Annotated in this window: 205 protein-coding genes, 3 tRNA genes and 6 pseudogenes (2 of these 214 only partly in view); 100 read left to right on the plus strand and 114 right to left on the minus strand. The window is 58.9% G+C overall.

Annotated features, from left to right (window positions below; all coding sequences use genetic code 11):
* The 3 genes in view from N018_RS14540 to N018_RS14550 are tightly spaced (at most 58 nt apart) and all read right to left on the minus strand, a layout consistent with a single transcriptional unit that may run on beyond the window.
* A protein-coding gene (locus N018_RS14540; protein WP_025390055.1) for a translocation/assembly module TamB domain-containing protein crosses the window boundary here: on the minus strand, positions 1-3471 show its 5' portion. It extends 210 nt beyond the left edge of the window; 3471 of the gene's 3681 nt are visible here — the first part of the coding sequence; it begins with the start codon at positions 3469-3471; its stop codon lies beyond the left edge, outside the window.
* 5 nt (positions 3472-3476) lie between these two features.
* Positions 3477-5201 carry an autotransporter assembly complex protein TamA gene (locus N018_RS14545; RefSeq protein ID WP_025390056.1) on the minus strand — a complete coding sequence of 575 codons (1725 nt, stop codon included), beginning with the start codon at positions 5199-5201 and terminating at the stop codon, positions 3477-3479.
* A 58-nt stretch (positions 5202-5259) separates the two neighbouring features.
* The gene (locus tag N018_RS14550) at positions 5260-5931 is read right to left on the minus strand and encodes a GNAT family N-acetyltransferase (protein ID WP_025390057.1); all 672 of its coding nucleotides are present in this window, start codon (positions 5929-5931) and stop codon (positions 5260-5262) included.
* A 187-nt stretch (positions 5932-6118) separates the two neighbouring features.
* Here N018_RS14550 and xthA point away from each other — a divergent pair, with 187 nt between their 5' ends.
* Complete coding sequence (xthA, locus tag N018_RS14555) at positions 6119-6931, plus strand: exodeoxyribonuclease III (RefSeq protein WP_025390058.1); 813 nt, start codon at positions 6119-6121, stop codon at positions 6929-6931.
* Between the two features lie 139 nt (positions 6932-7070).
* Positions 7071-8414, plus strand: a complete 1344-nt coding sequence (locus N018_RS14560; protein ID WP_025390059.1) for a substrate-binding domain-containing protein — start codon at positions 7071-7073, stop codon at positions 8412-8414.
* 12 nt (positions 8415-8426) lie between these two features.
* Here N018_RS14560 and N018_RS14565 read toward each other — a convergent pair whose 3' ends face one another.
* Positions 8427-9656, minus strand: a complete 1230-nt coding sequence (locus N018_RS14565) for an acyl-CoA dehydrogenase (RefSeq protein WP_025390060.1) — start codon at positions 9654-9656, stop codon at positions 8427-8429.
* Positions 9657-9841: 185 nt separating this feature from the next.
* Here N018_RS14565 and N018_RS14570 point away from each other — a divergent pair, with 185 nt between their 5' ends.
* From N018_RS14570 to N018_RS14580, 3 genes are all read left to right on the plus strand, one after another.
* Entirely contained in the window at positions 9842-10762 is a 921-nt protein-coding gene (locus tag N018_RS14570; RefSeq protein ID WP_025390061.1) for a LysR family transcriptional regulator, read from the plus strand.
* 169 nt (positions 10763-10931) lie between these two features.
* Positions 10932-11324 carry a MerR family transcriptional regulator gene (locus tag N018_RS14575; protein ID WP_024646961.1) on the plus strand — a complete coding sequence of 131 codons (393 nt, stop codon included), beginning with the start codon at positions 10932-10934 and terminating at the stop codon, positions 11322-11324.
* A gap of 16 nt (positions 11325-11340) precedes the next feature.
* Complete coding sequence (locus N018_RS14580; protein ID WP_025390062.1) at positions 11341-12240, plus strand: hydroxymethylglutaryl-CoA lyase; 900 nt, start codon at positions 11341-11343, stop codon at positions 12238-12240.
* A 282-nt stretch (positions 12241-12522) separates the two neighbouring features.
* On the opposite strand, the pseudogene N018_RS27800 reads toward N018_RS14580, so the two are convergent.
* Positions 12523-12781 (minus strand): annotated as a pseudogene (locus N018_RS27800) (hypothetical protein).
* Positions 12782-13071: 290 nt separating this feature from the next.
* Between N018_RS27800 and N018_RS14590 the strand changes: the two are divergent.
* The 4 genes from N018_RS14590 to N018_RS14605 are packed head-to-tail and all read left to right on the plus strand — an operon-like array spanning position 13072 to position 18672.
* Positions 13072-14235 (plus strand): isovaleryl-CoA dehydrogenase, encoded by a 1164-nt coding sequence (locus tag N018_RS14590; protein ID WP_025390063.1) that lies wholly within the window; start codon positions 13072-13074, stop codon positions 14233-14235.
* A 13-nt stretch (positions 14236-14248) separates the two neighbouring features.
* Complete coding sequence (locus N018_RS14595) at positions 14249-15856, plus strand: carboxyl transferase domain-containing protein (protein WP_025390064.1); 1608 nt, start codon at positions 14249-14251, stop codon at positions 15854-15856.
* A gap of 9 nt (positions 15857-15865) precedes the next feature.
* Entirely contained in the window at positions 15866-16726 is an 861-nt protein-coding gene (locus N018_RS14600) for a gamma-carboxygeranoyl-CoA hydratase (protein ID WP_025390065.1), read from the plus strand.
* Positions 16723-18672 (plus strand): acetyl/propionyl/methylcrotonyl-CoA carboxylase subunit alpha, encoded by a 1950-nt coding sequence (locus N018_RS14605; RefSeq protein ID WP_025390066.1) that lies wholly within the window; start codon positions 16723-16725, stop codon positions 18670-18672. Before N018_RS14600 ends, N018_RS14605 begins: the two co-directional genes overlap by 4 nt.
* Positions 18673-18755: 83 nt before the next feature.
* On the opposite strand, the gene nfuA is transcribed toward N018_RS14605, so the two are convergent.
* Positions 18756-19349, minus strand: a complete 594-nt coding sequence (gene nfuA, locus N018_RS14610) for a Fe-S biogenesis protein NfuA (protein WP_024646955.1) — start codon at positions 19347-19349, stop codon at positions 18756-18758.
* Between the two features lie 70 nt (positions 19350-19419).
* The gene (locus N018_RS14615; protein ID WP_024646954.1) at positions 19420-20442 is read right to left on the minus strand and encodes an acyltransferase family protein; all 1023 of its coding nucleotides are present in this window, start codon (positions 20440-20442) and stop codon (positions 19420-19422) included.
* Between the two features lie 341 nt (positions 20443-20783).
* Between N018_RS14615 and metH the strand changes: the two genes are divergently transcribed.
* Positions 20784-24503 carry a methionine synthase gene (gene metH, locus N018_RS14620; protein WP_024646953.1) on the plus strand — a complete coding sequence of 1240 codons (3720 nt, stop codon included), beginning with the start codon at positions 20784-20786 and terminating at the stop codon, positions 24501-24503.
* A 52-nt stretch (positions 24504-24555) separates the two neighbouring features.
* Here metH and N018_RS14625 read toward each other — a convergent pair whose 3' ends face one another.
* Positions 24556-25653, minus strand: a complete 1098-nt coding sequence (locus N018_RS14625; RefSeq protein ID WP_024646952.1) for an ABC transporter substrate-binding protein — start codon at positions 25651-25653, stop codon at positions 24556-24558.
* A gap of 561 nt (positions 25654-26214) precedes the next feature.
* Here N018_RS14625 and N018_RS14635 point away from each other — a divergent pair.
* The gene (locus N018_RS14635) at positions 26215-27873 is read left to right on the plus strand and encodes a nitrite/sulfite reductase (RefSeq protein WP_024646950.1); all 1659 of its coding nucleotides are present in this window, start codon (positions 26215-26217) and stop codon (positions 27871-27873) included.
* Entirely contained in the window at positions 27857-28351 is a 495-nt protein-coding gene (locus N018_RS14640) for a DUF934 domain-containing protein (protein ID WP_024646949.1), read from the plus strand. Before N018_RS14635 ends, N018_RS14640 begins: the two co-directional genes overlap by 17 nt.
* Before the next feature lie 111 nt (positions 28352-28462).
* Here N018_RS14640 and sohB read toward each other — a convergent pair whose 3' ends face one another.
* Positions 28463-29485 (minus strand): protease SohB, encoded by a 1023-nt coding sequence (gene sohB / locus N018_RS14645; protein WP_024646948.1) that lies wholly within the window; start codon positions 29483-29485, stop codon positions 28463-28465.
* A gap of 203 nt (positions 29486-29688) precedes the next feature.
* Between sohB and N018_RS14650 the strand changes: the two genes are divergently transcribed.
* The 6 genes from N018_RS14650 (at position 29689) to N018_RS14675 (ending at position 34940) form a co-directional block, all read left to right on the plus strand.
* Positions 29689-30399: a histidine phosphatase family protein gene (locus tag N018_RS14650; RefSeq protein ID WP_025390067.1), complete on the plus strand. Its 711-nt coding sequence runs from the start codon at positions 29689-29691 to the stop codon at positions 30397-30399.
* Positions 30400-30453: 54 nt separating this feature from the next.
* Positions 30454-30771 carry an SCP2 sterol-binding domain-containing protein gene (locus N018_RS14655; protein WP_025390068.1) on the plus strand — a complete coding sequence of 106 codons (318 nt, stop codon included), beginning with the start codon at positions 30454-30456 and terminating at the stop codon, positions 30769-30771.
* Between the two features lie 192 nt (positions 30772-30963).
* On the plus strand, positions 30964-32031 hold the full coding sequence (locus N018_RS14660) for a phosphotransferase family protein (protein ID WP_025390069.1): 1068 nt from the start codon (positions 30964-30966) through the stop codon (positions 32029-32031).
* Positions 32032-32054: 23 nt separating this feature from the next.
* Positions 32055-32822, plus strand: a complete 768-nt coding sequence (locus N018_RS14665) for an SDR family oxidoreductase (protein WP_025390070.1) — start codon at positions 32055-32057, stop codon at positions 32820-32822.
* A 93-nt stretch (positions 32823-32915) separates the two neighbouring features.
* Positions 32916-34067: a Gfo/Idh/MocA family protein gene (locus N018_RS14670; protein ID WP_025390071.1), complete on the plus strand. Its 1152-nt coding sequence runs from the start codon at positions 32916-32918 to the stop codon at positions 34065-34067.
* A 93-nt stretch (positions 34068-34160) separates the two neighbouring features.
* Entirely contained in the window at positions 34161-34940 is a 780-nt protein-coding gene (locus N018_RS14675) for a TSUP family transporter (protein ID WP_024646942.1), read from the plus strand.
* Here the strand turns inward: N018_RS14675 and nudC are convergent.
* Together nudC and N018_RS14685 are read right to left on the minus strand one after the other, a co-directional pair.
* Positions 34908-35744, minus strand: coding sequence for an NAD(+) diphosphatase (nudC, locus tag N018_RS14680; protein ID WP_025390072.1), 837 nt, complete (start codon positions 35742-35744; stop codon positions 34908-34910). The genes N018_RS14675 and nudC overlap by 33 nt on opposite strands.
* A 39-nt stretch (positions 35745-35783) precedes the next feature.
* Positions 35784-36596, minus strand: a complete 813-nt coding sequence (locus N018_RS14685; RefSeq protein WP_025390073.1) for a crotonase/enoyl-CoA hydratase family protein — start codon at positions 36594-36596, stop codon at positions 35784-35786.
* Between the two features lie 218 nt (positions 36597-36814).
* On the opposite strand from N018_RS14685, the gene N018_RS14690 reads away from it, so the two are divergent.
* Both N018_RS14690 and N018_RS14695 read left to right on the plus strand, forming a co-directional pair.
* Complete coding sequence (locus N018_RS14690) at positions 36815-38299, plus strand: ATPase domain-containing protein (RefSeq protein WP_025390074.1); 1485 nt, start codon at positions 36815-36817, stop codon at positions 38297-38299.
* Positions 38296-40326 (plus strand): response regulator, encoded by a 2031-nt coding sequence (locus tag N018_RS14695; RefSeq protein WP_025390075.1) that lies wholly within the window; start codon positions 38296-38298, stop codon positions 40324-40326. Before N018_RS14690 ends, N018_RS14695 begins: the two co-directional genes overlap by 4 nt.
* A 68-nt stretch (positions 40327-40394) precedes the next feature.
* Here the strand turns inward: N018_RS14695 and N018_RS14700 are convergent, their stop codons facing one another.
* The 5 genes from N018_RS14700 to N018_RS14720 all read right to left on the minus strand — a co-directional run bounded on the left by N018_RS14700 (position 40395) and on the right by N018_RS14720 (position 47049).
* The gene (locus N018_RS14700) at positions 40395-40772 is read right to left on the minus strand and encodes a response regulator (protein WP_024646937.1); all 378 of its coding nucleotides are present in this window, start codon (positions 40770-40772) and stop codon (positions 40395-40397) included.
* A gap of 113 nt (positions 40773-40885) precedes the next feature.
* Complete coding sequence (locus N018_RS14705; protein ID WP_024646936.1) at positions 40886-42067, minus strand: hybrid sensor histidine kinase/response regulator; 1182 nt, start codon at positions 42065-42067, stop codon at positions 40886-40888.
* Positions 42061-42675, minus strand: a complete 615-nt coding sequence (locus N018_RS14710; RefSeq protein ID WP_025390076.1) for a chemotaxis protein CheB — start codon at positions 42673-42675, stop codon at positions 42061-42063. The genes N018_RS14705 and N018_RS14710 overlap by 7 nt, the downstream gene beginning before the upstream one ends.
* Positions 42672-43493, minus strand: a complete 822-nt coding sequence (locus N018_RS14715) for a CheR family methyltransferase (RefSeq protein ID WP_024646934.1) — start codon at positions 43491-43493, stop codon at positions 42672-42674. Before N018_RS14715 ends, N018_RS14710 begins: the two co-directional genes overlap by 4 nt.
* Positions 43494-43542: 49 nt before the next feature.
* Entirely contained in the window at positions 43543-47049 is a 3507-nt protein-coding gene (locus tag N018_RS14720; protein ID WP_025390077.1) for a response regulator, read from the minus strand.
* Positions 47050-47381: 332 nt separating this feature from the next.
* Between N018_RS14720 and N018_RS14725 the strand changes: the two genes are divergently transcribed.
* On the plus strand, positions 47382-47741 hold the full coding sequence (locus N018_RS14725) for a response regulator (protein WP_024646932.1): 360 nt from the start codon (positions 47382-47384) through the stop codon (positions 47739-47741).
* Positions 47734-49050: a glycosyltransferase gene (locus tag N018_RS14730; protein WP_025390078.1), complete on the plus strand. Its 1317-nt coding sequence runs from the start codon at positions 47734-47736 to the stop codon at positions 49048-49050. The genes N018_RS14725 and N018_RS14730 overlap by 8 nt, the downstream gene beginning before the upstream one ends.
* Here the strand turns inward: N018_RS14730 and cobF are convergent.
* The gene (cobF, locus tag N018_RS14735) at positions 49047-49805 is read right to left on the minus strand and encodes a precorrin-6A synthase (deacetylating) (RefSeq protein WP_025390079.1); all 759 of its coding nucleotides are present in this window, start codon (positions 49803-49805) and stop codon (positions 49047-49049) included. The two genes, N018_RS14730 and cobF, sit on opposite strands and share 4 nt — an antisense overlap.
* 131 nt (positions 49806-49936) lie before the next feature.
* Between cobF and N018_RS14740 the strand changes: the two genes are divergently transcribed.
* The 8 genes from N018_RS14740 (at position 49937) to N018_RS14775 (ending at position 59393) form a co-directional block, all read left to right on the plus strand.
* Positions 49937-50842, plus strand: a complete 906-nt coding sequence (locus tag N018_RS14740; RefSeq protein WP_024646929.1) for an AraC family transcriptional regulator — start codon at positions 49937-49939, stop codon at positions 50840-50842.
* Between the two features lie 241 nt (positions 50843-51083).
* Positions 51084-52406 (plus strand): ABC transporter substrate-binding protein, encoded by a 1323-nt coding sequence (locus tag N018_RS14745; RefSeq protein WP_024646928.1) that lies wholly within the window; start codon positions 51084-51086, stop codon positions 52404-52406.
* Positions 52407-52493: 87 nt separating this feature from the next.
* Entirely contained in the window at positions 52494-53426 is a 933-nt protein-coding gene (locus tag N018_RS14750) for a carbohydrate ABC transporter permease (RefSeq protein WP_024646927.1), read from the plus strand.
* A gap of 10 nt (positions 53427-53436) precedes the next feature.
* Positions 53437-54270 carry a carbohydrate ABC transporter permease gene (locus N018_RS14755; RefSeq protein WP_024646926.1) on the plus strand — a complete coding sequence of 278 codons (834 nt, stop codon included), beginning with the start codon at positions 53437-53439 and terminating at the stop codon, positions 54268-54270.
* 31 nt (positions 54271-54301) lie between these two features.
* On the plus strand, positions 54302-55408 hold the full coding sequence (locus N018_RS14760; protein WP_024646925.1) for an ABC transporter ATP-binding protein: 1107 nt from the start codon (positions 54302-54304) through the stop codon (positions 55406-55408).
* A 33-nt stretch (positions 55409-55441) separates the two neighbouring features.
* Positions 55442-56923 carry a mannitol dehydrogenase family protein gene (locus N018_RS14765; RefSeq protein ID WP_024646924.1) on the plus strand — a complete coding sequence of 494 codons (1482 nt, stop codon included), beginning with the start codon at positions 55442-55444 and terminating at the stop codon, positions 56921-56923.
* Between the two features lie 10 nt (positions 56924-56933).
* A complete protein-coding gene (xylB, locus tag N018_RS14770; RefSeq protein ID WP_025390080.1) occupies positions 56934-58430 on the plus strand; it encodes a xylulokinase in 1497 nt (498 codons plus the stop codon).
* Between the two features lie 24 nt (positions 58431-58454).
* Positions 58455-59393 carry a carbohydrate kinase family protein gene (locus N018_RS14775; RefSeq protein WP_025390081.1) on the plus strand — a complete coding sequence of 313 codons (939 nt, stop codon included), beginning with the start codon at positions 58455-58457 and terminating at the stop codon, positions 59391-59393.
* 186 nt (positions 59394-59579) lie between these two features.
* Here the strand turns inward: N018_RS14775 and N018_RS14780 are convergent, their stop codons facing one another.
* Both N018_RS14780 and N018_RS14785 read right to left on the minus strand, forming a co-directional pair.
* On the minus strand, positions 59580-60134 hold the full coding sequence (locus N018_RS14780) for a hypothetical protein (protein ID WP_025390082.1): 555 nt from the start codon (positions 60132-60134) through the stop codon (positions 59580-59582).
* A 185-nt stretch (positions 60135-60319) separates the two neighbouring features.
* On the minus strand, positions 60320-63229 hold the full coding sequence (locus tag N018_RS14785) for an EAL domain-containing protein (protein ID WP_025390083.1): 2910 nt from the start codon (positions 63227-63229) through the stop codon (positions 60320-60322).
* 267 nt (positions 63230-63496) lie between these two features.
* Between N018_RS14785 and N018_RS14790 the strand changes: the two genes are divergently transcribed.
* The 4 genes from N018_RS14790 (at position 63497) to N018_RS28300 (ending at position 66600) form a co-directional block, all read left to right on the plus strand.
* Entirely contained in the window at positions 63497-64561 is a 1065-nt protein-coding gene (locus N018_RS14790; RefSeq protein WP_025390084.1) for an NAD(P)-dependent alcohol dehydrogenase, read from the plus strand.
* Positions 64562-64873: 312 nt separating this feature from the next.
* A complete protein-coding gene (locus tag N018_RS14795) occupies positions 64874-65236 on the plus strand; it encodes an NUDIX hydrolase (RefSeq protein WP_025390085.1) in 363 nt (120 codons plus the stop codon).
* 123 nt (positions 65237-65359) lie between these two features.
* Complete coding sequence (locus N018_RS14800) at positions 65360-66421, plus strand: SDR family oxidoreductase (protein WP_025390086.1); 1062 nt, start codon at positions 65360-65362, stop codon at positions 66419-66421.
* Between the two features lie 56 nt (positions 66422-66477).
* Complete coding sequence (locus N018_RS28300; RefSeq protein WP_267872183.1) at positions 66478-66600, plus strand: hypothetical protein; 123 nt, start codon at positions 66478-66480, stop codon at positions 66598-66600.
* Between the two features lie 115 nt (positions 66601-66715).
* Here the strand turns inward: N018_RS28300 and N018_RS14805 are convergent.
* Positions 66716-66792: transfer RNA gene (locus N018_RS14805), tRNA-Val, on the minus strand.
* Between the two features lie 166 nt (positions 66793-66958).
* Positions 66959-67035: transfer RNA gene (locus N018_RS14810), tRNA-Val, on the minus strand.
* 183 nt (positions 67036-67218) lie between these two features.
* On the opposite strand from N018_RS14810, the gene N018_RS14815 reads away from it, so the two are divergent.
* Entirely contained in the window at positions 67219-68502 is a 1284-nt protein-coding gene (locus N018_RS14815) for an NAD(P)/FAD-dependent oxidoreductase (protein WP_025390087.1), read from the plus strand.
* A 55-nt stretch (positions 68503-68557) separates the two neighbouring features.
* On the opposite strand, the gene N018_RS14820 is transcribed toward N018_RS14815, so the two are convergent.
* A complete protein-coding gene (locus N018_RS14820) occupies positions 68558-69253 on the minus strand; it encodes a peptidase C39 family protein (protein WP_025390088.1) in 696 nt (231 codons plus the stop codon).
* A gap of 219 nt (positions 69254-69472) precedes the next feature.
* Here N018_RS14820 and N018_RS28135 point away from each other — a divergent pair, with 219 nt between their 5' ends.
* Positions 69473-69652 carry a hypothetical protein gene (locus N018_RS28135; protein ID WP_024643921.1) on the plus strand — a complete coding sequence of 60 codons (180 nt, stop codon included), beginning with the start codon at positions 69473-69475 and terminating at the stop codon, positions 69650-69652.
* Positions 69653-69758: 106 nt separating this feature from the next.
* On the opposite strand, the gene N018_RS14830 is transcribed toward N018_RS28135, so the two are convergent.
* A complete protein-coding gene (locus N018_RS14830) occupies positions 69759-70520 on the minus strand; it encodes a TerC family protein (RefSeq protein WP_025390089.1) in 762 nt (253 codons plus the stop codon).
* A gap of 34 nt (positions 70521-70554) precedes the next feature.
* Positions 70555-70797, minus strand: coding sequence for a hypothetical protein (locus N018_RS14835; protein WP_024644492.1), 243 nt, complete (start codon positions 70795-70797; stop codon positions 70555-70557).
* Between the two features lie 134 nt (positions 70798-70931).
* On the opposite strand from N018_RS14835, the gene nhaR reads away from it, so the two are divergent.
* On the plus strand, positions 70932-71834 hold the full coding sequence (gene nhaR / locus N018_RS14840) for a transcriptional activator NhaR (RefSeq protein WP_024644493.1): 903 nt from the start codon (positions 70932-70934) through the stop codon (positions 71832-71834).
* Here nhaR and N018_RS14845 read toward each other — a convergent pair.
* Complete coding sequence (locus N018_RS14845; protein ID WP_025390090.1) at positions 71831-72985, minus strand: MFS transporter; 1155 nt, start codon at positions 72983-72985, stop codon at positions 71831-71833. The two genes, nhaR and N018_RS14845, sit on opposite strands and share 4 nt — an antisense overlap.
* A gap of 236 nt (positions 72986-73221) precedes the next feature.
* Positions 73222-73731 carry a DUF1993 domain-containing protein gene (locus tag N018_RS14850; protein ID WP_024644495.1) on the minus strand — a complete coding sequence of 170 codons (510 nt, stop codon included), beginning with the start codon at positions 73729-73731 and terminating at the stop codon, positions 73222-73224.
* 154 nt (positions 73732-73885) lie between these two features.
* On the opposite strand from N018_RS14850, the gene N018_RS14855 reads away from it, so the two are divergent.
* Entirely contained in the window at positions 73886-74548 is a 663-nt protein-coding gene (locus N018_RS14855) for a YceH family protein (RefSeq protein WP_025390091.1), read from the plus strand.
* 40 nt (positions 74549-74588) lie between these two features.
* On the opposite strand, the gene N018_RS14860 is transcribed toward N018_RS14855, so the two are convergent.
* A complete protein-coding gene (locus tag N018_RS14860; protein ID WP_025390092.1) occupies positions 74589-75404 on the minus strand; it encodes a shikimate 5-dehydrogenase in 816 nt (271 codons plus the stop codon).
* 201 nt (positions 75405-75605) lie between these two features.
* Between N018_RS14860 and N018_RS14865 the strand changes: the two genes are divergently transcribed.
* Positions 75606-75965: a hypothetical protein gene (locus tag N018_RS14865; protein ID WP_024644498.1), complete on the plus strand. Its 360-nt coding sequence runs from the start codon at positions 75606-75608 to the stop codon at positions 75963-75965.
* A gap of 173 nt (positions 75966-76138) precedes the next feature.
* Positions 76139-76324: a hypothetical protein gene (locus tag N018_RS14870; RefSeq protein WP_024644499.1), complete on the plus strand. Its 186-nt coding sequence runs from the start codon at positions 76139-76141 to the stop codon at positions 76322-76324.
* A gap of 22 nt (positions 76325-76346) precedes the next feature.
* Here the strand turns inward: N018_RS14870 and N018_RS14875 are convergent, their stop codons facing one another.
* Positions 76347-76907, minus strand: coding sequence for a hypothetical protein (locus N018_RS14875; RefSeq protein WP_024644500.1), 561 nt, complete (start codon positions 76905-76907; stop codon positions 76347-76349).
* A 262-nt stretch (positions 76908-77169) separates the two neighbouring features.
* On the opposite strand from N018_RS14875, the gene pbpG reads away from it, so the two are divergent.
* Complete coding sequence (gene pbpG, locus N018_RS14880) at positions 77170-78111, plus strand: D-alanyl-D-alanine endopeptidase (RefSeq protein WP_024644501.1); 942 nt, start codon at positions 77170-77172, stop codon at positions 78109-78111.
* Between the two features lie 73 nt (positions 78112-78184).
* Here pbpG and N018_RS14885 read toward each other — a convergent pair whose 3' ends face one another.
* From N018_RS14885 to N018_RS14905, 5 genes are all read right to left on the minus strand, one after another.
* Positions 78185-79615 carry an NAD-dependent succinate-semialdehyde dehydrogenase gene (locus N018_RS14885; RefSeq protein WP_025390093.1) on the minus strand — a complete coding sequence of 477 codons (1431 nt, stop codon included), beginning with the start codon at positions 79613-79615 and terminating at the stop codon, positions 78185-78187.
* A gap of 46 nt (positions 79616-79661) precedes the next feature.
* Positions 79662-80057, minus strand: a complete 396-nt coding sequence (locus tag N018_RS14890; protein WP_025390094.1) for a low affinity iron permease family protein — start codon at positions 80055-80057, stop codon at positions 79662-79664.
* A 169-nt stretch (positions 80058-80226) separates the two neighbouring features.
* Positions 80227-81066: a lytic transglycosylase domain-containing protein gene (locus N018_RS14895; protein WP_025390095.1), complete on the minus strand. Its 840-nt coding sequence runs from the start codon at positions 81064-81066 to the stop codon at positions 80227-80229.
* 327 nt (positions 81067-81393) lie between these two features.
* The gene (locus N018_RS14900; protein WP_024644505.1) at positions 81394-82254 is read right to left on the minus strand and encodes a glucose 1-dehydrogenase; all 861 of its coding nucleotides are present in this window, start codon (positions 82252-82254) and stop codon (positions 81394-81396) included.
* Positions 82255-82338: 84 nt separating this feature from the next.
* Positions 82339-83478, minus strand: a complete 1140-nt coding sequence (locus N018_RS14905; protein WP_025390096.1) for a glutathione-independent formaldehyde dehydrogenase — start codon at positions 83476-83478, stop codon at positions 82339-82341.
* A gap of 267 nt (positions 83479-83745) precedes the next feature.
* Between N018_RS14905 and N018_RS14910 the strand changes: the two genes are divergently transcribed.
* From N018_RS14910 to N018_RS14935, 6 genes are all read left to right on the plus strand, one after another.
* Entirely contained in the window at positions 83746-84336 is a 591-nt protein-coding gene (locus N018_RS14910) for an amino acid synthesis family protein (RefSeq protein WP_025390097.1), read from the plus strand.
* 33 nt (positions 84337-84369) lie between these two features.
* The gene (locus N018_RS14915) at positions 84370-85218 is read left to right on the plus strand and encodes an alpha/beta fold hydrolase (RefSeq protein ID WP_025390098.1); all 849 of its coding nucleotides are present in this window, start codon (positions 84370-84372) and stop codon (positions 85216-85218) included.
* Complete coding sequence (locus N018_RS14920) at positions 85215-86696, plus strand: aldehyde dehydrogenase (protein WP_024644509.1); 1482 nt, start codon at positions 85215-85217, stop codon at positions 86694-86696. Before N018_RS14915 ends, N018_RS14920 begins: the two co-directional genes overlap by 4 nt.
* Positions 86697-86709: 13 nt before the next feature.
* On the plus strand, positions 86710-87195 hold the full coding sequence (locus N018_RS14925; protein WP_024644510.1) for a flavin reductase family protein: 486 nt from the start codon (positions 86710-86712) through the stop codon (positions 87193-87195).
* A gap of 205 nt (positions 87196-87400) precedes the next feature.
* Entirely contained in the window at positions 87401-88153 is a 753-nt protein-coding gene (locus N018_RS14930) for a GntR family transcriptional regulator (RefSeq protein ID WP_024644511.1), read from the plus strand.
* A 1-nt stretch (position 88154) separates the two neighbouring features.
* Positions 88155-88718, plus strand: a complete 564-nt coding sequence (locus N018_RS14935; RefSeq protein ID WP_024644512.1) for an NUDIX hydrolase — start codon at positions 88155-88157, stop codon at positions 88716-88718.
* Between the two features lie 71 nt (positions 88719-88789).
* On the opposite strand, the gene N018_RS14940 is transcribed toward N018_RS14935, so the two are convergent.
* The gene (locus tag N018_RS14940; protein ID WP_024644513.1) at positions 88790-89080 is read right to left on the minus strand and encodes a DUF1330 domain-containing protein; all 291 of its coding nucleotides are present in this window, start codon (positions 89078-89080) and stop codon (positions 88790-88792) included.
* Between the two features lie 94 nt (positions 89081-89174).
* Here N018_RS14940 and ribBA point away from each other — a divergent pair, with 94 nt between their 5' ends.
* The 5 genes from ribBA to N018_RS14965 all read left to right on the plus strand — a co-directional run bounded on the left by ribBA (position 89175) and on the right by N018_RS14965 (position 94493).
* Complete coding sequence (ribBA, locus tag N018_RS14945) at positions 89175-90284, plus strand: bifunctional 3,4-dihydroxy-2-butanone-4-phosphate synthase/GTP cyclohydrolase II (protein WP_024644514.1); 1110 nt, start codon at positions 89175-89177, stop codon at positions 90282-90284.
* Positions 90285-90553: 269 nt separating this feature from the next.
* Positions 90554-91579 (plus strand): ABC transporter substrate-binding protein, encoded by a 1026-nt coding sequence (locus N018_RS14950; RefSeq protein WP_025390099.1) that lies wholly within the window; start codon positions 90554-90556, stop codon positions 91577-91579.
* Positions 91564-92520 (plus strand): ABC transporter permease, encoded by a 957-nt coding sequence (locus N018_RS14955; protein ID WP_024644516.1) that lies wholly within the window; start codon positions 91564-91566, stop codon positions 92518-92520. Before N018_RS14950 ends, N018_RS14955 begins: the two co-directional genes overlap by 16 nt.
* A 6-nt stretch (positions 92521-92526) precedes the next feature.
* Positions 92527-93342: an ABC transporter permease gene (locus N018_RS14960; RefSeq protein ID WP_024644517.1), complete on the plus strand. Its 816-nt coding sequence runs from the start codon at positions 92527-92529 to the stop codon at positions 93340-93342.
* Positions 93339-94493 carry an ABC transporter ATP-binding protein gene (locus tag N018_RS14965; RefSeq protein WP_025390100.1) on the plus strand — a complete coding sequence of 385 codons (1155 nt, stop codon included), beginning with the start codon at positions 93339-93341 and terminating at the stop codon, positions 94491-94493. Before N018_RS14960 ends, N018_RS14965 begins: the two co-directional genes overlap by 4 nt.
* Positions 94494-94499: 6 nt before the next feature.
* Here the strand turns inward: N018_RS14965 and N018_RS14970 are convergent, their stop codons facing one another.
* On the minus strand, positions 94500-95405 hold the full coding sequence (locus tag N018_RS14970; protein ID WP_025390101.1) for a LysR substrate-binding domain-containing protein: 906 nt from the start codon (positions 95403-95405) through the stop codon (positions 94500-94502).
* Between the two features lie 110 nt (positions 95406-95515).
* On the opposite strand from N018_RS14970, the gene N018_RS14975 reads away from it, so the two are divergent.
* The gene (locus N018_RS14975; protein WP_025390102.1) at positions 95516-96610 is read left to right on the plus strand and encodes a tartrate dehydrogenase; all 1095 of its coding nucleotides are present in this window, start codon (positions 95516-95518) and stop codon (positions 96608-96610) included.
* On the opposite strand, the gene ptrR is transcribed toward N018_RS14975, so the two are convergent.
* Positions 96607-97494: a putrescine utilization regulator PtrR gene (ptrR, locus tag N018_RS14980; RefSeq protein WP_025390103.1), complete on the minus strand. Its 888-nt coding sequence runs from the start codon at positions 97492-97494 to the stop codon at positions 96607-96609. The two genes, N018_RS14975 and ptrR, sit on opposite strands and share 4 nt — an antisense overlap.
* Positions 97495-97595: 101 nt before the next feature.
* Between ptrR and N018_RS14985 the strand changes: the two genes are divergently transcribed.
* Positions 97596-98987: an aldehyde dehydrogenase family protein gene (locus N018_RS14985; protein ID WP_025390104.1), complete on the plus strand. Its 1392-nt coding sequence runs from the start codon at positions 97596-97598 to the stop codon at positions 98985-98987.
* 137 nt (positions 98988-99124) lie between these two features.
* Here N018_RS14985 and N018_RS14990 read toward each other — a convergent pair whose 3' ends face one another.
* Positions 99125-99709 carry a flavin reductase family protein gene (locus N018_RS14990; RefSeq protein ID WP_025390105.1) on the minus strand — a complete coding sequence of 195 codons (585 nt, stop codon included), beginning with the start codon at positions 99707-99709 and terminating at the stop codon, positions 99125-99127.
* A 127-nt stretch (positions 99710-99836) separates the two neighbouring features.
* On the opposite strand from N018_RS14990, the gene N018_RS14995 reads away from it, so the two are divergent.
* Entirely contained in the window at positions 99837-100460 is a 624-nt protein-coding gene (locus N018_RS14995; protein WP_025390106.1) for a nucleotidyltransferase family protein, read from the plus strand.
* Here the strand turns inward: N018_RS14995 and N018_RS15000 are convergent.
* The 4 genes from N018_RS15000 to N018_RS15015 are packed head-to-tail and all read right to left on the minus strand — an operon-like array spanning position 100420 to position 105301.
* Positions 100420-101409: an XdhC family protein gene (locus N018_RS15000; RefSeq protein ID WP_024644525.1), complete on the minus strand. Its 990-nt coding sequence runs from the start codon at positions 101407-101409 to the stop codon at positions 100420-100422. The two genes, N018_RS14995 and N018_RS15000, sit on opposite strands and share 41 nt — an antisense overlap.
* A 2-nt stretch (positions 101410-101411) precedes the next feature.
* Entirely contained in the window at positions 101412-103628 is a 2217-nt protein-coding gene (locus N018_RS15005; protein ID WP_025390107.1) for a xanthine dehydrogenase family protein molybdopterin-binding subunit, read from the minus strand.
* Between the two features lie 9 nt (positions 103629-103637).
* The gene (locus N018_RS15010; RefSeq protein WP_025390108.1) at positions 103638-104621 is read right to left on the minus strand and encodes an FAD binding domain-containing protein; all 984 of its coding nucleotides are present in this window, start codon (positions 104619-104621) and stop codon (positions 103638-103640) included.
* Positions 104621-105301 (minus strand): (2Fe-2S)-binding protein, encoded by a 681-nt coding sequence (locus tag N018_RS15015; protein WP_025390109.1) that lies wholly within the window; start codon positions 105299-105301, stop codon positions 104621-104623. Before N018_RS15015 ends, N018_RS15010 begins: the two co-directional genes overlap by 1 nt.
* 897 nt (positions 105302-106198) lie before the next feature.
* On the opposite strand from N018_RS15015, the gene mqo reads away from it, so the two are divergent.
* The 3 genes from mqo (at position 106199) to N018_RS15030 (ending at position 111553) form a co-directional block, all read left to right on the plus strand.
* Entirely contained in the window at positions 106199-107836 is a 1638-nt protein-coding gene (gene mqo, locus N018_RS15020) for a malate dehydrogenase (quinone) (protein ID WP_025390110.1), read from the plus strand.
* Between the two features lie 349 nt (positions 107837-108185).
* On the plus strand, positions 108186-111182 hold the full coding sequence (locus N018_RS15025; RefSeq protein WP_025390111.1) for an ATP-binding protein: 2997 nt from the start codon (positions 108186-108188) through the stop codon (positions 111180-111182).
* Positions 111179-111553 (plus strand): response regulator, encoded by a 375-nt coding sequence (locus N018_RS15030; protein ID WP_024644531.1) that lies wholly within the window; start codon positions 111179-111181, stop codon positions 111551-111553. The genes N018_RS15025 and N018_RS15030 overlap by 4 nt, the downstream gene beginning before the upstream one ends.
* Before the next feature lie 86 nt (positions 111554-111639).
* Here N018_RS15030 and N018_RS15035 read toward each other — a convergent pair whose 3' ends face one another.
* Positions 111640-112398, minus strand: a complete 759-nt coding sequence (locus tag N018_RS15035) for a COG4705 family protein (protein ID WP_024644532.1) — start codon at positions 112396-112398, stop codon at positions 111640-111642.
* Between the two features lie 182 nt (positions 112399-112580).
* The gene (locus N018_RS15040; protein WP_025390112.1) at positions 112581-115901 is read right to left on the minus strand and encodes a type III effector HrpK domain-containing protein; all 3321 of its coding nucleotides are present in this window, start codon (positions 115899-115901) and stop codon (positions 112581-112583) included.
* 815 nt (positions 115902-116716) lie between these two features.
* Between N018_RS15040 and N018_RS15045 the strand changes: the two genes are divergently transcribed.
* Positions 116717-119530: an ATP-binding protein gene (locus N018_RS15045; RefSeq protein ID WP_025390113.1), complete on the plus strand. Its 2814-nt coding sequence runs from the start codon at positions 116717-116719 to the stop codon at positions 119528-119530.
* A gap of 128 nt (positions 119531-119658) precedes the next feature.
* On the opposite strand, the gene N018_RS15050 is transcribed toward N018_RS15045, so the two are convergent.
* From N018_RS15050 to N018_RS15110, 13 genes are all read right to left on the minus strand, one after another.
* Positions 119659-120705 (minus strand): EscU/YscU/HrcU family type III secretion system export apparatus switch protein, encoded by a 1047-nt coding sequence (locus N018_RS15050; protein ID WP_024644535.1) that lies wholly within the window; start codon positions 120703-120705, stop codon positions 119659-119661.
* Positions 120706-121521: a type III secretion system export apparatus subunit SctT gene (gene sctT, locus N018_RS15055; RefSeq protein ID WP_024644536.1), complete on the minus strand. Its 816-nt coding sequence runs from the start codon at positions 121519-121521 to the stop codon at positions 120706-120708.
* A gap of 6 nt (positions 121522-121527) precedes the next feature.
* Positions 121528-121797: a type III secretion system export apparatus subunit SctS gene (gene sctS / locus N018_RS15060; RefSeq protein WP_005893057.1), complete on the minus strand. Its 270-nt coding sequence runs from the start codon at positions 121795-121797 to the stop codon at positions 121528-121530.
* Between the two features lie 4 nt (positions 121798-121801).
* Positions 121802-122458 (minus strand): type III secretion system export apparatus subunit SctR, encoded by a 657-nt coding sequence (sctR, locus tag N018_RS15065; RefSeq protein WP_005893058.1) that lies wholly within the window; start codon positions 122456-122458, stop codon positions 121802-121804.
* The gene (gene sctQ, locus N018_RS15070) at positions 122455-123513 is read right to left on the minus strand and encodes a type III secretion system cytoplasmic ring protein SctQ (protein ID WP_025390114.1); all 1059 of its coding nucleotides are present in this window, start codon (positions 123511-123513) and stop codon (positions 122455-122457) included. The genes sctR and sctQ overlap by 4 nt, the downstream gene beginning before the upstream one ends.
* The gene (locus N018_RS15075) at positions 123510-124004 is read right to left on the minus strand and encodes a hypothetical protein (protein ID WP_025390115.1); all 495 of its coding nucleotides are present in this window, start codon (positions 124002-124004) and stop codon (positions 123510-123512) included. Before N018_RS15075 ends, sctQ begins: the two co-directional genes overlap by 4 nt.
* 78 nt (positions 124005-124082) lie before the next feature.
* A complete protein-coding gene (locus N018_RS15080; protein ID WP_024644539.1) occupies positions 124083-125411 on the minus strand; it encodes a FliI/YscN family ATPase in 1329 nt (442 codons plus the stop codon).
* Positions 125408-126004: a FliH/SctL family protein gene (locus N018_RS15085; protein ID WP_025390116.1), complete on the minus strand. Its 597-nt coding sequence runs from the start codon at positions 126002-126004 to the stop codon at positions 125408-125410. Before N018_RS15085 ends, N018_RS15080 begins: the two co-directional genes overlap by 4 nt.
* Complete coding sequence (locus N018_RS15090; RefSeq protein WP_025390117.1) at positions 125997-126617, minus strand: hypothetical protein; 621 nt, start codon at positions 126615-126617, stop codon at positions 125997-125999. Before N018_RS15090 ends, N018_RS15085 begins: the two co-directional genes overlap by 8 nt.
* Positions 126614-127393 carry a type III secretion system inner membrane ring lipoprotein SctJ gene (sctJ, locus tag N018_RS15095; protein WP_024644542.1) on the minus strand — a complete coding sequence of 260 codons (780 nt, stop codon included), beginning with the start codon at positions 127391-127393 and terminating at the stop codon, positions 126614-126616. The genes N018_RS15090 and sctJ overlap by 4 nt, the downstream gene beginning before the upstream one ends.
* Positions 127394-127396: 3 nt before the next feature.
* Complete coding sequence (locus N018_RS15100) at positions 127397-127828, minus strand: hypothetical protein (protein WP_024673122.1); 432 nt, start codon at positions 127826-127828, stop codon at positions 127397-127399.
* Positions 127829-127837: 9 nt separating this feature from the next.
* Complete coding sequence (locus N018_RS15105) at positions 127838-128056, minus strand: hypothetical protein (protein WP_003369190.1); 219 nt, start codon at positions 128054-128056, stop codon at positions 127838-127840.
* Positions 128057-128077: 21 nt separating this feature from the next.
* On the minus strand, positions 128078-128689 hold the full coding sequence (locus N018_RS15110; protein WP_025390118.1) for a hypothetical protein: 612 nt from the start codon (positions 128687-128689) through the stop codon (positions 128078-128080).
* Positions 128690-128864: 175 nt separating this feature from the next.
* Between N018_RS15110 and N018_RS15115 the strand changes: the two genes are divergently transcribed.
* A complete protein-coding gene (locus N018_RS15115) occupies positions 128865-129647 on the plus strand; it encodes a tetratricopeptide repeat protein (protein WP_024644545.1) in 783 nt (260 codons plus the stop codon).
* Positions 129648-129649: 2 nt separating this feature from the next.
* Here N018_RS15115 and N018_RS15120 read toward each other — a convergent pair whose 3' ends face one another.
* From N018_RS15120 to N018_RS27805, 7 genes are all read right to left on the minus strand, one after another.
* The gene (locus tag N018_RS15120) at positions 129650-130066 is read right to left on the minus strand and encodes a hypothetical protein (RefSeq protein WP_025390119.1); all 417 of its coding nucleotides are present in this window, start codon (positions 130064-130066) and stop codon (positions 129650-129652) included.
* Positions 130067-130078: 12 nt separating this feature from the next.
* Complete coding sequence (locus N018_RS15125) at positions 130079-131395, minus strand: type II and III secretion system protein family protein (RefSeq protein WP_024644547.1); 1317 nt, start codon at positions 131393-131395, stop codon at positions 130079-130081.
* On the minus strand, positions 131392-133542 hold the full coding sequence (gene sctV / locus N018_RS15130) for a type III secretion system export apparatus subunit SctV (protein ID WP_024644548.1): 2151 nt from the start codon (positions 133540-133542) through the stop codon (positions 131392-131394). Before sctV ends, N018_RS15125 begins: the two co-directional genes overlap by 4 nt.
* Positions 133539-133877: a tetratricopeptide repeat protein gene (locus N018_RS15135; protein WP_024644549.1), complete on the minus strand. Its 339-nt coding sequence runs from the start codon at positions 133875-133877 to the stop codon at positions 133539-133541. The genes sctV and N018_RS15135 overlap by 4 nt, the downstream gene beginning before the upstream one ends.
* Positions 133874-134233 carry a hypothetical protein gene (locus N018_RS15140; protein WP_025390120.1) on the minus strand — a complete coding sequence of 120 codons (360 nt, stop codon included), beginning with the start codon at positions 134231-134233 and terminating at the stop codon, positions 133874-133876. The genes N018_RS15135 and N018_RS15140 overlap by 4 nt, the downstream gene beginning before the upstream one ends.
* Complete coding sequence (locus N018_RS15145) at positions 134230-135174, minus strand: SctD/MshK family protein (RefSeq protein ID WP_025390121.1); 945 nt, start codon at positions 135172-135174, stop codon at positions 134230-134232. Before N018_RS15145 ends, N018_RS15140 begins: the two co-directional genes overlap by 4 nt.
* 122 nt (positions 135175-135296) lie before the next feature.
* Positions 135297-135458, minus strand: a complete 162-nt coding sequence (locus tag N018_RS27805; RefSeq protein ID WP_195757148.1) for a hypothetical protein — start codon at positions 135456-135458, stop codon at positions 135297-135299.
* Between the two features lie 650 nt (positions 135459-136108).
* On the opposite strand from N018_RS27805, the gene N018_RS15150 reads away from it, so the two are divergent.
* On the plus strand, positions 136109-139603 hold the full coding sequence (locus N018_RS15150; RefSeq protein ID WP_025390122.1) for a hypothetical protein: 3495 nt from the start codon (positions 136109-136111) through the stop codon (positions 139601-139603).
* Between the two features lie 56 nt (positions 139604-139659).
* Here N018_RS15150 and N018_RS15155 read toward each other — a convergent pair whose 3' ends face one another.
* On the minus strand, positions 139660-140526 hold the full coding sequence (locus tag N018_RS15155; RefSeq protein WP_025390123.1) for a CAP domain-containing protein: 867 nt from the start codon (positions 140524-140526) through the stop codon (positions 139660-139662).
* Between the two features lie 201 nt (positions 140527-140727).
* On the opposite strand from N018_RS15155, the gene N018_RS15160 reads away from it, so the two are divergent.
* Positions 140728-142056 carry an APC family permease gene (locus N018_RS15160; protein ID WP_025390124.1) on the plus strand — a complete coding sequence of 443 codons (1329 nt, stop codon included), beginning with the start codon at positions 140728-140730 and terminating at the stop codon, positions 142054-142056.
* A 261-nt stretch (positions 142057-142317) separates the two neighbouring features.
* Here N018_RS15160 and araH read toward each other — a convergent pair whose 3' ends face one another.
* The 4 genes from araH to N018_RS15180 form a co-directional block, all read right to left on the minus strand.
* A complete protein-coding gene (araH, locus tag N018_RS15165) occupies positions 142318-143283 on the minus strand; it encodes an L-arabinose ABC transporter permease AraH (RefSeq protein WP_024646516.1) in 966 nt (321 codons plus the stop codon).
* 40 nt (positions 143284-143323) lie between these two features.
* Positions 143324-144847 carry an L-arabinose ABC transporter ATP-binding protein AraG gene (gene araG / locus N018_RS15170; RefSeq protein WP_025390125.1) on the minus strand — a complete coding sequence of 508 codons (1524 nt, stop codon included), beginning with the start codon at positions 144845-144847 and terminating at the stop codon, positions 143324-143326.
* 54 nt (positions 144848-144901) lie between these two features.
* Complete coding sequence (locus N018_RS15175) at positions 144902-145915, minus strand: substrate-binding domain-containing protein (RefSeq protein WP_024646518.1); 1014 nt, start codon at positions 145913-145915, stop codon at positions 144902-144904.
* Between the two features lie 187 nt (positions 145916-146102).
* Positions 146103-146975: an SMP-30/gluconolactonase/LRE family protein gene (locus tag N018_RS15180; RefSeq protein ID WP_025390126.1), complete on the minus strand. Its 873-nt coding sequence runs from the start codon at positions 146973-146975 to the stop codon at positions 146103-146105.
* 299 nt (positions 146976-147274) lie between these two features.
* Between N018_RS15180 and N018_RS15185 the strand changes: the two genes are divergently transcribed.
* Complete coding sequence (locus N018_RS15185; protein WP_025390127.1) at positions 147275-148423, plus strand: aldose epimerase family protein; 1149 nt, start codon at positions 147275-147277, stop codon at positions 148421-148423.
* Positions 148424-148473: 50 nt separating this feature from the next.
* Here the strand turns inward: N018_RS15185 and N018_RS15190 are convergent, their stop codons facing one another.
* From N018_RS15190 to N018_RS28305, 4 genes are read right to left on the minus strand one after another with little or no spacing between them, the layout of a single operon-like run.
* Complete coding sequence (locus N018_RS15190) at positions 148474-149370, minus strand: metal ABC transporter substrate-binding protein (RefSeq protein ID WP_024646521.1); 897 nt, start codon at positions 149368-149370, stop codon at positions 148474-148476.
* Positions 149371-149381: 11 nt separating this feature from the next.
* Positions 149382-150251 (minus strand): metal ABC transporter permease, encoded by an 870-nt coding sequence (locus N018_RS15195; RefSeq protein WP_024646522.1) that lies wholly within the window; start codon positions 150249-150251, stop codon positions 149382-149384.
* Positions 150248-151030, minus strand: a complete 783-nt coding sequence (aztA, locus tag N018_RS15200) for a zinc ABC transporter ATP-binding protein AztA (protein WP_032632965.1) — start codon at positions 151028-151030, stop codon at positions 150248-150250. The genes N018_RS15195 and aztA overlap by 4 nt, the downstream gene beginning before the upstream one ends.
* A complete protein-coding gene (locus tag N018_RS28305; protein ID WP_267872184.1) occupies positions 150994-151125 on the minus strand; it encodes a hypothetical protein in 132 nt (43 codons plus the stop codon). The genes aztA and N018_RS28305 overlap by 37 nt, the downstream gene beginning before the upstream one ends.
* 189 nt (positions 151126-151314) lie before the next feature.
* Between N018_RS28305 and N018_RS15205 the strand changes: the two genes are divergently transcribed.
* The gene (locus N018_RS15205; protein WP_025390128.1) at positions 151315-152535 is read left to right on the plus strand and encodes a putative DNA modification/repair radical SAM protein; all 1221 of its coding nucleotides are present in this window, start codon (positions 151315-151317) and stop codon (positions 152533-152535) included.
* Positions 152532-153371 (plus strand): TIGR03915 family putative DNA repair protein, encoded by an 840-nt coding sequence (locus N018_RS15210; RefSeq protein ID WP_038401332.1) that lies wholly within the window; start codon positions 152532-152534, stop codon positions 153369-153371. The genes N018_RS15205 and N018_RS15210 overlap by 4 nt, the downstream gene beginning before the upstream one ends.
* A 123-nt stretch (positions 153372-153494) precedes the next feature.
* Here N018_RS15210 and N018_RS15215 read toward each other — a convergent pair whose 3' ends face one another.
* A complete protein-coding gene (locus N018_RS15215; protein WP_025390130.1) occupies positions 153495-154337 on the minus strand; it encodes a PhzF family phenazine biosynthesis protein in 843 nt (280 codons plus the stop codon).
* 171 nt (positions 154338-154508) lie between these two features.
* Between N018_RS15215 and N018_RS15220 the strand changes: the two genes are divergently transcribed.
* Positions 154509-155354, plus strand: coding sequence for an NAD-dependent protein deacetylase (locus tag N018_RS15220; protein WP_025390131.1), 846 nt, complete (start codon positions 154509-154511; stop codon positions 155352-155354).
* Here N018_RS15220 and N018_RS15225 read toward each other — a convergent pair.
* Positions 155351-157714, minus strand: coding sequence for a DNA polymerase II (locus tag N018_RS15225; RefSeq protein WP_025390132.1), 2364 nt, complete (start codon positions 157712-157714; stop codon positions 155351-155353). The two genes, N018_RS15220 and N018_RS15225, sit on opposite strands and share 4 nt — an antisense overlap.
* Positions 157715-157939: 225 nt before the next feature.
* Between N018_RS15225 and N018_RS15230 the strand changes: the two genes are divergently transcribed.
* On the plus strand, positions 157940-158380 hold the full coding sequence (locus tag N018_RS15230) for a CBS domain-containing protein (RefSeq protein WP_025390133.1): 441 nt from the start codon (positions 157940-157942) through the stop codon (positions 158378-158380).
* Between the two features lie 48 nt (positions 158381-158428).
* On the opposite strand, the gene N018_RS15235 is transcribed toward N018_RS15230, so the two are convergent.
* Positions 158429-158962 carry a DUF4174 domain-containing protein gene (locus N018_RS15235; RefSeq protein ID WP_025390134.1) on the minus strand — a complete coding sequence of 178 codons (534 nt, stop codon included), beginning with the start codon at positions 158960-158962 and terminating at the stop codon, positions 158429-158431.
* A gap of 126 nt (positions 158963-159088) precedes the next feature.
* A complete protein-coding gene (locus N018_RS15240; protein ID WP_025390135.1) occupies positions 159089-160291 on the minus strand; it encodes an aspartate aminotransferase family protein in 1203 nt (400 codons plus the stop codon).
* 103 nt (positions 160292-160394) lie between these two features.
* Between N018_RS15240 and N018_RS15245 the strand changes: the two genes are divergently transcribed.
* Positions 160395-161300, plus strand: coding sequence for a LysR family transcriptional regulator (locus tag N018_RS15245; protein ID WP_024646532.1), 906 nt, complete (start codon positions 160395-160397; stop codon positions 161298-161300).
* 76 nt (positions 161301-161376) lie between these two features.
* On the opposite strand, the gene N018_RS28630 is transcribed toward N018_RS15245, so the two are convergent.
* Together N018_RS28630 and N018_RS28635 are read right to left on the minus strand one after the other, a co-directional pair.
* Positions 161377-162249 (minus strand): methyl-accepting chemotaxis protein, encoded by an 873-nt coding sequence (locus N018_RS28630; protein ID WP_418903482.1) that lies wholly within the window; start codon positions 162247-162249, stop codon positions 161377-161379.
* Positions 162232-163611 (minus strand): annotated as a pseudogene (locus tag N018_RS28635) (methyl-accepting chemotaxis protein); the annotation flags it as partial. The pseudogene N018_RS28635 and the gene N018_RS28630, both read right to left, overlap by 18 nt.
* On the opposite strand from N018_RS28635, the gene N018_RS15255 reads away from it, so the two are divergent.
* The gene (locus N018_RS15255; RefSeq protein ID WP_024646534.1) at positions 163496-164011 is read left to right on the plus strand and encodes a GAF domain-containing protein; all 516 of its coding nucleotides are present in this window, start codon (positions 163496-163498) and stop codon (positions 164009-164011) included. The pseudogene N018_RS28635 and the gene N018_RS15255 overlap by 116 nt on opposite strands.
* A 29-nt stretch (positions 164012-164040) precedes the next feature.
* On the opposite strand, the gene N018_RS15260 is transcribed toward N018_RS15255, so the two are convergent.
* Positions 164041-164292, minus strand: coding sequence for a hypothetical protein (locus tag N018_RS15260; protein ID WP_024646535.1), 252 nt, complete (start codon positions 164290-164292; stop codon positions 164041-164043).
* A gap of 93 nt (positions 164293-164385) precedes the next feature.
* Entirely contained in the window at positions 164386-165225 is an 840-nt protein-coding gene (locus N018_RS15265) for a TauD/TfdA dioxygenase family protein (protein WP_025390136.1), read from the minus strand.
* A gap of 137 nt (positions 165226-165362) precedes the next feature.
* Here N018_RS15265 and N018_RS15270 point away from each other — a divergent pair, with 137 nt between their 5' ends.
* Together N018_RS15270 and N018_RS15275 are read left to right on the plus strand one after the other, a co-directional pair.
* Positions 165363-165866 (plus strand): GNAT family N-acetyltransferase, encoded by a 504-nt coding sequence (locus N018_RS15270; RefSeq protein ID WP_025390137.1) that lies wholly within the window; start codon positions 165363-165365, stop codon positions 165864-165866.
* Between the two features lie 313 nt (positions 165867-166179).
* On the plus strand, positions 166180-166758 hold the full coding sequence (locus tag N018_RS15275) for an ATP phosphoribosyltransferase regulatory subunit (protein ID WP_025390138.1): 579 nt from the start codon (positions 166180-166182) through the stop codon (positions 166756-166758).
* A 60-nt stretch (positions 166759-166818) separates the two neighbouring features.
* Here the strand turns inward: N018_RS15275 and N018_RS15280 are convergent, their stop codons facing one another.
* On the minus strand, positions 166819-167718 hold the full coding sequence (locus N018_RS15280; protein WP_025390139.1) for a LysR family transcriptional regulator: 900 nt from the start codon (positions 167716-167718) through the stop codon (positions 166819-166821).
* 195 nt (positions 167719-167913) lie between these two features.
* Between N018_RS15280 and N018_RS15285 the strand changes: the two genes are divergently transcribed.
* Together N018_RS15285 and N018_RS15290 are read left to right on the plus strand one after the other, a co-directional pair.
* Entirely contained in the window at positions 167914-168930 is a 1017-nt protein-coding gene (locus tag N018_RS15285) for a zinc-dependent alcohol dehydrogenase family protein (protein WP_025390140.1), read from the plus strand.
* 102 nt (positions 168931-169032) lie between these two features.
* Complete coding sequence (locus N018_RS15290) at positions 169033-169491, plus strand: metallophosphoesterase family protein (RefSeq protein ID WP_025390141.1); 459 nt, start codon at positions 169033-169035, stop codon at positions 169489-169491.
* Positions 169492-169555: 64 nt separating this feature from the next.
* Here N018_RS15290 and N018_RS15295 read toward each other — a convergent pair whose 3' ends face one another.
* Entirely contained in the window at positions 169556-170458 is a 903-nt protein-coding gene (locus tag N018_RS15295; RefSeq protein WP_024646542.1) for a LysR family transcriptional regulator, read from the minus strand.
* Positions 170459-170564: 106 nt separating this feature from the next.
* On the opposite strand from N018_RS15295, the gene N018_RS15300 reads away from it, so the two are divergent.
* Positions 170565-171647: an AbrB family transcriptional regulator gene (locus N018_RS15300; RefSeq protein WP_025390142.1), complete on the plus strand. Its 1083-nt coding sequence runs from the start codon at positions 170565-170567 to the stop codon at positions 171645-171647.
* A gap of 21 nt (positions 171648-171668) precedes the next feature.
* Here N018_RS15300 and N018_RS15305 read toward each other — a convergent pair whose 3' ends face one another.
* The 5 genes and pseudogenes from N018_RS15305 to N018_RS15320 form a co-directional block, all read right to left on the minus strand.
* Positions 171669-172913, minus strand: coding sequence for a D-mannose isomerase (locus N018_RS15305; RefSeq protein ID WP_025390143.1), 1245 nt, complete (start codon positions 172911-172913; stop codon positions 171669-171671).
* Between the two features lie 125 nt (positions 172914-173038).
* Positions 173039-173902, minus strand: coding sequence for a methyl-accepting chemotaxis protein (locus tag N018_RS28640; protein WP_418903483.1), 864 nt, complete (start codon positions 173900-173902; stop codon positions 173039-173041).
* Positions 173894-174664 (minus strand): annotated as a pseudogene (locus N018_RS28645) (HAMP domain-containing protein); the annotation flags it as partial. The pseudogene N018_RS28645 and the gene N018_RS28640, both read right to left, overlap by 9 nt.
* Before the next feature lie 120 nt (positions 174665-174784).
* Positions 174785-175924 (minus strand): glycerate kinase, encoded by a 1140-nt coding sequence (locus N018_RS15315; protein WP_025390144.1) that lies wholly within the window; start codon positions 175922-175924, stop codon positions 174785-174787.
* A gap of 75 nt (positions 175925-175999) precedes the next feature.
* Positions 176000-176713 carry a FadR/GntR family transcriptional regulator gene (locus N018_RS15320; RefSeq protein WP_025390145.1) on the minus strand — a complete coding sequence of 238 codons (714 nt, stop codon included), beginning with the start codon at positions 176711-176713 and terminating at the stop codon, positions 176000-176002.
* Between the two features lie 469 nt (positions 176714-177182).
* On the opposite strand from N018_RS15320, the gene N018_RS15325 reads away from it, so the two are divergent.
* From N018_RS15325 to N018_RS15345, 5 genes are all read left to right on the plus strand, one after another.
* On the plus strand, positions 177183-178508 hold the full coding sequence (locus N018_RS15325; RefSeq protein ID WP_024646548.1) for an MFS transporter: 1326 nt from the start codon (positions 177183-177185) through the stop codon (positions 178506-178508).
* Between the two features lie 50 nt (positions 178509-178558).
* Entirely contained in the window at positions 178559-179911 is a 1353-nt protein-coding gene (gene gudD, locus N018_RS15330) for a glucarate dehydratase (RefSeq protein WP_025390146.1), read from the plus strand.
* 155 nt (positions 179912-180066) lie between these two features.
* A complete protein-coding gene (locus tag N018_RS15335; RefSeq protein ID WP_024646550.1) occupies positions 180067-180720 on the plus strand; it encodes a DUF1345 domain-containing protein in 654 nt (217 codons plus the stop codon).
* Between the two features lie 38 nt (positions 180721-180758).
* Positions 180759-181718 carry a D-2-hydroxyacid dehydrogenase family protein gene (locus N018_RS15340; RefSeq protein WP_024646551.1) on the plus strand — a complete coding sequence of 320 codons (960 nt, stop codon included), beginning with the start codon at positions 180759-180761 and terminating at the stop codon, positions 181716-181718.
* Between the two features lie 265 nt (positions 181719-181983).
* Entirely contained in the window at positions 181984-183231 is a 1248-nt protein-coding gene (locus N018_RS15345; RefSeq protein ID WP_025390147.1) for a cellulase family glycosylhydrolase, read from the plus strand.
* A gap of 100 nt (positions 183232-183331) precedes the next feature.
* On the opposite strand, the gene N018_RS15350 is transcribed toward N018_RS15345, so the two are convergent.
* Positions 183332-185458: a TonB-dependent siderophore receptor gene (locus N018_RS15350; RefSeq protein WP_024646553.1), complete on the minus strand. Its 2127-nt coding sequence runs from the start codon at positions 185456-185458 to the stop codon at positions 183332-183334.
* Positions 185459-185654: 196 nt separating this feature from the next.
* Between N018_RS15350 and pncA the strand changes: the two genes are divergently transcribed.
* The 6 genes and pseudogenes from pncA to N018_RS15380 all read left to right on the plus strand — a co-directional run.
* Positions 185655-186299 carry a bifunctional nicotinamidase/pyrazinamidase gene (gene pncA / locus N018_RS15355; protein WP_024646554.1) on the plus strand — a complete coding sequence of 215 codons (645 nt, stop codon included), beginning with the start codon at positions 185655-185657 and terminating at the stop codon, positions 186297-186299.
* A 139-nt stretch (positions 186300-186438) separates the two neighbouring features.
* On the plus strand, positions 186439-187374 hold the full coding sequence (locus N018_RS15360) for a formate/nitrite transporter family protein (RefSeq protein ID WP_024646555.1): 936 nt from the start codon (positions 186439-186441) through the stop codon (positions 187372-187374).
* 86 nt (positions 187375-187460) lie between these two features.
* Positions 187461-188144 carry a response regulator transcription factor gene (locus N018_RS15365; protein WP_003371891.1) on the plus strand — a complete coding sequence of 228 codons (684 nt, stop codon included), beginning with the start codon at positions 187461-187463 and terminating at the stop codon, positions 188142-188144.
* Positions 188122-189519: a sensor histidine kinase gene (locus N018_RS15370; RefSeq protein ID WP_024646556.1), complete on the plus strand. Its 1398-nt coding sequence runs from the start codon at positions 188122-188124 to the stop codon at positions 189517-189519. The genes N018_RS15365 and N018_RS15370 overlap by 23 nt, the downstream gene beginning before the upstream one ends.
* 573 nt (positions 189520-190092) lie before the next feature.
* Positions 190093-190956: an alpha/beta fold hydrolase gene (locus N018_RS15375; RefSeq protein WP_024646557.1), complete on the plus strand. Its 864-nt coding sequence runs from the start codon at positions 190093-190095 to the stop codon at positions 190954-190956.
* A gap of 169 nt (positions 190957-191125) precedes the next feature.
* Positions 191126-191446 (plus strand): annotated as a pseudogene (locus N018_RS15380) (AcrB/AcrD/AcrF family protein); the annotation flags it as partial.
* Positions 191447-191498: 52 nt separating this feature from the next.
* Here the strand turns inward: N018_RS15380 and N018_RS15385 are convergent.
* Complete coding sequence (locus N018_RS15385; RefSeq protein ID WP_025390149.1) at positions 191499-192149, minus strand: hypothetical protein; 651 nt, start codon at positions 192147-192149, stop codon at positions 191499-191501.
* The gene (locus tag N018_RS15390; RefSeq protein WP_025390150.1) at positions 192136-193491 is read right to left on the minus strand and encodes an AAA family ATPase; all 1356 of its coding nucleotides are present in this window, start codon (positions 193489-193491) and stop codon (positions 192136-192138) included. Before N018_RS15390 ends, N018_RS15385 begins: the two co-directional genes overlap by 14 nt.
* A 247-nt stretch (positions 193492-193738) precedes the next feature.
* On the opposite strand from N018_RS15390, the gene N018_RS15395 reads away from it, so the two are divergent.
* Both N018_RS15395 and N018_RS15400 read left to right on the plus strand, forming a co-directional pair.
* Positions 193739-194935, plus strand: coding sequence for an MFS transporter (locus N018_RS15395; RefSeq protein WP_025390151.1), 1197 nt, complete (start codon positions 193739-193741; stop codon positions 194933-194935).
* A 230-nt stretch (positions 194936-195165) separates the two neighbouring features.
* Complete coding sequence (locus N018_RS15400; protein ID WP_024646562.1) at positions 195166-195912, plus strand: hypothetical protein; 747 nt, start codon at positions 195166-195168, stop codon at positions 195910-195912.
* A 51-nt stretch (positions 195913-195963) separates the two neighbouring features.
* Here the strand turns inward: N018_RS15400 and N018_RS15405 are convergent, their stop codons facing one another.
* The 13 genes from N018_RS15405 to N018_RS15465 all read right to left on the minus strand — a co-directional run bounded on the left by N018_RS15405 (position 195964) and on the right by N018_RS15465 (position 207142).
* Positions 195964-196683: an alpha/beta hydrolase gene (locus N018_RS15405; RefSeq protein ID WP_025390152.1), complete on the minus strand. Its 720-nt coding sequence runs from the start codon at positions 196681-196683 to the stop codon at positions 195964-195966.
* Between the two features lie 75 nt (positions 196684-196758).
* Positions 196759-199098, minus strand: coding sequence for a type II secretion system secretin GspD (gene gspD, locus N018_RS15410; protein ID WP_024646564.1), 2340 nt, complete (start codon positions 199096-199098; stop codon positions 196759-196761).
* Positions 199098-199628 (minus strand): general secretion pathway protein GspN, encoded by a 531-nt coding sequence (locus tag N018_RS15415; RefSeq protein WP_024646565.1) that lies wholly within the window; start codon positions 199626-199628, stop codon positions 199098-199100. Before N018_RS15415 ends, gspD begins: the two co-directional genes overlap by 1 nt.
* Positions 199625-200236 (minus strand): type II secretion system protein GspM, encoded by a 612-nt coding sequence (gene gspM / locus N018_RS15420; RefSeq protein ID WP_024646566.1) that lies wholly within the window; start codon positions 200234-200236, stop codon positions 199625-199627. Before gspM ends, N018_RS15415 begins: the two co-directional genes overlap by 4 nt.
* Positions 200211-201281: a type II secretion system protein GspL gene (locus N018_RS15425; protein ID WP_025390153.1), complete on the minus strand. Its 1071-nt coding sequence runs from the start codon at positions 201279-201281 to the stop codon at positions 200211-200213. The genes gspM and N018_RS15425 overlap by 26 nt, the downstream gene beginning before the upstream one ends.
* Positions 201278-202012 carry a general secretion pathway protein GspK gene (locus tag N018_RS15430; protein ID WP_024646568.1) on the minus strand — a complete coding sequence of 245 codons (735 nt, stop codon included), beginning with the start codon at positions 202010-202012 and terminating at the stop codon, positions 201278-201280. The genes N018_RS15425 and N018_RS15430 overlap by 4 nt, the downstream gene beginning before the upstream one ends.
* Positions 202009-202641 (minus strand): prepilin-type N-terminal cleavage/methylation domain-containing protein, encoded by a 633-nt coding sequence (locus N018_RS15435; protein ID WP_024646569.1) that lies wholly within the window; start codon positions 202639-202641, stop codon positions 202009-202011. The genes N018_RS15430 and N018_RS15435 overlap by 4 nt, the downstream gene beginning before the upstream one ends.
* On the minus strand, positions 202638-203009 hold the full coding sequence (locus N018_RS15440; RefSeq protein WP_024646570.1) for a type II secretion system protein: 372 nt from the start codon (positions 203007-203009) through the stop codon (positions 202638-202640). The genes N018_RS15435 and N018_RS15440 overlap by 4 nt, the downstream gene beginning before the upstream one ends.
* Positions 203009-203443 carry a prepilin-type N-terminal cleavage/methylation domain-containing protein gene (locus tag N018_RS15445; protein WP_080265785.1) on the minus strand — a complete coding sequence of 145 codons (435 nt, stop codon included), beginning with the start codon at positions 203441-203443 and terminating at the stop codon, positions 203009-203011. The genes N018_RS15440 and N018_RS15445 overlap by 1 nt, the downstream gene beginning before the upstream one ends.
* Before the next feature lie 8 nt (positions 203444-203451).
* Positions 203452-203883 (minus strand): type II secretion system major pseudopilin GspG, encoded by a 432-nt coding sequence (gene gspG / locus N018_RS15450; RefSeq protein WP_024646572.1) that lies wholly within the window; start codon positions 203881-203883, stop codon positions 203452-203454.
* A gap of 24 nt (positions 203884-203907) precedes the next feature.
* Positions 203908-205110, minus strand: coding sequence for a type II secretion system inner membrane protein GspF (gspF, locus tag N018_RS15455; RefSeq protein WP_024646573.1), 1203 nt, complete (start codon positions 205108-205110; stop codon positions 203908-203910).
* Positions 205107-206831 (minus strand): type II secretion system ATPase GspE, encoded by a 1725-nt coding sequence (gene gspE, locus N018_RS15460; protein WP_024646574.1) that lies wholly within the window; start codon positions 206829-206831, stop codon positions 205107-205109. Before gspE ends, gspF begins: the two co-directional genes overlap by 4 nt.
* Before the next feature lie 83 nt (positions 206832-206914).
* The gene (locus N018_RS15465; RefSeq protein WP_024646575.1) at positions 206915-207142 is read right to left on the minus strand and encodes a hypothetical protein; all 228 of its coding nucleotides are present in this window, start codon (positions 207140-207142) and stop codon (positions 206915-206917) included.
* Between the two features lie 494 nt (positions 207143-207636).
* On the opposite strand from N018_RS15465, the gene N018_RS15470 reads away from it, so the two are divergent.
* A complete protein-coding gene (locus N018_RS15470; RefSeq protein WP_025390154.1) occupies positions 207637-210378 on the plus strand; it encodes a beta-glucosidase in 2742 nt (913 codons plus the stop codon).
* A 39-nt stretch (positions 210379-210417) separates the two neighbouring features.
* Here N018_RS15470 and N018_RS15475 read toward each other — a convergent pair whose 3' ends face one another.
* A complete protein-coding gene (locus tag N018_RS15475; RefSeq protein WP_025390155.1) occupies positions 210418-211062 on the minus strand; it encodes a TetR/AcrR family transcriptional regulator in 645 nt (214 codons plus the stop codon).
* 59 nt (positions 211063-211121) lie between these two features.
* Entirely contained in the window at positions 211122-211664 is a 543-nt protein-coding gene (locus tag N018_RS15480) for a GNAT family N-acetyltransferase (RefSeq protein WP_024646578.1), read from the minus strand.
* A 104-nt stretch (positions 211665-211768) separates the two neighbouring features.
* Between N018_RS15480 and N018_RS15485 the strand changes: the two genes are divergently transcribed.
* From N018_RS15485 to solA, 3 genes are all read left to right on the plus strand, one after another.
* The gene (locus N018_RS15485) at positions 211769-212659 is read left to right on the plus strand and encodes a LysR family transcriptional regulator (RefSeq protein ID WP_024646579.1); all 891 of its coding nucleotides are present in this window, start codon (positions 211769-211771) and stop codon (positions 212657-212659) included.
* Between the two features lie 260 nt (positions 212660-212919).
* Positions 212920-214503 (plus strand): aldehyde dehydrogenase (NADP(+)), encoded by a 1584-nt coding sequence (locus N018_RS15490; protein WP_025390156.1) that lies wholly within the window; start codon positions 212920-212922, stop codon positions 214501-214503.
* 448 nt (positions 214504-214951) lie between these two features.
* Positions 214952-216127, plus strand: coding sequence for an N-methyl-L-tryptophan oxidase (gene solA / locus N018_RS15495; protein ID WP_025390157.1), 1176 nt, complete (start codon positions 214952-214954; stop codon positions 216125-216127).
* Positions 216128-216137: 10 nt separating this feature from the next.
* On the opposite strand, the gene N018_RS15500 is transcribed toward solA, so the two are convergent.
* The 6 genes from N018_RS15500 to N018_RS15525 form a co-directional block, all read right to left on the minus strand.
* On the minus strand, positions 216138-217499 hold the full coding sequence (locus N018_RS15500) for a TolC family outer membrane protein (protein WP_025390158.1): 1362 nt from the start codon (positions 217497-217499) through the stop codon (positions 216138-216140).
* A gap of 1 nt (position 217500) precedes the next feature.
* Positions 217501-218838 carry an HlyD family type I secretion periplasmic adaptor subunit gene (locus tag N018_RS15505; RefSeq protein ID WP_025390159.1) on the minus strand — a complete coding sequence of 446 codons (1338 nt, stop codon included), beginning with the start codon at positions 218836-218838 and terminating at the stop codon, positions 217501-217503.
* The gene (locus tag N018_RS15510; RefSeq protein ID WP_038401343.1) at positions 218835-220628 is read right to left on the minus strand and encodes a type I secretion system permease/ATPase; all 1794 of its coding nucleotides are present in this window, start codon (positions 220626-220628) and stop codon (positions 218835-218837) included. Before N018_RS15510 ends, N018_RS15505 begins: the two co-directional genes overlap by 4 nt.
* A gap of 82 nt (positions 220629-220710) precedes the next feature.
* A complete protein-coding gene (locus tag N018_RS15515; protein ID WP_080274854.1) occupies positions 220711-221094 on the minus strand; it encodes a protease inhibitor Inh/omp19 family protein in 384 nt (127 codons plus the stop codon).
* Positions 221095-221152: 58 nt separating this feature from the next.
* Positions 221153-222580, minus strand: a complete 1428-nt coding sequence (locus N018_RS15520) for a serralysin family metalloprotease (RefSeq protein ID WP_025390162.1) — start codon at positions 222578-222580, stop codon at positions 221153-221155.
* Positions 222581-223059: 479 nt separating this feature from the next.
* Complete coding sequence (locus N018_RS15525; RefSeq protein WP_005893886.1) at positions 223060-223731, minus strand: Bax inhibitor-1/YccA family protein; 672 nt, start codon at positions 223729-223731, stop codon at positions 223060-223062.
* Positions 223732-223852: 121 nt separating this feature from the next.
* Here N018_RS15525 and N018_RS15530 point away from each other — a divergent pair.
* A tRNA-Ser gene (locus N018_RS15530) sits at positions 223853-223940 on the plus strand.
* Between the two features lie 144 nt (positions 223941-224084).
* On the opposite strand, the pseudogene N018_RS28140 reads toward N018_RS15530, so the two are convergent.
* Positions 224085-224186: pseudogene (locus tag N018_RS28140) on the minus strand (hypothetical protein); the annotation flags it as partial.
* A 144-nt stretch (positions 224187-224330) separates the two neighbouring features.
* Between N018_RS28140 and N018_RS27485 the strand changes: the two are divergent.
* The 3 genes and pseudogenes from N018_RS27485 to N018_RS15540 all read left to right on the plus strand — a co-directional run.
* Positions 224331-224474: pseudogene (locus N018_RS27485) on the plus strand (aminotransferase); the annotation flags it as partial.
* Positions 224475-224639: 165 nt separating this feature from the next.
* The gene (locus N018_RS15535) at positions 224640-225056 is read left to right on the plus strand and encodes a hypothetical protein (RefSeq protein WP_025390163.1); all 417 of its coding nucleotides are present in this window, start codon (positions 224640-224642) and stop codon (positions 225054-225056) included.
* Between the two features lie 89 nt (positions 225057-225145).
* Positions 225146-226054, plus strand: coding sequence for a LysR family transcriptional regulator (locus N018_RS15540; RefSeq protein ID WP_025390164.1), 909 nt, complete (start codon positions 225146-225148; stop codon positions 226052-226054).
* Here the strand turns inward: N018_RS15540 and N018_RS15545 are convergent.
* On the minus strand, positions 226040-226819 hold the full coding sequence (locus N018_RS15545; RefSeq protein ID WP_025390165.1) for a substrate-binding domain-containing protein: 780 nt from the start codon (positions 226817-226819) through the stop codon (positions 226040-226042). The genes N018_RS15540 and N018_RS15545 overlap by 15 nt on opposite strands.
* Positions 226820-226834: 15 nt before the next feature.
* Entirely contained in the window at positions 226835-228136 is a 1302-nt protein-coding gene (locus N018_RS15550) for an MFS transporter (RefSeq protein WP_025390166.1), read from the minus strand.
* A 311-nt stretch (positions 228137-228447) separates the two neighbouring features.
* Here N018_RS15550 and tusD point away from each other — a divergent pair, with 311 nt between their 5' ends.
* The 5 genes in view from tusD to N018_RS15575 are tightly spaced (at most 1 nt apart) and all read left to right on the plus strand, a layout consistent with a single transcriptional unit that may run on beyond the window.
* Complete coding sequence (gene tusD / locus N018_RS15555) at positions 228448-228840, plus strand: sulfurtransferase complex subunit TusD (protein ID WP_024646593.1); 393 nt, start codon at positions 228448-228450, stop codon at positions 228838-228840.
* Position 228841: 1 nt separating this feature from the next.
* Positions 228842-229204, plus strand: coding sequence for a sulfurtransferase complex subunit TusC (gene tusC / locus N018_RS15560; protein ID WP_025390167.1), 363 nt, complete (start codon positions 228842-228844; stop codon positions 229202-229204).
* Positions 229204-229503, plus strand: coding sequence for a sulfurtransferase complex subunit TusB (tusB, locus tag N018_RS15565; RefSeq protein ID WP_025390168.1), 300 nt, complete (start codon positions 229204-229206; stop codon positions 229501-229503). Before tusC ends, tusB begins: the two co-directional genes overlap by 1 nt.
* Positions 229500-229835 carry a TusE/DsrC/DsvC family sulfur relay protein gene (locus N018_RS15570; RefSeq protein ID WP_025390169.1) on the plus strand — a complete coding sequence of 112 codons (336 nt, stop codon included), beginning with the start codon at positions 229500-229502 and terminating at the stop codon, positions 229833-229835. Before tusB ends, N018_RS15570 begins: the two co-directional genes overlap by 4 nt.
* A protein-coding gene (locus N018_RS15575; RefSeq protein WP_025390170.1) for a glycosyl transferase family protein crosses the window boundary here: on the plus strand, positions 229832-230686 show its 5' portion. It continues 147 nt past the right edge of the window; only the first 855 of its 1002 coding nucleotides appear in the window; its start codon is at positions 229832-229834; its stop codon lies off the right edge, out of view. The genes N018_RS15570 and N018_RS15575 overlap by 4 nt, the downstream gene beginning before the upstream one ends.

Consider the following 230686-nt stretch of genomic DNA (forward strand, 5'->3'; position numbering starts at 1 on the left):
ATCCTTGATGCCCAGGTTGTCAGCAAGTTTGCCGGTGGTCGAAGAACTGCCCGCAACACCCAGCGCCAGTGCCGCCTGAGCGACCATGTTGTTGTCTTCGCCGGAGGTGCTCAAGGGCCTGCCCATGACCAGATACGACAAAGCCTGCTCCTGACTCATCGCCGGTTCGGAGAACACTTCGGTGGTGGGCTGATCGGCGCTGCCGGTCAGACGAATGCCCGCAATAACGTCATCCGTCTGCCGGATGGCTTCGATATCCAGGTAAGGCTGGTCGACAGGACCGGCGAAAAGTAGCCTGGCCTTACGAATGGTCAAACGCTGCCCATAGGCGCGATAGCGTCCGTCGTTAAGATTCAGCTCGCCACGGGTGTCCAGGTTGTCACCGATGTGTACACGTCCGACCAGGTTGGCAGTGAGCCCAAAGCCGCTGAAGCTGAGTTTGTCCTGCCCGACAATCACGTCGATATCCATGCCCACCGCCAGCGGCGGCGCGCCCTGCTCGGTCTGCTGGCCGACAATCACCGTGTCACCCGACAGTTTGACGGTGGACGGTGGCAACTCGCGCACGGTTATCGTGCCCTTGGGGACCAGCACCTTGCCGGAGATGGCCAGCCGGTCGCCCTGCATGGAGATTTTCAGATCAGGGGCGGCTTCTACGGCGGCGTAAGGTTCAACGTTGATGGGCAACTGGGAACCCTTGAGGCTGACGTCAACCATCAGGCTCTGCCCCCACGCCACCTGCCCCCCTATTGTGCCCTGACCGGCGCTGCCACTTTTCCAGCCACCGTTGATCTGCACGCTTTCACCTGCGATCAGCGCCTGGACCCTGAGGTCGTGCAGCTCCATCGGCAACTCTGGCCCTGCGACTTCACCGCCATCAAGGTTTACGCTGCCATTCACCAGCGGCGCCAGCAAACTGCCCGACAATCGACCGGTGCCGTTCAAGCGCCCATTGAGCTTTTGCACGGTGGGTGCGAAAGGCCGTGCCACCGAGATATCCAGCCCGGAGAGACTGAAATCACCCGACAAGGTCTTGTCTTTGGCCAGCGGATCGATCTGCGCATTCAAAAGCAGCCTTCCCAGCTTGCCGCCCTCGAAATCCACACGCGAGTCGATGCGTTTGGGGGTCATGGTGCTGCTGAGTTTCAGCGTCTGATACGGGAAATCCAGCCATTGATCGTTGTTACGAACCCGTAGCGTACCGCCCCCCGCATCGACCGTGATCTGACCGCTGGGGCCTGCCGCCGGGATATCCAGTTGCACATCGGCATTCAGGGCGCCCCTCCAGGCAAAATCCTTGGGCATCCATTGCGCGAGGCTGTCGAGCGGAAAATTCTTCAACTGATAACGTATATGTGGCTCCGGCATCAGACGCTGGTCACCGCCACACAGGCTGGCAGAACCAGAGAGCCAGCAGTGCGCGCCGAAGTTGAGCCTGCCATCAGCGAAGCGTTCGATCTTCGCCGGTTGCTGCAGACGCCAGTTCTGGCCGCCGCTCTGTACAGTGCCGCTGGCCAGACGACCGCGCCAGTTGCCTTGATCGAGGCCGCCGTCCAGCCCCATCGCCAGTTTGAGCAGCGGGCCTTGCAGGTCGAGCTTCAATTGCTGGGCCTTGAGCGTGCCTTGCCCGTCAACCTGCAAAGTGCCCAGTGCTGTATCGCCTGCCTGAATGCCTGTGCCCTTCAGGTTGATGGTTGCGCGCTGCGCGGGGTCAAGTCTGCCGTCAAGCGTCAGGCTTTGCAGGCGATTGTCCTGCAACGCGAGCTGACTGCCCTGCAACGCCAGTTTACCCTCGGGGGCTTGTGGTGTTCCCGCCAGATCAAGTCGGCCTTTGATCTGCCCTTGCAAACGCGGCCATAGCTGGCCCAGACGCGGCAGATCAAGATCAAGTTGGCCTTTCAAACGCTGCTGCAAACTGCCAGTGCCCTGAATGTGGTTGTCGCCCAGCCTGATATTCAGACTGCTGACGTTCCATTGCTGATCACGGCCATCAGCCTTGGCTTGCAGTAACGCTGGCTGACCGCGCAACCGACCTTTCAAATCCAGGTCGGCGGTCAGTTCAAGCTGCTCATTCTTTAACTGTCCCTGGCTGCGCAACGCACCGGCCAGCTTGCCGGGCAGCTCGGCGACCCAGAACGAAGGGTCAAGTGCAGTGAGGTCGAGCGCCGTGTCCCAGCCAATGCCGTCGGCGAATTTCAGGTTCATGTGGCCGCTGGCCTTGCCCTGCCCTGCGACCAGTTCCAGTTGCGGCAGGTGAATCTCCTGAAGATTGCCGCTGAACGGGCTGACCAGTGTGAACGCTCCGGCCGGACCTTTGAGACTGGCGTTGAAGTTGCCGAGGTAATTGCCATCGGTGTAGGAAATTTCACCCTTGAAGGCGTGCAGCGATACTTGCGGCTCGGACGGCAACGGATAAAGCCGCTGCCAGGGAAAGTCCAGCCAGTCGATGCTGGCATCAGCGGAAAACCCATTTTGCCAATTCAGCTTGCCGTTGATGGCCAGACGCTGCTGATCACTGGCGCTGAGGTCCAGCCCGGCAATGGTTGCGCCTTTGGCGTCCGCACGCCCTTGCAACGCCAGCGCGACCGGGCCTTTCTCGGCGGGCAGGCTGGCTGTTCCGTTAATCAGATAGCCCGTATCGAGATTGCCCTCGGCGGTCAGCAGCAACTGGTCGAGTTGCAGCGTATCGGGCAGCGCAGAACTGGGCTTGAAATGCTCTGAAGTCAGTTTCAGCCGTGCGGGGAGATGTTCCGCCAGCGGTTGCAACTCTCCGTTCAGGACGCCCGGCAGATAACCGCTGCTGTCAGCCTTGAGTTGCAGGGTCTTCAGCACGTCACCCTGAATATCCAGCGCCAGCGTCCAGGCCTGACCGTCCTGCGGCGGCAGTTGCAGTTGACCCTGGGCGCTCAACGGCCAATCACCTTCGGGCTTGAGCAGGCCGTTGAGGTCCAGCACCAACGCGTCGCGCTGCAAGTGCGCACTGTCGATCTGCAAGCCTTCAGCGGTCCAGTGCGCAGCCAATTTCAAATCACGTAACTGTTCGACGCCGTCGAGCTGCAGGCTGCCAAGCTGTACATCACCCAGTTTTAACGCCAATGGCAGGTTGAGCGTGGGCAGACTGACAGGGCCGCTAGTGCCCGGCTCGTTGCTCGGCGGGAAGTGCAACAGGACTTGTCCGGCATGCAAACGGTCGATGCACAGCGTCATTTTCAACAGACAGGCAGGCGTCCACGCAAAGTCGGCAGATTGAACCTCGACGCGGTCCTCGCCTTGCTGCCATATGAGTCGATCTGCACTCCACTGCCCGCCCAGTCGCCCCTGAAAGTTGTCCAGTTGCAGTCCCGGTATGCGGGTGAGCGCCCAGCGGCTGCCAGACTGAGTACCCAGCAGTAACCCGGCGCCGACAATCACCAGCAGCAGCAAGCCTAATAGGCTCAGCCCCACAATCTTTGCGCCGCGCTTCATATGCACCCTGTTCAAAGCTCCGGCCCCATTGAGAAATGCAGGCGGATTCCACCGTCATCGTCCAGCCCGTGCGCCAGATCGAGACGCAATGGCCCTACCGGTGAAACCCAGCGCACCCCAAAGCCGACTCCGGTCTTCAGGTCTGGCCGGTCCAGATTGTTGAACGAGTTACCTTGGTCGACAAAAGTCGCCAGCCGCCACTTTTCGGCGATCGAATACTGGTATTCGACACTGCCTGCAAACATATAGCGGCCACCGATGCGATCGCCGTCGGAGTTGGTCGGTGAGAGTTTCTGATAGTCATAGCCGCGCACGCTCTGATCGCCACCGGCAAAAAAGCGCAGCGAAGGCGGTATCGAGGTGTAACCGTCAGTGAGGTTGCCGCCGAGTTGCACGCGGCCCAGGAAGCGATGGTTCTGGGCAACCGTGGTCAGGCCTTTGAGCAACACGTTGGCATGCACCAGGTTGGCGTCCGACAACATGCCCTCCTTGGCCACCTGGGTGTCGAATTGCAGACGATAGCCGTGACTCGGGTCGATCCGATTGTCACTGCGCAGGTACGAGTAACTGATGCCCGGCATCAGCAGCGTACTCAGGCCCGCGTCGTCACCCAGCCGGTATTCTTCACGTTGCCATTTCAGGGAAATGACCCGCTCCCAGCCGCTAGGCAGTTTGCTGTGCCATTCCGGCCCGGCAGTCAGCAGCTTGCTGAGGCTGTCAGTGCCGGCAATCTCTTCATATTGATAGCCACCGGCGTAACGCATCTTGTCGGTCAACGGCGGATCGAGCGGTACGTCGTACCACAAGCCAACGTTTTGCCGGGGCGCGGAAATTTCCGACTCCAGGCCGTAGCTGTGGCCCTGCGGGTTGGCCCAGTGACGGGTCCAGTTGGCTTTGCCGCGTGGTCCCACGTCGGTGGAATAGCCCAGACCCAGACCCATGGTGCGCGGCTTGCGGGTTTCAAGCTGGACGGTAACCGGAATCACATCATTCACCGCCGCCGTCGGTGCTGCATCGACACGCACACCTTCAAAATAACCGCTGGCCTGCATGTCCTGAGTCAGCTCGGCGATCAGTTGCGAGTCGTAGGGCGTGTTTGCCTTGAATGGCACCATACGCTTGAGCAGGTCTTCATCGAAGGGCGTGTTGCCGCTGAACTTCACTTGCCCCAGCGTGTAGCGTGGACCGCTGTCGTAGACCAGTTCGATATCGGCGACGCCGGCTCGCGGGTCGATGGCCAGGCGCTGGCGAGTGAAACGGCCGCTGAAAAAACCATAACGCGATGCCTGATTCTGAATCAGGCGCTTGGCATCTTCGTAATTACCGTGGTTAAGCACTGCGCCGGTTTTGAGCGCATCGCTCTTCGGCACTTTGAATGCGTCGAGCGACGCAGCAGGACCATCGACCCGGATGACGACATTGCGCAGGTGAATCGGCTCGCCCGGCTTGATGTTGATGACCAGCCGTGGCTCGGGGCCGTCCTGAATTTCGCTGTCGATCTGCGCCTGATAATAGCCCAGCGCCTGCGCTGCCTTTTCCGCCTGCTGCTCGGCACCCAGGCTGAAGTTGCGCAGGGCCTTGGCGTCACGCTCGCCCAAATCGCCCACATAGCCCTCAACGTTGGCCTTGAGTTGCGGGTTGGCGGGCTCGACCCGGACATCCAGACGGGCTTCGGCCAACGCCGTTGCGCTCATGGAAATCAGGACCAGGCTGCTGAATAGCTTGAAAATTTTCATGGGCGTGGATGCTATCACGATCGACAGGCTGCACTGGAAGCCCACGAATTGGCGAATATCAAACCGTTGCGTCAGGGACCGGCAGTGAGACCTGAGGGTTCGGATGAAAGAACACGTGTTCGCGAACGGGTCCTACAGCAATCTCTCCAATTTCCTCGTAGCCTTGTCGCTTGTAGAACTCGAAATAACGTGGATTTCCGGTATCGACGACAATGCCTTGCGAGTTTTCGTCTACCGCACACCAGTCGTGCAATGCTGCAAGCAGTCGCTCACTCAAGTCCTGGCCGAGTTTCTGGCCCTGGTATTCCGGATCAAGCCCGATCAGCGGCAGGACATGCGCGGTTTCCGACGGCACGCAGGCCAGTACAGCGTTGTAATACGCCAGGTAGCGCTGGGTACAACCCAGACCGGTGTCCATGACCATGCGCAGACGCCAAGCCCAGCTTTCGGTGACACCCAGGCGACGCTGTGGCGGCGCAACCAGTGCAACACCGACCAGACGATCTTCCAGGAACAGACCGAGCGCAGGCTGGTTCTGCAGGAAATGCTGTTTGACCAAATGGCGAATGGTCGCCAGCACGCGCTGCTCGTACCCTTCACGCTCAGCGTTGAACAGGTAAGCGAACGTCGGGTCGTGCCGATAAGCCCTGAACAGCAAGGCACGGGTTTCACGGGAATAACCGCTGTCGAGTTGGCGGATTTCGCCCGTGATGGCAACAGGTAGGGACATAAAGGGCCTCGTGGCAAAGGAACTGCGTCTGGCGCAGCAGTTGTAGCAGCAGGCTTTCGAGTGATGGTGATTGAGAACAGTTCCAATGAATTGTCCGAGCCTGCGTCACTCTCGTGTCCGACGGCGCTGGTTCTCGATCGGCAGGTCAGCTAGCATCGCGGTTTGTTTTGCTCAGGACCGCTGTTTTATGAAAATCGTCTCGTTCAACATCAATGGGCTGCGCGCTCGACCGCATCAATTGGCGGCGCTGATCGAAAAGCACCAGCCTGACGTGATCGGTCTTCAGGAAACCAAGGTCTCGGACGAGCAATTCCCCTACGCGGACATCGAAGCGCTGGGCTATCACGTGCATTTTCATGGCCAGAAAGGCCATTACGGGGTCGCCCTGCTGTCGCGCAATGCGCCGCTGGAACTGCACAAGGGCTTTGAAGGTGATAACGAGGAATCCCAGAAGCGCTTCATCTGGGGTACCTACGCCGACAGCAATGGCCAGCCGGTCACCATCATGAATGGCTATTTCCCGCAGGGCGAAAGTCGCGATCATCCGACCAAGTTTCCAGCCAAACAGCGTTTTTATGAAGACCTTCAGGCGTTGCTGGAAAGCCGCTTCAGCAACGAGCAACCGCTGATCGTCATGGGCGATGTGAACATCTCGCCGCAGGACTGTGACATTGGTATCGGTGCCGACAATGCCAAGCGCTGGCTGAAAACCGGCAAGTGCAGTTTTTTGCCGGAAGAACGCGAATGGATGGAGCGTCTGAAAAATTGGGGACTGGTGGACAGTTTTCGTTACCTGCACCCGGAGGTCAGCGACCGGTTCAGCTGGTTCGACTACCGCAGTCGCGGCTTTGAAGACGAGCCGAAACGCGGCCTGCGCATCGACCTGATCATGACCTCGACCGGTTTGCAGCCACGCATCAAAGCCGCAGGGGTGGACTACGATTTGCGCAGCATGGAAAAACCATCGGATCACGCACCTATCTGGCTCGAACTGAGCTGATCCGGCGCTCTTTGCACCGGCCTGCCCGTTAAATAAAGCAGGTCGGTATCTAAACGCCCAATAACCGCTCAACTGTCATATTCCAGCAACTTATCTGTCTTAATCTCCCGGCACTCTCCCGTGATTCATGGTGACGCTGATGCTGCGCGCTCTGCTAACGGCGCTGATCCTGTCCAGCGCCACCCTGCCCCTGGTTGCGCGGGCGACGTTGCCTGTCCCCGCCAACGATATGCCGGCCTTGCGTATTCAAGGGTCCAACACCATCAATGCCGAACTCGGACCTGCGCTGGTCGAAGGAATGCTGCGTCAGCAAGGCATGCAAGCGGTGCAGAGCGTGCCAGGAACTGCGCTCAACGAGCAGCGAGTGGTCGGCACTTCCGCATCGGGTCAAACGGTCAGCGTCGAGGTTGCCGCACATGGTTCAGGCACCGGGTTCACTGCGTTAAAAGCTGGTAATGCTGACATTGCCGCTTCTTCACGACCAATCAAGGACCAGGAAGCCCGAGAGCTGGCCAGCCTTGGTGATCTCAAAAGCGCCGCAGGTGAGCAAATAATTGCGATTGATGGCGTTGCGGTGATTGTCCATCCCGGCAACCCGCTGCGGCAGCTGGATACGCTGCAACTGGCACGTATTTTCAGCGGCGAAGTCAGGGACTGGAGCGAAGTGGGTGGCAATCCGGGCGCCATTCATCTGTATGTTCGTGACGAAAAGTCCGGCACCTACGAAACCTTCAAGGAACTGGTACTGGCCAAATATGGCAAGAACCTGTCCAGCGCTGCGGTACGCTTCGAGTCCAGCGAGCAATTGTCCGATGAGGTCAGCAAGGACCCCAATGGCGTGGGCTTTACCGGCCTCCCTTCAATCAGGCACGCCAGAGCGGTGGCCATTGCCGACGGTGAATCCCGGCCGATGTCGCCGACCGTCAGCCTGATCGCTACCGAGGACTATCCGTTGTCGCGGCGGCTTTATCTGTATGTGCCGCCTGCCGCACATCAACGCTGGGCGCAGGCACTGGTGCGTTTTGCGCAGAGCGCCGAGGGTCAGGCCATCGTGGCTCAGGAAGGTTTTGTCGCGCAGACCGTGCAGGCGCTCAAGGTTCAGCCCACGGCCCAGATGCCTGCCGACTATCAAGCGCTGACCCGCAAGGCCGAGCGGCTTTCGGTCAATTTTCGCTTCGCGCAGGGCAGCGCCAGGCTGGATAACAAGGCCCAGCAAGACCTCAAGCGTGTCGTTGATTACCTGAAGGCCAATGACCGCCTCGCCCAGCACGTGACACTGGTCGGCTTCGGCGACGCCAAGAGCGATCCGGCACGTGCAGCACTGCTATCGCGGCTGCGGGCCATGGCCGTACGCCGCGAGCTGCTGAAGAGCGGCGTGACCTTCCGCGAGATTCTTGGCCTGGGCGACGAGATGCCAGTGGCGACCAATGACATGGACGACGGCCGGATCAAGAACCGTCGCGTCGAAGTCTGGGTGCAGTAGCTCGCTGGCTGTTCAGGGCCGACTGCGCGACAGCTCCGCAGGCAGGTACTTGCCCAGTTCGAACTTGCCGACCGCTGCGCGATGCACCTCATCCGGGCCATCGGCCAGCCGCAGGGTGCGCTGCATGGCGTACATGTAGGCCAACGGGAAATCATTGGAAACCCCGGCACCGCCATGCATCTGGATCGCCCGGTCGATGACGCTCAGGGCAACGTTCGGCGCGACCACCTTGATCTGCGCAATTTCGCTTTTGGCGACTTTGTTACCCACAGTGTCCATCATATAGGCAGCTTTCAGGGTCAGCAGCCTGGCCATATCGATCTCCATCCGTGAGTCAGCGATTTTATCGATGTTGCCGCCCAGCCTTGCCAGCGGCTTACCGAATGCGACGCGGTCGATGGCGCGCTTGCACATCAGTTCAAGCGCCCTTTCAGCCATGCCAATGGAACGCATGCAGTGATGAATTCGCCCTGGGCCCAGACGTCCCTGAGCGATCTCGAAACCTCGGCCCTCGCCCAGCAACACGTTTTCATAAGGCACCCGCACATTGTCGAAGAGCACTTCGGCATGCCCGTGGGGCGCGTCGTCATAACCAAATACCGGCAACGGCCGGACGATCTTCACCCCGGGCGTATCGACCGGCACCAGAATCATGGAGTGTTGCTGATGGCGCGGCCCGTCGGGGTTGCTCAGGCCCATGAAGATCAGAATTTTGCAGCGCGGGTCACAGGCACCGGAAGTCCACCATTTACGTCCGTTGATGACCCATTCATCGCCATCACGCGCGGCGCGTGCGGCCATGTTGGTCGCATCCGAAGACGCCACATCGGGCTCGGTCATCGCAAAAGCCGAACGAATCTCGCCGCGCAACAGCGGTTCAAGCCACTGTTTTTTCTGCTCATCGCGGGCATAGCGCACCAGCACCTCCATGTTGCCGGTGTCAGGCGCAGAGCAGTTGAACGGCTCCGGCCCCAGCAGCGAGCGACCCATGATTTCCGCCAGCGGCGCGTACTCCAGATTGCTCAGCCCGGCGCCCAGTTCCGACTCGGGCAAAAACAGATTCCACAGACCTTCGGCTTTTGCCCTGGCCTTGAGTTCTTCCATGATTGCGGTGGGCTGCCAGCGGTCACCGTCGGCCACTTGCTGTTCGAAGACTGGCTCGGCGGGATACACGTAAGCATCCATGAACGCCGTGACGCGCTCACGCAGTGCCTGCACTTTCGGGGAGTACGCGAAATCCATGGGCCGCTACCTTCTCGATCAGAGTGTCGATGTCGTGAAGGTGATGCTAAAGAACCCCCAGTCATTTATCTAATCTATTCTCGGCGTGTATAAACATTCATAACCGATATATGATCGATCAACGCTGTGTCACGTCCCGCCCTGATAAACAGCGAACCACAATAACAGTACGAGGCCCCCCAGCCATGAACCTGAGCAAGGTCGATCTCAACCTATTCATTGTCTTCGACGCCATCTACACCGAGGCCAATCTGACCCGCGCCGGGCAAATCGTCGGCATCACCCAGCCAGCCGTTTCCAATGCACTGGCGCGCTTGCGCGAAACCTTCAACGACCCGTTGTTCGTGCGCACTGCACAAGGCATGGTGCCGACGCCCATGGCGCAGAACATCATCGGCCCGGTACGCAATGCGCTTTCACTGCTCAGGGTCTCGGTGCAGGAGAGCCGCATATTCAATCCATTGCAGGCCAACAAGAACTACCGCATCAGCATGACCGACCTGACCGAAGCGGTGATCCTGCCTGCGCTGTTCCAGCGGCTGCGACGCCTGGCCCCCACGGTTACCATTGAGAGCTTTCTGTCCAAGCGTCGTGAAACCACCAAGGAACTGGCCGCCGGACGCCTGGATTTCGCCGTGGATGCGCCGCTCAACACTGACCCGCAGGTACGTCACGTCAAGCTGATGGAAGACCGCTATGTGTGCAGCATGCGCAAAGCCCATCCACTGGCAGGCAAGGCTTGCCTGACGCTGGATGATTACCTGGCGCAGGCGCATATTCATATCTCCAGCCGCCGCAGCGGGCTGGGCCATGTGGACCTTGCGCTGGGCAAGATGGGCATTCAGCGCAAGATCGCGCTGCGCTCGCAGCATTACCTCATGGCGACCCAGGTATTACAGCAGACCGACATGGTCATGACGGTGCCGGAGCGCTTCGCCCGCCGCAACGATCTTCATTATGTGCACCTGCCGATCAATGACGTTCCCTCGGTCGAAACCCATCTCTACTGGCACGAAAGCACTGATCAGGATCCCGCCAATCGCTGGATGCGCGAGCAGATCATCGAGCTGGCGCAGCGGGTAGTCGCTCAGGAAAAAACCTCATAATCGACATTAAAATAATTAGATAAATTATTGAATATAAATAATTTATTTAAATTAATTAATGTAATTTCGAGGTTTTATCCACCCCGTATGGAAAGACACGCCGGGCAAGTTGCTTGACGTATACGTAAAGCAACCGTAGGTTAGAAACCAAGCCCCGCCGAGTACCGTCATGAGCAGTCACACTTACAGCATTTCCGAGCTCGCACGCGAGCTGGACATCACCACCCGTGCCATCCGCTTTTATGAAGAACAAGGCATGCTCAGCCCTGAACGAAAGGGCCTGGAGCGCATTTATTCGGCGCGTGACAAGGTCACCCTGAAATTGATCCTGCGCGGCAAGCGGATCGGCTTTTCACTGGCCGAATGCAAGGAGCTGATTTCGCTGTACGACCCGAGCGGTGGCAATCAAAAACAATTGCAGACCATGCTCGGAAAGATCACCGAGCGTCGTGCGCAACTGGAACAGCAATTGCTGGACATCCAGCAGATGCAATTGGAACTGGACACCGCCGAAGAGCGTTGCCGCGCCGAGCTCGATAAAACCGCCGCCACGTCACACTGACCCTGCAGGCACCGCCATGTCACTCCCGCAAAAAGTGAAAATCGTCGAAGTCGGTCCGCGTGACGGCCTGCAAAACGAGACACTGCCGATCAGTGTCGAGGCCAAGGTACGCCTGGTCGACGACCTGAGCGCTGCCGGATTTGGCCACATCGAAGCGGGCAGTTTCGTGTCCGCCAGATGGGTGCCGCAAATGGCGGGCTCGGCCCAGGTACTTGCGCAGATTCAGCGCCGTGAGGGCGTTATTTATTCGGCCCTGACGCCAAATCTCAGGGGGTTCGAAGATGCGCTGGCAGCCGGCGCTGGAGAAGTCGCAGTCTTCGCCGCAGCAAGTGAAGCATTCTCTCAGCGCAACCTGAACTGCTCGATCAGCGAAAGCCTGGAGCGCTTTGCACCAATCATGGCGGCTGCCCGCCTGTATGGCTTGCGGGTCCGGGGTTATGTGTCCTGCGTATTGGGTTGCCCTTATGAGGGCGATGTGGCATCTGAACAGGTCGCCGCGGTTGCCAACGAGCTGCACGCCATGGGCTGTTATGAGATTTCGCTGGGAGACACCATCGGCATCGGCACGCCCGGAGCCGCCCGCGCCCTCTTCAGCGCTGTGGCGGCACACATTCCACGTGGCAAGCTGGCCGGACACTTTCACGACACCTACGGCCAGGCGCTGGCGAATATCTTCGCCAGTCTGGAAGAAGGCATCCAGGTATTCGACAGCTCAGTCGCAGGTCTGGGTGGCTGTCCTTACGCCAAGGGTGCGAGCGGCAATGTCGCCACCGAAGACGTGCTTTACATGTTGCAAGGGCTGGGTATCGAGACCGGCGTTGATCTTGATCAGGTTATCAAGGCCGGCCAGCGAATTTGCGAAGTGCTGGGACGCAGCAATGGCTCGCGCGTAGCCAAAGCCAGGCTGTCAGCCTGACAACCGTCACCGGTCGGTAACAGGGTGCGACACATTGTCACGGAGTGTTACCCTGACCGCGTCCTGTCGAGACAAACGGGTAACACGGAAACAACCGACAACAGAATCAGACAACCCGATGCACGAAAAAAAACTTCAAATGCCCGGTTTCAGGGGCTTTGAAAAAACTGGCACGGGTCCTGCTATATTCTTTGTACAACAAGAATAAAAGCATGTAGCAACTCAATAAAAACAATACGTATCGACTCTGATATAACAAGAACAACACGGACAGAGACGTAGCTAACAGATTTTTTTGGAGTGGACAGCTTTTCTGAACCGCTTGCCTTGGCAGGTCGTTCGCAGCCAGACAGAGAACAATAAAACTGCCCCGAGGCAGCCCCCGTACTGGTTGGATCAATGTGATGAAAGTGGCATCAGCGCTCAAAAAAATACGTTTGCTCTTGATCCTGTTTAGGGATCGCTCAAAAAAGATGTGAAGGGCCAGGTCGCCAAAAACAACAACAGGCCTCCCTACAAACAAAAAAGAGCATAGCAACATACCTTGAAGGGGAGCCCAGGCTCCCCTTCGTGCTTTCCGGGATTTGACAGACTTTCATTGTGCCGGCCCTCCACGCTCAGCGTTATACACGCGCCTTCCTGGGCGCGAGCCGGGTGACGCTTCGCCTGCTCGCGAAGAGGCTGGTACACACCGCCGCTGTCGCAACCTCCTGAAGCTCTTACAGCGCTTAAACAGAACGTTGACAGTCCACACCCGCAGGTTTACGTTAACGTAAAGGTAATAGCCGATCGTTCAGAACGACATCCAAGAATAAAACAGGAACGCTGCCCATGAGTTACCCCAGCCTTAACTTCGCCTTGGGCGAAACCATCGACATGCTGTGCGATCAGTTGCAATCGTTCGTCGCCGCAGAGCTCTCCCCTCGCGCCGCGCAGATTGACAAGGACAACCTGTTCCCGGCCGACATGTGGCGCAAATTCGGTGAGATGGGCGTGCTCGGCATCACTGTCAGCGAGGAATATGGCGGCGCGGGTCTCGGGTATCTGGCGCATGTGGTAGCCATGGAAGAGATCAGTCGTGGCTCGGCGTCGGTGGCGCTGTCCTACGGCGCGCACTCTAACCTCTGCGTCAATCAGATCAACCGCAACGGCAACCCCGAACAGAAAGCCCGTTACCTGCCCAGGCTGATCAGCGGCGAGCACGTTGGCGCACTGGCCATGAGCGAACCCAATGCCGGCTCGGATGTGGTGTCGATGAAGCTGCGGGCCGACAAGCGCGGCGACCGTTACATCCTCAATGGCAGCAAAACCTGGATCACCAACGGGCCGGACGCCAACACGTACGTGATCTACGCCAAGACCGACGTGGAGAAAGCAGCACATGGCATCAGCGCGTTCATCGTCGAACGCGACTGGAAAGGATTTTCTCGCGGCAGCAAGTTCGACAAGCTTGGCATGCGCGGCTCCAACACCTGCGAACTGTTCTTCGACGATGTAGAAGTGCCGGAAGAGAACCTGCTGGGCGTGCTCGACGGCGGCGTACGGGTATTGATGAGTGGCCTGGATTACGAGCGCGTGGTCCTCTCCGGCGGGCCAACCGGGATCATGCAGGCCTGCATGGACGTGGTCGTCCCCTACATTCATGACCGCAAGCAGTTCGGCCAGAGTATCGGCGAGTTTCAGCTGATTCAGGGCAAGGTTGCCGACATGTACACCCAACTCAATGCCAGCCGAGCTTATCTGTACGCCGTCGCCCAAGCCTGTGATCGTGGCGAAACCACGCGCAAGGATGCAGCAGGCGTGATCCTGTACAGCGCCGAGCGGGCGACCCAGATGGCGCTGGATGCCATTCAGATTCTCGGCGGCAATGGCTACATCAACGAGTTTCCGGCCGGTCGACTGTTACGCGATGCCAAGCTCTACGAGATCGGCGCAGGCACCAGCGAAATCCGCCGCATGCTCATTGGTCGCGAACTGTTCAACGAAACCCGTTGATTCCGGAGTCCTCATGGCCATCCTGCACACCCGAATCAATCCGCGCTCCACAGAGTTTTCGCTCAACCATGCCGCGCTGCTGCAACAGGTCGAAGCCTTGCGCAGCCTATTGAACAACGTCCGCCAGGGCGGCGGGCCAAAAGCCCAGGAACGCCACACTTCGCGAGGCAAGTTGCTGCCGCGTGAGCGTATCAAGCGCTTGCTGGACACGGGCTCGCCGTTTCTGGAAATCGGCCAGTTGGCCGCGCACGACGTGTATGGCGAAGACGTCCCGGCTGCTGGGGTAATTGTCGGCATCGGCCGCGTCGAAGGCGTTGAATGCATGATCATTGCCAATGACGCCACAGTCAAAGGCGGTTCCTATTACCCGCTGACCGTCAAAAAACACCTGCGTGCGCAGACCATCGCCCAGCAGAATCGCCTGCCGTGCATCTATCTGGTGGACTCCGGCGGCGCCAACCTGCCGCGTCAGGACGAGGTGTTTCCGGATCGCGAACACTTCGGGCGCATCTTCTTCAATCAGGCCAACATGAGCGCCCAGGGCATTGCCCAGATTGCCGTGGTCATGGGCTCCTGCACCGCAGGCGGGGCCTATGTACCGGCCATGGCCGACGAAGCGATCATGGTGCGCAAGCAAGCGACGATCTTTCTCGCCGGGCCGCCGCTGGTCAAAGCCGCCACCGGCGAGGTAGTGAGCGCCGAGGACCTGGGCGGTGCCGACGTGCATTGCCGCACGTCCGGGGTGGCCGATCATTACGCAGAAAGCGACGAGCACGCACTGGCGCTGGCACGACGCAGTGTCGCCAACCTCAACTGGCGCAAGCAGGGTCAGTTGAACGTCATCGCCCCCATCGCTCCGCTGTACGCCAGTGACGAGCTGTACGGCATTATTCCGACCGACAGCAAGCAGCCGTTTGACGTGCGGGAAATCATCGCCCGGCTGGTGGACGGTTCGGTATTCGATGAATTCAAGGCGCTGTTCGGCACCACGCTGGTCTGCGGTTTTGCTCATCTGCACGGTTACCCGATCGCCATTCTGGCCAACAATGGCATCCTGTTCGCCGAGGCCGCTCAAAAAGGCGCGCATTTCATCGAGCTGGCGTGCCAGCGCGGGATTCCACTGCTGTTCCTGCAGAACATCACTGGTTTCATGGTTGGTCAGAAGTACGAAGCGGGTGGCATCGCCAAGCATGGCGCCAAGCTGGTGACCGCAGTGGCCTGCGCCAGAGTACCGAAATTCACGGTAATCATCGGCGGCAGTTTCGGGGCCGGCAACTACGGCATGTGCGGCCGCGCTTACGACCCGCGTTTTCTGTGGATGTGGCCCAACGCGCGAATCGGCGTGATGGGCGGCGAGCAGGCGGCGGGCGTGCTGGTGCAGGTCAAGTGCGAACAGGCCGAACGCGCCGGCCAGGCCTTCAGCCCGCAGCAGCAGGCCGAGTTGAAACAGCCGATCCTCGATCAGTATGAACATCAGGGCCATCCGTATTACTCCAGCGCCCGGCTGTGGGACGACGGCGTCATCGACCCGGCACAGACCCGCGAGATCCTGGCACTCGCCCTCTCCGCTTCGCTCAATGCGCCTATCGAACCCACTACCTTCGGCCTGTTCCGCATGTAAGCGGGGAAAATAACCATGACCTCATTCGTCACCATAGAACTGCTCGAAGACCCGCGAGGTTTCGCCACACTCTGGCTGAACCGTGCGGACAAGAACAATGCATTCAATGCGCATATGATTCGTGAATTGATCATTGCGCTGGACCAGGTACAAGCCAATTCCAGCCTGCGTTTTTTGCTGCTCCGTGGCCGCGGCCGACACTTCAGTGCCGGGGCTGATCTGACCTGGATGCAGCAGGCCGCCGACCTGGATTACAACACCAACCTGGACGATGCACGCGAGCTGGCCGAGCTGATGTACAACCTCGCCAGATTGAAGCTGCCCACTCTGGCCGTGGTGCAGGGCGCGGCGTTTGGCGGTGCGCTGGGCCTGATCAGTTGCTGTGACATGGCCATCGCAGCCGAAAACGCACAGTTTTGCCTGTCCGAGGTGCGCATCGGCCTTGCCCCGGCGGTTATAAGCCCGTTCGTGGTTCAGGCCATTGGGGAACGCGCAGCACGACGTTATGCACTGACCGCAGAGCGCTTCGACGGCCAGCGCGCACAACAAATCGGCCTGATCGCCGAGTGCTACGCGGACACCGAGCTGGAGACCCGAACACTTGAATGGATCGAGAACCTGCTGCTCAACAGCCCGCAGGCCATGCGCGTCAGCAAGGAATTGCTGCGTGAAGTGGGCAGCGGCGAATTGACGCCTGCGTTGCGTCGTTACTGCGAAAACGCCATTGCGCGCATCCGCACCAGCGCCGAAGGCCAGGAAGGCCTGCGCGCCTTTCTGCAAAAGCGCGCGCCGGGCTGGCAACGTCTGTCGGATGAGCATCCTGGCGAACGCTCTGCCCTGACCGAAACACACAAGGATTCGCAACCATGAGTACGCCAGAGCTGAACACGCTGCTGATCGCCAATCGGGGTGAAATAGCCTGTCGCATCATGCGCAGCGCCAAAAAGATGGGGCTGACCACGGTTGCAGTGCACAGCGCCATTGACCGGGATGCACGTCACAGCCGTGAAGCGGATGTCTGCGTGGATCTGGGGGGAAGCAAGGCATCTGACAACTACCTGATGATCGACAAGCTGATAGACGCCGCATTGGCCAGCGGTGCCCAGGCGATCCATCCCGGTTATGGTTTTCTGTCCGAAAATGCTGACTTCGCGCAGGCCATTGAAGACGCCGGGCTGATTTTTCTCGGCCCGCCCGCCTCGGCCATCAATGCCATGGGCAGCAAATCCGCAGCAAAATCGCTGATGGAATACGCTGGCGTGCCGTTGGTGCCGGGCTATCACGGTGCCGCGCAGGATATCGAAACATTCGCTGCAGCGGCCGAAAGCATTGGCTATCCGGTATTGCTGAAGGCGACCGCTGGCGGCGGTGGCAAAGGTATGAAAGTGGTCGACCAGGCCAGCGAACTGACCGAAGCGCTGGCGTCCGCTCAGCGTGAGGCGCAGTCGTCGTTCGGCGATGCGCGAATGCTGGTGGAAAAATATGTATTGTCGCCGCGCCATGTCGAGATTCAGGTGTTTGCCGATCAGCACGGTCATTGCCTGTACCTCAACGAACGCGACTGCTCGATTCAGCGTCGCCACCAGAAAGTGGTCGAAGAAGCGCCCGCACCGGGCCTGACGCCTGAACTGCGCCGAGCAATGGGCGAAGCGGCAGTCAAGGCGGCACAGGCGATTGGCTACGTGGGCGCAGGTACTGTGGAGTTCCTGCTCGACGCACGCGGCGAGTTTTTCTTCATGGAAATGAACACCCGCCTGCAAGTCGAACACCCGGTGACCGAATACATCACGGGGCTGGATCTGGTCGAGTGGCAGATACGCGTGGCGCGCGGTGAACACCTGCCGATCACTCAGGAGCAGGTTCCGCTGATCGGGCATGCCATCGAAGTACGGCTTTACGCCGAAGACCCGGCCAACGACTTCCTGCCAGCGACCGGGACGCTGAATCTGTATCGCGAGCCCGCCCATGGCGTTGGCAGGCGTGTGGACAGCGGCGTGGCCGAGGGTGACAGCGTTTCACCCTTTTACGACCCGATGCTCGGCAAGCTGATCGCCTGGGGCGAGACGCGCGAAGAGGCGCGTCTCCGACTGCTGGGCATGCTCGATGAGTTCGCCGTGGGCGGCGTCAGGACCAACCTCGCGTTCCTGCGGCGCATCATCGCCCATCCGGCATTTGCCGCCGCTGAACTGGACACCGGTTTCATCCCGCGCCATCAGTCACACCTGCTGCCTGAAACCGCCGAGCCTACAGAGGCGTTCTGGCAGGCGGCTGCCGAAGCGTTCAGCCAAAGCGAACCGACGCGCATCAGTCCGTCCGACCCGCACTCACCCTGGTCGGCCACGAACGGCTTCCGTGCAGGAATGCCAGCAGAGACCGATCTGCAATTAAGTTGCAGCGGCCAGACCCGAGCCGTCCGCCTGCACAACAGCAACGCATCATTGTTCAGGCTGGATGGGGAGCAGTTGCGCATTGATTGCAATGGGGTGCGCCATCAGCATCTGGCGATCAGACGCGGCAGTACGCTTTATCTCAAATGGCAGGGCGATCTGCACACCATCGTTCAAGCCGACCCGATTGCCCAGGCCGAGCCAGGTCATGATCAGCAAGGCAGCCTGATTGCACCCATGAATGGCAGCATCGTGCGCGTGCTGGTCGAGGTGGGACAGACCGTCGACGCCGGCGCGCAACTGGTCGTGCTGGAGGCGATGAAGATGGAGCACAGTATCCGCGCAGCCAGCACAGGGGTGATCACCGCGTTGTACTGCCGCGAGGGCGAGATGGTCAATGAAGGCGCGGTGCTGGTGGAGATGAGCTGATTCAGCCGTGCGTGCAGAACACGAGCCTTGCTCAAACAAAAACGCCCTAGCCAGACCAGAGCGTTTTCTGCAGCAGAAACGCCTTAGTAGTAAGCGTTTTCTTTCTGTGTGTGGTCGGTTACATCGCGAACGCCCGACAGCTCGGGAATACGCTCAAGCAACGTGCGCTCGATACCTTCCCTAAGGGTGACATCGGCCTGACCACACCCCTGGCAACCGCCGCCGAATTGCAGAACGGCGATGTTCTTCGCTTCCTCTTCAACCACGTCGATCAGGGTGACCTGACCACCGTGGCTGGCAAGGCCCGGGTTGATTTCGGTTTGCAGGTAATAATTGATGCGCTCGTTGATCGGACTGTCGGCACTGACCATCGGAACCTTGGCGTTCGGAGCCTTGATGGTCAACTGGCCGCCCATGCGGTCGGTGGCGTAGTCGACGACGGCATCATCCAGAAAAGCCTCGCTGAAGCCGTCGATCCAGGCCGTGAAGCTTTTCAGGCCGATGGCCTTGTCATCAGCTTTCTCTTCGCCCGGCTTGCAGTAGGCAATACAGGTTTCGGCGTACTGAGTGCCGGGCTGGGTGATAAACACGCGGATGCCGATGCCTGGGGTATTCTGCTTTTCCAGCAGATCGGCCAGATAATCGTGGGCGGCATCGGTAATAGTGATAGCGGTCATGAAAATTCCTCGCAGACGTGCGTGCAGTTTACGCCAATCGACCGCCGCGCACAAAGTCCCAGTATTTTTGTCAGGATAACGCCTGCGCCTGACCGACCTGCCGCCGTCCGTCCAGCCAACCCTTTATTCGCTGATAAAGGCCCTTCTCGATCCACTCGTAACTGATCCATGCGCCGATGGCGATGATCGGTACACAGAACGCGAATACCACATAAGGACTGAGGCCGAAGCGCTGTGCCATCAGCAAGCCCCCGTACAGCACCAGCACGTGCAGCAGGTACACCGAATAGGAGCAGTCACCCAGCATTTTGAGCAGGCGGCTGCCGTTGAAATACGGTTCAAGGGAAATGCACGACAGCACGATCAGCGCACTGGGCAGGCCCCAGTTGAGCAACCGCTGCTCATTGGTCAGGTTATTGATCGCATACAGCCCGACAGCGATACCCGCCAGTGGCAACCATAGAGCGTTTCGTATCAGACCACGGCGATAGAGGATGCCAATGCCGATACCCAGCAGGAACTCGTAAACAATGTCATTGCCGTAGAAGCGACTGATAAGTCCAGCCTTGGCCAGCACCTCACTGACGGCGAACAGTGCCGCCGCAATGATCAGAGGTCGATGGCGCTGCTCAAACAGAAACACCATCGAAAACAACAGATAGAAGAACATTTCGTAATTGAGCGTCCAGCCGACATTGAGCGTCGGGTACAGCCCATAGCCACCAGGGTTTTCCGACGGAATAAAGATCAGCGACAGGAGGAAGTTCTGCCAACCGATGACCTGGTGCGGCAGCATCGGTGCTGCGATCAGTAGCAACAACCCCATGGCGGCGGTGTACAGCCAATAGGCCGGGACGATTCTGATCAGGCGGTGGAGGATGAAGCGCCGCGCGGGCATTTCCTTGTTTTGCGTAGAGAGAAATATCACCAGGCCGCTGATGACAAAGAAGATATCGACGCCGACTGCGCCCTTGGAGACAAAGAACTGGCCGATCGGACCGCTGGCCTTGAAGTCAAAAAAAATCTGCATGAAGTGGTGACACACTACAACCCACGCAGCAAATGCCCGTAAGGCCTGAACCGAAATCAACATCACTGAATCCTCTACTGCCTGACCATCAACCCTGTACCTGAAAAACCGAGTGGCACACGGCGCGCACCATTTCCGACCACGGTTTTAGAAAAAAGATCGCAAAAAACCCTTCTCGTTCAGGAAACGACGATGGCCGCAGGCCATGTTCTGTAAGGGTTGCAGCCCTGCACACCTTTAAACACGATAGTAAATACAGTGCGTGCCAGAAACAGTGCAGCGTCATGGAAGACACCGTATCGCAACATGAATGAATTTCATGCAAAAGGCTCATCAGCACCAAAAGCGTTCCGGTTTGTTATCATCGCGTTCTTTAAAGCATCGACCTTCTCAAGGTAGCCCCCATGTCTGACCGCAGCGCCCGCCAGCAAGCCTTCCTCAACGCTCTCAAACAGCGGATTCTGATCCTCGATGGCGGCATGGGCACGATGATCCAGAGCTACCGTCTTGAAGAGCAGGATTATCGGGGCAAGCGTTTCGCTGACTGGCCAAGCGACGTCAAAGGCAACAATGACCTGCTGATCCTGAGCCGTCCCGATGTGATTGGCGCAATTGAAAAGGCCTACCTTGATGCGGGCGCCGACATTCTCGAAACCAACACCTTCAACGCCACTCAGGTATCCCAGGCCGATTACGGCATGGAATCGATCGTCTACGAGCTGAACGTCGAGGGCGCCCGTCTGGCGCGTAAGGTGGCAGACGCCAAGACACTCGAAACCCCTGACAAACCGCGTTTTGTCGCCGGTGTTCTGGGCCCGACCAGCCGCACCTGCTCGCTGTCACCCGACGTCAACAACCCCGGCTATCGCAACGTCACCTTCGATGAGCTGGTAGAGAATTACACCGAAGCGACCAAGGGCCTGATCGAAGGCGGCTCCGACCTGATCCTGATCGAAACCATTTTCGACACACTCAACGCCAAGGCGGCGATCTTCGCCGTGCAGGGCGTGTTCGAAGAGCTGGGTTTCGAGCTGCCGATCATGATCTCCGGCACCATCACCGATGCCTCGGGGCGCACCCTGTCCGGGCAAACCACTGAAGCTTTCTGGAACTCGATCAGCCACGCCAAACCGATATCGGTCGGCCTGAACTGCGCACTGGGTGCCAGCGAACTGCGCCCGTATCTGCAAGAACTGGCCAACAAGGCCAATACGCATGTGTCTGCGCACCCCAACGCCGGTCTGCCCAACGCCTTCGGCGAATACGACGAGCAGCCGAGCCAGACCGCGAAGATCATCGAAGAATTCGCGCAAAGCGGCTTTTTGAATATTGTCGGCGGCTGCTGCGGCACCACGCCTGCGCACATCAAAGCGATTGCCGAAGCCGTCTCCGGCTATGCACCGCGTGAGATTCCGGACATTCCGAAAGCCTGCCGTCTGTCCGGCCTCGAACCGTTCACCATTGATCGCCAGTCGCTGTTCATCAACGTCGGCGAGCGCACCAACATCACCGGTTCCGCACGCTTTGCCCGCCTGATCCGTGAAGACAACTACACCGAGGCCCTGGAAGTCGCCCTGCAACAGGTCGAAGCCGGTGCCCAGGTGATCGACATCAACATGGACGAAGGGATGCTCGACTCGAAGAAGGCCATGGTGACCTTCCTCAACCTGATCGCCGGCGAGCCGGATATTTCCCGCGTGCCGATCATGATCGACTCCTCCAAATGGGAGGTGATCGAAGCCGGCCTGAAGTGCATTCAAGGCAAGGGTATCGTCAACTCCATCAGCATGAAGGAAGGCGTCGAGCAGTTCATCCATCATGCTCGCCTGTGCAAGCGTTATGGCGCTGCGGTGGTGGTCATGGCCTTCGATGAGCAGGGCCAGGCCGATACCGAGGCGCGCAAGAAGGAAATCTGCAAGCGTTCCTACGACATTCTGGTCAATGAAGTGGGCTTCCCGCCGGAAGACATCATCTTTGACCCGAACATCTTCGCCATCGCCACCGGCATCGAAGAACACAACAACTATGCCGTGGACTTCATCAACGCCTGTGCCTACATCCGTGATGAACTGCCCTACGCCCTGACCTCGGGCGGGGTGTCCAACGTCTCGTTCTCGTTCCGCGGCAACAACCCGGTGCGCGAGGCAATCCACTCGGTTTTTCTGCTGCACGCGATCCGCAATGGCCTGAGCATGGGCATCGTCAACGCCGGGCAGCTGGAAATTTACGACCAGATCCCGGCCGAACTGCGTGATTGCGTCGAAGACGTAGTACTCAACCGCACAGCGGACGGCACCGATGCACTGCTGGCTATTGCCGACAAGTACAAGGGCGACGGCAGCGTAAAGGAAGCCGAGACCGAGGAGTGGCGCAGCTGGCCGGTCAATCAAAGGCTGGAACACGCACTGGTCAAGGGCATTACCACGCACATCGTTCAGGACACCGAAGAGTCACGCCTGGGGTTCAACCGGCCTATCGAAGTGATCGAAGGCCCGCTGATGTCAGGCATGAACGTGGTCGGCGATCTGTTCGGCGCGGGCAAGATGTTCCTGCCGCAGGTGGTCAAGTCCGCACGTGTCATGAAACAAGCGGTGGCGCACCTGATCCCGTTCATCGAGCTGGAAAAAGGCGACAAGCCTGAAGCCAAGGGCAAGATTCTGATGGCGACGGTCAAGGGTGACGTGCACGACATCGGCAAGAACATTGTCGGCGTGGTGCTGGGCTGCAATGGCTACGACATTGTCGATCTGGGCGTGATGGTGCCTGCCGAGAAAATCCTGCAGGTCGCTCGCGACGAGAAGTGCGACATCATCGGCCTGTCCGGGCTGATCACTCCATCGCTGGACGAGATGGTGCATGTTGCCCGGGAAATGCAACGTCAGGATTTCCACTTGCCGTTGATGATCGGCGGTGCGACCACTTCCAAGGCACACACTGCGGTCAAGATCGAACCCAAATACAGCAACGACGCGGTGATCTACGTGACCGATGCGTCGCGTGCTGTGGGCGTCGCGACTCAGTTGCTGTCGAAAGAGCTGAAACCGGCGTTTATTGAAAAGACCCGCCTGGAATACATAGAAGTGCGTGAGCGCACCTCGGCCCGCAGTGCGCGCACCGAACGCCTGAGCTACGGCGCAGCGGTGGCGAAGAAGCCGCAGTTCGACTGGGAAAACTACACCCCTGCCCAACCGACTTTCACCGGAACCCGCGTCTTGCAGGACATTGATCTGAACGTGCTGGCCGAGTACATCGACTGGACACCGTTCTTCATTTCCTGGGACCTGGCCGGCAAGTACCCGCGCATCCTCACCGACGAAGTGGTCGGCGAGGCTGCCACCGCACTGTTCGAAGACGCCCAGCAGATGCTGCGCAAGCTGATCGATGAGAAACTGATCAGCGCCCGCGCCGTGTTCGGTTTCTGGCCAGCCAATCAGGTCAATGATGATGATCTGGAAGTCTACGGTGACAACGGCAAACCGCTGGCAAAACTCCATCATTTGCGTCAGCAGACCATAAAGCCTGACGGCAAGCCGAACTTCTCGCTGGCTGACTTCGTCGCGCCCAGGGACAGCGGCCTGACCGACTACATTGGCGGTTTCATCACCACTGCCGGTATTGGTGCCGAAGAAGTTGCCAAGGCCTATCAGGACAAAGGCGACGACTACAACTCGATCATGGTCAAAGCGCTCGCAGACCGTCTTGCCGAAGCCTGCGCCGAATGGCTGCACCAGCAGGTGCGCAAGGAATACTGGGGCTACGCCAAAGAGGAAGCGCTGGACAACGAAGCGCTGATCAAGGAGCAATACATGGGCATCCGCCCTGCTCCCGGCTATCCGGCATGTCCCGATCACACTGAAAAGGCCACCCTGTTCGCGCTGCTCGATCCATTGCCTGAAGGCACTCCGGAGCATACGCCGGGCAAAAGTGGCGTATTCCTCACCGAGAGCTACGCAATGTTCCCTGCGGCGGCAGTCAGCGGCTGGTACTTCGCCCATCCGCAGGCGCAGTATTTTGCGGTGGGAAAGGTCGACAAGGATCAGGTCGAAAGCTACACAGCCCGCAAGGGTCAGGACTTGAGCATCACCGAGCGCTGGCTGGCGCCCAACCTGGGTTACGACGAGTAAGGCGTTCAAGAGCTCAGCCGGCGCAGGTTCGGCTGCAGCCTGAAGCGATTGCTTACCGGCTCTGGGCTGCGGTGGCCGGGAGCATGCTTTTAAGCGAGAACGGCGACGGTTCACCTGGCACCTTCAGGTCGAACGCTCGAGTATCCAGTTGATAGCGCTCGTTACGAGTCGCCTCCAGAAAGCGCTGAGTATCCTGCGGTTCGACCAACTGCAAGACATCAACAGCTTGATCGCCCAACGGCTGACGCGCGGTCGGCTGGGCGACATCGTAACGATGCAGCAGAATGATCGCCCAGCCTCCCAGCGTGAAATGGCCGGCGGCGACCACACTGAGACTGCCATTCAATTGCGCCTGCAATGACAGGCCAGTGCCATTGATCGCACTGAACAGAACATCCCTGCCCGGCATGCCGCCACGCTCTCGCAAGGCGTCCATGGCGCCGAATGCCATCAGTTCATTGGCCGACCATACCAGACGAACCTCAGGGTGACGTTTGAATAGCACGCGAGCTTGCTCCAGCGCCCTGTCGCGCCGCCATCCGCCCAGTACGATTTGCCGCAGATGCACCTCGGGATGTTCTGCCACAGCACGTAACATGCCCTTTTCACGCGACAGCGAAACCGCGGTGGTATTGGTTCCCGAGAAGGCCAGCATTTCAACCGTCTGCCCCCTGGTAACCTGAGGCGCAAGGCTGATAAGACGCTTGGCGGTCATGTAACCGCCCTCCTCGTCATTGCCGATCAGGCTGCCAATGAAATCCGGATAGCGGGCGCGCAGGTCGCCGAGAATAAGCGCCTGGTCTGCGGTCAGCGTGTTATTGACCGCAAACAGCTTCACCCCGCTGCCTGAAGACAGGCGCAGAATCTCAGGAGCCACGTTCAGCTCATTGGAAAACAACAGGTAATCCGGTCGCTCGTTGCCCAGCAGCGTTTCCCGCGCCATACGGATCAAGGTTCGTGTGTCGCGATCGGTGTAGAGAATTTTAAGCGACATGCCCGTAGTGCTGGCAGCCGTCTGCATGACTCTCGAATAGCTCGCCCAATAGCCGTCGGTTTCAGCACCGGGGCTTATGAACACCACCGACGCGGCACCTGACGCAGCGGACCACAACCAGCCGAACACGATCAGCCATCGGACACACACCTTCATACACTTGAACCTTGAGACAACCGCGATTGATCGCTTTACAAGCGAGCTATCGGCAGCAACTACAGGGATCTGGAGGCTGCGGACAAATCTTTATTCAGCACGCTACCGGCTGCTGACCCAGAACAGTGCGGCAGCAATGGCCAGAATCACAATGAAAAGAATGGCCCAGGCATCAACGGACTTACCTGGCTTGGTCAGTTTAGGGTGCTTGCTCATCGCATCGCCTCTTGTCGGTCTTGTGGGTGATTGCACATGAAAGGATCGGTATGACCACCTGTACGCAAGGTGGGCATCCTCAGTAAAGTCGAGTCTTGACCACACGGCAAGCAGGGATATGAACAGACGCCGAATTGCTTATCGCTTTTAGTGATTTGCATATATATAAACATCACTTTTATCGATATCTGCAAACTGCTATCGTCGCCTCCGCTCCCCAGGGAGTGCGCGGCCGTGCGCGCAGAATTGACCAGATGAAGCAGGCAGACAGCGAACGACAGCCATTGCTGCCCGGACTTCACGCCACTGACCTGCTTCATGACGAAGCCTGAGAACAGGACCTATATGTACGTATACGACGATTACGATCAGAGGATCATCGAGGACCGCGTCAAGCAGTTCCGGGATCAGACCCGACGCTATCTGGCCGGGGAACTGAGCGAGGAAGAGTTTCGACCGTTGCGCCTGCAAAACGGGCTGTATATTCAGCGTTTCGCGCCAATGCTGCGCGTCGCCGTACCGTACGGCCAGCTGACCTCGCGTCAGGCGCGCATGATGGCGAAAATTGCCCGCGACTACGACAAGGGCTATGCGCACATCAGCACCCGTCAGAACGTACAGTTCAACTGGCCTGCGCTTGAAGACGTGCCGGATATTCTGGCCGAACTGGCGACCGTGCAGATGCACGCCATCCAGACCAGTGGCAACTGCCTGCGCAACGTAACCACCGACCAGTTTGCCGGCGTTGCAGCCGATGAACTGATCGACCCGCGGCCGTGGTGTGAAATCGTTCGTCAGTGGACTACATTCCATCCGGAGTTCGCCTACCTGCCGCGCAAGTTCAAGATTGCGATCAACGGCTCGACCCGCGACCGCGCAGCGATCGAAGTCCATGATATCGGTCTTGAGCCGGTGCATAACGAGGCGGGCGAGCTGGGTTTCCGCGTACTCGTCGGTGGCGGCCTGGGCCGTACGCCGGTAGTCGGTGCGTTCATCAATGAATTCCTGCCGTGGCAAGACCTGCTGAGCTACCTGGACGCCATTCTGCGCGTCTACAACCGCTACGGTCGTCGCGACAACAAGTACAAGGCGCGCATCAAGATTCTGGTCAAGGCGCTGACTCCCGAGGTGTTCGCAGCGAAAGTCGACGCGGAAATGGTCCACTTGCGTGGCGGCCAGACCACCCTGACCGAAGCCGAAGTGCAACGCGTCTCGCGGCATTTTGTCGACCCCGAATACAAAGCCCTCAGCGATCAGCACGCTGAACTGGCGGCGCTGGACGCTCAACACCCAGGCTTCGCACGCTGGCGTCAACGCAATGTGCTGGCCCACAAGAAGCCGGGCTACATTGCGGTAACCCTGTCGCTCAAGCCGACCGGCGTTGCCCCTGGCGATCTGACCGACAAACAGCTCGATGCCGTCGCCGATCTGGCCGACCGTTACAGCTTCGGTCAGCTGCGCACCTCCCACGAGCAGAACGTCATCCTCGCTGATGTCGAGCAGGCCCAGCTGTTCACGCTGTGGAACGAGCTGCGCGAAAACGGTTTCGCGACCCCGAACATCGGCCTGCTGACCGACATCATCTGCTGCCCGGGCGGTGATTTCTGCTCGCTGGCCAACGCCAAGTCGATACCGATTGCCGAATCCATCCAGCGCCGCTTCGACGATCTGGATTACCTGTTCGATATCGGTGAGCTGGACCTGAACATTTCCGGCTGCATGAACGCCTGCGGCCACCATCACGTCGGCCACATCGGCATTCTGGGCGTGGACAAGAAAGGCGAAGAGTTCTACCAGGTTTCTCTCGGCGGCAGTGCCAGCCGTGATGCCAGCCTCGGCAAGATCCTCGGCCCGTCTTTTGCCCAGGACGTGATGCCGGACGTGATCGAGAAGCTGATCGACGTGTATGTCGAAAAACGTAACGAAGACGAGCGCTTCATCGACACTTATCAGCGTATCGGCATTGACCCTTTCAAGGAGCGCGTCTATGCAGCGAATCATTAAAAACAACGAGGTCATCGACGAAACCTGGCACTTGCTGCCCAAGGAGACGACCTTTGAAAGCCTGTCCAACTGCGATGACCTGATTGTTCCGCTGGCGCTGTGGCGCGAGCATGCGCACGCCCTCAAGGCACGCGACGGCGGCTTGGGTGTGTGGCTGGACAGTGACGAAGAAGCCGAAGAAATCGGTGCCGATGTCGATCAGTTTCAGGTGATTGCCCTGAACTTCCCGGCCTTCACCGACGGTCGCAGCTTCTCCAACGCCCGCCTGCTACGTGATCGTTATGGTTACAAGGGCGAGTTGCGGGCGATTGGCGATGTGCTGCGCGATCAGCTGTTCTACATGCGCCGCTGCGGTTTTGATGCCTTTGCGGTGCGTGCGGATAAAGATCCGTATGAAGCGCTGGAAGGACTGAAGGATTTTTCCGTGACGTACCAGGCTGCTGCCGATGAGCCGCTGCCGTTGTTCCGCAGGCGCTGAAAGGCGCCTTCATTCTCGTCACTCAGTCACATGTACAAGCCCCGATGAGCCCTGAGAACAGGGCTCATCGCATTGGCCGATAGGCACGGATGCCTTTCCGCCAGGCGGCGCTTACCAGAACCGCTGCTGAGTCAAACGTCCCCACCACTTGTCAGCCATCTGGTCCACTGACGTGGCGGCAGCCATGCCCATGCGTTCCTGCAGGCTTTTGCGCTGAACATAGTGCAGGTGGAACACGTCAGCTTCCTTGGCACGCTCGGCCAGGTACTCGTCACTGGTCTTCAACTCGTCGACCAGCAGCTTGTCGATTGCCGCCATGCCCAGCCACACTTCGCCAGTCGCCACTTCATCGATGGACAGTTGCGGGCGATAGCTGGCAACGAAGTTCTTGAACAGGTCGTGGGTGATGTCCAGATCCTGCTGAAATTTCTCACGACCCTTTTCGGTGTTTTCGCCAAACACGGTCAGCGTGCGCTTGTACTCACCCGCCGTAAGGACTTCGAAATCGATATCGTGTTTTTTCAACAGGCGATTCACGTTCGGCAACTGCGCCACGACACCGATCGAGCCCAGAATCGCGAAGGGTGCGCTGATGATCTTGGTGCCGATGCAGGCCATCATGTAGCCGCCGCTAGCAGCCACCTTGTCGATGCACACGGTCAGCGGAATGCCCGCCTGACGAATACGCGCCAGCTGTGAAGAAGCCAGACCGTAGCTGTGAACCATGCCACCGCCGCTTTCCAGACGCAGAACCACCTCGTCCCTGTCAGTGGCGAGCGTCAGCAGCGCGGTGATCTCGTGGCGCATGCTTTCAGTGGCAGACGCCTTGATGTCACCGTCGAAATCCAGAACGTAGACACGAGACTTGGGCTCGGCCAGCTTTTTCTCTTTCTTTAGCGCCTTGCCCTGCTCCTTGCGCAGTGCCTTGAGGCGGTCTTTATCCAGCAGCGATTGCTCAAGGCGGTCACGCAGGCCTTTGTAGAAGTCATTGAGGCGCGTGACCTGCAATTGGCCGGCTGATTTGCGACGGCCCTTGCCACGCATGGACGCAATGGCAACCAGCACCACAACGATGGCGATCACCAGCGTCACGGTCCTGGCCAGAAAACTTGCGTAATCGACAACAAAATCCACGATTGTTCCTCACTTGCGTTATGCCCTTACCAATCAAGGGCAGCGATGATTGCAGCATACCGGCGCCCTGTAAGGTTCACCAGCGGGCGGTCCGTAACAAACCATTAAAACGATGATTTCAAACGAGCGTATGTTTTTTCATTGACAGCTTCCCGGCATCCCTCATAACCTCGCCAGACCTTCATCGTACCGAGACGACGGACGTGGGCAGCATCTACCTGATACGACATGGCCAGGCCTCATTTGGTGCAGACGATTACGACGTCCTGTCGCCTGTGGGCATTCGTCAGGCGCAGGTGCTGGGCACACACCTTGTCGATCTGGGCCTGACGTTCGACCGCTGCCTGTCGGGCAAGCTGCTTCGTCAGCAGGACACCGCCCGGCACGCACTGGCGCGGTACGCCGAGGCCGGGCACCACATACCCGTCGTCGAGACTGACAGCGCCTTCGACGAATTCGATGCCGAAGGCGTGATTCGTGCGCTGATCCCGGCCATGCTTGCTGAAGAACCCGAAGCCCTGAACATCCTGCGCAACGCCGCAGAAGATCGCGCCGGGTTTCAGCGGTTGTTTTCCCTGATTACCCGCCGCTGGCTAAGCGGCCAGCACGATACCGCCGGGCTGCAAAGCTGGGCGGCCTTCGTAGCGCGTGTGCAGGCAGGCCTGGACAGAATTCTGGAGACCGCAGGCCCGCATGAGCGCATTGCCGTGTTCACTTCCGGCGGCACTATCACCGCCCTGCTGCATCTGATTACCGACATGCCCGCCCAACAGGCGTTCGAGCTTCATTGGCATATCGTCAATACGTCGCTGCATCAACTCAAATTCAAAGGTAACCAGGTCAGCCTGGCTTCCTTCAACAGTTATACGCACCTGCAATTGCTGAAGACTCCGGAACTCATCACTTACCGTTAATCCCCGTACATCGCGCCCCTGCGGACGCGTAACTCACCCTGAAAGGATCAAGACATGACCTCAGTAGACGACGCCGTGAAGACCATGCAAGCCAAGTTCAACCCAGCGGCTGCTGCCGGTCTGGACCTTGTTTTCGGCTTCAACATCACCGACGAAGACAAACACTACGCGCTGATCGTCAAGGACAGCACGTGCGAACTGCAGGAAGGTGAAAACCCTGACGCCAACGTGACACTGGTCATGGACAGCACAACCCTGAAGGGCATCGTCAGCGGCGAAACCGACGGCATGCAGGCGTTCATGGGTGGCAAACTGCGCGCCGAAGGCGACATGATGCTGGCCATGAAGCTCAGCGAGCTGTTTCCGGTATAAAAGCCCGGTACGTTGCACCATAACCGAAGCTGACCGCTTCGGTTTTTTTTGGCCTGCCTGAACAGGGATCAGGGCTACTGATTGCCCGGCAACACGCTGACCTATAAGGCTGTTACGCAGTTGCTGGCAGGCGGGGGAATCATTAGATTAGTCAATGATTCTATCGGACCATAATAAGCGCAAGGGATAGACATGGCACTGACCGATCAATCCACCGAGATTCGTCCAGGCGAAGAACTGGACGTTTCCATCATTGATCCGTATTTGAAGGCGCATATCCCGGCGCTGGACGGCACCCCGATCATCAGCCAGTTTCCTGGCGGCGCGTCAAACCTGACTTACCTGATCCAGTATCCTGACAGAGAGCTGGTGCTGCGCCGTCCGCCCTTCGGGCACAAGGCCAGGTCAGCGCACGACATGGGCCGCGAGTATCGAATCCTCAACCAGCTCAAGGACGCCTTTCCCTATTGCCCGCAGGCTTACCTGCACTGCACCGATCCATCGGTGATCGGCTCGGATTTCTACGTCATGCAGCGCGTCAAGGGTGTCATTCTGCGCTCCGACCTGCCGCCGCAGCTGGGCCTGAGTGCGCAGCAGACAGAAGATTTGTGCAAGGGCTTCATCGACAAACTGGTAGACCTGCATAAAGTCGACTATCAGGCGTGCAGGCTGGGTGATCTGGGAAAACCGCAGGGGTATGTGCAGCGACAGATTAGCGGCTGGTCCGAACGCTACGAAAAAGCCATGACTCCGGACGCTCCGGCCTGGGAGCAAGTCAAGGCCTGGCTGGTAGCGAAAATGCCTGCCGACTCGCCTATCTCAAGCATCGTGCACAACGACTATCGCTTCGACAATGTGATCCTCGACCCGGAGAACCCGATGCGCATCATCGGCGTTCTGGACTGGGAACTGACCACCCTGGGTGATCCACTGATGGATCTGGGCAACACCCTCGCCTACTGGATTCAGGCAGACGATCCTGCCCCCGTGCAGTTGATGCGCCGTCAGCCGAGCAATGCGCCCGGCATGCTGACACGGCAGGCGTTCGTCGATTACTACGCCGAACGCGCGGGCATCCGCATCGACAATTTCGACTTTTACTACACCTACGGCCTGTTTCGTCTGGCCGGTATCGTGCAACAGATCTATTACCGTTTCTTTCATGGCCAGACTCAGGACAAACGCTTCGCCCAGTTCATTCACATGAACAGGCTGCTGGAGCAAATGAGCCTGGCGGTGATCGCCAAATCCAGCCTTTGACGGCGCCAAGATCAGGAACTGATATGTCCAGAACCCAGCTTTTCGACCTCGACGGTAAAATCGCCTTCGTTTCAGGCGCCAGCCGCGGTATCGGCGAGGCCATTGCCAGACTGCTTGCCCAGCAAGGCGCGCACGTTATTGTTTCAAGCCGCAAGCTCGACAGCTGCCAGGCGGTCGCTGATGCAATCACTGCCGAGGGCGGCCAGGCCACGGCAATGGCCTGCCACATCGGCGAAATGGAGCAGATAACCAGCGTATTTACGCAGGTTCGCCAGCAGTTCGGCCGGTTGGACATTCTGGTCAACAACGCCGCCACCAACCCGCAATTCTGCAACGTGCTGGACACTGACCTCAGTGCCTTCCAGAAGACCGTGGACGTGAACATCCGTGGCTATTTTTTCATGTCTGTCGAAGCAGGCAAGCTGATGCGGGAAAGCGGCGGTGGCAGCATCATCAACGTCGCGTCGATCAATGCGGTGTCGCCGGGAGCCTATCAGGGGGTCTACTCGATGACCAAAGCCGCGGTGGTCAACATGACCAAAGTGTTTGCCAAGGAGTGCGCAGAGTTCGGTATTCGCTGCAACGCCTTGTTGCCAGGACTGACCGACACCAAATTCGCCTCGGCGCTGGTCAAAAACGACGCCATTCTTAGCCTTGCCCTTTCGCAGATTCCCCTGAAACGCGTCGCGGCACCCAGTGAAATGGCTGGCGCGGTACTGTATCTCGCGAGCGAAGCGTCCAGCTATACCACGGGAGTAGCGTTGAATGTCGATGGCGGATTTCTGTCCTGATCAATACCCACTCAAGATAATGAATTAATTTTCCATTATTAATTTAATTGGAATATATTTTCCGCATAACAACAATCCTTTCTGGAGACTGTCATGCGGGAAAACCATCCTTCTGTTGCTTTACCGGAACTGGGCATCGGCCTGATCGGCACCGGCTTCATGGGCCGAGCCCATGCGCTGGCGTTCGGCAATGCCAACGCAGCCCTTGAGCTGCCAGCCCGCATTCGGCTGGTGGCAGTGGCCGACTCTGACAGCGTGCGAGCCGAGCACTGCGCGCAGGCATGGGGCTTCGATCGCAGCCATGCTGACTGGAAGCAACTGATCCAGGATCCTCACGTGCAGATCGTCGCGATCACCACGCCCAACCATTTGCATTACCCCATGGCCATGGCCGCCATCGCTGCGGGCAAGGCGGTTTACTGCGAAAAGCCGCTGGCGGTCAGTCTGGCTGAGGCCGATGAAATGCGCCTCAGTGCCAAAGCGGCCGGCGTAGTGACCAAAGTCGGTTACAACTATCAGCACAACCCGATGATCGGACTGGCCAAAGACCTGATCGACGCGGGCGAACTGGGCGATATCGTCAGCTTTCAGGGTGAGTTCAGCGAAGACTTCATGGGCAACCCGGCATCTCCCTGGTCATGGCGCTGCGATGCCGCGCACGCAGGCGGCGCACTGGCTGATCTGGGCAGTCATTTGCTGGGCATGGCGCGTTATCTGGTGGGCGATGTCGAAGCAGTCTGCGCCGATTGCAGCACCGTACACCGCCAGCGTCCCGCCAGTTCGGGCAGCCACGAAATGCGCACCATCGCAGTCGACGACCAGACGCATGCACTGCTGCGCTTTACCAACGGCGCGCGCGGGACCTTCAGCAGCAGTTGGCTCAAGCACGGTTACAAGAATCACTTGAGTTTTGAAATCAGCGGCACCCTTGGCACCCTGACATTTGATCAGGAGCGCTTGAACGAATTACGCGTTTATCGGGCAGGCGCATCGGGCCGCGATGGTTTTCAGCGTCTGCTGGCAGGCCCCGCCCAGCCCGGTTATGCCGCCTTCTGCCCCGCCCCCGGTCATCAACTGGGTTACAACGAGCTCAAGGCACTTGAAGTACAGGCGCTGATTCAGGCGGTATGCGGGCATAGCAGCCGTGGTCCCGACTTCGAAGAGGCCTGGCAGATCGAACGCCTGGCGACGGCCATCCGCTGTGCGGCGGCCGAGCAACGCTGGGTCGCTCTTGAAGATATCTGACTTCCTGAGAGGGCTGGCGAGGGTTAGAATGCGCCACGTTCCGGCAGCTCTTTCTGCCTCTTGCCGCTTTTCTCTCTATAAGCCCCTCTCGTCATGCCATTTGAACTCAGCGTCGACCTGACCACCCTCGCCATCCTTGCCGTCGTGGCCTTTTTAGCGGGCTTCATCGACGCCATTGCGGGCGGCGGCGGATTGCTCACGACACCGGCGCTCATGACGGCCGGGCTGCCACCGCATCTGGTGCTGGGAACCAACAAGCTCAGTTCGACCTTCGGCTCGGCCACGGCCAGCTTCACGTTCTACCGGCGCAAGCTGTTTCATCCACGCCAGTGGGTGCATGCCATAGTCGGGACCGCTGTCGGCGCGGCCATCGGCGCTGTCATAGCCCATTATCTGCCTGCCGAATGGCTGAACCAGATGCTGCCGGTGATTGTGTTCGGCTGCGGGCTGTACCTGCTGTTTGGTGGTACGCCCAAGGCGCCACTGGACAGCGACGCGCCGATCAAAAAGAAATGGCAGTTACCACAGGGCCTGGGGCTGGGTTTTTATGACGGCGTCGCCGGACCGGGCACCGGCGCTTTCTGGACAGTCAGTACGCTGCTGCTGTACCCGGTGGATCTGGTCAAGGCCAGCGGCGTGGCGCGCAGCATGAACTTCGTCAGCAATGCGGTGGCGCTGTCAGTGTTCATGTTTTCCGGTCAGGTGGATTACATCATCGGCCTCAGCATGGGCCTGGCAGTCATGCTCGGCGCCTACTTTGGCGCAGGAACCGCTATCAAGGGCGGCGCCAAATTCATCCGCCCGGTGTTCATTACCGTCGTGCTCGGGCTGACCGTGCGTCTAGCCTGGCAGCACTGGTTCGGCGGTGCCTGAGCGCTGTGACAGGTAGGCTTCGATCAGATAGCGGGCGATAGAGCGGTTGGCCGGCAGTGCTGGCAGATCATCGATATGAAACCAGCGCGCGTCCTCGATCTCTTCTTCCTGCGGCACGATGTCGCCGCTGTCGTATTCGGCATGAAAGCCCAGCATCATCGAGTGCGGAAACGGCCAGCACTGACTGCCCAGGTACTTCAGATTCTTGATCCTGACCTGCACCTCTTCCATCACTTCACGGTGTACGCACTCTTCCGCTGACTCACCGGGTTCTACAAAACCGGCCAGCGCGCTGTACATGCCGGTGACGAAGCGCGGCGAACGGGCCAGCAGAATTTCATCGCCACGGGTAACCAGCACGATCATGCTTGGAGAAATACGCGGATACAGACGCAGTTTGTCGTGCGCGCAGTACATCGCCCGTTCGCCGGGGATCTGCACCGTCGGCCGGCCACAGGCGCCACAGAATCGATGCTCTCTGGCCCATGTGCTGACCTGTGCAGCGTACCCAAGCATCTGAAATATGGCGAAGTCGCCTTCCATCATGAACTGGCGCAAGCCCTGCCAGGCGCAGCCCTCGACCGCGACGCACTCCTCCAGCACCAGCAAATACACAGGCTCGCCGTCCAGATAACCGATGCCATGCTCGCTCTGCACCGGCAGGTTCAGCCTGCTCAGCCAGGCTCTGGGAAACATCACGCCATTGGCGTCGAGCAGGAAGCCCTGATCGCTATGGACCACGGCCAGCCCCTCTTTGGCCTCGACATCCAGAACTGCTGTAGTCCAACGCACCGGGCGCGTCATGGAAAAACTCCTTTGTCTGCACACAAACATTGTGCTGCTTTAATTATCGAATACCGGCTTCTGCTTGCTCATGTGCGCAACCATCGCCAATTTGAGATCGGGCGATTGCAACATGGCGGCGTTCCAGATGGCAACGTGTTCGAGCCCATCTTCGACCCGGTGATCACGCATATAGCTGATCATCTGCTTGGTACCTTCGATGGCGATCGGTGACTTGCCTGCGATTTCCCGCGCCAGCGCAAATACACCCTCCAACAGACCTGCATGATCATCGAAGGTGCAATTGACCAGTCCGATTCGCTGCGCCTCTTCGGCACCGACAGTGCGTCCGGTATAGGCCAGCTCGCGCAACATGCCATCGCCAATAATCCGCGGCAGACGCTGCAAGGTACCGACATCGGCAGCCATGCCCATATCGATTTCACGAATCGCGAATTGCGCATCGGCAGCGGCGTAGCGCATGTCACAGGCCGAGATCAGATCGATGGCGCCGCCCAGGCAATAGCCCTGAATGGCAGCCAGCACCGGCTTGCGACAATGGTCGACGGCGGTAAACGAAGCCTGCATGTCGAGGATCTTGCGCCTGAGCAGTCGCGCATTGCGGCCTGCGTCGTCGCCCATCTGGTTAGCGACTGAAGCCAGCAATGCCAGATCGATACCTGAAGAGAAGTGCTTGCCAGCGCCGCTCAGCACCACGACGCGAACCTCATCGTTGCGCTCTATCCAGTCGAATATCTCGATAATTTCGGTCCAGAATGCCGCGTTCATGGCATTGACCTTGTCAGCCCTGTTGATCTGCACATGAGCAATGCAGTCGGCCAGTTCGACCTTGAAGGCCTGGTAATTGAGCATCGCGTCATCCTTAAACAGGTCAAAGCCCGGAAGAGAAACTATAACAACACCACTATAACTATCGTAAGCAGACTGAACTGACTTTTTCCGGACCCTGAACCACTCATTTGAATAGCTATAATCGCAACAACAACCACAAATAGTGTGAACCGCCAGTACATAGGGCGGTCCAGAGTTAAGCGGTAATAAAACCTACATGGGTTATCAGAGGGCGATACTTGAATACGTCAAAAGCGGCAACCGGGATTGAAGGTCTGGACAACATCCTTTCAGGGGGTTTTTCACGCAATCATGTTTTCCTTCTTGAAGGCGAACCCGGAACCGGCAAGACAACCGTAGCACTTCAGTTTTTACAAGCGGGAGCGGATGCGGGTGAAGTGTCGTTATACATCACCCTGTCCGAAACCGAACACGAGCTTCGCGAAGGCGCGGCGTCGCACGGCTGGGTACTGGCTGACGAGATCAATATTTTCGAACTGACACCGCCCGAGAACCTGCTCGACTCCGATCACCATCAGAGCCTGCTCTACTCGTCTGACCTGGAGCTGGGTGAGGCCACTCGCCACATCTTCGAGGTGGTCGAGCGTGTCAAACCTTCGCGGGTGGTGATCGACAGCCTTTCGGAAATCCGCCTGCTGGCGCAGAGTTCCTTGCGTTATCGTCGTCAGATACTTGCAATCAAGCATTACTTCAATCGCTACAACGCGACGGTACTGCTGCTGGATGACCTGACCACCGATGCGCTCGACAAGACTGTCCACAGTGTCGCCCACGGCGTGATCCGCCTGGAATCGCTGACGCCGATCTACGGTGCCGAGCGCAGACGCGTGAAAATCGTCAAATACAGGGGCCAGAAGTACCGGGGCGGCTATCACGACTTCACCATCGCCCACGGCGGCATACAGGTTTTCCCGCGTCTGGTGGCGGCCGAATACCGCTCGGACTTCCCGCGCATACAGATGAGCAGCGGGATCGAGGGACTCGACAAGCTGCTGGGCGGTGGGATCGAGAGTGGTTCCAGCACGCTGATACTCGGGCCGGCCGGTACGGGCAAATCCCTGATATCGCTAGTGTTTGCGGTGCAGGCTGTTGCGCGCGGCGAGCGAGTCGGTCTGTTTATATTCGATGAAGAGATGGGACTGCTGTTCGAGCGCATGCTCAAGCTCGGGATTGACCTTCGCGCACTGCAGGACACCGGCAACCTGCTGATTGAACAAATCGACGCGGCTGAACTGTCTCCCGGCGAATTCGCCCATCGGGTACGAAGCGCGGTGGACCGCAAGCAGATAAAAACCGTGATTATTGACAGTATCAATGGTTACCAGGCCGCCATGCCTGAAGAAAGCGCGCTGATTTTGCACATGCACGAGCTTTTGCTGTATCTCAATCGCCAAGGCGCCTCGACATTCATCACTGTTGCGCAGCATGGGCTCGTGGGTGACATGCGGTCTCCGGTCGATATCACCTATCTCGCCGACAGCGTAATCCTGCTGCGCTACTTCGAGGCCCTGGGTCAGGTGCGTCGGGCTGTTTCGGTTATCAAGAAGCGTACAGGCACGCACGAATCGACCATCCGCGAATACCGTATCAGCTCGAATGGCTTGACCATCGGCGAGCCACTGGACGCCTTCCAAGGCGTGTTGGGCGGTATTCCGAATTATATGGGTGACAAAAAGCCTCTCCTGGTGGACGAAGATCTGTGAGTATTTCGGGTCAATTATCCGAACGCGCAATCATTCTCGCGCCCCGTGGACGAGACAACCAGATTGCCCTGCGCATACTCGATGAAGCGGGCTTCCCGGCAGCAGTGGTTAACGACCTGACGGAGCTGGTCAAAGAGCTGGCTGCCGGGGCGGGCCTTGCGGTGATTGCCGATGAGGCGCTGCAAAATAACGATATCAACCCGCTGTTGAAAGTACTGGAAGAGCAACCGGCATGGTCTGACTTGCCCATCGTCCTGCTCACTCACCACGGCGGGCCGGAACACAATCCATCCGCCCGTCTGGGTAACCTCCTCGGCAATGTGACGTTTCTGGAACGACCGTTTCATCCTGTGACACTGGTCAGTCTGGTGACCACAGCAGTGCGCGGTCGGAGACGCCAATATGAAGCCAGGGCGCGCATTGAAGATCTGCACGAAAGCGAGCGCAGCCTGCAGAATGCCCTGAAAGCAGGACGTCTCGGCTCGTGGCAATTGCAAGCGGAGAATCTGAAACTGAGCTGCTCCGCCATTACCAAGGCGCATTTCGGCCTGGATGAGCAGGAAGCGTTCAGTTATGACGACTGGTTGTCAGTCGTCTACTCGGAAGATCAGCCACGCATGCAGTCGGCACTGCAACGCAGTCTGGATTCCGGTGTGGATTTCATCATCGAATATCGCAATATCTGGCCCGACGGCTCACTCAATTGGGTGGACGTGCGCGCACGCGCCATTCACAGCAAAAACGACAGGGTCAGCACACTGGTCGGGGTAACATCGGACATCACCGAACGCAAACAGGCTGAATCCCAGTTGCGCCGCCTCAACGAAACCCTTGAGCAGCAGGTCGAAGAACGCACTGCCCAGCTGCGCCACAAGGAAGAAGTGTTGCGCCAGTCGCAGAAGATGGAAGCGGTGGGCCAATTGACCGGCGGTATTGCCCACGACTTCAACAATATGCTGACCGGCATCATCGGCAGCCTTGAGCTGATCAGAAGGCGTGTGGCGCGCGGCCAGGTAGAAGAACTGGAAAGCCTGATCGATCTGGGTGTGACCTCAGCCAATCGCGCCGCAGCCCTTACCCATCGCCTGCTGGCGTTTTCGCGTCGCCAGTCGCTGGACTCTAAACCCGTGAACATGAACCATCTGGTCAAGGCGATGGACGAGCTGCTGCGCCGCAGCGTCAACGAAAGCATCCGCCTGCACGTGCGGCTGTCGGAAGATTTATGGACCGCCGAAGCCGACCCCAATCAGCTGGAAAACGCGCTGCTCAACCTGGTACTCAATGCCCGCGACGCGATGTCCGAGGGTGGCGAACTGGTGGTCGAGACGTTCAACCAGCAACTGGACAAGACCTTCACCAATGCCCATGAGAACCTCTTGCCGGGCGATTATGTGGTGTTGAGTGTCAGTGACACCGGCTGCGGCATGCCGGAAACGGTGATCAGTCGCGCGTTTGATCCGTTTTTCACCACCAAACCCATTGGCCAGGGCACCGGCCTCGGTCTGTCGATGATCTATGGCTTCAGCAAGCAGTCGCACGGCCATGTTTCTATCAGCAGTGAGGTGGGTCAGGGCACCACGGTGCAATTGTTTCTACCGCGCTTTCAAGGGCTGCAGAATGACGATGAACAGAGCTTTCAGAGCCACGCAATTCGCGCTGAGCACGGCGAGACCGTGCTCATCGTGGAAGATGACTCTGCCGTTCGCGTGCTGGTCAGCGAAGTATTGAGCGAACTGGGCTATGCCTTTATCGAGGCCAGTGACGCGCGTGAGGCTGTCCCTATTCTTGAATCGGGGCAGCGTATTGATCTGTTGATCAGTGACGTGGGGTTGCCGGGAATGAATGGCCGCCAACTGGCCGAAATTGCTCGCCAGTTACGGCCAGAGCTGAAGGTCCTGTTCATTACCGGCTATGCCGAGCACGCCGCTGTGCGGGCAGGTTTCCTCGAAACGGGCATGCAATTGATCACCAAGCCGTTCGCATTTGACCACCTGACCTCGAAAGTGCGGGAAATGATCGAAGCCTGAGATCAGGCTTCTTCATTTAACGGTCGTATTGCGCATAACGCTCTTGCCCGCCAAGGCGGCAGGCAAGGTCAGGCCAGCAGGCTCTGAATCTTGGACTGTAAGGTTTGCATCGTGAACGGCTTGGCCAAAATCGGCGCCTTGGCGGCAATCGGGCTGCCCGATTCCAGAATTTCTGCCGGATAGCCACTGATAAAGATCACTTTCAATTCAGGACGCAGCATGACTGCGGGCTCGGCGATCTGCACGCCCGAGATGCCGCCCGGCAATCTGTAATCGGTGATCATCAGGTCCAGATGAGGCTTGGTGGCCAGAATCTCGAATGCCTGCTCACCGTTTTCCGCCTGGAGGACGCGATAGCCCACACCTGACAGATAGTCGGCCAGCAACATCAGGATCAGCGGTTCGTCTTCGACGATTAGTACGACGTTTTCTGCATCAGCGCTCATTGAACTGCCTTTGATCTTATAAATGGCTGCCATTACGACCACGACAGCCATGGGAGGTTGCGCGCATATCCGATTAAACTTGATCGCCAGTGGCTATCAGTTGCAGCAATGCCTTAGAGCGGCAGACAAATCCGGAAGGTAGAACCCACGCCCTCCTCGCTTTCGACCTCGATACGACCACCATGGGCCATCACGATCTGCTCTGAAATAAACAACCCCAGCCCCAGGCCGGCGACCGCATGGTTGGTCGTGACACGTTCGAATTGCTGAAAGATACGCTTCTGGTTTTCAGGCGTGATGCCGATGCCCTGATCCGTGACTTCGATATACGCGTGACCTTCCTTGCCGAACACACGCACCTCGACTGGCTTGCGTGCCCCGTAACGCAGCGCGTTGGTCAGCAGGTTGGCCACCACCTGCTCGATGCGGAACTCGTCCCAGACGCCAATCACCGGTTCCTCGGCGCACAGCGTGATGCTGGAGTTGGCGGCGGCAATCTGCGCAGCGAAGCTTTCCAGCAACTGGGTGACCAGCTCGCTCAAGTCAAACGGGCTGGGTCTGATCGACAACTTACCCGTGCGAATTCTCGACACATCAAGCATGTCTTCGATCAGCCGGATCAGACTCTGAATCTGCCGCTCGTCGCGGTCCACCATGGCGCGAAGCTTTTCCATGGTGAACGCCGCAGCGTTGTCCTTGGCCAGGTGCAATTTGCGCAACTGGGTTTCCAGAATCAGACCGTTGAGCGGCGTGCGCACTTCATGGGAAACGATCGACATGAAGTCATCGCGCATTCGGACAGCATGCTCAAGCTCGCTCTGCGTGGATTGCAGGCGCTTGAGCAGCAGCTCTTGCTCCTGACGACTGCGCTCCAATTCTTCAACCTGGATTTTCATCGCCTTGCGTTGCCGATACAGGTCGACGAAGACATTGACCTTGCTCTTCACCGCATGAATATCCAGCGGCTTGTGCAGAAAATCCACCGCACCGCTTTCATAGCCCTTGAAGGCGTAGTTCAGCTCTCGACCGGCAGCACTGACAAACACAATCGGGATGTTCTTGGTCTTTTCCGTGCTGCGCATCATTTCTGCCAGCTCGAACCCGTTCATGCCCGGCATCTGCACGTCGAGAATGGCCAGGGCGAATTCATGCTGCAGCAGCAGTGACAGCGCCTCGTCAGCGGACAGGGCCTTGAATACGATGCGGTCTTCACGCTTGATCAATGCATCGAGCGCCAGCAGATTTTCCGGCAGGTCATCGACGATGAGCAGCTTGGCCTGAATTTCACTTAACATGCGGTTCGTTCCAGCTCGACCAGCAATCGGCCAATATCATTCAGAGAAAGAAGGTAATCAGGCGATTGCAGCGCCAGAGCGGCCTCGGGCATGGTCGAGGCCTGGGCTTGCAAAGGGTTCTGTACCACCGTGAAACCACCGTTTTTCCTGACCTGCAGCAAACCTCGTGCGCCGTCGTTATTAGCGCCGGTCAGCAGCACGCCAGCCAGCCGCGAGCCGTAAGCGTCCGCAGCCGAATCGAACAGAATGTCTATGCTCGGCCGCGAATAAAACACTCGCTCCTCCTGGCTCAGCGACAGACTTCGGTCAGACTCCACCGAGAGGTGATAGCCCGCCGGGGCGAAATAGAGTGTACCGGGCACGATATCCTCCTTGTCATCGGCTTCCTTGACGGGTATCGGCAAGCGATTCTGGAACACCTGCGCCAGTTGGCTGCGTCGATCATCCGGCAAATGCAGCACCGTCAATATAGGCAAGCTGAAACCGGGTCGCAGCGTGCTGAATATTCTCAGCAACGCCTCGACGCCGCCAGCCGATGCGCCCACGACAATAGCATCGACATCGGGTAAGGCGTCACCGATCGAGTCGGCACTGAAATCGGTTTTCATAGTTTGCGATAGATCCGCTCAGGCTTGATCAGCGTCTCGAAGGCGTCCCCGTAGGCGGAAAACTCGAGCGTCTCTTTACTGCCCAGCGCCAGAAAGCCACGATGACTCAGCGACTCGTGAAACAAACCAAATGCGCGATCTTGCAACTTCTTATTGAAGTAAATCAATACGTTACGGCAAGAAATAAATTGCGTCTCGGAAAATACACTGTCCGTCGCCAGACTGTGATCAGCAAAGGTCACATTCTCGCGAAGCGTTTTGTCGAAAATCGCGTAATCGTAAGCCGAGGTGTAGTAATCGGTGAAATTGCGCTGACCGCCGGAGTTCCGATAGTTCTCGGTGTAGGCCCGCAGGTTCTCCATGGAGAAAATACCCTGTTTGGCCTTCTCCAGCGAATAGGGGTTGATGTCGGTTGCGTAGATGATGGTCTTGTCGAGCAGACCTTCTTCGCGCAGGAGAATGGCCATGGAATAGACTTCCTCCCCTGTGCTGCAACCGGCAATCCAGACCTTGATGGACGGATAAGTGCGCAGCAACGGCACGACCTCTGTGCGAATCGCCAGAAAGTGCGCGGGATCGCGAAACATCTCGCTCACCGGAATGGTAAGAATCTGCAACAGCTGCATGAACGCCGCAGGATCGTGGAGCACCCGTTCCTGCAGTGCAGAAATGGTACTGCATTCGAACTGGCGCAGGGCATGCGTCACACGCCGTTTGACGGACGCGCCAGAATAATCGCGAAAGTCATAGCTGTACTTGAGGTAGATCGCCTCTATCAGCAGCTTGAGTTCGATGTCGACACTTCGATCAAGCGGCATAATGAAATCCCGCACTGGCACGGACGCGGCGCGGCAGGGCTGCACTCATTCAGATACGCTCCATTTTCGGCAGCCAGACTCGAATCAGCGAAAACAGGCGGTCCAGATCGATAGGCTTGGCCAGATAATCATTGGAACCGGCCTGCAGGCAACGCTCCTGATCATCTTTCATGGCTTTGGCAGTCACCGCGATGATCGGCAGCTTGCGCCAGCGCGGGTCCTTGCGGATCTCGATGGTCGCTTCGTAGCCATCCATCTCGGGCATCATCACGTCCATCAGCACCAGATCAATATCTTCGACCTCGTTGAGCTTCGCAATCGCCTCGAAACCATTGCGGGCGATTTCCACCACTGCGCCCTTGTGCTCCAGCGCGCTGGTCAGAGCGAAGATGTTGCGCACGTCATCGTCGACCACGAGAATCTTGCGCGCTTCGAATACCTTATCCCGGCTGCGTGCGGTCTTGAGCATCTTCTGCCGTTCATTGGAGAGCTGCGACTCGACCTTGTGCAGGAACAGGGTCACTTCGTCCAGCAGCCGCTCGGGGGAACGTGCGCCTTTGATGATGATGGAGCGCGAGTACTTCATCAGCTCGGCCTCTTCATCGCGGGTCATGTTGCGCCCGGTGTAGACAATGACCGGCGGGAACGAACAGATATCTTCCGTCGACATGCGCTTGAGCAACTCGTTACCCAGCATGTCCGGCAGCTTCAGGTCGATGATCATGCAGTCGTAGACATGATCGCGCAGCAGGTCCAGCGCTTCCTGAGCAAAGCCTACCGCGGTGATTTCGATGTCGTCGTCGCCGATCAGCCGGGCAATGCTGTCACGCTGCAACGCGTCGTCTTCGACCAGCAGGATGCGCTTGACCTTCTGTGTCAGCTTGGCTTCCAGCTTGGCAAACACGTCCTTCAGCTCTTCACGCGTGGTCGGTTTGACTGCGTAGCCAATGGCGCCCATGTGCAGTGCCGCTTCCTGGCGGTCCTCGACCGAAATGACATGAACCGGGATGTGTCGGGTCGGGGCCAGTTCCTTGAGGCGCTGCAACACCGTCAGGCCGGAGTGATCCGGGAGGCGCATGTCCAGCAGAATGGCGTCGGGCGTGTACCGCGCAGCCAGGTTGAAGCCGTCATCGGCAGCGTGCGCGACCAGGCAGTCGTAGCCCAGTTCGTGGGCCAGGTCGAAAAGAATCTGCGCGAACCGTACTTCGTCTTCGATGACCAGAATGCAGCGCCGCTCGAAAGGCGCCTTTTCGCGATCATCGGCGAATACCGGTACTGCTGGCTCGACCACCGTGGGCTGCTGAATGACCGGCGCAACGGGCTCAGGCAGGCGTTGAGCGGGTGAAGCGGCGATAACCGGCTCAATGCCGGGCTCAGCCGCGCCTTGCTCGACGTATTGCTCCGGCAGCACCAGTGTGAAGATACTGCCCTGCCCCGGCGCGCTGGTGACGCTGATCGAGCCGCCCAACAGTGCTGCCAGATCCCTGGAAATCGACAACCCTAGCCCTGTGCCGCCGTAACGCCGGTTGGTCGTCCCGTCGGCCTGACGAAATGCTTCGAAAATGCCCTGCTGATGCTCTTCCGCGATGCCGATGCCCGAATCACGCACACTGAACACGATGCCTTCGCCTGGCTGGCGAGAGACGATCATGCTGACCGCGCCAGCTTCGGTGAACTTGATCGCGTTGGACAGCAGGTTCTTGAGAATCTGCTCCAGACGCTGGCGGTCGGTGAACAGCATGGTCGGCGCACCCGCCTGTATATCGACGGTGAACGCCAGCTTCTTCTCGGCGGCCAGCGGCTGGAACATGGAGCGCAGGCCTTCCACGAGGCGCGGCACGCTGCTGTTCTCCGGACGCACTTCCAGCTTGCCGGCTTCGACCTTGGAGATGTCGAGAATGTCGTTGATCAGGTTCAACAGGTCATTGCCTGCCGAATAGATCGACTCGGCGAACTTGACCTGTTCGGCGGTGAGGTTTTCTTTCGGGTTCTCGGCCAGCAATTTGGCGAGAATCAACGAACTGTTGAGCGGCGTGCGCAGCTCATGGGACATATTGGCGAGGAATTCAGACTTGTATTTGCTGGAGCGTTGCAGCTCGTCTGCCCGGGCCTGCAATTCGGTTTGAGCGATGCTCAACTCTTCATTGTTACGGTCCAGCGCGTCGCGCTGATCAGACAGCGCCTTGCTTTGCTCGGCCAGTTGCTCGTTGGTCTGTTCCAGCTCGGCCTGCTGGGTTTCCAGATGCGCCTGGGACTCCTTGAGAATACGCGACTGCTCTTCGAGCTCTTCGTTGGCGGTGCGCAACTCTTCCTGTTGCACCTGCAGTTCTTCGTTGAGCTGCTGGGTCTCGGCGAGTACCTCCTGCAAGCGCTGACGATAACGTGCCGCTTCTATGGACGTACCGACATTTTCGGAAACCAGCTCCAGAAACTCGATGTCCCGCTCGGTCAGAGGGCGCAAAAAGCCCAGCTCGATAACCCCATTGATCTGATCGTCATTGCTGGTAGGCACGACAATCACGCTGCGGGGTGATCCTTCGCCAAGACCTGAAGCCACCTTGAAAAAATAGCTTTCCGGCAGCTCATCCAGGGTGATGATCCGCTTCTGTAGTGCCGCCTGGCCGACGATACCTTCGTCACTGTGGATGACCTGAGCCTGCTGCTCCTGCTCGCGGGAAAAACCATAGGAGGCTACACGCGACAAACCACCATGCTCCTGGCGGATGTACACCGCCCCCACCGAAGCGCCCAGGTAGCGGGTCAGAAACTGCAGGATGTGGCTACCCAGCATGTTAAGTGTGAGTTGCCCAAGTACCTGCTCCGCCAGCTCGCTCTGACCATTGCGCAGCCAGGCAACCTTTTGCAGCCGTTCGGCATTGATCTCCTGCAACCTGATATTTTCGCTGTAGGTGCCCGAAAGAGACATCAAGTCTCTGCGGCCGATATACGCCAGAATGCCGCTGACAATCACCACGAATATCAGGTACAGCGAAACTGAAATCACCGTACTGCGCGTCACCTCGGCGTTACGGGTCAGGCGAAGTTGCTGCTCCATTTCCACCGCTTGCTCATACTCGGTGCGGATCTGATCGGTAATTCGTTTGCCACGTCCCGCCAGCACCGGCGCCAGAAAGTCGCCATTGTTGCGCCGCAAGTCGATCATTTGCTGGGCAAAAGCGTTCCACTCTTGCTGCATGGTGGACAGACGCCTGAACCTGTCCTGTTGCGTGGGATTGTCTTCCACCAGTTTCATCAGCCCCTCAAGCTCAGCGGCCAACAACGGTTTGGCAAGCTCATAGGGGTCGAGAAAATGCTGATCGCCGGTCAGCAGAAAACCGCGCATGCCGGTTTCCATGTCGATGGAGAGCTTCATCGAGCGGTTGGTGTTATTAATGACCCTGTCGGTGTGCTCGACCCACTGTATTGCCGCCAGCAGATAACTGATCAACAGAATGAAGAAAACTGCACTCAGCACTCCGACACCCAGTGGCAAGCCTACGTTACGTCCCAGTAACTTGCGAAAGCGCTGCTCATCGACGACAGACGACCGATTCATGAAATATCCCTGACAAATGGATCAAAACGATAGAGTTTGCCGTAATCCTACGGAAAACACTCTCATTTCTCACATAGAGGATTGAAATTTCACACATAAATCGGCGATAAGCACGCCGACGTCTGTGCGCTTGTCACATGGACCCCAAATTGCAGTCGCGATTCCCGGTATTTGTTCACCCATTGAACTTCTTTACCGCTTTTACTTACTGATACATAGACTTTATAAAATGCTGACAGGCCGACTTGGCTATGCTGAGTTGATGAAGCAGGATGCATGGCATTCAGCGCTGTTTGCGTGACAACCCCATTCAAGGCTTTAAGGAGTTAACCATGCCGGACGCTGCGAGCACCATTCTTGTGGTCGAAGACGACGCCATTGTGCGCATGCTGATTGTCGACGTGCTCGAAGAGCTGGAGTACACCGTGCTTGAGGCCGAAGACGCGACCTCTGCGCTGGAGTTGGTGACAGATCCCGGCAATCGCATCGATCTGCTGATGACCGACCAGGGGTTGCCTGACATGAAGGGCACGGTGCTGGCTAAAAAAGTCATCGAGCTGCGCCCGGAGCTGCCTGTACTGTTCGCCAGCGGCTACTCCGAAAACATCGACGTTCCACCCGGCATGCACTCTATCGGCAAGCCGTTCTCTATCGACCAGTTGCGCGACAAGGTAAAAAGCATTCTTGTCTAGTCTCGACGCTGCGCCTGCCCTCTCCCGCGAAGACACAAAAAACCGGCTGCTGATTATCGGCTATGTCTGGCCCGAGCCGCGCTCGTCGGCGGCCAGCGGGCACATGATGCAGCTGATCCAGTGCTTTCTCGAACATGACTGGCAAATCACCTTCGCCAGCCCTGCCACAGAAGGCGAGCACCGCGCCGACCTGGTCAGCCTCGGCATTAGCGAGGTGCGGATAGCCCTTAACTGCAGCACTTTTGACACGTTTGTGGCCGGGTTGCAGCCACACGTCGTGCTGTTCGATCAGTTCATGATCGAGGAGCAGTTTGGCTGGCGCGTCGAACAGCAGTGCCCGGATGCCCTGCGCATTCTGGAAACTTCGGATTTTCAGAGCCTGCGTCACGCAAGGCATCAGATGCTCAAAGACCGGCCCGACGATCTTCCGGGCCTTTTTGCAGCATCAGCAAGCGACCTGTTTGCGCAGATTGCCGCCAGCGACCTGGCACAGCGCGAGGTCGCCTCGCTGTATCGCTGCGACCTCAACCTGATGACGTCGGACGTGGAAATCGAGCTGCTGACCGGTCAGTTCGGGCTTGCGGCCTCGCTGCTGCACTGGTGCCCGCTGATGATCAATGCTGTGCCTGACCACGCCAGGCCGTTCGATGAGCGTGCGCACTTCCTGAGCATCGGCAATTTTCGCCACGCGCCTAACTGGGACGCGGTGCTGTGGATGAAAACAGCTATCTGGCCGCTGATCAGAAAACAACTTCCCGACGCTCAATTGCATATCTATGGTGCCTATACGCCGCCAAAAGCGACCGCACTGCACAATGCGGCACAGGGCTTCCACATCATGCAGTGGGCTGAAGATGCGCTGCAGGTCATGTCGCAGGCACGCGTCTGTCTGGCCCCTTTGCGCTTTGGTGCCGGGATCAAAGGCAAATTCATGGACGCCATGCTCTGCGGCACACCGTCAGTGACCACACCCATCGGTTCGGAAGCCATGAGCGGCGGCCTGCCGTGGCCCGGTGCAATCGCCAGCGATCCGGCGCAGATCGCCGCTGCGGCAGTTCAGCTCTATCGCAACCGCACGCTGTGGCTGGAGGCGCAGCGTGCGGGTTGGGTGCTGTTGCAAGCGCGCTATAGGCAACAGCAGCACAGCGCCAGCCTTATGGAGCGCATAGAGATCCTGCGCAGTAATTTGCCCGCCCATCGACTGGCCAACTTCACTGGCGCGATGCTTCGGCATCACCACCATAAAAGCACCAAATACATGGCGCAATGGATTGAAGCCAAGAATCGCCACAAGGATGAAGGTATCTAGACAGGTTTGCGTAGCAAATACGTATCCATGATCCAACCCTTGCGACTGCGGGCCTCGGCGCGCAGTCGCTTGATCTGTTCACAGACGTCATCGAGCCTGCCGGCAACCAGTATTTCATCCGGCGTGCCCAGATAGGCGCCCCAGTAAATGTCCAGCCCCTGCCCGACATGACGCTCGAAACTGCACTGTGCGTCGAGCATCACCACTACATTTCCTGGCGCGTCATCAGGCATGCTCGCCAGGCGTCGGCCGGTGGTAATGAGGATCGACTCACCAATCCGGTTGAGCGGTACACGATGCCTGGCCACCAGGGCCTGGACGCTGGTGATGCCGGGAATCACCTGATAATCGAATGCCTCGTTGCCGCGCGCCAGTACCCGATCAAGGATACGCAGCGTGCTGTCGTACAACGACGGATCGCCCCACACCAGAAATGCGCCGACCTGCTGCGCCTTCAGCTCATCACCGATAAGCCGTTCGAATAACGCGGCGCGCTGCTCATGCCAGTGCTCGATGCCCCGCTCATAGACATCCGGATCGTTTTCGCGCCTGGGGTCCTGAACCTGGACGATCCGGTAGCGCTGATGAGTGATATATCGCTCACAGACCGCCTTGCGCAGCTGCAAGAGCTCGTCGTCGACATAGCCCTTGTCGAGCACGAAGATCACCTCGGCGCGATTCAGGGCGTTGATCGCCTGCACGGTAATCTGCTCGGGATCACCGGCGCCCATGCCAATCAGAAGGATCTGTTTCATCGAGCGAAAAATTCCCGTGTGGCCAGTCAGGTCGAGCGCCTGATCGTAGGCGATTTTTCGCTGGCGATGACGCACTGAAGCAAAAAATCAGGCACATTACCGCTCTGGCAATTGCTGAAAACGACGACGCCATGAATAAAACAACAAGAATCGCCGACCCCTCCTACGAGCTGATGGACGACCACAACGGCCTGTCGATCATCTATCGCGAGCATGGTTTCCCCTGCCCGCTGGTGCGCTGGCATTTCCACAAGGAATACGAACTGCACCTGATTGTTGCCAGCTCTGGCAAGGTGTTCGTCGGCGATTACATCGGTAACTTCAATCCCGCCAGCCTGTTTCTGACCGGTCCCAACCTGCCGCACAACTGGATCAGTCAGGTCGACGAGGGCCAAGTGGTGCCCAAGCGCGACATGCTGGTCAACTTTACCGATGAATTGCTGGAAAGCGGCAATCAGGTGTTTGCCGAACTCAGAACCCTCACCCCATTGCTGGAGCGCGCCCGCTATGGGATCGAATTCCGCTGCAAGCGCACGATTCGTCAGGCGATGAAGCAGATGCAGAAAATTGCCGACTCAAGCGGCGTCACGCGCCTTGGGCACTTTTTCATTCTGCTTGAGCTGCTGGCAGCCAGCGACGACTACCAGTTGCTGTCGGGCACGGCCGTCTCGCACACCGCAGACGAACACAGTGTCGACCGCACCAACCGCGCCGTGGACTATATTTTCGCCCATTACAGCCGGGAACTGCCGCTTGAGGAAGTGGCTGACTATCTGGGCATGAAACCCACCTACTTTTCCAGAGTGTTCAAGCAGGCCACCGGGCGCTGCTTCGTGGAGTTCGTCAACCGGTTACGCATCAGCAAGTCCTGCGAGCTGCTGGCAGATGGCGACAAGCCGGTGACGGACGTGTGCTTCGAATCGGGTTTCAACAACATTTCCAACTTCAACCGGCGCTTTCAGCAGCTCAAGGGCATGACGCCTTCGCACTATCGGCGCCTCGCCGTACAACGCCTGACCGAGCAAAACCTGTACTGATTTGCCCCCCGCCGCGCAATCTTCGTCTACGCTGCAATTGCCTCAAAGCTTGCCCAAGGGCGATTGCGCTGCATCGCCTCTGAACAGCCTTGTGCAAAAAAGTATCAGCCAGAGTGCGGTGCAGGATTTGTCTTTCAGGCTGAACGCCGTTGTAATCAGTCCACATCTTCCTCACCTCCGGAAGAGAAAAAAACAATAACCATCCTTCTACTGCTCACTGGGCGTGGAAGAGGAGTGATCAATGAAAACCTCAGCAAAACTTCTGCTCGCCAGTTCCGTCCTCAGCACTTGCTTCGTGTTCAGTGGCAGCGCCACTGCGGGGACCGTGACCATTGCCACGGTCAACAACAGCGACATGATTCGCATGCAGCGCCTCTCCAAGACCTTTGAAGAAAAGCACCCCGACATCAAGCTCAACTGGGTGGTGCTGGAAGAGAACGTCCTGCGCCAACGCCTGACCACCGACATTGCCACCAAGGGCGGCCAGTTCGACGTACTGACCATCGGCATGTACGAAGCCTCACTCTGGGGCCAGAAAGGCTGGTTGCAGGAAATGAAGGACTTGCCAGCCAGTTATGAGCTGGACGACGTCTTCCCGTCGGTGCGTGACGGCCTGTCGGTGGACGGCAAACTGTTCGCCCTGCCGTTTTACGCCGAAGCATCGATCACCTATTACCGCACCGACCTTTTCAAAGCAGCCGGCCTGACCATGCCGGAACGCCCGACGTGGACGCAGATAGCCGAATATGCGGGCAAACTGACCGATAAGTCCAAGGAACAGTACGGCCTCTGCCTGCGTGGCAAAGCGGGCTGGGGCGAGAACATGGCGCTGATCACCACACTGGCCAACGCTTATGGCGGACGCTGGTTCGATGAGCAGTGGAAGCCGCAGTTCGATCAGCCGGAATGGAAGAACGCACTGACCTATTACGTCGATACCCTGAAGCAGTCCGGCCCGCCGGGCGCCTCCAGCAACGGTTTCAACGAAAACCTCGCGCTGTTCAACAGCGGCAAGTGTGCGATCTGGGTAGACGCCAGCGTCGCCGGCTCGTTTGTCACCGACAAGAAGCAAAGCAAGGTGGCTGACAGCGTAGGCTTCACCTACGCCCCGCACGAAGTGACCGACAAGGGCTCATCGTGGCTGTATTCATGGTCGCTGGCGATCCCGACCAGCGCCAAAAATGCGAAAGATGCTGCCGAATTCACTCAGTGGGCCACCTCGAAAGAGTACGCCAAACTGGTAGCCGACACCGACGGCGTGTCCAACGTACCGCCAGGCACTCGCGCTTCGACCTACACCGATGAGTACAAGAAAGCCGCACCGTTCGCCAACATCACGCTGGAGTCGTTGAAGAAGGCTGATCCCAAGTCGCCAACGCTCAAGCCAGTGCCTTATGTCGGTATTCAACTGGTCACCATCCCTGAGTTCCAGGCCATCGGCACCAGTGTCGGCCAGCAGTTCTCTGCCGCACTGATCGGCCAGTCCACTGTTGAAAAATCCTTGGCAAATGCGCAGACCGCCACCGAGCGGGATATGAAACGGGCGGGTTACCCGAAGAAGTAAACGCCCTGAATCAGGGCGCAGGCTGCGGCTTGCGTCCTGTCGCTCATCTGCGCAACACCTTTGGTGCAATCCGGTTCGGAGCTCCCCATGACTACCTCAGCCACTCCTGAACGCACGGACCTGTCCGGCGATCAGCCCCCGCTCAAACATCATCGGTTCAAACCAGGCTGGTTTTTGGTCAGCCCCTCCGTCGCACTGCTGCTGATCTGGATGATCGTGCCACTGGGCATGACCATCTATTTCTCGCTGATCCGTTACAACCTGCTGTCCCCCGGCGAAAACGAGTTTGTCGGGCTGGAGAACTTTCAGTATTTCGTCACTGACAGCGGCTTTTTGCCCGGTGCCGGTAATACCTTGCTGCTGGTCGGTAGCGTACTGGCGATCAGCGTGATCCTCGGTGTGCTGATTTCGGCGCTGCTGGAAGCCAGCGAGTTTTTTGGTCGCGGCATCGTTCGCGTACTGCTGATCTCGCCGTTCTTCATCATGCCGACGGTCAGCGCGCTGATCTGGAAAAACCTGATCTTTCATCCGGTCTCCGGCGTGCTGGCGGCGGTGTGGAAGTTCTTCGGCGCCGAACCGATTGACTGGTTCGCGCATTATCCGATGCTGTCGATCATTATTATTGTGTCCTGGCAGTGGCTGCCGTTCGCCATCCTGATCCTGATGACCGCCATGCAGTCGCTGGATCAGGAACAGAAAGAAGCGGCGCGCCTCGACGGTGCCGGTCCGATCGCGATCTTCTGGCACCTGACCCTGCCGCACCTGGCCCGCCCTATCGCGGTAGTGGTGATGATCGAGACGATCTTCCTGCTCTCGGTGTTCGCGGAGATCTTTACCACCACCAATGGCGGGCCGGGTTTTGCCTCGACCAACCTGGCGTACCTGATCTACATCCAGGCACTGCTGCAGTTCGACGTCGGCATGGCCTCGGCGGGCGGGCTTATCGCCGTCGTCATTGCCAACATCGCGGCGATCATCCTGATCCGGATGATCGGCAAAAACCTCACCGACAAGTCATGAGGACCTTGCCATGATGACCCTCAAGCAATCACGCCGCGTGCAAAGCCTGCTGCTCGGGACCCTGTCCTGGGTGATCGCTGCGCTGGTGTTCTTCCCGATCTTCTGGATGGTGCTGACCAGCTTCAAGACCGAGATCGACGCGTTTGCCACACCGCCGCAACTGTTCTTCACGCCGACGCTGGAGAACTACCTGCACATTCAGGAGCGCAGCGATTACTTTCACTTTGCCTGGAACTCAGTGCTGATTTCCTTCAGCGCTACCGTTTTGGCCATGTTGATCGCCATTCCTGCCGCCTATTCCATGGCGTTCTTCGAGACCAAACGCACCAAGCGCACTCTGTTGTGGATGCTCTCGACCAAGATGCTGCCGCCGGTGGGCGTGCTGATGCCGATCTACCTGCTGGCCAAGACCTTTGGCCTGCTGGATTCAAGGCTGGCGTTGATCATCATCTATACGCTGATCAACCTGCCGATTGTCGTCTGGATGATTTACACCTACTTCAAGGACATTCCCGGCGAAATCCTCGAAGCCTCGCGGCTGGACGGGGCCAGCACCCGCCAGGAAATCTTTCGTGTGCTGATGCCAATCTGCAAGGGTGGCCTGGCCTCCACGGCACTGCTGTCGCTGATCCTGTGCTGGAACGAGGCGTTCTGGTCACTGAACCTTACCTCGTCCGCTGCTGCGCCGCTGACCGCACTGATCGCTTCCTACTCCAGCCCTGAAGGGTTGTTCTGGGCCAAGCTCTCAGCGGTATCGACCCTGGCGTGCGCACCCATCCTGATTTTCGGCTGGATCAGTCAGAAACAACTGGTTCGTGGCCTGTCGTTCGGCGCTGTCAAATAGCCCCGGCCCAAAGAATAAAAAGGAGTCCACCATGGCTAACCTCAGCATCAGAAACCTGCAAAAAGGCTTTGATGGTCATCAGATCATCAAGGGCATCGATCTGGATGTGAAAGACCGGGAATTCGTGGTCTTTGTCGGCCCGTCGGGTTGTGGCAAATCCACCCTGCTGCGGCTGATCGCCGGGCTTGAAGAAGTGACCTCCGGCACCATCGAACTCGATGGCCGCGACATTACTCAGGTAACCCCGGCCAAACGCGATCTGGCGATGGTGTTTCAGACCTACGCGCTGTATCCGCACATGACGGTCGGCAAGAACCTATCGTTCGCGCTGGACCTGGCCGGCGGTGACAAGGCCGAGATCAAGAAAAAAGTCGACGAAGCCGCACGCATTCTGGAACTCGGCCCGTTGCTGGAGCGCAAGCCCAAACAATTGTCCGGCGGCCAGCGGCAGCGCGTGGCCATCGGGCGGGCGATTGTGCGCAACCCGAAGATTTTCCTGTTCGACGAACCGCTGTCCAACCTTGACGCCGCGCTGCGCGTGCAGACCCGTCTGGAGCTGTCACGGCTGCACAAGGAGTTGCAGGCGACCATGATCTACGTCACCCACGATCAGGTCGAAGCCATGACGCTGGCCGACAAGGTGGTGGTACTCAATGGTGGCAAGGTCGAACAGGTCGGCTCGCCGCTGGAGCTGTATCACCATCCGGCCAACCTGTTCGTGGCCGGCTTCCTCGGCACGCCGAAGATGGGCTTCCTCAAGGGCATGATCAGCCGGGTCGGCAGCGACGACTGCGAAGTCGAGCTGGATGCAGGCACGCGCATCAGCCTGCCGGTCAATGGTGCAGGCCGAAGTCTCGGCGATGCCGTCACGCTGGGCATTCGTCCGGAACACCTGAACCTGGCGCAGGACGGCGATTGCCAGTTGCAGGTCATCGCTGATGTCAGCGAACGCCTTGGCAGTGACACGTACTGCCACGTACGCACCCGCTCCGGCGAGCCGCTGACCCTGCGCATCCGTGGCGATCTGGCCAGCCAGTACGGCGAGACGCTGAATCTGCATCTGGATAGCGCCCAATGCCACCTGTTCGACGCCCAAGGCCTGGTGATCGCCAAAGCCTTGCAGACTGTTGCCGCCTGAGTTCCGGAGAACCTCGTCATGTCCGCTCAACACATCAAGCTGAACAAAAACAATCTGTCACAGCTGGACGCTGATATTGCCCTGCCCACCTACGCCGTCGAAGACACTCGCCAGGGCATTGCCCATATTGGTGTCGGCGGTTTCCACCGCGCGCACCAGGCGTTTTACACCGATGCGCTAATGAACAGTGGCGAAGGTCTGGACTGGAGCATCTGCGGGGTCGGCCTGCGACCTGAAGACCGTGCCGTGCGCGATGCGCTGGCAGAACAGGACTACCTGTACACGCTCTACGAGCTGGGCGACACACCAGACACCGAAACCCGCATCATTGCCTCGATCAGCGGCATGCTGCTGGCCGAAGACAGCCCGCAGGCGCTGATCGACAAGCTGGCCAGTGCGGAAATCCGCATTGTTTCGCTGACCATCACCGAAGGCGGTTATTGCATTGACGACAGCAACGGCCAGTTCATGGCCCATCTGCCGCAAATCCAGCATGACCTGACCCACCCGGAGCAGCCGAAGACCGTATTCGGTTTCCTCTGCGCAGCACTGGCGCGTCGCCGCGCCGAAGGTACGCCAGCCTTTACCGTGATGTCCTGCGATAACCTGCCGCACAATGGCGCGGTGGCGCGCAAGGCGTTGCTAACCTTCGCGGCCTTGCGCGATGCCGGGCTGCACGACTGGATCGCTGCCAACGTCAAATTCCCCAACGCCATGGTCGACCGCATCACCCCGATGACCAGTGCTGCCCATCGCCAGCAACTGGCCAATGACAAGCACATCGACGATGCCTGGCCGGTGGTCTGCGAGCCGTTCGTGCAATGGGTGCTGGAAGACAAGTTCGTCAGCGGCCGACCTGCCTGGGAGAAAGTCGGTGTGCAGTTCACCGACGACGTGACGCCCTACGAAGACATGAAGATCAAACTGCTCAATGGCAGCCACCTGGCCCTGACCTACCTGGGTTTTCTGAAGGGCTATCGTTTCGTGCACGAGACCATGAACGATCCGTTGTTCGTGCGTTACATCCGCGCCTACATGGACCTGGATGTCACCCCGCAACTGGCCTCGGTGCCTGGCATTGATCTGGAAGGCTACAAGGACACGCTGATCGAGCGTTTTTCCAATCAGGCGATTGCCGACCAGTTGGAGCGGGTCTGTTCGGACGGCTCGTCGAAATTTCCCAAATTCACCATTCCGACCATCAACCGGCTGATCGTCGATCAGGGCAATGTCGAGCGCGCTTCGTTGGTTGTGGCTGCCTGGGCGCTGTATCTGAAGGGCGTCGACGAAAACGGCGCGGTCTACAAGATTCCCGACCCGCGTGCCGAGTTCTGCCAGGCCCTGGTGGCCGATGATGCGTTGATTACCCAGCGCCTGTTACAGGTCGAAGAAATATTCGGCCTGGCCATTCCTCAATCTGCCGAGTTTGTGGCAGCGTTCGAGCAGAATCTCCATGACCTGCGCGAACTGGGTGTGAGCGGTACTCTGGAAAAACTTCTGGCCCACAGCCTCTGAGGGACTCGCCATGTTTCTTGGAATCGATTGCGGGACCCAGGGCACCAAAGCGCTGGTACTGGACGCCGAAAACGGCAAGGTGCTGGGTGAAGGCTCGGCGCCGCACAGCCTGATCAGTGAAGCTAACGGCCGCCGCGAACAAGACGTGCAGCAATGGCTGGGTGCGCTACAGCAGGCGGTGCGCGAGGCGTTGACGCTGGCCGACGTTTCCGGGCAACAGATTCAAGGCATCGGCGTATCCGGCCAGCAGCACGGGCTGGTGCTGCTCGACGATCACGGGCTGGTGCTGCGCCCGGCCAAACTGTGGTGCGACACCGAGTCTGCACCGGAAAACCAGCGTTTGCTGGATTACCTGGGCGGCGCGCAGGGCTCGCTGCAACGCCTCGGCCTGGTTATTGCGCCGGGCTACACCGTGTCCAAGCTGTTATGGACCAAGGAACAGCATCCTCAGGTGTTCGAAAGCATCGACAAGGTTCTGCTGCCGCACGACTACCTCAATTACTGGCTTACCGGGCGCGCCTGCACTGAATACGGCGACGCATCCGGCACCGGCTATTTCAACGTCCGTACCCGCGAATGGGACCTGCCACTGTTGGCGCACATCGACCCGAGCGGGCGACTGGGCAAGGCACTGCCTCACTTGCTTCAGGCCGACGAACCGGTTGGCACGCTGCTTCCCGAGATCGCCGAACTCCTGGGCTTGAACCCTGAGGCTCTGGTGTCCAGCGGTGGTGGCGACAACATGATGGGCGCAATCGGCACCGGCAATATCCAGCCTGGGCTGATCACCATGAGCCTCGGCTCGTCCGGCACGGTGTACGCCTACGCCGACGAGGCGCGGGTCAGCGAACACGAGTCAGTGGCCACATTCTGTTCATCATCAGGCGGCTGGCTGCCGCTGATCTGCACCATGAACCTGACCAACGCGACCACGGCCATTCGCGAGCTGTTCGCGATGGATATCAAGGGCTTCAATCAGGCGGTCGCCCAGTCTCCAATCGGCGCCGAAGGCGTGCTGATGCTGCCGTTCCTCAACGGTGAACGCGTCCCTGCCCTACCCGACGCCACTGGTAGCATCGTCGGGCTGGACAGCACCAACCTGACTCAGGCCAATCTGAGCCGCGCGGTGGTCGAGGGCACGACGTTCGGTCTGCGTTACGGGCTGGACCTGTTGCGTAACAGCGGTATCAGAAGCGAAAAAATCCGGCTCATCGGCGGCGGCTCCAAAAGTGCGGTGTGGCGGCAGATCGTTGCCGATATCATGGACACGCCGGTGATCTGTACCGATCATTCAGAAGCAGCGGCGCTGGGCGCAGCGATCCAGGCGGCGTGGTGCGTAGCGAAGGCCACTGGCGACACGCAAAGCCTGCAACAGCTGTGCGAACGTTGCGTCAGCCTTGATCAAAGCAGCGAAACCCAGCCGATTGCGCAGCATGTGACGGCCTACCAGCAGGTCTATCAGCGTTACCTGGCGCAGCTACACCCGGTACAGCCACGCGAAGTTTGAACCCTGTTTTTTCATGGAGCACTTATGTTTCTGGTTTGCGGCGAAGCACTGTTCGATATTTTCACCCGTCCTGACAACGGCGGCTCCCTCAACAGGCTGGGATTCGACGCGATTGCCGGTGGTTCACCGTTCAACGTCGCCATCGGCCTGCGTCGCCTGGGCGTGGAGACAGGTCTATTTGCCGGTCTGTCCACCGACTACCTGGGCCGTCGCCTGCGTGCGGTGCTGGAGCAGGAAACGGTCGCGCCCGATCACCTGATCGATTTTGACGCGCCGACCACGCTGGCCATGGTTGCGGTGGGCAACGATGGCTCGCCGACCTACAGCTTTCGTGGCGACGGTTGCGCCGACCGACAATTGCGCCTTGAGCACCTGCCTGCACTTGACGAGCATGTGCGCGGGATTCACGTGGGTTCGTTCTCGCTGGTGGTGCAGCCGATTGCCGACACGCTGCTGGCACTGGTCGCTCGGGAAAGCGCAACGCGACTGATCTCGCTCGACCCCAACGTGCGCCTCAACCCGGCGCCGGACATTCAGCGCTGGCGTACGCAGGTTGCAGCGTTTGCCGAACACGCTCACCTGATCAAGGTCAGCGACGAAGACCTGCACCTGCTGTATCCGGACAGTGATCCTCAGCAACTGGCAGAAGGCTGGCTGGGCAAACGGACACAACTGGTGATCGTTACCCGAGGCACGCAGGGTGCCAGCGTGTTCACCCGCCAGCACGGCACTTGGTCGGTGCCGGCGAAAACCGTGGTAACTGCAGATACCGTGGGCGCAGGCGATACATTTCAGGCCGCGCTGCTGACCTTTTTGAGTGAACGCCAACTGGACACGCCAGAAGGTCTGGTCACGCTGTCAAGGGAGCTGCTGGATGAGATGCTGAATTTTGCCGTCGCTGCGGCGGCGCTGACCTGCACCAAGGTAGGCCCGGACCTGCCCTATCGGCATCAGTTGGGGTGAAGTGTTGCAGGGGCCAGGGCCATACATCCGCATCAGCTGCGGTGTATGGTCCATAGCCTTCGTGAGCAGGCTCACTGCCACACAGTTTGAGTACTTACCTGTATGGAAGTGACAAGGCGGCGATACGCGTTGCTCACCAAGGGGTCGTGACGGGCGCCAGACAGACAACCGAGCAAACTGCCTCGGTCAAGCCACCATCCCGGCCTTGATGCCTCTGATGCGCGTGTTGATATCATCCGCCACATCGTTCTGCTTGTCCTTGAGTGCGTCCTGGACTTTCTGGTCAATCGCCAGTTGGTCCTGAGGCGCCATGGCGTCGTAGTCTTTCCGGCTGATGCCGGTCAGTTTCTCGCGCACTTTCTCTTCGGCAGTCTGCTTCAGAGAGTCCATGAATTTTTGTTCTACCGAATCCGTCGACCCTGTATCAGTGGTGCTGGCAGCGTTAGCCACAGAACCAATGAAACCGTTGTCACGATCACCCGTCTTCTCCGACAGTGAGGTATCACCGGCAGATTTGAGGTTGATCATCATGCGGGCGAAAGATTCGTTGTAACCGCTGTTGTCCTGCTTGCTGTCTTGCGACGTCGAATCGCTGATTTGCTGAGTAACCGGTGCCGTACCTGAGGTCAGGCCAGCGGCGGCGACTGCGCTGAAAGCGTCCTGAGACACCTCGTTAACAGTCTTGCGCCCGACGACCGCTCGGGAGACCAACTGCTCAAGCGCATTTGTGCCAATAATCATCTTTCACCTCCTGATGAACATGCTGCGCAGGTTCAAAAGCAAGTCCGGTGCCAAGTACGCATTAGCGTTCCAAGCTGTTGATTTTTATAGAACCGCCTAAAGCGCCCCGACTATGCACCGTCAACAAAACAGCGAGTCATTGCCGTCTGCGGCGGTGGTTTGCCTCTGTGGCAGCGGCAAGCTCCTCAGGAACTGGCCTCTGACTTGCCGCTTGCGACGTGTAGCTTTAAGCCCAACTGCTCCATCGGCACGGGAGCCGAAAAGTAGTAACCCTGGGCCTGCGCCGCGCCGATCTCGCGTAACAGCTCAAGCGTTTCCACGTCCTCGACGCCCTCGGCAACCACCGTCAGATCCAGCGATTCGGCCATGCGCACAATGGCGCGGACGATGGCACGGCTGCGCACGCTGGAGACCAGGCCAAGGATGAACGATTTGTCGATTTTCAAGCCGCTGAAATGGTACTGGTGCACATAGCTGAGGGATGAAAAACCGGCGCCGAAGTCATCCAGAATGACCGACATGCCCTTATCCGCCAACTGCTTCATGGACAGACGTGCCTGATCGGGATCGGCGACCAGCGCACCTTCGGTCAGCTCCAGACACAGCCTTGCGGGCACAACATCGTGCTCGGCAAGCATGGCCAATACCTCGGCAGCGAAGGCCGGCCGGGTAATGCTGTAGCTGGAGCAGTTCACATGCACGGGTGGCCAGTCGCTGTTCTCGGGCTGGGCGAGGATGGTGATGACCCGCTTGAGCATGTACAGGTCAAGGCGACCAATCAGGCGCAGCCCCTCAAGCGCAGGCAGGAAACTTTCCGGCGCAATGATTCGTCCATCCGGCTGCCGCCAGCGGATCAGCGCTTCCAGCGCGCGCAGCTCACCGGTAGTGGTGCAGACCACCGGTTGAAAATACGGGATCAACTGATCCGTGCACGTCAACGCCGTGCGCAACGCACCCTCTTGTTCGACTTGATCCAGCACTTCACGACGCAACGCCTGATTGAACACCGCGAAGCTGTCGCGACCGCCATTCTTGACCCGGTACATGGCGGTATCCGCATCACGCAACAGATCGGCGGGCTCCTGATGAAACTGGCTGTCAGCGCCCACCACACCGATGCTGCACGAAGAAAACACTGTGTGTTCATCAATCACAAACGGCTGTTCAAAGGCGGTCAGTATCCGCTGGGCGATATCCATGCCCACCTGCAGCGCGGCATTGATACCCAGCACGGCAAACTCGTCACCGCCCAGCCTGGCCAGAATATCGCCTTCGCGCATGCAGCTGCGCAATCGCTCGGCGGCTTGAATCAGCAGGATATCGCCACAGTGATGCCCGAGGCTGTCGTTGATCATCTTGAAGCGGTCCAGATCGATGAACATGACAATCAGTTGCCGGTCATGATCGCAAAAGTCTTGCCACCCCTGCTTCAGGCGCTGCTGCAGCTGGCTGCGGTTCGGTAGTCCGGTCAATGAATCATGGGAGTTCTCGTACTGGAGCCTGGCATTGGCCTGATCCAGTTCGCGGGTGCGGTCGCGTACTCTTGCTTCGAGCTGCAGATTGACCGTGTGGATTGCCTGGGCGGCGCTGCGCCGGGAGAGCGCGGTATCGATGTGGCGGGAAACGAACGTCAGCAGTTCCTGATCGCGCAGCGTATAGCTGACCGACTTGGAATAGCTCTGCACCACCAGCACGCCCCGCACATCGTCGCCGTCGAACAACGGGATACCGAGCCAGGAAGACGAGCGGCCGGACTTTCTCTGCACTTCTATTTCGCCCTGGCGCTCCAGCTTGCGGGCATTCTCGTAATCGATCAGGCACGGCCGCCGCTGACCGATCACGTACTCGGTAAACCCCCGCTGCCCGCGCCGCGAACGTGGAGGCGTGAGCTGGTACTCGTCGATGTAGTACGGGAACGTGACTTCGCCCGTCGAGCTGTCGTAAAGCGCAATGTAGAAGTTGAGTGCAACCAACAGCTCGCCGACGATCATGTGCAGGCTGCGAAACAGCTCGTTCATGTCCCCGGGCTGGCTGGAAAGCTCGGCGATGCGAAACAGCGCGCGCTGCAAATGCTCGGCGCGCTCCCGATCCTGCACTTCCTGCCTGAGTGCGTCATTGACGGCCGACAGCTGCTGGGTGCGCAGCATGACGGTCTGCTCCAAGTCGGTACGGCGTAACAGCCTGTCCAGTGCCATCGCCATGTGTCGCGAAACCACAGAAAACAAAGCGCGGTCGGGCGAGCTGTAGACCCGGGACACGTCATAAACCTGCATTGCAACCATACCGAAGACTTCATCCGAAGCGTTTTTCAGCGGCGCGCCCATCCAGAACTCGGGACGACGGCCAACGCAGAAAAAACGCCCTTGGCTCTGCGCCAGTTCAATACAGGAAGCCCCGAGAAGCAAAGGTTCTCCAGTGATCAGGACATGGCCGGTGAGCGATACCCGATTGACGTCGAGAAACTCGTATGCCTCCGGTGCCAGCGCCTCGCCATCGAAACGGTCGATGTAACAGGGGTAGGTGATCCTCCCGCTTTGTCGATCATAGAGCGCGACATAAAAATTCTCGGCGTCAATCAACGTAGCCAGTTGCTCGTGAATCCCTTGCAGAAAAGCGCCGCGATCCAGCGTGGAACTGGCCAGCAGGCTGATCTCGTAGAGCACACGTTGAGTGTGCTGAGACCGGACCAGCGCGGCCGTCTGTAGCAATGAACCCAACTGGACAGCCAGGTCATTCAATAGCAGATTCTCACCTTCGGAAACTGGCGCCAGGACCCACCCCAACACGCTCTCGCCCTTTCCAGCAACGCGGCAATGCAACTGCCTTTCCGCACAAAACGGGTCAAAGTTTTCGAACGGGATATGGGCGGGCCAGTCCGCCTGCTCGTCGCCGTGCCCCAGCAGGCATTTCTGGTCACCGGCAGAGTACGCGGCCCAGGCAATGCCGGGGATGAGCATACGCGTCGCATTCAGCAGCGCCTCGATGCCAACCTGATCGGAAAACCTGACATGACTGTCGACCGTCGTGACGCGAAAATCGGATGCGTCGCTCACCGAGCGCGGAACCGTGGCCGTGGCCAGATGATTGACTGTCATGAAAACACCATGTAAGTGGTCCGACGAGGGTCATATACAACAGTCATGACCAAAAGTTACAAGCGGGTCGTGACATTGTTACAAAGTTCAATGTTTTTTGGCAGCGCAGTGTGAGTGCTGCAACTCAAGCGTGTGACGCAGGGCACCTGGCAAAGCACTCATTCAAGGGGCCGCCGGTCAGATTTCACGGTTTCACAGGGCTCGAAACGAAAATGCCCGGCTCTACTATGCTGACGTGCACTATCCACTACTGAAAAGGAGACACCAATGGTCAAGACTTACAGTTACGCAGCGCAGTCCGCCAAAGACGTACTCAGGCCTTATCAGTTCGAACGGCGCGCCCCGGGTGCCGACGATGTGCAGATCGATATTCTTTATTGCGGTGTGTGCCACTCCGACCTTCACACCGCGCGCAACGAATGGCACAACACACTTTATCCGTCCGTCCCGGGCCACGAAATAGTTGGTCGTATCACGGCCGTCGGTGCCAACGTAAAGACATTCAAGGTGGGCGACCTGGCGGGTGTCGGCTGCATGGTCGACAGTTGCCAGCAATGCGCATCCTGCGCCGAGGGTGAAGAACAGTACTGCGAGAGCGGCTTTACCGGCACTTACAATGGCCCGGTATTCGGCGGCGAAAATACCTACGGTGGTTACTCCGACAAGATCGTGGTCAAAGAGAAGTTCGTGCTGCGCATCTCTCACGATGCCAATCTGGCCGCAGTAGCGCCTTTGCTGTGCGCAGGCATTACCACCTACTCGCCGCTGCGCCACTGGAAAGTCGGCCCCGGCAAGAAAGTCGGCATCGTCGGGCTGGGCGGTCTGGGTCATATGGGCGTCAAGATTGCCCACGCCATGGGTGCTCATGTGGTGTTGTTCACTACCTCGCCGGACAAACGCGCAGACGGTCTGCGTCTGGGCGCAGACGAAGTGGTGGTATCGAAGGATCCAGAGCAAATGGCGACTCAGGCCAACAGCCTGGACTTTATCCTCAACACCGTCGCAGCGCCCCATGACCTTGATGCGTTTCTGGCACTGCTCAAGCGCGACGGCACCATGACCCTGGTCGGTGCTCCAGCCGAGCCACACCCGTCTCCGGCAGTCTTCAACCTGATTTTCAAGCGTCGCAGCCTGGCCGGCTCGCTGATCGGCGGCATTCAGGAAACCCAGGAAATGCTCGATTTCTGTGCCGAACACGGCATCGTCTCCGATATTGAAGAGATTGCCATGCAGGACATCAACGAAGCCTACGAGCGCATGTTGAAAGGCGATGTCAAATATCGCTTCGTTATCGACATGGCGAGCCTGAAGAAAGAAGCTTCAGCGGCCTGATCCTGACTAAGGCGTCATGGAGTTCTGTTGCCATGGACGGCAATTCGCAAAAATCCTTCCGTACGTCGCAACGTGGGAACTGAAGCCCTGCGTTTACCCACTGACACGCCATACTTGCAGCTTATTGTGCAATCCGAAGAAAGCGTTCACAAACCGCCAGTTTTGTACTGAAGGTCAGGCATCAGACTTAACGCCTATTTAAATGAACTTTTTATTACAGTTTAGTGACTACTGTTGACTGCCCTTGGGTCTCAAGTTCACAAAGTCTCTGCAGATATTGATTGCAATGGACGTTTAACGGGCGAACGGAATATGAAACAACGAGCGACAGTTATCTGCGAACGCGATGGTCAGATCCTCTACGTGCGCAAACCGAAATCCAGATGGGCGTTGCCTGGCGGCAAAATCGAATCCGGGGAAACACCAGCTCAGGCGGCCATGCGCGAGTTGTGTGAAGAAACAGGCCTGGAAAACCTCGACCTGTCCTACCTCGCCGTATACGAGAAAGACCAGGTTACCCACTACGTCTTCATGACGCAGGTGCCCAGCTCTATCGAAGCGTCACCGCAGAACGAAATTTCCGCCTGCAAGTGGCTGGCGCCGAAGAATCTCGGCGACCTGAAGGCCAGCAAGGCGACTAAAACCATCGTCAAATCACACGCTCGACAGGGCTGAGACCTTTCCAGGAAAGCGCTTACTCAAGGGAGTATCAGGACGATTGGATTGAACGGTATGGCCTCAAGCTGTTCCTAGACAGCACGACGGTTCATCACATTCACCCCGTCTCAGGAGAACTCCATGACTCAAACCGCCCTGGTTGTTGGCGCAAGTGGCATTGTCGGCAGCGCGATCACACAGTTGTTGCTTGAAAACAATTGGCAGGTCGCCGCCCTCTCCCGTAACCCGTCCACTGTGCCCGGCGTGACTCCGGTGGCTGCGGACCTTCAGAACCCGGCGTCTGTGAACGCGGCCCTGGCTGATCTGAAACCCACCCACGTATTCATCACTACCTGGTCGCGTCAGGCTACCGAAGCAGAGAATATTCGCGTCAATTCGGCGATGGTGCGTAACGTACTGGACGCCCTGCGCGCGGCGGGAAGCGTGCAGCATGTGGCACTGGTCACCGGCCTCAAGCATTACCTTGGCCCCTTCGAGGCTTATGGCAAGGGCACGCTGCCACAGACGCCATTTCGCGAAAGCCAGCCACGCCTCGACATCGAAAACTTTTACTACGCGCAGGAAGATGAAGTCTTCGCCGCTGCGGAACAGGATGGTTTTACCTGGAGCGTGCATCGCCCGCATACCGTGACAGGTGTTGCAGTCGGTAATGCGATGAATATGGCGACCACCCTCGCCGTCTACGCCTCGATCTGCAAAGCCACCGGCCGTCCTTTTGTGTTCCCCGGCTCGCGCGTGCAGTGGGACAGCCTGACGGACATGACCGACGCGCGTCAGCTGGCGAAACAACAGTTATGGGCTGCCACGACTCCTGCTGCCGCCAATCAGGCGTTCAACATCACTAACGGTGATGTGTTTCGCTGGAGCTGGATGTGGGGCCAGATCGCCGAGTACTTCGGCGTGGAGCCGGCGGCCTTCCCGGACCAGCCAGCCTTGCTGGAAACCCAGATGGCCAATGACCAGGCCGCGTGGACTGATATCGTCCGTGAGCATCAGCTCAAGGAAGCAGATATCAACAGACTGATTTCGCCGTGGCACACCGATGCTGACCTTGGCCGCCCGATTGAAGTGGTCACGGACATGTCGAAAAGTCGCAAACTGGGCTTTACGGCATTCGAGGCGAGTGATGACGCGTTTATCAAGGTGTTTGAACAGCTGCGTCGTGATCGGCTGATTCCTTGAGGGGCGTAACGCTCCGCGTCGTACAGCGGCTTTGCGTTGTCAGTTGAACCAAGGTCATGCCCCTGACCATCGTGCCGACGCTCTGCGTCGGCATGCAGTTCGTGACGCTCCGCGTCACATATCGGTTCTTCGACTTTGCCGGGTACCTTCGCGAAAGCGCTTTTATCCATGTGCAGTGATAACGGGCACAGCATGACATCGTGCCGCGACGGCTATTGGCACGAAAATCTTCAACAAAAAAGGGTCAACCTTTCGGTTGACCCTTTTTTTACCGCCCAGCAGAGCGGATTTGTTTGGTAGGCGCGATTGGACTCGAACCAACGACCCCCACCATGTCAAGGTGGTGCTCTAACCAACTGAGCTACGTGCCTGCTGTGGGTCGGCATTTTACGGATATTCGAATACCTGTCAAATGCTTTTTCGCAGTAACTCTATGAATAGCCAAAAATTTTATTCCTGGCTTTCGCCAAAAACAATAAAAAAGGGCGACCCTTCCGGGTCGCCCTTTTCTCACCGCCCAGCAGAGCGGATTTTGTCTGGTAGGCGCGATTGGACTCGAACCAACGACCCCCACCATGTCAAGGTGGTGCTCTAACCAACTGAGCTACGTGCCTGCTGTGGGTCGGCATTTTACGGATATGGAAATGCCTGTCAATCTGTTTCTTGTGCTAACCCTATGAATTAAAGCGGTTTTTGTAGATTGGTTGATGACCGCTTTTTTCGCCTCAAGCTGGCAGTGCCTGGCCATCTCGGGTAGGATCGGCAGCATCGTCAAGAATATTAAACGGAGTCTCAGGATGGCGAACACGCCCTATCCGCAGTCCTACTACGCTGCTTCCGCCAATCCCGCACCGGAACGCCCCGCGTTGCAAGGTGAGGTCGAGACTGATGTCTGCGTGATTGGCGCTGGCTATACAGGCTTGTCCAGTGCCCTGTTCCTGCTGGAAAACGGATTTCGGGTGACCGTGCTGGAAGCGGCCAAGGTCGGGTTTGGTGCATCGGGTCGCAACGGCGGGCAGATCGTCAACAGCTACAGCCGTGATATCGACGTGATCGAGCGCACTGTCGGCCCGCGCCAGTCGCAATTGCTGGGGCAGATGGCCTTCGAAGGCGCCTCCATTATCCGTGATCGGGTTTCACGCTATGGCATCCAGTGCGACCTGAAGGACGGCGGCGTGTTTGCAGCCCTGACCGGCAAGCAACTGGCGCATCTGGAAGCGCAGCAACGTCTCTGGGAGCGTTATGGCCACAGCAAGCTGGAATTGATGGACAAGCGTCGCATCAATGAAGTCGTTGCCTGTGATCAATACATAGGCGGCTTGCTGGACATGACCGGCGGCCATATTCACCCGCTCAATCTGGCGCTAGGCGAAGCGGCTGCCGTCGAGACCCTGGGTGGCACGATTTACGAGCAGTCGGCGGCGATTCGTATCGAGCGCGGTGCCAACCCGGTGGTGCATACCGCGCAGGGCAAGGTCCGGGCGAAGTTCATTATCGTGGCGGGCAACGCCTATCTGGGCAATCTGGTGCCGGAGCTGGCAGCTAAATCGATGCCTTGCGGCACTCAGGTGATTACCACCGAGCCGTTGAGCGATGAGCTGGCCAAAACGCTTTTGCCTCAGGACTATTGCGTCGAAGACTGCAATTACCTGCTTGATTACTACCGCCTCAGCGCTGACAAGCGCCTGATCTTTGGTGGCGGTGTGGTGTATGGCGCGCGCGATCCGGCCAACATTGAGGCGATTATCCGACCGAAGATGATCAAGGCGTTCCCGCAGCTCAAGAACGTGAAGATCGACTACGCCTGGACCGGCAATTTCCTGCTGACCCTGTCTCGCCTGCCACAAGTGGGAAGGCTGGGCGAAAATATCTATTATTCGCAGGGCTGCAGTGGCCATGGTGTGACCTACACGCACCTGGCTGGCAAGGTGCTGGCCGAAGCATTGCGTGGCCAGGCCGAGCGGTTCGATGCGTTCGCCGACCTGCCCCACTATCCATTTCCCGGCGGCCAGATGCTGCGCACCCCACTTACCGCGCTGGGTGCCTGGTACTACAGTCTGCGAGATAAACTGGGTTTCTGAAAAGCACAAAAAACGGCACCTCATGGGTGCCGTTTTTGTCACTGCCGCGTTGATTTCATTTAACGCCGCGTGCAAGTGTTTTCTTCGCTTCGCCTGCTGCCTGTTCCTGACCGGCCTTCGCCAGCGCATCGGCCGCCTGTACCCAGCGCTGCTGATCGACATGGGCTGGTAGCTGACGAGGCGACTGAACCAGCACTGCCCAACTGCCCGCGTCTTTCCAGGCGGACGTGAAGCTGCTGAAGCTCATCGAATGGCGACGATCCATACCGACATTGAGCAATACCGTCTCCTTGACCCGGTTGTAACCGATCAGAACGGCATAACGCGGACCTTTCCAGAACGCAGAACCCTGGGCCACCCGCAGCATCACCGGGTACCCCGCGGAGACCTGAGCCAGCAAGTCCTGCAGTTCGCCGTCAAGCGGATAAACCATGAAGCCGTATTCGCGCGCGACCTTTTGCAGGTTCTGCTCAAGGCGATCTTCGGCACCTGGCAATTGCAGCGGCTTGTCGAGCAAGCCAGGCGTGGTCTGCACCTGCTGATTGGCCAGCATGCTCGCCAGTACCATCGGGCCGCTCTGATAGGCGTTGCCCCGGAAGAACGGTACAGACGTCAGTTCAACCCGGTCCGGGAGGCGTTTCATCTCGGGCGTGACCATCGAGCTGCACCCGGCCAGGCCAAGAACAAGCGTACAGGCAAGCCAGTAACGTTTGAATGCAGTGGAACTGGAAAAAATAGACACAGACAGCATGTTCACTCACTTCAACTGATATGGGGCAACCCGCGACCCGATCCGGGCTCTGATCATAGAGCGGTCAGGGTTGCCGGTATAGCGCCGCGCGGTAGTCTGTTCAATGCATTAGAGCAAATCGGTCGTAGCGAGACGCCGTTTGTCACTCAAACCGAAACATGCCCCGTACTAGACTGTCAATTATTCAGACCGTGAAAAAAGCAGGATGTGGAGGCATTTATGAGCCTGGGACTGACAATCGTAATGTTGATTGCTTCGTGGCTTGCCGTATCGAGCGCCATGCTCTGGGGAGTCATGCGCGTTTCACGTCGCCACCCTCCGCGCAGTATCAAACCCATTGCGCTGCAAAAGCCGGACCTCACAGAGCATGTCAAAGGTCAACCTGCGGCAGCCAGCTGAGCGCTGCTGGCAGGCTTCCGAGAAACACAGTTATTCAAACAATGCCCTGAATGCAAAACGGTCGACCCAGTTGCCTGGGTCGACCGTTTTTTCCATCTGTTTCTTATCAGTTCGCTGACAACTTCGCGGCAGCGGCCTTCCTGCGTCGTGCTCTGCGTACCAGCATGTTCAGACCTTCAATGGCAGCCGAGAACGTCATGGCCGCATAGATGTAGCCTTTAGGAACATGGGCGCCAAAGCCTTCGGCGATCAGCGTCATACCGATCATGATCAGGAAACCCAGTGCCAGCATGACCACTGTAGGGTTGTCGTTGATGAACTTCGCCAGCGGGTTGGCAGCGACCAGCATCACCACCACAGCACTCACTACAGCGATGATCATGATCGGCAAGTGCTCGGTCATGCCCACGGCGGTGATGATACTGTCGATGGAGAACACCAGGTCCAGCATCAGGATCTGCACGATTGCCGCACCCATGCTCAACGCCACTACCGAACCCAGGGCTTTCTCTTCGTCAGTCTTGACGTCCATGCTGTGGTGGATTTCCGTGGTCGCTTTCCAGACCAGGAACAGACCACCGGCGATCAGAATCATGTCTTTCCATGAGAACGCCTGACCAAACACCTCGAACACAGGCTCAGTCAGTTGCACGATATAAGCTACGGTGCTGAGCAGGCCCAGGCGCATGACCAGCGCCATGCCAATACCCAGTTTGCGGGCTTTTTCCCGCTGATTTTCCGGGAGTTTGTTGGTAATGATCGAGATGAAGATCAGGTTATCGATACCCAACACTATTTCCATCACCACCAATGTCGCCAAGGCAATCCAGGCTGCCGGACTTGTCGCGAGTTCCAAAAGGTATTCCATAGATCACTGCCCCGCCTGAGCCAATAGTTATGCGTTAGATTTCTTTGTGGGACTTGCTTTCGGTTTCAGCCTTGTTTGGTGGCGCTTCAAGAATGGAAAGTTCCTGTCTGGCCTCATCCAGCGCGTTGTTGGCCGCCTGATGTGTTTCTTCAATTGTCTGTTTTGCAGCCTCTGCGGCGCTATCAAGCGCCCGCTTGGTAGACGACTCTATCTGATCGCATCCTGCCACTACCAGTAGCGAGCCGCTCAGCAGTACCGCGTAAATGGATGTTTTCATGAGTTTCTCTCGATATTCAAGACCGGATATTCCGTGAGGACCGGCGTTGGCAAGAACTCTATACATCTTGAAACATCAGGAAAATTCGATTTTATCACGCGTATACTTCGGTTTTTACGAATCGGGAAAAAGCCATGCTCAATTACAGGCAGTTACATTACTTTTGGGTCGTGGCCAAAACCGGCAGTATCGTGCGCGCTTGCGAGCAACTGAATTTGACGGCACAGACTGTCAGCGGGCAGATCAGCCTGCTGGAAACCTCACTGGGCGTGGACTTGTTCCAGCGTGTGGGTCGGCAACTGGAAATGACCGAAGCAGGTCGCATGGCCCTGCCCTACGCCGAGCAGATGTTTCAACTCGGCAACGAGCTGGAAAACCTCCTGCGTTCGCAGCCTGACGAACAACAACTGCTGTTTCGCATCGGCGTGGCGGATGTGGTGCCTAAATCAATTGTGTATCGATTGATTTCACCAACCATGAATCTGCAGGAATCCATCCGGATTACCTGTCGGGAAGACAAACTGGAACGGCTGCTCGCAGACCTGGCCGTGCAGCGTCTGGACCTGGTGATCTCGGACAGCCCGATGCCGCCACACCTGGATATCAAGGGCCATAGTCATAAGCTGGGTGAGTGCGGGGTCAGTTTTTTCGCCACCCGCGAGGTGGCTGAACGTGTCGGGGCGGACTTCCCACAATGCATGCATGGCGCGCCGCTGTTGATTCCAGGGCCGGAAACGGTGGTTCGCGGCAGGCTCATGCGCTGGTTTGCCGAACAGAAAATCCAGCCACGCATCATCGGCGAGTTCGACGACAGTGCGTTGATGAAGGCTTTCGGCAAATCCGGCAGCGGCATCTTCGTTGCGCCCAGCGTGATCGCCGCTGAAGTGCAGAGCCAGTACGACGTGCAGCTCATCGGCCAGACCGACGCGGTAACAGAGTCGTTCTACGCCATCACCGTGGAGCGCAAGGTCAAGCACCCCGGTGTGGTGGCCATTGCCGAAAGTGCTCGAAACCAGTTATTCACTGATGCCGTTTAGGCGGCGAGCGGAATGGGGTCACGTTTGATCAGCCACAACGCCAGCAGGATCGCCAGCAGGATGATTCCGGCAGCGGCAAAACCGACGCTACCCAGCCCCAGATGATCAATCACCCTGCCGCCGATGAGGGCCCCTATACCAATCCCCAGATTCGCCCCGGCGATGTTCAGCGATGCGCCGAACGCGGGCGCTTCGGGTGCGGCCTTGATCAACCGTACGTGACTGACCAGAAAAAGCGCTGCCTGAGTAATGCCCCACACTGCCAGGGCCAGCGCCAGCGCAACAACCGAATGAATGCTGGGCACCACCGCCACAAGGCCGACCACCATGAACGCGCAGAACACCAGGCTGGCGATCAGTGGATGACGGTCTACCATGCGCCCGCCCAGCGAGTTGCCGAGCAGGCCTACCGCGCCAAAGCCCATCAGACACCAGCCGACCAGATTGCCATCGAAACCGGCCAGGCGCTCCAGCATGTCTGCCAGGTAGGTGTAGGCCGTAAACATGCCGCTGAACACCAGCACCGAGAGCAGCACATGCCCCTGCATCATTGGGCTGCGCAAAATGCCGAATTGCTTGAGGATTGAAACAGGGTTCTTCTTCGCCGCTGTTTTCGGTAGGTAAATCGCCAGCAGCAGCGCCTTGGCGAGCGCCAGCACGGCCAGTGCGGCAAACGCGCTGCGCCAGCCGAACGCATCCGAAATCAGCGTGCCGACGGGAATGCCGAACACCGTGGCGCAGACGATGCCGAAGCCGATTCTGGCAATCGCCCGCCCGGCGAACTCCGGGCCGACGATGTCCACTGCTGTTTCGCTGGCCAGCGCCCAGAACACCGGCAAACCCAGTGCGGGGATCAAGCGTGCAATACCCATGATGGCGATATTGGGGGCCAGCGCCGCCAGAGCATTGGAAAATCCGAACAGGATGAGAATGCTGATAAACAGGCGCTTGCGCTCGAATCGCGAAAAGTAAGCGGTCAGAAACGGACCGAAAGCGGCGACGGTGAAAGCGAACAGGGTCACCAGCAGGCCTGCCTGGGAAACCGTGACATGCAGGTCACGGGCGACAGCAGGCAAAAGGCCAACAATGACGAATTCTGTGGTCAGCACGGTGAAACCGGCCGCCGACAACAGAAGGATGGGCAACAACATGGATACTCCAGAACAATGACACGGGCATCACGACAGCGCGGTCTGCGGAGCTGACCGATTCTCGTGCCGATGCTCCGCGTTGGCATGCATTTCATGACGCTCCGCGTCACAAATCCACGCCCCAACACACATTTAAGGTCTAAAGTCGGACACAGAGCGTCCAGAAATGCATTCCCACGGGGAACGTGGGAATGAGAGTGAATAGCGTTTAAGCCACGTTTTCCGTACCGAAGTCCTTAAAACTTGCCCATGAAATCACGCTTGCCGATTTCCACGCCATTGTGGCGCAGCAGGTCGTAAGCAGTGGTGACGTGGAAGAAGAACTGCGGCAATGCGTAGCTGAGCAAGTAAGCCTGCCCGTTCAGGCGCTTTTCCTTTTCGGTGCCAGGGCGCAGAACGACCTCAATGCCTTCTTTACCGTCGACCTGCTCGGGCGTGATGCTGCCGATGAATGCAAGGGTCTTGGCCAGCAATGCCTGCAACTCTTCGAAGGTGGTCTCGGTGTCTTCGTATTGTGGGATCTCGACGCCCGCCAGACGAGCCGACGCACCTTTGGCGAAATCGACGGCGATCTGTACCTGACGGGTAAACGGCAACATGTCCGGAAACAGGCGAGCCTGGAGCAAGGCCGGGGGCTGGATTTTCTTCTCGGTCGCGTAGGCTTCGGCCTTGGTCAGCACGTCGCTCAGTGCGTTGAGCATTTGCTGAAAGACAGGAATGGAGGCAGCGTACAGGGAAATAGACATGACGTATCCTGAGTGAGAAAGGCGCAATTATAGACCGCCCTTCTACGAAACACCGTGACACTTTTCATTCGATGCGCAGATGAGCGCAGTAGCCGCTGGCAATAATTCCTGACACGCCCTACGCTGATCCTCCGCCATCACTCAGGGAAGCGTCATGTCAGTCGAACACTCACCCAGCGAATCGCCCGCAAATACTGAGGCATTACAGCTCAACAGCACGGAAATCCGCATTCTTGGCTGCCTGATCGAAAAGCAGGCGACCAATCCGGAAACTTACCCGCTGACCCTCAATGCGCTGGTCATTGCCTGCAACCAGAAGACCAGTCGTGATCCAGTCATGAACCTGACCCAAGGCCAGGTCGGTCAAAGCCTGCGTGCACTGGAAGGCCGCGGCCTGACGCGGCTGGTGATGGGCAGTCGTGCCGATCGCTGGGAGCACAAGGTCGACAAGGGCCTTGAGCTGGTCCCTGCACAAGTGATCCTCACTGGCCTGCTGTTGCTGCGTGGCCCGCAAACCGTCAGTGAGCTGCTGACCCGCAGCAATCGCATGCACGATTTCGAGGACAGCGAGCAGATCGTTCATCAACTGGAACGCCTGATCAGCCGAGGGCTGGCAACCCTGGTGCCGCGGCAGTCTGGCCAGCGCGAAGATCGCTACATGCACTTGCTGGGTGATCCGCAAGACATGCAGGAGCTTCTGGCAGCCCGTCAGCAACAGCCGGAACGTGGCACAGCGAATCCGGCAGCAAGTCAGCGCATTGATGAACTGGAAGCCCGTGTTGCAGCACTTGAAGAGCGTCTCGCCAGGCTGGAGTGAACAGCACTGCCGCCCGCCTTGATCAATGAGCAGAACATCGCTACACGGCTCTGGCAAAGGCCGCTGCCTGCTGGTACTGCTCATCGGTCGGGCGCACGCCGGTGTAGAGCACAAACTGCTCAAGCGCCTGGATGGCAGCTACTTCATCACCGCTCACGATGCGCTTGCCGAGGCGACATGCGGCCTGGATCAACGGCGTTTCAGCAGGCGTAGCCACCACGTCGAAAACAGTATCGGCAGCCTCGATGGCCGGTAAATCAAACGCCAGTTCGTCGGCCTGCGCACCTTGCATGCCCAACGGCGTGACATTGACCAGCAAAGGCGGCCGCGCAGTTCCCAGCTCCGCCTGCCAGCGAAATCCGCATGCGTCGGCCAGACGCTGCCCTGCCTGTTGATTACGGGCCACGATCAGACCGTCTGTAAAGCCTGCATCACGCAGCGCAAACGCCACCGCCTTGGCCATTCCGCCGCTGCCGCGCAGGGCAAATGCGCTGCGTGGCACCGCATGGCTGTCCATCAACTGTGCAACCGCAATGTAGTCAGTGTTGTACGCTTTCAAATGGCCGTCGGTGTTGACGATCGTATTGATCGACTGGATAGCCCCCGCCGATGCGTCCAGCTCATCGACCAGTTCAATGCAGGCCTCCTTGAATGGCATCGACACCGCACTGCCGCGAATCCCCAGCGCGCGGATGCCCGCCACTGCAGCAGCAAGATCATTGGGCGAGAATGTCTTGTAATAGAAGTTGAGGCCTAACTGCTGATAAAGATGGTTGTGAAAACGCACGCCGAAGTTCCCCGGACGTGCGGCCATGGACATGCACAACAAGGTGTCCCGGTTGGCAGTGATGGACATGCAGTTTCCTCCAGACGGTAATGGCTTGACTCTTCGCCAACAGCGTAAGCTATGCAGTAACGAATGCGGGAACGCACCTTACATAAAATTTACTCAGCGCTTTCGCAGATTCTTACAATTTCGATGTCATAGTGTTATCCCGTGGCAGTGCTTGAGAGTGATGCAGGCGCGCGACAACGGGTTGAGAGCGAGGAACCAGTCATGATTCGTCAAATCCCCAAAATTGCCTTGTTTGTAGGTGCCTTGGCCCTTGCCGGCCAGGCGAATGCTGACCGTGGCTGGGGTGGCCCTGCCGTGGTGGGTGCTATCGTAGGCGCTGCGGTTATCGGGGCGGCGGTATCTTCATCAGGCCGTGACAGAACGGTTTATGTAGAACGCGAGCCGGTGTATGTGCAGCAGCAGCCGGTTTATTACGCACCACCGCCGGTCTATTACCAGCCGGCTCCGGTGTACCAGGTTGTCGAGCGCTACCCACCGCCTCCACCACCCGGCTACTACCATCGCTATGGCCCGCCCCCAGGCCCTGGCTATTACTACGGCCCGCCACGCGGCCGCTGGTAACGGAACAAAAAACCCGCCTCCTCAGGCGGGTTTTTTAATGGGTGTGCGCATAACATTGCCTGCCCGCGCAATGCAGCCAACCCTTGTTGCTATCAATGACTACTATTGAGAGCGTCGATTTCTGCCGTGATCGATTGCCCCCTACAGTAGCGTCATGGCTTGAGGAGGCAATTATGACCAAAGTGAATATCATGTCCGTCGTTGGCAGCGCAGTTCCCGCCACGCTCAGAGAGAAAGGCCTACTGGCTTGCTGGTATCTGATTCAGGATGGCGAACCGGTCAGCGGCCCACTCGCGTCCTTGCCGGTGGCTGAAGCGCTGTCCCGGCAATTGCAGAGTCAGCCCTCAGTCCCTCATTAACCGATCCATTCTCTGCCACTGCTCAGATTCGTTCGGCCATCGCCGCGTTGACCTGGCAGCGGTGAGCCAGCTTCTGCAGGCGCTTCTCCAGCGCCATGAACACCACGCGGTCGGTACGGCCACTGTCGAGTTCGTCGATCAGGTCATTGGCGACCTGCCGCAATTCATGCGCCAGCACCACGCGGTCATCGTTCAAGTCCTGTTTGTGCGACTCGAACAGCCGGTGCAGATAATCCTGCAGGGTGTATTTCAGACTGTGCCTGTCGCTGGCACGCAGATGAGTCAGGTTCAGGCTGATACGGCCCTGCAACTCACTTAATTCCCCACACAGATATTGCATGCGCCGGGCATAGCCCACTTCGCGATCACGCAACTGTTTGTGCGCCAGCGCGGCGTCCTGTTTGCGCTGAATGGCCGGGACCGCCACGGCAACCATCAACCCGACGATCAGACCAATGGCCTGCATCCAGCCAGCCCAGTCTGACGGACGCGAAGTAAAACCTGCACCCAGCAACAGCACGACAATCAGCGAAGCAACGATCACCAGTACCAGGTAATCCTTGCCAATAAACCCCTTGAGCATTGCATGACTCCTTGAACCGCGAACCTGAATGGCATGGAATGCTAATCGGTGCGGGCTTTTCGCACCACGAATATTCAATTTTCGCGCCGTTTTAGACAGCGTTGCATCCAGAGAGCCACTTAACGGCAACTTAACAGAATCCCGATTCATGCATTTATTGATGAATCGCCCTACACCACCCATCGACATACATCAAAGTCTGCTCATAAAATGCAGCGTTTTGACGCGATCCCTTCTATTAACACACTTTATCGAGTGAGCCTTGCTCTTGAAAATTCGTCTGTCTGTTTTGGGCCTATTATGTGTACTTACAGGTCCGGTACTTTCCACCACCACGTTTGCCAATGAATCCGCCGTGCTCAACCGTGACCCTTCCAACCTGCACCTCGCCTCCGGCAGCGCAATGGTCATCGATTTGCAGACTGACAAAGTGCTGTACTCCAGCAACCCGGATGTCATCGTTCCGATTGCCTCGGTGACCAAACTGATGACCGCCATGGTCGTGCTCGATGCCAAGCAATCAATGGACGAAGTCATTCCGGTCAATATTTCCCAGACGCCGGAAATGAAAGGCGTGTTTTCACGCGTCAAGCTTGGCAGTGAAATGAACCGCCGGGACATGCTGCTGATCACCCTGATGTCTTCGGAAAACCGCGCTGCTGCCAGCCTGGCGCACAGTTATCCGGGCGGCTACCCGGCGTTTATCCTGGCCATGAATGCCAAGGCCAAGGCGCTGGGCATGAAACACACCGCGTATGTCGAACCCACCGGCCTGTCGGTCTACAACGTCTCGACCGCACGTGACCTGACCAAACTGGTGATGGCAGCACGCAAATACCCGATGCTCAGTGAGCTGAGCACCACCGAGCAGAAGACCGTTACCTTCCGCAAACCGACCTACGTCCTCGGTTTCAGCAACACCGACCATCTGGTGCGCAAGGACAACTGGGACATCAAACTGACCAAGACCGGCTTTACCAACCAGGCCGGCCACTGCCTGGTGCTGCTGACGACCATGGCCAACCGCCCGGTGTCTGTGGTGATTCTCGATGCTTTCGGCAAATACACCCACTTTGCCGACGCCGGCCGTATCCGCAAGTGGATGGAAACCGGCCAGAGCGGTCCGGCACCGGAAGTCGCGCTGCAATACAAGAAAGAGAAGAACCTGGTCATGAAGCAGACGGGCATTCAGGCCAAGGACTGATCACCCCACTGCGTAACGAAAAACGGTCGCGATGCTTACACATCGCGACCGTTTTCATTTACCCGACCAGCGCTCAGTTGTACTGCGTCACCAGCTTGGTGTTCAGGTACGCCTCGATGGCCTCGGTGCCGCCCTCGGAGCCGTAACCGGAATCCTTGATCCCGCCGAACGGGACTTCCGGCAAGCCGATGCCCTGATGATTGATCGACAGCATACCGGCCTCAAGGTAGGTGCTCAGCGCCTGCGCAGTCTTCATCGAGGTGGTGAATGCATAGGAAGCCAGCCCGAACGGCACGCGATTGGATTCGGCAATGGCCTCTTCCACGGTGTCGAACGGCACCAGCAGCGCGACCGGACCAAAAGGTTCTTCGTTCATGATGCGCATCGCAGGCGTCAGGCCGCTCAACACAGTGGGTTCGAAGAAGTAACCCGCCCCCTCTAGCGCCTTGCCACCCGCGGACAGCGTTGCACCGGCGGCTAGCGCATCTTCAATCAGGTCGACCAGCGCAGGAATGCGTCGATCATTGGCCACCGGCCCCATGGTCGTGCCCGCCTCCAGACCGTTGCCAACTTTGATTTCACGGGTCAGCCCGACGAACTTCTCGGTGAACGCGTCCAGCACCTTGCGCTGCACCAGAATTCGCGTCGGTGATACACAGACCTGCCCGGCATTACGGAACTTGGCAGTCGCCAGCACCCGCGCCGCGAGGTCGATATCAGCGTCATCGAACACCAGTGCCGGGGCGTGACCGCCCAGCTCCATGGTCGCGCGCTTCATGTGCTGCCCGGCCAGCGCGGCCAGTTGCTTGCCCACTGGAGTGGAACCGGTAAAGGTCACCTTGCGAATGACCGGATGCGGAATCAGGTAACCGGAGATTTCTGCCGGATCGCCGTACACCAGCCCGATGACGCCCGCCGGAACGCCCGCATCGGCGAATGCGCGGATCAGCTCGGCAGGCGACGCAGGCGTCTCTTCCGGTGCCTTGACGATGATCGAACAACCGGCTGCCAGTGCCGATGACAGCTTGCGCACCACCTGATTGATCGGGAAGTTCCACGGCGTGAACGCCGCAACCGGACCGACCGGCTCCTTGATGACCTTCTGCTCGATGGATACGTTACGGGATGGCACCAGGCGGCCATAGGTGCGACGCCCTTCCTCGGCCAGCCAGTCGATGATATCGGCAGCCGACAAGGTTTCCATGCGGGCTTCGGCCAAGGGCTTGCCCTGCTCTTGCGTCATGATCCGGGCAATGCTGTCGACACGCTCGCGAACCAGGTTTGCAGCCTTTTGCATAATCTTGTAACGGTCGTAGGCCGACGTGTTACGCCAGGTGGCAAAGCCACGCTCGGCGGCCGCAAGTGCTTCGTCAAGATCGGCGATGCCGGCATGCGCCACGCTGCCCAGCGACTCGCCCGTGGCAGGGTCCATGACCGGGATGGACCGACCATCGCGGCTCGCGCGCCATTGGCCATCAATATAAAGCTGTACGTCTGGATACATGAAAAATCTCCATAAGTAGTAGGAAGAAAACGAAGTAGCTAACCGGTCACGCCCTTTGATCAGCGTCCAACAGCGGCAAAGGCGCATCGAGATCATGCTCGCCGCCCATGGCCTCATATTTCCTGCGCAGCGCCCTGAGGTCTTTCTGCGTGAGGCCGTCGAGGTTCAGCAATGAGTTCTGTGCATCCTTGGTCACGCGCAATAGCTCGTCGATTTTCAGGTGCAGGACATCATTGTCACGGTTCTGCGTGTTCTGGATCAGGAACACCATAAGGAAGGTAATGATGGTAGTCGAGGTGTTGATGATCAACTGCCAGGTGTCGTTGTAGTGAAACCATGGGCCGGTAAACGCCCACAGGCAAATCAGTACGACGGCTGAAGCAAACGTGGCCGGGCTGCCCGCCCTTTTCGAAAGGGATTGCGAGAATCTGGAAAACTTCATGAATACCTGCCTGAACACGGGAGTCTTGAATGGACACCGGTGAGGCTTTGAAATTTCCTCTTGTCAGCCGACCCGTTCAGGCGACCGACAGTTTTTCTCGATCAGCAGATGCGCTGTGCTGAACGGCTCGAAGATACGGCTCGCGTTGCGCGAGCCGTACACCCGGACATCACGCGGGCAAATTGCCTTGGCCGCTTTCGATGATCTTCGCGAAACTCAATACGTCTGACGGGTAGCTGGAGCCACCTACGCCTCCCGTGTCGCTGAGGTCAGCTTTATTGACCTTGTCAGGCCCGGAGTTGTAGGCGCGCAGTGCCGCGCCCATGTCGCCGAATTCCTTGTTCTGGTCACGCAGGTAGAGCGCGCCCGCCATGATGTTGGTGTGCGGGTCGTTGACGTCATTACCCAGCAAGCCGGGATTTTGTTGCTGCAATGATTTGAACGTATCTGCGTTGACCTGCATCAGGCCCGCATCAGCCTTGCCGTTTACGTTAGTGGTGGCCGCATTCAACTGCCCACGCGATTCGGCCCATATCTGCCCGGCGATCACGCTGGGTGGTACGCCTGTGGCCTTGGCCGCGTCCATGATATCGCCACGGTATTGCTCAAGCTGCTGCGGCAAATGCAGCCCACCGCTACCGCTCAGCGATGTGTCTGAAGAAGCGCCATCCGCCGCACTAGTGGTCGGTGTACTGCCCGCATCCCCCAGACCGCCTTTGCCAGCATATGACGCCGGGTCGCTACCGCCGCTTTCGACAGAGCCTCCGCCGCCGCCACCCGGGCTGTCGCTACCGCCAGCACCTTTCGTCGACGGATCCGTCTGCGCATTGCCGGAAGCGTCCTTGTTTTGCGTGAGCATCTGCATCAACTCTTTCAGCAGGCTCATGATTTGCTCGACCAGGCCAGATGCGCTATTGCCCGACGCGGCCCCCACACCTCTGGTTGATGAATCAGCACTGTCGGGCGGGGCAAAATTGACCGGCGTCTGACCCTGACTGGCAAACAACAACGTGCTGGGGTCAATGGTCGAATTACCTCCCTCGCCAAACCCGTTGTGTTGACCATTTTTCCCGCTCAGCGATGAAAAATCGAGCGGCAGGGAATTTGAATTACGAATCGGCGTAACACTCATCGTCATAATCAGCTACCTCACTCAGGATCAGTACACCTGAAAACGACAACATCGCGGCTCAGGCATGATCGGGATAAAATCACAACTGAGTGGCTCGACACACGAGTCGGTTCCCGCGTCCTGGCGAGCCGATAATAGTAATGAGGATGAAAAAAAACGGTGCCCATCAAGGCACCGTTTCAACTGCGCAAGCGTCCTGTGTACTTACAGGATCGGCTTGCCGCCCGTCACGGCGTAACGCGAACCGGAGATGTAACTGGCTTCGTCAGAGGCCAGCAGCACATAGATCGGTGAAACTTCCACCGGTTGGCCGGGACGACCCAGCGGAGTCTCGCTGCCGAAGCTTTTCACATCTTCATCGGTCATGGTCGCAGGAATCAGCGGCGTCCAGATCGGGCCGGGTGCCACGCTGTTCACGCGGATGCCCTTCTCGCCCAGCAACTGCGCCAGACCACCGGTGAAGTTGGCAATCGCGCCTTTGGTGGTCGCATAAGCCAGCAGTGTCGGCTTGGGCATGTCCGAATTGACCGAACTGGTGTTGATGATCGAACCGCCCCTCGGCATGTGCGGAACCGCAGCCTTGCAGATCCGAAACATCGCAGTGATGTTGATATCGAAGGTCTTGACCCACTCTTCGTCGGAGATTTCTTCCAGCGTTTCATGGTTCATCTGGAACGCAGCGTTGTTGACCAGCACGTCGATGCGCCCAAACTCTGCAACCGTCTTGCTGACGATGTCTTCACATTGTTGCTTCTGCGCCAGATCGCCCGGCAACAGCAGGCATTTTCTACCCGCCTCTTCGACCCAGCGTTTGGTTTCTTCTGCGTCTTCGTGCTCGTTCAGATACGAGATCGCGACCTGCGCACCTTCTCGGGCAAAAGCAATCGCCACGGCGCGGCCGATGCCGCTGTCAGCGCCGGTGATCAGTGCGATCTTGTCTTGCAGGCGGCCCGAGCCCTTGTAGCTCTTTTCACCACAGTCCGGATAAGGGTCCATCTTGCCTTGCAAGCCTGGAACCTGCTGCGGCTGACTGGCAAATGGTGGCTTGGGGTATTCTTCATTCATCTGGATACGTCTCCTCGAATGGTAACAACCCTTGTCGGTGGCGTTGGCCGCACACGACAAGGGCGGTATTGCAGGTTGCGACAATCAGGCGCCGGGCTTGAGTACCACTTTGGTCCAGCCATCATCGCGAGCATCGAAGTGCTGGTAGGCTTTCGGGCCTTCTTCCAGCTTCAGGCGATGGGAAATGATCTGCGACGGCTTGGCACGGTCGTGATGAATCAACTCGGCCAGTCGACGGTTATAACCCTTGACGTTGGCCTGGCCGGTGCGGATCTGCTGGCCCTTGAACCAGAACGAACCGAAGTCGAAGGCCATCTTGCCTTCCTTCGCCAGGTCGTTGTGGGCGCCCGGATCCTGCGGCACGAAAACGCCTACGACACCGATCCCACCAGTCGCCTTGGTCGACGCCACGAGGTTGTTCATGGTGACGTGGTTGGCCTCGTGACCATGACGGTCGCAGCACTGATAACCGACGCATTCGCAGCCACGGTCGGTGCCCTTGCCATTGGTCAGGTTGAGAATCTGATCCACTGCGCCCTGCTCCAGCGAGTTGATCGGCGTGGCGCCCATCTTCGCTGCGAGCGCCAGACGGTCCGGATGGTTGTCCACCACGAACACTTGCGAAGCGCCCTTGATCATTGCCGAATGCGCCGCCATCAGACCAACCGGGCCAGCGCCGTAAATCGCAACGCTTTCACCTGGCAGCAGACCCGCCAGCTCGGTGGCGTGCCAGCCGGTAGGGAAAATATCCGAGAGCATGACGTAGTCGTCTTCGCGCTCGGACGCATCTTCGGGCAACAGCAGGCAATTGAAGTCGGCATAGGGCACACGCAGCAGCTCGGCCTGGCCACCTTCATGGTCGCCCATGTCAGCAAAACCATACGCTGCGCCGGCACTGCCAGGGTTGGCGGTCAGGCAATAGCCGGTCAGGCCTTTTTCACAATTTTCGCAGAACCCACAACCGATGTTGAACGGCAGGCACACCCAGTCACCCACTTTGATGCGGTCTACGCCTGCACCGACCTCGATCACCTGACCCATGTTTTCATGGCCAAAGATGCGCCCGGTCTCGAACGAGGTACGACCTTCGTACATGTGCAGGTCCGAGCCGCAGATATTGGTGGAGGTCACTCTGATCAGAGCGTCTGTCGGCTTCTCTATTTTCGCATCCGGTACGTTCTTGACACTGACGTCACGCGGACCGCTATAGACGATCGCTTTCATATTCGACTCTCCTGAGTTTAAAAATTCGATGAAGCTTTTTATGGCTCACCGAATGTCTGTCACAACGAGGACCGGCATGTTCAAAGCGATTGGCCGCACACCTGACGAGCGGTCATGCCAAGGAAGGTCGGGTACACATTTTATCCGGCTTCAAGGCTGCTAAAAATGACTGATACCCGCGTTTACGGCTCGCAAATAAGCATTTGCATCATTAGTCTTATGGTATACCATCAGACGAAATACAACGTATTTCCCCGGGGGTCGTTCATGAGTTTCGAGATTCGCAAGATCGTTAATTACACCGAAGAAACCTTCATAGAAGGTGGCAAAGCCACTGACAAGCCGGTGACGATGGTAGGCCTGGCAGTCGTGATCAAAAACCCGTGGCTGGGAAGCGGATTTGTCGAAGACCTCAAGCCGGAGATTCGCGCCAACTGCTCGGATCTGGGCGAGCTGATGGTCAAGCGCCTCACCGACGCCATTGGCGGTGCAGACAAGATCGAAGCCTACGGCAAAGCTGCAGTGGTCGGTACAGACGGCGAAATCGAACACGCCTCGGCGGTGATTCATACCCTGCGCTTCGGCAATCACTACCGCGAAGCGGTAAAGGCCAAGAGCTACCTGAGCTTCACCAACAAGCGCGGCGGCCCTGGCACGTCGATTCAGATTCCGATGATGCACAAGGATGACGAAGGCCTGCGTTCGCACTACATCACTCTGGAAATGCACATTGAAGATGCGCCACGCGCCGACGAAATCATCGTCGTGCTGGGTGCAGCCAACGGCGGACGTCTGCATCCGCGCATTGGTAACCGCTATATCGATCTGGAAGAACTGGCCGCCGAAAAGGCGCAGTAATCGTCCCTATCCACTTATGCGCAGGAGCGATCCATGATTCAGCTCACCGCTGAACGCACCCCGGCGGGTACCAGCTATCTGGCTACCGGCCAAGGTCACCCCGTGGTGTTAATTCACGGGGTGGGCTTGAATAAAGAAATGTGGGGCGGCCAGATCGTTGGTCTGGCGGCGCATTATCAAGTCATTGCCTATGACATGCTCGGCCATGGTGCCAGCCAGCGCCCCGACCCGGACACCGGCCTGCCGGGGTATGCCGAGCAATTGCGCGAGCTGCTGGAACACCTCGGTCTGGCGAAGGCGACCGTCATCGGTTTCTCGATGGGAGGCCTGGTTGCACGCGCATTCGCCCTGCAATTCCCCCAGCACCTGTCTGGGTTGATCATTCTCAACAGCGTGTTCAACCGCAGCCCGGAACAGCGCGCCGGTGTTATCGCACGCACAAGCCAGGCCGCCGAGCATGGCCCGGATGCCAACGCGGGCGAAGCACTGTCGCGCTGGTTCAGCCGCGAATATCAGGCGGCCAACCCGGCGCAGATCGCGGCCATCCGGCAAAACCTGGCCAGCAATGACCCGCAGGGTTACCTGACCGCGTACAAGTTATTCGCTACTCAGGACATGTACCGCGCCGACGATCTGGGTGATATTCGTGTGCCCACGCTGGTCGTCACCGGTGAGCTGGACCCCGGATCAACCCCGGAAATGGCCCGCGAACTGGCGCTGCGCATCCGCGGGGCCGAAGTCGCCATATTGCCCGATCAGCGTCATATGATGCCGGTGGAATCGCCGCGCCTGGTCAATCAGGTGTTAACGGCGTTCTTTGAAAAGATCGGCCTGGAAAAATCGGCGTCCGCCCACCATTCGATAAAGGGGACCGTTGCATGAGCCTTACCCGCTTCCAGATGTGCATCGACGGCCAGTGGGTCGACGCGCTGTCCGGCAACACCTTCGAGAGCATGAATCCGGCGCTGGCCGAGCCGTGGGCGCAACTGCCTGACGCCGATGAAGCCGATGTCGAGCGCGCCGTGCAGGCCGCGCAAAAAGCCTTCGAAAGCCCGGCGTGGCGGGGCCTGACTGCCACCGCACGCGGCAAACTGCTGCGCAAGCTGGGCGACCTGATCGCCGAGAACAAGGAGCAATTGGCACAACTGGAGAGCCGCGACAACGGCAAGCTGATTCGCGAAACCCGCGGCCAGGTCAGCTATCTGCCAGAGTTTTTTCACTACACCGCCGGGCTGGCTGACAAACTCGAAGGCGGCACCCTGCCCCTCGACAAGCCGGACCTGTTTGCCTACACCGTTCACGAGCCTATGGGCGTGGTGGCCGGGATCATTCCCTGGAACAGCCCGCTGTACCTGACCGCCATCAAACTGGCTCCCGCGCTGGCCGCCGGGAATACCATTGTGCTCAAGCCTTCGGAGCATGCCTCGGCGACTGTTCTGGAGCTGGCACGCCTGGCACTGGAGGCTGGAATACCGCCCGGCGTGGTCAATGTCATCACCGGTTACGGCCCCACTACCGGCGCAGCCCTGACCCGTCATCCACTGGTGCGCAAGATTGCCTTCACCGGCGGCGCTGCCACGGCGCGGCATGTAGTGCGCAGCAGCGCGGAAAACTTCGCCAAACTGTCGCTTGAACTGGGCGGCAAGTCGCCGAATATCATTTTTGCCGACGCCGACCTCGACAGCGCCATCAATGGCGCCGTTGCGGGCATCTATGCCGCGTCAGGGCAGAGCTGTGTGTCCGGCTCGCGATTGCTGGTGCAGGATGAAATCTACGACGAGTTCGTCGAACGCCTGGCCGAACGCGCCAGCCGGATCCGCATCGGCAATCCTCAGGATGAAGCCACTGAAATGGGCCCGATGGCCACCGCCCAGCAACTGGCGGTGGTCGAGGGTCTGGTGGCCGACGCGCTGGCTGAAGGCGCACGCCTGCGTCTGGGTGGCAAACGTCCTGAACTGGACAGTAAGGGCTGGTTCTATGAACCTACGCTATTCGAGTGCGATCACAACTCAATGAAGATCATGCAGGAAGAAGTCTTCGGTCCGGTCGCATCGGTGATTCGTTTCAAGGACGAAGCCGAAGCGCTGGCCATCGCCAACGACTCCCAGTTCGGCCTTGCTGCCGGTATCTGGACCCGCGACCTGGGCCGTGCCCACCGGCTGGCCCGCGACATCCGCTCAGGGATCATCTGGGTCAACACGTATCGTGCGGTATCGGCCATGGCGCCTATCGGCGGTTTTAAAAACAGCGGCTACGGTCGCGAGAGCGGGATAGACTCTGTGCTGGCCTACACCGAACTGAAAACGGTGTGGATCAACCTTTCGCAGGCGCCCATGCCTGATCCATTTGTCATGCGTTAACGAGGCCGCTGCGATGATTGAACCGAGTATCTACAAAGAAGTGATGGCGTCATTCCCTTCGGGCGTCACGATTGTCACCACGCTGGACCCCGAGGGCAATCTGGTCGGTATCACCGCCAGTGCGTTCAGTGCGCTGTCCATCGACCCGGCATTGGTGCTGTTCTGCCCCAATTACGCGTCCGACACCTACCCGGTGCTGCGCGACAGCAAAAAGTTTGCGATTCACCTGCTGTCTGCCGATCAGCAGGTCGAGGCCTACGCGTTCGCCAGCAAGGGCAAAGACAAGACCAAAGGCATCGAGTGGCAGCTGAGCGAGCTGGGCAACCCGCTCCTGGACAAGGCCACCGCCATCATCGAATGCGAGTTGTGGCGTGAATACGATGGAGGTGATCACGCGATCATCGTCGGCGCCGTAAAAAATCTGATTCTGCCTGCAACTCCTGTGACGCCGATGATCTATCACCGCGGCAAGATGGGTGCGCTCGCGCCGATCGTCTGAGGCTGCGGCAGGCGGTTTTGGTGGTTGCAGGCGCCGGCGTGATAAACTCGGCCGCGCCCCGGATGCAAACCTGCGGGGCATGCAGCAGCCCGCGTGGTTCGCGGGCTGGCGACATGAGCGAGGCTTTGGCTACAGTCATGTCTACCGTCGTGTTTTTCACATCGCCAGCCCCCTTACATTGACAGCCCAATACCGAGCAAACCCGATGAAACGCCTGCCACTCGACGACAACTTCAAGGTCAATCGCAACCCGATCACGCTGCGGGAGATCGTGCTGGACAAACTGCGCAGCGCAATCATGAACTTCCAGTTGCTACCGGGGGACCGGCTGGTCGAGCGGGATCTGTGTGATCGTCTGGGGGTCAGTCGCACCTCGGTGCGCGAGGCGTTGCGCCATCTGGAGTCTGAAGGTCTGGTGGAATTCGCTGACGCCAAAGGTCCGCGTGTCGCCATCATTACCCTCGCCGATGCGTGTGATATCTACGAGCTGCGCTGTGTGCTGGAGGGCCTGATCGTCCAGCTGTTCACCCTGCGCGCCAAACCCAAGGATATTCGGGCGCTGGAAAAGGCCCTGGAAGAGAATCGCCAATCGCTCAGGGAAGGCGAGTTGCAGCAGGTGATCGACTCGGTGCAGGGTTTCTATGATGTGCTGCTGGAAGGCTCGGGCAATCATGTTGCCGCGACCCAACTGCGTCAGTTGCAGGCACGCATCAGCTACCTGCGCGCGACCTCGGTTTCCCAGGAAAACCGCCGTGACGCCAGCAACAAGGAAATGGAACTGATCGTCGAAGCCATCAAGAGCGGTGACCCGGTGGCGGCGCATCAGGCCTCGGTCGACCATGTTCGCAACGCCGCCAGGGTGGCACTGGAATACCTGAAATCCAAACAGGACGACGACGCGAAAGTCCGCGATATCGTTGCCCCGGTGGCCCTCAAAGAACCCCGTATAGGTCGTTGATATGGTCACACCGCGCTTCTGTCCTCAATGCGGTGGCGCGGACCTGGTGCAGCGCGTGCCGTCGGGTGACACCCATGCGCGGTTGATCTGTAGCGGCTGTCAGTACGTTCATTACGTGAACCCGAAGATCATCGCTGGCTGCATCATCGAGCAAGACGGCAAGTACCTGCTCTGCCAGCGTGCCATCCCGCCACGCCCCGGCACTTGGACGTTACCGGCCGGTTTCATGGAAAGCGGCGAGACCACCGAGCAGGCAGCGCTACGCGAAGTGTGGGAAGAAAGCGGCGTGCGCGCCGAGATTCTCTCGCCCTACTCGATCTTCAGCGTGCCGCAGATCAGCGAGGTGTACATCGTCTTCCGCGCCATCGCCCTGGAAGTCACCGGCCAGTTCGGCCCGGAGACCCTGGACTACCGATTCTTCGCCCCTGAAGACATCCCGTGGGACAGCATCTACTACCCCGCCATCCGCCAGATCCTGGAGCGCTACATCGAAGAACGCCAGGCAGGTGTCTACGGTATTTATATCGGCAACGACGACACCGGCAAGATCCATTTTATCAGGTAAGGGCAGCAGCAAGTGAAGCAGTCCGCGGAGTGCTTGATTTTGCTTCTGGCTTGCAGCTTGAAGCTCTGAGCTTACGGCTGCCCTTCAACTATCACAATTTCGGCCTTTGACGCGCCTTGCCGGTGGCTCATGGCGTTCTGGTACTCAGGCGAGTGGTAGCAGGCGACGGCCTGTGCATAGGATTCAAACTCGATAATGACCGTGCGTTGCGGCGTTGTCCGGCCTTCCATGGCTTCGGACCGGCCGCCCCGCGCCAGGAATTTGCCGCCAAACAGACTGAATGCAGCGGGTGCACGCTGGGTGTATTCGCTGTACTGCTGGGGGTCGGTCACATCGACGTGCGCAATCCAATAAGCCTTCATCGTGATCTCACTGTTTCATTGGTGGGGAATCTGTGAAATATTCTGTCTTATGGTATACCAAGATTTATCTTTTCATAGCACTGGGGTCATGAGCATGGCATTTGATCGCATTGAAGACATCATTGAAGACTACCGCCAGGGCAAAATGGTCTTGCTGGTCGACGATGAAGACCGGGAAAACGAAGGTGACCTCTTGCTCGCCGCCGATTGTTGTTCGGCGCAAGCGATCAGTTTCATGGCCCGCGAGGCGCGCGGGCTGATCTGCCTGACACTGACCGACGAGCATTGCCAGCGCCTTGGCCTGGAGCAGATGGTGCCGAGCAACGGCAGTGTATTCGCCACCGCCTTCACCGTATCCATCGAGGCCACCACCGGGGTGACCACCGGTATCAGCGCCGCAGATCGCGCCCGCACCGTGCAGGCGGCAGTCAATCCGGCGGCGGTTCCCGAAGATCTGGTGCAGCCGGGTCATATCTTCCCCTTGCGTGCGCGGGACGGCGGCGTGCTGACCCGCGCGGGTCACACCGAAGCAGGCTGCGACCTCGCCCGCCTGGCCGGTTTAACGCCCGCCTCGGTGATCGTCGAAGTCATGAATGACGACGGCAGCATGGCGCGACGGCCTGACCTGGAAAGGTTTGCGGAAAAACACGGCATCCGCATCGGTACTATCGCGGACCTGATTCACTACCGGCTCAGCACCGAACACACCATCGTCAGAATCGGTGAGCGCGAGTTGCCCACGGTACACGGCACTTTTCGCCTGTTCAGCTACGAAGACCGCATCGAAGGCGGAGTGCACATGGCAATGGTGATGGGTGATATCCGTCGTGAGGATGCCACACTCGTGCGTGTACACGTGGTCGATCCACTGCGTGATCTGGTCGGTGCCGAATACACAGGGCCGGCCAACTGGACCCTTTGGGCTGCGCTGCAACGGGTCGCCGAAGAAGGTCGCGGTGTGGTCGTGGTGCTGGCCAATCATGAATCGTCTCAAGCCCTGCTGGCGCGTATTCCGCAACTCACCCAGCCACCTCGGCAATACACACGCTCGCAATCACGCATCTATTCCGAAGTTGGCACCGGTGCGCAGATTCTGCAGGACCTGGGCGTCGGCAAACTTCGTCATCTCGGTCCGCCGCTGAAGTACGCCGGTCTGACGGGCTACGATCTGGAAGTGATTGAAAGCATTCCGTTTCCCGGCTGACGCTGAGGAAAACCGCCTTTACTCATTGGCTTTCAAGGATGAGAAAGCATCGAATGAAGGCATTTTGCAGGGGCAAAATGCTTGCAGAAAGTTTGGAATACCATAATATGACATTCCATCAACCGACTGCTTTGTCAGGTACACCCGCCTAGGGACAGCATCAATAAAAGCGCCTGACCGTTTCAAGTTTCAAGGCCCATTGGACCTACTGCTCCCGATTAAGCGGGCGACAAAGCCCGCTCAAAAACACAACAAATGAGGGCGTGAACATGGTGTTGAACAAACGTGCAATGGCAGTCCTGGCGGCTGGCGTGCTGGCTTTATCGAGTGCCGCCGCCAGCGCCGCTGACAGCGTCAATTTCGTCAGCTGGGGCGGCTCCACTCAGGACTTCCAGAAAGAAGCCTGGGCAGCGCCATTCAGCAAGGCCAGCGGCATTACGGTGGTGCAGGACGGCCCGACCGACTACGGCAAACTCAAGGCCATGGTCGAAAGCGGCAACGTGCAGTGGGACGTGGTCGACGTCGAAGCCGATTTCGCCCTGCGCGCCGCCAGCGAGGGCCTGCTGGAGCCCCTGGACTTCAACACCATCAAACGCGACGAGATCGACAAACGCTTTGTGACCGACCATGGCGCAGGCTCCTTCTTCTTCTCCTTTGTGCTCGGTTTCAACGAGAGCAAGGTAGGCGCCAAGCCTCCTGCCGACTGGTCCGCCATGTTTGACACCAAGACCTACCCCGGCAAGCGCGCCCTTTACAAATGGCCAAGCCCCGGCGTACTCGAACTGGCGCTGCTGGCCGACGGCGTAGCACCCGACAAGCTCTATCCGCTGGACCTCGATCGCGCCTTCAAGAAGCTCGACACCATCAAGAAAGACATCGTCTGGTGGGGCGGCGGTGCGCAATCGCAGCAGCTGCTTGCCTCCGGCGAAGTGTCGATGGGCCAGATGTGGAACGGCCGGGTCTACGCCCTGCAACAGGATGGCGCGCCGGTGGGTGTGAGCTGGAAGCAGAACCTGGTCATGGCTGATTTTCTGGTCGTGCCCAAGGGCGCAAAAAACAAGGACGCTGCGATGAAGTTCATCGCCAATGCGACCAGTGCCAAAGGTCAGGCAGACTTCTCCAACCTCAGTGCCTACGCGCCGGTCAATACCCAAAGCATCGCTCGTCTGGACGAGACACTGGCGCCCAATCTGCCGACTGCGCACGTCGCCGACCAGATCACGCTCGACTTCGCCTACTGGGCCAAGAACGGTGCCGACATTGCGACACGGTGGAACGAATGGCTGGTCAAGTGAAAATGACCGCTGTCGTCCCTCGTCAATCCAACCCGGCCGGTGGTGCGTCAAGCACTGCCGGTGCGGCCTGCCACAAGGCTACGAGCATGCAGCCATCCCCTTCTCTCGCGCAGCGCTGGCGTGGCAGTCGCAACCTGCTTCCGGCGCTGTTGTTCCTGGGCCTGTTTTTCTTCGCGCCATTGATCGGCCTGCTGCTGCGCGGCGTACTTGAACCGGTGCCCGGCCTGGGTAATTACGAGCAGCTGTTCGCCAACTCGGCCTATTCCAGGGTATTGCTGAACACCTTCTCGGTCGCCGGGTTGGTCACGCTGTTCAGCCTGCTGCTGGGCTTCCCGCTGGCGTGGGTCATCACTCTGGTGCCACGCGGCTGGGGGCGCTGGATCCTCAACATCGTACTGCTGTCGATGTGGACCAGCCTGCTGGCCCGCACCTATTCGTGGCTGGTACTGCTGCAGGCTTCGGGCGTCATCAACAAGGCGCTGATGGGCATGGGCATCATTGATCAGCCGCTGGAGATGGTGCACAACCTGACCGGCGTGGTGATCGGCATGAGCTACATCATGATTCCGTTCATTGTTCTGCCGTTGCAGGCGACCATGCAGGCCATCGACCCGATGGTGTTGCAGGCCGGTTCGATCTGCGGCGCGAGCCCATGGACCAATTTTTTCCGGGTATTTCTGCCGCTGTGCCGTCCGGGGCTGTTTTCCGGTGGCCTGATGGTGTTTGTCATGTCGCTCGGCTATTACGTCACACCCGCGTTGCTGGGTGGCGCACAGAACATGATGCTGCCCGAATTCATCGTCCAGCAGGTGCAGTCGTTCCTCAACTGGGGTCTGGCCAGTGCCGCCGCCGCGTTGCTGGTTCTGATCACGCTGGTGCTGTTCTACTTCTACCTGAAGCTCCAGCCGGAATCTCCGGTCGGTGCCAGTAACGCGAGGTAAGCCGCCATGCTCCTGACACCCAATGCCATGAGCCCCGGTCTGCGCACGGGCCTGTACCTGACCACCGCGCTGATCGCACTGTTTCTGCTGCTGCCGATCCTGTTCATCATCCTGCTGTCGTTCGGCTCATCGCAATGGCTGGTGTTTCCACCGCCCGGCTGGACGTTGAAGTGGTATCAGCAGTTCTTCTCCAATCCGGACTGGATGGCCGCAGCGATGTCCAGCCTCAAGGTTGCAGTCCTGACGACCATTGCCTCGGTAGCGCTGGGCCTGCCGACCGCCTTTGCGCTGGTGCGCGGGCGGTTTCCGGGGCGCGACATTCTGTATGGCGTGTTCACATTGCCGATGATCGTGCCACTGGTGATCATCGCGGTGGCGGTTTACGCGCTGTTCCTCAAGCTCGGCTACACCGGAACGCTGTTTTCCTTCGTCGTCAGCCATGTGATTGTCGCCCTGCCGTTCACCATCATCTCGATCATTAATTCGCTGAAGCTGTTCGATCAGTCCATCGAAGATGCCGCAGTGATCTGCGGCGCATCGCGTTTGCAGGCGATCCGCAAGGTGACCTTCCCCGGCATCCGGCCAGGCATGATGGCCGGCGCGCTGTTTGCGTTTCTGGTGTCGTGGGACGAAGTGGTGCTGAGCGTGATGATGGCCAGCCCGACCCTGCAAACCCTTCCCGTGAAAATGTGGACCACGCTGCGTCAGGACCTGACGCCCGTCATCGCGGTCGCCTCAACGCTGCTGATCGCGCTGTCGGTGGTGATCATGTTCATCGCTGCGACCCTGCGTCGGCGTAACGAAGCCAGGAGTATTTCATGAGTGCCGTGATCAAAGACCCCGCCCGCCCACAGCAGAAACCGCTGGTCGCGCTGTGCAACCTGAACAAGCATTACGGCAACTTCGCTGCCGTCGACGACATTTCCCTGGATATCCAGGACGGCGAGTTTCTGACCTTTCTGGGCTCCAGCGGCTCGGGCAAAAGCACCACGCTGTCGATGCTGGCCGGGTTCGAAACACCCAGCTCAGGCGAGATTCTGGTGGGCGGCAAATCGCTGGTGAATGTACCGCCGCACAAGCGTGACATCGGCATGGTCTTCCAGCGCTATTCGCTGTTTCCGCACCTGTCGGTGCGCGACAACATTGCCTTCCCGCTGGCCATCCGCAAGCTGCCTGCTGCCGAGCGTGAAAGGAAGGTCGATGCGATGCTCAAGCTGGTCCAGCTGGAAGAGTTCGCTCACCGCCGCCCTTCGCAACTGTCCGGCGGCCAGCAACAACGGGTCGCCATTGCCAGAGCGCTGGTCTACGAGCCGCGCATCCTGCTGATGGACGAGCCACTCGGCGCGCTGGATAAAAAACTGCGTGAAGACCTGCAGGACGAACTGCGTCAGTTGCACCGCAGGCTGGGCATTACCATTGTCTACGTGACCCATGATCAGGAAGAAGCCATGCGCCTGTCACAGCGCATTGCGATTTTCAGCCACGGCAAGATTGTCGGTCTGGGCAGCGGATACGATCTGTATCAGAACCCGCCGAATGCCTTTGTCGCCTCATTTCTCGGCAACTCGAATTTCCTCAGGCTCAAGGCTCAGGGCAATGCCGTGGCGACGTTTGAAGGCAACTCGCTGGCGATTCGCCTGACCTCGGGGCTCAAGACCGATCAGGACGTGTTGCTGATGGTGCGTCCGGAAAAGGCTCAGGCATTGAGCGTTTCCCAAGCGGCCGCAACGCCGCTCGAAGCCGGCTGGAATGAGGTCAGCGCGAACGTCACCGAGGTACTGTTTCTGGGGGAAAGCCAGACCTGCTCGGTGGTGACCACCGGTGGCACGGCAATGACCGTCAAAGCGCTGTCGGCCACCGGCATGCCGCTCCAGGCCGGTGATCCGGTGCGTGTGCGCTGGGCCGCCGCCGATGCCTGCATCTACACCGAATGGACAGACACCGACCTGAACAAGGCAGCAGGCGCGCACTGACGGTGCTCAGACAGGCGCATGGTGCAAGGCGAAGTAATCGCGCAGAAACGCCACAGTGACGCGAATCTTCGCCGAGCTCATCAGCGGTGATGTGTGCACGGCCCAGATATCCGCATCCTGCCGATATTCGGGCATGACCTGAACCAGCCGACCTTCAGCCAGCTCGCTGCGTACATCCCATAGCGAGCGCAATAACAGTCCTCGCCCGTCCAGACACCACTGGCGGGCGATTTCGCCATGGTTGGTCGACAGGCTGCCGGTGACCTTCACCGTTTCTGCGCCCTGCGGCCCGTGCAGATGCCAGATGCCGAACGGCCGGTCGCGCTCCTTGATGACCAGGCAATCGTGATTCGCCAGTTCGCCAAGGCTGACGGGCGTGCCGTGCTGCTGCAGATACTCCGGGCTCGCGCACAGTACCCGCCAGTTGCGGACCAGATGCCGGGCACGCAGATGCGGCGCGATTTCGTTGCCAACGCGAATATCCAGATCCACGCCCTCCTCGATCAGGTCCACCAGCCGGTCCTGAATATCCAGCCGTATGTCCAGCTTCGGGTAGCGCGCTGCCAGCTCCGACAAGGCAGGCGCCACAAAGCGGCGGCCGAAACCCTGACTACTGACCACCCGCAACAGGCCGCTCGGCTCGCCGTGCAACGCCGCAACTTCATCGCCCATCTGCTGCACGGATTCAAGAATGCCCTTGGCCCATTCGTAGACGCGCTCGCCGTCTTCGGTAATCGATACTTGCCGGGTGGAACGGTGCAGCAATACCACGCCCATGTTCTGCTCCAGCAGCTTGACGCGCTTGCTGACATACGCGGCGGACATGCCCAACTCATTGGCAGCCCCCACGAAACTGGAGCGCCGCGCAACGTGAATGAACACATTCAGGTCATCCAGATTCGGATAGTTCACGGTTCGTGTTTTCTCAATCCATTAATCGACTGATTATCTTTATACCGTGCGCTTATAACATCAGTCACTCGCAAAAATTCATCGCAAGTCTTTCGCCTGGAGTGCTGACCATGAACAACAAGAAACTGCGCATTGCTGCGATTGCCGGAGACGGCATCGGCCTTGAAGTCCTGCCTGAAGGTGTCAAGGTGGTCCAGGCGGTTGCCGCAAAACACGGGCTGGAGCTGGAATTCGAGTACTTCGAATGGGCCAGCTGCGATTACTACCTGGCGCACGGCAAGATGATGCCGGACGACTGGTTCGAACAGTTAAAAGGCTTCGATTCGATTTTCTTCGGTGCCGTGGGCTGGCCGGACAAAGTACCCGACCACATTTCCCTGTGGGGCTCGTTGCTCAAGTTTCGTCGCGAGTTCGACCAGTACGCCAACATCCGCCCGGTGCGACTGTTCCCCGGCGTGCCCTGCCCGCTCGCCAATCGCAAACCGGGCGATATCGACTTCATCGTGGTGCGGGAAAATACCGAAGGTGAATACTCGTCACTCGGCGGGATCATGTTCGAGAACACCGAAAACGAGTTCGTCTTGCAGGAGTCGGTATTCACCCGTCGCGGTGTCGATCGCATCCTCAAATTCGCCTTCGAAATGGCCAGCAACCGCGAGCGCAAGCACGTCACCTCGGCGACCAAGTCCAACGGCATGGCCATCAGCATGCCCTACTGGGACAAACGCACCGAGGCGATGGCCAGCCAGTACCCGGACATCAGTTGGGACAAACAGCACATCGACATTCTCTGCGCACGCTTCGTGTTGCAACCCGAGCGCTTCGACGTGGTGGTGGCGTCCAACCTGTTCGGTGACATCCTCAGCGACCTCGGCCCGGCGTGCGCTGGCACCATTGGCATCGCACCGTCAGCCAACCTCAACCCGGAGCGCAATTTCCCGTCGCTGTTCGAACCGGTGCATGGCTCGGCCCCGGACATCTTCGGCCAGAACATCGCCAACCCGATCGCGATGATCTGGTCAGGCGCGCTGATGCTGGAATTCCTGGGTCAAGGCGATGAGCGCTTCACGACGGCGCATGACGAAATCATCACCGCTATCGAACAGGTGATCGCCAGCGGCGAGGTCACGCCGGATCTGGGCGGTACACTTTCGACTCAGCAGGTGGGTGCGGCAATCGCCAAGCGGCTTGGCGCAGCCTGCTAAGCGGTTGACTCGACCTTGGCTGGCGCGCCCCGCTGTTCGAGCAACTCCACGAAGCGAGTCAGGCTGCGCGACACCGTGCCCCGGCGCCAGATCAGCCAGGTGTGCAGATAACGAAACTGCTCGGAGAGTGGCCAGATACTGACCGTGGTGCAGCCAGGCATGCTTTCGAGCATGCTGCGCGGCATCAGCGCCAGCCCGGCACCGGCGCTGACACACGCCAGCATGCCGTGGTAAGACTCCATCTCATGGATCTTGCCCGGCACTGCCGCATCGTCGCTGAACCAGCGTTCGAAGTGGTGCCGGTACGAGCAGTTGGCACGAAACGCATAGATACTTTCACCACTGACATCACGTCCACGCTTGACCGGGGTGTGATTGAGCGGCGCAATAATCACCATCTCCTCTTCGAATACCGGCACGCCTTCCAGAGAGGGGTGCAGCACCGGCCCGTCAACGAATGCCGCAACCAGTCGTCCGGCCAGAACCCCGTCGATCATGGTGCCGGACGGTCCGGTCGAGAGGTCCAGTTCGACCTTGGCGTTTTGCTGGTTGTAGGCAGCAAGCAATGCCGGGATACGCACGGCTGCGGTGCTTTCCAGTGACCCCAGCGAAAACGGCCCTTGCGGCTCTTCCCCGGAAACAGCAGAGCGCGCCTCCTGTACCAGATCCAGAATCCGCCGAGTGTAATCGAGAAAATTCCAGCCGGCGGGCGACAGGCGCAAGCGATGCTTTTCGCGGATGAACAGGTCCACGCCGAGGTCTTGTTCAAGCTGCTTGATCCGCGTGGTCAGGTTCGAGGGCACGCGATGAATCTGCTGTGCGGCTGCACTGATGCTGCCATGCTCGGCGACGGCCTTGAAAATCTCCAGCTGGACCAGATCCATGCTTTTCTCCATACGTGAACAATATGATCATTATTATTCAGTTTTCGAAAGCATAGCACGCCGATATGCTGGTCTCACTCCCACCTCAACAGGATGGCGCAATGACCACTGTCAACAGCAACACCCACGCAATCTCGATCAACCCGGCGACCGGCGAACAGATCGGCCACTATCCGTTCGAATCAGAAGCGGCGCAGGACAGTCTACTTTCGCGTGCAGCAGCCGGGTTTGCGGGCTGGAAGCGCAAGCCGGTGCAGGAACGTGCGCAGTTGATCGTCGCCATGGGCAAAGCCCTGCGCGACGACGCTGACAACATTGCCCGGATGATCAGCCAGGAAATGGGCAAGCCAGTTACACAGGCCAAGGGCGAGGTCGAGAAATGCGCGCAGCTGTGCGATTGGTACGCGGCGCACGGCCCGGCGATGCTGGTTGCCGAAGCGACTCAGGTCGAGCACGACAAGGCGCGCATCGAATACCGTCCGCTGGGTCCGATTCTCGCGGTGATGCCGTGGAACTTCCCGATCTGGCAGGTGCTGCGTGGTGCGATTCCGACCTTGCTGGCTGGCAATACCTATGTACTCAAGCATGCGCCCAACGTGATGGGCTGTGCTTATCTATTGCGTCATGCGTTCCAGCAAGCGGGTTTTCCACAAGGCGTGTTCGAAGTGCTCAATGTGCTACCAGAAGGTGTTTCGAGAGCCATCGCTGACCCACGCATTGCGGCCGTGACGCTGACCGGTAGCGTGCGGGCCGGTCAGGCGATCGGTGCTCAGGCCGGGGCGGCGCTGAAAAAATGTGTGCTGGAACTGGGCGGCTCTGACCCGTTCATCGTGCTCAATGACGCCGACCTTGATCAAGCCGTGAAGGCTGCAGTGATTGGCCGGTTCCAGAACACTGGGCAGGTGTGTGCGGCGGCCAAGCGCTTGATCATTGAGCAAGGCGTGGTTGAAGAGTTTACCCGTCGGTTCGTCGAGCAGACGCGCCAGCTGGTGGTGGGTGATCCCCTGTCCAGAGAGACCTACATCGGGCCGATGGCGCGCTTTGATCTGCGCGACGAGCTTGATGCGCAGGTGCAGGACACGCTGGCTGAAGGCGCAACCCTGTTACTGGGCGGCAACAAGGCGGATGGCCAGGGCAATTACTATGAGCCCACTGTGCTGGGCGATGTCACCGACCAGATGACCTCGTTCCGCCAGGAACTGTTCGGCCCGGTGGCTTCGATCATCACCGCCCGCGACGCGCAGCATGCCTTGCAACTGGCCAACGACAGCGAATTCGGCCTGACCGCGACGGTGTACACCCGCGATCTGGCGCTGGCAGAGCGAATGACCGAAGAGCTGGAGACCGGCGGCGTGTTCATCAACGGCTACAGCGCCTCAGACCCGCGCGTGAGCTTCGGCGGCGTGAAGAAAAGCGGTTTTGGCCGAGAGCTTTCACACTTTGGCGTACGCGAGTTCTGCAACGCCCAGACCGTGTGGCGGGATCGTCACTGAAGTATCCGAGGGAGAACACTTATCGTGCCCATGCGTGAGGAACGAGAGGTGCCCGAAAGTACGCTATCGTGCCCACCCCGCGTGGGCACGCCTTTCTGGACGCTCTGCGTCCGTTTTTCATACGTGGCGCGACGTGATCAGTCGTCGCCGGTTTCCACGACCGCCGGCTCGCCAATGGTGTAGAAGTGCCCGCCAGCAACATAGTGCAGGCTACGCCATTTCGGGTCGGCTTTTTCGAACTCCCAGTGCCCGTCGTTGAAGACACGGGTATCGGCCCAGGCGCCCACTACTTCGCCAATGAACAGATCGTAAGTCTGTTGATTGTGCGGCTCGGGAATGACCTTGCAGATCAGCCACGCCGAGCATCCGACCACCAGCGGCGAGTCGTGACCGTCGATGCGGAACAGGTCGACGTTGGCCTTGTCGAGCTTGTCCGGGGTGAAGACCCTGCTCTGGGTGCCGACGTCGAAGGTCATCTGCAATTGATCCAGATTGGGCACTTGCAGCGCAAAGTATCCGCTCTTCTCGACCAGCCCGCGGGTCTTGGTCATCTTGTCGATCACCAGCGTCACCTTGGGCGGCGAGAAGTCCAGCGCACAGGCCCAGGCCGCAGCCATGACGTTATGCGTGCCCTCGTGACTGGATGACACCAGCACGGTCGGCCCGTGGTTAAGCAAGCGGTAGGCTTTTTCCAGCTCGACAGGACGAATGTGATTGTCCACTTGAAACCCTCGGAAACATGATTCGTACCGCTACCGACAGAGCAGCGAAATAAGGCATTCTGCGTGCGCCAGCCGCACTGAGTCGCGCGGTTGCAAGCATCCGTTCACCCACTCTTGAGGCATCGGATTGACCAGCATAGACAGCCACAACTCCAAAGTGTTCGCCCTGATCCTGGCGGCAGGCAGCAGCAAACGTTTTGATGGCGATAAACGCCAGGCGCTGCTGCCCTGCGGACGGACCTTGCTGACGGCAAGTCTCGACAACGCCAGAAAAGCATTCACTCAGGTGGCGGTGATACTGCGTACGGACGATGACCGCGAAGCACTCGGTATTCCCGCAGAGATTACGGTCATCCGCAGCGAACACGCCGGCCTGGGCATGGGCCACAGTCTGGCCAGCGGAATCGCCGCCGTGGTGAACTCGTCATCTGATGCAGTGGCAATACTGCTCGCAGACATGCCGTGGATACAGCCGCAGACCTTGCGCAATCTGTTGATGCTCGCTGACCCGCAGCGTATTGCCCTGCCGATGCATGAAGGCCAGCGCGGCCATCCGGTGATCATCGGACGCCGGTTCTGGCCGGAGCTGCTGAAACTCGAAGGTGATCAGGGCGCCAAGGCCCTGATCGCCCATAACCCCGACCTTTGCGATGTAATGGACTGTGACGACCCGGGTATCCTGCTCGATGCAGACACACGTTCGACGCTGGCTATGGCCTGCCAGCAACACCTTGCAGATCGCTGCGACTGACACCGTTGGCGACCCGCAGGATATCGGCCATCACTGCAATCGCAATTTCCGCAGGTGTCTTGCTGCCGAGGTTCAAGCCGATCGGCGCGTGAATGCGCTCCAGCGCCTCGGCACCCAGCCCGCCAATCCGCGCCAGGCGCTCGATACGCTTGCTGCTGGTGCGCATCGAGCCCATTGCACCGATATAAAACGCCTCGGTGCGCACGGCTTCCAGCATGCTCAGGTCATCCAGTTTCGGATCATGAGTCAACGCCAGCACCGCCGTCGAACTGTGACAGCCGCCTTCAGCAATGAACACGGCCGGCAGGACCCCGCGTACTTCGACGCCCGGCATCGAGAACCCCGCAGTGACTTCGGTACGCGGATCACAGATGATCACTTCGTAACCCATGGCCACGGCAAAACTGGCGCAGAATTCGGCGACGGGCGAGAGTCCGGCAAGCAGCACGCGATAGACCGCGCCCATCCGCACGCTGATGCGTTCGTCGTTGATCTGTACCCGCGCCTCACCCAGTGAGGCAGGCCCGACGTCTCTCTGTACACCGCCCAATTGCACCTCTCTGCTGACCAGCTCACGTCCGGCCAGCGCCTGCTCGATGGCCGCCAGATGCGCATCAGCTTCAGGACTCGGCGCAATGAACTCGATCAACACATCCAGCACACCACCGCACGGCAAAGCCCGGGTTGGCGCAAAGCCGCCATCCCCGTAGCGAACCACCTGATTGACCGGCTGAAACTGCCCGGCAGCGACGCGTTCGAGAAAATCTTCTTCCACGCAGCCGCCAGACAACGAACCGCGATGCTCGCCACTGTTCAGCGCCACCAGCATTGCACCCGGCCCGCGCGGAGCTGAGCCGAACGTCGAAAGCACCGTACACAGCCAGACTGGCTTGCCACTTGCCAGCCAGTCACGTGCCTGCTGTACCACCTGCAAATCGAGTTGTTTCATTGTTACAACCCTGCCATCAGTTTTTCCTTGGTGATCGGCAGGCTACGCACACGCTTGCCCGTCGCGTGGTAGACCGCATTGGCCACTGCCGCGGCCAGCCCGGTCACACCGATCTCGCCAATGCCACGCGCGCCGAACTCGCCAAGGTTGTAATCCGGGTAATCGAGCAACAGGACATCGATGTCCGGCTGATCGGCATGCACCGGCACCACGTACTCGGCGTAGTTGTTATTCACCGGCATGCCCGTGCGCGGGTCGTACTCGGCGGCCTCGAACAGCGCCATGCCGATGCCCATGACAATCGCGCCTTCTACCTGATTGCGCGCGGCCAACGGGTTGACCACCTTGCCCACGTCAATGGCGCTGACCACCCGCGCAACCCGCAGGCTGGAAATGCCCGGATCCCAGCGCACCTCAACAAAATGCACGCCGAACGACCGGAATGAATACTTGCCGGCTTCAGGCATGCCGCTCTGGAAGTTGCCTTCGGCACGCGACAGGCGCTGCCCCTTGAGCACGTCGACAAAACTGGCGCGTTGCTCGCCGAGCACCAGTTGACCGTTTTCGACCTTGATCGACTCGGCGTCCTGCCCGGCGAATATCGCGTCCTTGCTGACGGCGTACTGGCGCAGCTTCTGCAGCGCTTCACGCGTAGCACCGGCAATCGCCGGCATGACGCTGGCGGTGACCCAGGAACCACCCGAAACCGGGCCAGCCGGAAAGGATGAACTGCCCAGCTCCACTTCGACACGCTCAATCGGAATGCCGGTCAACTGGCTGACAGTCTGCGCGACGATGGTGTAGGTTCCGGTGCCGATGTCCTGCAAGCCACATTGAGCCAGTGCAGTGCCGTCGGAACGCAGAATGACCCGCGCATCGGTCGGCACCTGATAGGCCTCCCAGTTGCACGCCCCCATGCCGTAACCGATGATTTCATCACCTTCACGCATCGACCCTACTTCAGCCTTGCGCGCCTGCCAGCCGAAACGTTCGGCGGCCTTGTCGATCGCTTCCGGCAAGTGGTTGCTCGACCACGGCAAGCCCATGCTCTGATCCATGTCAGACAGGTTCAGCTTGCGAAACGCCAGCGGGTCGAGGCCACTGGCCAAGGCCATTTCGTCGATGGCCGACTCCAGCGCAAACAGGCCCGGTGCCGCGCCCGGTGCGCGCATGGATGTGGGCGTACCGCGGTTGATCGAGCTGATCTTGTGGCTGACCAGCACGTTGTCGCAGGAATACAGGCTTTTGGTCACGCCGCCGCAGTTCTCGGTGTAGTCATCAAGCATCGAGGTGTTGTTGAGCGACTCATGCCGGATCGACACCAGCTTGCCACTGGCATCGGTGGCCAGACGCAGGCGCTGACGGGTTTCCGGGCGGTGGCCCACGGTGGTGAACATCTGCGCACGCGGCAGCACCAGTTGCACCGGCCGACCGGTGACTTGAGCGGCAGCGCAGGCCGCCACAGAGTGCGGCCACGGCCATAGCTTGCCGCCAAAACCAGAGCCAATGAACGGCGCTCGCACTTCCACGCGATCAGGCGACAGGTCGAACACGTTGGCCAGCAGGTTGCGATGGTTGACCACGCCCTGAGTGCTCTCGTAAACGAACAGCTTGCCGTCCTGCCACCACGCGGTGCTGGCGTGCATTTCCATCGGGTTATGCACCTCAACCGGCGTGGTGTAAGTCTGGTCGATCTGCGTCTTGGCGCTCTGAAACGCGCTGTCCGGGTTGCCACGGTTATGGCCCGCACCGCCGTCACGGACGCCATTGACGCGCATGCCTTCCTGCAGATCCTTGACCGCCGGACGCTGTTCGTAATCGACCGTCACGCGATGAGCAGCCGCCCTCGCCTGTTCGAAACTTTCGGCGACCACCAGCGCGACGAACTGACCGGGGTAGTAAACCCGGTCATCCTCAAACGGCAGTCGGTGCTCGTCGGCCTTGCTCGCCGAGAGCATCTTGGCAAAGCTCAGTTTGGTAGTGGGGGTGCGGTGCAGCGCGGGGAAGTTGCCATGATGAAAAATCTCGATCACGCCAGGCATGGCTTTCGCCTGCTGGTCGTTGATCGCCGCCACACGGCCGTTGCCAATGGTGCTGTAAACGCCGTAGGCATAGAGCATTTTGCCCATGGGATGGTCTGCGGCGTAGCGCGCTTCGCCACTGACTTTCTTGCCGCCGTCGATACGACGCTGCGGCGTGCCGATAATGTTTTCGCTCATGAGAAATTCCTAGGCCGTGAGGTCACGAAGATTGCGGACGATGACCTGCTGACCCAGCGGGATCTTGAAGGCGTTGTGTTCGTAGGCGCGCGAGCCCTTCATCGCCAGTTCTGCGACCCTGGCGAAGGTGCTCATGTCGGCACGCTGGCCGATCAGCGCCCGTTCAGCTTCGACGGCGCGCCACGGCTTGGTGCCCACACCGCCCAGCGCGATACGTGCATCGGTGATGCGCTTGCCATCCATGACCAGAATGACCGCACTGGAGGCCAGGGCGAACTGGTAGGAGGTGCGGTCACGCAGCTTCAGATACGACGAACGAGCGCCTGACAGCGGCGCATCCAGGGTCACATGAGTGATCAGTTCGTGAGGTGCGAGGGCATGTTCGCGCTGCGGTGTGTCACCGGGCAGCAGATGAAAATCGGCAAACGGAATATCCCGTGTGCCGCTGGCACTCTGAACCGTGACCTGGGCACCGATCGCTGCCATGCCGACACACATGTCCGACGGGTGCGTTGCAATGCAATGATCGCTGGTGCCAAGCACCGCATGCACGCTGCGATTCAGCCCGCCGATGGCTGCGCAACCCGAACCTGGCTGGCGCTTGTTGCACGCTGATACGTTGTCGCGAAAATACGGGCAGCGCACACGCTGCATGAGGTTACCGGCCGTGGTCGCCTTGTTGCGCAACTGGGTCGACGCTCCGGCAAGCAGCGCTTCGGACAGCACCGGGTAACGCTGCTGCACCAGCGGATGGCTGGCCAGGTCGGTGTTGCTGACCAATGCGCCGATGCGCAGACGCCCGTCAGGCAGCGACTCGACCTGTTTCAGCGCCAGGTGGTTGATGTCCACCAACTGCTCGGGCTGCATCACATCGAGTTTGACCAGATCGAGCAACGTGGTGCCACCTGCCAGGTAAAAACGCTGGCCCTGACCCGACGCCGACGTAACCGCCTGTGCGGGCGAAGCAGCCCGCGCGTAATCGAAAGTTCGCATCAGACGGCTCCCCCCATTTTCGAACGCGCCGACTGCACGGCCGAGAGAATGTTCTTGTAGGCACCACAGCGGCAAATGTTGCCGCTCATGGCTTCTCGCACACTGGCGTCATCCGAGGGAATGTTCGGGTCCTTGAGAATCGCGACGGCGCTCATGATCTGCCCAGAGGTGCAATAACCGCACTGGTAGGCGTCGTGTTCCCAGAAGGCTTCCTGAACCGGATGCAGCTTGCCGTTTTCGGCCAGCCCTTCGATGGTGGTGATGCTGTCGCCCTGATGCTGTACCGCGATGGACAGACAGGAATTGATCGCCACCCCGTTGACCAGCAACGTGCACGCGCCGCACTGGCCATGGTCGCAGCCTTTCTTGGTGCCGGTCAGTTGCAGGCGGTCACGTAACACGTCGAGCAGCACGGCATTGGCGGGCACGTTCAGGGTATGAACCTGGCCGTTGACCTTGAGCTGGATACGATGTTCGCCAGCCGCAGGTGCATCACTGTCTTCAATCACTGGAGCGACTGCGGCTGCGGGTGCTGCTTGCAACAGGCCGTCGGAGGGTATCCAGGTGGACAATGTGGCAGCCGCGATACCCGACGCGCCGAACTTCAGAAAGTTGCGACGCGAAGGCTGCACGGCACTGCTGTCGACAGCAGGTTCCTTGTGCTTTTCAGGTTCAGTCATCAGGATCACTCGGTAATAGCCGACGCTGCTATCAAGCAAGCGACGGGTGTTGTTTTAGGTCAGCGTTCCGGGCGTGCTCCTGCTCACTGACCTGTTATTTTTCATCGGTCATGAGAGCCAAAACGCTATCACCGGCATAAGTGTTTAACTGGTCTGCGCCGTTAAAGTTCCAACTCATTGACCGGCGTCTGTTTCCGGAGGTTGCGGGCACAGCGCACGAAGACCTGTTGACCCTAACAGTTGGTCAAAGCACTGATTAGCCGGCCAGATCAGCTAGCGGTCGTGAAAATTACTCATTAATGGATGACAAGAAGCGAAACGTTCGGGTCAGCAGGCGATATGGAACAGCGCGAACAGGCATGCACGGATCTGTGCAACTAGTGGCAGGCGGCTCAAGACTCGTCAGTAAATGACGATATAGAAAGTCTGGAAGGTCCAGAGGCGTCTAAATCAGGGCATTGGTGCCCGATAGTGTGATGGCACCTCGCAACGGAGGCCCGGATTATGCGAAAATGCCGCGTCTTCGCTTAATGGCCCCATGGTTTTGCGCAGCAGGCGTATAAAAATACGCTTCAGGCGTGTCTCCATGCCCCATCACGGCGTCTCAGACTCCGTGAACAGGCTGACCAGGTGTGCTTCGCGCGGGTGTAACCGGACAGGCTTCGGGCACCGCAGCACACCGACAGAGCAAAAATGTCACTCATGACGCTGAATCCAACGATGATAAGAAGCCAGCGCAGCAGGACATAAATTGAGGTCTCGAGCGGTATTATATTGGCCTTGTATGTCCACCTCTAGCCCCAGTGGGTGCGAGAGTTTGTCGCATACGTCAAAGCGTGTGACAGGCCAGCCCCTCAGGAGCAGTCGGCGGATGGCGTTTATCAGATGGATGACAGAATGTTTAAGAAAGTGAATACGGCCCTGCTGGGTATGGCCATCTCCATGGGCATCATGCCCGTGCATGCAGCTGAAACCAAAAAAGTCGACGTGCTGCTTGTTGGCGGCGGCATCATGAGTGCAACCCTCGCTGTCTGGCTCAATGAGCTGGAGCCGAGCTGGTCGATGGAAATGGTCGAGCGTCTCGACGGCGTCGCCGAAGAAAGCTCCAACGGCTGGAACAACGCCGGTACAGGTCACTCGGCGCTGGCCGAACTGAACTACACCCCTGAAGACAAGAACGGCAACGTCGACATCTCCAAGGCGATCGAGATCAACGAAGCGTTCCAGATCTCCCGTCAGTTCTGGTCCTGGCAGGTCAAGACCGGCGTCCTGAAAGACCCGCGCTCGTTCATCAACTCCACGCCGCACATGAGCTTCGTGTGGGGCGACAACAACATCCAGTTCCTGCGCAAGCGTTACGCAGCATTGCAAGCCAGCCCGCTGTTCAGCGGCATGCAGTACTCCGAGGACCACGAGCAGATCAAGAAGTGGGTTCCGCTGATGATGGAAGGTCGTGACCCGGCGCAGAAGCTGGCCGTGACCTGGAGCCCGATCGGCACCGACGTCAACTTCGGCGAGATCACTCGTCAGTTCGTCGCCAACCTGAAAGCCAAGCAGAATTTCAACCTGCAGTTGTCGAGCGAAGTCGAAGACATCAATCACAACGACGACGGCACTTGGCGCGTCAAGTACAAGAACCTGAAAGACGGTACCGTTACCGAAACCGACACCAAGTTCCTGTTCATCGGCGCCGGCGGTGCTGCTCTGCATCTGCTGCAAGAGTCGGGCATTCCTGAAGCCAAGGAATACGGCGGCTTCCCGGTTGGCGGTTCGTGGCTTGTCACTGACAACCAGACCCTGGCCATGCAACACATGGGCAAGGCCTACGGTATTGCTTCGACCGGTGCGCCACCCATGTCGGTTCCTCACCTGGACACCCGTGTCCTGGACGGTAAGCGCGTGATCCTGTTTGGCCCGTTCGCGACCTTCTCGACGAAGTTCCTGAAAAACGGTTCGTACTTCGATCTGCTGACCAGCACCACCACTCACAACGTATGGCCGATGACCCGCGTTGGTATCGAACAGTACCCGCTGATCGAATACCTGGCAGGTCAGGTGATGATGTCTGACGACGATCGCTTTGCTGCCCTGAAAGAATACTTCCCGAACGCCAAGAAAGAAGACTGGCGCCTGATGCAAGCCGGTCAGCGCGTACAGATCATCAAGCGTGACGAAGAGAAAGGCGGCGTTCTGAAACTGGGTACCGAAATCGTTGCTTCCAAGGACGGCTCCATCGCCGGTCTGCTGGGCGCATCGCCAGGTGCTTCGACCGCAGCGCCAATCATGCTGGGTGTGCTTGAGAAAGTCTTCAAGGACAAGGTAGCGACTCCGGCCTGGCAGGAAAAACTGCACCAGATCGTACCTAGCTACGGCACCAAGCTGAACAACAACCCGGATCGCGTTGCCGAGGAATGGGCTTACACAGCCGAAGTTCTGCAACTGACTCCACCACCGCCGGTGAACAAGACAGGCACGGCCCCAACGCCTGCCGCCCAGCCAGCGAAAAGCAATCCAGCCAGTGACATGGCTCTTTAAGGCTCTCACAGCTTGAAGCGAAGCCCCGCCAGACCTCGTCTGGCGGGGCTTTTTAATGCTCGCAACAGAATCACCCGCAAAAACCAGTTAAAACTACGCATCTTCTTGGCACCTGTTATGGTGAGCGGCTTCCTTCCACCTCTGGCTTACTCCAGCAGAGCGGCATGACCCAAGTCTCCACGCCGCACCTTCGCGGCAACCTCGCATTTCTTGCGCTGTCCATCTGGGCCACCGGCCGCCCGAAGCATTGTTGCGCCTGAAGAAGTCTGTGCGAATCGTTTCGACTGCCTGCCGCACCAGAGCAGCGACTGGCTGTTTCTGGCTGAAACACCCACTGGAGTTCACGTAAATGATCGAGCAGACACTCGAAGCAAGCCCTGATACCGCTCTCGAAGCGGCGCTTGCCGAATGTGCACGTGAACCGATCCGTGTTCCTGGCGCAATTCAGCCCCACGGTGTCTTGATAAGTGTCGCGGGCAAGCCTCTTTGTATCGAACAGGTCAGCGCCAATTGCTCGAAAGCGTTGGGGCTGGACAGCAAAGCGCTGCTGGGTAATCCGCTTTGCGTGCTGCTTTCGCCAGAACATTCGGCGCTTATCGATCAGGTGTATCACCACCCCGCCGTCCCCAACAGTGATCCAATACGCCTGACGGTGGGCGCTGTCGAATACAGTGCATCACTGCATCGCGCCGGAGAGGCGTTGATTATCGAGCTGGAGCCCTATGTCGAAGCGGCTCACGAACAGTCCAGAATCATTACCCGCGTGTTGCGCAACTTGCAGGCTGCCACCACTCTGGAAACCCTTTTCGATATCGGTGTTCACGAAATTCAGGCGCTTACCGGTTACGACCGGGTGATGATTTACCGCTTCGAGCCCGAAGGCCATGGCAAGGTGGTTGCACAGGCATTGACCGGCCCCCTGCCCAGCTACAGCGGCTTGAACTTCCCTGGCTCGGACATTCCTGCCCAGGCGCGCGAGTTGTATCGCCTGAACTGGATCAGGGTGATCCCGGACGCCACTTACGTTCCGGTCCCGTTGATACCGACTTTGCGCCCTGCCAGCGGGCAACCGCTCGACATGGGCTTCTCGACGCTGAGAAGCGTGTCCCCGGTGCATTGCGAGTATCTCAAGAACATGGGCGTACGCTCATCGATGAGTATCTCGCTGCTGGAGGGTGGCGAGCTGTGGGGCCTCATCGCCTGCGGCCATCCCGAACCGCTGTTGGTGCCCCGGGAATTGCGCGACGCCTGTGCAATGATCGGGCAACTGCTGTCGGTGAAAATTTCTGCAATCGTCGCGACACAGATCCAGCTTGAGCGGGAAGAGAAGGTCGTGCTGCTGCGGCAACTCGCCGACGCCATGAGCCGCGCCGATCATGACATTCTGGACGGCCTGATGAGCAGGCCCGAGCTGCTTCAGTCGCTGACACTGGCCGACGGTGCTGCGGTTCTGATTGGTGAACGCATACATCTGTTCGGTAACTGCCCGACGATCGATGAGGTGCAATCCCTGTACCTCTGGATACGCGACACGGGACTGACCAGTCAACGGGCCACACAGCAGGCGAAAGGCTTGCAGGGGCTGGGCGTTTTTCATACGGACTCGATGCAAAAAATCTACCCGGAAAGCGCCGCCTATCGAGCAGTGGCCAGCGGGATCATAGCGTTCACTTTACCCAAACCGGTCGATAACGCGGTCATATGGTTTCGTGCCCAGCTCACCTCTACCATGAACTGGAGCGGCGACCCCGCCCATCACGTCAGCACCAGCCCGGTGAGCTCTGCGAGCCATCGCCTGCGCCCGAGGCAGTCATTCGATGTCTGGAAGCAAGAGGTGACCGGTATCGCCAGACCGTGGTCCCAGGGCGATCTCTATGGCGCGGAAGACCTGCGCCGTTCCGCCCTGGAAATCGACCTTGAGCGACAGGTGCAACGTGAGCAGGAAGCGGTGCGCTTGCGGGATGAGCTGGTTGCAGTGGTTTCCCACGACCTGCGTAACCCGATGTCCATCATTATCATGCAGTGCGGCATGATGCAGCGCTGGACGGTCGGTGACTCGAGCTTTGAAAATCGCAATATCCGCCGCGCGCTGAGCACCATCGAAAAAGCCACAACGCGCATGAACAGTCTGCTGGAGGACCTGCTCGATACCGCACAGATCGAAGCCGGCCGCTATCAGCTGTCTCGCCTGCCGCTCAGCGTCACCAGCCTGCTGGAAGAAGCTTGCAGCCTGCTGGTCATGCTCACGACCGAGAAGAATATCGAGCTCAACTGCAGCGCTGCGCAGGGTCTGGTGATCGACGCAGACCCGGAACGGATCTTCCAGGTGCTGTCCAACCTGGTCGGTAACGCCATCAAGTTCACCCCGAAGGGAGGCCGGATAAATATTGAAGCGGTCGCCCATGACAACGAGGTGCTGTTCAGGGTCAGTGATGACGGGATCGGCATCCCGGCAGAACATCTGCCGTACATTTTTCAGCGCTACTGGTCCGTCAAGGAAGGCAACCCGCGTGGCAATGGCCTGGGGCTCTATATCTGCCAGGGCATCATCACCGCCCACGACGGCCGGTTATGGGCAGAAAGCTCGCTCGACTCAGGCAGCGTGTTTTCTTTCACGCTTCCCACGCATCAGGGGCTGGACACCGTTGGCGAGACGACTTTTCTGAAACAGAGCGGCACCACTCACCGCCTGGCCCAATCGATCTCCAGCAAGCTGGAGCGTCAGCAACTGGAAGATCGCCTGACCCGCGCAGGGCTGCTGAACGAGCTGAATCACCGGGTTAAAAACACCCTGGCAACCGTTCAGGCGATTGCCTCTCTCACGGTCAACAGCTCCGCCTCTCTTGATTCCTTTCGCAAGAGTTTCGATGCGCGTCTGTTCGCACTGAGCCAGGCTCACGATGCCCTGGCACGCGCAGAATGGATTTCCACCGAACTGGTCGATCTGATAGAGCAACTGCAGGAAGTGGACAGCGGCAAGCACAGGATTGCCTTCAAAGGAGATCCGGTCACGCTGGAGCCGCGGATTTCACTAACGCTTTCAATGGTGCTCCATGAGTTGATGACCAATGCCGTGCAACACGGTTCGCTCTCGTCATCGACAGGTCAGGTGACCGTGATCTCCACCTTGAATGGCAAACATAATCCTCCCACGCTGACTCTCGACTGGCTGGAAACAGACGGCCCGTTGATCCCCCCAAGCACTGTAAAAGGTTTCGGTTTTCGCTTGATACGCCGCAGTATCGAGCGAGAGCTCAAAGGCAAGGTCGACATTCAGTTCGCCACTACCGGTATCAGTTGCTCAATGCTGATCCCCTGGCCAGACAAACCGGAAAACAGCCTATGAGTCTCGAATCAAATGGAACAACGCTCCCCAGAGTGTTACTGGTGGAAGACGAGACCATGCTCGCGATGCTGATGGAAATGATGCTTGAAGACCTGGGTTTCGCGACCGCCTACCATGCAAGCACGCTGAACGACGGTGTTAAATTCGCCCGCAATGGCGAGTACGACCTGGCCATACTGGATATCAACATTATCGGCGGCACGTCGTTTCCGATAGCAGCCGCCATTGCCGATAGGGGCATACCCTTCATGTTTTGTTCGGGGTACGGACGACTGGGTATTCCTGACACATGGGCGGACCGTCAATGTGTTGCCAAGCCTTTCAGTGCAGACCAATTAAGCCGGGCTCTGAACGATTTGCTTCAGGTGTAAACAAGGCAACACGACCGGTTAAAGGGGAGCAGCACATGGGCTGAAACTCCCCTGTAAAGTCTCACCAGCGCAGGCATGCTGCCCGCTCAACGTTCCGGCAATCTGTTATCAACGGCTGTTGGCTTACGATTGTAGTAAGTCGCCACCGCTACCAGGATCAACAAGACGGCGAGCAATACGGCGGAAGAGCCTACCGTACCGAAATCCAGCCCGCCCTTTTCGTGAGGCTTGGTCAGCACATCGCCCAGCGTCGCTCCGAACGGCCGTGTCAGAACAAAGGCAATCCAGAACAGCATGATTGAAGAGAGCCTGGTCGTGAAATGCAGAATGACGACCAGCGCAATGGCAGAACCAATGAGTAATGCTCCCCCGGCAAAGCCAAGCCCCGAATCATCAGCGAGATAATCACCCAGCGCGGTGCCTAATGTGTTCGAGATCAGGATCGCAAACCAGTAGAACAGCTCACCCTTGAGGCTGGTGACTTTGTCGACCGAAAGCGACTTCTCACTTGCGTACCAGGCGCAAAAGATAACCATCAATGCGGCAATCAGCAGCGCGGAGCCCAATGCGTAGCCAAGCCCGAGCGTTCGGTCCATGAAGTCCGACATCGTGGTGCCCGCAGTACTGGTAGACAGAATGACCAGCCAGTAAAGCATCGGGTGATAGCGCCTGGAAGCAAGCTGGGTGACCAGCGTTGCCGCGAACAGGCTGATCAGAATCACTGAGCTGACCGCATACCCGACATTCAGCGTCATCGACAATAAGTCTCCCGCCGTTTCGCCGAGTGTGGTCGCGCAGATTTTCATGATCCAGAACGCCAACGTTATCTGGGGCAGTTTATTCATGGTGTCTACCTGGGTGATCAAAGCGAGAGGTCTTTTCGCTAAAAGCGAACGATGGCCATCATCACGGTCCAGATGTTTGAAATGTGTCAGACAATAATGAAAAACTGATTGAGGCAGGGCTGGCGATACAAGACAGGCGGGGCGCAAAAGTCAGGCCGGGGTTGGCCCCCGGCCTGATTCAATCACGAAGCGATGGTGGAATCCTCCGGCCCTGGCCACTCATTGTCAGGTATGTCCATGATGGTGCCGTCCTTGACGCCATCAATCTCGTACTGGGTCAGGTAGTCCCTGAGATGATCGGAGAAACGGTCGACGCGGGTCTCCTGCTTGCCCTCCTCGATCAAACCTGGAATCAACATGGCCAGCGCGCCTATTCCGGCGGCCGCAATCCCCAGGCTGCCCGCCAGCAGTGGCAAGGCGCGAACCACGCTGCCTGTCAGCTGGAAGACGCCGGCCGCGCCTTCGGCCGCTGACGCCAGGCCAGCCATTGCACCCAGTGAGCCCGCAGTGATGCTCATGCCGCCAGCGACCAGCTCACCTTTGCGGATCGACTTCACGCCATCGAAGATGCCATAAGCCCCGGCAGCCACACCGGCCAGTCCGCCGAGGCCTTTGGCGGCGTTTTCCAATTTCGACAGATTGCCGGTGATGTAGGCATAGGCGGACGGGTTGGCGGTGTCTTTAACGGCTTTGAACTTGTCGGTGAAATGCTTGACGCCGCCTTCGACCAACAAGGTGGCGCTTTGCACCGAGCCGGTAGTGATGTCGACGACCTGCCGATCAGTCAAGGCACCCGCGCCGTTGGCGCCCTTGGCGATGGTGATACCGGCCATGAACAGGCCGCTGACACCATGCAGCACACCTGCATTGGAGGCCGCCTTGATCGAAGAATCCTTGCTGAACAGGCCCAACTCGGAAATCGACTTGGTGCCCTGGCGCAGCAGATCCCAATTGCCTCTGAACACGCCCAGAATCTGGTCGGAAGTGGCAGGCTTGCCGTCGGCATTCATCAACAATTCGGGATTACTCTCGGCGACCTGATCAATCAATGACCTGACCTTCGCCTCATCCAGCGTATCGCCGCCGTCAACGCCGAAGGCCTTCTTGAGGTCATCGAAACTGGCGTCCTTGAAGACGTTATCCTGGGCGATATCGGTGTAGTTTTTGGTGGCGGCGTCATCGAATTTATTGGTGAACGCCGGGTTCAGCGCAGCGTTATACATCGCCACTTCCATGCTGAACTGGCTGGTTGCCACCTCAAAGCTTTCGGTCTTGAGCAGCTCTTTCAGACGCTCACCCGACACCAGGGATTTTTCATAGAACGATTCGAAATCCTTGTTGTGGGTGGACTTCTGCACGGCCGCCTGAATTTCACTCGGGTTGCTCACGCCCAGTGATTCCTGAACGCTTTGCGCCGAGCTATAGAATTGCGCCAGTGCAGTCTGCTGATCGGTCTTGCCATCCTTGGTATTGGCGTCCCACAGGGTGTCGAGTGCCTTGCCGGTCTTGATGTCGTTGTCATAGGTGCTTTGCAGTGCGTTTTTCAGGCCGTCGCTGCCCTCCAGCACCTTGCTCAATTCACTGGTCGCGTTCTCGTTGTAGAACTTGACCACTTCAGGGTCTTTTTCGAGCGTCGCGATGTGCTCGTTGACGTCATCAAGCAGCTTTTGCGCGTCAGGATGGCTGCGCACATTGTTGGCAATCTGCACCTGAGACTTGTCATCCTTCCACATGCCAGCGCCACTGCCCTTGACGATCAGGCTTTGTGCAGCCTTGAGCTCTTGCAGAACGGCAGCCTTTTGTTCGGCGGTGTAGTTTTGCGGATTATCGAACACGTCCTTGTTGAGCGCGTCGGTATTGACCTTGTTGAGCAGGTTGCCTTCGGCGACGACTTCCAGCAGCGTGCCGACCGCACCGACGTCTTTCGGGGAGGTAGTCTTGATAAAGGCCTGAATATCACCACGGCTGGCCTTGCCGTCGGTGCCTTGCTCAAGCGGGCTTTTGGCGTTATCCAGCAGCGCGAAGGCACCGGGTTGCGACCAGAAGTCCAGCGCCTCCCTGACCTCTTTGTCGAGCTGCGGGTTCTTGTCCTTGTAGGCCGCCAGCGCTTCGGGGTTCAAGTCCTTCGAGCCGGTCTTGCCCTTGATCGCATCATGGTTCTCGTCGAGAATCGCGGCGTACCGGGCGATCTGCTTCGAGGCGTCATCTGCATCGGGGTTGGCCTTGAGAAAATCCTTGTAGCTGCTGATGTCTTCGCTTTTCTTCAATTCGGGCAACGCATCGAAGCCCAGTTTGCCGAAGTCCTGCAAGCGGCCAGCCTCGGTGCCATGTTTGGCCTCGGCACCTTTGGTGAAGCCGTCGACGCGGCTGTTAAACACATCACCGCCTGACTGGACCTCACCCTTTTCGTTGTACATCGTCACCCGGTCGAGCACCTGAGCGGCACGAAACGCGGCGTTGGCATCCTTTTCGAAATCACCGACCCGCTCTTTGAGCATGTCCTTGACGCCGCTCTGGTTACCGAGATTCTTGAGCAGCGGATTGGCATCAATGATGTCCTGAGCCGAGCGCTGGTCATCCTTGGGCAGCTCCCACAGAAAGCCGAGCTTCTCGGCCTGCTCGCGAGCCTGGGTATTCTCACCGGCGACAGACACATTGGCCAGTTCGCCCTTGAGGCTGGAAAAACCGTCTTTGCCGAAATCCTGCAACCGGCCGGCTTCAGTACCATTGCGGGCCTCGCCACTTTTGGTGAAGCCATTGATACTGCCGTTGGCGACATCACTGCCGACAATCCGCGCACCGTTACCGTCGAACTGTTCGATATGCGCCAGCACCTGGGTAGCACGATAGGCAGCGTCAGCGTCGTTATCGAAATCGCCAACCTGCTCCTTCAGCATGTCCCTGACGTCACTCTGATTGCCCAGATTTCCGAGCAAGGGATCGCCTTCGACAATGCTCCTGGCGTCCCTTTCATCCCCTGCCGGACGCTCCCATTGGATGCCCAGTTTCTCGGCCTGCTCGCGGGTGGCAGGGTCGTTGGCAGCGGATCTTGTTTCGTGCAGTTTGCCTCTGAGGCTTGAAAATCCGTCCTTGCCGAAATCCTTCAGGCGACCGGCTTCTGTACCGTGTCTGGCATCGCTGCTACTGGTATAGCCGTCAATGCGATTGTTACCGATGTCCTTGCCTGCCAGGCGGTCGCCGTTGGCGTCGAAGGTTTCAATGTGTTCGAGCAATTGCACGGCACGAAACGCAGCGTTGGAATCCTTGGTGTAGTCGCCAACCTGAGCGATCAGATTTTCCTTGGCTTCTCGCTTGTCACCGCGCCCGCCCAGATTTTTCAGCAACGGGCTATCGTCGATGATTTGCTGTGCAGAGCGTTTGTCGTCGTCAGGCAACTGCCACTGGATCCCGACTTCTCTGGATTGCTGTACAGCCTGTTCCCAGGCTTTGGCGTCTGCCGGATCAGTGGGTTTTTCAGTGGTGATCTTATTAACAGTCGTCATTGTTTTTCCTTCCATTGGTCACCCGAAACTTCCATCGCTATAGCGCTGCCTGCACAGCTAAAGCGGCGCTGCCATGGATTGAACGGATGCGAGCCGGGCCTTTACAGGCAGAGGCGCGGAGCCTGGATAACTGTCAGGCGTCCGCTATCGGAATTGATTAAAACGGCTTTGCGTTAAGGAGGGATGACACCACTGTAAGAGTTGCTTGAAAACGGATGACCGGAGTATTGAATAATCACCCCACACGACTGCTAATGAAGTCCGCAACTCGGCACAGAAAACACATCCAGTAACACTTAATTATTAATCGAGTGCCGTCCATCAAGACTTTTACGACAATCCAGTAATTGATAGTTCGATTAACCGTTTATCAACTGCACCAAGTTGCTGGTAACGCAAACGTGGTCTGTTGAAAAAAGGTACCTGCACGTTCGGCAATGACTGGCGTAAAGAACCAGTCGGGCAAACTCTACGCTGATAAAAAATTCACTGTAAGCCGACCAACGGTACACGAACCGACGGCGAGTTGCTGTCAATTAACATGGGCGCGATTTGTGCATTGCTCTCTAAACAGTCATCTCGTGTCACTAGACTCTCCCCTTGCCCGGAAAGTCGACGTTTTAAACCAGGCATGCGGTCAAGCAACTGCGCATGCCCGACAATTCGGGGCCTCGGGTAAGTTACAGCGTACCCATTGAACGTCAGTTGGCTTCAGCAGATACAAGAACAGGCATCAACACACAGACACAGATCGGGACCTTCATGCTCCCGCACGGTGCGCTGGCGCAGTTATTACTTCTGACACAGGTCTAAGCATGGATTTTGAAGCAAGCGGCCAAGATGCAATGGCCACCCCTGGAACAGGTGATTCGTCACGCAGCCATGAGGCCATCCACTTCGGCTCTTTCACCCTGCTTCCACGCGAATATTTGCTGCTCAAGGATTCACAGCCGGTGCCACTGGGTAGCCGCGCAATGGCGTTGCTGGTCGCTTTTGCCACACGTCCCGGCGAGCTGCTGGAGAAGTCTGAACTGCTGGCACTGGCCTGGCCCAGAGCGGTGGTCGAGGAATGCAACCTGCGCGCCCAGATCGTTGCCTTGCGTAGAGCGCTGGAGAACGACGAAAGTTACATCGTTACCGTGCCCGGTCGTGGTTACCGGTTTGTTGCGCCGGTCAGCGTGCGACCGGATCTCCGCCAGGAGTCCCCGGCAGTGGATACGTTCTCCGCTGTGCCAGCGCCGCATCGTCAGGTGCTCGGACGCGACGAACTGATCCGACAACTGCTGGAACTGACCCTCAGCCGACGCTTGCTGACCCTGACCGGCCCGGGCGGCGTTGGCAAAACCACCGTAGCGCTGGCACTGGCTGACAGCCTGGCCGCGCATTCTTGCCTCAGCACGGCCTTTGTCGACCTGACTCCGGTCAAAAGCGCCCAACCGATATTGGGGAGAATTGCCTTTGCACTGGGCCTGAGCGCCGAAAACGAACAGCCTTTGCACGACATACCACCCTCGTTGGTCAGCCGCCCGCAGTTGCTGGTGCTCGATAATTGCGAGCATGTACTGGATGAAACCGCCGCTGCGGTCGAAACGTTGCTGGCCAATGCGCCACTGTGCTGCATCGTCGTCACCAGTCGGGAGCCGCTGCGTGCGCAAGGCGAATGGGTGCATGAACTCGGCCCTCTGCAAGTGCCGGACGAACACGAAGCGATCACTGCCGGGCAGGCCATGACCTATTCCGGCGTGGAGCTTTTCGTCACCCGCGCCAGAGAGCAGGATCCCGAATTTTCCTTCAACGACAGCGATGCCGAAACAGTCGCCGCCATCTGCCGCAAACTGGACGGCAACCCGTTGGCCATCGAACTGGCCGCTGCACGCGCCAGGACGTTTGGCATTCACGATCTGGTCGGCCTGCTGGACGGCAGTTTTCGCCTGCAAATGACCGGGCTGCGTACCGCCCTGCCACGCCAGCGTTCGCTGAGTGCCACGCTGGACTGGACCTACGGCATGCTCAGCACGCACGAGCAGGCCCTGCTGCGTCAGCTGTCGATATTCAACGGCTCATTTACCATTGACGGGGCAATGGCGATCGTCAACATCGGTCTGCCTGATGTACGAATGACGTTGCCGATGCTCGAAAGCCTGCTCGACAAATCCCTGCTGAGCACCTTCGATCACAGCCAGGGCAAACGCTTTCGACTGCTGGAAACCACACGCCTTTACGCCCATGAAAAGCTCGTACAGCTTGATGATGTGCCACGGTTGTGCAGCGCCCACGCGCGATGGGCGATGACCCTGCTCGAACAAGCCAGACTGGATCTCGAACAGCTTCCCCAGGAGCTATGGACTCAGCGTTACGGGGTGGAAATCGATACCGTGCGTGCAGCCCTGACCTGGGCCTTTTCGGCCGAGGGCGACCGCCAGTCGGGAGTGGAACTGACCCTGTGCAGCTCGCCGTTGTGGCTCAGGCTGTCGCTGGTGCGCGAATATCAGGACTGGGTCAACCAGGGCTTGCCCCGCCAGCTGGAAGAGGTGCAGATGGACCGTCGGCAGCGCATGCGCCTGCTGACCATGTCCGGCAGCATACTGATGCTGACCTACGGCGCCGGGCAGAAAATGCGCGAGGTCTGGCAGCAGGTCAGTGAAGATGCCGAGGCGCTCGACGACTCCGAATACCGTCTGCGGGCCTTGTGGGGGCAATGGAACGATCACACCTGCAGCAACAAGCACGTGCAAGGCACGCGGGTCGCCTCGCAGTTTCTCGCGCTGGGCAAGGATTACCGGATCGCCGACTGTCAGTTGCTGGGCCGACGGATGCGCGCGACCAGCGCATTTTACATGGGCGATATGAAGACCGCCCGCCAGGCCATCGAAGAAGCGCTCGGTGCTCCACGCTCGCCGTCATCGCACATCATCGACATGCATTTCGATCAGCGGATTGCTGCACAGTCACTACGGGCTCAGGTTCAGTTGCTGATCGGTAACACGGGGCAGGCGATGGTGGCGCTGGACATCAATGTGAAGCAGGCGGTTGCGCTGAGTCATCCTGCGACGTTGTGGTACACCCTGGCGATCAGTGCGATCCCTGCAACGCTGATCGCCGGTACGCTGCACAAGACGCGGTACTTTCTGAACCTTCTCAGGCAGAGCAGCGAGCGGCAACCGCTGCATATCTGGCGTCAGTTGACCTCGTGTTACGAAAGCATTCTGGCGATCCGCGAAGGCGACGCTGCAACCGGTGTGCCGCTGCTGGGAGAAGCGCTTCAGCAGTTACGCAATCATGTTGAAACGCCGTTGCATGCGATGCTGCACACCGAGTACGCGTCAGGACTGGCGGCGCTCAGGCTTGAACCATTGGCACTGGAAATCCTCGACGAACTTCACGTTGGCGCGGTAGAAAATCAGGATCGCTGGTATCTGCCGGAGATCATGCGCGTCAAAGCGCAGTTGATGCTTGATCAGCCGCATGCTTATGCACTCGAGGATGTGCGCAAGATGCTGACTCAAGCACTGGATATAGCCCGTGAAGACGGCACGCATTTCTGGGCGTGGCGCATCAACACCGACCTTAACCGCCTGAAAGTCGTGCCCGGCACGCCCATGACCTGCCACAGCCCGGCGATGCACTGAAGGCGCGGCATGACATCTATGCATGCCAATGCATTGCGCGAAAGTCAGTTGGACGTGTGTATAACAATGAGCGCTGGAGCGTGCTGAACGAGAATCATGTAACTCTCGTGCCAATGGCTGTGCTGAGATCAGATCAGCCGCTGTGCCACCAGTGCATCGGCCACCGCCTGGAAGGTGTTTTCCGGCACCGGATCGCCTGCCACGCTTCGTTTTGCAATGGACTCGGCGAGGCTTGCGTCGGGCCACAGGGCGATGCCCAGTGGTGCGGCCTCGGCCAGTAAGGCTGCGGATTCGTGTGCTGCGGCGCGGCAGACGACTATCGGCACTGGCGTTTCGCCGCGAACATAGCGCACCCCCACCACCCAGCCACCCGCGTCGCCGATCATCAGTGACGCCCGCGCCAAGCCAAGCTTGGTCGCCAGTGCCTGCATTTCCCGCCGTTGGCGCTGACGCTCGCGCTTGATCATCGGGTCGCCGTCGACGTCTTTGCGTTCGCGTTTTTGCTCGCTGTGGCTCATTTTCATTTCCCGGCCAAACAGCCAGCGCTGCATCAGCACATCCACTGCACCGACCAGCAGAAACGCCGCCAGCACGGTAAACACCAGAGGCTTGAGCACCAGGTAGAATGTCGACTCGATGCAACCTTCGCCACAGCGCGAAGACTCCATCAGCGCTTGCAGGGCCTGGCGGCCGACAACGTAAAACGCCAGCCCCAGCAGCACCACCTTGACCAGCCCCTTGAGGAACTCGATCAGGTTACGCATGGCAAAAATGCGCTTGAAACCTTCTGCTGGATTGATCCGTTTGATGTCCGGCTGAATGGGCTCGACCGAAAACACGACGCCGCGCATGGTCACGATATTGGTCAGAATCACCGCCCCGACCGTCACGGCCACCACCGGCAAGGTGATGCCGATGACGATCTGCTCGGCATGATCCAGCAGCCGTGGCCAGACATCGTTGAAGGGTTCGATGTAGATCAATGCCGCCAGGTCGATCAACGCTTCGACCTGCGCACGCGCCTTGGGCAACAAGACCGAAATGCACAACGTACACAACAGAATCACCATGCCGGAAACCAGGTCCTGACTTTTCGCGACCTGGCCCTTCTTGCGCGCATCGCGCAGCTTCTTGTCCGTGGCCGGCTGGCTTTTTTCCTCGCTGGATTCGCCCATTCAGGGTGCCTCGCTGGCCATTGCCTTGAGCACTTCAACCGTTCCGCGGAACTGCGCCAACTGATCGATCATCACCGGAATCAGAAAACCGATGTAGACCACCATCAACACCGAGAAGAACAGGTTCTTGACCGGCAATGACAGATCGAAAATATGCAGGCTGGGGGCCATGCGTGAAAGGTAAGCCAGCATCAGGTCGGTGATCAGCATCGCAATGAGCAGCGGCGCGACCATCAGCACACCAATGCGCATCACCTGATCGAGAATCGCCAGAATGGACATCAGGGCGGCACTGCTGAACAGCGGCGTGAATTCGGTGACCGGCCAGAGCTGATAGCTGTGGTAATAGCCGTCGACCATCAGGATGAAACCGCCGGACATGAAAAACAGCGTGATCAGCATCACCGTGAGCAATGTCGCCATCACGCTCGCCTCACCCTGCCCCAACGGGTCCACCAGTTGCTCCATGGTCGAGCCGCGTTGCAGGTCAATCAGTTCGCCTGCCACTTCGGCGGCCCAGAACGGGATACCGAACAACAGCCCGATCAGCAAGCCGATCAGCAGTTCCTTGATCATCAACCCCGCAAGAAAAAAACCGCTGTGCTCGGGCATCGACGTGAACGCGGAGAATACCGGCAGGATCATCGGCACCGAGATCGCCACCGCCACGCAGCCGCGAATCATGCCGGTCAGGCCCAGCCGGTTGAACGCCGGTGTAATGATCACCACGCCCATGGCCCGTGATGCTGCCAGCGACGCGGAGCTGATCACCGGATAGGCGACTTCGATGAACGCATTGGTCAGGTCAGCGCCCATGGCAGCTCAACGGGTCCACAGTGGAAAGTTGTCCAGCACCTGATTGCCCAGCTCGGCCACCTGCCCCGCCAGCAACGGGCCGACGAACACGATCACCAGCAGCACGCCGACCAGCTTGACCACCTGCGGCAGTGTCTGGTCCTGGATCTGGGTCAGCGCCTGCAACAGCCCCACGCTCAAGCCCACCACAATTGCCACGATCAGCGCCGGGGCAGACAACAGCAGCACGGTCATCAGTGCCTGATTCATCAACGAGAGAAATACGTCCTGGCCCATGATCTCAGCCCCCGTAGCTTAGAATCAGCCCGTGCATCAGGCGTGACCAGCCACTGAGGGCCACAAACAGGAAAATTTTCAGCGGAATCGAAATCAAGGTGGGTGAGACCATCGACATGCCCATGGCCATCAGCACGTTGGAGACCAGCAGATCGACGACCAGAAACGGGATGTACAGCAAAAAACCGATCTCGAAAGCCCGGGTCAGCTCGGAACTGACAAACGCCGGGATCAGCACCACCAGATCATCATCGCGCAGGTCGGCACGCGCTTCGGGTGACCAGATGGTTTCGGTGGCCTGGACGAAAAAGCCCCGCTCGCTCTCGTTGGCGAACTTCGACAGGTGCGCCTGCAGCGGCGGTCGCAAGGCACTGCCCAATTCTTCGAGTTGCTGAACATTCTGCAAGCTCAGATCGCGGCCCTCCACCTGCCGGTACATGTCGCCGATCAGAGGCGTGGTGACGTAGACCGAAAGGATCAGCGCGATGCCGTAAAGCACCAGATTCGGTGGTGTCTGCTGGACACCCAGCGCGTTGCGGATCAGAAACAGCACCACGGAAATCTTCATGAAACCGGTCAGGGTCACCACCGCCAGCGGGATCAGCCCGATGGTGGCGACGACCAGAATGATCTCGATCAGATTCGGCTGGTAACCGTTCATGAGCCGCTGAAACCGAGCAGACGCACGCCCAGACCGTCACCGATAGTCACCAGTTCGCCACGACCGATACGGCGGCCGTTGACCATCAGGTCCACTTCGTCATGCGCCAGGCTGGTCAGGGGCAGCAGGCTGCCAGGGGCCATTTCGCGCAGTTGCGCCAGCGTCAGCTCCACGCTGCCCAGCTGGCAGACCAGGGTCAGCGGCAACTCGTCCAGCGAGGCATCCAGATCGGCATCGGTGCTCATTTCACTCATCAGATCGTTCCTGTCGCGGGTATAAGGAGGGAGTTGAGGGCTGCCGGGGCGTAACGCTCCCTGCCAGACCAGCGTGTCACCCTGACGCCTGGCGACGGTCTGGCAGTGGCGGCCCAGACGTAACAGCACCTGCGCGTCAGCCAGGGTGTCGAGCATCACAACGTCGCCGGGCAGCAGGCTGCGCAGCTCGGCACTGGTCAACGGGGCCTGACCGGCTTCGACATTCAATGAAATACGCAACGTTTGCAGCGGGTCGCGCCTTGCAACAGTGTGCTGCTCAAGCCGCTCTATCACCTGCCGGGCGCTGTCGGCGTGCAGATACATTTCCAGCGCCTGCGCCGGGCAGTCGACGGGACGTACCTCAATCGCGACTTTCAGACCATTGCGCGGCTCACGTGCCGAGCACGGAACCACCATTAGCGACTCGCCCAGCAGTGTTTCCAGCGGTTCGATCCAGCTCAGCCAGGCCTGTTCGAGCAGCAAGGCGTCGGCTTGGGTCTCTATCGCAGCGCCGGGCTGCCAACTCAGTCCCGATAGCTCAAGCAGTCGAAGCGGGACGCTCAGCTCGATTTCACTCGCGCCAAGCATAAATGCCACCCGCACCGGGTTCAGGCTCTCGCCGCCCCCGCTGGCCCACAGCACCTGCACCGGCTGCTTACCCAGCACTGTCTGCCAAGGCGCCGTCTGCCGGTGCAGCCGGTTATGCAGAGGCAGCGAGTCCGCGTCGTACTGCGCCAGTCGCGCTCGGAGGCCACTGGTGCAGGCTTCGCCCGCGGGGATCGGGCCGGCAAACACCGTCATGGCTCGTTTCCGGATGCGGCCGAAGCAGTAGCACCGGCCGGCGACGCTGGCTGATCGGCTTCGTCGCGCTGTTCGCCGAGACGCGCATCGCTGCGCACGCGCTGCTCGACCAGGCTTTGCCAGGCTCTGGTTTTCTGTTGCTGCTCGATATGGGCATGACGGAGCCGCTCACGAGCCTGCTCTTCGGTCTCCAGCGTCACCGCCACTGCCTCGGCGTCGGCCTGCAACGCGGCACGCTCGTCATCCAGTTGCTGCAAGCGCTCCTGAGTGGCCCGCCAGGCGCTGACCGACAGCCCCTCGCTGAAACGGCCGTAAGCCTGCTCGGCCTCCTGAACGAGTTTTTCACGGTGCAGACGCAACGCCTCACGCGCTTGATCCAGCTCGCTGTTCGCATCGCGACAGCGTTCGCGCTGTGCAGCAAGGCGCGCCGCAGCGCGTTGTTCGCGCAGTACCCGTAGGGCCTGCAGACTGTGCAAGTCAGCCGTTTTCATAAGACTTTTCCAATGGGGAGTGCATCCGCTCAGTAAATGCATCGAGACCGGGTTCACGCGCTGCACTGACAATCAAACTCATGTCAGCACCTTGCGCATGAGCGTAAGCGTGTGCTCCAGGCTGTCATGCTCGGCGGCGGGCTGACGCAGAAATGCCTCTATCGCCGCATGACGGGCAATCGCCTCGTCGGCAACCGGATCGCTGCCAGCGGCGTATTCGCCCACCTGAATCAACAGCTCGATCTCCTGACGCCGGGCAATCAACTCACGCATCCGCGAAGCCAGCTGGCGATGTTCAGGCGTGGCAATGTGGTCCATAAGACGGCTTCGGCTGCGCAGCACGTCGATGGCCGGAAAGTGATCACGCTGCGCCAGCTCGGCACTCAACACGATGTGCCCGTCGAGGATCGAGCGGGTTTCTTCGGCCACCGGGTCCATGCTCGCGTCACCTTCGGTCAGCACGGTGTATAGCGCGGTGATGCTGCCCGACGGACCCGGACCGGCACGTTCCAGCAGGCGCGGCAAGGCCGAGAAAAACGACGGTGGGTAACCCCGTCGGGTCGGCGGCTCACCCACCGCCAGGCCAATCTCGCGCTGGGCTCGGGCGAAGCGGGTCAGGCTGTCCATCAACAGCAGCACATTGCGGCCCTGATCGCGATGGTATTCGGCCAGCGTGGTCGCGACATACGCCGCCCTGACCCGCTCGGCGGCCGGCCGGTCCGAGGTGGCAACCACCGCCACGGTACGTGCCCGTGCGGTTGCATCGAGTTGCCCCTCCAGCAGCTCACGCACTTCCCGGCCACGCTCGCCGATCAGCCCGATGACGATCACGTCGGCGTTACTGTTGCGCACGATACTGGCCAGCAGAGAAGACTTGCCCACCCCCGGCTCGCCGAAAATGCCCATGCGCTGCCCCTGCGCCAGGGTCAGCAGGCTGTCGATGGCCCGCACGCCCAACGACAGCGGCTTGACGATGCGCTGACGACTGAACGGCGCTGGCGGCTCGGCATGCAGCGGGTAGCGTTGCAGGCCGATGGCCGCGACCGGTGCAGGCCCGTCGAGAAACTCGCCCATCGGGCTGATCACCCGGCCCAGCAAGGCATCGCCGACCTGCACACCCAGCGCCTGTCCAGTGGCGATGATCTGGGTACGGGTCGACAGCCCTTCCATGGAGCCAATAGGTGACAGGATTGCATCATCCTCATCGAAACCGATCACCTCGGCCGACAGCTCTCGCCCATTCCCCGGATCGCGCAACACACACAGCTCGCCGATCCGCACCCCGGCGACGCTGGCACGCAACAGCACGCCGCGAATGCTGCGCAAGGTGCCGCGCATGGGTCTTGGCTGGGCGAGTTGTACGCGTCGCTGCAGATCAGGCAGCAGCGTCATCAGGGCTTCATTCAAAGCGCATCCCCTTCTGCCAGTGGCAGCAGCGCACGCCGCAGGTTGTCCAGTTGTGCGTCGAGCCCGAGCTCAACGGAACCTGCCGGGCCGCCCAGCCGCGCCTGACCGGCTTCAAGCTGATCGTCGCCTACGATGCTCAATGATTTCAGGGCCAGCGGCGCATCCTGCGCCAGATGCTGGCGCAGGCCTTCGACGTCAGCGCGGGGCACATACAAGGTCAGGGCCTGATCCTGACGAAACGCGGCAAGCGCTTCTGCCGTGCAGCGCAGCAGGCGCTCGCGATCATCCATCTCGCCGAGTACCTGACGGGCAATGCCCAGCGCCAGTTCAGCCAGCGAACTTTCCAGTCCGGCAAGATAGCGATCAACATCAGCGCGGGTCTGCGCCAGCAGCGTCGCCACTTGTTCGGCACCTTCCTGACGGGCGCGTTCGAAGCCTTCGGCACGGGCCTGCTCAAGCCATTGCGCACTGTTTTCGCGGACTGACCGGGCTTGCTGGTGAGCGGCTTCGACGAAGGCATAACCGTCGATCCACTGCGCAGCCTCGGCAGCGCGCAGTATGCGGGAGGCAGGTCGGGTCGGCAGATCACTCATGGTCGTCGCTCCCTGTCAGCAGACGAGCGACGGCGCGCACCACGTTTACCTGTCGCTCATCGTGCGCCTGTTGCGATTCTGCAACTTCAAGACGCAGGCGCAGCCAGGCTTGCAGTTCCGCTGGCTGGGATTGCAGCCAGGCGGCGACACAGGCCGCGCCATCGCGGTCGATAGCCTGCGTCAGCTCGACGGGCGTGCGCAGCAGGTTGGCGGCCCCGGCCAACTGGCGTTGCGCGAGCGCCAGCGAAAATGCGTCGTCGCCCAGCAACTGGCGATATTCACTGACCACATCGCCACGAATTTCCCGACTCAGCGTGGCCGCATGCCAAACCGCGCCGCACAGGCGTGGCAAGCGCGAAAAGTCGTCATCGGTCAACAGCAGAACCGCCAGATCGTCCTGCGCGGGCTGGGCCAGTTGCACGAGAGGTTGCAGCTTGAAATACCCGGTCAGCAGTTGCTCGACCCGTGCGCTGAAGCGTGGTGAATCACGTAGCGCAACCAGTGTGGCGGCATCGAGATCGCGCTCAAGGCACTCGGCCAACGAGTGCTCGCGAACAAAGGTCAGGGGACGCTCGATCAGCGCCTGCCATTGGCCAGCCAACGCGGCACTCATGGCGCGTCACTCAGGACGTAAGCCCCTTCGACCCGACGACGTTGCCAGAGCTGACGGCCCAGCAACCCGGCCGGCACCAGCGCGATCAGCAACAGAGTGCCGAACAGCCAGCGTGCGGCGGGCACGTCCTCCTCAAGCATCCACAGCCCGAAAAAGCTTGCCAGTTGCGGCTGGGCGCTGGCCTTGTCGGGAATGACCGCCTTGATGGCCGTGACCGAAACACCGTCGTAACCCAGTCCGGAAATGCCGTTGGCAACCAGGGTTTTGATCTGCGGTATCAGTACATTGATGTCGGTGCGCGGATCGTAACGCACCAGCACCGAGGCCGAAGACGGCGAGATAACGCGCTTGAGCAGATCATTGTCAGGCAGCACCACATGCACCCGCGCCGACAGAATGCCGTCAATCTGCGAAACCGTATGTGATAGCTCTTCGCTGAGTGCATAGACCATCTGCGCACGTTCCTGCACCGGCGACGACACCAGGCCGTTGCCCTTGAAGACTTCGCCCATGTTGGAAAAACTCTGCCCCGGCAAGCCGGCATCATCCAGCGCCGCCATGGCCTGGGCGAAGCGCTTTTCGTCGACCATCACCTTGAGCTGGCCGTTGTCCTGAACCTTGCGCGATGCCGGTATGCCGTCACGCAGCAGCACCGCCAGCATGGCATTGGCTTCACGCTCGCCAAGGTTGGTGTAGAGGTCGATGTCGCATGCCTGCAACAGGCTGGCAAGCGTTGCCACGATCAACAGGCGCAGGACACGGCAGCGTTTGGACATGGTTTATTGACCTTTGAGAAGGGTGTTGGCGGAACCGGATATCTGGGTCGCACCGCGCACTACCATCTGAGTTTCGATGGAGTAATCGAACATCCGCCCCAGCGACTGCACGATGCGGTCGACCTGCGGCTCACCGACCTTGCTCGTCGCCTGGCCACCGGTTGTGGCAGGTGTCGGTGCCTGACTGGCAGCCTGCGGCGCGTTGCCCTGAGTCAGTGCGTCGGCCCGCTCGGAAAACTGCCGCGAGCGGTCGATGAAGCCGTCCAGTCGCTCCATCAGGTTGCTGCCGATCTGGTGCGGGCTGGCACCCTGCGGCATGCCTTTGGACGTCTCGGCCATGTGTTCGAAGAGGTTCTGCGAAGCCTGTGGCCCCGCGCCTCCTCCCGGCGTCGGCAAGGCTGCCGCCGCCGGTGACGCAGCTAGATTGACGGTCATGGTCGGAACCTATTCGGAATCATCGTCAGACTGGGCTTCGTTCAGCATTTCCTGAGCGCGCGGCATGATGATGAACTGCCCGCCGATGGTGACCGCCTGAGTGATCAGGGCATCGTTGAACTCGCTGTCGCTGGACGCCTGCTCGGCGTTCTCGACGGCAGCGTTGAAGCGCGATTCCTGGCTGGAAACATTGACGTCGACATTGCTATCTACGGAGTTTACGGACATGGGTAGTGCTCCTTTTTAGGTTTACTGACGGTCGGTGGCGACTTGAGTGACGACACCGCCACGAAACACCCGCACACCGCGTTCACGCACAACGGGTGCGGCCTCGGCGACAGGTTGACGATCAAGGTGTTGCTGAATCTGCGCCAGGTACGCTGGCGGCCCGGACACGAACAGGCTGTCGTTATCCGGGCTCACGCGACTGGACATCGGCTGACCGGAAACCTCCAGGCGCACCAGATAATCCTGCAACTCTGCCAGTCGCGGACCTTGCAAATCGAAGCTGCGGGTGCCGACTTCATCAGCGCTCGCGATGTGCAGCACGTTGCCATCGAAGTACCAGCTCAACTGATTGGCATCACACAGACGGCCAAGAAACTCTCCGGCCGTTGCGCCGCGTACCGTGCCGCGTGCGTTGCCGCGGACCTTTTCGGAAAACACCACAATCAGGTCGAGGTTCTGCGCGAATTCGGTCAGCGCGCCGCGAATATCCTGGTCGACCAGCACATAGGCATAAGGCTCGGCGAACCAGTCGGGTTCGTGCCTGGGTGCTGCATTCAGCGCACCGGACAACCCACACAGCAGTATCAGTAACAGCAGTTGCGATACTCGCCACTCAGCCTTGAAGCAGGTCATGGTTCCCTCCTTGCCTGATGCTGCGCTGGAGCGAGCGCTGGCCTGCGATGCCTGCAAAGCCAGCACTCAGAAAACGGTCGCAATTCAGCGCCGGGGCTATAAACTGGCGCTCGCCTGCGAAGGCCGTCGACGGCTGAATCGCCTCGCTCCGTCCCCTTTCACAAGAGCCCTGCCCATGCCACCTCGTTCCGTCCCCACGTTGTTGTTGCTCGGCTGCCTGACCTTGACGGCGTGTGCGACCCAGCCCAAGACCGATGCCAGCTATGAACGCTTCATGCAGCTGGCCGCCGACCTGGAAAAACGCGGCGATTCGACCACGGCTGCCTCGTTTTACCAGCGCGCCACGCAGCAACCGGAAGCCGGTGTCGAGTCGTGGCGCAAACTGGGTGCGGCGCTGCTCACCAGCAACGACACGCGCGGTGCAGAGCGCGCCTATCAGCGAGCGCTGGAGCTCAAGGCTGATGATCCGGAAGCGCTGCTGGGGCTGGGCACCGCGCAGTTGCGACAGGGCAAACTGCAACGCGCCGTCATCGCACTGACCCAGGCCGCCACGGCGCTGCAGCAGCCGCAGGCCTGGAACCGTCTCGGCATCGCGCAGATCCTCAGCGGCCAGGCTGAACAGGCCCAGAGCGCCTTCACGACCAGCCTGCGCCTGGCACCCAACGATCTGGACACGCGCTGTAATCTGGCCCTCGCCTATGTGCTCGGCGATGACAACAAAAAGGCGCTGGAGACCATCGACAGCGTGGGCCAGTCGCCGCTGGCGCAACCCCGCCATCAACGCAATCAGTTGTTGGTCATGGTGCTGGCCGGAAAAGAGAAAGACCTCAAGGGGATGACCTTCGATGACATTCCCAAAGCCGAGCGCAGCAAGCTGATCGCCGAGGCAAGGCGTGTCAAAGCCCTTCCGGACCGTGCCGAACAGGCTCGTGAACTGGGGCTGATCGACGGCCACTGACATCATCGCGACTCCGTGGTATCGGTGTTGGCCTGTTGTTCGGCCTGACGCCGACGCAGCTCTTCGCGGTCATAGCCATCGATATAAACCTGCGCGGCGCGCCCGACCGGCGCAGCCATGACCGGCCCGGTGCTGCGGCCCTGCATCACGTCAGCGCGCTGCTCGACCATCTGCAACAGAATCAGGTTGCTGGCACAGCCCGGTGGCAGCAGCGGCTGAAAATCTTCGCCTACACCAATCTCATCCTCTGCAGCGGGCTGTATACAGGCCTGGGGCACCAGCTCCACACGGCCATCGGCGCGTGTGATGGCGCTGTAATCCGGCGAATAACTCACCGGGTCCAGGTGGGTTTTGCAGCCTGCCAGCAGACATAACGTCATCAGGACCGGCAGGCGTGGCATCGTTGAAATAAGGTTCATGGCCATTCCCTGTCAGTTCATGTAGAAGCCGAATGCGCCGCCGCTACGAGGGCTGGCTGACGCGGTGCTGGCTGCACGCTGCTTGTCCAGTGGCGTTGCCACCACCCGCTCCTTGACCGGCTCGACCAGGTACGGGGTGATCAGAATCACCAGTTCGGTTTCATTGCGCTGAAAGCGCTTGGAGCGGAACAGATTGCCGAGGATCGGCATGTCACCCAGCATCGGCACCTTGTCCATGTCCTGACTGCTTTCGCGTTGGAACAGCCCGGCAATGGCGAATGTCTGGCCGCTGCCGACTTCCACACGGGTGTCGGCGCGGCGCACGCGGAACGAAGGCACTTGATAGCCATTGACGTCCAGCGTGGTGGTGCTCATCAGGCTGCTGACTTCGGGACGCACTTGCAGGGCGATTCTGCCGTTGGGCAGCAGCGTCGGGCTGAACAGCAGCGATACGCCATAGGGTTTGTATTCGATACCGACCACTTCGCGGTTGACCGGCACCGGCACGGCCACTTCGCCGCCCGCCAGAAAGCTCGCCGTCTGCCCGGTCATCGCCGTGATATTCGGCTCGGCCAGCACTTCAAGCACACCATTGCTCTGCAACGCTTCCAGCATCGCGTCGATGTTGACGTTGCCCGACGCCAGCCCGGCGCTGATCACGTTCGACGCGCCGCCCGCAGCATCGGCAGCCAGAGCGCCCCCGGTCAGCAGGCCGAATGAGAAGGTCCCGTTGTTGAACAGTGCGTTCCAGTTCACGCCATAGCGCAGCAACTCGGAACGCGACACTTCGGCAAAGCGCACACGGATATTGACCTGCGCCGAGCCTGCGTAGGTGGCGCTGTTGACCGTCGACTTGAAGTTCTGACCCTCGGTGCTCAGCAAGGCATTCAGGTCGGTCGCTTCGCCGACGTCCTGCACCTGACCGCTGGCGATCACCCGGCTGCCGCTGGCGTTGATCCTTGCCTGGCTCTGCGGGTGCAGCGCCTTGAGCGGGCGCGTTACCGCAGCGGTGCCGCTGCTGACTGCGAGGCTCAAGGTGGCGGTTTCGCGACCCTCGCTGTCCAGCGCAATCAGGCTGGTCTGCCCGGCGGTCTTGCCAAACACATAGATCACACCGGGCGACACCACCTGCAGATCGGCAATGCCCGGTTCGGCCACCATCACCGAATCCACAGGAGCCGAAAAATGCAGAACCCGGCCTTCGCCGATCGCCAGATCGACAGTGCCCCTGGAACCTTTGGCGATCTGCTCGGCGTTCGCACCGCTGCTGATAAGCAAGGCGCCCAGCGTAAGGAAAATCAGACGAATCACGTTAACTGAACAGGTCATGAGGCAGTCGCCAAAGAAGTGACCGCACCGGTTTTCGAGGCCGGGCGCGCAGTGATATCGGTCAGGCTGACAGTGCCGACCGCTTGAAGGTTGTATTCGCTGGCAAGCTCGCGATAGGACAGAACCGGCAGTTGTAATTCGCCGCGCAGGATGATGCGACGCAGGCCACGCCGCAGCTCCGGGTGGACCAGCAGCACCGTCGAATCATCGTCCGGCAGCACATTGCACAAGCGCCGCAACTGCCCCAGTACAGTCCGGCCGAGGTCATCGGGCAGCGCATCGCGGTTCCGTTCCTGACGGCCCAGGGCGGTGCGCAGTTGTTCTTCAAGCGCAGGGGCCAGCACGAATGCGCTGATCACCCGGTTGCGGTCGGCGTATTGATGGCTGATCTGTCGTGCGAGCCCGGCCCGCAAGTGTTCAGTCAAGCGCCCGGCATCGGCTTCACGGCCGCCCCACTCCACCATCGATTCCAGCAGCCCGCGGCGATTGCGTATCGAGACACCTTCGGCCACCAGCAAGCGCAATACTTCTGCAACACGTTGCAGGGGCAGGATGCGCAATGCCTCCTTGACCAGTTCGCCATACTTGCCCTCAAGCTGCTCCAGCATCACGCGGGTTTCCTGAATGCCCAGAAAGTCCGCTGCATAGCGGCGCAAGCTGCGTTCCAGCACAGCGCGCAGCACTTCATCGGCAAACAGAAAGCCGATGCCGGCTTCCTGCAACTGGCCAGAATGTTCCCGGTCTACCCAGCGACCGGGGCGAGTACTGATCGGTGATGGGGCTTCGAAGGGCTCGACGGAAATAAGCTGCGCGTGCACCGGATCGTCTTGCAACAGCAGCGACTGTGCGCTGAATTCACCCTCGCTGACCGGCACGCCTTCCAGCTCGACCTGGAAGCGATCTGCCGCCAGAGAGCGATCCAGATAGACTTCCGGCAACGGCACCTCGACACCCAGATCGATACGGATGTCATGACACATGGCCTCGATGCGCTGACGCAGCGGTTGCAAGGGCGCGACCTCCGCCAGCCCGACGCCGATGCTCAACAGCACCTGAACATCGCGAGGACGCTCGACACTCTCGAGCAGCGTCTCGGACGGCTCGGGCTCTGTAATGAGTGGCTGCTCGGGCTGTTCGGCCTGCGCGGTTGACTGGCTCGCCCGATGCTGACGACGCCAGAGGAAAAACGCACTGCTGCCCAATATCCCGGCCAACACAACGAACACCAGCATCGGGAAACCCGGTAGCAGCCCCACGCCGAGCAGAATCAGCGCAGTCAGGCCAAGCGCCCGATGGCTGGCGCCCAACTGCCTGACAATCTCGGTGCCCAGATCGCGCTCTTCGCCATCACTGTTGACGCGCGTCACCACAGTGCCTGCGGCCACGGAAATCAATAACGCGGGGATCTGCGCGATCAACCCGTCGCCGACCGTCAGCAACGAGTAGACATGCGCCGCTTCGGAGAACGGCATGCCGCGCTGGACCATGCCGATCATCATGCCGCCCAACAGGTTGACGAACAGAATGACCAGCCCGGCAATCGCATCACCCTTGACGAACTTCATGGCACCGTCCATGGCACCGAACATCTGGCTTTCCCGCTCCAGGCGCGAGCGACGGCGCCGTGCTTCGGCCTGATCGATGTCGCCGTTGCGCAGGTCGTTGTCGATGCTCATCTGCTTGCCCGGCATGGCGTCCAGCGTAAAACGTGCAGCAACCTCGGCGACCCGTTCAGCACCCTTGGTGATGACCACGAACTGCGCCACGGTAATGATCAGAAACACCACCAGACCAACCACCACCTGACCGGCAATAACGAAGTCACCGAACGCCTTGACGATATGCCCGGCGTTTCCGTCCAGCAGAATCAGGCGCGTGGTAGTGATCGACAGCGACAGACGAAACAGCGTGCTGAGCAGAATCAGCGGGGGCAGCGCCGAAAACTCGACCGAATGGTTGATGTAGAACGCAACGATCAGGATCAGCAGGCTGAGGGCGATGTTGACCCCGATCAGCGCGTCGACCAGATAGGTCGGCATCGGGATGATCATCATCGCGATGGCCATAAGCATGAACGCGACGATGATCACGTCCGTACGCTTTGAGGCGACCACTGCCAGGCGGTTCAGCGAATTCATGAGGGTCATTGTGCGGCCCTCCGGGCGTCCAGATAACGTCGGAAGCACTGGCGCGCTTCGTCCTTGCGGCTGGCCTTCCACAACGCGCGACTGCGCAGCAACAGTAGCGACGCGCTCTCGCCCTGCTGTTCGACCAGCCGGTCCAGTGCAGCGAGCGCCCGGTCGGCGTCACCACTGTCGGTGAACGCCAGCACCAGGCTGTGCAGCAGCGTGGTGTCGGTCGGCGCCAGCTGGATGGCAATCAGCAGCATCACCAGCGCCCGCTGCGGCTGGCCACTGCGTCGGTACAGATTGCCGAGCCCGGTTAGCAGCTCCACGCATTCGCGGTCCTGAAGTGCACTCATGGCTGCACCTCGGCGCGCTGCTGTTCCAGCAAAAGGCGCAGGTCGATTTCTTCGCGAATCACGTCTTCGGCCAGGGCGCGGATCTCGGGTTCGGCATCCAGCGTCGGCAGCACTTCGTCTAGCAGATAGCGCAACACCTGTAGCGAGCGCGAAGTACCAAACAGCTGCGCGCCGACGCCATCGGCCTGGTCGATCTGTTCAAGTTCGCCTCGCAGCGAACGGCGCACCTTGCGCTCGCGCTGATCCAGCAACGCTTCGAATCGCGGGCCTTGCCGTGGCTGAGTGGGCGCAACGCGTTCGACGGCGGGCAAGGACTCCGGGGAGGTCGGGGTGATGGGCCGCAGATCGACTTTCATAAGGTGAAGGCAAACCGTTCCTGACCGCGCACCAGACGCACCTGATCGCCCTCGATGCTTTCCAGCGTCCAGTCGTCTGCCAGCATTGCACCTGGATAAACGCGCTTGCCATGCTCATCAATGACGTAAGGATTGCGCCCAAACCATACGGCCTGCAAACGCACACGCGGCGTGGCAACGGCTGCACTGGCCTGGACGTTGGGCGTCAGCACGACGCGCTGGCCGAAGCGGCTGTCGAACGCACGCTGAACCTGTAACCAACTGGTTTTAAGTGCCGCCGGATAACTGCCCGTCACGCTGAGCTGGCCGTCCTGCTCCTCGATACGCAATTGGCCAAGCCGGGCATCTCGCAACGCCTGATCGAGCCAGCTGCGGGCCTCGGCCAGGGTGGGAACAGCGATCTGCACAGCCGTTGCAGGCGCATTGGCGGCAGTGTTGTGAGCAGCCTCAGGCGGAGCGCGAAAGGCAAATGCAGTTGCGCACGTCACCAGCAACAGCAGCGCGCCCATCACAGGCAGCCTGAACGCCCGAAGTGCGCCGGGTACGGCAGCGGCGGATTTTTCAGGTCGAGTACTGCGCAGGCGCACATGGCTCTGGCCGAGCTTCAGCTCGACAGGCAGGCCGAGACGCTGACCATGCCCTTTGGTGATGACCAGGTGTTGACCAAGGGCATCAACCACAGCCACGTCGTTGCCCATCGCTTCGATGGCAACACGGTCATCAGAGAAGCGCAGGCGAGCATGCTGAGCAGCGATATCGGCATCGCCCAGCACCAGATCGGCCGAGGCAGCACTGCCGATGATATAAACCGGCTTGTCGAGTGTCAGGGCAACGCCCTGATGCAAGCCGTGGAGAATTTCGAGCATTGCCACGCCACTTCCCTGAAGAGAAGCATGCACCGAAGCATCAGGCGTCGCGCTTAATGAAATCAAGGCTGTCATGATCGAGTCACCACCGTGTGATTTACCGGAAACGGCACGTCAGAGCCGGGTCAAACTGTCGATCGGAAGACTTTGCGCAGGCAGATAGTGTGGGCAGCAGCGCCGCTGCCCACACCACAACATCAGTTCTGAGGACGTTGCTTGGTAGCGTCCAGCTCTGCCTTCTTGGCAGTGGAGATTTCGGTGATCTTGGCCGACTTCTCGATAGCCATATCAAAGGTGGCAGACATTTTTTCGATTGCTGCTTCCGAATTGCCGGAGCTTACGGGTGGAGTCTCAGCCATGTTGTTTCTCCTTGCTTCGAGGGGGAAGTTTCAACTGCCAAAAGGCAGAGCAAAATGCCATCACACAACAGCGAATCAGGACAAGTCACTTAATGATCCCGGCAATCAACGTACTCGCTGTTCTGCGAGATCAATACTACGCAGCCGACATTGTCAGGTGCTGTGAAAAGTTGTGAAATCGGCTTTTCACAACGCATTAAACGTATCAACACTACAGTGATATCAAAGTGATATTTATTTCTACTTTATTTCTGTTCAGATTATTTTTTAAGTGCCACCGGTGCGGGAGGCGACGTATTTCGGGCTGTCCACGCACGACCTCTGATATTCACCACCTTTGTGAAACGTTGTGAAAACACATGTACCGGTCTTCTTTCTCTCCACCAGAATGTTAGTGTCTGCCTATTAAGCAATCGTTTAAGCGCCTGCCAAACGAGACTCGGTTCAAACTTTTGATGCGCTCTTTATCAAGTACTGATCTGCCAGTACTCCATTGAGCCCTCTCATTTGAACTGCGCTGATAACCGCACACTCTTCAACGTGCAGTGTTTAAACAGCAAGGCGCCTCCTCAGGCTTGTGGACATTTGGCGAGCGGCCGGTTGCACGCCATGTCCTAACTGCTAACCACGCAAAACAGGAGTTACCCGCCATGTCGACGTCTACGGTCAGTCCCGCACCCGGTCCTGTTCCCACCCCTGCGCCGGGAAACAATGCGAACACCCGATTCAACCAGGTGTTGCAGTCCAGCAACCGCAACGGTGCCTCATACCGACCGGCCAGCGCGAGCGAAAAGGCACCCGCGCTGGGCGATTATGCGTCCATAGAAAAGCCGGGGACCGTCGCGGCGGACACGGTGCGTTATGTGACAGAGAAAGGTGATCACGTACTGGTCAACAAATCCACCAGCCCGGCGCTCTATCAGCAGGTCGTTGACGATCAGCCTGCGCTCGCCGGTTTCAAGACCAGCGTCGCGGCGGGCTATAAACCGGCGGCAGCAGATGCCGAAGCGCCGTCGGGCTCGGGTGGTTATCTGCGTATCGGGCCACCGGAGGAAATGGGACCGGGACTGATTCGCTACGAAGCCGCCGACGGCAGCAAAGTCATTGTTTCCGAACAGCAGAACCCGGAACTGTTCAAACAGGTCGCTTCGGATTTCAAAACGCTTTCCGGCGTCAACAGCAGCCAACAGGAAGGCTATCGCCTGGCGGGCGCAGATGAAAAAGTGCCTGAGAAACTGGGAGATTTCGCGGTGGTTGGCCCGGTCGACGAGGCCGGGCCAGGCCTGATGCGTTATGTGGACCGCGAGGGCAATAAAATCGTGGTGTCACAGAGCGATAATCCCGAGCTGTACGGCGCGGCAAAAGACGCCTTCAACTCGCTGACCGGTCTAAGCAAAAGCGAAACGGAAGGTTATCGCAGGGCCGGTGACAACGAAGTCTGGCCGCCGGTATTCGGCACCACTGTCGGCCCACTGAACGAGGCAGGTCCCGGTACCCTTCGTTACGAGCACAACGGCGAAAAAGTGGTGGTCGCTCGCGACGACAATCCGAAGTTGTTCGACTATCTGAAGGCCCTGCAGAGCGTTGTCGCAGACCCCGAGAAAAGGTCGGCGATGGAAAAAGCCGTCAACGAAGGGCAGATTCTCGCCGATGGCAATACCCCCCTCCCCGGCCTGAACGACATTGTCGAGTTCCACTGGGTAACCGGTCAGGAACAGAGCCAGATCAGCTACCGTAATCAGCAAGGCGAAACCATCGTCGTGACGCAAGCGCTGACACCCGACCTGTTCGAGAAAGTCACCACCCTTCATGACGCCTGGAACAAGATCAACAGTAGCCGCGAAGAAGGCTACAAGCTGGCAGAGCCCAACGACTTTCTGAAGAATCAGGACATCACGATTGGCTCGCCCGACGAGTTGGGCTCAGGTTTGATCCGTTTCGAGAACGGCGATGGCAAATTTATCGTGTCCAAAGACGCGAGCCCGCAACTGTACGATGACGTGGTGGAAAAATGGAACGCGCTGGGCACCGGCAATATCAGTGACACCCGCACTCGCTATAACCTGCCTGCCGTGGCCGATGTGGATCTGATGGGGCAGAAAACCGGGGTGAAAGCCGACAAGGACGACGAGAAGTCCGAAGAGCTCAACGTCGGCGAACTGGCGACCAGGGAACTGCTCGATCAATACCGCGAAGGCGTCAAGAAAGGCGACATTGCCAAGGATGACCCACGCGCCAAACTGGTCCGCGCAATAGAGGCGCAGGCCGCCTACGACAACGGTCGCGGCCTGACCGGCTATGAAGAAGCACAAGGTGCATTTGGCGGCACCTGGCGCGAGTTCGACAGCAAACAGACCCAGCTCAGTTCGGCCGATATGCACGACATCATTGATGGCGGCAAACTCCAGGAACAACTGACCACCTTGTTCTCCGACCCGACGGTGCAGCAGGACTACCAGACCAAGATGACCGAGGCGCTGGACAAGGTGCCCAACAAGGACGAGATCAAGCAGAAGCTGCTCGACCTGACCGCCAACCCGGATTACGTGCTCTATCTCAAGGACCTGAAAAAGCAGGGGCTCGGGCAGGAGGCGCAAAAGGACCTGAGCGACACACTGTCTTCGCTGGCGCTGGTCGACCCGGAAGGAGCCAGCAAGGCGGCACAATCCATTCAGGCAGATGGCCTGACCAGTGACCTTAATGATCTGGTAGCCGACCCTTCGAAGATCAGCGACGAGAATAATGCGCTGGCCACCAAAGACCTGTTCGGCCTGCTCAAGGCAGAGCTCAAGGGTTTTCTGGTCGACATGCCGCGCTTCCTGCAACCGACCTTCGAGAAGTTCATTCAGGAGGGCGTGGTCGGCAATGCCAAGCCCGCCGACATCGCCAAGGCACTGAAGGAGGTGGGCGATGCTTATCAGAAAAACGGCAAAGTCAGCGAGGCCGATATCAAGACGGCCCTTTCCAAGCCCTACATTCCAGTGGCTGACCGCGGCAAGCTGGGTGAGATTTTCAACACCCTGAACAGCAAGGGCGTCATGGGCTCGGTGGCCGCAGGCGTGTCGTTGTTCTCGGCTATTTATCAAATGGTCGGTAACGGCGGCAAGCTGGGCGAAACACCGATTCAGCGCCTGGGCATTGCCAAGGATTTTCTGAGCTTTGCCGGTGGTGCCAGCCATTTTGTGCGTCTGGCTGATCAGGTCGGCGACCTGATGGGCAAAGGCGGTCTGGTAGACATGCTCGGGCTGGACAAGACGTTGCCAGAGATTTGGGGCAAGGAGAACTTCGAAAAGACCAAGGAAGTAAGGGTCAGCGGCATTTCCGCAAGTAACCTGACTGAGATCCGTACGGCACTGGACGCGACTGATGACTATCGGCTCAGTTCCACGCTGGGTGATATGGCCGGGGGCGCTGAAGCCGAGCGGCAGGCGATGGGAGGGATTACCCAGAGGCTCGATGACGCTGTGCAGGCGTCAGGTGCCAAGCTTCCTTCTGCGACCTCCAGCAAGATCGCCGGTTCGGTGGTCAAGGTACTGGGGCCTGCAACGGACCTGGCCGGTGGCTTTGCCGACATCGTGCTGGGTGCGTTCACCATCAAGGACGGCGTCAAATCCGGAGACAAACTCGCTCAGGCTGCGGGCGGGCTGCAAATTGCCGGCGGAGCCTTCGGCGCGTCAGCCGGGGTGCTGGGAACGGCAGCACTGGTCGGCGCAGGCGGCGCTGCGGCGACCGCACTGGCCGGGCCGTTCTTTCTGGTCGGGGTGGCCATTGCCGTGGTCGGCGGGATTATCGGCTACTTTGTCGACCACAACAAAAAACAGAAAGCCTCCGAAAACGAGAACGACTGGTATCGCGACCTGGCAGCGGACGGCCTGTTGCAGGCCGACTGGGGCGACAAGGTGGAATATGCACACTATTCGATCCATCACTACCAAGAGCGCGAAGCACCGGCAGACGACAGCCTGTTCCGCTTCCAGAGCGCCGAGTGGCAGCACTTCGACGAGACGCCACAAAAGGACGGTTCTTCCACCAACCGTCTCGACAGTGAACTCCATGTGGAATTCGGTAAGCCGCACAAGTCACCGGATCAGGAGCAGCGTGACCAGTTGCGAGATGCGCCTCGCTGGACTGGCCCGAAAATCTGAGCCAACCCACTGATGTTCGACAAGCCGCCTGATAGAGGCGGTTTGTCGGTTATTGCTCAGGGCGCGCCGAACAGCATTGTCCAGTAAACGCCATAATCGGTGTTGGCGCCCGTCGCATAGGCCGCGCCGACTTCCGTGAACATCGGGTTCATCAGGTTGGCGCAATGTCCGGGGCTGGCCAGCCAGCTGGCCATGGCCTTGCCTGCTGAGCTCTGCCCCGCTGCAATGTTTTCACCGATATGCCGTCCGCTGTAACCGGCCGCACGTGCACGGTCCGCCGGCGAGTCATTATCGAAACCACGATGGGTGAAGTAGTTTTCACTGGCCATCGATTGACTGTGCCCCTGCGCGGCCATTTCCAGCGTAGCGTTCCAGCTTAACGGTCGAGCAGACGGAAAAGGCCGCTTGCCACACATGCGAGGCTTGGCGCGTGCCGCATTGACCTGCGCCAGCAACAATCGGCCAGCCGAGCGCGCATCTTCCAGCCTTTCGCTGTCGATCAATGGCTTGGCGAGCACGACACGCCACTCGGCCCTCTCCTGCGTAATGCCGATGTCAGCGTACTGCGGATCGAGCAAGGCGCCGCAATAGCGGCTCTTGAGCATGCCGAACGCTTCGTTGGCACTTTGCGCACCGACCAGCCTGATAGTGCGTACTGTCGCGGCCTGATAACCCGATGCCTTGAGTGCCTCGCGAGAATTGCCGGAAAAATCAATGGGCAATGCCAGCGCGGAACTGAGCGTCAATGCTCTGGAGGCCTTCGGTGTAACCGCGTCGCAGCGCTCGGGTTGCCCGCGATAGTCATTGATAGTCTGCAACAGACGTCGCTCATCGCCCGCGTGGGCCTGACCGACGAATACCGTCGTAAACAAAGAAATAAGGCACAAGCAGCCTCGCGCAAGCGGACGGAGGGATTGAGGCATAAGGCTCGGGCTCCTGGACGGTGAACAGCCCTGAATGACAAGGCCCGAATAAGACTCTGAAAAGGCTGTAGGGTTCCAGACCTTTCGGGGGCCTCCTGGCCGGGACCGCCGAGTCGGGCCATTCCGAGAAAGATAGAACCAACCCCCGCAAGCGTCCTCTGAGCTCAATACTTCGCGTTATCGAAAAAGGGATCTTTCAGTATGCTCACCCCGGACAGTTCTTCTACAGGCAGCTCATCGCTGCGTCGGGCAATCACTGCACCCATGCTCATGCTGTTCATTCTCGGTGATGTTCTGGGTGCAGGTGTCTACGCACTGGCGGGCACGATAGCCGGTCGCGTCGGGGGCGCCATCTGGGCGCCGTTGTTGATCGCCTTGTGCTTTGCCCTGCTGACTGCTGCTTCCTACGCCGAACTGGTCACCAAATACCCCAGGGCCGGTGGCGCTGCGGTGTATGCCGAGAAAGCCTTCGGCAAACCGCTGCTGTCGTTTCTGGTCGGCTTTTCAATGGTTGCGGCTGGCGTGACCAGCGCTGCAGGTCTGGCGGTCGCCTTCGCCGGTGACTACCTGCAGGCCTTGGTCGACTGGCCCGCACAATGGGTATGCGTGGGGTTTCTGGTGATCGTCGGCGTGCTCAATGCGCGAGGCATCAAGGAATCCCTGTCCGCCAATCTGCTGATGACCGTTATTGAACTCAGTGGCCTGCTGATGGTGATCGCAGCTGCCGTCTGGTTTGTCAGCCAGGGTCATGGAGAGCCACAGCGGATTTTCGAGCTGGACACAGCTGCACCCGCCACCGCAATCCTGGGTGCATCGCTGCTGGCATTTTATTCGTTCGTGGGCTTCGAGACGTCCGCCAATCTGGCGGAAGAGATCAAGGACGTGCGAAAAGTCTATCCCAGGGCGCTGTTCGGTGCTTTGCTGATCGCCGGGGCCGTGTACATGCTGGTCGGAGTCGGCGCGGCGATGGTGCTGCCAGTCGATCAGTTGAAAGGTTCGCAAGCGCCGTTGCTGGATGTGGTCAGCGCCTCGGGGCTGGGAATTCCGGCCCCGTGGTTTGCAGTGATCGCACTGATTGCCGTTGCCAATGGCGCGCTGCTGACCATGATCATGGCCAGCCGACTGACGTACGGCATGGCGCGCGAAGGCCTGCTGCCGACGATGATGGGGTCGGTATTGCCGAAGCGACGCACACCGGGCCTGGCGATTCTGGCTACCACACTGGTTGCCATCGCCCTGTCGTTCACCAGCACGCTGACCATCCTTGCCGAAACCGTGGTGCTGTTGCTGCTGTTCGTGTTTCTCAGCGTCAACGTGGCAGTGCTGGTGCTCAAGCGCGACAAGGTCGAAACCGGGCACTTTCAGGTTCACTGGGTTATTCCGGTACTCGGTATTCTTTCCTGCGTGCTGCTGCTCACCCAGCAAGGTGCACAGACCTGGCTGCGGGCGGGCATCATGCTGGTGGTCGGGGCGGCGTTGTACGGGCTGACTCGACTGGGCAGCTCGACGCTGGCGTCGCATACTCGCTGAACAGCGCAGTCATTGCTTGAGCGCTTGCCGGTGCGTTGCTGGAGCCCGGCAAGCGCTAGGTCCAGCCCGTCGATGATGAGCTGCAAGCCGACGCTGAACCTGAAATACCTTCGGCAACTGCGACGAACGAGAGCTACAGGTATCTAGAGTACGACTTGACTCCTGTCACACAGCCCTGAAGCCATTAATAACCGGGTCTCAAAATGCGTAATAAAAAGCCCTTGGCGATTTATCGACAAGGGCTTGTTTAACTGCATTCTTTTAGCGGCGCTTCATCCGGTCAATGATCACCGCCAGCAACAGGATCGTGCCGCGAATCACGTACTGATAGAACGTATCGATGTTCTTCAGGTTCATCGCGTTCTCGATGATGGCCAGAATAAGCACTCCGGCGATAACGTGACGGATCATGCCGATACCGCCGCTCAGCGATACCCCGCCCAGTACACAGGCTGAAATCACTGTCAGTTCAAAGCCCTGACCGATCATTGGCTGACCCGAGGTCATGCGCGAGGCCAGCACTACGCCCGCCAGCGCGCCAATCAGGCCGTGTACGGCGAAGATGATGATCTTGGTGCGATCTACATGGACCCCGGCAAGCAATGCAGCTTCCTGGTTGCCGCCAATGGCCATGGTGTTGCGCCCATAGGTGGTGTAGTTGAGCAGCCAGCCGAAGAAGATGAAGCAGGCAAGGGTGATCAGGATCGGCACCGGCACGCCATACACCTGGCCATTGCCGAAGATGAAGAAGTCCTCGTTGGACACCCCGACGGCCTTGCCGTTGGAGAAAATGTAAGCCAGGCCGCGCACGATCTGCATGGTCGCCAGCGTCGCGATCAGCGCGTTGATGCGTAATTTGGCGATCACGATGCCGTTGATGAGGCCGACGACCAGCCCCAACGCCAGAGCGGCGGACACGCCCAGAAACACGCTGTCGGTGTCGCGGATCACGATACTCGCGATCACCCCGGAGCAGGCCAGCACCGAGCCTATCGACAAGTCGAAATGCCCGGACGCCAGGCAGTACAGCATGGTGCAGGCCGCGATGCCTACGGTTGAAATGGCCAGGCCCAGGCCGCGCATGTTCAGCGGCGACATGAAGTTGTCGATGAACACGGTGCAGAGCAGGAAAATTCCCACAGCTGCAAGGAGCATCACCCAGTCATCGACAAAACGACGCAGGTTCATGCCCTGACGGGGAGCCTGCAGGCTGGATTCGGTAGACATACGCACCTCTTTTTTATTGTTCATGGTCAGGGACCGATTGTCAGCCGCGCGTGCGTGGCAGAGCCAGTTGCAGGAGTCGCGACTCGTCAGCCTCGTCGCGGTTAAGTTCGCCGGTGATAGCACCTTCGCTCATCACCAGAATGCGGTCTGAAATACCCATGACTTCCATCAGATCGCTGGACACCACAATTACCGCAATACCGTCAGCGGCGAGGTCGTGAATGATCTCGTAGATTTCAGATTTGGCACCGACGTCGATACCCCGAGTCGGCTCGTCCAGCAGCAGGACCTTCATCGGCATCGACAGCCAGCGTCCAAGAATTGCCTTCTGTTGATTACCACCGGACAGGAACATGATCTGTTGATCCGGTGACGGCGTCTTGACGTTCATCGACTTGATCTGATCGCGCGCATTGTCGCGTTCCCAACCACGCTGAATCAGGCAGCCAAGACTCACATGCCGCGGCCGGGCACCAATGTTGATGTTCTCCGCAACGCTCGACAGCGGCACAATGCCTTCTTTTTTGCGGTCCTCTGGGCACAGCAGAATCCCGGCCTCGATCGCATCGCGCGGCGACTTCAGGGTCAGCGGCTGGCCATCCAGTTGCAGACTGCCTGCAGTGCTGCGGGTCAGCCCCGACAACAGGCGAAACAACTCGGTACGCCCCGCGCCCACCAGCCCGAAAAAGCCCAGCACCTCACCCTTCTGCACGGCAAATGTGACCGGCTCATGCAGCCCCGGGCCCATCAGCCCGGTGACGCGCAGGCTGGGGCCTTGATGCTTGCGCGGACGGTAGTTGTAAATGTTCTGAATGTCGCGACCGACCATGCAGGTCACCAGTCGGTCGTGGTCAAGATCGGCCATCTGCTCGAACGTATTGACGAAACGTCCGTCCTTGAAAACCGTCACCGCATCGCAGACACGGAAGATTTCTTCCATGCGATGGGACACATAAAGAATCACTCGTCCTTCGTCACGCAGCCGCACGATGATTGCCATCAATCGGTCAATCTCGCGCGCCGACAAACTGCTCGTCGGTTCATCGAAGGCAATGACATGGGCATTGCGCGACATGGCCTTGGCGATTTCCACCAATTGCCGCTGGCCCAGCGAAAGATCGCCCAGCCGTGTATGTGGATCGATTTCGTCAGCCAGCCCCTTGAGCAACTCGGCGGCCCGACGGTACATCGCGCCACGATTGATCAAGCCGAAACGATTGGGCATGTGCCCGAGCAGCAGGTTCTCGGCGACGGTCATTTCCGGCACCAGATGCAGCTCTTGGTGAATCACTGCCACGCCCGCTGCGATGCTGTCGGCAGTGGACTTGAACTGATGAGCCTGGTCGCCGATCTGCAGATCGCCACTGTTGGGCTGATACGATCCGCCAAGGATTTTCAGCAGTGTCGACTTGCCTGCGCCGTTCTCCCCCATCAGTGCATGAACACTGCCGGGGCGGGCTTCGAAAGTGATGTCAGACAGCGCCTTGACGCCAGGGAATACCTTGCCGATGCCATTGAAACGCAGGGCGCCGCTTATGGGTTGAAGCTCAATAGCCTGTTGCATGAAACCAACCTCCTCGCACAGTTGAGGGGCCCGAGATCAGGCCCCTCGCTCAGCTCACTTCCACAGACCGATTTTGGTCAGTTCAGCCTGGAAGTTTTCACGAGTGATCAATGTCACATCATCCATAGCGGTGTACTTCGGCGGCTCCACGCCTTTGGTGACCCAATTGAACACGTATTCGGCCGTGCGGTAGCCTTCCTTGTCGGGGCTCGGCAGCATCGAACCAAAGAAGCCGCTCTCTTTTTTCTTCAGTTCATCGATGGCATCGGTGCCATTGATCCCAATCCCTATCACGTTTTTGGCAGAGAAGCCGGCGCCCGAAGTGGCACGTACGCCGCCCAGTACGGTGTTGTCGTTCATACCGCCGATGATCAGGTTCTTGGCGGCGCTCGGCAGTTTTGGCAGAGCCGAGTTGGTAGCGTCCATGCCTCCTGGAACATCAAGTGTCTTTTGCGGAGAAAACAGAATGTGATCGGCTGGCAAGCCTGCTTTTTTCAACGCATCCACCGAGCCATCAGTACGCTTCTTGCCGGTATCGAGTTCGCTGTAGGTGTTGATGATCGCGTAGGTGTTCTTCCAATCGCCCTCATCCCACTTGCGGCTCTTCGCTTCAGTCGCCATGGCGGCGCCCTGCTTCTGGCCAACTTCGAAAGCCGCCATGCCGAGATAGGGAACATCCTCCATGGGCTTGCCTTTCGCATCGACGAAGCGGTCGTCCACAGCCATGACTTTCATGCCATTAGCCTTGGCCTTGGCAACAATCGCAGGACCGAGAGAAACGTCAGGCGGGCAGATCACGAAACCTTTAACGCCGTTGGCGGCCAGGTTGTCGATGGCGGAGAGGGTTTTTTCGCCGTCGGGAACGGCAATCTTGATGACAGTGAAGCCAAGCTCCTTCCCGGCTTTTTCGGCGAATTGCCACTCGGTCTGGAACCAGGGCTCTTCAGCCTGCTTGACCAGAAAGCCGATTTTGACTTCTTCGGCAGCCGAGGTAACGCCACTCATGCCCAGAATGGCAGTGGCAACAGCGGCACAGCACAGGGAGCGAATCCCATGACGACTCAACATAGCTAACTCCTTATTTTTATTGAATAGCTACAACGTTCAGCAGGGTGGCGGTAGCAGACGCGCATGCATCTGCTACCGATCAAATAGTCATACCATATAATGATTGACCGCTCTGTAACCGAGTGTCACTTCTGCAATCGCCGTCGCAATACCCTGTAGCAATAAGCGCCGGCAACCCACACTTGCATCAGCCAGCGAAGCGCTGACACGCCTTCCCTTTGACGCCGACGGGCGCCGCCAATACCGCGCCGTCGAATTGACCGTGTGCATCACCTGGCGCTGCGCTGGTGACATACAGCGTCTCCAGATCGGGACCACCGAACACGCAACTGGTGGGATGGCTGACAGGCAACTCGACCACCCGGTCGACGCTGCCATCGGGCGCAAAGCGGATCAGGCAACTGCCGCCCCAGCGCGCGTTCCACACATAGCCCTCGGCATCCATGGCCGAACCGTCGGGCGAACCCCGGCTGTGCTCGGCCGCCCATATCTGGCGTGGTCCCAGCGCACCATCAGCCAGCACCGGGTATTGGTAAATGACCTCGTCGAGGGTATCGGCGCTGTACAACACGCTGCCGTCGGCATTCCAAAGCAGGGTGTTGACGATGCCCTGCCCGTCCAGAAGCCGCGCCACGCGTGCATCGGCCTCGATCCGGAACAGCCCGCCAGAGCGACGAACCAGAGGAACATCACCGCCTTCGGCGTCAATATTGTTTTGCATGCTGCCCAGCCACAGGCGCCCACTCGCATCGCAGCGGGCTTCATTGGCGCGGTTGCCAGGGGTAGGGTCTGCCACGCAAAACAACGACAATGAGGTTTTTTCGGAGGCAAGGTCGAGGCGATAAACGCCACTGGCCAAGGTCACCAGAGCATCGCCCTGGGTGGTCGGGATGAACGCGGAAACCGGTTCGGGCATCCGCCATTGGCGGTACTGCCCGGCGATCAGCCGACAGGCCAGAAAGCCGGCGATGTCGACCCAGTACAAGGCCTGTTCCTCGGCGTCCCAGAAGGACCCCTCGGCCAGCTTGAAACGGTGCTCGGAAACGGGCAGCCAGTTCATGAAAAATGTCCTTTGTTATTGTTGTAAAGGCACTTTTTAACGTGTGTTGCGTCTGGATGTTCATGTCACAGGCTCTGCCAGCCTTCGCCGTCAGCCAACCCGCTTCTCCTGAATTCGGTCTGGCCGGCAAAAAAGTCGGCAGATCGGCTAAGGTGGCTAATCAGCCATCAGTGACGCTTGCGCTACTAAATAGTATTACAATTTATTTTTCAAGCAGCATTTTATCGTCTATAAATCCATGCATCGGAAGAAATCCGATCAAATAGTCTTACCAATAACAATAAAAGTGGGTAGATCAGATGAAAAAGCATGCTCTTCTCAGCACCTTTGGACTGTCTTTGATGATCAGCACCTTGACCGCACAGGCCGCAGCACTCTCCAGCGAACACAGCTCCTTTGGCCAACTGCCGGACGGCACCGCCGTCGAAAAATACACCCTGCGCAACAGCCATGGTGTGCAGGCCAGCATCATCACCTATGGCGCGACCCTGCAATCACTGCTGGTACCCGACAAGGCTGGCAAGGTGGAAGACATCGTGCTGGGCTTCGATGACGTGCAGGGCTATCAGAACAACGGTACGGTGTATTTCGGTGCGACCATCGGACGTTTCGGCAACCGCCTGGCGGGTGGCAAATTCACCCTCGATGGAAAGACCTATCAGGTCCCGCTCAACGACAAGACCAACGCTCTTCATGGTGGCGACAAGGGTTTCGACAAACGCCTGTGGAAAGCGCAGGAAACCAAGACCGGTGATTCAGTCGGCGTGAAGCTGACCTACGTGTCGCCAGACGGCGAGATGGGCTTCCCGGGAACGCTGCAGACCGAAGTCACCTACAGCCTTAACGACAAGAACGAGCTGAAAATCGATTACCGCGCCACCACCGACAAACCGACGGTGTTGAACCTGACCAACCACAGCTATTTCAATCTGGCGGGCGCAGGCAGCGGCGATGTTCTCAAACAGGTTGCCACCCTGCACGCTTCGCATTACACCCCGGTCAACGACAAGCTGATCCCGACCGGCGAACTGCCCGCCGTGGCCGGCACGCCGATGGACTTCCTCAAGCCCACTGCGTTCGGCAAGCACATAAAGGATGACAACCAACAGCTCAAGTACGCCGAACCCAAGCAAGGCGGCTTTGACTTCAACTGGGTACTGGACAGTAAAGGGGATGTGAAGAAACTGGCCGCCGAGGTCAGCGACCCGCAGTCAGGCCGGACACTGCAGCTGTTCACCACCGAGCCTGGCGTGCAGCTGTACACCGGCAACTTCCTGGATGGCAGCATCCACGGCAAGGGCGGCAAGGTCTACCCGCATTGGGGCGCGTTTACGCTGGAAACCCAGCATTACCCTGATGCACCCAACCAGCCGAAATTCCCGAGCACTCGACTGGACCCTGGCAAGGCTTACACCCAGACAACTGTGTTCAAATTCCTCAATAACTGAGGCGTAGAATCGCGCAGCCCTTGCCCGCCAAAGGCTGCGCGCCCTCCTCTTTACTGACTGCGTTTCATCGCTGCGGTCAGCGTATCGACGTTGTAGCGAAACATCTTCGCGTAGGTCGGCGCAGGGCCATCGGCTGGCGACAACGACTCAACGTACAGCTCGCCGCCAGGCTGGGCGCCACTGGCCTGGGCGATCTGCTTGACCAGACGCGGATCGCTGGAGTTCTCGAAGAAGTACGCGCTGACGTGCTCGGCCTTGATCTGACGGATCAGTTTCGACACATCCGCTGCTGACGCCTCGGATTCAGTGGACAGGCCCAGCGGCGACAGGAACTTCACGCCGTAGGCATCACCGAAATAACCGAATGCATCGTGGGAGGTCAGAATCTTGCGACTGGCTGCCGGGACCGAACGAATCTGATCCTTGGCGTACTGATCCAGCTGTTGCAACTCGGCTATGTAGCGGTCGCCGTTGGCCTGGTATTCGCTGGCACCTTCCGGGTCGGCTTTTTTCAGCGCGGCAATAATATTGCGTACATAAATCACCCCGTTGGCAGCGCTGTTCCAGGCATGTGGATCGACAATGCTCTTGCCGTCCTCATCCATGCTGCGGGTCTTGATGCCTTGCGAAAGCACCACAGGCTGACCTTTATAGCCTGAGGCCTTGATCAGCCGATCCATCCAGCCTTCCAGATGCAGGCCGCTGACAAAGGCCAGGTCCGCATTTTTCAGCGCCTGGGCATCGCTCGGCGTTGGCTCGTAGACGTGCGGGTCGCCATTCGGGCCAATCAGGGATTTGACGTGAACACGCTCGCCGCCAACCGTGCTGACCATGTCGGCGATGACGGTAAAGGATGCCACCGCCTCAAGCGGTTTGGCCTGGGCCAGGCTGGCGAACGCGGACAACGCCAGTGCAGCCATCGAACTCAACAGCATCAATCGTTTCATGACATACCTTTTCAGTGAGCCAAGTGAGGTTTGGGAAACAGTCGACGCACGATGCCCGTGCGTCCGAACAGCAGGGAAAACGCGTAGAACGTACTGGCGGTCAACACGATGGCGGGACCCGAAGCGACGCCAAGGTGATAGGAAACGATCAGGCCGATCAGACCGGACAAGGTGGCGATCAGCGTCGAAATCAACATCAGGCCGCTCAGCGAATTGCTCCAGAAACGCGCAGCCGTCGCCGGCAGCATCATCATGCCGACCGCCATCAACGTGCCCAGCGCCTGAAAACCTGCAACCAGATTGAGCACGACCAACAGCAGGAACAGCACGTGATACAGCGATCCCCGCCCGCCCACCGCACGCAGGAAGCCTGGATCAAAGCACTCCAGCACCAGCGGACGGTAGATCACCGCAAGCAACACCAGCGTGAATGAGGCGATGCTGCCGACCATGTAAATCGATGCGTCATCGATGGCCAGAATGGTGCCAAACAGCACATGCAGCAGGTCGACACTGGAGCCGTGCAGCGACACGATCAGCACACCGGCAGCCAGCGAGGTCAGGTAAAAACTGGCGAAGCTGGCGTCTTCGCGCAGTGATGTCAGGCGGCTGACGAGCCCGGACAGCAACGCCACCGCCAGCCCGGCGATCAGCCCGCCAAAGCCCATGGCGGGCAGCGACAGACCAGCGACCATGAAGCCCACCGCGGCACCCGGCAACACCGCGTGGCTCATGGCATCGCCTACCAGGCTCATGCGCCGCAGCATCAACAACACGCCCACCGGGCCTGAGCCAATGCCCAGTGCCAGACACGCCACCAATGCGCGGCGCATGAAACCGAATTCGATAAACGGCTCGACTACAAGGCTGTAGAGCATCATGGGCGCTCATCCTCGGCATCACACAACAGCGCGTCGGGGCTCCAGTATTCCGCCATGTTGCGCGCCTTGCGCAGGTTGGCGACGCTGAGCACGTCGGCCGTCTCGCCCCAGGCAATGGCTTCACGGGCCATCAACAAGGTCTGCGGAAAGTGCTGACGCACCTGATCGATATCGTGCAGCACAGCAATCACAGTGCGGCCCTGCCCGTGCCAGGCACGGACCAGTTCCAGCAAATCGCGAGTGGTACGCGCGTCGATGGCGGTGAAAGGTTCGTCCAGCAGAATTACCGAAGCATCCTGTAGCAACAATCGGGCAAACAGCACGCGCTGGAACTGGCCGGACGACAGCGAACCTACGCTGCGACTTTCGAACCCTTCAAGCCCGACGGTGTGCAACGCTTCTGCGGTGAGCCTGGCGTGATTGCGCGTCAGGCTACGAAACGGCCCGATGCTGTGCCAGGCGCCCATGGATACCGTATCGGCAACGCTTAGCGGGAAGCTGCGATCAATCTCGGCAGCCTGCGGCAGATAGCCGATGGTGCGGGTTGCCAGACGGCCTCGATCAACGCGCCCCTGTGCAGGCTTCATGGTCCCGGCAATGGCTTTGATCAGAGTTGATTTACCGGCACCGTTGGGTCCGACGATGGCCGTAAGGCTGCCCGCCTCGAATCGACCGTTGAGGTGATGCACCGCAGGGCGGCGCTCGTAGGCCACGGTAAGGTTTTCGAGGCGGATGACGGCACTCACGGAATAGCCACCGACCAGCCGATGGCCGCCCATAACAGCCCCAGTACCGCGAGGGAAAACAGCACTCGCTTCCAGGCCGATTGAGCCAGCACAGAAGCCGAGATCGAGGGAGATTGAGAAGATTTCACGCGCGAATAACCTGCAATTATTCGTTACAGTATTACATACGGTCGACACGTTTCGTTATAAAATAACATTTAAGAAAAATGTGTATGTTCGTTTTTATGCTTGCTGACCTTCGGTCTGATCAGGGCAGCGCTGCTTGAGTCCGCCGCAGCAACCCGATACTGTATATACAAACAGTAAAGGGTCTCTTCATGCAGCTCATCGACAAGCTCAGCATCCTGGCAGACGCCGCCAAGTACGATGCGTCCTGCGCCAGCAGTGGGGCCCCGAAACGCAGCTCGCAGAACAAATCCGGGCTGGGTTCTACCAATGGCATGGGCATCTGCCACAGCTACACGCCAGACGGGCGCTGCGTTTCGCTGTTGAAGATCCTGCTCACCAACTTTTGCCTGTATGACTGCCAGTACTGCGTCAACCGCCGCTCCAGCGATGTGCCGCGTGCGCGCTTTTCGCCTGAAGAAGTGGTCACCCTGACGCTGGACTTCTATCGGCGCAACTGCGTAAGCGGGCTGTTTCTGAGTTCGGGGATCATTCGCTCGGCCGACTACACCATGGAACAGCTGGTCGAGGTCGCAAGGCTACTGCGCGAAGTGCACGAGTTTCGCGGTTACATCCACCTCAAGACCATCCCCGATGCCGACCCGGCGCTGATCGAAAAAGCCGGGCGTTATGCCGACCGGCTGAGCGTCAACATCGAGCTGCCCACCGACCTGAGCCTGCAAACACTCGCACCGGAAAAAGACGTGGCCTCCATCAAGCAGGCGATGCAGACCATCTATACCGGCGAACAGACCGTGCGCAACGAACCGCGCTCGCCGCGCTTTGCGCCGGCCGGGCAAAGTACGCAAATGATCGTCGGCGCGGATGCCACCGACGACAGCACCATCCTGCACAGTGCGCAATCGCTGTACAGCGACTTCAAACTGCGCCGGGTCTACTACTCGGCGTTCAGCCCGATCCCGAACAGCCCCAATAGCGTGCCTCTGGCCGCCCCGCCATTGATGCGCGAGCATCGCCTGTATCAGGCAGATTTTCTGCTGCGCGGCTATGGCTTTACCGCTGGCGAGCTGCTCAACGGCCCAGGTGATCTTGCGCTGGACATCGATCCCAAACTGGCATGGGCGCTGGGCAATCGACAGGTGTTTCCGCTGGACCTTAACAAGGCCGACGCGGCGCTTATCGCCCGAGTGCCTGGCATCGGCATTCGCACCACGCAGAGGCTGGTCGAACTGCGCAGGCAGCGGCGCATACGCTACGAAGACCTGACCCGCATGCGTTGCGTGCTGGCCAAGGCCAAGCCGTTCATCATCACCAGCGACTACCACCCGCCGCAGGCAGAGACTACCAGCGAGTTTCTGCACCATCAGTTGCGCGACCGGCCGCAACCTCAGCAAATGGGCCTGTGGGGATGATCTGCCTTGATTGTGATGATCTGTTCGACACTTGGCGAACCCAGGCACGCTGGCTATTGAGTCACCAGATCGACCCCAGCCAGGTCAGCTGGAAGTCGCCTGACGCTGCCGACCTGTTTGGCAGCGAAGAACAATACCCCAAAGAGTCCGGGCCGTTTCAGGCGCGTGTTCCACTGGAGTTGCTGCAACTGCTGGAAAGCACGTCGCGCTATCGTGGTGAGCAGCGCTGGAGCCTGCTGTACGAAGTGCTATGGCGCGTCACGCATGGTGACCGAACGGCCATGATGGCGGGCGACAAGCTGGGCAGCGAGTTGCATCGGCGTCTCAAGTCAGTGCGCCGCGAGGCGCATCACCTGCATGCTTTTTTGCGTTTTGTAGCCCTGCCGCCTGCCGACAATGACGCAGCGATCATGTGCCCGCAATACGTGGCCTGGCATGAGCCGGCCCACGATATTCTGCTAAGCGCCAGCGAGCACTTCATAGGCCGTATGGGCCAGCACCGCTGGATGATTGCCACGCCGCAAGATGGTGTCTATTACGACGGCAAGCAACTGATTCATGAGCGCCGCTGCCCGGATGCGTGGAAGACCATGGCGCGGCAGGTGGAAGACCCCCACGGCGAGCTATGGCTGACCTATTACAGCCATATCTTCAACCCTGCCCGACTGAACCCGAAAGTCATGGAAGGTCACTTCCCTTCGCGCTTCTGGAAAAACCTGCCGGAAGGCCCGCTGATCCCGGCCCTCATCACCCAGGCCCGCACTGGCAAGCAGCGCGACGGTCAGGCCAGCGACATCGCCGCCCGGCGCGGCAAGAAGATCGCGTTGAAGGACTGATCGGTGCCTCCTGCACCAATGCTCTGCGCTCATCGTTACCCATAACTCTGAAGAGCCCGAAAAATGGGGCTGACACCGCATGACTCTCGTTCCAACGCTCCGCGTGGTAATCGAGGCCAAGGCCTAAAACGAAACCCGGCCATCAATGCAGGTCACCACCGAGCCGCCCACCCAGATGTTTTCGCCAACGCGCTCAACGGTCACCCTGCCCTTGCGCCCGAGTGCAGCGCCCTGGCTGACGACGTAGCATTCAGGCGCAAGGCCTTCCTCCAGAAACCAGTGGGCAATTCCAGCATTCAGGCTGCCGGTCACCGGGTCTTCGGCCATACCATCGCCAGGCACGAAAGCGCGTACTTCAAACTGCGCCTCATCGCCATCCAGCTCAGGGTTCCATGGGCCGACAACGCCGATTTTCAGACCGTTCAATTGGGCATAGTCAGGCTGCAAAGCCAGAACCGTGGCGCGGTCTGCCAGACGAATCGCTACCCAGCCAGGGCCGTTATCCACCCAGCGAGCATCCAGAATTTCACCCGCATCGAGCTTCATGCCGAGGCGAATCTGCTCGATCAGCCCGGCGTCTACCGCGCCGAAGCGCAACAGCGGCGGCGCGGTGAAGGCCAGCCCGGAGACGTCTTTGCGAATACGCACCAGACCGATCCCGCATTCCTGGATGATTTCCTTGCCACGAGGCACGCCGCCACCTTCCAGCCATGCATGGCAACTGCCCAGCGTGGGGTGCCCGGCGAACGGCAGCTCGCAGAGCGTTGTGAAGATGCGCACCCGATAGTCGGCTGCCGGGTCTGTCGGTGTCAGCAGAAACGTGGTTTCACTCAGATTGGTCCAGCGTGCAAACGCAGCCATCTGTTCGTCACTCAATCCGTCTGCCCCCAACACCACCGCCAGCGGATTTCCGAGTAACGGTTGATCGCTGAACACATCCAGTTGCTTGAAATCGAACGATCGCATCAGGGCTTCCTTGGCAAGGCGATAAAAGACCAAGGTTGCCATGTCTGCGGCGCAATGAACAACGGGATATTGAACCAACTTCCGCCCCGATCGCTCACAGCTCATGCACTGGCGGCTAGTCTTGCGACTACGTAACCCAGAGACGTAACGCTGGTCATCCGAGGTTTGAAGATGCTGGACAGCAAACCCTACAGTCAGCTCGAAACGCTTTGCCAGACAATGACCGACAAGGCCTTCCTGGTCGTGACCGGTGCAGGTATCAGCACCGCGTCAGGCATTCCGGACTATCGCGACAAGGACGGAGTGCGGCGTGGCAAGCAGCCGATGATGTACCAGGAATTTGTCGGCAACCCTGCTGCACGCCAGCGTTACTGGGCGCGGGCAATGCTCGGCTGGCCCCGTATCCGGGCCGCGCAGCCCAATGTCGCGCACCGTGCGCTGGCTGCGCTGCAAGCCGAAAACGCCATTAGCGGGTTGATCACCCAGAACGTCGATGCTCTGCACAGTCAGGCGGGCAGCCATGACGTGATCGAGCTGCATGGCAGCTTGCACCGGGTGCTGTGTCTTGATTGCCAGCAACGCAGCGACCGGGCGCTGATTCAGGAACAGATGATTGCCCTGAACGCCTATCTGGCCGGGGTCCACGCCATACAGGCACCCGACGGCGACACCCTGTTGGACCCAGCCTTCGAGGCTGGCTTCAAGGTCCCCGAATGCCCGCACTGTCACGGCGACCGGCTGAAACCGGACGTGGTGTTCTTCGGTGAAAACGTTGCCGCGCAAACCGCTGCACAAGCGACATCAAGCGTCGCGCAGGCAGAGGGTTTGCTGGTAGTAGGGACATCATTGATGGCCTGGTCGGCGTTCCGCCTGTGCAAGGCGATGGTCGAACAGGGCAAGCCGGTGATTGCGATCAACCATGGCAAGACCCGCGCCGACGAGTTGCTGAACATGAAGATCGAGGCCTCGTGTGAGCAGGTATTGCCATGGCTTGCCGAGCAGTTGATCACGCGTTAGAAAAGCCCGAGCTGTCCACCGATCAGGGTACTGAAATCGTCGTCCACGAACGGCAGGATCGCATCGGCCAGCGGTTGCAACTGGCGCGTCACGTAGTGATCGTAGTCAATCGGCGCATGGCGTATCTCCAGCGGTTCCGGGCCGGCGGTGGTCATTACATAGCTGATCCAGCCACCGCTCTGGTACTGCTTCGGCCGCCCCTGCTGGTCGTTGTACTCGTCGGCCAGACGCGCTGCACGGACATGCGGCGGCACGTTGCGCTGGTAGTCATCGAGCTTGCGGCGCAGTCGCTTGCGATAGATCAGCAGGTCATCCAGTTCACCTGACAGCGTGCGCTGCACGTAGTCGCGCACGTAGTCCTGATAAGGCTGACGCTTGAAGATGCGCAGATACAATTCCTGCTGAAATCGCTGGGCCAGCGGCGACCAGTCAGTGCGTACCGTTTCCAGGCCTTTGTAGACCATTTCTTCGGAACCGTCGGCGCGGGTGACCAGCCCGGCGTAACGCTTCTTGCTGCCCTCCTCGGCCCCGCGCACGGTCGGCATCAGAAAGCGTCGAAAATGCGTTTCATATTGCAACTCCAGCGCGCTGTGCAGGCCATATTCGTTCTGCAGATGCTCGTGCCACCACAGATTGACCTGTTGGACCAGCGCCTTGCCAATGGTGGCTGCTTCGTCCTGACCGTGAGGACGGCCCAGCCAGACGAATGTCGAGTCGGTGTCGCCGTAGATCACGGTGTAGCCCTGGGCCTGAATGAGGTCGCGGGTCTTGAGCATGATTTCGTGCCCGCGCAGGGTGATCGAAGACGCCAGCCGCGGATCGAAAAAGCGGCAGCCGCTGGAACCCAAAACCCCGTAGAACGCGTTCATGATGATTTTCAGGGCCTGGGACAGCGGCGCGTTTTTCTCGCGCTTGGCCGCTTCCCGGCCTTGCCAGACGCGCTCGACGATGGCTGGCAGGCTGTGTCGCTTGCGGGAAAAACGCGCACCGCGAAAACCCGGTACTGACTCGCTGTCTTCGGGATGACGCATGCCCTCTATCAAACCCACCGGATCGATCAGGAAAGTACGAATGATCGACGGATAGAGGCTTTTGTAGTCCAGCACCAGCACCGATTCGTACAACCCGGGTTGCGAATCCATCACGAAACCGCCGGGGCTGGCTTCCGGTAAACGCTCGCCCAGATTGGGAGCGACGAAGCCTTGGCGGTGCATCAGCGGAATGTACAGATGGCAGAATGCAGCAACCGAGCCACCGCTGCGATCAGCCGGCAAGCCGGTCACCGTGGCGCGCTCCAGCAGGAAGGTCAGCAACTCGGTCCTGGCGAATATGCGCGTTACCAGCTCGCAGTCCTTGATGTTGTAACGTGCCAGCGCAGGCTTGTCCTCAGCGAACATGCGATTGATCTCGTCCATGCGCTGGTAAGGCGTGTCGATGGCCTTGCCCTCACCCAGTAGCGTCTGCGCGACGTATTCCAGACTGAAGGAAGGGAAACTCCAGGTGGCGGAGCGCAACGCCTCGATACCATCAATGACCAGCCGGCCACTGACTTCGGCAAAAAAGTGATTGTTACGGCTGCCATGCTCACGCCAGCCCATCGCCTCCCCGCCACGTCCGAGCCGCAGCGGCACCTGCAAGCGCTGCGCGTGCTCATGCAGCACCCGCAAGTCAAACTGCACCACGTTCCAGCCAATGATCGCGTCCGGGTCATGCAACGCCAACCAGTCGTTCAGGCGCTCCAGCAACTGTGCGCGGGTGTCGCAATAATCGAGCTGAAAATCCAGCGCCTCATCACCGCCGTTTGGCGGGCCGAGCATATAGACCTGACGCTGCCCGCAGCCTTCCAGCGCGATGGAATACAGCTCGCCCCGCGCGGTGGTTTCAATGTCCAGCGATACCAGTTTCAGATTGGGCCGGTAGTCGGGTGCCGGCCTGATCTGCGCCTCACACAACACGCCATCGGCATTCGGCGTGCCACTGAACTGCACTGGCGCGGTGATGAAACGCTCCATCAGGTAGCGCTCGGGCGGGCGAATGTCTGCTTCGTAGACGTCCACGTTGCCTCTGCGCAACAGTTTTTCGATGTTCATCAACTGCCGATGCTGCTGACAGTAGACGCCCAGCACCGGGCGATGACGAAAGTCACAAAGCTCCAGAGGGCGCAACTCCACACCACGCTCGCTGCGCAACAGCAACCGCGCGCGCTCACCCTGTTCGGAGGGAATGAATGCCACTGAAGGCTGACAGGGCAGACGGATATGGCGAGGCCCCTGATCAGTGGCCAACCAGAAGTCGACCTCGGTCCCGGCGGGCGTGTCTTGCCAGTGCCGACTCAGGATAAAGCCCTGCGGTAAATCCAACGCTACGCCCTCAAGGCTACGGTCAAGGTACTGATTCTACTTGGCCTGAAAGGTAAAGGCGCGGTTGGCGGTCGATTTCAAGTCATATTCAGCAGACGCTGACGATTGATTGCATCTATGCCCCTGATCCTGATTTAACGCTTGCCCGATTCTGCGGACTGCACGATTCTGTAGTGGCGCTGCAATCGCACTACAGTCAATCAGGTCCTGATCTCGGAGAGCGTCATGAAAACCGTTGCCCAACTGCTGAAACTGAAGGACCTGCAAAATCAGCAGGTGCATACCATCGGCCCGGACCAGATGGTGCTGGAAGCCCTCAGGCTGATGGCCGAGAAAAACATCGGCGCATTGCCGGTGGTCAGAGACGGCGCTGTGGTTGGCGTGGTCAGTGAACGCGATTACGCACGCAAGGTGGTGCTCAAGGGACGCTCATCGGTGGGCACGCCGGTCAGTGACATCATGAGCAGCAAGGTCATCACCGTCGATTCACAACAGACAGTGGAAGCCTGCATGGGGATCATGACCGACAGCCATCTGCGTCACCTGCCCGTCGTGGAAAACGGGCAGCTGCTGGGCCTGCTGTCGATCGGCGACCTGGTGAAGGAAGCAATAGCCGAGCAGGCCAGCCTGATTCAGCAGCTTGAACAGTACATTCGCGGCGAATGATCTGTCGGTTAGAGATGCGAAGCGCGCGGTAACCCGCGCGCAACCGTATCAATCATCCAGCGTCTTGCCAGGTGCGGCGCCCTTGCCGGGCTTGCCGGGCTTTTCAGCCGGTGCCGGCTTTGCTTCCGGCTCGGGCGCCGGGGTGGCCGCTTCCTTCTCGCGCATCGGCATCTGATCAATAGTGGCAAAAATCTCTTTGGGATCTACCGACTCTGATTTTTCGATCTTCTTCTCGCCATCCTTGCCCACCAGAATGACCCGGGTCTTCACGCCCGCCCCCAGTTTCAGCTCACGGATCAAGGCCATGGTCGACTGCGGGTCCAGCGCTTTGCCATCGCGTTCGCCGATGGTATTGACCACCGTGTACAGCACCATGTTGCGCTGTACAAAAGCCTCGCGGTTGGCAGGTTCTTGCAGCGCCTTTTTGAGGCTGACCAGCGTGGGATCAAGCGTGCTGGGCGCGATGATGATCAAGGGTCGCGACTTGCCGCGCTCCTGTGCCAGAGGGCCGTCGCTGTCGGCAGCCAGCGCTGTACCGGCAGCGACAAGCAGGGTGGCGAGGGTCAGGGACCGGATTAACATGGTGGGCTCCTTTCAAATCCATTGGGTAGCCATCACGCAGACACACGCGATGCTTGTCTCTTCTACCGCATATGGGTCATCCCGGTACAGCCCGGCGTAGTCCTTTTCCTAAATCCCTTTCTTTCATCATGCAATACGCTTGAATAACCGCTGGCCGGCGCTGTCCAGCGTTGCCGCCAGCCGCTGCACGATCTGCTCCACCTCGGCGGCATCCAGCACCAACGGCGGCAACAGGCGAATGACCTTGCTGCGCGTCACATTGATCAACAAGCCGTGTTGCTCAGCCGCGATGCGGGTCAGTTCGGGAATAGCCTGCTGCAACTCGATGCCGATCATCAGCCCCTGGCCGCGGATCTCCAGCACCTGAGGATGATCACCCAGCACTTCGCGCAGCCGCTCAAGCAGATGCTGCCCTTGCACGCGGGCGTTTTCCAGCAGCCCCTGCTGCTCGATGATGTCGATAACGGTGCAGCCCACTCGGCAGGCCAGCGGGTTGCCACCGAACGTGCTGCCATGACTGCCAGGCGTGAACAGACCGGCCGCCTTGCCGCGCGCCAGACAGGCGCCAATCGGCACGCCGTTGCCCAGCCCTTTGGCGAGGGTCATGACGTCTGGCACGATGCCTTCGTGCTGAAAGGCAAACCACTTGCCGGTCCGCCCCATACCAGTCTGGATTTCATCGAGCATCAGCAGCCAGTCGCGCCGCGTGCAGCGCTCTCTCAACGCCTTGAGATACCCGGCAGGCGCCACCTGCGCGCCGCCCTCGCCCTGAATCGGCTCGACCAGGACCGCAGCGATACGATGGCCGTGAGAGGCACAGACTTTATCGAACGCCGCCAGATCACCGAATGGCACTTTGACGTAGTCCCCCGGCAGCTTACTGAAGCCCAGGCGTACGGCGGGTCCGTCGCTGGCTGACAGCGTGCCCAGGGTACGACCGTGAAAAGCGTTTTCCATCACCACCACAAGGGGCTGTTCGATGTATTTGTGCCAGCCATGCAGGCGCGCCAGCTTGAGCGCGGTTTCGTTGGCCTCCGCGCCCGAGTTGTTGAAAAACACCCGCTCCAGGCCTGATACCTCGGTCAGTTTCTGCGCCAGCCGCTGCTGCCAGTCAATGCTGTACAGATTTGAGGTGTGCAGCAACAAACCTGCCTGCTCGCGAATCGCCTCCACCAGTAACGGGTGCGAGTGCCCTACCCCGGTCACCGCGACACCGGCCACCGCATCCAGGTATTCGCGCCCGGCCTGATCCCACAAGCGCGTGCCCAGCCCGTGGGTGAAACTCAGGGCAAGCGGTTGGTAAGTGGTCATCAGGCAGGTGGTGGTCATGACGTGAAGCTCCTTGGGTATGTTTCAGTTTTTCCAGTATCGTTAACCACCTGCTCTGGATAAACAGCGAAATACTTCAATCATTTTAAAGCTGAGATTGACAATGGATTTGTTTCAGGCGATGCGTGTGTATGTAAAGGTGGTTGAAACCGGCAGCCTGACGGCAGCGGCACAGGCGTGTTCGATTTCCACGACGATGGTCGGCAATCACTTGCGCGCATTGGAGCAGCGTCTGGGCGTCAGCCTTCTGCAGCGCACCACTCGCCGTCAGCGATTGACAGAGTTCGGCACCGCGTATTACCAGCGCTGCCTGGAAGTGCTGGGGCTGGTAGCCGAGTCCGAGCAAATGGCCGAACAGGCACAGGGCGATCCGACTGGCCTATTGCGCGTCACTGCACCGCTGACATTTGGCTCTGAAGTGCTGGCGCCTGCACTGGTCGAATTCTCGCGGCGCTTTCCAGAAGTCAAACTCGATCTGGTGCTGACCAATCAACGCCTGGACATGGTCGATAATGGCTTTGACGTCGCCATTCGCCTGGGCAATATTCCAGACTCTTCGCCCCTGATTGCGCGACCGATGCAGGACTACACCCTCACCATTTGCGCCGCGCAGGATTATCTGGATCGCAATGGCGCGCCAACCCACCCGGCGGATCTTGGTACGCACAATTGCCTGGCGTTCGCCTACCCGGCAGGAGACGAATGGCGCACTGCTGGCATGCTGTGGCGCATGACCGGTCCTGAAGGCGAAGTGCTGGTGGACGTGAGCGGCTCGATGGTTGCCAACACCTCCGCCGCTCTTTATCAGGCGGCTCGTGCAGGGATGGGCATAGTGATGCTACCGGATGCGCTGGTTCAGCGAGACGTGCAGGAGGGCCGGCTGGTTGCCCTGTTCCCCGACTACCATCTGCCCAGAAGACCGATGAACCTGCTGTACGTACAGGACCGTTATCGACTGCCTAAACTGAGAAGTTTTGTGGAGTTTGCGATGGGCCGTTGGGGGCGGTAATGCTGGCAGGGTTAAACGTAAATGTTGCATCCGGTGCGCGGCGTTGCGCCGGCACCGGATTTTTCGGGATGAAGACTCAGACCTTGAAGCGGCTGACCATACTCTGCAAATGAACACCCAGACGGGCAAGCTCGACGCTCGACGCGGCGGTTTGCTCACTGGCCGATGCCGTCTGCTCGGAGATATCCCGAACATTCAGGACACTGCGGTTGATCTCTTCGGCAACCGCACTCTGCTCTTCCGCTGCCGCAGCAATCTGGTGGTTCATCGTCTCGATGGTCGAGATCGCCTGAGTGATGTTGCTGATCGAAACGCCAGCGTTGCGCGTCAGCTCCACACTGTTGGCGGTAAGCGCCTGGCTGTTGTCGAGGATGGTTGCCACTTGAGTGGTACGGCTGTGCAATCCGCTGATCAGCGCTGCAATTTCCTCTGTCGAGGTCTGCGTGCGCTGTGCAAGGCTCCTTACTTCGTCAGCAACCACCGCAAAGCCACGTCCAGCCTCGCCTGCGCGGGCAGCTTCGATGGCAGCGTTGAGTGCCAGCAGATTGGTCTGTTCGGCAACCGCCTTGATCACGTCAAGCACGCCACCGATCTTGTTACTCTCGCTCTTGAGGTCATCCATAGCCGACTTGGAGAGCTGGACTTCTGTGGCCAGCTTTTCAATCTGAATGACAGCTTTGGAAACCACGCCATCGCCTTCCCGCGCTTCTTTCGAGGCATTGACCGCCGCATGGGAGGCTTGCTCTGCGTTTCTCGCCACTTCCTGAACGGTTGCGGACATCTCGTGCATCGCCGTAGCGACCTGGTCGGTCTCGCTTTTCTGACTGTTCACACCGGCACTGGTCTGCTCGGTCACTGCCGACAATTGCTCGGCAGCGCTGGCGATCTGGGTCACGCCATTACGCAGGCCGCCGATCAGCTCGCGCAAGTTGGTGGTCATGCGCAACATGCTGCTCTGCAACCGTCCAAGCTCGTCCTTGCGGGTCACCGCCTGGTTGTGCGTCAAATCGCCATCAGCCACGCGCTCGGCCAGCTTCAGTGTCTCAAGCAAAGGCCCTACGATCAGACGGGTGATCACCCACGCTGCCAGGAAACTCACGACCAATGCTGCAATCAGCCACATGGCGAGCATAGTTTTGGCCTGGTTCACGTCTTCAATTCTCAGGCTGACCTGATTTGCGGACAGCTGGTCAGCGGAGGCGAAAAGGATATTGATGTCTTTGTCGATGCCAGCCTGAGCCACCTCGATCTTGCCCTGCGCAGCGGTGAACTCGTTCAGGGTGTTCTGATAGCGGATCAGAGAGTCTTCAAGGCTCTTGGTAATTGCAGACTGGCTGTCGAAGCCAGGCAGATTTTTAACGTAGGTAATGACCGTGTTCATGGAGGCTTCTGCTGGCGCCTTGTTCTCGGCTTTCAGCGAATAGGTATAGCCGCGCAGATCGAAGCGCATTTTCTGGAACAACACCATTGCCTGAGTGATGGCATCACGATCCTGAGCATTGCCATTTTCCGATCGTGCGTAAGCATTGAGCGTCTTCAATGATTCGGCGCCGGCATCGGCATACTGGCCGAACACGCCACGGGTCGCTTCGCGCGCGGTGGTCGCCTGTATCACACTGTCGTACTGGATGCGGTAATCTTTCAGCGCGTCGGCGGACGCATTCACCAACGGTATATTCAGCGGAGAGTCGAACACTTCCTGCGCATACTTGACGTGGTTTTCCAATGCTTCAAGGGCTTTATTCCACTTGGCGGCTCGGTCGGCGTCGTAGTTGATGATGTAGGCCAGGCGAGCTATTCGCACATCACGGGTCAGCGCACTCAGCTTGCCGATGTCGGCAATCCTTTCACTTCGCTCGCTCAGCGAAGTGATACCGGTCCAGCCTGTCAGCGCAATCAGCACCGTCAGCACGATGACCAGAGCAAACCCCAGCGCTAGCTTGGACCTGACAGAAATATTGCTCAGAGTGTTTTTCAACTTAAGTCGCTCTTGGTAGGTCATCGGGTGAATACACGAGGCTGGTCCTTGCCGTCTATACAACACACAGATATCGGCAAAGCAGCACCAAACTTTAAAGTTGACGCCAATATTCTTCCCCGAAAATAATTCGCCGGAGGCTCTAATGCATATAGCTTTTTCATCCGGGTCAGATAGCATGGGCGTTTTGCACACACTGAGTATTCTGGAGAACGGCATGAGTCTGGAGTTGATCGCTTCAAGAGTCGCCTTGACGGCTGAGGAGCGCTCTGCAATTGCCGAGATCGAGGCAACGACCAACGTACTGCGGCTTGTTACCCGTCTGACTGGCATGCGCTTCGCGGGTATCTCGAAATTTACCGAGACCGACTGGATAGTCTGCTCGGTGTATGACCCGACCGGCCTCGGCATCGAAGACGATGACGTGTTCGAGCTTGAAACCACGCTGTGCAGCGAGCTGTGCACCAAGCCCGAGGCGCTGTTCATCCCGCAGATCAGCCAGAACGCCTGGTACGCGAATCGTCCGGTGGTAAAACGGTTTGCCATCGAAAGTTATGCAGGCGTGCCTATCTTTCTTCCAGACGGGCAGCTTTATGGTGCGCTGTGCGCTCTGGATTCACACGCGACGTCGTTTGACGACCCTGACCTGGCCGAAACGCTGACTCTGTTTGCACGACTGATCGGCTGTATTTTCTTCGCCAACATCACCGAGCCGGACCACAGGAACCGTTGAATGGCAGCGTTGACGCGGCTTGCATTCGGCTAAGGCCGGGGCGGCTGCTCCATCGCGGCGTACATGTGGACGGGCTCAAGCATGGCGCTGTTGAACTGGCTGTCATCGAGTTGCGACGGTTGCCGAGGCAAAACATGCCTCGATGAGTGCTCACGGTTCAAGGGCGTATCCAGCGTCATATCAATCCCGAAGTGAGGGAATGGTTCCTGCGCCACCCAGCCTCCGGCAGCCAGAACCAACAGCAGAAACACACCCGCAATGGGCTCTTTAGGTCCGCACATGACTGCATCTCCTGTCCGGTAAAACAATTCGGTTCAAAATGAGAAACTCGGCAGAGATGCTGCCAAGTCACTCGCCTGTCGCAGGCCGGCGGGTCACTCGAAAGGCTCTTCTCCCTGCAACTTGGTGCGGTGCATCATGCGCCCGCATGCCGGGTCATAAGCTTCTGCACGATGCAGGGTGCCGGTGTTGTCCCAGATCACCAGATCACCCACCTGCCACTCATGGCTGTAACTGAACGCCTCGGAGGTGGCCCACTCGCGAAGCCCCACCAGAATCTGTGCACTTTGCGCCGGGCTGACACCGACTACATGCTGCGCAGTGCAGCCCAGAATCAGCGACTTGCGACCGGAGCGGTGCTTCCACACCAACGGCAATCCCTTCTCACCGATGGCCTGCATCGAGGTGAGCATCGCAAGGCTGGGTTCCGGATTGTAATAGAGTAACGAAGTCCAGGGAGCGTGAATTACCCGAACGTATTCGTAACGTTGTTTGTCAGCGCTCGACAGACCTTCGTAAGCCGCATACGTATTACAGAAACCCGTATTCCCGCCCCAGCTTGCGGTCGCTTTGCAGGACAACAACGACGCCAGAATCGGCGCATCACTGCTGGTGCCGTCGATATGCCAGTAGAGCGAGCCTTTGAGAAACTCTGCGCCTGCCGGGTTCTCTTTCACGTCCAGACTGATTTTGGTGATGTTCTGCCCATCACTGGCTTCCGGGACAAAGGTACCCAGGGTCCGAGTAAAGGCGATCTGTTCAGCGTCGCTGAAGTGGATCTTCGGAAACACCAGCACACCCCGCTGCTCCAGCAGTTCACGGATCTCTCCGGCATGTTTACCTGACAGCAATGCCTGTTTGCTGGCGAAGAGGCGCGTGCCGATGGCTGGCTTGATGGGCTCGTGAAACAACCGGGCGTTCGAAGTAGCTAACATGATGCGACCCCCTCATAAGTGAACACAACGGTACACTTATGGAAGATACCGCGCAACATCTTATTGCGCATGCTGGTCGCCAACGAAGCCTGCGGCTTAAACTGATCAGCCCCATGCATCTCAAGGACTGAATCCACGTGCATCTCCCCGCCCCGCAAATCCTCATTCAGCGCCTGACTGAGGCGCACCTGGAAGGTGTGACCGCGCTGTACAACGAGCCAGCCGTCTGTCGTCAAGTGCTGCAGATGCCTTACCAGTCCATCGACGTCTGGCGCAAACGCCTGGCCGATAGCACCGAGCGCCATCTGAAACTGGTCGCGTTGAATGGTGGCGATGTGGTCGGCAATATCGGCCTTGAGCAATACTCACGCAGCCGGCAGAGCCATGTCGGAGCCTTCGGCATGGGCGTCGCATCCGCCTGGCAGGGCAAGGGCATCGGCTCCAGGTTGCTGGCAGCGGCACTGGACGTGGCGGACAACTGGATGAATCTACGCCGGGTCGAACTGACGGTGTATGCCGACAATGAGGCCGCGCAAGGCCTCTATCGCAAGTTCGGTTTTGAAGTCGAAGGTCGCCTGCGCAACTACGCCGTACGCGATGGCGAGTTCGTCGACGCCCTGAGTATGGCGCGGCTTAGATAAGCGCGGACGCTTGATGCGCCGCTTGAGCTGCGACTGAAAGCGTGCAAGGATCGCCCCCATGAATCGAACTCCTCAAAGCAACCGACACCACGCTCACAGCCCCTTCCCAAGGTGCTGCGGTTGCTTGTGCTCATCGATTGGCCAGACCTGAGTTCATATCTGACCCGTCAATGAAACAGACCAAGGCGCCCATGGCGCCTTTTTTATTGCCCGGCTATTTACACCGGCTATTACTGAAAAACAGTGGAGATCACAACCATGACCATGCTACGCGGAACCCGCATCGTAACCGGACCAGAAGCCGCCATCCTGCGTGAAACGGAAAGTCGTTTCCGGAGCTATCTTCATCGAAGCTGGCGCTGAAGAAGCCATCGTCCCGGCTTTGTGGGGCCAGGACACCTTTATCGAAAAGGCAGGTGGCAGTGAAATCATCGGTCAGATGTGGGCCTTCAATGACAAGGCCGGGCGCGCCTGCTGCCTGATCCCGGAGGCGACTGCGCTGTTTCAGGAACGCAGCGCCATGCTCCTGAACGGGCGAAGCGAAGCGCTGTTTTTCTATGTGGCGCGCTGTTATCGGTACGAGCGACCTCAGGCTGGGCGCTATCGGGAATTCACCCAGTTGGGGCTGGAAATTCTCGGCCCTTCGCCGCAGCAGGCATTGCTGCGCAGCCAGGCAATCTGCACGGGGTTTCTCGACGCACTGGGGCTGGATTACCAACTGAACATCGCAGTCAAACGCGGCCTGAGTTATTACCTGGAAGGCAACGGCTTTGAAGTGCGCTGCCCAGGATTGGGTGCACAGCAGCAAGTGGTCGGTGGTGGCGCCTATCGGGAGGGCGCCGGGTTCGGCATCGGGCTTGAGCGGTTGGTGCTGGCGCTTGGGCTTGATTAAAGCCATCTGACTTGCAGCGCCTCTGTTCGGGGGCGCTGCTCTGCCCACGCCGCCGCATGCCTAGTGAACGTCGAACCAATGAGGGTGCAGCTTCGGAAAATACTCTTTCAGCCACGCCACAAATGCCTGAACCTGCGGCGCAAGATGGGTCCGGCTCGGGTACAGCACGGAGACCGGACGCGGTGACGGGCGAAATGCTTCAAGGACTTCGACCAGCTCTCCGCTTGCCAGAAATGACTCAACGATGATGCCCGGCGCTTGCAGAATGCCGAAACCGGCAAGCCCGCATTGCACGTAGGCATTCGACTCGTTGACAGTAATGCCTCCACGCGCCGGGTACGGTACATCTTCACCTTTCAACGAAAAGTGCCAAGGCAGCGGTCTGTTGTTCTGGCCGGACAGAAAGCTCACCCCGCAATGGCTTTGCAGATCCTCCAGCGTTTCCGGTTTGCCAAAGGCTTGCAGATAGGCCGGTGCGGCGCAGGTCACCATCGTGGCCTCGCCAATTTTCCTGACCACCAGACTTGAATCAGGCAACTCACCGATGCGCAGCGCGCAATCAATGCCCTCAGCAACCAGATCCACAGTCCGGTCGGTAACCCCCAGCACGACGTCTATATCGGGAAATGCCCGAGTAAAGCCCTTGAGCGTTTCCATGAAGCTGCGCTGACTGAACGCTGCCGGAATGTCGATGCGAAGTCGCCCTCGCAAGGTCGAGCCGTTGCGGTCGAACATCGACGTGGTTTCGGCAAGATCCGCCAGATTGCTCTTCACCCGCTCATAGAAACGCAGGCCTTCAGCCGTGAGCTTTACGCTACGGGTTGTACGTTGAAACAGCCGCACGTCCAGAGACGCTTCGAGATCCTGAATGATTCGGGTCAGATGAGGCCGACCGACCTGCATGGCCTCCGCCACCTTGGTAAAACTGCCTAACTCGGCGAGTTTTACGAACACCTGCATCGACTGTAGAAGGTCCACCCTTGCATCCCCCCGGTAATCGCGCCGTGCGGCTATTGAAGGCTGATTGGTGCGCTGCAGGATAACAATCCTGTCGGTCTGTGCCCATTTATCTGCAACAGCGTTTTACCAACAATGACTCCAGCGCCCACAAGGCAGACAACCTCTGTGTGCCCACCTGATCACTGGAGATTTCAAATGAAAGCATGGCTGTTAAAAGACTTCGGGCTCGACAACCTGGTGCAGGGAGAAGCTGAAACGCCGGTCCCCAAAGCCGGAGAACTGCTGGTCAAGGTCGGTGCGGTGTCGCTCAACTTCCGCGACAAGGCCATTGTCGATGGTATCTACGAACCGCATCGCGTGCCCAAACCCCTCATCCCGGTCAGCGATGCCGCAGGCACCGTCGTGGCTGTCGGCGAAGGTGTCAGCCGCTTTGCAATAGGGGATCGCGTGAATTCACACCTCTACTCACGCTGGCTCGACGGCCCGCCAGGCCCGGACGAGCCCGACTACTGCTTTGGCTCGCCGCTACCCGGAGGGCTGGCCGAATACATGATCATTCATGAGCAAAGTGCAGTCCGCACCCCGGAGGCCATGTCTGACGAAGAGGCAGCCACACTGCCAATCGCCGCCCTGACCGCCTGGTACGCACTGGTCGACTTCGGCCAGATCGAGGCCGGGCAAACCGTTCTCGTCCAGGGCTCGGGCGGCGTGTCGATATTTGCCGCGCAGATTGCAACAGCGCTGGGTGCCAACGTCATCGCGACCTCCAGCAAGGACGAAAACCTGCACAGGGTCAAAGCGCTGGGCGCAGTGGCCGGGGTCAACTATCGAACCCATCCGGAATGGGCAGACGAAGTGCTGAAACTCACTGACGGCAAGGGCGTCGACCTGTTGCTGGACGTGGCAGGCGGCGATGGCATCAATCAATCGATTGCCGCCACCAAGGCTGGAGGACGCATCGCGCAAATCGGCTTTCTGACTGGCCAGACCTCGGCGCTGAACCTGATGCCGATGATCTTCCGCCAGACCACCTTCCGCGGCATCGCCGTAGCACCTCGCTCGTCGTTCGACCGGATGAACGCATTCCTCAACGAGCACAAGATCCGGCCGATCATCGATCACGTCTACCCCTTCGAACAGGCGCGCGAGGCCTTTGAACACCTGGCCAGAGGCGCATTCGGCAAGGTCGTGATCAAGGTCGCTCAGGCCTGATCCGAATGGATCAGCACTGGTTACAGTTAATGGCTTGCAGCAGGCCGGGTGCGCGCAACGGGTTACACTGCGCGTCCACCCTGCCCTGACCCGAGGCCCTGCATGAAAGTTGGCGTGATTTCCGACACCCACGGACTGCTGCGTCCTGAAGCCATTGCCGCGCTTGAAGGCTGCGAAGCAATCATCCACGCCGGTGACATCGGCAGCCAGGACATCGTCGACCAACTGACTGCCATCGCCCCGTTGCACATCGTACGTGGCAACAACGACATGGACGCTGCCTGGGCAACGCCCATCGCCGACCACCTGCGCTTCGCTATCGAAGGCTGGCAAACCCTGCTGGTCCACGACATCGCCGACGTTCCGGCACTGCTGGACGACAGCGTGAAACTGGTCATCACCGGGCACTCACACAAACCGCTCATCGAATGGCGCGGGGACACGCTGTATCTCAATCCGGGCAGTGCCGGACGAAGGCGTTTCAAACTGCCGGTGACGCTGGCACTGCTTGACGTGAGCGCGGATGCGATGGTGCCGACCCTGGTCAGGTTGATTGACTGACAAACAGGGCTGAAATCACACAAACGCTCGTTCCAGAGCTCTGGAGCATGCGTAACGAGAATATTCAAACCCAGCCCAGAAAATCCCCGCCGTTGTCGCGCAGCATCTGCAACATGCCCTCCGCCGCTGGCGACAGGTAGCCGCCCTTGCGCTGGGTCACGCCAATGGTGCGTTTCATGGTGGTCTGTTCCAGCGGTACTTCGCGCAGGTGTTGCATGGTCTTGCCGAACTCCAGCGATTCGCGGGCGATGAAACTCAGCAGGTTGCCCTGGGCAATCAGACCCGGCAGCAGGGAAATCGAGTTGGCTTCGATCTGTACGGTCGGCAATGGCAGCCCATGCGCGGCAAATGCAGCATCCAGCCATTTGCGCGAAGACACACTGGCGGGCGGCAATACCCAGCGGTAAGCGCACAGGTCGCTCATTTGCAAGGATGTCTTGAAGATCGGATGCTGCTTGCTGGCGATGACCACGGCTTCATCCTTGAATACCGCAAAGCTGCTCACATCATCACTGTCCGGCACGAGCCCGCAGATGATCATGTCGAGTTGCCCGGAACGCAGGGATTCACGCAGCAGGTCATCCTGACCGATCACCAGTTTGAACGTGACGTCAGGCGAGCGCTGCAATAACGCCGAGGTCAGTTTCGGCATCAGGTATTCGGCCATGGTTGCCGCGCAACCGACACGGATATTACCCACCATGCCGCTGGCAAAATCCCTCACCTCGCGCTGGGTTTGAGCAATGCTCTGCTGCAACTCCTTGCCGCGCGCCTGCAACAGCTCGCCTACCGGCGTCAGCTTGATGCGCCGACCGTCACGCTGAAACAGCCGGGTGCCGAACGACTCCTCCAGACGCTGGATGCTTTTGGTCAGCGCAGGCTGGCTGCGATTGAGCTTTTCCGCAGCCCGCCCAAGATGGCCCAGTTCGGCAATGGTTTCGAAATAAGTGAGATCGCGCAGGTCCATATCTATCAACCAAAGTTATCAATTCATGACTATTAGAAAATAGACTTGATGGGTTGCGATGTCGATACTGTGCGCATGTGATTCATCTCATTCAAGGAGAACGTCCTTGTCACAGGCTGCACGTGTTTCGATATCCACCCTTCCCCCGCTAGCCCAATGGGCTGGCCTGATTCTGATGGCAGGTATTGCTGGTCACCTGCTCAAACTGTTCAACATGCCTGCCGCGATGTTCCTTGGACCGATGCTGGTCGCCATTGGCTTTGGCGTTTCGGGCGCAACCATCCGAATGCATAAACGCATCTTTCAACTGGGCCAGGGCACCGTTGGCGTACTGATTGCGCATGCGATGTCGGTCAGCGTGCTGCTGACGGCATTGCAATCCTGGCCAGTGATGTTGCTGGCAACGGTTCTGACCGTTGTGCTCAGCGCGGCAGTCGGCCTGATACTGGTGCGCTTTGCCGGTATTCCGAGCAACACGGCCGCTTGGGGTACTTCGCCCGGCGCAGCATCGGCGATGGTCGCGATGTCTGAAGATTACGGTGCAGATTCGCGAATCGTCGCCACCATGCAGTACGTGCGAGTCGTCTGTGTGGTGACCATCGGCGCACTGGTTAGCCACTTTATCGGTGCCTCGGGCACTGAGGCGCACCACAGTGCGGCCGTAGTGAACAGCCTGAGCCTGCCTGATCTGGGCATGAGCCTGGCGGTCATTGTGGTTGGCGTGGTGCTGGGCTCGCGTCTACCGGCTGGTGCGTTGCTGGTGCCGTTGTTGCTGGGCGGTGCCCTGCAACTGAGCGGGGTTCTGCAGATCACCATACCCGGCTGGCTGCTGCCGATCGGTTACGGCGCCATCGGCTGCTATGTCGGGCTGCGTTTCGACCAGCCGACCGTGCGGTATGTCTGGAGGCGACTGCCGATGATGATTCTGGCTTCGATGTTGTTGATCGTGCTGTGCGCGCTGTCGGCGTGGCTGATTGCGGTCATGATGGGCAAGGATTACCTGTCGGTCTACCTGGCCACCAGCCCCGGCGGCCTGGATACCATGGCAATCATCGCCATCGATACCCATGCCGACGTCGGCTTCGTACTTGCCATGCAGACCCTGCGCCTGTTCGGGGTGATTCTGACCGGCAGCTTCCTCGCCCGGCAGATCATTCGTTGGACCGACAAGCCCATCCCCGCGCTCTGATCACACGCCGAGGACTCTCGGTCAGTCCAGCCCCGCCAGGGCGCTGGCCAGACTGGGTGCCAGCGGCAGCACTGGCAGCAGCGTTGCCTGATAGGCGTGATACAGATCGGGTTTGCCCGGCCAGATATCCTCGCTCGGCTGGTTTCGCTCATTCAGTTCGTGACGCCAACTGCCATGTTCAATGTCGATGAACAGGGTTTCGTTGAACTCCCAGAAACAGCGATACCAGTCTTCGTACTGCTGCTCGCCAGTACGCTGCAACAAGGCAGCGGCTGCCGCGACAGCCTCGCAATGCGTCCAGTGCAGACGATGGCGAACCACCGGTTTGTTCTGCCAGTCGAGGGTGTAGACGATGCCCGGAGCACCGTCGACATCCCAGCCATAGTGACAGGCATTGGCGAACAACTGCCGGGCATCGTCGAGTAACCATTCAGGGTTGGTGCGCCCGGCGCGACGCCGCGACGCTTCCAGATGCAGCACCAGGCGCGCCCACTCGAACGCATGGCCGGGTGTGGTGCCGAACGGCCGAAAGCCGTCCGCCGGGTTGTCATGGTTGTAATCCGGCAGCGGCTGCCAGTCCGACGAGAAGTGTTCGATGACCTGAAAATTATTGGCCCCCGCATGCTGGTGAATCACCCGCTCGACGATGCTCAGGGCCCGGTCGAGCCATTGCGCGTCGCCGGTGACATCGGCAAGGGCAAGAAAGGCCTCAGTGCTGTGCATGTTGCTATTGGCACCACGATAGGGTTCTTCGTCGCTCCAGTCCTGGGAAAAGGATTCGCGCATGGCGCCTTCTTCGTCACTCCAGAAGCGGGTCTGAATCACCTGTATCACATCGGACAGCAACGCCTGCGCAGCGGGTCGGCCGGCAACCACCGCAGAGCTGGCCGCCAGCGCGACGAATGCGTGCAGGTAGGCCTGTTTATCGGTCTTGCCATTGTCTTCAGGTGCGGCATTGAACCAGCCGCCATGCTCGGCATCGCGCAGCGGACCACTCAAGGCAGCGATGCCATGGTCGATCAGCGCGGCGCAGCCAGGGATACCTTGCGTATAGGCCATGGCGAAACAATGAGTCATGCGTGCGGTGTTCATCGTTCCGGCCGTGGCACCGACCATCAAGCGTCCATAGTCATCGAGGCCGCCAAAACCGTTTTCCAGTTTCGCTGCCTTGGCGAAACCCAGCAGACGTTTGCCTTCCAGTGCCAGCCAATGATGATGGGCCGGTGAGCGTAACCAACTGCTGAAGGTGTGATTATTATTGTCCATGACGCGATGCCGCCCCCTTCAATAAGGTTGAACCCAAACTTTATCGGAGGTCATTTCGACCGAGGGCATAATGCGCGCCCGGTCGTTCTACGGCAAGCAGACACAGCCTGCAGCATTGCAGGCTTTTACACCTTGAAGCGTGAGACGACCTGATTCAGGTCCGCTGCCAGACGCGACAGTTCGTGGCTCGATGCACTGATCTGATTGGCGCCCTGGGTGGATTGCATGGACAGGTCACGAATGTTGACGATGTTGCGGTCGACTTCACGCGACACTTGCGCCTGCTCTTCCGCAGCACTGGCGATGACCAGGTTACGCTCGGAAATCTGATTGATTGACGCAGTGATTTCGCTGAGCGATTCACCAGCGCCCTTGGCCAACGACAGTGTCGAATCGGCGCGGTCACGGCTGATGTTCATGGAGTCCAGCGCTTGTGCCGATCCGCTGCGCATGGCACTGACCATGGAATCGATTTCCAGTGTCGACTGCTGGGTACGATGCGCCAATGCCCGCACTTCGTCTGCTACCACCGCAAAGCCTCGGCCCGACTCGCCCGCACGCGCCGCCTCGATAGCCGCGTTGAGCGCCAGAAGGTTGGTTTGCTCGGCAATCGAGCGAATCACATCAAGCACCTTGCCGATGTCCTGAGACTGGTTGGCGAGATTTTGCACCAGTGCCGAGGTGGACTGTACGTTGTCAGTCAGCGTCTGGATCGACTGCACGGTTTCGATCACCCGCGTCTGCCCGGCCTGCGCCGAAGTACTGGACTGGTTGGAGGCGTCGGAAGTGGACACCGCGTTACGCGCCACTTCTTCCACTGCGGAGGTCATTTCGTTGATCGCCGTGGCGGCCTGATCGATCTCGGCGTTTTGCTGGTGCAGACCGCGATAGCTGTCTTCGGTCACCGAATTCAGTTCGGTGGCTGCCGAGGCCAGCTGAGTAGCCGAGCTGCCGATGTGGCGCATGGCGTCGCGCAGATTGACCTGCATGGTTGCCAGCGCGCGCAGCAGACGCGTGACCTCGTCTTCGCCATCGACTTCGATGCTATGGGTCAAATCACCCTGGGCCACCTGCTCGGCAGCGTTCACGGCGCGTTGCAGGGGGCGAACGATACTGCGGGTCAACCACAGTGCCAGACCGATGGTGCACAGTGCGGCAAGGACCACAAAGGCAATCACGATATCGCGCGATTTGCTGTACTGCGCCTCGGCCGACTTGCCTTCGGCATCGACTTTGGTCATGTAGAAATCAGCCAGATCATTGAGCTGTTTGCCCGAGCCGTCGACGATCTGTTTCATGTCGATCAACAGCAGCTTGTTCAGACCGGCGCTATCGCTTTGGTTGGCGAGTACAAAAGAGCGGTCCAGCGCGCTTCGATACTGTCCCAAGGTCACCATGAACTGTTCAGTGAGGGACTTTTCTTCAGGGGTGTCGACAAACGTCTTGAGGATGTCCAGCTTCTTGTTCAGATCGCCCAGACGCACGTCCATTTGCCCGCGATAGGACGGAATGCTTGCAGGATCGGTGTCCAGCGCCATGCGCAGGGAGATGGTCCGAATGCGCAGCATGATTTCCCGAATATCGTTGACCACTCGCATGCTGGGCAGCCAATTGGTTTCCACAGCCACCTCGCTCTGTCGAATGGTCGACATCTGCGCCAGCGCGAACCAGCCAAGCAATGCCACCAGCAGGGAGATCAGGGTAAAACCCAGGCCGGCACGACGAGCGATAGTGAGTTTGCGTATGTTCATGGACAGAACTCTTTTATATTTGGAGGGCGGTGCCTGACGAGAAGTTGTCAGACAACCGAAGGGTATCGTCTCTGTCCTACTATTCTTGAGAGCAATCGGTGATAAGTCCGAAGGTGGCTATCAACGACGTGCGGCCAACTGCCAGAGCAGCGCAATATCCCTGGCGCGATCATGCAGCAGGCCGCTGGCGTCGCGGCAGGCTTGCGCAAGGCTCATAGGGCCGCTGACCAGCGCGAAGGCCGCGCTGATTCCGTGCTGGTAGAGCTGTTCATAGCCATCGCCGAGCGTACCAGCCAGCACAATCACCGGTACCCGTTGCCGCTGCGCGACCCGGGCAACCCCAAACGGTGTCTTGCCACGCAGGGTCTGTGCGTCAAAACGACCTTCTCCGGTAATCACCAGATCGGCACCGATCAGCGCCTGTTCAAGCCCGGTCAGGTCCGTAACAACCTCGACACCGGGGCGAAACGAAGCATTCAGATACGCCTTGGCGGCGAAGCCCATGCCCCCGGCCGCGCCACTGCCAGGACTGTCGCGCAGGTCTTGCCCGAGGACCTGCGCTGAATGATCGGCGAAATGCCCAAGTGCAGCATCCAGCGCCAATACCTGCACGGCGGAAGCGCCCTTTTGCGGGCCGAATATATGTGACGCGCCATGGGTTCCGCACAGTGGATTATCGACATCGGCGGCAATCTCTACGCACACGTCAGACAAGCGCGGATCAAAGCCGCTCAGGTCGATGCGTGCGAGCCCCGCAAGTGCCAGACCTCCGGCCTGCAATGGCTGCCCCTCGGCGTCGAGAAAGCGTGCGCCCAATGCCGAGAGCATGCCGCTGCCGCCATCATTGGTCGCACTGCCGCCAATGGCCAGGATCACTCGTTGCGCCCCGATGTCCAGCGCGGCCCGAATCAGTTGTCCGGTGCCGAAGGTGCTGGTCACACAGGCATCGCGCTGCTCCAGAGTCAGCAATTGCAGGCCGCTGGCCATCGCCATTTCGATGATTGCGGTCCTGCTGTCCGCCAGCCAACCCCACTGCGCCTCGACCGGCGTGCCGAGCGGCCCGCTGACGCTGGCGCTCATCAACTGGCCATTGCAGGCGTCCAACACAGCTTCGATGGTGCCCTCACCCCCGTCGGCCATGGGGCACTTGATCAGTTCGGCATCAGGCCAGACATCGGCCAGACCACTGGCAATCGCATCGGCAACGGCCTGCGCGCTGAGGCTGTCTTTGAACGAGTCAGGGGCGATGACTATTTTCATTATTGTTCTCCGTAATTTCTTGTTCTAAATACCCGAAAGCAGAATATCTCGAAGCGTAATGTGACACTAATCAGCCTACTCTCGTGGCACCAATCGCTCTCGACTATTGCTGAGGTGCGTCCACATGGCTGCGCGGGCAGCGTCCGGGTCCTTGCGGCGAATGGCGCTGAGCAGCGCCTCATGCTCCAGATTGGCCAGATAGCCCTGATGCGCCAGGTTGTTGCCAGCCCGCTCGCTGGCCGCAATGCGGCTGCGCGGAATGATCGCGCTGCCCAAGTGCTGCATGATCTCCATGAAGTACGGATTGCCCGTGGCTTCGGCAATCAGCATATGGAAGCGCTTGTCAGCCTCGACGCAGCTGTCTTCATTGGCCAGCAGGTCCTGATAGTCGTCCAGCGCCTGACGCATGGCCGCCAGCTGTTCATCGGTGCGGCGCAGAGCGGCCAACGCCACCGCCTGGGTTTCCAGGCCGATGCGCAACTCGATGATGTCGCGCACTCGCGAAACGGTTTCAACCTTGAGGCGCAGCCCGGTCTGATCACTGCGCTCCAGCACAAAGGTGCCGATGCCGTGATGAGTGACGACCAGCCCGGATGCCTGCAACTTGGAAATCGCTTCGCGTACCACTGTACGACTGACGCCGTGCTCGCGGACGATCTGATTTTCGGAGGGCAACTTCTGACCGGGTGCGATCTTGCCCAGCAAGATGCGCTGACTCAGCTCAGTGACAAGATCAGTGGCAAGGCTGTGCTGACGACGCTTGGGCGCCGGGCTGACGGATTCCTGCATAGTGTCCAGGTCCTCACTTGTCTGAATCGGTAACCACAAAGCACCTTTAGCGAAGTGCGCATGGCCATGAATGCGCAGAGCCCCTTGGTTTCAAAGGCCTGAACGCTTGTCTTACTTGTATTACAAGTGCTACTGCCGTGTCAAAATCTCCTGGATATGCGCCGAGCCTTTCTGACACCGATCGAACCTCAAAAAAAAACTAAAGCACAGCACACCCAAGCTTCCAAACTTGGCCCTAAAGCCCTTTATAAAGGGCTTTTTTCAGAAAATTCGTCGTCTTTTCCTCACCGACGCCACCCAATGCTTCTTGTCTGAACAGGGCGAACAGCCGTCTCCCTCGATAGCAACAGGGACTTGCGAAAGTGCTTTTTACTTGTATGATGACCGACAATGCAAAGGACATACTTTGCACATACCCGCATAAAAACAACGAGTGGGAGATTCAACTGTGAGCACATCCAATTCCGGGATGGCTGATGGCACAGATTCGGTTCTGAATACAGCCGTGTCCAAAGTCAAACGTCACGTCCTGCCGCTTTTCGTCATCATGTTTATCGTTAATTACATCGACCGGGTGAACATCGGCTTTGTGCGCTCGCACATGGAACATGACCTGGGCATCGGTGCCGCCGCCTATGGCCTGGGTGCCGGGCTGTTCTTCATCGGTTATGCCCTTTTTGAGGTCCCTTCCAACATCCTGTTGCAGAAAGTCGGCGCACGGATCTGGCTGACCCGCATCATGCTGACCTGGGGCATTGTGGCCGCCTGCATGGCATTCATTCAGAACGAAACCCACTTCTACATCCTGCGTTTTCTGCTCGGTGTGGCTGAGGCAGGTTTCTTTCCGGGGGTGATCTACTACTTCACCCGCTGGTTGCCAGGCGTCGAGCGTGGCAAGGCCATCGCCATCTTTCTCAGCGGTTCGGCGATTGCCTCGCTGATCTCCGGCCCGCTGTCCGGCCTGCTGCTGCAAATTACTGGCTTAGGCCTGAAAGGCTGGCAGTGGATGTACTTTATCGAAGGCATGTTCTCAGTCGGCCTGTGCTTCTTCGTCTGGTTCTGGCTGGATTCGAAACCCCACGATGCGAAATGGCTGACCCGCGAAGAACAGGATGCTCTGGTCAATGCGATTGATGCCGAACAGGCTGCCCGAGAAGCAGCGACCCCGGTCAAGGCCTCGATGGGCAAACTGCTGAAAGACAGTCAGATCATCCTGTTTTGCCTGATCTATTTCTTCATCCAGTTGACCATCTATGCAGCGACCTTCTGGCTGCCCAGCATCATCCGCAAAATGGGCGACATGACCGACTTCGAAGTGGGCATGTTCAACTCCATTCCGTGGCTGCTGTCGATTATCGGCATGTACGCCTTTGCCACGCTGTCGGCCAAATGGAAACGCCAACAAGCGTGGGTAGCCATTGCCCTGCTGATCGCCGCGGCCGGGATGTTCATGTCGACCACCGGCAGCCCGATCTTCGCCTTCGTCGCCATCTGCTTTGCAGCATTGGGTTTCAAGTCAGCCTCCTCGCTGTTCTGGCCGATTCCGCAGGCGTACCTGGACGCGCGTATCGCAGCAGCGGTCATTGCGCTGATCAACTCGGTGGGCAACCTCGGCGGCTTCGTGGCGCCGACCACGTTCGGCCTGCTGGAAGAACATACCGGCTCGATCCAGGGCGGGCTTTATGGACTGACCGCGACCTCGATCATTGCCGCGATCATCGTTTTCGCCGCCCGCAATACACCCAAGCCAGGCGCGACGCCGGTCGCCGCCATACAGACCCCGACCACGCATTAATGCACGCGGGCAGTGACGCCATTAAAGGCCATATTTTTACAGGAGCAGTCATGAACATTCAGCACTCCAACATCACCAGCAAGGCCCCGGTCATTACCGAAATGCAAGTTGTACCGGTGGCCGGCCATGACGACATGCTGCTCAACCTCAGCGGCGCGCATGGCCCTTATTTCACCCGCAATATCGTCATTCTCAAGGACAACGCAGGTCATGTAGGTGTTGGCGAAGTACCCGGCGGCGAGCTGATTCGCCAGACCCTGGAAGACGCACGCTCGCTGGTGGTCGGCAGCAGCATCGGCACTTACCAGAAGATTCTCAACCAAGCGCGCAAAGCCTTTGCCGATCGGGATTCCGGCGGTCGTGGCCTGCAGACGTTCGACCTGCGCATCGCCATTCATGCAGTAACCGCGCTGGAAGCCGCCCTCCTCGATCTGCTGGGCCAACACTTGGACGTGCCGGTTGCAGCATTGCTGGGGGAAGGCCAGCAACGCGATCAGGTCGAGATGCTCGGTTACCTGTTTTACGTCGGCGACCAGCGCAAGACAGACCTGGCTTACTGCAGCGAACCGGACGCCGATAACGACTGGTTTCGTATCCGCCATGAAGAAGCACTGACTCCGGAAGCCGTGGTGCGCCTGGCCGAAGCCGCACACCAGCGCTATGGCTTTCAGGACTTCAAGCTCAAGGGCGGGGTATTGAGCGGCGACCAGGAAATAGAAGCGGTTACCGCCCTCGCCGAACGCTTCCCCGAAGCACGCATCACGCTGGACCCTAATGGTGCGTGGTCGCTCAAGGAAGCCATCCGCCTGTGCCGCGATCAACATCATGTGCTGGCCTATGCCGAAGACCCGTGCGGTGCGGAATACGGCTACTCCGGCCGCGAAGTCATGGCTGAATTCCGGCGCGCCACCGGCCTGAAGACCGCCACCAATATGATCGCCACCGACTGGCGCGAAATGGGCCACGCCATTCAACTGCAATCTGTGGACATTCCACTGGCCGACCCGCACTTCTGGACCATGCAGGGCTCCGTTCGCGTCGCGCAGATGTGTAACGAGTGGGGCCTGACCTGGGGTTCGCATTCCAATAACCATTTCGATATTTCGCTGGCGATGTTCACTCATGTCGCCGCCGCAGCGCCGGGCAACATCACAGCGATCGATACGCACTGGATCTGGCAGGACGGTCAGCGTCTGACCAAGGCGCCGCTGCAAATCATCGGCGGCAAGGTGGACGTACCGAAGAAACCGGGCCTCGGCGTAGAACTGGACACGGACCAGTTGGCCAAGGCTCACGAACTGTACAAAGGCATGGGCCTGGGCGCACGTAACGATGCCGTGGCCATGCAGTTTCTGATACCAGACTGGAAATTCAACAACAAACAGCCTTGCCTGGTGCGTTGATCCCGACACGACACCCGTAACTGACTCGCCGCCTGCTCATCATCTGGCTGGCACACGGCGCGCAACCCCCTTGCGCGCCGTTTTTTTTCAAATCGGATTTGGCACACTGAATCGGCATGCTACTGTCTCGCAACATCTCGTAACGACTAGACCGCATGCGCCATCTCGCCCGCACACGTCCTCGCCTTACCCTCGCTGCCTTGATTGGTCTGTCCGCAGGCGTCGCCTGGTCCTGCCTGATCCCTCACGCAACGCTCACGCAAAGCCTGCTGACTGGCTGGGACACGGGCGTCTGGCTTTATCTGATCCTGATTTTCGTCCGCACACTGCGCAGCAACGCGGATGACGTGCGACGCGTCGCGCTGATGGAAGATGAAAAAGCGGGCGTCATCCTGATAACCGTGTGCGTTGCAGCGCTTGCCAGCCTGGCCGCGATCATTTTTGAAATCGCTAGCAGCAAAGGTCTTTCCAGCGATGCGAAAATGCTCCATCACGCCTTCACCGGCCTGACCGTGATCGGCTCGTGGCTGATGATCGGGGTGATTTTCAGCCTGCACTATGCGCGCATGTTCTACACCTGGAAAGGCAAGGAGCCAGCGCTGGCATTTGTGGGTGGGGAAAAGAATCCCGACTATTGGGACTTCCTGTACTTCTCGTTCACCCTCAGCGTTGCGGTCCAGACCTCAGACGTGGGCGTGGCGACCCGTGAAATGCGCAAGGTCGTGCTGGGCCAGTCGCTGATCTGTTTTGTGTTCAACACCGCTATTCTGGGTTTCTCGATCAACATTGCGGCAAGCCTGTTCAACTAGCCTTCTTTCAAAACAACTCATCAAGAGGCCGTTAAACCATGATCCCATTGAACATCGCAGTGCTCGATGACTGGCAAAATGTTGCCAGCGGCGTGGTGGACTGGTCGGCGCTCAATCCCGTTGGCAACGTCAGCTTTCTGCACGACTTCCCGGCCGATACCGCGACCATGGTGCAGCGCCTGCAAGGCTTCGAGATCATTTGCGTGATGCGCGAGCGGACCCTATTCGACGAGGCACTGCTCAGCCAATTGCCCAGGCTAAAACTGCTGGTCACTGGCGGAATGCGCAACGCGGCCATCGATACGGCTGCTGCCAAGCGTCAGGGCATTGTCGTGTGTGGCACTGAAAGCTACAAAAATGCAGCCCCGGAACTGACTTGGGCGTTGATCATGGGCATCACCCGCAACCTGGTGGCCGAGGCAAATTCATTACGCGCAGGCCAGTGGCAAGTCGGACTGGGCAGCGATTTGTACGGCAAGACGCTGGGCATTCTGGGGCTGGGCAGTATCGGCAAATGGATCGCCCGATACGGCCAGGCATTCGGCATGAATGTCATCGCCTGGAGCCAGAACCTGACTAAAGAGGCCGCCGCACAATCAGGCGTTACCTACGTCAGCAAGCAGCAGTTGTTCGAGCAGGCTGATGTGCTGTCGGTGCATCTGGTACTCAGCGACCGCAGCCGCGGCCTGGTCGATGCGCAGGCGCTGGGCTGGATGAAGCCGAGCGCCTACCTGATCAACTCGTCACGCGGCCCGATTATCGATCAGGCCGCACTGATCGAAACGCTGCAACAGCGCAGAATCGCCGGCGCGGCGCTGGACGTGTTCGACATCGAACCACTGCCCGCCGATCATCCGTTTCGCACGCTGGACAACGTCCTGGCAACGCCGCACATCGGCTATGTGACCGAGAACAACTACCGGACCTTTTACGGGCAGATGATCGAGGATATTCAAGCGTGGCATGCAAGAGCGCCGATTCGGGTGTTTGGGCAATGATACCCGGGCATTGCACGGCGCGGCGCGCTCTGTCTTGCCCTGCCTGCGCATTGCCCCATCAGGGACGTCGCGCTACCGGTCTCTTGTTACAGACCCACACATAATAAAAAACAGAAAAGGCAACACGGTAATAAACGCATAATATTAAGTTTCCTACTACTTTATATGAGCACTGCAATTCAATAAGTTATCGATATACTGGCAACCCACTCTCCTGCATCACCGAGCCCCGTCACTTCTCGTACAGCGCCTACAGGGCCATTTGATGAATATCCGCTCAGCCAGGTCATATGACTTCCTCATGACAGCTAAAGAAAAGCCTGTCATGGAAGACAGGACCACGCGCCCCGTGAACGCTGGCGCTAATGACGTAACTCCGGATACACAGGCGAAACTCGACACCTACACCGCCTCCGACAGCCGCCTCGCCGAGTCGCCAGATGCGTTTCCGGTCTACACGAGAAGGATGCTTAATCAAAATACTCAGTCGCTGGAGAGCGGAGCATCCTCGTCAGAGGCGGCTTTACTGACCAGTCAAAAGACAAGTGTCAGTCGGGACGATACAAAGGTTCTCCCCGACAAAGCGGCAACAGCCAAAGACAATGCTCCCCTTTCAGAGCCCGTAAAAAAAGCCACAGACAAGAACAAGGTTGTCTCCTCGGAGCCAGTCAAGATTGCCGAGACCGTCTCGCATGGGGGAGCCAATGTTGTGCCGGATGACATCACAACACCTGCAGCAGCTACGCAGATGATCCAGAATCTGAAAGCGATTGGCGGCGGGACTTTACGCATTCAGATGACACATGATCAGATCCAGGATGCCAGGCAAATTGACAAGCTCAGGGCATTGCTTAATGAAGGGAGCAAACAAGGCGTGAAAGTTCAGTTCACTCTTCGTGACAGTGCGAACCAGGGTAGCGGAAACGTGCTGACGGGAGAAAAATTGAAGCAGGCCTCGAGCGACATCAGTAACGTGGTCAAAAAGTTCGGCAATCATACCGGTTTCGTATTGGATACTTTCAATCAGGGCGGTAAAAGCGCCAGCCAGGACTGGGCCGACATGCAAAGCACATTAATTAAATCCGCGCGCAATGCCGGCTATAAAGGAATTATCGTTGTCGAGGACAGCAACTGGGGTGGCGGCCTGACCGCTGGCCCGGAAAGCGGGCTCGTCAAGTTTGCCGATCAATTAAAGGCCGCCAATGGCAACGACAATCCTGCCTTGATTGGCAGTGTTCATGTGTATGCAAGGGAAACTGAAGCCTCTTCCCGGCTCGCAAGCCAGATCAAGGCGTTGAAAAATGCGGGCTATAAACTCCAGATTGGCGAAGTGGGTAATGCCAACTGGCTGGCAGGTAACATGTTCCAGCAAAGGGACGATGCCACCAAAGCCTTGAAAGATAATCTGACCGCTCTCAAAGCGGCCGGAGCGGATATTTTACCCGGGAAGGACCAGTTCCAGGATGGCAAACTTCGCCGCCGCGTCGGGTTTTCAAAGTCAGATCAGTACTGATGATTCCATGCTGCGTGTAAGCGGGTCCGGCATATATGACTGCTGATCCTGACCCTGAAAAGGGTCAGGCTTTCTTTATAAGCCCCCTCTACCAGCAGCGTTACAAGGTATAAGCAATGCCCATCTGCACCGTCCGTGGAGCGCCCGGATACGCGTAGACGTTGCCAAACGCACCGTCCTCATATTCGGTATTGAAGACGTTCTTCAGGTCCAGATTGAGCTTCACACGCGGGCTGACCTTGTAGTAGGCCAGCAGGTCGAACACGGTGTAGCTATCCATCGAAAAAGCAACGTTGGCCGTACGCCCGGCGCGCTGGTCGACGTAGCGACCGCCAGCTCCCAGCCCCAGGCCGCGCAAGGCGCCGTCCTGAAATTCATAGACGTTGAGCAGGCTGAAGGTCTGTTCGGGAATATTCATCAAGCGTGTACCCGAGCGCAGCGTATTGTCCTTGGTCACTTCGGCGTCGACGTAGGCGTAGCTGCCCATCATCTTCCACTCGGGCGTCAGGTTGCCAACCACGTTGAGGTCCAGACCACGGCTGCGCACCTCGCCTGCCGCCACACTGAACGTTGAGTCGACCGGATCGGTGGTCAGCACGTTACGCTTCTCGATCTGGTAGATCGCCGCGTCTACACTCAACTGTCCTTCCAGCGCTTCCCACTTGGTGCCTATCTCGTAGGACTTGCCCTCTTCCGGCTTGAAGCCGCCACCCAGCCGGCTGGCACCGCTGTTGGGTTTGAACGAGCGCGCCGTGTTGGCATACACCGCAACGGTGTCGGTCAGGTCGTAGCTCAGGCCGACGCGCGGCGTGACAGCGTTATCGCTGGCAGTCCAGCTGCTGGTGCCTGGCAGAAATGAATCGTAGTCATGTTCGAAACGCTCAACACGTACGCCGCCCAGCAATTTCAGGCGTTCGGTCAGCGCCACCTGGTCCTGCACGAAGGCCGCCCAGGTTTTCAGGTTTTCCTTGTCATGCGTGGTGGTTCGGGTCAGTGCCGGGCGAGCCTGACCGTAGACCGGGTTGAAGATGTCGATGGGGTAGGCGCTGACCGCACCATTGGAGCGCTGGATGATCGACTTGTAGTCGTAGTCTTCGTACTCGACGCCGGTCAGCAGCGTGTGCTCGAAACCACCCGCCGAGAAATACCCGGTCAGGTTCAGTTGCACATCGCGGTCGGTCCATTCCAGCTTGCGATAGTTGAAGTTACGGCCCAACGTGCGACCGTCGGCGGCCAGGCCGTTGGCTTCGATGGCGTCGCCTTTCAGGGAGCCATCGAGTATCTGCACGCCACCGCCCAGCTTCCAGTCTGCGTTCAGGTCATGATCGAAGCGCAGTTGCGCCATGTTGTTATCGTTGTGCAGTTTCCCCACGCTCTTCTCGCCGAAGAAGGTGTCACGCGACGCAGTACGGGCCTGGCCGGGGTAGCGCGTAAGGCCCCGGTCCAGCGGCGCGTTGTTGCGCATGAAATCACCTTCGAAGGTGATGCGCGTGGCGTCGTTGACCTGCCAGCTCAAGACCGGTGCAACGCCATATCGCTCGGTTTCGACGTGATCACGGAACGTATCACCGCCCTCGCCCACCACGTTCAGGCGATAGGCAAAGCGCCCCTCGTCATCCAGCGGGCCAGAAGCATCAAGTGTCCCGCGCTTCATGCCCTGATCATTGAGCTGGCTGCCCAGTGTGACCGTGGGCTCGGCCAGCGGTTGTTTGGAGACCATGTTGAAGGTGCCGCCCGGGTCGCCACGGCCATACAGCGTGGTAGCAGGACCGCGCAGCACTTCAAGGCGCTCGATGGTGTTGGCGTCCGGCATATTCGGATAACCACGGTTGATCGGGAAGCCGTTGCGATAGAACTCGCCCGTCGTGAAGCCGCGTACGGTAAAGGTGGTCAGGCCCTGACCACCGAAATTGTTGGCCCGTCCAACCCCGCCTGCGTAATCGAGGGCATCCTGCAGACGCGTGGCGCCAATGTCTTCCACAGCATCGCGGGTCACGACGCTGACGGACTGCGGGGTTTCATGCAAAGAAGTGTCGGTACGTGTTGCGCTGGCGGAGCGCGTGGCCCGATAACCATCGACCGGCCCCTGCGCGCTTTCGGCACTGGACGTGCCTTGAATGTCGATGTTCTGCAACTCTATCGAAGGTTGCGCGGCAGTGACCTGATCAGCCCAGGCGGCTTGTGAAACAGCTTGAATGACACAAATTGAGATGAGAGTACGACGCATCGACGTGCAGCCCTTGGCAAGAAACCAGACCTCTTGGGACCCGGCAGGATTTTTCGCGAATAGTACAGATTCGTATTAACACTTGATACAATTTCGCAAAAATACCTTTCCCGCTGTTGAACATCCCGCTTAGCAAACGCAGGGACAAACAGGCAAACTCTCCCCCACCGAACGCCTTTCGATGAGAGAACCGACAATGCCTCTTTCCAAGCAGCCCGCCGACCCTCGCTGCGCCTTGCTGGTGATCGATATGCAGTACGACTTCATGCCCGGCGGCCAGTTGGCGGTAGCGGATGGCGATGCGTTGCTGCCGCTGATCAATCGTCTGGGCAAGCGCTTTGCCAGCGTGATCATCACTCAGGACTGGCACCCGGCAGGGCATATTTCGTTTGCCTCCAGCCATGTGCAGCGCGTGCCATTCGAGAGCATCACCCTGCCCTATGGCCCGCAAACCCTGTGGCCGGACCACTGCGTGCAGGGCAGTCACGGGGCTCAATTGCATGCCGACCTTGATCTGCCTCATGCGCAGTTGATCTTGCGCAAGGGCTGCAACGCGCACATCGACAGCTATTCGGCGTTTCTGGAAGCAGACCGCACAACCACGACGGGGCTGGCCGGATACCTGAAAGAGCGTGGTATCGACACGGTGTTCGTGGCCGGCCTGGCGCTGGATTTCTGTGTTGCCTGGTCGGCTCAGGATGCACGCAGTGCCGGTTTCAATACCTATGTGATTGAAGATGCGTGCCGCGCCATCGACATGAACGGCTCGCTGGAGCAGGCCTGGCGAACGATGCTGGGTGCAGGCGTCCAGCGCGTGCAGAGCTCGGATTTGCAGGGCTAGCAAGAAATTTCTGTGAATTGCCCGCTACAACGCTTTATACAGCGGTTCAACAGCGAACGACGGCGCGCGATACCTGTCTGAAGCATCGGACTGAGGCCGCCTGGCGGGTCCATTTCATCACTGGCGCTGAGGATGTGGTATGGATCACGAAGTAGACGGCAAGACCCCCGGCCTTTCCGCCGAGGAAGAGCGCGAGATTGACGAAAACCAGCCGCCCCGTGCGGCGGTGTTGCACGAAACCATCCGGATGCAGGGCGACCACGAACTGGAGCGCAGTGTGGCCGCGCTATGGTGGTCGGCACTGGCTGCGGGCCTGACCATGGGCCTGTCGCTGATGGCGATGGGCCTGCTGAACTCGCGCCTCGAAGGCATCACCGGCAGCCATGTGATCAGCAGCCTTGGCTATTCGGCAGGGTTTCTGGCGGTGATTCTGGCACGCCAGCAACTGTTCACGGAAAACACCATCACCGCTGTGCTGCCGGTCATGAGCAAACTGAACCTGGCCAACATCGGGCGGTTACTTCGCCTGTGGGGTGTGGTATTGACCGGTAATCTCGTCGGCACGCTGCTGGTGGCCTACGTCATGCTTAACCTGCCGATCTTCGATAGCAGTACCGACAAGGCGTTTCTGGAGATTGGCCGCAAGGTCATGGAGAACGACGTCGGCCAGATGTTTTCCAAGGGCATCGTCTCTGGCTGGATGATTGCGACCATGGTCTGGATGATTGCCTCGATGGAAAACGCAAAGATAGCAATCATCGTGCTGATCACCTACTTGATGGCGCTGGGCGACTTCACTCACATCGTGGTGGGTTCGGCCGAAGTATCCTATCTTGTATTCGCGGGAGAACTGGGCTGGAAGGACTTCTGGTTTGCTTTTGCAGCGCCTACGCTGGCAGGCAACATCATCGGCGGCAGCTTTATTTTTGCCCTGATCAGCCATGCGCAGATTCGTAGCGAGAAGGACACCACCGCCAAAATGGAACGCGACCGCAAAAACAAGTTAGAAAAACGGCGTCTGGAAAAAGAGCAGACGCTCAAGGACGCGGATTCCGCAGCCCAACGAGAAATATGATTCCCGTCATTAAACTTTCTTTCAGGAAACGCGCCGGGTTTTATAGGCAGAATGACACTTTGAACGCACTTATTCAGGCAGGGACCATGACCCGAATTCTGGCAATCGAAGATGATGCCATCACCGCCAAGGAAATCGTCACCGAACTCAGCAGCCACGGGCTGGAAGTGGACTGGGTCGACAATGGCCGTGATGGCCTGGCGCGCGCAGTGAGTGGCGATTACGACCTCATTACCCTGGACCGCATGCTGCCGGAGATGGATGGTCTTACCATCGTCACCCACCTGCGGGCGCAGGGTATTTCCACGCCCATCCTGATGATCAGCGCCTTGTCCGATGTGGACGAGCGCGTTCGGGGATTGCGTGCCGGAGGGGATGACTATCTGCCCAAGCCCTTTGCGTCGGACGAAATGGCCGCGCGCGTCGAGGTCTTGTTGCGGCGCAGCAACCCGGTCAGTGCCGCCAAGACGGTATTGCAGGTTGCCGATCTGGAGCTGAACCTGATCACCCGTGAAGCCTGTCGCGGCGGCGAGCCGCTGACCTTGCTGCCCACGGAGTTCAAGCTGCTGGAGTTTCTGATGCGCAACAGTGGGCAGATCATCACGCGAATGATGATCTTCCAGGAAGTCTGGGGTTATCACTTCGACCCAGGCACCAACCTGATCGACGTTCACATTGGCCGCCTGCGCAAGAAGATCGACCAACCCGGCACCGCACAGCTTATTCAGACCGTGCGAGGATCCGGTTATGTCATTGCCGAACCCGTCTAAGGGCTGGCGATCGTCTACAAGCCGATTATTGGCGCTGTACAGTTCTCTGTTCGTGGCTTGGAGCGTGATTCTCCTTGGCGTCCTGTATTGGGAGGTCACGTCTTACCTCGACACCCTCGCCCGCCAGTCGCTTACCCATCGCCAGCAACTGTTCTCACGCTTCGAGGGCCAGGGGCTGGTGGACGCCCTGGCGACCAGCATGACCTTCGATACGCGCTCGGTGGACGCCTATGGTCTGTTCGACCAGAACTTCCGCCCGGTGGCCGGCCCGATTACCAGCATCCCGAAAAACCTGCCTATCGACGGCCAGATTCATGTGCTGAACGACTGCATTGAATCGGATGATCCGGGGATGCCGCAAGGCAGTTGCGATGCAATCGTCAATCGCACTCCGGACGGCCGCTGGCTGGTGCTGGTGCGCGAGAACGGCTCATTGTTCGCTGTCAGCACACTGATCCTGCACGCTTTGCTGTGGGGCATCTCGCTGACCATTATCCCGGGTGTCGCAGGCTGGCACTTGCTGCGTCGTCGCCCGCTACGCCGAATCCGGGCCATTCAGGCCAGCGCTGAATCGATCATCGAGGGTGACATGGCCGGTCGCCTTCCAGTGTCCAACCGGCGCGACGAGCTGGACATGCTGGCGGTGATCGTCAACGCCATGCTCGACCGCATCGAAAAACTCATGAACGAGGTCAAGGGCGTCTGTGACAACATCGCTCATGATCTGCGCACTCCGCTGACTCGCCTTCGCGCCCAGCTGTACCGTATTCAGCAGCAATCGGCGCCTGACTCTACCCACGCCACCCAGATCGCCCAGGTGATTGGTGAGGCCGATACCCTTATGGCGCGGTTCAGGGGCCTGCTGCGGATTTCGGAGCTGGAAGACCGTCAGCGAAGGTCGGCGTTCGTCGAGCTGGAGTTGCAGCCGCTACTGCAGGAATTGCACGACTTTTACCTGCCGTTGGCCGAAGAAGACCAGATTGCTCTGCTGCTGGAACTGCATGATCCGCTGCCCACCCTGGTGGGTGACCGGGCCCTGCTGTTCGAAGCGCTGACCAATCTCCTGGGTAATGCGATCAAATTCACTCCGTCTGGCGGAATAGTGAAAGTCAGTGCCTATATCGCCAAGGACGGCACTACCCCGTGCATAGAGGTGCAGGATTCCGGGCCTGGGATCCCGGTCGCCGAGCGCGATGCGGTGTTCCAGCGTTTCTATCGGAGCGAAAACGGCAACGAGCATAGCGGATTCGGGCTCGGCCTGTCCGTAGTGGCTGCCATCGTCAATCTGCACGGGTTTACCCTGCACATCGGCACCAGCGAATACGGCGGCGCCAGCTTGCTGCTGGAATGTCGCCCGGTTCATGCCTTGGCCTGATCAGTACACATCCCGTTTTTTAGCGGGATTTTCGCTATTAGTCGTGGCGTTCTGTCGATGTCTTCAAGCAGAGAGAAGCTCACGAGCTGTGTTGGCTCGAAAAATCCCGGCGTGCCTGCTTTTTGACAAGCTTGAAGCGTCTGGATCAACGGTTTCGGCGTTTAGATAATAATCTGGCGCAACTTGCCAAGCGCTTATCTGTAACAATATGTTTCAACAATTGGCTTCGCTCGACCGTTTCAGGGCGCACAAGTTCAACCCATAAGTTGAGCTTTTCGGGCGCTTTAGCTCGCTTTTCCCCGAATAACCCCGTGACGTTCACCACCACCTCCAAACGGGTGGACATTGAAAATGTGAATTGCCCTACATTTTTATGACGTCAATGACTTGTCGGCATGATGGCACTGGGTTATCTATAGCCGGGCATCAAGCGCATTCGCTGGTCCGCTTTCCTGTTCTACCCAAAATAATAACTCACCGGATTTCGCCACTAACAAGGCGAGGCTTAGGCATGGCTGCCCGAGCAGAGAAAGCTGTATTTATCGTGGGATCGACATCGGCTGGGAGGCTATTATGGGCGCACAATCAAAGATTTTAAACGTAGGTGGGTACAAGGTTTACACCGAGACTTACTGGAGAAACAGCGACGCCAAGACCATCTTGCTGGTCAACGGCGCATTGTCCACAACAGGCTCTTTCGGCCAGACCGTCAAGTACCTGCAACCGCACTACAACCTGGTCCTCTTCGACCTGCCCTTTTCCGGGCAATCCCGGGCACACAACTCGGATGACATGATTGTCAGCAAGGAAGATGAAGTAAACATCCTCCTTCAACTGATCGATCTGTATCAGGTCAACTACCTGCTTTCTGTGTCGTGGGGCGGCGTATCAGCCTTGCTGGCGCTTGCCGAATGCCCGGCATCGGTGGAAAAGGCAATCATCAGTTCGTTTTCGCCGGTCCTCAACGAACCGATGCTCGACTACATCGACAACGCTCAGGTGTTCCTTGCCGCGCGCGAGAAACGCAAGATCGGCGCGCTGCTGAACGACACGGTCGGCAAGTACTTGCCTCGCCTGTTCAAGCTCTATAACTACAAGCACCTGATCAGCCTTGCCGAACATGAGTATGCACAGATCGACTTCCACATCAGCCAGATTCGCACACTAAGCGCCAGTAACTACGTCGAGCGTTTTTCGTCGATCAAGATCCCGGTGCTGTTCATCAACGGCGAGAAGGATGAATACACCACCGTCGAAGATGCACGCTTGTTCTCCAACTACATCGCCAAAAGTAGTTTCAACGTCGTGCCGGACACCGGGCACTTTCTAGACCTGGAAAGCAAAGCAGCCTGGCACCACTCGCAAAAGACTGCACTGCAATTTCTGGGCACCGAAGCCAGAACCGAAGTATGGCCAAGCGTTACTGCGATGGCATGAAACACACCCGTCAGCGTCCGGAAAGCTCTCCGGCTTTTCCGGCGTGATGCTGTCATTCAGGCATATCGGCTTACTTGATCGGGCAGTGCCATTCGTTGATGACTCTTTCTCTTGCAACGCGCTTGCGTTCGTTGTGCCGTGCCTGCGGAGTTTTTCGGATGTTGCACGCCTCCGCTTTCCAACCCCGCCTTGTTCGACCGTGCCGCTGCTGGCGTTTGCCACCCTCAGTTACGAGCAGGAACAACCGCTGGTCTGGCGTAGCGACCGGTTACCGACCATTACCCTCAAGGCCAATGTGCTGGGCAAGCTGCAACCGACCGCACTGGTCAAGCAATTGAAACCTGAAGTCGAGGCCTTCAGTGCCAGTCTGCCACTGCGCTACTCGGTCGCCACCGGCGGCGCAGTCGAGGCCAGCACCTGCTCACAAGGGCCGATATTGAAGGTCGTGCCGCTGATGCTGCTGTTGGTGGTGAGTCACGGGATCAAGCGGCCGGCAACGTAAGTGTGCTGGCATTCGCCGATCAGATACGCGAGGGTTAGGCTCAAAAAGCATGCAATGCCCTGAGGCGACGAATCACGTTTACCAGAACAGGGGAAAAGGCCTGAAGCTGTTGTTGGTCATCCTCGACCAGTAACTCGTCATGTAACAGAGAGAGTACGTCATCGTCCTCAAGAGCCAGTCCTGACGAGCCCATGCCATGCGAAAACAGCAGACTATCGATCATTGCTTTGCGCTCGCCAATCAGCCACCTGTTGGACACTTGATCACCGCCCAGATTAAGCACCTTGATACAATCTTGCGCCCTGTCGGTCTTACCTCCAACCAGTCCGGAAAGTTCGAACTGCAATTCTGTTTCACACTCAGCCATAAGAGGCGTCAAGCGTAGAGTCTGGTCACCATGCGCGTCCCCACATCGACCGGGCCGATTGCAGCTGGCAACAATATTCTGAAAATCGAGCGTGCGATTGGGTGCCAGGCGTTGCGCTTCGACGTGTTCATTGTGAGCGCTGTCCTTCAAAGGGGTGATGCTGCGGCAGCAATAGGCACATAACCCATGCTGCTCCAGGACACAGGTATGTCGAATTGCATCTTTGATATCTTCCCGGCCAACCAGATCTTCGTATTTTTTTCCCTTGTTGGTGCGCGCCCACTGCTTCAGGACTGCGAGACTTCCTTTTTCAATCTTTCGCACGACGTAATTCCAGCTTGCGGATCAACAAAGACGCCTTGGCCAACTCTATGTGTCCAGAAGGCAGGTCATTGACCAGCTTTTGGTAAAGGGAGTGAACCTCCTCCAGATCACCCAGCATCAGCAGCTCCTGGAGCCTGTCCAGACGTTTCTGAACGTCAACATTGCGGACATCCGTGTCCATGACACTCAACAGCACCTGATTGGCATCAAGCCCGTAAAGACTGTCCGGCTCGCTTAGCTCACCGTCGTCCATAACGTACACCAGAACATCCTTGCTATCGCTGATGACCAGTGGCGAATGCGTGGTCAGCAGAAACTGGCAGTTCGGGAAGGTTGTAGTGAGTTGGGCGATCAGGCTGCGCTGCCATTTGGGATGCAGGTGCAAATCGACTTCATCGATTAGTACGATGCCATTGCCATGCAGAGGATTTTCGAGCGCAGGGTTCATCATGGCGAGGCGTCTGGCGATATCGCCGACGAGCGCCATCATCGACTTCTCGCCTTGGGACAGCTGCGAGACGTTCAAGGTCTGGCCGTCTTTATCGATAGCCATATGCAGACGCGGTTTGCGTTTGACGCGCAGTTTTGTGAAGCCGGGCATGAAGGCTTCGACCGCATTTCTGACAGCGTTTAGCTGACGGTCACGCGACGAGGCATGCTCCCTGACCAGTACTTTCCAGAGTTCTGTATCGAGTAATTTTTGAGACAGTTTAGTAAGCAGCTCAGTTGGAATACCTGTTTCGTTCTCGCTGTCTTCGCGTTCCCTGAACCACTCGAAAAAACGGCGAAAATCCACGCCACGACCCAAGGCGTTGTCGTAGCCATCCAGTTGATCGAATGTGTGTTTGGCGTGGACCTTGAGCGGTATCTCAAGCACTGAGCGTTCAACTGGATAAAAGGCCAAAAGAGGAAGAGATGAATCACTCTTGGCAGTCAACTGTGAGCGGTAACCTTCCGCCAGCAAATTCAATTCGTTCAATGCACTGGACAAGTTGGCATTTCGACCTTTACGAGTACCAGCAATTTGCCAATGGAAATCAGGCCCACAAATCAGGGAGTCGAAAATCTGATCATCGTAAGCGTCAATACGAATTGAAGAAGTCACAGCGCCGTTCTGAATCGTATCCTCATCGATCCGACTACCAACACCTTTTGGCGTCCTGACCCTCGCCACCAGCCAGTTCAATGATGTGGCGACAGACTTGAGCAGTGTGGTCTTCCCTGCCCCATTGTTCCCGACCAGCACTGTCACTCTCGACGCGTGCCGTTCGGTAGGCGCGAGTGCGACTTCCAGATCGCTGAACCGTCCCACATTGATGAGCCTGAAGCTTTTGATTTCCATGAAAGTCCCTGAAGGGATTGATCCAGAACAGAATGACGGTCGGCATTATGGCATTCCTGCGAGCCCCGTGAAGGCCTGACCACACATCGACTCATTTCCACCCATCATTCCCAGAAATATCCTGTATCAACTCGCCATGCCTACTTAATCCACGACAAAACCGTTAGCCTGCTCGTCATCAGTCAAAAACCCTCCTGACAGACGCGTTTCGAGCGTCTGACCGGCTTATGCCCAAGCGAGATTTGTTATGCCCCACCCGTCCCAAGCCACGCACAAGACCGTGACCATGACCCCCGGCCTGGTGATGCTGTTTGCATTCTGCTGCGGCGCGATTGTTGCCAATATCTATTACGCCCAGCCGATTATCGAGTTGATTGCGCCGGACATCGGGCTGTCGAGCACCGCAGCCAGTCTGATCGTTTCACTGACGCAGATCGGTTATGCGCTGGGCCTGTTCTTTCTGGTTCCACTGGGCGATCTTCTGGAAAACCGCAGGCTGATGCTGATCACGACGGTGGTGGCGGTTCTCAGTTTGCTGGGTGCTGCATTTGCCGAACAGCCGAATCTGTTTCTGCTGGTGTCGCTGCTGGTGGGCTTCAGTTCGGTGTCGGTGCAGATGCTGATCCCGCTGGCGGCGCACCTGGCACCGGAGGAATCCCGTGGCCGGGTAGTTGGCGGAATCATGGGCGGGCTGCTGTTGGGGATTCTGCTGGCGCGGCCCATCGCCAGCCTGGTGGCTGACCATTTCGGCTGGCGTGCGGTATTCGGTTCGGCGGCCGTTGTGATGATCGGCATCAGCGTGGTACTGGCGACCACCATGCCGAAGCGCGTTCCGGACCATCGCGCGTCATATGGTCAGTTGCTGTTTTCGCTGTGGACCCTGTTACGTTCGCAGCCGGTGCTGCGCCAGCGTGCCTTTTACCAGGCGTGCATGTTCGCGACCTTCAGCCTGTTCTGGACCGCCGTACCGCTTGAGCTGTCGCGCAATCACGGGCTGTCACAAACCCAGATCGCCCTCTTCGCCCTGATCGGCGCTATTGGTGCAATCGCTGCGCCCATCAGCGGTCGCCTGGCAGACGCCGGTCACACCCGCATAGCCTCACTGGGCGCATTGCTGCTCGGCGCACTGAGTTTCCTGCCGGGGCTGATTCACCCTGCTTACAGCGTGATCGGCCTGGCAGTGACCGGCGTGCTGCTGGATTTCTGCGTGCAGACCAGCATGGTGCTGGGTCAGCGCACGGTGTATGCGCTGGATGCCGCCAGTCGCAGCCGGCTCAATGCGCTGTACATGACGAGTATTTTCATCGGCGGTGCCATTGGCTCAGCCGTCGCCAGCCCGTTGTTCGACCATGGCGGCTGGAGCTGGGTGCTGATCGCAGGCACGGTGCTGCCGCTGATAGCGTTGCTGGCGTTTCTCAAGGATAGGTCGAAGCAAGGCGAGTAAACGCTGCACTTTACGACTGAATTGCCGGATAATAGCGCCGCGATGGCATTGTCCATCGCCCTTCTGGCTCTCTCTCGCACCTCAAGGCTCGCGTATCCGGCACCTCTGGATCGGCGCGATTGAACACGGATTGTACATACGCCTCCTCCCAAGGCCATCAACCTGCCAATGCCGTTGCTCAAACGCATCGGTACGCATTTGCGCAAAACCCGAACAAGGCAAAAACAGCAATGGACGCAGCACCACGAACCAGCAAAATCTCCACAATTTTCGCCAAGATATCGATCGGCATCACCAGCATGATCGGGATCCTGTGGAGCATTTTCACCTACCTCTTTCCAGACCCCACCGTTCTTGGCCTCAGCGTCGACTTTATCAACTGGAAAACCCTGATCATTATTGTCGGCACTGTCATGGTGTTCATCGGGCTGGGCATCGCGATCCTGGCGAGAAAGCTCCCGTCGTTGCTCAAACTCAGCGTCTGGCTGGTATTGGCACTGTTTCTATGTGCGGTGTTCTTCAAGCTGGGCGGCGAATACGCAAAGCCTTCGGTGGAGTTTGCGCGCAGCCAGAAACTGTTTACCGAGAATGACAACGCCAACATGTTCGGCAAGCGGTCCGAGACCGTCGACAATCTGAGTATTGAGCTGCTGGATTGTGATCAGAATGGCCAGTCGCCTACCTGCACGCTTGAGCTTGTCAACAAAAGTGCAGATCGTGACTTCCGCTTTCTGAACCCTGTCAGCCTGTTCGAAGAAACCGGGGGTGCACTGGGCCTAACGCAAATGCATGTTGGCGATGCAAAATATGATCGCTGGGATAGCTTCCAACTGATCCGTAACGTGCCTACCCGGGTCACGTTGATATTTGAGGCGACCAAGGGTCGACTGAAGAAATCACCGGCTTTGAAACTGACCTTCCGCGACCGCGAGAGCAAGGAAAACGTGCTCAAGTTCAAAGAGGTCAAGGTCAATTAGTTAACAGAGGATCGTGCGTCGCCCCCTCGGTTGTGACGACGCACGTATCCGCTAGCGGTTTGACTGCTGCAACCAGTTCGCCAGGTCCACCACTTCAGCCTCGTTGATGCTGTGCCCCATGCCTTCGTAGGCGTGAAACTCTGGTTTCAGACCAAGCGTCTTCAACGTCGTTTCGGCTTGTGGCGCACTGGCGTAGGCCACCTGGCGATCCTGCGTGCCGTGACCAATAAAGACTTTCAGGGCCTTGAGTTCATCAGAGGCTTTTACCTCGGACTGTACGACCGGCAACAACCTTCCGCTCAACGCTGCAAAGCCGCCGACCAGTTTCGGCTGACGCAAGGCGACCTCGTAGCTCATCATCGCACCCTGGCTGAAGCCGATGAGAAACACCTTGCCCGGTTGTGTGTGAAACTTTGCAGTGGCCTGGGCAATGAATGCAGTCAGTTTAGTGCCGCTGCTTTTCAGGTCTTCGGTCACGCCGTCGTAGTCCGGCACACCCTTCTTCTGGGAGAACCATTTGTAGCTGTCAGGCTGCAGCTCCACTGGTGCCTGCACGGACAGGTAGTTGTAATCAGCCGGAAGCTCTTCCTTGAGCCCGAACAAGTCGGCCGCATTGCTGCCGTAACCGTGGATAAAAATCACCAGCGGCAGGTCAGGCTTTTCGGCATGGGTCTGTGCCAGGTAATCCAGCGGCAGATCCGTGTGCAGGGTGTCCTGGGCCTGCGCCATTCCGGCGACGGCAAACAGCAAGGCAGCGAAAAACTTCAGCATCGGTTCATCACCTCTGTTGGACGCTGCCCGCAGGCAGCGTCATGAGTGGGCGTCGCGGCAAAAACTAACACAGCTTCAGTTCTGCATGGTGGTCCGCGAAACTTCAGGCTTGAGCAGTTGCATCTGCTGACGGTAATCATCCGTGACCTGACGCGCCTGACTGCTGCTGGTAATGACCCGTGGCGTAATAAGCACAATCAGCTCGGTGCGGTCCTTGGATTTGCTGGTATTGCCGAACAGCCATTTCAGACCCGGAATACGCCCAAGATAAGGCACGGCACTGACCGACTCGGAGTTATCCTGCTTGATCAGCCCGCCCAGCAATACCGTCTGACCGCTCTGCGCAGCGACTTGCGTAGCGACTGAACGAGTGGAAATGCGCGGATTGCCATTGGCGTCGACGATGCCATTTTCAGCGTCACTCACCTGCTGCTGAATATCCATATACACCAGGCCGCCCGGATTGATGCGCGGCACGACGTCGAGAATCACACCGGTCTGCACATACTCCACACTGCTCAATGTGGTGTTGGTCGATGTGTTGGTGTTGATCGAGGTCTGGCTGATAGGGATGTTGTCGCCGACCTGAATCTGCGCCTGCTGGTTGTTCATGACCACCAGCGAGGGTGCCGAGAGTACTTGGGTGCGGCCGTTGCGTTCGAGGGCGCGCAAGGCGACCTGCAGATTGTTGCTGACGAAGGAATAGAAGAACGAGTCGGTGGCGGCCAGCGCCGCGCCGCCCGTGCCAATCGATCCCTGGCTGCCTGGCGTGTTGGTCACGTTACCGGTGGTCCCCGAATTACCCGCCAGACGCCCCAGATACCACTGCACGCCCATGTCCAGTTCGCCGGTCAGTTTGACTTCCAGAATGCGCGTCTCGATCTGTACTTGCAGCGGCGGATTATCGAGGCGCTTGATGGCCGATTCGATTTCTTTCCACTGTGCAGGACGCGTACGCACCAGCAACTGGTTACTGCTCTTCTGAGCCGTGATGCGCGTGCTGGCGTCCAGCGACTTGCCGTTGCCAGCCGAGCCGCTGCCGTCCTGGCTGGCAGAGTCCGAATCACCGCCACTCTGATCGTCGCCCTCGGATTCGCTGTCAGCGCTGGTCTGGCTGTTGTTCATGCCCTGATTGCTGCCAAAACCGCCGCCATTGCTAAGGCCACCGTTGCTCAGGCCGCCGTTGCTGCTGTTACCGCCCAGACCGCTGGAGCTGTTCATTCCGCCCCCGCCGCCACCCGTGGAATTGAGTGACGACAGCGAGGTGGTGCGCAGCCCCGGCGCGACCTTGGCAGGCGAGTCATCCTTGATGGCACCCGAGCCGTAGATCTGTCGCAGGTATTTGGCGAGGTCGGTGGCCTTCATGTTGCGCACGTCGTACACGTACATCTGCGGCTCGTTGCCGCCGCCTTCGTCGATGGTGTGAATCCACTCGCCGACTTCATGCAGGTACTCGGGCTGCGACGAAATCGCCACCACCGAATTGGTCCGTTCGATCGGCAGGAAGCGCACCATGCCCGCCAGCGGCATGCCGCTTTCCGGGCCGAACATCTTCTGCAGTTCGGGCATCAGTTCGCCGACCGAGGCGCGCTGCAGGCCGAATACACCGACCGACATGCCTTTGAGCCAATCGACGTCGAAAGTGTCGATGGTGTCCTGATAGTTGGCCAGCTCTTCGGGCGTGCCCGCGAGGCTGAGCACGTTGCGCGCCGGGTCGACAAGCAGGAAGGCATTTTCCCGGGCGAAAGGTTTGAGCAGCTTCTGCATTTCGGTGGCCGAAATGTAACGCAACGGGAACAGCCGCGCCGACATGCCGGCCGAAGGCTGCGCCACACGCATTTCCGGCACCAGCTTGCCTGCCACCGCCTGACTGGACGGCAGGATGACGTAGCGGTTGCCTTGCTTGATCATCGCGTTGTCGGTCCAGGACAGCAGTGTCTCGAGAATCGACAGAGCCTGCTGCTTGTTGACCGGCTTGGACGTCGAGAAGCTCACATCGCCCTTCACCCCCTGGGCAATGCTGTAATTCTCGTGCAGCAGATCGCCCATGATGCTGTTGATCACCGCCTGAATCGGCTGATTGGTGAAGTTGAAGACGATGTCACCGGTCTCGGCCTGGCGCGCTGCGGGAGCGGCGGTGGGCTGGCGGATGAAACGCTGATTGCCTTTGATGATCTGCCGCTGCGGCGAAGCAGTCGTCTGCTGGGAAGGTGGCTCGACGGGCGGTCTTTCGCTGCGCGGGTCTACCGGCGGGCGTTGTGAACCGGTTCCCTGGAGCGCTTCCTGCAGCATGCCATTGTCGGGATCGAGTGTGTCTGACTGTGACACGCAGCCGCCAAGGGCGACGGCGGTGGCCAGGCAAAGCAAGGGTGTGCGCAAGGTAGCGATGGCAGGAACTCCAGAAAATGTACCCATCACAGGGTGGAATCGTTGGTTAAGGTAATCGGCGGTGTGTTCGACGGCGGCGGCAGACGCAGCGCCGGCAGGCGCAGCACTTGTGTACGCTCATCGAGCTTGAAAGTGGCCTGGGTGGGCTCCAGGCGGTCGAGCGTCCAGCCATTGGGCAAACGGTCGCCCTGACGAACTTTCAATGCCGGGCCGCTGGCCTGTTTAAGCAGTGCAACCCGCAGCGAGCCATCCATGATAACCCCGGTCAGGGTCAGGCCGGCCAGGCTGGATGCCTGCACATCGGCTTTGCGGACCGCCACATCGGGGCTGCGCTCTGGGCTGAAAAGGGGGGTTTTCCAGGTGTTGGCCAGACTGTCCAGGGTGGCCGACGGCGCGCTGTGGGCCTGGGTCTTTTGGTCCAGCAGGTTGCGCGGCGCCTGTTCCGGCAACCAGTCGGGTGAATGCGCAGCGCCACTGAGGATCAGAGCAATCAGCGCGGCCAGCAACGTCGCCACCGCCAGCAGCGACCACTCCAGCGGGCGTAATGAACCGATCATTGCTCACCCTCCCCGGCACTCGCCGGTTGCAGGTAGCCTCGCACCAGCAGGTGAACCACCAGCTTGCCCGCAGGCCCATTGGCAGGCGCATTGGCATCGCGGCGCATACTCATCTCGTCGATGAACAGAAACGGACGCTGATATTCCAGCGCATGCAGAATGGCCGTCAGCGGCTCGATGGCGCAGTTCAGGGTCAGGCTGACCTTGACCTGGCGATACGGCTCTGCGCTGTCCTGCTCGGGCGTGATCGGCATGCGCTGGGTCAGCTCGCAGCCGCCACCGGTGCTGGCCTGACTGCTGATCAGATCGGCAATGCGCTGCATCAAATCGGCCGCCACCGCACTGGGATCTTCTCCCGGCAGCAGGCTGGTGCTGCTGGCCGGATCGCGGCGCGCCTGTTCCAGTTGCTCACGCAATGAATCGCCTTGCAGCAACAGCCCGGCATAGCGTTGCTGCTGTTCGCGCAGTTGCTCGGTCTGCTCGTTGATGTCACGCAACGGCCCGGCGAACCAGCTGTCGATCAACAGCCAGTAAGCCACGCAAAGCACCAGCGCCAGAATGATCAGGGCTGCGCCCCGCCGCTCACGGCTTGTCAGTGGACGGCGCATCGGCGTTCTCCTGGTGCAGGTTCTGGTGCAAGTGCGCGCGCAGGGAATACTGATCCTTGCCAGTCTTGGTGTCGGGCTGGATCACGCCCTGAAACTGTGCGTTGTCCAGACTGCGGCATTCCTTGACGCGACCGATCAGCGCACTCGCCTTGCCGCTCTGCCCGGAAAACGCCACATCGGCGCTGTCACTGATTTCCAGATGCTCGATCCAGGTGTCCGAAGGCAGGCACGCAGTCAGTTCGCTGAGCAGCGCTGACAGCGGCGGTTGCTCGGCCTTGCGCCGCAACAGGTAGTTGGCCGCGCCACGGGTGTTGGTCAATTGCTGGCGCAGTTGCTGGATCTCGCCGACCTGAGCCTTCTGCTCCTGGACGCTGGCCTGCATCTCTTCGAGCAGGCTTTGACGCTCGTTCAGCCATAGCAGCATGGCGCCCAGCAGCAGACCGGCGCACAGCCAGATCAGCCCGCGTTGCAGACGGTGGCCTGATCGCGATTGTTGCGGGCGCGCCGGCATCGGCAGCAGGTCGATGCCCATGCGCTGCCCTTCACTGCCGACATCCACCACGTCCGGGCGCAGACCGTGATCGGCACACTCGCTCAGAATCGTGTCCAGTCGCTCGCGCAGGATCGCTACCAGCGTGACCTGCAAAAAGCTGGCGCTGCGGCTGTCCTGACGGGCAACAAAATACAGCTGCGCCGCATCGAACGGCGTGAAGCGGTCCAGCTCGTAGCCCACCACCGTAGAAAGATTGCGGGCCGCCGCGGCAGGCAGCTGGAGCGTTTGCACCAATACGGCCGACACCGGCAACAACAGAACACGACGTGTCTGGGTGGGTGCAACGGACAGCGGTCCGCTCAAAGGCCAGGCGTACAGTTGCTCGACGGTTTCGCCCCCCAGCCAACGACGCAAGCGCAACGGCAGGCAGGCGCGCAATTCCGCGACCCACCATTGCCAGGCGTGTTGCGCCGGGCTGCCGCGCCACTGTCGGACAACCTGCTCGCGTAACGCGTACACCGGCGCCAGACGTGAAGAAACTGATGAATTCATTCTTGCCAACGCAACACCCTATAGGGTTGTGCGCTTCCCTCCGATGGGCTCAATAAAACAGTGGTCTGTAAAAAGGCAGTGACACCGCCCGGTCGTTCTGCACGGCTATCGATGGTCAATACCTCACCGGGGTCAGCCCCGACCGCACTCTGGTTTGGCAGGTTCAATGCCCGCCGCAACACGCCCGACGAGAATGCCGAATCAGGTCGATCCAGCCCGCTCCATAATGTAATTTCCGGCAATAGCCGGGTGTAAAGCGTTTGGGTCATGCCCGGTAACTGGCGCACTTCCTCGACCACTCGCAGCGGTGACTGCCCGCCATTGCGCTGCGTTTCCAGCACCTGCGCGATACTGCTGGCCTGGTTCTTTGCTGCGCCGCAGGCTTGCAATACGCGAGAAATGTCGGCCACCGGCGCACTGTTCAAATCCAGCTTGCCGCGCTCGCTTCTCACGCTGACGAGCAGTTGAGTGTCATCAAAACGCAATGCCACCGAGCGTCCATCCGCTACCCAACGCTTGCGCTGCGCGGTATCCAACAAACCCTGCACCGCCATGTTCATGCCAGCCTCGGCCGCCATCAGCGCCTGAGTATTCTGGCGCAACCAGAGTGCCTGTCGGCTTTCCAGTTGTACCCATCCGGCCAGCCCGCCGAGCAACAGGCTCAACAGCGCCAGGACCCACAACACCACCAGCAGCGCTACGCCCCGCTGTTGTCTCTCTGATCTGTTCATTCGCCGCCTGCCCCACCGGACAGGTCCAGACGCAGCGCCACCACTTCCGGAACCCACTTCACAGTTCCCTTGACCTGCATATCGATCCGCACGGCGCGAGGCAGGCGGTTTGGCCAGGGCCATTCGGCTATCCAGCCGGTCGGTTTACCTTTCGGGCTCAGCCCACGATAACTGAACGTCAATGACTCGACGTTTTGCAGCAGCACCTGAGGCTCGCCCCAGGGCTTGAGTGAAATGCCGTTTGCGGCAGACTGTACCTGCGCAAACGACACCTGCAGGCTGCGGTGGCCCTCCGGCCCCTTCAGCCCGAGGGTATGCACCTGAATGCCGCCGCCCAGCTCTCCAGGCAACGTTGCGACAAACTGCAATTGCTGTGCCGATCCTTCGAAAAATCCGCTGTTGGCGTCGTCTTCGGCAGAGGTGTCCAGCGGCAACGCCTGACTGATCGAGCTGCGCAAAAATGCCTGCGCAGCACGGGTCTCATCCAGATTGACGGTGTAACGCTCAGCCTTGAGCACCGCGCGATTGGCACCCAACAGCGCACCGGCGACCAGGACCAGCAACACGCCCAACAGGCTGATCACCAGCAGCACTTCCAGCAGCGTAAACCCACGCTGCGTACGCCTCATGAACCCGCCCCGCTAACCGCGCCACGCAGTTTCAGGGTACTGAACTGTGCCCGGCGCTGATGCTCACTCAGCAGCAGATCGAGACGGAACAGCCTGGGTTGACCATTGGCACCCGCCAGCTCGCGAATATCCAGCGTCCACTCGATACCTGCGAGCTTGCCCTGACGTGTGCCGTTTTCCAGCGGTCCGGCACTTTCCTGATCCAGAATCGTTCGCGCGGCATGACTGAGCCGGTCGCTACGCGATACCTGCTGCAAGGATCTCGCGCTTTGTCCGAACGCCACCAGCAGAACCCCGCTGCACACCGCCATGACGGTCAATGCAGCCAGCATCTCCAGCAGGGTGAACCCCGACTGCGATGTTTTCATTAAAGTGACCGAACCTGAACGCTACCGGTCAGCCAGCCAATGTCAATGCGCCAGCGCCGATCGCCATCAGCGACCACGACGTTACCGCCACTGGAACCGCCATCCGGGTAAAACTCCACCGACGAGCCGAGATCCGACGCGGTCTGCATGGTCACGCGCAAGCTTTCAGGCCAGCGCATCTCGCGCTTGCCGGGTGCCTTGAACGTCGCCTTGCGCAGGTCGAACTCGGTGCGTGCCGGCTGACCGGTAACGATGGCGCGCACTCGGGTCGCTCGCAGCGCTTCTACCATATCCCCGACTGCCCGACGCTCGCTGGCTGTACTCAAACCCTGTTGCAGACCGAAACCCACCAGACCGACAGCAATGCTCATCAACACCAGCACTACCAGCATTTCCATCAGGGTAAAACCGCGGTTTGCGACAGGCGTTTTCATACCGGTACTTACTCCCAGTTGCCCAGGTCGGCGCTGTAACCTTCACCGCCTGGCTGACCGTCCTGACCGTAAAAGATCAGGTCAAAGCTGCCGTGCTGGCCGGGGAAGCGATAGCCGAATGCATGACCGAACGGATCTTTCAGGTCCGACGGCTTGGCATAAGGGCCGTTCCAGTTGGAGGCGTTGCCCGGCTTTTCAGTCAACTGCTGCAAGGTCTTGGGTGGCGAACCGACGTCCAGCGCATAGCTCTCGACTTTCATGCCCAGGCTGGCCAGTTGCGCCTTGCCTGCGCCGTACTTGCCCTTGTCAACGTTGCCGCCCACCTGACGCACGACGATGGTCGCCACGATGCCCAGCAATACAATGACCGCCAGCATTTCCAGCAAGGTGAAGCCGCCCTGACGGCGCGCGGGTTTGAAACGTATGCGGTTAAAGCTCATCGGGATGGTTCCTCATTCATGAATTCAGATATTGCTGGTCAGGCTCATCAGCGGCAGCATGATCGCCAGCATGATCACCGCGACCATGCCCGCCATCACCACCGTCAACGCCGGGACCAGCGCCGCCAGCATGCGGTCGATACCGCGCTTGGCCTCGACGTCGAACACATCGGCGACTTTGAGCAACATGGTGTCCAGTTCGCCAGCCTGTTCGCCGACTTCGATCATTTGCAGCGCCAGGTCCGGCAGCAGCGGCTGTGCACCAAACGCGCTGGCGAGCGTCCCGCCCCCTTTGACCGACTCGGCCGCCTGTTCGACCTGTGCCTGCAAGGCGCGGTTGGTACACACCTGGCGAGCGATCACCAATGCCTGAAGCAACGCCACGCCATTGGTCAGCAGAGTGCCGAGGGTGCGGGTCAGGCGCGCCGCTTCGATACGCTGCAACAACGGGCCGATCACCCGGATGCCCAACAAGCGACGATCACGGCGCTCACGCCGTTGCGGATCGCGCATGCGGATAGCCATGCCCCAAATCAATGCGATGATGCCCGCCAGCACTGCCAGGCCGTAGTCGCCGAGAAACTGTCCGAGGTCAAGAATGACCTCGGTAATCAACGGGATCGGCACCCCGAGGTCCTTGAAGATCGGTACGAATTGCGGCACCACATAGGCCAGCAACAGAGCCAGCGAGCCCAGTACACCTACGACCAGAAACGCCGGATAGATCAGCGCGTTGATCACTTCGCCACGCAGCAACTGGCTGCGCTCGAGGTAATCGCTCAGTTGCCGAAGCGTGCCTTCCAGCGCGCCCCCGGCTTCACCGGCGCGGACCATGCTTATATAAAGAGGCGAAAACTGGCTGCCTTCTTCTTCCAGCGCCACAGACAACGGCTTACCGGCCTTGACCTGTTCGCGGATGCGTTCGATCAGCGCTCTGGTCTGCGGCTGGCCAGGCTGCTTGAGCAGAATACTCAGGGATCGTTCCAGTGGCTGGCCAGCGCCCAGCAAAGTGGCTAGCTGCTGGGTGAAGCTGACCAGCGCTGCGCCATTGAGCATGCCGCTGCCCAGTGCGCGACGCAGACCGCCGAGCCCGGCGACGTCTACCTGCAACACCATCAAGCCGCGTTTTTGCAGGGCGGCGATGGCGGCCTCCTGATCACGGGCTTCGAGCGTGCCATTCTGCGGCGCGCCCTGAGTGTCCAGCGCGCGGTATTTGAACAGGCTCATGTGCCTTCACCGCGAGTCACACGCAGTACTTCTTCCAGCGACGTAACGCCTGCCACGGCCTGACGCAGGCCCTCTTCATGCAAGGTACGCAAACCGCCACGGCGGGCAGCCTCCTCCAGGGTCGAGGCATCGGCATGGCGCATCAACAAGCTGCGCAGTTCTTCGTTCATGACCAGTAATTCGGTGATCGCACTGCGCCCGCGATAACCGCCGCCTGGCGCATCGGCGCGCGGGCGATACAGACGAATAGGGCGCTCATCGGTAAAGCGCTCCAGGCCATGCTCGGCGATCAGTTCCGGTGGCGCGTCAAATGCCTCGCGAGTGGCTGGGTCAAGACGGCGCACCAGTCGTTGCGCCAGAATGCCGTTAACCGTGGAGGCAATCAGGTAGCTCTCGACGCCCATGTCCAGCAAACGGGTGATACTCGCCGCGGCACTGTTGGTGTGCAAGGTCGAGAGCACCAAGTGACCGGTCAGCGAAGACTGAATGGCAATACGGCAGGTTTCCAGGTCGCGCATCTCACCGATCATGATCACGTCCGGGTCCTGACGTACGATGGAGCGCAATGCCCCGGCGAAGTCCAGGCCGATGGAAGGCTTGACCTGAATCTGGTTGATGCCTTCGAGCTGATACTCCACCGGGTCTTCAACGGTGATGATCTTGCGCTCGGCCGTATTGAGCCGTGACAGCGCAGTATACAGCGTGGTGGTTTTGCCGGAGCCGGTCGGCCCTGTGACCAGCAGGATGCCGTGCGGACGCTCCAGCACATCCAGAAACTCATCCAGACGCTCGCCATCGAACCCCAGGCTCGGGAAATCGAAGTTGATGGTCTGCCGGTCCAACAGACGCATGACCACCGATTCGCCGAAACTGGTGGGCACAGTGGACACCCGCAAATCCAGCTCCTTGCCCTGAATACGCAGCATGATCCGGCCGTCCTGCGGAAGACGTCGCTCGGCGATGTCCAGCCGGGCCATGATCTTCACCCGGGAAATCACCGCTGCCGAAGAACTGGAGGGCGGCGCTTCTGCTTCGTGCAGCACACCGTCGATGCGATAACGCACCTTCAACTGGCTTTCGAACGGTTCGATGTGGATGTCCGATGCACGCTGTTCGACTGCGCGTTGCAGGATCAGGTTGACCAGACGTATGACTGGCGCTTCGGACGCCAGATCCTTGAGGTGCTCGATGTCTTCCAGCGAGCCGCCCTCTTCATCGAGGTTTTCGATCAGGGTGCCCATCGCAGAACGGCCCTGCCCGTAATAACGCTCGATCAGTGTTTCCACCTCATTACGCGGACCGACGGATAAGCGCACCGGTACCTGACAGGCGTAAGCGATGGCTTGAAACGGATACAGCGTACCGGGATTGGCGCCAAGCACTTGCAGGCCCTGGTCACTCCAGCCCACCGGGACGACTTGATAGTGGCGCATGAAGCGCTCGGTCAGCGGCGGCAATGGGTCCAGCATGGGAGGCACGCTGTCTGCCAGCACCAGGGGTGCATTCAATAACGCAGCCCAGGCGCGAGCCAGCTCGAATTCGGACACCAGACCCAGCCGGGTCAGCAGGCCAAGCAACTCGGTGCCTTCGGACTCCTGCTGCAAACGATGCGCGCGCTCCAGATCGACCGCTTTCAGACCGGCATTTTCGATCAGCCAGGCACAGACCTGCTCGGCATCCGGAATCTGGATACGGGAAACATCAACGGGAACTGGCGGCATGGATGAGGGCATTTTGCTACTTCGGAGGGACATGTTACAGCACTCTCCAGCGAGAGAGTGCTGCGTTCAAAGGCTTCAAACGATCAATTTGACTGCTTTTGAGGGGTTGCGTTCTGTGGGCGGCCGCCTTTTGTGGTTTCGGTCTTCTGCTTTTGCGCTTTTTGCGCCGCTTTGGTGTCTTGGGTCTGAGTCATCACGGTCTCGTCGCTGGCGCCAGAAGTTGCGTCTGCATCGGTCGCATCTTCGGCAACTGCTGCACCACTAAGGGCCAGACCTAAAACAACAGCTGCACTCATCATGGAAAGTTTCATCGGGGTAACTCCTCGGAAAAAACAAAGTGAACCCTGCAGGTCGCAGCGCTCGTTTAAAGATCAGGCAAGAATTAACGCACAGCACGCATTACAACTTGCGAGCCGTCTTTCTTCATCCTGAAAAATCTTAAACCCATCGACCAGTAGGTTTAAGAAGAGTTCCTCATCTGCAAGGAAAAAATACAAAAATAAAGAAAAATACGCTTTTGTTTGACATTTATGCCGTCTTTTAGACTTAATTGTAACCGCTAACGAACCAAAGGCGCTGTTTTTGATGTCAATATGATGGCGCCTTAGAACCAGCACAACATAATAATTAAAAACGAAAACGATAACTAAACAGTCATACATCTCGCGGACCTTACAAGGGGAAACGCGACAACGCATGACGGTTGCCCGAACAAATTATTTAAGACTGATTAGCAAGTTTTTACTTGTTAAGCCTGCGCTTAAGCGCGGACAAACAGTTAATTTAAACGCAGTTGGAGAGCAGCATGAACAAACGAAAGATGATAGGCGCGCACTCGGCACTGGCCTTGCTGGCGCTGGCGGTTTCGCAGGTGTACGCAGCTGACGCTACCGTGCAGCAAGGCCGTGAAGATCGCGCCGAAAAAGCCGCGCAAAAAACCCTGGCCAAGATGACCATGGAAGAAAAGCTGGCCTACATCGGCGGCACCGGCGGCTGGGACGTCAAGCCTCTGAAAAACTACGGCGTGCCGCAGATTCATGGCGCGGATGGCGGTGTTGGCGTGCGTTACACCAGCGAAGGCAACGATCAGGGGGTTGTCTACCCGTCCGGCCCTAACCTGGCAGCCACCTTCAACCCGCGTCGTGCCATCGACCTGGGCCGCGCGCTGGGCTACGACACCGCGACCGGCGGCTACCAGTTCATCACTGGCCCGGGCGTCAACCTGTACCGCATGCCGTGGGGCGGCCGTGCTTTCGAATACCTCTCCGGTGAAGATCCGTTCCTGGGCGCCAGCCTGGCACCAGGCGTCATCAACGGTATTCAGTCTCGTGGTGTCTGGGCCAACGCCAAGCACTACGCGGCCAACGATCAGGAAAGCAACCGCTTCAACCTGAATCAGACAATGCCCGAGCGCGTTCTGCGCGAAATGTCGCTGCCTGCGTTCGAATCGTCGTCGAAAAACGGCAACGTTGCGATGATGATGTGCGCCTTCCAGAAAGTGAACGGTGAGTTTGCCTGCGAAAACGAGCACCTGATTGCCCAGATCCTGAAGAAGGAATGGGGCTTCAAAGGCTTCGTTCAAAGCGACTACAACGCTGTTGTTCACGGTTTCAACGCTGCCCGCGCCGGTACCGATCTGGACATGATGGGCTACCAGATGAACAGCTCCGTGCTGAAGCCGCATCTGGACGCCGGCGACCTGAGCGCTGCGACCATCGATGACAAGGTCCGCCGCATCCTCAAGCAGATCTACCTGTACAAGTTCGACAGCAAAGCGCCGTTGACCACGCACAACATGAACAGCTCGACCAGCAACAAGGTTGCTCTGAACGCTGCGCGTGAAGGTATCGTACTGCTGAAAAACCAGGACAATCTGCTGCCGCTGGACAAGCAGAAAGTCAAGAAAATCGCCGTCGTCGGCACCCTGGCCAAGTACTCGCCTCCTACCGGTTTCGGCAGCGCCAACGTCATGGCCAGCCATTACGTCAGCGAGCTGAGCGGCCTGCAACAAATCGCGCCTAACGCCAAGGTCGACTTCATTGAAGGTTTGTCGCTGGACCCAAGCACCAGTGCCTGGACCACCACCGACGCAACTGGCAATGAAGTCCAGGGCATGAAGGTCGAGTACTTCAGCAACACCAACTGGTCCGGCGATGCAGCTGTCACCCGTACCGAGAAGCACGTTGACCTGGACTGGGCCAACGACAAGAACCTGCCGTTCGAAAGCAACACCTCGACGTCCGATCCGTACACCACCAAAGGTTCGACCGCTGGCGAGCTGAACGGCGATACTTCTTCGACCTCGATTCGCTACACCGGCAAGGTCACCCCGACCCAGAGCGGCGAGCAGGTGTTCAAGGTTCGCGCTGACGGTGCTGTGCGCCTGTGGGTCAACGGCAAGAAAATCATCGACAACGGTGACGGCAAGCCGCTGCCGGGCAACAGCATCCCACCCACCATTCCAGAGTTCGCCAAGATCAATCTGGAAGCTGGTCAGTCCTACGATGTGAAGCTTGAGTACTCGCGTCGTGCTGGCTACCTGTCGGCTATGGGTGGCTTGGTCGGTGTGCAGTTGAGCTCTGCTTCGCTGAACGCGCCTCAGGACCTGTCCGGCTATGACGCCGTTGTGGTTGCCGTCGGTAACAGCAATGAATACGAAGGTGAAGGTTTCGACCACAGCTTCGATCTGCCTGAGTTCCAGAACGAACTGATCCAGAACATTGCCAAGGTCAACCCGAATACCGTGGTGACCATGTACGGCGGTACCGGCCTGAAGATGAGCGACTGGATCGAACAGGTTCCGGTAGCACTGCACGCCTTCTACCCGGGTCAGAACGGTGGTCAGGCCCTGGCCGAGATTCTGTTCGGCAAGGTCAACCCGTCGGGCAAGCTGCCGATCAGTATCGAACGCAACATTGAAGACAACCCGGCTTACGCCTCCTTCCCGAAATTCGACAACCAGAACACTCTGGCTGAAATGGATTACAAGGATGACCTGATGCTGGGTTATCGCGGTTACGAGAAGAAAGGCATCAAGCCGCTCTTCCCGTTCGGTTACGGCCTGTCTTACACAACGTTCGGCTACAGCAACATCAAAGTGACGCCTGGCGTCGCGGTAGGCAATACGCCGATCAAGGTGTCGTTCGACCTGAGCAACACCGGCAAGGTCGGCGGTTCGGAAGTCGCACAGCTGTACGTTGGCCAGCAGAACCCGAAAGTCGAGCGTCCGATCAAGGAACTCAAAGGCTACAAGAAGGTGTTCCTCAAGCCGGGTGAAAGCAAGCGCGTGACCATCGAGCTGAATGATCGCTCGCTGGCCTACTTCGACGAAAAGAGCAAGCAGTGGGTGGTCGACGCCGACACCTTCAACCTCTCGCTCGGCTCTTCGTCCCAGGACATCCGCCTGAACGCCAAGCTGGTCAACTCGTTCCGTCAGGAACTGTCGACTACCACCAGCAACCCGCTGCCACGCTCGGCACTGAACTCGGTACTGGTCGAGAAGCCACCGGTCAAGACCGGCGGTGTATTCAAGCAGACCGTCGAGTAAGCATTGCGCTGACTGACTGAAAAACGGACAGATAAAGGCTCAGGGACGAGCCCTTACCGCTGCATCGACCTGCGCAATGTAGGCATCGAAACACTCGACCAGATCCACCTGATCGGGAAAGCGTAACCACTGAATCTGCAAGCCATCCATCATGGCCAGAATCTGCTGGATCACCTTCGACAAATCCACATCCGCCCGCACTTCCCCGCGCTCCACCAACGCCGAGAACTGTTTCAGCAGGTGCGCGTGAATACGCTCATAACGGGTCTGGAACCACTCGAACGCAGGCTGGCTGTCCAACAGACTTTCGGCATTCAGAATCGAGAAGGCCCGCACCACGCCTGGCGCGGTGGAGTTGGAACGATTGATGGCGCGCAGGCCATTAAGCAGGCCGGTCAAAGTATTTTCAGTGCGGACTTCGGCGGCGATTCTGGCATTGACCTCGTCCCGGCGATCCAGCACGCCCATCAACAGGGAAATCTTGCTCGGAAAATGGTGCAGCAATCCTGCGACAGAAATACCGACGATGGCCGCGACCTTGGCGACCGATGCGCCGGTATAGCCCTCGAGGGAGAATAGCTGCAAAGCCGCGTCCAGCAATTCTTCGCGACGCTTCTCGCCCTTGGGCGCGCGCCGCTGCCGGGTTGCAACCGTGCCCGTTTCCGTGGGGTCATGCCGAGTCATTATCAGGCTCCTTCTTGAACAGCCGCGTACCCTAACCATTCAGAAAGCCGCTGGCAACGCTATTGAGCCAGAATTGTCGGACAATTCAATGAGCCGTCGCCCAGTGCGCGCTGCATCAGCACAGTGTCTACCCAGCGGCCGTGCTTGAAGCCGACTGACTCAAAGACCCCGACGCGGCGAAAACCAAGGCGTTTATGCAGGCGCAGCGAGGCGATATTCTCGCTATTGCCGATCACCGCAATCATCTGCCGCCAGCCACCCGATATGCAGCGTTGCACCAACTCGCCCAGGAGTGCCTGACCGATGCCCAGGCCGCCCATGCCGTCCCTTACGTACACTGAATCCTCCACTGTGAAGCGATAGGCCGGACGAGGTCGATAAGGCGTCACGTAGGCATAGCCGACCACCTCTCCTGCGCGCTCGGCGATCAGATACGGCAGACCGTTGGCCAATACCTGTGCGCGACGCTGGAGCAGTTCGGCGAGGTCGGGGGGTTGCAGTTCGAAACTGGAAATCCCGTGCAGCACGTGGTCCGCGTAAATCGCCTGTATAGCGGGCATGTCGTCGTCGCGAGCGTCACGCAGGTCAAAGGTCAAGGTCATGGCCGGGCTCTTTACGGAGGTCAGTTAATGAAAGTAATCATGCCGTTCGCCCCGGCATTAAAAAAGCTATGATTTATCATCTTCAGCATAAGAATTACTTTGCCATGCGCCGGCTGAATCTTAACCACCTGCACACATTTTCACTGGTCATCGCCCACGGCAGCTTCTCTGCGGCTGCGGAGCGCCTGCATCTGACCCAACCTGCCGTCAGCCTGCACGTGCGACAGCTGGAGGATCAGCTGAACCTGCAACTGATCGAGCGTGTCGGCAAGCGCCTCAAACCCACCTCGGCTGGCAACACGCTGCTGGAGCATATCGCACGCATCGAAGCGGTGGTCGAGGATGCCCTGCAGGATTTGGCCAGTCACGCCAGCGGCGTCGCCGGAAGAATCGCCATAGGCACTGGGGCCACCGCTTGCATTCATCTGTTGCCGCCCATGCTGCAGGCTTTACGGCGGAGCTTCCCCGAGCTCGATGTGCGAGTCAGCACCGGCAACACCGATGGCATTCTCAAAGCGGTCGAAGAGAACCGCCTGGACCTGGCACTGGTCACCCTGCCCGCCTCGGGTCGCAGCCTGCACATCACGCCATTGCTTGAAGATGGATTCGTGGCCATTTTCGCCAAGGGCCAACAACCGCCGCCTGAGCGCATTACGCCCGAACACCTCAGTGAATTGCCGCTGGTGGTGTTTGAAGAGGGAAGCAGCACGCGCCTTGTGATTAACGAATGGTTTTTGCGGGCGGGAATTCACGTCAAGCCAGTGATGGAACTGGGAAGTATCGAAGCGATCAAGGAAATGGTCGCGGCCGGTCTGGGCTATAGCATCGTGCCACGCATGGCGGTCACTGCCACCCATCATCGACGCGGGCTGGACGTGCACGCACTCACGCCGGGGCTGAGCCGAACTCTGGGCATCGTGTTGCGGCAGGACAAACCGCTAAGCAGAGCGCTACGCCAGGTGCTGGATGCATTGCAGCACCTGAAAGAGTCATAAAGACAGCTCAGCATGAGCTCCTGACCTCGCTGATAAGCTATACCAGCGGATGCGCTGCACTGGATACACCCAGCCCGGCAGTTGCATCGGCAGCGAATCAGGTTGTACGATGACTGCCCACTGACTAACACATTGATGCTGGCTTGGGTTGAACAGACCACATCAAGAACACCCGTAAAGCGACTCGGCAACCCATAAAGGAGCGCACGGTCCGGATCCCTTCGGCACCCGCCTCCAACGTCAAACAACAGGAGATACCGATGCCTAACATTCTCGGCCAGAACTTCATCGCAGGCGGCCGCAGTGCCCTCGGCCAAAGCCTGCAAAAGAGCCTGGATGCCACCACTGGTGAAGAACTGCCTTATAGCTTTCACCAGGCCACCGATGGTGAAATCGACGCCGCTGCGCTCGCTGCCAAAGCTGCATTTCCTGAATTTCGTCAACTGAGCCCGACCCGTCGCGCTGACTTCCTCGACGCCATCGCTGATGAGCTGGACCAGTTGGGTGATGATTTCGTCGCTATCGTCTGCCAGGAAACGGCCCTGCCTCAGGCACGTATCCAGGGTGAGCGCGGTCGCACCAGCGGTCAGATGCGCCTGTTTTCCAAGGTTCTGCGTCGTGGTGATTTCGTTGGTGCACGTATCGACCTGGCTCTGCCGGACCGCAAGCCGCTGCCGCGTGTAGACCTGCGTCAATACCGCATCGGTGTCGGCCCGGTGGCGGTGTTCGGTGCCAGCAACTTCCCCTTGGCGTTTTCCACTGCCGGTGGTGACACGGCGGCTGCACTGGCAGCCGGTTGCCCGGTGGTTTTCAAGGCGCACAGCGGCCACATGGCGACTGCCGATCTGGTGGCCGGCGCCATCATCCGCGCAGCTGAACGCACGCAGATGCCAAAAGGCGTGTTCAACATGATCTTCGGCAACGGCGTCGGCGAAGGTCTGGTCAAGCACCCAGCCATTCAGGCTGTGGGCTTTACCGGCTCGCTGAACGGCGGCAACGCGCTGTGCAAAATGGCGGCCGAGCGTCCACAACCGATTCCGGTGTTTGCCGAGATGTCGAGCATCAACCCGGTGGTCCTGCTGCCTGGCGCTTTGCAGGCTCGCGGCGAGACCGTGGCCAAGGAGCTGGCGGGCTCGGTGGTGATGGGTGCCGGTCAGTTCTGCACCAATCCAGGCGTGGTCATCGGCCTGCGCTCGCCTGCGTTTTCGACCTTCGTCGAGCATCTGACCGAACAAATGGGCAGTCAGGCTCCGCAAACCATGCTCAACGCGGGCGGTCTGCGCAGTTACAGCAAAGGTGTCGAGCATCTGCTCTCGCACCCTGGCGTTACCCACCTGGCTGGCAAGCCGCAGGAAGGCAAGCAGGCTCAGGCACAACTGTTCAAGGCGGACGTCAGCCTGCTGCTCAATGGCGATCAGCTGTTGCAGGAAGAAGTCTTTGGCCCGACCACGCTGATCATCGAGGTCGCTGATGACGCGCAGCTCAAAGAGGCGTTACAAGCCCTCCGCGGTCAGTTGACTGCCACCGTGATCGGCGAACCAGCGGACTTGAGCCAGTACCACTGGCTGCAACCGATTCTGGAAGAAAAAGTCGGTCGCATCCTGTTCAACGGCTACCCGACCGGTGTTGAAGTGTGCGAAGCCATGGTTCACGGTGGTCCGTACCCTGCAACCTCGGATGCGCGCGGTACGTCGGTGGGCACCCTCGCCATCGACCGTTTCCTGCGTCCGGTCTGCTACCAGAACCTGGCAGACAGCCAGTTGCCGCCTGCCCTGCAGAACGCCAACCCGCTGGGCCTGCGTCGGCTGGTCAACGGCGAGTGGAGCGATCAGCCTGTCGTATAACCGCTGACCTGTAGCCCCAGAAACGAAAAGCGGCGCCACTCGATGAGAGTGGCGCTTTTTTTTACGAAAAAAAACACTGTAACCTGAACGCAAAATATTTCTGATTTGTGCGTACGGTCGCGGGAAGCGGACCTGTTTTCCTCCTCGGCCAAAGCACCATCGAAGTGCAATTCACAGGCTGTTCATAAATTAACCACACAGCTGTAAGCCACGTGTCACAAGGGTTTCAAAAAGTTACCCACAGACATACCCACGATTTCCGTGGACAACTTTTCAGCGATTCCGGAACTTAAAAACCCTGAGCAGTGCAAGCGTAAATTTTTTGGCGAGTGAAGAAATCTGCCCCGCGCAGGGCGACTGCGCGTTGACATATGCTTAGGCCGGATTGACTGTTGATTTGAAACGTACATCCCCCTGAAAGGGTGGCTTTTTTCGAGGTGCACAGCAGATGGAACAGCGTTGTAAGGTCGCCGTACTTGGCTTGGGCGCCATGGGTGCAGCCACTGTCTACCAACTGGCCAAGGCCGGAATCGATGTCATAGGCATTGATCGGCATGATCCGCCTCATACCCTCGGCTCCAGCCATGGCGACACACGCATCACGCGCCTGTCAGTGGGTGAAGGCGCGCAATACCTGCCGTTGGTACGCAGTTCGCACGGTATATGGCGCGAGCTGGAAGCGCTGACCGGAGAGTCGCTGTTCGAGCAATGCGGCGTGCTGGTGATGACGTCCAGCCCGACTTACGACCGTGAGGACAGCGAGGACTTCACGCACCAGACCATCGCCCTGGCCCGTGCCTATGGCGTTGAACACGAGGTGCTGAATGCAACAGCCATTCGTGAACGCTTTCCGCAGTTCTCTCCCGTGCGGGACAACGCTATCGGCTATTTTGAACCCGCTGGCGGTTTTGTCCGGCCGGAGCGCTGCATCGCGGCGCAACTGAAGCTGGCCACGCAACACGGCGCGCGACTGCTGACCGATGAAACGGTCGTGCAGCTGCAAAATAATGGCGATCAGGTGCAGATCACCACTGACAAGCGCTCTATCATCGCCGATAAAGTGGTGGTCAGCGCAGGCATGTGGTCGTCGGAGCTGCTGGGCGCACCGTTCAGCGACTTGCTCAGGGTCTGTCGCCAAAAGCTGTTCTGGTTCGAGCTGCAGGAAGATGCTGTCTTTGCTTCGGCCTCGCCCAGCTTCATCCTGAGTCACGGGCCGGGCGAGGTTGACGTCAGTTACGGCTTCCCGCCCCTACCTGGCGAAAACAGCATGAAAATCGCCACCGAACAGTACAAGGACGCCTCAACGCCGAGCACGCTGGATCGAACCATCACAGCGGAAGAGGAACAGGAGATGTTCCAGACTCAAGTGCAGGGAAAAGTCGCCGGTCTCACGCCAACGGTGGTCAAGCGCTCGGTGTGTGCCTACACCGTCACGCCGGATTACCACTTCATCATTGACGAGCACCCACAGCTGAAAAACGTGACGGTGGTCTCAGCCTGCTCCGGGCATGGTTTCAAGCATTCGGCAGGGCTCGGGCTGGCGCTGGCGCAACGCTGTATTCACGGCAAGAGCGAGGCAGACCTTTCGGCCTTCTCGCTGCAACGCTTCGCCAGGCAGACTTGATCACCCGTGCTCAACGGGCCAGTACGAAAGCCTCGTCAATCCGCGCCAGGTCGGTGTCGCGCAAGGTGCCCGCGTAGTAATGCAACTTGATCCAGGCCATCAAGTAGTCGTAGCGGGTCTTGGCCAAGTCGCGCCGAGTGCTGTAAAGCTGCTGCTCGGCGTTCAGTGCATCCAGGTTGACGCGCTCACCACCCAGAATGCTCTGCCGGGTAGACTCGACCAGCGCCTGCGCCGAGACCAGTGCTTTCTGATAAGCACGCAGCTTGCTCACACCCGATGCACAGGCATTGAACTGGCGCCGCACCTCGATCAGGGTTTCGCGGGTCTTGCCCTCCAGCTCGTACTCGGCCTGATCACGCTTGCTGTTGGCCTGACGCACCGAAGCGCTGGTGCCGCCCCCGGCATACAACGGCAAACTGAGCTCGATGCCGACGGTGTTGGTGTCGTACCGCTGGTTGTAGGTATTACCGCTGTCGGACTCATTCTGGCGAATGCTCGCGTAGGCATTGACCGTTGGCAGATGGCCGGCGCGATTGCGCTCTACCTCATAGCGCGCCACCTCCAGTGACTGACGTTGCGACGCCAGAATCGGGCTGTTGGCCATGGCCAGTGCATGCCATTCGGTATAACTGGAAGGTGCCAGTACCAGCGCCTGAAAACTGTCTTTCAACGGCTCCAGCTGAGCCACTTCAATGCCCGGTTCGCCCAGTAAAGCGCCGAGCTCACGCAAGGCAGCGTCCTGCTCGTCTGTGGCTTCGATCTGCTCGGCAATCGCCAGCTCGTTGCGCGATTCGGCTTCGAGAATATCAGTGCGCGTGCCCTCGCCTTGCTGAAACATCTGCCGGTTCTGCGCGAACTGACGTTCGAATGCCTGCTGTTTGGCACGAGCAATATTGATCTGGTCCTGAGCAAATAACGCCTGGGTGTACAGCGTCAGGACCCGTACCAGCAATTCCTGACTTTTGCTGCGAAAGGTCTCGTCGGCAAACAGCGCCTGAGCCAGGCCCTTGCGGTAATTGGCGTAGGCCTCGTAGTCGATCAGCGGCTGCTGGATCGTCAGGCTGGAACCAAAACTGTTGTAGTGGCGATGATCAGTGGTGTCTTCACGGGCGCCCTTGACCGTCGCCTTGGAATCGTTACGCCCTTTGTTGTAGCTGTAGGACACACGGGGTAACAGGCCGGCGCGCCCGATCACGCGATTTTCCAGACCCGCATCACGCTCCTTGATGGCGCCCAGGTAAGTCGGATCATTGCGCAGCGCCAGCTCATAGACGTCGAACGGGCCCATGGCTTGGCTTGCAGGAACCACACACAGCAGCCCACCCAGCAGGCTGGCCGTCAGCAAAGCGGCTTTCAGCGGATAACCAGACATCCTATTCCTCCGTCAACGCGGAGCCGGCACGGTCCAGCAAAGGTTTGAACAGATAATTGAGCAGCGAACGTTCGCCCGTGCGCACAAACATTTCAGCGGGCATACCCGGCTTTATCACCAGACCGTTGAGTTTTTCCAGCGCCGCATCGCCGACCGAGGTGCGCAGTACGTAATAAGGCTGGCCGGTTTTTTCGTCCTGCATTTGGTCGGCGGAGATCAGACTCACCTCACCGGACACCCTCGGTGTACGACTCTGATTGAACGCGGTGAACAGAATATCCACTGGCAGATGGCTGGCGACCTTGTCGATCAACTGCACCGGCAAACGCCCTTCAACTTCCAGCCGCGTACCTTGCGGGACGATTTCCAGCAGCGTTTCACCCGCACGTACCACGGCACCTTCGGTGTGGACGCCGAGGTTGACGGCGATGCCATCGGCAGGCGCCAGAATTGCGCTGTGTTGCAGACTGAAACCGGCCGATGCCAGTTGCTGCTCAAGGGTGAGTGCCTTGACCTGCGCGTCGGCCCACTGGCTGCGGACCTCTTTCTGGTACTCCTCGCGCTGCTGTTGCAGCCGTAGCCGCGACTCGATGATGGACTGCTCGATTCGTCCGGTTTCGCCCGCGTTCTGCGCAAGATCCTGCTGCACCTGAGACAACTGACGCTGAAACTCCAGCAGCCGGTTGCTCGGGATGAAACCGTTTTGTGCCAAGGGTTGCAGGTTACTCAGTTGCTGGCGTAACGAGTCGGCCTGGGCCTGCAGGTCCAGACGTGCACGGCGCATGCCCTTCAGTTGCAGCCCGGCACCTTCGATGCTCGCCTGCAAACCCGATTGCTCACGCGCCAGAGCCTGTCGACGACTGCTGAAAAGTTGCCGCTGCCCTTCCAGCACCAATGCCAAGCGTGGATCGGGGTCTTGCCCTTGCCCGGCCGCTATCAGCTCTGCGGGGAAGTTTATCTCGTTCAGATTGTCCCGCTCGCTCTGCCAGCGAGCCAGACTCGCCCAGGCCATCCGGTATTGAGCACGCAACGATTGCACATCGGCTTCAACCTGCGTCTGATCGAGACGAAACAGCGGCTCGCCTTCTTTCACCAGTTGGCCTTCGCTGACGAGGATTTTGCTGACCACGCCGCCGTCCAGCGACTGCACGGCTTTTCGTTTGCCTGAGACCACCACCGTCCCTTGTACCGCAATGCCCTGATCCAGCGGTGCCAGACTGGCCCAGAGAAAAAAGCTGCCCGCCCCTGCCAGCATGAGAATCCAGCCGGCGCGGACGAAGAATTGAACGCCGCGTTCCTTGCCCGGCACGGCATATTGATTGTCGAGAGAGCGGCTCATACGTCGGACTGCCTGTTCTGGGTGCCGTACTGGCGGCTCATGGAGATCCCGGGCGGTGCCGAGCGGGGTTGCGGTTGTGGTTGTGCGGCGGCTTGTGCCGGGGACGGCTGACCCGAAAGAGCCTGCAGGACTTGAGCAGTTGGCCCAAAAGCCTGCATACGGCCTTCGTTCAATACCAGCAAGCGGTCGGTCTGATTCAAGGAAAGCGTACGGTGAGTGACGAGTACAACTGTGCAACCCCGGGCCTTGAGTTCACCTATCGCCTGGGTCAGGGCCGCTTCGCCAGCGGCATCCAGATTAGAGTTAGGCTCATCGAGCACCACCAGTCTGGGTTCGCCGTACAAGGCACGTGCCAACGCAACTCGCTGTTTTTGGCCGCCGGACAAACCGCCACCATCATCACCCAGTCGCGTGTCATAGCCTTGCGGCAGACGCAGAATCAGCTCATGCACACCTGCCAGTTGCGCAGCAGCAACCACCGCGCCCGCATCGTCATCGCGGAAGCGGGCGATATTCTCGGCCACGGTGCCACCGAACAGTTCTATGTCTTGCGGCAGATAGCCGATATAGGGGCCTAGCGCCTCGCGGTCCCAGCGGTGCATGTCAGCCCCGTCCAGCCGGACCGTGCCGCCCAGCACCGGCCACACGCCGACCAGCACCCGCGCGAGGGTCGACTTGCCGGAGCCGGAAGCGCCCAGTACGCCGAGTACTTCTCCGGCCTGCAGTTGAAAATTTACGTGCTGCACAGTGGGCGAGGTTCTGCCCGGAGGCGCGGCGCTGACCTGCTCCGCAGTGATCTGACCGCGTGGTGCCGGCAACGGCATGCCTGGGGCGGGTTCAGCGTAAGTCTTGAGCAACTGGTCAAGACGGCCGTACGCCAGACGCGCAGAACTCCACTGTTTCCAGACAGCAATCAACTGATCAATCGGACTGAGAACCCGGCCCATCAGGATCGAACCGGCAATCATCATTCCCGCCGTCATGTCGCCACGGATCACCAGCAGCGCGCCGAGGCCCAGTACCAGCGATTGCAGACACAGGCGCAACGCCTTGCTGATCGAACTGATGACCGCGCCGGTGTCGCTGGCGCGGTTCTGCAACGCAAGAAAACGCCCGTGCACAGTGAACCAGCGACGTCGCAACGCCTCCAGCATGCCCATGGCCTGAATGGCTTCGGCCTGTTGCAGATGGCGAGTCGCCAATTGCGCAGACTGCTGCGAATAACCACTGGCCTCAGCCAGCGGTTTGCGGGTCAGCCATTCATTCAGGCAGGCCAGCGCTACCAGCAGCACCGTGCCGACACTGGCCAACACGCCCAGCCATGGGTCGAAAAGAAAAATCACCGCTAGATAAATGGGAAACCAGGGGGCGTCGAAAAACGCAAACAATGCAGGGCCCGTGAGGAACTGGCGAATAAAGGTCAGATCGCCCAGCGCTTGTCCGGCCTGACGCTGCCCTGCATGCAGGTTGCTCTCGAACGCCGCCTGATAGACGCGTAGATTGAAACGCCGCTCCAGCTCGCTGCCAATACGGATCACCACAAAACTGCGGACCATCTCCAGCAAACCTATAAATGCAAAGAACCCGACCACCATAAGAGTGAGCATGGCCAACGTGGTCTGGTTCTGCGAGGTCAATACGCGGTCATACACCTGCAACATATAAATCGACGGGGCGAGCATCAACACGTTGATCAGCGCGGTAAAACAACCGACACCTATCAACGCGCTTTTGTAATCAGCCAGCGCTTTATAAAGCGGCGGCTGGGCGCTACGGGGCAACGCACTCATGGTTCTTCCTTGATGATCTTACTTATAACGGGGTGACGTCTCGGTTTTTTTATCGAACAACGTGCGTATGTCCATGAAACGCTTAATCGGCAAGCCGTCCAAGGATCAGTACCTCACCACTGGGCAGACGTGCCTCATAGGTTTGCGCGTCCATCCTGTTGAGGTGGATCAGGCGATTGCCGTCTTTGTCCGTGAACGCCAGACCATCCGGGGTCGGAAACCAGCCATCAGGCCTGTCGTGCAACCACTGCACTGCGCATGCCATATCACCAGTCACCTGCGGCACTTCGGTATTCAGATTGAGTTTGCAGGCGTCCCCCGCCTTCCCTTTAAGAGAAAGTTGCCACTTGCCACTCAGTTCGGCAGGGTTGGGTAGTTTCAGACTCATGGCCATGCTCGCTCCAGAAATCCCCACCAGCAGCGCAAAAGCAACCGGCACGATTCGAACAACGTGATTGATCTTCATGAAGGGGTAGATTCCAGATCATGGGCGGCTGCAGAGAGTCGCCCATGATTGTTACAGATTAAACCACGATATCAGTCGCGAACGCTTGACCAACGGTGCCTACCAGGAAATCACCCGCCCCCTGCCCCGTGAAGTCGATGGCCAGGCTACCCAGGTTGCTGCTCTGGTTGTAGTTCAGGATTGCTTCGCCGGCATGACCGCTGAAGGCGTTGACGAACTGCAACGCGCTCAGCGTGGAAATGGCCGATACGTCGATTTTGTCCTGACCGCTGACAAAGTCACGAATCGTATCCTGAGCCGCCCGGTTGGAATCGGAACTGGCGCCAAATACAAAGACGTCTGCTCCTGCACCACCGGTCAGGCTGTCGGCCCCGCCGCCGCCGTAGATGATGTCATTACCGGCACCGCCTTTAAGGTCGTTGGCAGCAGCGTTGCCGATCAACAGATCATTGCCCGAGCCGCCTACCGCGTTTTCAACCACGACGTTTTTGGCAATGGAAACGTTACCTACCATGCCACCAACGTCCGAGAAAGAAGCAGCGTTGAGGTTGATCTTCTGGTTCTGGGTAAAGCCCGAGAAGTCGAGGGTATCCTTGCCCCCGCCGTCCCACACAGAGAACACCACTTTGGACGCGGCAGAGGTAGCGCTATAGAAATCGCGCCCGGCAGTGGAGTTGAAGCCATAGACCGTGTCGGTGGCACGCGTGCTCATGTTCGCGCCGTAGAGCTGCTGAACCGCAGCAATATCGTCCAGCAACGGCGCCGAGGAATACGACTGAGCGCCGCCCTTGACGAAGTTCTGATCAGTATTGGACTCACTCCAGTAACTCATGACGCTGTAGCCGCGCGTGTCTTCTGCGTAGCTGACATCCTTGTAGGACGGGTTGCCCTCGCCAGCGTTGTAGTCGCCAGGGTGAGACAAGCCAAGGGTATGGCCAATTTCGTGAGTCAGCGTTTGCCGGCCATAGTTGCCGTTGTCCGGGGTAGCGTTTTCCCTGTAGGAATTGTTTACAAGGTACCAGGACTGACCATCTGTACGGCCGCCGCTAGGCAGATAGGCGAACGCCGCCCCACCGCTGCTGCCATCACTGTAGTTGCCGAAGGTCATGTGCCCGTCGCCGCCGGAGGCCGCCTGGGTGAAGCTGACCTTGGCAACATCAGCCCATGATTGCATCGACAGTACTGCCTGGGCTTTCTGCTGCGCGTTGAACGCACTGAACGTTCCCAGCGAGTTGTCAAAACCGGCAGGCTTGGCGGTCAGGAACGTGTAAGTGAGGTTGATGGTGCCGTTATTATCGCGGTCCGCCCAGGCGGCCTGATCGCGAAGAATGAAGTTCGCAGCCTGATCGAGCGAATACGAGGGCTTGCCGTTGATAGTGAGGTTGCCACCACGGTCATACTCGTGAGCGAACGTATTGATCTGGTCGAAGGAGCTACTGGTAGCGGCGGAGAGTTGAATTGCAGCATTTTCTTTGACTTTCGTCATGACACTTCCTTGTTTGCTGATGGAACAGATTGGTGCGGCAGGACTCCGTCTGCAGCGAGGGAATCCTGTCACTCGCCTTTGTTGCGTAACGTGTGTTGCGTAACAAAACTGACACATCTTGAAATCTTGTGTCCAGCCCTGATAAGTGATGCCAAATCGCCTAAATCAGGAATCTGCCTACAGGCACTAGGGAATCGTCTGATATTTTTTTTGGTGATGTCAGGCTTTCGATAAGCCATTGAACAGGCTGGCGCAATTTTGATAAAGATGACTGATCAGTCAGATATTTAGAGGCGTCGAATGTGACGGTAAGACCCGCAACGGGGATGACACGTCTTCCGAACGAAATTCACGAATGCCAGCCACGAAAATGACCCCCTGCCCCCTTTTGACATTCTCGAAACCCGACAACGCAAAAGCCCCGACAAGTCGGGGCTTTTGTTTGAAGCAGAGCTGCCTGACTATTCAGGCCACGATGATCAGTCGTCGCGGCTCATGATGCCGAAGATTTGCAGCAGGCTGATGAACAGGTTGTAAATCGATACATACAGGCTGACGGTAGCCATGATGTAGTTACGCTCGCCACCCTGAATGATCGCGCTGGTCTGAAACAGAATGCAGACCGACGAGAACAGTACGAAGCCTGCGCTGATTGCCAGTTGCAGCCCGCTGATCTGGAAAAACATGCTGGCCACAACCGCTCCCAGCAGGACAAAGAAACCGGCGGTGATAAAGCCACCGAGGAAACTCATGTCCTTGCGAGTGATCAGCACGTAAGCCGACAGGCCGCCAAATACCAGTGCTGTCATCGCGAATGCAGAGCTGACAACTTCAGCACCGCCTGCCATGCCCAGATAACGGTTGAGGATCGGGCCCAGCAGGAACCCCATGAAGCCAGTCAGAGCGAAGGTCGAAACCAGACCCCACACCGAATCACGCAGCTTGTTGGTAAGGAAAAACAGACCATAGAAGCCGATCAGCACCACGAAAATGTTCGGGTAGCCGACGCGCATCTGCTGAGCGACAAAGGCCATGACACCGCTGAAAGCGAGCGTCAGAGCGAGAAGACCGTAAGTATTGCGCAGGACACGACTAACCTCTAGCTGGTCGGCCTGCACGCCGGTTTTAAGGCTGTAATCCTGTTCGCGCATGGCGAAACTCCTTCCTGTTGAAATGTTGAGTTGCAAAGATCATAACAGAGGCGCTGCAACTGGCTAGTCACAGAGTTTGACAGCTTGTTTCATTCCGGTATTATGGCGCCCGCAACGTAGTGGAGGTATGGCCGAGTGGTTTAAGGCAGCAGTCTTGAAAACTGCCGACTGTAACAGGTCCTAGAGTTCGAATCTCTATGCCTCCGCCATATTTGAAAGCGCAAAGCCCTGATTATTCAGGGCTTTGTCGTTTCCGGGGCTTGCTCAATGCGAGGCGCCATCCTGCAGTTCTGAACCACCACGCTAAATGTCCAGAACCAGCCGCTCTGACGTACATCCCGACACGCAGATCATCATCGTCCTCCCGGATGCCCGCTCGGCAGCGCTGAGAACCACGTCGCGATGTTCCAGAGCGTCCTCAAGCACCCTGCACACGCTCCGCACACGCCCTCCTTACAGCTATAAGGAAAGGGTGTGCCCTGAAGCTATCAGCACATCCAGCAAACTGCCTTTGCCATCATGATGAAGCTGCGCGCCCGAACGGGAGAGCACAACCTGGCAGCCCTTGCCGATAGCGTCCGGGGGCATCGGCAGGCGCCACTCACTGCCACGGCAGGGATACCACAGGACGCCACCTGCGGATTGCACCCTCCTATCTCAACCTTGCACAAATCGATCAGGCTGCCGAGGTCATTGCAAACTCGGTACTGCTTGCCTGCGCCGAACGGATGACCGGAAGCTAGCGCTGGAATCGGCTCTGCATCCGTGGCGCGACAGGCAAAGCCTCTGTCTCGTCATGGGTGCAGCAGCAGACAATAAACACGGTGCGGCGTGTCAGAGACACTGGCGACCTGGAGTACTATGCGGATCTGCTGCCGGCAGGCTCTCATCAGGAGATACTCATCAACATGGACTCATTCATGGACGCTCAGGCCTTACTCGCCCTGACCACAACGTCATTGCCTCTATCAGCGGAATGCAGCTGCCTGCACCGAGACCTTGCAGGCTGGAGCAGTTGGCCGGTGAGTTACCGGGAGGAAGCGTTCAACAAGCTGGGGGCGCTGGCGAAGCACTCCCCTGAAGAAGCGACCATCGATGAATACCACCCCGACGGAACGCTCTACTGGTCTCCCGACGCGCCTATCGCTCCCCGCTTTTATCCCTATAACCAGTCCACCGTCTGGCAGTGCGCCAATTGCCGGCGTATTTACCTGCGTCACAACGATGACGGCGCCTATCACGTCGAGCGGCGGATTCGTCTCGTTCAATCGTTTCTGATAACGGATGCTGAACATTCACATGGTGGTCGGGACGCACACGCCTGACATGAGCGGCGCAGTGCAACCCGCTCGCAGAGCGGGCCGCGCAGTCTGATATATTGATGCGCTTCACGTATCAGTCAACCGGTCTCTTGATGCCCATCAATTTCGATCTCAACGACCTCCAGGCGTTTCGGGCCGTGGTCGAAAATGGCAGCTTCCGCAAGGCTGCCGAAACCGTGCAGATCACGCAGCCTGCGCTCAGTCGGCGTATAGAAAAGCTGGAGTCGGCGCTGAATGTGAAGCTGTTCGAGCGCACCACGCGCAAGGTCAGCCTGACCACGGTCGGCCGCGCTTTTCTGCCGCAGGTCGAGCGCATCCTCGACGATCTCGACATCGCATTGATGACGATCGGCGAGGTTGGCTCGACGCGAATGGGCAGCGTCACAATTGCCTGCGTCCCCTCTGCGGCCTATTACTTCATGCCGCACGTCATCAGCGCTTTCCATGAGCTGTTTCCTAAAATCAGAATCAAGGTGCTGGACGCGAGCGCCAATGAAGTCAACAGCGCGGTTGCGCTGGGCGAAGCTGATTTCGGGGTGAGTTTCAGCGGCAATCTGGCGCCAGAGGTGGACTTTGAACTGCTTCTGCAGGAGCGCTACGTGATGGCCTGCCGCCGCGATCATCCATTGGCGACGCATGACAGTGTCAGTTGGGAAGAGATGTATCGCCACGACTACATCACCCTGGATATCACGTCGGGCAACAGACTGGTACTGGACAAGGCGCTGGCAACCTCACGCCCCCTCAGGGAAAGCGTTTGCGAAACACGGCATGTGACGACCATGGTAGGTCTTGTAGAAGCCGGGCTCGGCGTAGCGGCAGTGCCCTCGATTGCCATGCCGATGACCGCTCACCCGTTTCTGGTGAGCGTGCCACTGGTGGCACCCGAGGTGATCCGTAACGTCGGGCTGATCAAGCGCCGCGGGCGAACACTGACACCCGCAGCCCTTGAGCTGGAACGACTGGTCAGGCAGATGCCATCTCGATCAGCGCGGGACTGAATCCAGACCCGTCGACTGCAGGGTGGCCTGAGCCTTGGGTGATGCCAGGTAGTCGAGTAACGCCTTGGCCTGTTTTGGATGCTCGGCGTTGACCGGAACGCCAGCCGCATAACGCGTGACCGACTGGACGTCTTCCGGGATCTTCGCCACGAACGTTACACCGGGAATCGGCAGCAATTCGGCGACCTGCTGAAAGCCCAGTTCGTAATCGCCTGTGGCAACCACCGAGGCAACCGGAATGCGCTCGACCATCTTGCTCTTCGGCGCGAGCTGTTGCTGGATGCCCAGCTTTTTGAACAGCTCTTTCTCGATGTACACGCCACTGGCGCTGTCGGAGTAGGCGACCGACCTGGCTTTCAGCAGCGTGTCTTTCAGCTCGCTGTCGGTGCCGATGGCAGGCTTGGCAGCGCCCTGCTTCACCACCATGCCGATACGCGAGTCTGCCAGCTCGACACGCGACGCGGGGTCTACCTTGCCTTGCTTGATCAGCTCATCCAGCGCGTAGCCGACCATGATCACGACATCGGCATGCTCACCACGGGTCAGCCGGTTTGGAATAGCCTCAGGCGCCTTGCCCATCGACGGCCCGAGAATGGTGTCCAGCGTATCCCCGGACGCCTTGGCGTATTCAGGCCCCAGCAATTTGTAGGCTGCGGTAAAGCCACCCGAGGTCATGACCTTGAGTTCTTCAGCCTGGGCGCCAGCGCTGACGGCAACACAGCTCAGAAAGAGCAGTGCCAGTTGATGCTTATGTAAAGATTGCATGTTTGTTTTCCTTGATTACACAGCCAGTTGCGGGCGAGCTGAAATATGTCGGTAGAGCACCAGTGTCGCGCCCAGCGCGCACATGGCAGCAAATGTCATCCAGTAGGCGGGCGCGGCTTTGTCTCCGGTCAAGTGGATCAACCAGGTGGATATGGCCGGGGTGAAACCACCGAAAACCGCCGTCGCCAGGCTGTAGGCCAGAGAAAACCCGGCAACGCGCACTTCCACCGGCATGATTTCAGTCAGCGCCGGAATCATCGCGCCGTTATACAAACTGTAGAGGCACGAGAACCACAGCAGCACCTCCAGCATGTGACCGAAACTGGGCGCCTGAGCGAGGAATGACAGGGCGGGATAGGCGCTGATAATGGTGAGTAAGGTCATCGCGACCAGCAGTGGCTTGCGCCCGAAACGGTCACTCAACATGCCGCCTATCGGCAGCCAGATAAAATTGGACACGCCGACCAGCAAGGTCACCAGAAGCGCGTCGGCGGTACTCAGATTCAGCACGGTCTTGCCGAAGGTGGGTGCATAAATGGTGATCAGGTAGAACGTGGTAGTGGTCATCGCAACCATCAGCATCCCGGCAATGACCACGCGCCAGTTCTGCAACAGGGTCGCGAAGACCTCACGCATGCTCGGACGGTGCTTGCGGGTGGCGAACTCTTCGGTTTCCTGCAGGCTGCGGCGCAACAGGAAAATGAACGGGATGATCAGGCAACCGATGGCGAATGGAATTCTCCAGCCCCAGTCAGCCACAGCCGCAGGCGCCATCCACTGGTTAAGGGCATACCCCAGCGCTGCGGCAACCACAATCGCCACCTGCTGACTGCCGGATTGCCAACTGGTGTAGAACCCCTTGCGACCCGGCGTGGCCATTTCAGCCAGATACACCGATACCCCGCCCAGTTCGGCACCGGCGGAGAAACCTTGCAGTAAACGGCCGAGTAACACCAAGGCCGGAGCCCAGAGGCCAATGCTTGCGTAGCCTGGCACCAGAACAATCAACAACGTACCGCTCGCCATGATCGACAAGGTCACGATCAGCCCTTTGCGCCGACCCACGTCATCGATGTAGGCACCCAGGATCACCGCCCCCAGTGGACGCATGAGAAAGCCCGCACCAAAGACGGCGAACGTCATCATCAGTGAGGCAAATTCACTCGTCGCGGGAAAAAAAGCAGCAGCGATTTGAGTCGCGTAGAAACCAAACAGAAAGAAATCGAATTGTTCAAGAAAGTTGCCGGATGTAACACGGAATACCGCTCCAGCCCTGGAACGGGCAGACGCAGCGGGTTGAGGGGATGAGCCGTTCATGATTGTTCTCCAGCGATCTTATTAGAGTGCTTGTCAGCGCTTGTGATCGAGGAGTCTGCCGGACACACCTTGAAACGATAAGTGCTATCTTTTCATCCATTGATGTTTAAAGGTTATCAATAAAACCGTAAGACATCAGGTTTTGCGGTGCCAGCACGCGTGACGTGGAGTGTCATTAACTGCACGTCAACGCAGAGCATTGGCCCGAGAGTCTTGGCCTGTGGGATCAGTGTCAGCGCCATTTTCGCCAGACTCACACACTCCTCCGTGAATTCTTTATCATTGCGCATGTTTTGTTGGCAGAGCCGCTCATGAAATTCGCCATCTCGCTTTTTTCCGCCGCACATGCGCCCTCCTCGCGGCGTGCGCTGTTGTTTTCCAAAGCGGTGCTCGCAGGCGGGCATGAAATCGTCCGGTTGTTTTTTTATCAGGACGGCGTACACAGCGCGTCGGCCAACGTCGTGACGCCACAGGACGAACAGGATCTGGCGCAGCAATGGCGTGATTTCATTGTCGAGCACAGTCTGGACGGCGTGGTGTGCATCGCCGCTGCGTTGCGTCGTGGCGTACTGGATGCTCAAGAAGCCGAACGCTATCAGCGTCCAGCCGCGAATCTGCTTGAACCATGGGAATTGTCCGGGCTGGGTCAGTTGCACGACGCTGTGCAATCCGCCGACCGTCTGATCTGCTTTGGAGGGCCGTGAGATGCCCCGCTCATTATTGATTGTCAGCCGCCAAGCGCCGTGGTCCGGCCCAGGTGCCCGCGAGGCGCTGGACATCGTGCTGGCAGGCGGCGCGTTCGACTTGCCGGTCGGCCTGCTGTTTCTGGATGACGGTGTTTTTCAATTGTCTCCACACCAGGCTCCGGGCGCCCTGCAGCAGAAAGACCTGACCGCAAACCTGAAAGCGTTGTCGATGTTCGGTGTCGAAGACCTGTATGCCTGTGGGCAGAGTCTGGCTGAGCGTGGCATTGCTGCCAGCACACTGGGTCAAGAGATCACTCAACTGGTCGCACGGCCCGAGTTGTCTGCACTGTTTGACCGCTACGACGAGGTGATTACGATCTGATGGCTACCTTGCACGTTCTTTCTCACTCCCCCTTCTCTGACACCCGCCTGGACAGCTGCCTGCGCCTGCTGGGCAGTAGCGACGGTGTGTTGCTGTGTGGCGATGCCACTTACGCGTTAACAGCGGCCAGCGTTCAGTTGCAGAACCTGCACACCCTGATCGGCTCATCGCAGCTGTTCGTCCTCGACGAGGACGTAAAGGCGCGCAATCTGCCGCTTCCTGCAGGTGTAGAGAGCATTGACTACCCGGCCTTCGTGGAACTGTCGCTGCGCTTCGACAAGGTCAATACCTGGTTATGAAACAGTTGATCATTGACGGACGCACCCTCGAACTGGACAAGGACGGATTTCTCCAGGACCTCAACGACTGGTCAATGGACGTTGCGCATGCCTTGTCTGCCAGGGAAGGTATCGTCCTGAGCGCCGAGCACATTGAAATCCTCCAGTTACTGCGCGATTTCTACGCCGAGTTTCAGCTCTCGCCCGCCACTCGGCCATTGATCAAATACACCGCACTGAAGCTGGGCGTGGAAAAAGGCAACAGCCTGCACCTCAACCGCCTGTTCAACGGCACCCCTGCCAAACTTGCCGCCAAGCTGGCGGGCCTGCCAAAGCCGACCAATTGCATATGAACGACTACGCACCGCTGGTGACCGAAACGCCGGAAGAACATCCCTTCGCCCCCTTCGTCCGCATCCTTGGCAAAGGCAAACGCGGCGCACGCAACCTGACTCGCGAGGAAGCGCGCGAGGCTATGGGCATGCTGCTTGACGAAAAAGTCGAGGACACCCAGCTCGGCGCATTCCTGATGTTGCTGCGTCACAAGGAAGAAAGCCCCGAGGAACTGGCAGGTTTCACTGAGGCACTGCGCGAACGCCTGAATGCCCCGGCCATGCACGTGGACATCGACTGGCCGACCTACGCTGGCAAGAAGCGCCACCTGCCGTGGTTCCTGCTGGCGGCCAAGTGCCTGGCACAGAACGGCGTGAAGATCCTCCTGCACGGCGGTGGCGCGCATACCGCAGGACGCCTGTACACCGAACAGTTGCTGGGTTTGCTGGATATCCCGCTGTGCCGTAACTGGGCAGCGGTCGAAATCGCGCTCGGGCAGGAAAACCTGGCGTTTATCCCGCTCGCCGACTGGGCGCCGCAGCTGCAACGCATGATCGACCTGCGCAATACGCTAGGCCTGCGCTCTCCCATTCATTCGCTGGCGCGCATTCTCAATCCGCTGCAAGCGCGCTGTGGCCTGCAGAGCATCTTTCATCCGGGCTACCAGAGCGTACACCGCGATGCCAGCAGCCTGCTGGGCGACAACGCCATTGTGGTCAAGGGTGACGGCGGCGAGATCGAGATCAACCCCGACACCATCAGCCATCTGTATGGCACGACGGGTGGACAGCCCTGGGACGAGGAATGGCCAGCGCTTTCGCCGCGTCGGCACGTCAAACCGGCCACCCTTGATCCTCAGCAATTGCTGGCC

It is taken from the genome of Pseudomonas syringae CC1557, from assembly GCF_000452705.1.
Lineage (GTDB): Bacteria > Pseudomonadota > Gammaproteobacteria > Pseudomonadales > Pseudomonadaceae > Aquipseudomonas > Aquipseudomonas syringae_F.

What these genes read in the sequence shown, in the direction of transcription:
- cobF (WP_025390079.1), bottom strand. Translation starts at nt 49,805, where the DNA reads ATGAAACAGATCCTTCTGATTGGCATGGGCGCCGGTGATCCCGAGCAG.
- N018_RS14760 (WP_024646925.1), top strand. Translation starts at nt 54,302, where the DNA reads ATGGCTAACCTCAGCATCAGAAACCTGCAAAAAGGCTTTGATGGTCAT.
- N018_RS14750 (WP_024646927.1), top strand. Translation starts at nt 52,494, where the DNA reads ATGACTACCTCAGCCACTCCTGAACGCACGGACCTGTCCGGCGATCAG.
- N018_RS15365 (WP_003371891.1), top strand. Translation starts at nt 187,461, where the DNA reads ATGACCCGAATTCTGGCAATCGAAGATGATGCCATCACCGCCAAGGAA.
- N018_RS15190 (WP_024646521.1), bottom strand. Translation starts at nt 149,370, where the DNA reads ATGAAACGATTGATGCTGTTGAGTTCGATGGCTGCACTGGCGTTGTCC.
- N018_RS15035 (WP_024644532.1), bottom strand. Translation starts at nt 112,398, where the DNA reads ATGAATAAACTGCCCCAGATAACGTTGGCGTTCTGGATCATGAAAATC.
- sctR (WP_005893058.1), bottom strand. Translation starts at nt 122,458, where the DNA reads ATGAACGGTTACCAGCCGAATCTGATCGAGATCATTCTGGTCGTCGCC.
- N018_RS14740 (WP_024646929.1), top strand. Translation starts at nt 49,937, where the DNA reads ATGAATAAAACAACAAGAATCGCCGACCCCTCCTACGAGCTGATGGAC.
- N018_RS15540 (WP_025390164.1), top strand. Translation starts at nt 225,146, where the DNA reads ATGCCCATCAATTTCGATCTCAACGACCTCCAGGCGTTTCGGGCCGTG.
- N018_RS14905 (WP_025390096.1), bottom strand. Translation starts at nt 83,478, where the DNA reads ATGAAAGCGATCGTCTATAGCGGTCCGCGTGACGTCAGTGTCAAGAAC.
- ptrR (WP_025390103.1), bottom strand. Translation starts at nt 97,494, where the DNA reads ATGGATCTGGTCCAGCTGGAGATTTTCAAGGCCGTCGCCGAGCATGGC.
- N018_RS28300 (WP_267872183.1), top strand. Translation starts at nt 66,478, where the DNA reads ATGCCCCTGACCATCGTGCCGACGCTCTGCGTCGGCATGCAGTTCGTG.
- N018_RS14665 (WP_025390070.1), top strand. Translation starts at nt 32,055, where the DNA reads ATGTCCAGAACCCAGCTTTTCGACCTCGACGGTAAAATCGCCTTCGTT.
- N018_RS14855 (WP_025390091.1), top strand. Translation starts at nt 73,886, where the DNA reads ATGTCAGTCGAACACTCACCCAGCGAATCGCCCGCAAATACTGAGGCA.
- N018_RS28640 (WP_418903483.1), bottom strand. Translation starts at nt 173,902, where the DNA reads ATGCAGGTCAATCTGCGCGACGCCATGCGCCACATCGGCAGCTCGGCT.
- N018_RS15235 (WP_025390134.1), bottom strand. Translation starts at nt 158,962, where the DNA reads ATGTTAATCCGGTCCCTGACCCTCGCCACCCTGCTTGTCGCTGCCGGT.
- N018_RS15005 (WP_025390107.1), bottom strand. Translation starts at nt 103,628, where the DNA reads ATGAGCGAAAACATTATCGGCACGCCGCAGCGTCGTATCGACGGCGGC.
- N018_RS14925 (WP_024644510.1), top strand. Translation starts at nt 86,710, where the DNA reads ATGATTGAACCGAGTATCTACAAAGAAGTGATGGCGTCATTCCCTTCG.
- N018_RS15425 (WP_025390153.1), bottom strand. Translation starts at nt 201,281, where the DNA reads ATGAATTCATCAGTTTCTTCACGTCTGGCGCCGGTGTACGCGTTACGC.
- N018_RS14715 (WP_024646934.1), bottom strand. Translation starts at nt 43,493, where the DNA reads ATGCCGCTTGATCGAAGTGTCGACATCGAACTCAAGCTGCTGATAGAG.
- N018_RS14575 (WP_024646961.1), top strand. Translation starts at nt 10,932, where the DNA reads ATGAGCAGTCACACTTACAGCATTTCCGAGCTCGCACGCGAGCTGGAC.
- N018_RS15400 (WP_024646562.1), top strand. Translation starts at nt 195,166, where the DNA reads ATGGACGCAGCACCACGAACCAGCAAAATCTCCACAATTTTCGCCAAG.
- N018_RS15505 (WP_025390159.1), bottom strand. Translation starts at nt 218,838, where the DNA reads ATGAGCCGCTCTCTCGACAATCAATATGCCGTGCCGGGCAAGGAACGC.
- N018_RS15050 (WP_024644535.1), bottom strand. Translation starts at nt 120,705, where the DNA reads ATGGGCGAATCCAGCGAGGAAAAAAGCCAGCCGGCCACGGACAAGAAG.
- N018_RS14965 (WP_025390100.1), top strand. Translation starts at nt 93,339, where the DNA reads ATGAGTGCCGTGATCAAAGACCCCGCCCGCCCACAGCAGAAACCGCTG.
- N018_RS15175 (WP_024646518.1), bottom strand. Translation starts at nt 145,915, where the DNA reads ATGTTGAGTCGTCATGGGATTCGCTCCCTGTGCTGTGCCGCTGTTGCC.
- N018_RS15550 (WP_025390166.1), bottom strand. Translation starts at nt 228,136, where the DNA reads ATGAACGGCTCATCCCCTCAACCCGCTGCGTCTGCCCGTTCCAGGGCT.
- N018_RS14625 (WP_024646952.1), bottom strand. Translation starts at nt 25,653, where the DNA reads ATGAAGGTGTGTGTCCGATGGCTGATCGTGTTCGGCTGGTTGTGGTCC.
- N018_RS14570 (WP_025390061.1), top strand. Translation starts at nt 9,842, where the DNA reads ATGAACCTGAGCAAGGTCGATCTCAACCTATTCATTGTCTTCGACGCC.
- sctQ (WP_025390114.1), bottom strand. Translation starts at nt 123,513, where the DNA reads ATGACGGTGTTTGCCGGCCCGATCCCCGCGGGCGAAGCCTGCACCAGT.
- metH (WP_024646953.1), top strand. Translation starts at nt 20,784, where the DNA reads ATGTCTGACCGCAGCGCCCGCCAGCAAGCCTTCCTCAACGCTCTCAAA.
- gspD (WP_024646564.1), bottom strand. Translation starts at nt 199,098, where the DNA reads ATGGGTACATTTTCTGGAGTTCCTGCCATCGCTACCTTGCGCACACCC.
- xylB (WP_025390080.1), top strand. Translation starts at nt 56,934, where the DNA reads ATGTTTCTTGGAATCGATTGCGGGACCCAGGGCACCAAAGCGCTGGTA.
- N018_RS15465 (WP_024646575.1), bottom strand. Translation starts at nt 207,142, where the DNA reads ATGAAACTTTCCATGATGAGTGCAGCTGTTGTTTTAGGTCTGGCCCTT.
- N018_RS15340 (WP_024646551.1), top strand. Translation starts at nt 180,759, where the DNA reads ATGATCCCATTGAACATCGCAGTGCTCGATGACTGGCAAAATGTTGCC.
- N018_RS14675 (WP_024646942.1), top strand. Translation starts at nt 34,161, where the DNA reads ATGCCATTTGAACTCAGCGTCGACCTGACCACCCTCGCCATCCTTGCC.
- N018_RS14685 (WP_025390073.1), bottom strand. Translation starts at nt 36,596, where the DNA reads ATGCTCAATTACCAGGCCTTCAAGGTCGAACTGGCCGACTGCATTGCT.
- N018_RS15230 (WP_025390133.1), top strand. Translation starts at nt 157,940, where the DNA reads ATGAAAACCGTTGCCCAACTGCTGAAACTGAAGGACCTGCAAAATCAG.
- N018_RS15445 (WP_080265785.1), bottom strand. Translation starts at nt 203,443, where the DNA reads ATGAAAACGCCTGTCGCAAACCGCGGTTTTACCCTGATGGAAATGCTG.
- N018_RS15520 (WP_025390162.1), bottom strand. Translation starts at nt 222,580, where the DNA reads ATGACGAAAGTCAAAGAAAATGCTGCAATTCAACTCTCCGCCGCTACC.
- N018_RS14720 (WP_025390077.1), bottom strand. Translation starts at nt 47,049, where the DNA reads ATGAATCGGTCGTCTGTCGTCGATGAGCAGCGCTTTCGCAAGTTACTG.
- N018_RS15350 (WP_024646553.1), bottom strand. Translation starts at nt 185,458, where the DNA reads ATGCGTCGTACTCTCATCTCAATTTGTGTCATTCAAGCTGTTTCACAA.
- N018_RS14960 (WP_024644517.1), top strand. Translation starts at nt 92,527, where the DNA reads ATGCTCCTGACACCCAATGCCATGAGCCCCGGTCTGCGCACGGGCCTG.
- N018_RS14725 (WP_024646932.1), top strand. Translation starts at nt 47,382, where the DNA reads ATGCCGGACGCTGCGAGCACCATTCTTGTGGTCGAAGACGACGCCATT.
- N018_RS15145 (WP_025390121.1), bottom strand. Translation starts at nt 135,174, where the DNA reads ATGACAGCCTTGATTTCATTAAGCGCGACGCCTGATGCTTCGGTGCAT.
- gudD (WP_025390146.1), top strand. Translation starts at nt 178,559, where the DNA reads ATGAACATTCAGCACTCCAACATCACCAGCAAGGCCCCGGTCATTACC.
- N018_RS15545 (WP_025390165.1), bottom strand. Translation starts at nt 226,819, where the DNA reads ATGCAATCTTTACATAAGCATCAACTGGCACTGCTCTTTCTGAGCTGT.
- N018_RS15180 (WP_025390126.1), bottom strand. Translation starts at nt 146,975, where the DNA reads ATGAACTGGCTGCCCGTTTCCGAGCACCGTTTCAAGCTGGCCGAGGGG.
- N018_RS15480 (WP_024646578.1), bottom strand. Translation starts at nt 211,664, where the DNA reads ATGACCTTGACCTTTGACCTGCGTGACGCTCGCGACGACGACATGCCC.
- N018_RS15265 (WP_025390136.1), bottom strand. Translation starts at nt 165,225, where the DNA reads ATGTTAGCTACTTCGAACGCCCGGTTGTTTCACGAGCCCATCAAGCCA.
- N018_RS15430 (WP_024646568.1), bottom strand. Translation starts at nt 202,012, where the DNA reads ATGAACAGATCAGAGAGACAACAGCGGGGCGTAGCGCTGCTGGTGGTG.
- N018_RS15370 (WP_024646556.1), top strand. Translation starts at nt 188,122, where the DNA reads ATGTCATTGCCGAACCCGTCTAAGGGCTGGCGATCGTCTACAAGCCGA.
- N018_RS15435 (WP_024646569.1), bottom strand. Translation starts at nt 202,641, where the DNA reads ATGAGGCGTACGCAGCGTGGGTTTACGCTGCTGGAAGTGCTGCTGGTG.
- gspG (WP_024646572.1), bottom strand. Translation starts at nt 203,883, where the DNA reads ATGAGCTTTAACCGCATACGTTTCAAACCCGCGCGCCGTCAGGGCGGC.
- gspM (WP_024646566.1), bottom strand. Translation starts at nt 200,236, where the DNA reads ATGCGCCGTCCACTGACAAGCCGTGAGCGGCGGGGCGCAGCCCTGATC.
- sctT (WP_024644536.1), bottom strand. Translation starts at nt 121,521, where the DNA reads ATGGGCGCTGACCTGACCAATGCGTTCATCGAAGTCGCCTATCCGGTG.
- gspF (WP_024646573.1), bottom strand. Translation starts at nt 205,110, where the DNA reads ATGAGCCTGTTCAAATACCGCGCGCTGGACACTCAGGGCGCGCCGCAG.
- N018_RS14560 (WP_025390059.1), top strand. Translation starts at nt 7,071, where the DNA reads ATGCTGCGCGCTCTGCTAACGGCGCTGATCCTGTCCAGCGCCACCCTG.
- N018_RS15345 (WP_025390147.1), top strand. Translation starts at nt 181,984, where the DNA reads ATGAATATCCGCTCAGCCAGGTCATATGACTTCCTCATGACAGCTAAA.
- tusB (WP_025390168.1), top strand. Translation starts at nt 229,204, where the DNA reads ATGGCTACCTTGCACGTTCTTTCTCACTCCCCCTTCTCTGACACCCGC.
- tusD (WP_024646593.1), top strand. Translation starts at nt 228,448, where the DNA reads ATGAAATTCGCCATCTCGCTTTTTTCCGCCGCACATGCGCCCTCCTCG.
- N018_RS15140 (WP_025390120.1), bottom strand. Translation starts at nt 134,233, where the DNA reads ATGAAAGTCGATCTGCGGCCCATCACCCCGACCTCCCCGGAGTCCTTG.
- N018_RS15475 (WP_025390155.1), bottom strand. Translation starts at nt 211,062, where the DNA reads ATGACTCGGCATGACCCCACGGAAACGGGCACGGTTGCAACCCGGCAG.
- N018_RS15045 (WP_025390113.1), top strand. Translation starts at nt 116,717, where the DNA reads ATGGATTTTGAAGCAAGCGGCCAAGATGCAATGGCCACCCCTGGAACA.
- N018_RS14635 (WP_024646950.1), top strand. Translation starts at nt 26,215, where the DNA reads ATGTACGTATACGACGATTACGATCAGAGGATCATCGAGGACCGCGTC.
- N018_RS14790 (WP_025390084.1), top strand. Translation starts at nt 63,497, where the DNA reads ATGGTCAAGACTTACAGTTACGCAGCGCAGTCCGCCAAAGACGTACTC.
- N018_RS15280 (WP_025390139.1), bottom strand. Translation starts at nt 167,718, where the DNA reads ATGCAGGTGTTCGTAAAACTCGCCGAGTTAGGCAGTTTTACCAAGGTG.
- N018_RS14975 (WP_025390102.1), top strand. Translation starts at nt 95,516, where the DNA reads ATGAACAACAAGAAACTGCGCATTGCTGCGATTGCCGGAGACGGCATC.
- N018_RS15085 (WP_025390116.1), bottom strand. Translation starts at nt 126,004, where the DNA reads ATGAGTGATCTGCCGACCCGACCTGCCTCCCGCATACTGCGCGCTGCC.
- N018_RS15500 (WP_025390158.1), bottom strand. Translation starts at nt 217,499, where the DNA reads ATGTCTGGTTATCCGCTGAAAGCCGCTTTGCTGACGGCCAGCCTGCTG.
- N018_RS14700 (WP_024646937.1), bottom strand. Translation starts at nt 40,772, where the DNA reads ATGAGCGCTGATGCAGAAAACGTCGTACTAATCGTCGAAGACGAACCG.
- N018_RS15375 (WP_024646557.1), top strand. Translation starts at nt 190,093, where the DNA reads ATGGGCGCACAATCAAAGATTTTAAACGTAGGTGGGTACAAGGTTTAC.
- N018_RS15360 (WP_024646555.1), top strand. Translation starts at nt 186,439, where the DNA reads ATGGATCACGAAGTAGACGGCAAGACCCCCGGCCTTTCCGCCGAGGAA.
- N018_RS14900 (WP_024644505.1), bottom strand. Translation starts at nt 82,254, where the DNA reads ATGAATGAAGAATACCCCAAGCCACCATTTGCCAGTCAGCCGCAGCAG.
- N018_RS14890 (WP_025390094.1), bottom strand. Translation starts at nt 80,057, where the DNA reads ATGAAGTTTTCCAGATTCTCGCAATCCCTTTCGAAAAGGGCGGGCAGC.
- N018_RS14615 (WP_024646954.1), bottom strand. Translation starts at nt 20,442, where the DNA reads ATGTTGATTTCGGTTCAGGCCTTACGGGCATTTGCTGCGTGGGTTGTA.
- N018_RS27805 (WP_195757148.1), bottom strand. Translation starts at nt 135,458, where the DNA reads ATGGCTGAGACTCCACCCGTAAGCTCCGGCAATTCGGAAGCAGCAATC.
- N018_RS15305 (WP_025390143.1), bottom strand. Translation starts at nt 172,913, where the DNA reads ATGGACAATAATAATCACACCTTCAGCAGTTGGTTACGCTCACCGGCC.
- nudC (WP_025390072.1), bottom strand. Translation starts at nt 35,744, where the DNA reads ATGACGCGCCCGGTGCGTTGGACTACAGCAGTTCTGGATGTCGAGGCC.
- N018_RS15205 (WP_025390128.1), top strand. Translation starts at nt 151,315, where the DNA reads ATGCAGCTCATCGACAAGCTCAGCATCCTGGCAGACGCCGCCAAGTAC.
- N018_RS14800 (WP_025390086.1), top strand. Translation starts at nt 65,360, where the DNA reads ATGACTCAAACCGCCCTGGTTGTTGGCGCAAGTGGCATTGTCGGCAGC.
- N018_RS14545 (WP_025390056.1), bottom strand. Translation starts at nt 5,201, where the DNA reads ATGAAAATTTTCAAGCTATTCAGCAGCCTGGTCCTGATTTCCATGAGC.
- N018_RS15215 (WP_025390130.1), bottom strand. Translation starts at nt 154,337, where the DNA reads ATGCGATCGTTCGATTTCAAGCAACTGGATGTGTTCAGCGATCAACCG.
- N018_RS15335 (WP_024646550.1), top strand. Translation starts at nt 180,067, where the DNA reads ATGCGCCATCTCGCCCGCACACGTCCTCGCCTTACCCTCGCTGCCTTG.
- N018_RS14565 (WP_025390060.1), bottom strand. Translation starts at nt 9,656, where the DNA reads ATGGATTTCGCGTACTCCCCGAAAGTGCAGGCACTGCGTGAGCGCGTC.
- N018_RS15470 (WP_025390154.1), top strand. Translation starts at nt 207,637, where the DNA reads ATGAACAAACGAAAGATGATAGGCGCGCACTCGGCACTGGCCTTGCTG.
- N018_RS15525 (WP_005893886.1), bottom strand. Translation starts at nt 223,731, where the DNA reads ATGCGCGAACAGGATTACAGCCTTAAAACCGGCGTGCAGGCCGACCAG.
- N018_RS15220 (WP_025390131.1), top strand. Translation starts at nt 154,509, where the DNA reads ATGCTGGACAGCAAACCCTACAGTCAGCTCGAAACGCTTTGCCAGACA.
- N018_RS15010 (WP_025390108.1), bottom strand. Translation starts at nt 104,621, where the DNA reads ATGCGAACTTTCGATTACGCGCGGGCTGCTTCGCCCGCACAGGCGGTT.
- N018_RS14550 (WP_025390057.1), bottom strand. Translation starts at nt 5,931, where the DNA reads ATGTCCCTACCTGTTGCCATCACGGGCGAAATCCGCCAACTCGACAGC.
- N018_RS15405 (WP_025390152.1), bottom strand. Translation starts at nt 196,683, where the DNA reads ATGCTGAAGTTTTTCGCTGCCTTGCTGTTTGCCGTCGCCGGAATGGCG.
- araG (WP_025390125.1), bottom strand. Translation starts at nt 144,847, where the DNA reads ATGCAACAGGCTATTGAGCTTCAACCCATAAGCGGCGCCCTGCGTTTC.
- N018_RS15155 (WP_025390123.1), bottom strand. Translation starts at nt 140,526, where the DNA reads ATGCCTCAATCCCTCCGTCCGCTTGCGCGAGGCTGCTTGTGCCTTATT.
- N018_RS15150 (WP_025390122.1), top strand. Translation starts at nt 136,109, where the DNA reads ATGTCGACGTCTACGGTCAGTCCCGCACCCGGTCCTGTTCCCACCCCT.
- aztA (WP_032632965.1), bottom strand. Translation starts at nt 151,030, where the DNA reads ATGGGCGGCCATCGGCTGGTCGGTGGCTATTCCGTGAGTGCCGTCATC.
- N018_RS15570 (WP_025390169.1), top strand. Translation starts at nt 229,500, where the DNA reads ATGAAACAGTTGATCATTGACGGACGCACCCTCGAACTGGACAAGGAC.
- N018_RS14795 (WP_025390085.1), top strand. Translation starts at nt 64,874, where the DNA reads ATGAAACAACGAGCGACAGTTATCTGCGAACGCGATGGTCAGATCCTC.
- N018_RS15110 (WP_025390118.1), bottom strand. Translation starts at nt 128,689, where the DNA reads ATGACCTGCTTCAAGGCTGAGTGGCGAGTATCGCAACTGCTGTTACTG.
- N018_RS14655 (WP_025390068.1), top strand. Translation starts at nt 30,454, where the DNA reads ATGACCTCAGTAGACGACGCCGTGAAGACCATGCAAGCCAAGTTCAAC.
- sctJ (WP_024644542.1), bottom strand. Translation starts at nt 127,393, where the DNA reads ATGTCCAAACGCTGCCGTGTCCTGCGCCTGTTGATCGTGGCAACGCTT.
- N018_RS15245 (WP_024646532.1), top strand. Translation starts at nt 160,395, where the DNA reads ATGGATTTGTTTCAGGCGATGCGTGTGTATGTAAAGGTGGTTGAAACC.
- sctV (WP_024644548.1), bottom strand. Translation starts at nt 133,542, where the DNA reads ATGACCCTCATGAATTCGCTGAACCGCCTGGCAGTGGTCGCCTCAAAG.
- N018_RS14985 (WP_025390104.1), top strand. Translation starts at nt 97,596, where the DNA reads ATGACCACTGTCAACAGCAACACCCACGCAATCTCGATCAACCCGGCG.
- N018_RS15290 (WP_025390141.1), top strand. Translation starts at nt 169,033, where the DNA reads ATGAAAGTTGGCGTGATTTCCGACACCCACGGACTGCTGCGTCCTGAA.
- N018_RS15395 (WP_025390151.1), top strand. Translation starts at nt 193,739, where the DNA reads ATGCCCCACCCGTCCCAAGCCACGCACAAGACCGTGACCATGACCCCC.
- N018_RS14580 (WP_025390062.1), top strand. Translation starts at nt 11,341, where the DNA reads ATGTCACTCCCGCAAAAAGTGAAAATCGTCGAAGTCGGTCCGCGTGAC.
- N018_RS14670 (WP_025390071.1), top strand. Translation starts at nt 32,916, where the DNA reads ATGCGGGAAAACCATCCTTCTGTTGCTTTACCGGAACTGGGCATCGGC.
- N018_RS15535 (WP_025390163.1), top strand. Translation starts at nt 224,640, where the DNA reads ATGGACTCATTCATGGACGCTCAGGCCTTACTCGCCCTGACCACAACG.
- N018_RS14845 (WP_025390090.1), bottom strand. Translation starts at nt 72,985, where the DNA reads ATGTTGTTGCCCATCCTTCTGTTGTCGGCGGCCGGTTTCACCGTGCTG.
- N018_RS14940 (WP_024644513.1), bottom strand. Translation starts at nt 89,080, where the DNA reads ATGAAGGCTTATTGGATTGCGCACGTCGATGTGACCGACCCCCAGCAG.
- N018_RS28630 (WP_418903482.1), bottom strand. Translation starts at nt 162,249, where the DNA reads ATGTTGCGCATGACCACCAACTTGCGCGAGCTGATCGGCGGCCTGCGT.
- N018_RS15390 (WP_025390150.1), bottom strand. Translation starts at nt 193,491, where the DNA reads ATGGAAATCAAAAGCTTCAGGCTCATCAATGTGGGACGGTTCAGCGAT.
- tusC (WP_025390167.1), top strand. Translation starts at nt 228,842, where the DNA reads ATGCCCCGCTCATTATTGATTGTCAGCCGCCAAGCGCCGTGGTCCGGC.
- N018_RS15320 (WP_025390145.1), bottom strand. Translation starts at nt 176,713, where the DNA reads ATGCAGGAATCCGTCAGCCCGGCGCCCAAGCGTCGTCAGCACAGCCTT.
- N018_RS15135 (WP_024644549.1), bottom strand. Translation starts at nt 133,877, where the DNA reads ATGAGTGCACTTCAGGACCGCGAATGCGTGGAGCTGCTAACCGGGCTC.
- N018_RS14705 (WP_024646936.1), bottom strand. Translation starts at nt 42,067, where the DNA reads ATGTTAAGTGAAATTCAGGCCAAGCTGCTCATCGTCGATGACCTGCCG.
- N018_RS15025 (WP_025390111.1), top strand. Translation starts at nt 108,186, where the DNA reads ATGATCGAGCAGACACTCGAAGCAAGCCCTGATACCGCTCTCGAAGCG.
- pncA (WP_024646554.1), top strand. Translation starts at nt 185,655, where the DNA reads ATGCCTCTTTCCAAGCAGCCCGCCGACCCTCGCTGCGCCTTGCTGGTG.
- N018_RS15240 (WP_025390135.1), bottom strand. Translation starts at nt 160,291, where the DNA reads ATGACCACCACCTGCCTGATGACCACTTACCAACCGCTTGCCCTGAGT.
- N018_RS15160 (WP_025390124.1), top strand. Translation starts at nt 140,728, where the DNA reads ATGCTCACCCCGGACAGTTCTTCTACAGGCAGCTCATCGCTGCGTCGG.
- N018_RS15260 (WP_024646535.1), bottom strand. Translation starts at nt 164,292, where the DNA reads ATGTGCGGACCTAAAGAGCCCATTGCGGGTGTGTTTCTGCTGTTGGTT.
- N018_RS15195 (WP_024646522.1), bottom strand. Translation starts at nt 150,251, where the DNA reads ATGATGCTCTACAGCCTTGTAGTCGAGCCGTTTATCGAATTCGGTTTC.
- N018_RS14915 (WP_025390098.1), top strand. Translation starts at nt 84,370, where the DNA reads ATGATTCAGCTCACCGCTGAACGCACCCCGGCGGGTACCAGCTATCTG.
- N018_RS14710 (WP_025390076.1), bottom strand. Translation starts at nt 42,675, where the DNA reads ATGAAAACCGATTTCAGTGCCGACTCGATCGGTGACGCCTTACCCGAT.
- N018_RS14860 (WP_025390092.1), bottom strand. Translation starts at nt 75,404, where the DNA reads ATGTCCATCACTGCCAACCGGGACACCTTGTTGTGCATGTCCATGGCC.
- N018_RS14875 (WP_024644500.1), bottom strand. Translation starts at nt 76,907, where the DNA reads ATGCTCAAGGGGTTTATTGGCAAGGATTACCTGGTACTGGTGATCGTT.
- N018_RS15090 (WP_025390117.1), bottom strand. Translation starts at nt 126,617, where the DNA reads ATGAGTGCCGCGTTGGCTGGCCAATGGCAGGCGCTGATCGAGCGTCCC.
- N018_RS15120 (WP_025390119.1), bottom strand. Translation starts at nt 130,066, where the DNA reads ATGAACCTTATTTCAACGATGCCACGCCTGCCGGTCCTGATGACGTTA.
- N018_RS15100 (WP_024673122.1), bottom strand. Translation starts at nt 127,828, where the DNA reads ATGACCGTCAATCTAGCTGCGTCACCGGCGGCGGCAGCCTTGCCGACG.
- N018_RS14850 (WP_024644495.1), bottom strand. Translation starts at nt 73,731, where the DNA reads ATGTCTATTTCCCTGTACGCTGCCTCCATTCCTGTCTTTCAGCAAATG.
- N018_RS14745 (WP_024646928.1), top strand. Translation starts at nt 51,084, where the DNA reads ATGAAAACCTCAGCAAAACTTCTGCTCGCCAGTTCCGTCCTCAGCACT.
- N018_RS15015 (WP_025390109.1), bottom strand. Translation starts at nt 105,301, where the DNA reads ATGACTGAACCTGAAAAGCACAAGGAACCTGCTGTCGACAGCAGTGCC.
- N018_RS15210 (WP_038401332.1), top strand. Translation starts at nt 152,532, where the DNA reads ATGATCTGCCTTGATTGTGATGATCTGTTCGACACTTGGCGAACCCAG.
- N018_RS15030 (WP_024644531.1), top strand. Translation starts at nt 111,179, where the DNA reads ATGAGTCTCGAATCAAATGGAACAACGCTCCCCAGAGTGTTACTGGTG.
- N018_RS15315 (WP_025390144.1), bottom strand. Translation starts at nt 175,924, where the DNA reads ATGAAAATAGTCATCGCCCCTGACTCGTTCAAAGACAGCCTCAGCGCG.
- N018_RS14755 (WP_024646926.1), top strand. Translation starts at nt 53,437, where the DNA reads ATGATGACCCTCAAGCAATCACGCCGCGTGCAAAGCCTGCTGCTCGGG.
- N018_RS14815 (WP_025390087.1), top strand. Translation starts at nt 67,219, where the DNA reads ATGGCGAACACGCCCTATCCGCAGTCCTACTACGCTGCTTCCGCCAAT.
- N018_RS14775 (WP_025390081.1), top strand. Translation starts at nt 58,455, where the DNA reads ATGTTTCTGGTTTGCGGCGAAGCACTGTTCGATATTTTCACCCGTCCT.
- nfuA (WP_024646955.1), bottom strand. Translation starts at nt 19,349, where the DNA reads ATGACCGCTATCACTATTACCGATGCCGCCCACGATTATCTGGCCGAT.
- N018_RS14870 (WP_024644499.1), top strand. Translation starts at nt 76,139, where the DNA reads ATGACCAAAGTGAATATCATGTCCGTCGTTGGCAGCGCAGTTCCCGCC.
- N018_RS15510 (WP_038401343.1), bottom strand. Translation starts at nt 220,628, where the DNA reads ATGAGTGCGTTGCCCCGTAGCGCCCAGCCGCCGCTTTATAAAGCGCTG.
- N018_RS14785 (WP_025390083.1), bottom strand. Translation starts at nt 63,229, where the DNA reads ATGACAGTCAATCATCTGGCCACGGCCACGGTTCCGCGCTCGGTGAGC.
- N018_RS14835 (WP_024644492.1), bottom strand. Translation starts at nt 70,797, where the DNA reads ATGAAAACATCCATTTACGCGGTACTGCTGAGCGGCTCGCTACTGGTA.
- N018_RS15255 (WP_024646534.1), top strand. Translation starts at nt 163,496, where the DNA reads ATGAGTCTGGAGTTGATCGCTTCAAGAGTCGCCTTGACGGCTGAGGAG.
- N018_RS14865 (WP_024644498.1), top strand. Translation starts at nt 75,606, where the DNA reads ATGATTCGTCAAATCCCCAAAATTGCCTTGTTTGTAGGTGCCTTGGCC.
- N018_RS14595 (WP_025390064.1), top strand. Translation starts at nt 14,249, where the DNA reads ATGGCCATCCTGCACACCCGAATCAATCCGCGCTCCACAGAGTTTTCG.
- N018_RS14910 (WP_025390097.1), top strand. Translation starts at nt 83,746, where the DNA reads ATGAGTTTCGAGATTCGCAAGATCGTTAATTACACCGAAGAAACCTTC.
- N018_RS28135 (WP_024643921.1), top strand. Translation starts at nt 69,473, where the DNA reads ATGAGCCTGGGACTGACAATCGTAATGTTGATTGCTTCGTGGCTTGCC.
- N018_RS15285 (WP_025390140.1), top strand. Translation starts at nt 167,914, where the DNA reads ATGAAAGCATGGCTGTTAAAAGACTTCGGGCTCGACAACCTGGTGCAG.
- N018_RS15115 (WP_024644545.1), top strand. Translation starts at nt 128,865, where the DNA reads ATGCCACCTCGTTCCGTCCCCACGTTGTTGTTGCTCGGCTGCCTGACC.
- N018_RS15325 (WP_024646548.1), top strand. Translation starts at nt 177,183, where the DNA reads ATGGCTGATGGCACAGATTCGGTTCTGAATACAGCCGTGTCCAAAGTC.
- N018_RS15125 (WP_024644547.1), bottom strand. Translation starts at nt 131,395, where the DNA reads ATGACCTGTTCAGTTAACGTGATTCGTCTGATTTTCCTTACGCTGGGC.
- N018_RS14640 (WP_024646949.1), top strand. Translation starts at nt 27,857, where the DNA reads ATGCAGCGAATCATTAAAAACAACGAGGTCATCGACGAAACCTGGCAC.
- ribBA (WP_024644514.1), top strand. Translation starts at nt 89,175, where the DNA reads ATGGCATTTGATCGCATTGAAGACATCATTGAAGACTACCGCCAGGGC.
- sctS (WP_005893057.1), bottom strand. Translation starts at nt 121,797, where the DNA reads ATGGGCCAGGACGTATTTCTCTCGTTGATGAATCAGGCACTGATGACC.
- N018_RS15415 (WP_024646565.1), bottom strand. Translation starts at nt 199,628, where the DNA reads ATGATCGGTTCATTACGCCCGCTGGAGTGGTCGCTGCTGGCGGTGGCG.
- mqo (WP_025390110.1), top strand. Translation starts at nt 106,199, where the DNA reads ATGTTTAAGAAAGTGAATACGGCCCTGCTGGGTATGGCCATCTCCATG.
- N018_RS15185 (WP_025390127.1), top strand. Translation starts at nt 147,275, where the DNA reads ATGAAAAAGCATGCTCTTCTCAGCACCTTTGGACTGTCTTTGATGATC.
- N018_RS14930 (WP_024644511.1), top strand. Translation starts at nt 87,401, where the DNA reads ATGAAACGCCTGCCACTCGACGACAACTTCAAGGTCAATCGCAACCCG.
- N018_RS14920 (WP_024644509.1), top strand. Translation starts at nt 85,215, where the DNA reads ATGAGCCTTACCCGCTTCCAGATGTGCATCGACGGCCAGTGGGTCGAC.
- N018_RS14935 (WP_024644512.1), top strand. Translation starts at nt 88,155, where the DNA reads ATGGTCACACCGCGCTTCTGTCCTCAATGCGGTGGCGCGGACCTGGTG.
- N018_RS15295 (WP_024646542.1), bottom strand. Translation starts at nt 170,458, where the DNA reads ATGGACCTGCGCGATCTCACTTATTTCGAAACCATTGCCGAACTGGGC.
- N018_RS14590 (WP_025390063.1), top strand. Translation starts at nt 13,072, where the DNA reads ATGAGTTACCCCAGCCTTAACTTCGCCTTGGGCGAAACCATCGACATG.
- araH (WP_024646516.1), bottom strand. Translation starts at nt 143,283, where the DNA reads ATGTCTACCGAATCCAGCCTGCAGGCTCCCCGTCAGGGCATGAACCTG.
- N018_RS14830 (WP_025390089.1), bottom strand. Translation starts at nt 70,520, where the DNA reads ATGGAATACCTTTTGGAACTCGCGACAAGTCCGGCAGCCTGGATTGCC.
- N018_RS14820 (WP_025390088.1), bottom strand. Translation starts at nt 69,253, where the DNA reads ATGCTGTCTGTGTCTATTTTTTCCAGTTCCACTGCATTCAAACGTTAC.
- N018_RS14780 (WP_025390082.1), bottom strand. Translation starts at nt 60,134, where the DNA reads ATGATTATTGGCACAAATGCGCTTGAGCAGTTGGTCTCCCGAGCGGTC.
- N018_RS15105 (WP_003369190.1), bottom strand. Translation starts at nt 128,056, where the DNA reads ATGTCCGTAAACTCCGTAGATAGCAATGTCGACGTCAATGTTTCCAGC.
- N018_RS15000 (WP_024644525.1), bottom strand. Translation starts at nt 101,409, where the DNA reads ATGAAACAACTCGATTTGCAGGTGGTACAGCAGGCACGTGACTGGCTG.
- N018_RS14885 (WP_025390093.1), bottom strand. Translation starts at nt 79,615, where the DNA reads ATGTATCCAGACGTACAGCTTTATATTGATGGCCAATGGCGCGCGAGC.
- nhaR (WP_024644493.1), top strand. Translation starts at nt 70,932, where the DNA reads ATGCTCAATTACAGGCAGTTACATTACTTTTGGGTCGTGGCCAAAACC.
- N018_RS15040 (WP_025390112.1), bottom strand. Translation starts at nt 115,901, where the DNA reads ATGACGACTGTTAATAAGATCACCACTGAAAAACCCACTGATCCGGCA.
- N018_RS15075 (WP_025390115.1), bottom strand. Translation starts at nt 124,004, where the DNA reads ATGAAAACGGCTGACTTGCACAGTCTGCAGGCCCTACGGGTACTGCGC.
- N018_RS14660 (WP_025390069.1), top strand. Translation starts at nt 30,964, where the DNA reads ATGGCACTGACCGATCAATCCACCGAGATTCGTCCAGGCGAAGAACTG.
- N018_RS15515 (WP_080274854.1), bottom strand. Translation starts at nt 221,094, where the DNA reads ATGAAGATCAATCACGTTGTTCGAATCGTGCCGGTTGCTTTTGCGCTG.
- solA (WP_025390157.1), top strand. Translation starts at nt 214,952, where the DNA reads ATGGAACAGCGTTGTAAGGTCGCCGTACTTGGCTTGGGCGCCATGGGT.
- N018_RS14950 (WP_025390099.1), top strand. Translation starts at nt 90,554, where the DNA reads ATGGTGTTGAACAAACGTGCAATGGCAGTCCTGGCGGCTGGCGTGCTG.
- N018_RS14955 (WP_024644516.1), top strand. Translation starts at nt 91,564, where the DNA reads ATGGCTGGTCAAGTGAAAATGACCGCTGTCGTCCCTCGTCAATCCAAC.
- N018_RS15490 (WP_025390156.1), top strand. Translation starts at nt 212,920, where the DNA reads ATGCCTAACATTCTCGGCCAGAACTTCATCGCAGGCGGCCGCAGTGCC.
- N018_RS15440 (WP_024646570.1), bottom strand. Translation starts at nt 203,009, where the DNA reads ATGAAAACATCGCAGTCGGGGTTCACCCTGCTGGAGATGCTGGCTGCA.
- xthA (WP_025390058.1), top strand. Translation starts at nt 6,119, where the DNA reads ATGAAAATCGTCTCGTTCAACATCAATGGGCTGCGCGCTCGACCGCAT.
- N018_RS15485 (WP_024646579.1), top strand. Translation starts at nt 211,769, where the DNA reads ATGCGCCGGCTGAATCTTAACCACCTGCACACATTTTCACTGGTCATC.
- N018_RS14605 (WP_025390066.1), top strand. Translation starts at nt 16,723, where the DNA reads ATGAGTACGCCAGAGCTGAACACGCTGCTGATCGCCAATCGGGGTGAA.
- gspE (WP_024646574.1), bottom strand. Translation starts at nt 206,831, where the DNA reads ATGCCGCCAGTTCCCGTTGATGTTTCCCGTATCCAGATTCCGGATGCC.